Source organism: Streptomyces sp. NPDC087300 (assembly GCF_044744425.1).
Taxonomy (GTDB): domain Bacteria; phylum Actinomycetota; class Actinomycetes; order Streptomycetales; family Streptomycetaceae; genus Streptomyces.
In genome coordinates this window covers 195865-420039 of sequence record NZ_JBIUYI010000006.1, presented here as the reverse complement: position 1 = coordinate 420039, position 224175 = coordinate 195865, and the positions used below count along the sequence as shown (strand labels likewise).

General features: G+C 71.2%; 209 protein-coding genes, 2 tRNA genes and 1 pseudogene (2 of these 212 cut by a window edge). 110 read left to right on the top strand and 102 right to left on the bottom strand.

From position 1 onward, the window contains the following. Positions 1–709: the 3' portion of a rhomboid family intramembrane serine protease gene (locus ACIO9J_RS26900; RefSeq protein ID WP_402004679.1), read on the top strand. It extends 188 nt beyond the left edge of the window; 709 of the gene's 897 nt are visible here — the last part of the coding sequence; its start codon lies beyond the left edge, outside the window; the stop codon is at positions 707–709. 260 nt (positions 710–969) lie between these two features. Here ACIO9J_RS26900 and crgA read toward each other — a convergent pair whose 3' ends face one another. Next, positions 970–1227 carry a cell division protein CrgA gene (gene crgA / locus ACIO9J_RS26895; RefSeq protein WP_016640722.1) on the bottom strand — a complete coding sequence of 86 codons (258 nt, stop codon included), beginning with the start codon at positions 1225–1227 and terminating at the stop codon, positions 970–972. A 142-nt stretch (positions 1228–1369) separates the two neighbouring features. On the opposite strand from crgA, the gene ACIO9J_RS26890 reads away from it, so the two are divergent. From ACIO9J_RS26890 to ACIO9J_RS26865, 6 genes are read left to right on the top strand one after another with little or no spacing between them, the layout of a single operon-like run. Beyond that, positions 1370–2140 (top strand): DUF881 domain-containing protein, encoded by a 771-nt coding sequence (locus ACIO9J_RS26890; protein WP_402004676.1) that lies wholly within the window; start codon positions 1370–1372, stop codon positions 2138–2140. Between the two features lie 33 nt (positions 2141–2173). Continuing rightward, positions 2174–2890 carry a class E sortase gene (locus ACIO9J_RS26885; protein ID WP_402004673.1) on the top strand — a complete coding sequence of 239 codons (717 nt, stop codon included), beginning with the start codon at positions 2174–2176 and terminating at the stop codon, positions 2888–2890. Positions 2891–2944: 54 nt separating this feature from the next. Then, on the top strand, positions 2945–3106 hold the full coding sequence (locus tag ACIO9J_RS26880; protein ID WP_402004670.1) for a hypothetical protein: 162 nt from the start codon (positions 2945–2947) through the stop codon (positions 3104–3106). After that, complete coding sequence (locus ACIO9J_RS26875) at positions 3103–3756, top strand: aminodeoxychorismate/anthranilate synthase component II (RefSeq protein WP_402004667.1); 654 nt, start codon at positions 3103–3105, stop codon at positions 3754–3756. The genes ACIO9J_RS26880 and ACIO9J_RS26875 overlap by 4 nt, the downstream gene beginning before the upstream one ends. Beyond that, the gene (locus tag ACIO9J_RS26870; protein ID WP_402004664.1) at positions 3753–5048 is read left to right on the top strand and encodes a class E sortase; all 1296 of its coding nucleotides are present in this window, start codon (positions 3753–3755) and stop codon (positions 5046–5048) included. Before ACIO9J_RS26875 ends, ACIO9J_RS26870 begins: the two co-directional genes overlap by 4 nt. 24 nt (positions 5049–5072) lie before the next feature. Continuing rightward, complete coding sequence (locus ACIO9J_RS26865; RefSeq protein ID WP_402004661.1) at positions 5073–5807, top strand: class E sortase; 735 nt, start codon at positions 5073–5075, stop codon at positions 5805–5807. Between the two features lie 74 nt (positions 5808–5881). Here ACIO9J_RS26865 and pknB read toward each other — a convergent pair whose 3' ends face one another. The 6 genes from pknB to ACIO9J_RS26835 all read right to left on the bottom strand — a co-directional run bounded on the left by pknB (position 5882) and on the right by ACIO9J_RS26835 (position 14049). Then, positions 5882–7897: a Stk1 family PASTA domain-containing Ser/Thr kinase gene (pknB, locus tag ACIO9J_RS26860; RefSeq protein ID WP_402004658.1), complete on the bottom strand. Its 2016-nt coding sequence runs from the start codon at positions 7895–7897 to the stop codon at positions 5882–5884. A 168-nt stretch (positions 7898–8065) separates the two neighbouring features. Beyond that, entirely contained in the window at positions 8066–9529 is a 1464-nt protein-coding gene (locus ACIO9J_RS26855; protein ID WP_402004655.1) for a peptidoglycan D,D-transpeptidase FtsI family protein, read from the bottom strand. Next, positions 9526–10947, bottom strand: a complete 1422-nt coding sequence (locus tag ACIO9J_RS26850) for an FtsW/RodA/SpoVE family cell cycle protein (protein WP_402004652.1) — start codon at positions 10945–10947, stop codon at positions 9526–9528. Before ACIO9J_RS26850 ends, ACIO9J_RS26855 begins: the two co-directional genes overlap by 4 nt. A 26-nt stretch (positions 10948–10973) precedes the next feature. Beyond that, complete coding sequence (locus ACIO9J_RS26845) at positions 10974–12497, bottom strand: Stp1/IreP family PP2C-type Ser/Thr phosphatase (protein ID WP_402004649.1); 1524 nt, start codon at positions 12495–12497, stop codon at positions 10974–10976. Between the two features lie 120 nt (positions 12498–12617). After that, a complete protein-coding gene (locus tag ACIO9J_RS26840) occupies positions 12618–13133 on the bottom strand; it encodes an FHA domain-containing protein (protein ID WP_098243670.1) in 516 nt (171 codons plus the stop codon). A gap of 10 nt (positions 13134–13143) precedes the next feature. Then, positions 13144–14049 (bottom strand): FhaA domain-containing protein, encoded by a 906-nt coding sequence (locus ACIO9J_RS26835; protein WP_402004645.1) that lies wholly within the window; start codon positions 14047–14049, stop codon positions 13144–13146. A 495-nt stretch (positions 14050–14544) separates the two neighbouring features. On the opposite strand from ACIO9J_RS26835, the gene ACIO9J_RS26830 reads away from it, so the two are divergent. The 4 genes from ACIO9J_RS26830 to ACIO9J_RS26815 all read left to right on the top strand — a co-directional run bounded on the left by ACIO9J_RS26830 (position 14545) and on the right by ACIO9J_RS26815 (position 17835). After that, positions 14545–14631 (top strand) — tRNA-Leu (locus tag ACIO9J_RS26830). Between the two features lie 242 nt (positions 14632–14873). Then, a complete protein-coding gene (locus ACIO9J_RS26825; protein ID WP_402004642.1) occupies positions 14874–16322 on the top strand; it encodes a DUF2252 domain-containing protein in 1449 nt (482 codons plus the stop codon). Positions 16323–16528: 206 nt separating this feature from the next. Continuing rightward, positions 16529–17386, top strand: a complete 858-nt coding sequence (locus tag ACIO9J_RS26820; RefSeq protein ID WP_402004639.1) for a hypothetical protein — start codon at positions 16529–16531, stop codon at positions 17384–17386. A 119-nt stretch (positions 17387–17505) separates the two neighbouring features. Further along, entirely contained in the window at positions 17506–17835 is a 330-nt protein-coding gene (locus ACIO9J_RS26815) for a rhodanese-like domain-containing protein (RefSeq protein ID WP_402005406.1), read from the top strand. A 48-nt stretch (positions 17836–17883) separates the two neighbouring features. On the opposite strand, the gene ACIO9J_RS26810 is transcribed toward ACIO9J_RS26815, so the two are convergent. The 6 genes from ACIO9J_RS26810 to paaA all read right to left on the bottom strand — a co-directional run bounded on the left by ACIO9J_RS26810 (position 17884) and on the right by paaA (position 22841). Further along, positions 17884–19017, bottom strand: coding sequence for an acyl-CoA dehydrogenase family protein (locus tag ACIO9J_RS26810; protein ID WP_402004636.1), 1134 nt, complete (start codon positions 19015–19017; stop codon positions 17884–17886). 120 nt (positions 19018–19137) lie between these two features. After that, positions 19138–20208, bottom strand: a complete 1071-nt coding sequence (locus ACIO9J_RS26805; protein ID WP_402004633.1) for a 2Fe-2S iron-sulfur cluster-binding protein — start codon at positions 20206–20208, stop codon at positions 19138–19140. Beyond that, positions 20208–20771, bottom strand: a complete 564-nt coding sequence (paaD, locus tag ACIO9J_RS26800; RefSeq protein WP_402004631.1) for a 1,2-phenylacetyl-CoA epoxidase subunit PaaD — start codon at positions 20769–20771, stop codon at positions 20208–20210. Before paaD ends, ACIO9J_RS26805 begins: the two co-directional genes overlap by 1 nt. Continuing rightward, a complete protein-coding gene (gene paaC / locus ACIO9J_RS26795; RefSeq protein ID WP_402004629.1) occupies positions 20765–21490 on the bottom strand; it encodes a 1,2-phenylacetyl-CoA epoxidase subunit PaaC in 726 nt (241 codons plus the stop codon). Before paaC ends, paaD begins: the two co-directional genes overlap by 7 nt. Beyond that, positions 21487–21777 carry a 1,2-phenylacetyl-CoA epoxidase subunit PaaB gene (paaB, locus tag ACIO9J_RS26790; protein ID WP_031090474.1) on the bottom strand — a complete coding sequence of 97 codons (291 nt, stop codon included), beginning with the start codon at positions 21775–21777 and terminating at the stop codon, positions 21487–21489. Before paaB ends, paaC begins: the two co-directional genes overlap by 4 nt. After that, a complete protein-coding gene (gene paaA / locus ACIO9J_RS26785; RefSeq protein WP_402004626.1) occupies positions 21774–22841 on the bottom strand; it encodes a 1,2-phenylacetyl-CoA epoxidase subunit PaaA in 1068 nt (355 codons plus the stop codon). The genes paaB and paaA overlap by 4 nt, the downstream gene beginning before the upstream one ends. 417 nt (positions 22842–23258) lie before the next feature. On the opposite strand from paaA, the gene ACIO9J_RS26780 reads away from it, so the two are divergent. From ACIO9J_RS26780 to ACIO9J_RS26770, 3 genes are read left to right on the top strand one after another with little or no spacing between them, the layout of a single operon-like run. Further along, a complete protein-coding gene (locus tag ACIO9J_RS26780) occupies positions 23259–24122 on the top strand; it encodes a DUF5819 family protein (RefSeq protein ID WP_402004623.1) in 864 nt (287 codons plus the stop codon). After that, complete coding sequence (locus tag ACIO9J_RS26775) at positions 24119–25360, top strand: HTTM domain-containing protein (RefSeq protein ID WP_402004620.1); 1242 nt, start codon at positions 24119–24121, stop codon at positions 25358–25360. Before ACIO9J_RS26780 ends, ACIO9J_RS26775 begins: the two co-directional genes overlap by 4 nt. Then, a complete protein-coding gene (locus ACIO9J_RS26770; RefSeq protein WP_402004617.1) occupies positions 25357–26136 on the top strand; it encodes a TrmH family RNA methyltransferase in 780 nt (259 codons plus the stop codon). Before ACIO9J_RS26775 ends, ACIO9J_RS26770 begins: the two co-directional genes overlap by 4 nt. 12 nt (positions 26137–26148) lie before the next feature. Here the strand turns inward: ACIO9J_RS26770 and paaN are convergent, their stop codons facing one another. Continuing rightward, on the bottom strand, positions 26149–27840 hold the full coding sequence (gene paaN / locus ACIO9J_RS26765; protein ID WP_402004615.1) for a phenylacetic acid degradation protein PaaN: 1692 nt from the start codon (positions 27838–27840) through the stop codon (positions 26149–26151). Between the two features lie 197 nt (positions 27841–28037). Between paaN and ACIO9J_RS26760 the strand changes: the two genes are divergently transcribed. Then, on the top strand, positions 28038–29549 hold the full coding sequence (locus tag ACIO9J_RS26760) for a 3-hydroxyacyl-CoA dehydrogenase (protein ID WP_402004612.1): 1512 nt from the start codon (positions 28038–28040) through the stop codon (positions 29547–29549). Further along, positions 29546–30139, top strand: coding sequence for a TetR/AcrR family transcriptional regulator (locus ACIO9J_RS26755; RefSeq protein ID WP_402004609.1), 594 nt, complete (start codon positions 29546–29548; stop codon positions 30137–30139). The genes ACIO9J_RS26760 and ACIO9J_RS26755 overlap by 4 nt, the downstream gene beginning before the upstream one ends. A 19-nt stretch (positions 30140–30158) precedes the next feature. Here the strand turns inward: ACIO9J_RS26755 and ACIO9J_RS26750 are convergent, their stop codons facing one another. Continuing rightward, a complete protein-coding gene (locus ACIO9J_RS26750) occupies positions 30159–30653 on the bottom strand; it encodes an Lrp/AsnC family transcriptional regulator (RefSeq protein WP_402004606.1) in 495 nt (164 codons plus the stop codon). Between the two features lie 191 nt (positions 30654–30844). Here ACIO9J_RS26750 and pdhA (ACIO9J_RS26745) point away from each other — a divergent pair, with 191 nt between their 5' ends. The 9 genes from pdhA (ACIO9J_RS26745) (at position 30845) to ACIO9J_RS26705 (ending at position 40943) form a co-directional block, all read left to right on the top strand. Continuing rightward, entirely contained in the window at positions 30845–31990 is a 1146-nt protein-coding gene (pdhA, locus tag ACIO9J_RS26745) for a pyruvate dehydrogenase (acetyl-transferring) E1 component subunit alpha (protein WP_402004604.1), read from the top strand. Further along, positions 31987–33015 carry an alpha-ketoacid dehydrogenase subunit beta gene (locus ACIO9J_RS26740; protein WP_402004601.1) on the top strand — a complete coding sequence of 343 codons (1029 nt, stop codon included), beginning with the start codon at positions 31987–31989 and terminating at the stop codon, positions 33013–33015. The genes pdhA (ACIO9J_RS26745) and ACIO9J_RS26740 overlap by 4 nt, the downstream gene beginning before the upstream one ends. Then, positions 33015–34622, top strand: coding sequence for a dihydrolipoamide acetyltransferase family protein (locus ACIO9J_RS26735; RefSeq protein WP_402004599.1), 1608 nt, complete (start codon positions 33015–33017; stop codon positions 34620–34622). Before ACIO9J_RS26740 ends, ACIO9J_RS26735 begins: the two co-directional genes overlap by 1 nt. A gap of 74 nt (positions 34623–34696) precedes the next feature. After that, positions 34697–35848: an NTP transferase domain-containing protein gene (locus tag ACIO9J_RS26730; RefSeq protein ID WP_402004596.1), complete on the top strand. Its 1152-nt coding sequence runs from the start codon at positions 34697–34699 to the stop codon at positions 35846–35848. Then, positions 35845–37266, top strand: a complete 1422-nt coding sequence (locus ACIO9J_RS26725; RefSeq protein WP_402004593.1) for a molybdopterin molybdotransferase MoeA — start codon at positions 35845–35847, stop codon at positions 37264–37266. Before ACIO9J_RS26730 ends, ACIO9J_RS26725 begins: the two co-directional genes overlap by 4 nt. After that, a complete protein-coding gene (locus ACIO9J_RS26720; RefSeq protein WP_402004590.1) occupies positions 37254–38360 on the top strand; it encodes a potassium channel family protein in 1107 nt (368 codons plus the stop codon). The genes ACIO9J_RS26725 and ACIO9J_RS26720 overlap by 13 nt, the downstream gene beginning before the upstream one ends. 153 nt (positions 38361–38513) lie before the next feature. Then, on the top strand, positions 38514–39491 hold the full coding sequence (locus ACIO9J_RS26715) for an NAD(P)H-quinone oxidoreductase (RefSeq protein ID WP_402004587.1): 978 nt from the start codon (positions 38514–38516) through the stop codon (positions 39489–39491). 406 nt (positions 39492–39897) lie between these two features. Then, a complete protein-coding gene (locus tag ACIO9J_RS26710) occupies positions 39898–40317 on the top strand; it encodes a hypothetical protein (protein ID WP_402004584.1) in 420 nt (139 codons plus the stop codon). An 80-nt stretch (positions 40318–40397) separates the two neighbouring features. Further along, the gene (locus tag ACIO9J_RS26705; protein ID WP_402004581.1) at positions 40398–40943 is read left to right on the top strand and encodes a bacterial proteasome activator family protein; all 546 of its coding nucleotides are present in this window, start codon (positions 40398–40400) and stop codon (positions 40941–40943) included. Between the two features lie 166 nt (positions 40944–41109). Here ACIO9J_RS26705 and ACIO9J_RS26700 read toward each other — a convergent pair whose 3' ends face one another. After that, positions 41110–42744, bottom strand: coding sequence for a protein kinase (locus ACIO9J_RS26700; RefSeq protein ID WP_402004578.1), 1635 nt, complete (start codon positions 42742–42744; stop codon positions 41110–41112). Positions 42745–43052: 308 nt separating this feature from the next. Here ACIO9J_RS26700 and ACIO9J_RS26695 point away from each other — a divergent pair, with 308 nt between their 5' ends. Beyond that, a complete protein-coding gene (locus ACIO9J_RS26695; RefSeq protein WP_402004575.1) occupies positions 43053–44609 on the top strand; it encodes a protein kinase in 1557 nt (518 codons plus the stop codon). 100 nt (positions 44610–44709) lie between these two features. Here ACIO9J_RS26695 and ACIO9J_RS26690 read toward each other — a convergent pair whose 3' ends face one another. Next, positions 44710–45132, bottom strand: a complete 423-nt coding sequence (locus ACIO9J_RS26690) for a pyridoxamine 5'-phosphate oxidase family protein (protein WP_402004572.1) — start codon at positions 45130–45132, stop codon at positions 44710–44712. A 222-nt stretch (positions 45133–45354) separates the two neighbouring features. Beyond that, positions 45355–46014, bottom strand: a complete 660-nt coding sequence (locus tag ACIO9J_RS26685) for a response regulator transcription factor (RefSeq protein ID WP_098243697.1) — start codon at positions 46012–46014, stop codon at positions 45355–45357. Between the two features lie 383 nt (positions 46015–46397). Here ACIO9J_RS26685 and pdhA (ACIO9J_RS26680) point away from each other — a divergent pair, with 383 nt between their 5' ends. Genes pdhA (ACIO9J_RS26680) through ACIO9J_RS26670 form a run of 3 tightly spaced genes read left to right on the top strand, consistent with a single transcriptional unit; the run spans position 46398 to position 50003 of the window. After that, entirely contained in the window at positions 46398–47585 is a 1188-nt protein-coding gene (gene pdhA, locus ACIO9J_RS26680) for a pyruvate dehydrogenase (acetyl-transferring) E1 component subunit alpha (protein WP_402004569.1), read from the top strand. Positions 47586–47587: 2 nt separating this feature from the next. Further along, positions 47588–48568, top strand: coding sequence for an alpha-ketoacid dehydrogenase subunit beta (locus ACIO9J_RS26675; RefSeq protein ID WP_402004566.1), 981 nt, complete (start codon positions 47588–47590; stop codon positions 48566–48568). Positions 48569–48578: 10 nt separating this feature from the next. After that, a complete protein-coding gene (locus ACIO9J_RS26670) occupies positions 48579–50003 on the top strand; it encodes a dihydrolipoamide acetyltransferase family protein (RefSeq protein WP_402004563.1) in 1425 nt (474 codons plus the stop codon). 79 nt (positions 50004–50082) lie between these two features. On the opposite strand, the gene ACIO9J_RS26665 is transcribed toward ACIO9J_RS26670, so the two are convergent. After that, positions 50083–50928, bottom strand: coding sequence for a D-alanyl-D-alanine carboxypeptidase family protein (locus tag ACIO9J_RS26665; RefSeq protein WP_402004560.1), 846 nt, complete (start codon positions 50926–50928; stop codon positions 50083–50085). Between the two features lie 192 nt (positions 50929–51120). Here ACIO9J_RS26665 and ACIO9J_RS26660 point away from each other — a divergent pair, with 192 nt between their 5' ends. Continuing rightward, positions 51121–51783 (top strand): GntR family transcriptional regulator, encoded by a 663-nt coding sequence (locus ACIO9J_RS26660; protein WP_402004557.1) that lies wholly within the window; start codon positions 51121–51123, stop codon positions 51781–51783. After that, positions 51780–53087: a nitrate/nitrite transporter gene (locus ACIO9J_RS26655; RefSeq protein WP_402004554.1), complete on the top strand. Its 1308-nt coding sequence runs from the start codon at positions 51780–51782 to the stop codon at positions 53085–53087. Before ACIO9J_RS26660 ends, ACIO9J_RS26655 begins: the two co-directional genes overlap by 4 nt. Positions 53088–53153: 66 nt before the next feature. On the opposite strand, the gene ACIO9J_RS26650 is transcribed toward ACIO9J_RS26655, so the two are convergent. Then, positions 53154–53978: a maleylpyruvate isomerase family mycothiol-dependent enzyme gene (locus ACIO9J_RS26650; protein ID WP_402004551.1), complete on the bottom strand. Its 825-nt coding sequence runs from the start codon at positions 53976–53978 to the stop codon at positions 53154–53156. A 168-nt stretch (positions 53979–54146) separates the two neighbouring features. Here ACIO9J_RS26650 and ACIO9J_RS26645 point away from each other — a divergent pair, with 168 nt between their 5' ends. Next, complete coding sequence (locus ACIO9J_RS26645) at positions 54147–54986, top strand: carbon-nitrogen family hydrolase (protein ID WP_402004548.1); 840 nt, start codon at positions 54147–54149, stop codon at positions 54984–54986. Between the two features lie 158 nt (positions 54987–55144). On the opposite strand, the gene ACIO9J_RS26640 is transcribed toward ACIO9J_RS26645, so the two are convergent. From ACIO9J_RS26640 to ACIO9J_RS26615, 6 genes are all read right to left on the bottom strand, one after another. Continuing rightward, positions 55145–55642 (bottom strand): LURP-one-related/scramblase family protein, encoded by a 498-nt coding sequence (locus ACIO9J_RS26640; RefSeq protein WP_402004545.1) that lies wholly within the window; start codon positions 55640–55642, stop codon positions 55145–55147. A 39-nt stretch (positions 55643–55681) separates the two neighbouring features. Beyond that, positions 55682–55906 carry a DUF6458 family protein gene (locus ACIO9J_RS26635; RefSeq protein ID WP_402004542.1) on the bottom strand — a complete coding sequence of 75 codons (225 nt, stop codon included), beginning with the start codon at positions 55904–55906 and terminating at the stop codon, positions 55682–55684. Positions 55907–55990: 84 nt separating this feature from the next. After that, complete coding sequence (locus ACIO9J_RS26630; RefSeq protein ID WP_402004539.1) at positions 55991–57289, bottom strand: M18 family aminopeptidase; 1299 nt, start codon at positions 57287–57289, stop codon at positions 55991–55993. A gap of 62 nt (positions 57290–57351) precedes the next feature. Beyond that, complete coding sequence (locus ACIO9J_RS26625) at positions 57352–57963, bottom strand: Uma2 family endonuclease (protein WP_402004536.1); 612 nt, start codon at positions 57961–57963, stop codon at positions 57352–57354. A gap of 133 nt (positions 57964–58096) precedes the next feature. Continuing rightward, positions 58097–59923, bottom strand: a complete 1827-nt coding sequence (locus tag ACIO9J_RS26620; RefSeq protein ID WP_402004533.1) for an acyl-CoA dehydrogenase — start codon at positions 59921–59923, stop codon at positions 58097–58099. A gap of 221 nt (positions 59924–60144) precedes the next feature. Then, positions 60145–60984 carry an alpha/beta fold hydrolase gene (locus ACIO9J_RS26615; protein WP_402004531.1) on the bottom strand — a complete coding sequence of 280 codons (840 nt, stop codon included), beginning with the start codon at positions 60982–60984 and terminating at the stop codon, positions 60145–60147. A gap of 157 nt (positions 60985–61141) precedes the next feature. Between ACIO9J_RS26615 and ACIO9J_RS26610 the strand changes: the two genes are divergently transcribed. The 3 genes from ACIO9J_RS26610 (at position 61142) to ACIO9J_RS26600 (ending at position 64165) form a co-directional block, all read left to right on the top strand. Then, on the top strand, positions 61142–61633 hold the full coding sequence (locus ACIO9J_RS26610) for an SseB family protein (RefSeq protein ID WP_055563227.1): 492 nt from the start codon (positions 61142–61144) through the stop codon (positions 61631–61633). A 419-nt stretch (positions 61634–62052) separates the two neighbouring features. Continuing rightward, entirely contained in the window at positions 62053–63009 is a 957-nt protein-coding gene (locus tag ACIO9J_RS26605) for a pirin family protein (protein ID WP_402004527.1), read from the top strand. A 70-nt stretch (positions 63010–63079) separates the two neighbouring features. Continuing rightward, complete coding sequence (locus tag ACIO9J_RS26600; protein ID WP_402004524.1) at positions 63080–64165, top strand: AI-2E family transporter; 1086 nt, start codon at positions 63080–63082, stop codon at positions 64163–64165. Here ACIO9J_RS26600 and ACIO9J_RS26595 read toward each other — a convergent pair. Continuing rightward, positions 64099–66327, bottom strand: a complete 2229-nt coding sequence (locus ACIO9J_RS26595) for a SpoIIE family protein phosphatase (RefSeq protein WP_402004521.1) — start codon at positions 66325–66327, stop codon at positions 64099–64101. The genes ACIO9J_RS26600 and ACIO9J_RS26595 overlap by 67 nt on opposite strands. A 164-nt stretch (positions 66328–66491) precedes the next feature. Here ACIO9J_RS26595 and aspS point away from each other — a divergent pair, with 164 nt between their 5' ends. Beyond that, complete coding sequence (gene aspS, locus ACIO9J_RS26590) at positions 66492–68270, top strand: aspartate--tRNA ligase (protein ID WP_402004518.1); 1779 nt, start codon at positions 66492–66494, stop codon at positions 68268–68270. Positions 68271–68440: 170 nt separating this feature from the next. On the opposite strand, the gene ACIO9J_RS26585 is transcribed toward aspS, so the two are convergent. Together ACIO9J_RS26585 and ACIO9J_RS26580 are read right to left on the bottom strand one after the other, a co-directional pair. Then, positions 68441–68620, bottom strand: a complete 180-nt coding sequence (locus tag ACIO9J_RS26585; protein ID WP_402004515.1) for a hypothetical protein — start codon at positions 68618–68620, stop codon at positions 68441–68443. A 93-nt stretch (positions 68621–68713) separates the two neighbouring features. Then, entirely contained in the window at positions 68714–69412 is a 699-nt protein-coding gene (locus ACIO9J_RS26580; RefSeq protein WP_402004513.1) for a TetR/AcrR family transcriptional regulator, read from the bottom strand. 139 nt (positions 69413–69551) lie between these two features. Here ACIO9J_RS26580 and ACIO9J_RS26575 point away from each other — a divergent pair, with 139 nt between their 5' ends. Continuing rightward, positions 69552–70952, top strand: a complete 1401-nt coding sequence (locus ACIO9J_RS26575) for a serine hydrolase domain-containing protein (RefSeq protein WP_402004510.1) — start codon at positions 69552–69554, stop codon at positions 70950–70952. Here ACIO9J_RS26575 and ACIO9J_RS26570 read toward each other — a convergent pair. Continuing rightward, positions 70936–71814 carry an NAD(P)-dependent oxidoreductase gene (locus tag ACIO9J_RS26570; RefSeq protein ID WP_402004507.1) on the bottom strand — a complete coding sequence of 293 codons (879 nt, stop codon included), beginning with the start codon at positions 71812–71814 and terminating at the stop codon, positions 70936–70938. The genes ACIO9J_RS26575 and ACIO9J_RS26570 overlap by 17 nt on opposite strands. A gap of 138 nt (positions 71815–71952) precedes the next feature. Between ACIO9J_RS26570 and ACIO9J_RS26565 the strand changes: the two genes are divergently transcribed. The 3 genes from ACIO9J_RS26565 to ACIO9J_RS26555 all read left to right on the top strand — a co-directional run bounded on the left by ACIO9J_RS26565 (position 71953) and on the right by ACIO9J_RS26555 (position 75253). Then, positions 71953–72537 carry a TetR/AcrR family transcriptional regulator gene (locus ACIO9J_RS26565; RefSeq protein ID WP_402004504.1) on the top strand — a complete coding sequence of 195 codons (585 nt, stop codon included), beginning with the start codon at positions 71953–71955 and terminating at the stop codon, positions 72535–72537. A 154-nt stretch (positions 72538–72691) separates the two neighbouring features. Continuing rightward, entirely contained in the window at positions 72692–74686 is a 1995-nt protein-coding gene (locus ACIO9J_RS26560; RefSeq protein ID WP_402004501.1) for a trypsin-like serine peptidase, read from the top strand. Positions 74687–74695: 9 nt separating this feature from the next. Further along, positions 74696–75253, top strand: coding sequence for a hypothetical protein (locus tag ACIO9J_RS26555; RefSeq protein ID WP_402004498.1), 558 nt, complete (start codon positions 74696–74698; stop codon positions 75251–75253). 79 nt (positions 75254–75332) lie between these two features. On the opposite strand, the gene metG is transcribed toward ACIO9J_RS26555, so the two are convergent. Continuing rightward, positions 75333–76961 (bottom strand): methionine--tRNA ligase, encoded by a 1629-nt coding sequence (metG, locus tag ACIO9J_RS26550; protein ID WP_402004495.1) that lies wholly within the window; start codon positions 76959–76961, stop codon positions 75333–75335. Between the two features lie 94 nt (positions 76962–77055). Further along, positions 77056–78453: a VWA domain-containing protein gene (locus ACIO9J_RS26545; protein ID WP_402004492.1), complete on the bottom strand. Its 1398-nt coding sequence runs from the start codon at positions 78451–78453 to the stop codon at positions 77056–77058. Here ACIO9J_RS26545 and ACIO9J_RS26540 point away from each other — a divergent pair. Together ACIO9J_RS26540 and ACIO9J_RS26535 are read left to right on the top strand one after the other, a co-directional pair. Further along, entirely contained in the window at positions 78443–78889 is a 447-nt protein-coding gene (locus ACIO9J_RS26540; protein WP_402004489.1) for a hypothetical protein, read from the top strand. The two genes, ACIO9J_RS26545 and ACIO9J_RS26540, sit on opposite strands and share 11 nt — an antisense overlap. Before the next feature lie 247 nt (positions 78890–79136). Further along, positions 79137–81227, top strand: a complete 2091-nt coding sequence (locus tag ACIO9J_RS26535; RefSeq protein WP_402004486.1) for a PhoX family protein — start codon at positions 79137–79139, stop codon at positions 81225–81227. Between the two features lie 66 nt (positions 81228–81293). Here the strand turns inward: ACIO9J_RS26535 and ACIO9J_RS26530 are convergent, their stop codons facing one another. Both ACIO9J_RS26530 and ACIO9J_RS26525 read right to left on the bottom strand, forming a co-directional pair. Beyond that, positions 81294–82511 carry a hypothetical protein gene (locus ACIO9J_RS26530; protein WP_402004483.1) on the bottom strand — a complete coding sequence of 406 codons (1218 nt, stop codon included), beginning with the start codon at positions 82509–82511 and terminating at the stop codon, positions 81294–81296. 180 nt (positions 82512–82691) lie between these two features. Beyond that, entirely contained in the window at positions 82692–83687 is a 996-nt protein-coding gene (locus ACIO9J_RS26525) for a LysR family transcriptional regulator (RefSeq protein ID WP_402004480.1), read from the bottom strand. Between the two features lie 222 nt (positions 83688–83909). Between ACIO9J_RS26525 and snpA the strand changes: the two genes are divergently transcribed. Beyond that, positions 83910–84566: a snapalysin gene (gene snpA, locus ACIO9J_RS26520; RefSeq protein WP_402004477.1), complete on the top strand. Its 657-nt coding sequence runs from the start codon at positions 83910–83912 to the stop codon at positions 84564–84566. 134 nt (positions 84567–84700) lie between these two features. Here the strand turns inward: snpA and ACIO9J_RS26515 are convergent, their stop codons facing one another. From ACIO9J_RS26515 to ACIO9J_RS26495, 5 genes are all read right to left on the bottom strand, one after another. Beyond that, entirely contained in the window at positions 84701–86704 is a 2004-nt protein-coding gene (locus tag ACIO9J_RS26515) for an FUSC family protein (RefSeq protein ID WP_402004474.1), read from the bottom strand. Positions 86705–86748: 44 nt separating this feature from the next. Continuing rightward, a complete protein-coding gene (locus ACIO9J_RS26510) occupies positions 86749–87774 on the bottom strand; it encodes an endonuclease/exonuclease/phosphatase family protein (protein ID WP_402004471.1) in 1026 nt (341 codons plus the stop codon). A 129-nt stretch (positions 87775–87903) separates the two neighbouring features. Further along, positions 87904–88767 carry a hypothetical protein gene (locus tag ACIO9J_RS26505; RefSeq protein WP_402004468.1) on the bottom strand — a complete coding sequence of 288 codons (864 nt, stop codon included), beginning with the start codon at positions 88765–88767 and terminating at the stop codon, positions 87904–87906. 157 nt (positions 88768–88924) lie between these two features. Further along, positions 88925–89773, bottom strand: coding sequence for an ABC transporter permease (locus ACIO9J_RS26500; protein ID WP_402004465.1), 849 nt, complete (start codon positions 89771–89773; stop codon positions 88925–88927). Further along, a complete protein-coding gene (locus ACIO9J_RS26495; protein WP_402004462.1) occupies positions 89770–90780 on the bottom strand; it encodes an ATP-binding cassette domain-containing protein in 1011 nt (336 codons plus the stop codon). Before ACIO9J_RS26495 ends, ACIO9J_RS26500 begins: the two co-directional genes overlap by 4 nt. 129 nt (positions 90781–90909) lie before the next feature. On the opposite strand from ACIO9J_RS26495, the gene ACIO9J_RS26490 reads away from it, so the two are divergent. Both ACIO9J_RS26490 and ACIO9J_RS26485 read left to right on the top strand, forming a co-directional pair. Then, positions 90910–91320, top strand: a complete 411-nt coding sequence (locus tag ACIO9J_RS26490) for an SH3 domain-containing protein (RefSeq protein WP_402004459.1) — start codon at positions 90910–90912, stop codon at positions 91318–91320. Between the two features lie 64 nt (positions 91321–91384). Beyond that, a complete protein-coding gene (locus tag ACIO9J_RS26485) occupies positions 91385–91762 on the top strand; it encodes a hypothetical protein (protein ID WP_402004456.1) in 378 nt (125 codons plus the stop codon). Between the two features lie 4 nt (positions 91763–91766). Here ACIO9J_RS26485 and ACIO9J_RS26480 read toward each other — a convergent pair whose 3' ends face one another. The 5 genes from ACIO9J_RS26480 to ACIO9J_RS26460 all read right to left on the bottom strand — a co-directional run bounded on the left by ACIO9J_RS26480 (position 91767) and on the right by ACIO9J_RS26460 (position 97410). Continuing rightward, complete coding sequence (locus ACIO9J_RS26480; RefSeq protein WP_402004453.1) at positions 91767–92924, bottom strand: oxygenase MpaB family protein; 1158 nt, start codon at positions 92922–92924, stop codon at positions 91767–91769. Positions 92925–92980: 56 nt separating this feature from the next. Further along, positions 92981–94036, bottom strand: coding sequence for a polyprenyl synthetase family protein (locus tag ACIO9J_RS26475; RefSeq protein ID WP_402004450.1), 1056 nt, complete (start codon positions 94034–94036; stop codon positions 92981–92983). Beyond that, positions 94026–94286 (bottom strand): polyprenyl synthetase, encoded by a 261-nt coding sequence (locus ACIO9J_RS26470; RefSeq protein WP_402004447.1) that lies wholly within the window; start codon positions 94284–94286, stop codon positions 94026–94028. Before ACIO9J_RS26470 ends, ACIO9J_RS26475 begins: the two co-directional genes overlap by 11 nt. 371 nt (positions 94287–94657) lie before the next feature. Continuing rightward, positions 94658–96124: an MFS transporter gene (locus ACIO9J_RS26465; RefSeq protein WP_402004444.1), complete on the bottom strand. Its 1467-nt coding sequence runs from the start codon at positions 96122–96124 to the stop codon at positions 94658–94660. Then, entirely contained in the window at positions 96124–97410 is a 1287-nt protein-coding gene (locus tag ACIO9J_RS26460) for an SGNH/GDSL hydrolase family protein (RefSeq protein WP_402004441.1), read from the bottom strand. The genes ACIO9J_RS26465 and ACIO9J_RS26460 overlap by 1 nt, the downstream gene beginning before the upstream one ends. A 28-nt stretch (positions 97411–97438) precedes the next feature. Between ACIO9J_RS26460 and ACIO9J_RS26455 the strand changes: the two genes are divergently transcribed. Further along, entirely contained in the window at positions 97439–98473 is a 1035-nt protein-coding gene (locus ACIO9J_RS26455; protein ID WP_402004439.1) for a LysR family transcriptional regulator, read from the top strand. 342 nt (positions 98474–98815) lie between these two features. Here the strand turns inward: ACIO9J_RS26455 and ACIO9J_RS26450 are convergent, their stop codons facing one another. Both ACIO9J_RS26450 and ACIO9J_RS26445 read right to left on the bottom strand, forming a co-directional pair. After that, complete coding sequence (locus tag ACIO9J_RS26450; RefSeq protein ID WP_402004436.1) at positions 98816–99247, bottom strand: hypothetical protein; 432 nt, start codon at positions 99245–99247, stop codon at positions 98816–98818. Between the two features lie 33 nt (positions 99248–99280). Then, complete coding sequence (locus ACIO9J_RS26445; RefSeq protein ID WP_402004433.1) at positions 99281–99736, bottom strand: ATP-binding protein; 456 nt, start codon at positions 99734–99736, stop codon at positions 99281–99283. Positions 99737–99872: 136 nt separating this feature from the next. Between ACIO9J_RS26445 and ACIO9J_RS26440 the strand changes: the two genes are divergently transcribed. The 3 genes from ACIO9J_RS26440 (at position 99873) to ACIO9J_RS26430 (ending at position 101699) form a co-directional block, all read left to right on the top strand. Then, positions 99873–100751, top strand: coding sequence for a Scr1 family TA system antitoxin-like transcriptional regulator (locus ACIO9J_RS26440; protein ID WP_402004430.1), 879 nt, complete (start codon positions 99873–99875; stop codon positions 100749–100751). Next, complete coding sequence (locus tag ACIO9J_RS26435) at positions 100681–100962, top strand: DUF397 domain-containing protein (protein WP_402004427.1); 282 nt, start codon at positions 100681–100683, stop codon at positions 100960–100962. Before ACIO9J_RS26440 ends, ACIO9J_RS26435 begins: the two co-directional genes overlap by 71 nt. A gap of 107 nt (positions 100963–101069) precedes the next feature. Next, the gene (locus ACIO9J_RS26430) at positions 101070–101699 is read left to right on the top strand and encodes an NADPH-dependent F420 reductase (protein ID WP_402004425.1); all 630 of its coding nucleotides are present in this window, start codon (positions 101070–101072) and stop codon (positions 101697–101699) included. Between the two features lie 7 nt (positions 101700–101706). On the opposite strand, the gene ACIO9J_RS26425 is transcribed toward ACIO9J_RS26430, so the two are convergent. The 6 genes from ACIO9J_RS26425 to ACIO9J_RS26400 all read right to left on the bottom strand — a co-directional run bounded on the left by ACIO9J_RS26425 (position 101707) and on the right by ACIO9J_RS26400 (position 109852). After that, positions 101707–102909, bottom strand: a complete 1203-nt coding sequence (locus ACIO9J_RS26425; RefSeq protein ID WP_402004422.1) for a helix-turn-helix domain-containing protein — start codon at positions 102907–102909, stop codon at positions 101707–101709. A gap of 215 nt (positions 102910–103124) precedes the next feature. Next, positions 103125–104129: an SGNH/GDSL hydrolase family protein gene (locus tag ACIO9J_RS26420; RefSeq protein WP_402004419.1), complete on the bottom strand. Its 1005-nt coding sequence runs from the start codon at positions 104127–104129 to the stop codon at positions 103125–103127. A 106-nt stretch (positions 104130–104235) separates the two neighbouring features. Then, on the bottom strand, positions 104236–105420 hold the full coding sequence (locus ACIO9J_RS26415) for an abortive phage infection protein (RefSeq protein ID WP_402004416.1): 1185 nt from the start codon (positions 105418–105420) through the stop codon (positions 104236–104238). Between the two features lie 207 nt (positions 105421–105627). Further along, positions 105628–106101 carry a hypothetical protein gene (locus tag ACIO9J_RS26410; RefSeq protein WP_402004413.1) on the bottom strand — a complete coding sequence of 158 codons (474 nt, stop codon included), beginning with the start codon at positions 106099–106101 and terminating at the stop codon, positions 105628–105630. Between the two features lie 136 nt (positions 106102–106237). Further along, complete coding sequence (locus ACIO9J_RS26405; protein WP_098243742.1) at positions 106238–106603, bottom strand: PH domain-containing protein; 366 nt, start codon at positions 106601–106603, stop codon at positions 106238–106240. A 90-nt stretch (positions 106604–106693) separates the two neighbouring features. Next, a complete protein-coding gene (locus tag ACIO9J_RS26400) occupies positions 106694–109852 on the bottom strand; it encodes a BTAD domain-containing putative transcriptional regulator (RefSeq protein ID WP_402004410.1) in 3159 nt (1052 codons plus the stop codon). A 117-nt stretch (positions 109853–109969) separates the two neighbouring features. Here ACIO9J_RS26400 and ACIO9J_RS26395 point away from each other — a divergent pair, with 117 nt between their 5' ends. From ACIO9J_RS26395 to ACIO9J_RS26380, 4 genes are all read left to right on the top strand, one after another. Further along, positions 109970–110437 carry an SDR family NAD(P)-dependent oxidoreductase gene (locus ACIO9J_RS26395; protein WP_402004407.1) on the top strand — a complete coding sequence of 156 codons (468 nt, stop codon included), beginning with the start codon at positions 109970–109972 and terminating at the stop codon, positions 110435–110437. A gap of 85 nt (positions 110438–110522) precedes the next feature. Further along, a complete protein-coding gene (locus ACIO9J_RS26390; RefSeq protein ID WP_402004404.1) occupies positions 110523–111737 on the top strand; it encodes an MFS transporter in 1215 nt (404 codons plus the stop codon). A gap of 43 nt (positions 111738–111780) precedes the next feature. Further along, positions 111781–111981, top strand: a complete 201-nt coding sequence (locus ACIO9J_RS26385; RefSeq protein ID WP_402004401.1) for a hypothetical protein — start codon at positions 111781–111783, stop codon at positions 111979–111981. 182 nt (positions 111982–112163) lie between these two features. After that, positions 112164–112445 carry a hypothetical protein gene (locus ACIO9J_RS26380; RefSeq protein WP_402004398.1) on the top strand — a complete coding sequence of 94 codons (282 nt, stop codon included), beginning with the start codon at positions 112164–112166 and terminating at the stop codon, positions 112443–112445. Between the two features lie 17 nt (positions 112446–112462). Here ACIO9J_RS26380 and ACIO9J_RS26375 read toward each other — a convergent pair whose 3' ends face one another. Continuing rightward, the gene (locus ACIO9J_RS26375; RefSeq protein WP_402004395.1) at positions 112463–113218 is read right to left on the bottom strand and encodes an NAD(P)H-dependent oxidoreductase; all 756 of its coding nucleotides are present in this window, start codon (positions 113216–113218) and stop codon (positions 112463–112465) included. A gap of 96 nt (positions 113219–113314) precedes the next feature. Between ACIO9J_RS26375 and ACIO9J_RS26370 the strand changes: the two genes are divergently transcribed. Next, positions 113315–114172: a helix-turn-helix domain-containing protein gene (locus ACIO9J_RS26370; RefSeq protein WP_402004392.1), complete on the top strand. Its 858-nt coding sequence runs from the start codon at positions 113315–113317 to the stop codon at positions 114170–114172. Between the two features lie 19 nt (positions 114173–114191). Here ACIO9J_RS26370 and ACIO9J_RS26365 read toward each other — a convergent pair whose 3' ends face one another. The 6 genes from ACIO9J_RS26365 to ACIO9J_RS26340 form a co-directional block, all read right to left on the bottom strand. After that, positions 114192–114935, bottom strand: coding sequence for an ANTAR domain-containing protein (locus ACIO9J_RS26365; protein WP_402004389.1), 744 nt, complete (start codon positions 114933–114935; stop codon positions 114192–114194). A 37-nt stretch (positions 114936–114972) separates the two neighbouring features. After that, complete coding sequence (locus tag ACIO9J_RS26360; protein ID WP_402004386.1) at positions 114973–115860, bottom strand: GAF and ANTAR domain-containing protein; 888 nt, start codon at positions 115858–115860, stop codon at positions 114973–114975. Between the two features lie 22 nt (positions 115861–115882). Next, positions 115883–117748, bottom strand: a complete 1866-nt coding sequence (locus ACIO9J_RS26355; RefSeq protein WP_402004383.1) for a CheR family methyltransferase — start codon at positions 117746–117748, stop codon at positions 115883–115885. 2 nt (positions 117749–117750) lie between these two features. Further along, positions 117751–118350, bottom strand: a complete 600-nt coding sequence (locus ACIO9J_RS26350) for a chemotaxis protein CheB (RefSeq protein WP_402004380.1) — start codon at positions 118348–118350, stop codon at positions 117751–117753. Between the two features lie 36 nt (positions 118351–118386). Further along, positions 118387–119667, bottom strand: a complete 1281-nt coding sequence (locus ACIO9J_RS26345) for a M6 family metalloprotease domain-containing protein (RefSeq protein ID WP_402004377.1) — start codon at positions 119665–119667, stop codon at positions 118387–118389. A 192-nt stretch (positions 119668–119859) separates the two neighbouring features. After that, a complete protein-coding gene (locus ACIO9J_RS26340) occupies positions 119860–121248 on the bottom strand; it encodes an alkaline phosphatase (protein ID WP_402004374.1) in 1389 nt (462 codons plus the stop codon). A 278-nt stretch (positions 121249–121526) separates the two neighbouring features. Here ACIO9J_RS26340 and ACIO9J_RS26335 point away from each other — a divergent pair, with 278 nt between their 5' ends. Then, on the top strand, positions 121527–122096 hold the full coding sequence (locus tag ACIO9J_RS26335) for a GNAT family N-acetyltransferase (protein WP_402004371.1): 570 nt from the start codon (positions 121527–121529) through the stop codon (positions 122094–122096). An 82-nt stretch (positions 122097–122178) separates the two neighbouring features. On the opposite strand, the gene ACIO9J_RS26330 is transcribed toward ACIO9J_RS26335, so the two are convergent. Then, on the bottom strand, positions 122179–122865 hold the full coding sequence (locus ACIO9J_RS26330) for a TetR/AcrR family transcriptional regulator (RefSeq protein ID WP_402004368.1): 687 nt from the start codon (positions 122863–122865) through the stop codon (positions 122179–122181). Positions 122866–123000: 135 nt separating this feature from the next. Here ACIO9J_RS26330 and ACIO9J_RS26325 point away from each other — a divergent pair, with 135 nt between their 5' ends. Both ACIO9J_RS26325 and ACIO9J_RS26320 read left to right on the top strand, forming a co-directional pair. Continuing rightward, on the top strand, positions 123001–123612 hold the full coding sequence (locus tag ACIO9J_RS26325) for an NAD(P)-dependent oxidoreductase (protein ID WP_402004365.1): 612 nt from the start codon (positions 123001–123003) through the stop codon (positions 123610–123612). A gap of 73 nt (positions 123613–123685) precedes the next feature. Beyond that, positions 123686–124453, top strand: coding sequence for an SDR family NAD(P)-dependent oxidoreductase (locus tag ACIO9J_RS26320; protein WP_402004362.1), 768 nt, complete (start codon positions 123686–123688; stop codon positions 124451–124453). A 74-nt stretch (positions 124454–124527) separates the two neighbouring features. Here the strand turns inward: ACIO9J_RS26320 and ACIO9J_RS26315 are convergent, their stop codons facing one another. Beyond that, a complete protein-coding gene (locus tag ACIO9J_RS26315) occupies positions 124528–124998 on the bottom strand; it encodes an NUDIX domain-containing protein (protein WP_402004359.1) in 471 nt (156 codons plus the stop codon). A gap of 2 nt (positions 124999–125000) precedes the next feature. Further along, positions 125001–125417: pseudogene (locus ACIO9J_RS26310) on the bottom strand (XRE family transcriptional regulator); the annotation flags it as partial. A 429-nt stretch (positions 125418–125846) separates the two neighbouring features. Here ACIO9J_RS26310 and ACIO9J_RS26305 point away from each other — a divergent pair. Beyond that, positions 125847–126005: a hypothetical protein gene (locus tag ACIO9J_RS26305; protein ID WP_402004357.1), complete on the top strand. Its 159-nt coding sequence runs from the start codon at positions 125847–125849 to the stop codon at positions 126003–126005. Between the two features lie 156 nt (positions 126006–126161). Here the strand turns inward: ACIO9J_RS26305 and ACIO9J_RS26300 are convergent, their stop codons facing one another. Both ACIO9J_RS26300 and ACIO9J_RS26295 read right to left on the bottom strand, forming a co-directional pair. Next, entirely contained in the window at positions 126162–126542 is a 381-nt protein-coding gene (locus ACIO9J_RS26300; protein ID WP_402004354.1) for a VOC family protein, read from the bottom strand. 753 nt (positions 126543–127295) lie between these two features. After that, a complete protein-coding gene (locus ACIO9J_RS26295; RefSeq protein ID WP_402004351.1) occupies positions 127296–127757 on the bottom strand; it encodes a flavoprotein in 462 nt (153 codons plus the stop codon). 249 nt (positions 127758–128006) lie between these two features. On the opposite strand from ACIO9J_RS26295, the gene ACIO9J_RS26290 reads away from it, so the two are divergent. Continuing rightward, the gene (locus tag ACIO9J_RS26290) at positions 128007–129233 is read left to right on the top strand and encodes a helix-turn-helix domain-containing protein (protein WP_402004348.1); all 1227 of its coding nucleotides are present in this window, start codon (positions 128007–128009) and stop codon (positions 129231–129233) included. A gap of 991 nt (positions 129234–130224) precedes the next feature. Here the strand turns inward: ACIO9J_RS26290 and ACIO9J_RS26285 are convergent. Beyond that, positions 130225–130298 (bottom strand) — tRNA-Gly (locus ACIO9J_RS26285). 604 nt (positions 130299–130902) lie between these two features. On the opposite strand from ACIO9J_RS26285, the gene dcd reads away from it, so the two are divergent. Together dcd and ACIO9J_RS26275 are read left to right on the top strand one after the other, a co-directional pair. Beyond that, complete coding sequence (gene dcd / locus ACIO9J_RS26280; protein ID WP_055565996.1) at positions 130903–131478, top strand: dCTP deaminase; 576 nt, start codon at positions 130903–130905, stop codon at positions 131476–131478. Between the two features lie 8 nt (positions 131479–131486). Beyond that, complete coding sequence (locus ACIO9J_RS26275) at positions 131487–131984, top strand: phosphoribosyltransferase (protein WP_402004345.1); 498 nt, start codon at positions 131487–131489, stop codon at positions 131982–131984. A gap of 67 nt (positions 131985–132051) precedes the next feature. Here the strand turns inward: ACIO9J_RS26275 and ACIO9J_RS26270 are convergent, their stop codons facing one another. The 7 genes from ACIO9J_RS26270 to ACIO9J_RS26240 form a co-directional block, all read right to left on the bottom strand. Beyond that, positions 132052–133053, bottom strand: a complete 1002-nt coding sequence (locus ACIO9J_RS26270) for a Yip1 family protein (RefSeq protein WP_402004342.1) — start codon at positions 133051–133053, stop codon at positions 132052–132054. Between the two features lie 154 nt (positions 133054–133207). Continuing rightward, positions 133208–134677: an FG-GAP repeat protein gene (locus ACIO9J_RS26265; protein ID WP_402004340.1), complete on the bottom strand. Its 1470-nt coding sequence runs from the start codon at positions 134675–134677 to the stop codon at positions 133208–133210. Between the two features lie 217 nt (positions 134678–134894). Beyond that, complete coding sequence (locus ACIO9J_RS26260) at positions 134895–136376, bottom strand: FG-GAP repeat protein (RefSeq protein ID WP_402004337.1); 1482 nt, start codon at positions 136374–136376, stop codon at positions 134895–134897. Between the two features lie 273 nt (positions 136377–136649). Further along, entirely contained in the window at positions 136650–138104 is a 1455-nt protein-coding gene (locus tag ACIO9J_RS26255; RefSeq protein WP_402004335.1) for an FG-GAP repeat protein, read from the bottom strand. Positions 138105–138168: 64 nt separating this feature from the next. Next, complete coding sequence (locus tag ACIO9J_RS26250; RefSeq protein WP_402004332.1) at positions 138169–139557, bottom strand: FG-GAP repeat protein; 1389 nt, start codon at positions 139555–139557, stop codon at positions 138169–138171. Between the two features lie 205 nt (positions 139558–139762). Continuing rightward, positions 139763–141211 carry an FG-GAP repeat domain-containing protein gene (locus tag ACIO9J_RS26245; RefSeq protein WP_402004329.1) on the bottom strand — a complete coding sequence of 483 codons (1449 nt, stop codon included), beginning with the start codon at positions 141209–141211 and terminating at the stop codon, positions 139763–139765. A gap of 224 nt (positions 141212–141435) precedes the next feature. Continuing rightward, the gene (locus tag ACIO9J_RS26240) at positions 141436–143727 is read right to left on the bottom strand and encodes a (Fe-S)-binding protein (protein WP_402004326.1); all 2292 of its coding nucleotides are present in this window, start codon (positions 143725–143727) and stop codon (positions 141436–141438) included. A 299-nt stretch (positions 143728–144026) separates the two neighbouring features. On the opposite strand from ACIO9J_RS26240, the gene dnaK reads away from it, so the two are divergent. From dnaK to ACIO9J_RS26215, 5 genes are all read left to right on the top strand, one after another. After that, positions 144027–145892, top strand: a complete 1866-nt coding sequence (dnaK, locus tag ACIO9J_RS26235) for a molecular chaperone DnaK (protein ID WP_402004324.1) — start codon at positions 144027–144029, stop codon at positions 145890–145892. Continuing rightward, positions 145892–146590 (top strand): nucleotide exchange factor GrpE, encoded by a 699-nt coding sequence (gene grpE, locus ACIO9J_RS26230; RefSeq protein WP_402004321.1) that lies wholly within the window; start codon positions 145892–145894, stop codon positions 146588–146590. The genes dnaK and grpE overlap by 1 nt, the downstream gene beginning before the upstream one ends. Positions 146591–146623: 33 nt before the next feature. Then, entirely contained in the window at positions 146624–147817 is a 1194-nt protein-coding gene (dnaJ, locus tag ACIO9J_RS26225; protein WP_402004318.1) for a molecular chaperone DnaJ, read from the top strand. 1 nt (position 147818) lies between these two features. Continuing rightward, positions 147819–148283 carry a heat shock protein transcriptional repressor HspR gene (locus ACIO9J_RS26220; RefSeq protein ID WP_402004315.1) on the top strand — a complete coding sequence of 155 codons (465 nt, stop codon included), beginning with the start codon at positions 147819–147821 and terminating at the stop codon, positions 148281–148283. A gap of 89 nt (positions 148284–148372) precedes the next feature. Continuing rightward, on the top strand, positions 148373–148876 hold the full coding sequence (locus tag ACIO9J_RS26215; protein ID WP_402004312.1) for a hypothetical protein: 504 nt from the start codon (positions 148373–148375) through the stop codon (positions 148874–148876). 22 nt (positions 148877–148898) lie between these two features. Here the strand turns inward: ACIO9J_RS26215 and ACIO9J_RS26210 are convergent, their stop codons facing one another. The 3 genes from ACIO9J_RS26210 to ACIO9J_RS26200 all read right to left on the bottom strand — a co-directional run bounded on the left by ACIO9J_RS26210 (position 148899) and on the right by ACIO9J_RS26200 (position 151822). Next, the gene (locus tag ACIO9J_RS26210; RefSeq protein WP_402004310.1) at positions 148899–149876 is read right to left on the bottom strand and encodes a LuxR C-terminal-related transcriptional regulator; all 978 of its coding nucleotides are present in this window, start codon (positions 149874–149876) and stop codon (positions 148899–148901) included. A 102-nt stretch (positions 149877–149978) separates the two neighbouring features. Next, positions 149979–150971: a LuxR C-terminal-related transcriptional regulator gene (locus ACIO9J_RS26205; protein ID WP_402004307.1), complete on the bottom strand. Its 993-nt coding sequence runs from the start codon at positions 150969–150971 to the stop codon at positions 149979–149981. Continuing rightward, entirely contained in the window at positions 150968–151822 is an 855-nt protein-coding gene (locus ACIO9J_RS26200) for a helix-turn-helix transcriptional regulator (protein ID WP_402004304.1), read from the bottom strand. Before ACIO9J_RS26200 ends, ACIO9J_RS26205 begins: the two co-directional genes overlap by 4 nt. A 278-nt stretch (positions 151823–152100) precedes the next feature. On the opposite strand from ACIO9J_RS26200, the gene ACIO9J_RS26195 reads away from it, so the two are divergent. Together ACIO9J_RS26195 and ACIO9J_RS26190 are read left to right on the top strand one after the other, a co-directional pair. Continuing rightward, the gene (locus ACIO9J_RS26195; RefSeq protein WP_402004301.1) at positions 152101–152271 is read left to right on the top strand and encodes a hypothetical protein; all 171 of its coding nucleotides are present in this window, start codon (positions 152101–152103) and stop codon (positions 152269–152271) included. Then, positions 152268–152636 carry a hypothetical protein gene (locus tag ACIO9J_RS26190; RefSeq protein ID WP_402004298.1) on the top strand — a complete coding sequence of 123 codons (369 nt, stop codon included), beginning with the start codon at positions 152268–152270 and terminating at the stop codon, positions 152634–152636. Before ACIO9J_RS26195 ends, ACIO9J_RS26190 begins: the two co-directional genes overlap by 4 nt. A 127-nt stretch (positions 152637–152763) precedes the next feature. On the opposite strand, the gene ACIO9J_RS26185 is transcribed toward ACIO9J_RS26190, so the two are convergent. After that, positions 152764–153207, bottom strand: a complete 444-nt coding sequence (locus tag ACIO9J_RS26185) for a pyridoxamine 5'-phosphate oxidase family protein (RefSeq protein ID WP_402004295.1) — start codon at positions 153205–153207, stop codon at positions 152764–152766. Positions 153208–153369: 162 nt separating this feature from the next. On the opposite strand from ACIO9J_RS26185, the gene clpB reads away from it, so the two are divergent. Further along, positions 153370–155985, top strand: a complete 2616-nt coding sequence (clpB, locus tag ACIO9J_RS26180; protein WP_402004292.1) for an ATP-dependent chaperone ClpB — start codon at positions 153370–153372, stop codon at positions 155983–155985. Between the two features lie 171 nt (positions 155986–156156). Continuing rightward, positions 156157–156699 carry a YbjN domain-containing protein gene (locus ACIO9J_RS26175; RefSeq protein ID WP_402004290.1) on the top strand — a complete coding sequence of 181 codons (543 nt, stop codon included), beginning with the start codon at positions 156157–156159 and terminating at the stop codon, positions 156697–156699. Positions 156700–156708: 9 nt separating this feature from the next. Here the strand turns inward: ACIO9J_RS26175 and ACIO9J_RS26170 are convergent, their stop codons facing one another. Together ACIO9J_RS26170 and ACIO9J_RS26165 are read right to left on the bottom strand one after the other, a co-directional pair. After that, positions 156709–157920 carry a hypothetical protein gene (locus tag ACIO9J_RS26170; protein WP_402004287.1) on the bottom strand — a complete coding sequence of 404 codons (1212 nt, stop codon included), beginning with the start codon at positions 157918–157920 and terminating at the stop codon, positions 156709–156711. Positions 157921–158051: 131 nt separating this feature from the next. Then, a complete protein-coding gene (locus tag ACIO9J_RS26165) occupies positions 158052–159251 on the bottom strand; it encodes a pyridoxal phosphate-dependent aminotransferase (RefSeq protein ID WP_402004284.1) in 1200 nt (399 codons plus the stop codon). A 122-nt stretch (positions 159252–159373) separates the two neighbouring features. Here ACIO9J_RS26165 and ACIO9J_RS26160 point away from each other — a divergent pair, with 122 nt between their 5' ends. The 8 genes from ACIO9J_RS26160 (at position 159374) to ACIO9J_RS26125 (ending at position 166253) form a co-directional block, all read left to right on the top strand. Then, positions 159374–159688 (top strand): hypothetical protein, encoded by a 315-nt coding sequence (locus tag ACIO9J_RS26160; protein ID WP_402004281.1) that lies wholly within the window; start codon positions 159374–159376, stop codon positions 159686–159688. Positions 159689–160044: 356 nt separating this feature from the next. Next, positions 160045–160569 carry a DUF2617 family protein gene (locus ACIO9J_RS26155; RefSeq protein WP_402004278.1) on the top strand — a complete coding sequence of 175 codons (525 nt, stop codon included), beginning with the start codon at positions 160045–160047 and terminating at the stop codon, positions 160567–160569. 112 nt (positions 160570–160681) lie between these two features. Continuing rightward, entirely contained in the window at positions 160682–162250 is a 1569-nt protein-coding gene (locus ACIO9J_RS26150) for a polyamine aminopropyltransferase (RefSeq protein WP_402004275.1), read from the top strand. Between the two features lie 46 nt (positions 162251–162296). Next, positions 162297–163193: an SRPBCC domain-containing protein gene (locus tag ACIO9J_RS26145; RefSeq protein ID WP_402004272.1), complete on the top strand. Its 897-nt coding sequence runs from the start codon at positions 162297–162299 to the stop codon at positions 163191–163193. Between the two features lie 25 nt (positions 163194–163218). Beyond that, on the top strand, positions 163219–164007 hold the full coding sequence (locus ACIO9J_RS26140; RefSeq protein ID WP_402004269.1) for an aldose 1-epimerase: 789 nt from the start codon (positions 163219–163221) through the stop codon (positions 164005–164007). Between the two features lie 36 nt (positions 164008–164043). Then, a complete protein-coding gene (pyrE, locus tag ACIO9J_RS26135; protein ID WP_402004266.1) occupies positions 164044–164595 on the top strand; it encodes an orotate phosphoribosyltransferase in 552 nt (183 codons plus the stop codon). Between the two features lie 135 nt (positions 164596–164730). After that, entirely contained in the window at positions 164731–165762 is a 1032-nt protein-coding gene (fbaA, locus tag ACIO9J_RS26130; RefSeq protein ID WP_402004263.1) for a class II fructose-bisphosphate aldolase, read from the top strand. A 77-nt stretch (positions 165763–165839) separates the two neighbouring features. Continuing rightward, positions 165840–166253 carry a DUF3151 domain-containing protein gene (locus tag ACIO9J_RS26125; RefSeq protein ID WP_402004260.1) on the top strand — a complete coding sequence of 138 codons (414 nt, stop codon included), beginning with the start codon at positions 165840–165842 and terminating at the stop codon, positions 166251–166253. Between the two features lie 139 nt (positions 166254–166392). On the opposite strand, the gene ACIO9J_RS26120 is transcribed toward ACIO9J_RS26125, so the two are convergent. Beyond that, positions 166393–167520: an NADH:flavin oxidoreductase gene (locus tag ACIO9J_RS26120; protein ID WP_402004257.1), complete on the bottom strand. Its 1128-nt coding sequence runs from the start codon at positions 167518–167520 to the stop codon at positions 166393–166395. A gap of 96 nt (positions 167521–167616) precedes the next feature. Between ACIO9J_RS26120 and ACIO9J_RS26115 the strand changes: the two genes are divergently transcribed. The 7 genes from ACIO9J_RS26115 (at position 167617) to ACIO9J_RS26085 (ending at position 174869) form a co-directional block, all read left to right on the top strand. Beyond that, positions 167617–168210, top strand: a complete 594-nt coding sequence (locus tag ACIO9J_RS26115; protein ID WP_402004254.1) for a CGNR zinc finger domain-containing protein — start codon at positions 167617–167619, stop codon at positions 168208–168210. A 152-nt stretch (positions 168211–168362) separates the two neighbouring features. Further along, entirely contained in the window at positions 168363–169214 is an 852-nt protein-coding gene (locus ACIO9J_RS26110) for a tryptophan 2,3-dioxygenase family protein (protein ID WP_402004251.1), read from the top strand. After that, positions 169207–170448, top strand: coding sequence for a kynureninase (kynU, locus tag ACIO9J_RS26105; RefSeq protein ID WP_402004248.1), 1242 nt, complete (start codon positions 169207–169209; stop codon positions 170446–170448). Before ACIO9J_RS26110 ends, kynU begins: the two co-directional genes overlap by 8 nt. Before the next feature lie 113 nt (positions 170449–170561). After that, complete coding sequence (locus tag ACIO9J_RS26100; protein ID WP_402004245.1) at positions 170562–171446, top strand: alpha/beta hydrolase; 885 nt, start codon at positions 170562–170564, stop codon at positions 171444–171446. A 177-nt stretch (positions 171447–171623) separates the two neighbouring features. Next, positions 171624–172907, top strand: a complete 1284-nt coding sequence (locus ACIO9J_RS26095) for a sensor histidine kinase (RefSeq protein ID WP_402005404.1) — start codon at positions 171624–171626, stop codon at positions 172905–172907. Continuing rightward, the gene (locus ACIO9J_RS26090; RefSeq protein WP_402004242.1) at positions 172904–173578 is read left to right on the top strand and encodes a response regulator; all 675 of its coding nucleotides are present in this window, start codon (positions 172904–172906) and stop codon (positions 173576–173578) included. Before ACIO9J_RS26095 ends, ACIO9J_RS26090 begins: the two co-directional genes overlap by 4 nt. 82 nt (positions 173579–173660) lie before the next feature. Beyond that, positions 173661–174869: a cytochrome P450 gene (locus ACIO9J_RS26085; protein WP_402004239.1), complete on the top strand. Its 1209-nt coding sequence runs from the start codon at positions 173661–173663 to the stop codon at positions 174867–174869. 72 nt (positions 174870–174941) lie between these two features. Here the strand turns inward: ACIO9J_RS26085 and ACIO9J_RS26080 are convergent, their stop codons facing one another. Together ACIO9J_RS26080 and ACIO9J_RS26075 are read right to left on the bottom strand one after the other, a co-directional pair. After that, positions 174942–176567 (bottom strand): ABC transporter permease, encoded by a 1626-nt coding sequence (locus tag ACIO9J_RS26080; RefSeq protein WP_402004236.1) that lies wholly within the window; start codon positions 176565–176567, stop codon positions 174942–174944. Next, on the bottom strand, positions 176564–177472 hold the full coding sequence (locus tag ACIO9J_RS26075; RefSeq protein ID WP_402004233.1) for an ATP-binding cassette domain-containing protein: 909 nt from the start codon (positions 177470–177472) through the stop codon (positions 176564–176566). Before ACIO9J_RS26075 ends, ACIO9J_RS26080 begins: the two co-directional genes overlap by 4 nt. A 105-nt stretch (positions 177473–177577) precedes the next feature. Here ACIO9J_RS26075 and ACIO9J_RS26070 point away from each other — a divergent pair, with 105 nt between their 5' ends. Both ACIO9J_RS26070 and ACIO9J_RS26065 read left to right on the top strand, forming a co-directional pair. Beyond that, on the top strand, positions 177578–178093 hold the full coding sequence (locus tag ACIO9J_RS26070) for a GbsR/MarR family transcriptional regulator (RefSeq protein ID WP_402004231.1): 516 nt from the start codon (positions 177578–177580) through the stop codon (positions 178091–178093). Positions 178094–178440: 347 nt separating this feature from the next. Continuing rightward, on the top strand, positions 178441–178569 hold the full coding sequence (locus tag ACIO9J_RS26065; RefSeq protein WP_402004228.1) for a hypothetical protein: 129 nt from the start codon (positions 178441–178443) through the stop codon (positions 178567–178569). Between the two features lie 201 nt (positions 178570–178770). Here ACIO9J_RS26065 and ACIO9J_RS26060 read toward each other — a convergent pair whose 3' ends face one another. Further along, positions 178771–179622 (bottom strand): diacylglycerol kinase family protein, encoded by an 852-nt coding sequence (locus ACIO9J_RS26060; RefSeq protein ID WP_402004225.1) that lies wholly within the window; start codon positions 179620–179622, stop codon positions 178771–178773. Positions 179623–179798: 176 nt separating this feature from the next. Between ACIO9J_RS26060 and ACIO9J_RS26055 the strand changes: the two genes are divergently transcribed. Next, the gene (locus ACIO9J_RS26055) at positions 179799–181082 is read left to right on the top strand and encodes an adenylosuccinate synthase (RefSeq protein ID WP_402004222.1); all 1284 of its coding nucleotides are present in this window, start codon (positions 179799–179801) and stop codon (positions 181080–181082) included. Positions 181083–181152: 70 nt separating this feature from the next. On the opposite strand, the gene ACIO9J_RS26050 is transcribed toward ACIO9J_RS26055, so the two are convergent. The 5 genes from ACIO9J_RS26050 to ACIO9J_RS26030 all read right to left on the bottom strand — a co-directional run bounded on the left by ACIO9J_RS26050 (position 181153) and on the right by ACIO9J_RS26030 (position 186448). After that, a complete protein-coding gene (locus ACIO9J_RS26050) occupies positions 181153–182712 on the bottom strand; it encodes a substrate-binding domain-containing protein (protein WP_402004219.1) in 1560 nt (519 codons plus the stop codon). A 76-nt stretch (positions 182713–182788) separates the two neighbouring features. Then, positions 182789–184726, bottom strand: coding sequence for a serine/threonine-protein kinase (locus ACIO9J_RS26045; protein ID WP_402004216.1), 1938 nt, complete (start codon positions 184724–184726; stop codon positions 182789–182791). Between the two features lie 139 nt (positions 184727–184865). Further along, positions 184866–185297, bottom strand: a complete 432-nt coding sequence (locus tag ACIO9J_RS26040) for a hypothetical protein (protein WP_402004213.1) — start codon at positions 185295–185297, stop codon at positions 184866–184868. A 63-nt stretch (positions 185298–185360) separates the two neighbouring features. Next, entirely contained in the window at positions 185361–185837 is a 477-nt protein-coding gene (locus tag ACIO9J_RS26035; RefSeq protein ID WP_402004211.1) for a MarR family winged helix-turn-helix transcriptional regulator, read from the bottom strand. Between the two features lie 14 nt (positions 185838–185851). After that, positions 185852–186448 carry a DJ-1/PfpI family protein gene (locus tag ACIO9J_RS26030; RefSeq protein WP_402004209.1) on the bottom strand — a complete coding sequence of 199 codons (597 nt, stop codon included), beginning with the start codon at positions 186446–186448 and terminating at the stop codon, positions 185852–185854. A gap of 129 nt (positions 186449–186577) precedes the next feature. Between ACIO9J_RS26030 and ACIO9J_RS26025 the strand changes: the two genes are divergently transcribed. Then, on the top strand, positions 186578–187225 hold the full coding sequence (locus tag ACIO9J_RS26025) for a DUF4956 domain-containing protein (protein ID WP_402004207.1): 648 nt from the start codon (positions 186578–186580) through the stop codon (positions 187223–187225). Then, entirely contained in the window at positions 187222–188016 is a 795-nt protein-coding gene (locus ACIO9J_RS26020) for a VTC domain-containing protein (RefSeq protein WP_402004204.1), read from the top strand. The genes ACIO9J_RS26025 and ACIO9J_RS26020 overlap by 4 nt, the downstream gene beginning before the upstream one ends. Before the next feature lie 9 nt (positions 188017–188025). On the opposite strand, the gene ACIO9J_RS26015 is transcribed toward ACIO9J_RS26020, so the two are convergent. Further along, positions 188026–189327 carry a sensor histidine kinase gene (locus ACIO9J_RS26015; RefSeq protein ID WP_402004201.1) on the bottom strand — a complete coding sequence of 434 codons (1302 nt, stop codon included), beginning with the start codon at positions 189325–189327 and terminating at the stop codon, positions 188026–188028. Then, on the bottom strand, positions 189327–190022 hold the full coding sequence (locus ACIO9J_RS26010) for a response regulator transcription factor (protein WP_402004198.1): 696 nt from the start codon (positions 190020–190022) through the stop codon (positions 189327–189329). The genes ACIO9J_RS26015 and ACIO9J_RS26010 overlap by 1 nt, the downstream gene beginning before the upstream one ends. Before the next feature lie 82 nt (positions 190023–190104). On the opposite strand from ACIO9J_RS26010, the gene ACIO9J_RS26005 reads away from it, so the two are divergent. The 5 genes from ACIO9J_RS26005 to ACIO9J_RS25985 all read left to right on the top strand — a co-directional run bounded on the left by ACIO9J_RS26005 (position 190105) and on the right by ACIO9J_RS25985 (position 196102). After that, complete coding sequence (locus tag ACIO9J_RS26005) at positions 190105–190608, top strand: hypothetical protein (RefSeq protein WP_402004195.1); 504 nt, start codon at positions 190105–190107, stop codon at positions 190606–190608. Between the two features lie 185 nt (positions 190609–190793). Beyond that, on the top strand, positions 190794–192149 hold the full coding sequence (locus ACIO9J_RS26000) for an aspartate aminotransferase family protein (protein ID WP_402004192.1): 1356 nt from the start codon (positions 190794–190796) through the stop codon (positions 192147–192149). Positions 192150–192227: 78 nt separating this feature from the next. Further along, the gene (locus tag ACIO9J_RS25995; RefSeq protein WP_402004189.1) at positions 192228–192926 is read left to right on the top strand and encodes a GntR family transcriptional regulator; all 699 of its coding nucleotides are present in this window, start codon (positions 192228–192230) and stop codon (positions 192924–192926) included. Continuing rightward, positions 192923–195328: a dolichyl-phosphate beta-glucosyltransferase gene (locus tag ACIO9J_RS25990; RefSeq protein WP_402004187.1), complete on the top strand. Its 2406-nt coding sequence runs from the start codon at positions 192923–192925 to the stop codon at positions 195326–195328. The genes ACIO9J_RS25995 and ACIO9J_RS25990 overlap by 4 nt, the downstream gene beginning before the upstream one ends. Before the next feature lie 123 nt (positions 195329–195451). Further along, complete coding sequence (locus ACIO9J_RS25985; RefSeq protein WP_402004184.1) at positions 195452–196102, top strand: hypothetical protein; 651 nt, start codon at positions 195452–195454, stop codon at positions 196100–196102. A 175-nt stretch (positions 196103–196277) separates the two neighbouring features. On the opposite strand, the gene ACIO9J_RS25980 is transcribed toward ACIO9J_RS25985, so the two are convergent. Continuing rightward, positions 196278–197078 (bottom strand): SLATT domain-containing protein, encoded by an 801-nt coding sequence (locus ACIO9J_RS25980; protein WP_402004182.1) that lies wholly within the window; start codon positions 197076–197078, stop codon positions 196278–196280. Positions 197079–197309: 231 nt separating this feature from the next. Here ACIO9J_RS25980 and ACIO9J_RS25975 point away from each other — a divergent pair, with 231 nt between their 5' ends. From ACIO9J_RS25975 to ACIO9J_RS25940, 8 genes are all read left to right on the top strand, one after another. Beyond that, positions 197310–197651 carry a YbaB/EbfC family nucleoid-associated protein gene (locus tag ACIO9J_RS25975; protein WP_402005401.1) on the top strand — a complete coding sequence of 114 codons (342 nt, stop codon included), beginning with the start codon at positions 197310–197312 and terminating at the stop codon, positions 197649–197651. A 158-nt stretch (positions 197652–197809) separates the two neighbouring features. After that, positions 197810–198409: a recombination mediator RecR gene (gene recR / locus ACIO9J_RS25970; RefSeq protein ID WP_030781910.1), complete on the top strand. Its 600-nt coding sequence runs from the start codon at positions 197810–197812 to the stop codon at positions 198407–198409. Next, on the top strand, positions 198402–199061 hold the full coding sequence (locus ACIO9J_RS25965; protein ID WP_402004179.1) for a DUF5063 domain-containing protein: 660 nt from the start codon (positions 198402–198404) through the stop codon (positions 199059–199061). Before recR ends, ACIO9J_RS25965 begins: the two co-directional genes overlap by 8 nt. A gap of 17 nt (positions 199062–199078) precedes the next feature. Next, a complete protein-coding gene (locus ACIO9J_RS25960; RefSeq protein WP_402004176.1) occupies positions 199079–199333 on the top strand; it encodes a hypothetical protein in 255 nt (84 codons plus the stop codon). 247 nt (positions 199334–199580) lie between these two features. Beyond that, entirely contained in the window at positions 199581–200852 is a 1272-nt protein-coding gene (locus ACIO9J_RS25955; RefSeq protein WP_402004173.1) for an aspartate kinase, read from the top strand. Beyond that, on the top strand, positions 200849–201904 hold the full coding sequence (locus ACIO9J_RS25950; protein ID WP_402004170.1) for an aspartate-semialdehyde dehydrogenase: 1056 nt from the start codon (positions 200849–200851) through the stop codon (positions 201902–201904). Before ACIO9J_RS25955 ends, ACIO9J_RS25950 begins: the two co-directional genes overlap by 4 nt. A gap of 368 nt (positions 201905–202272) precedes the next feature. Next, the gene (locus ACIO9J_RS25945; protein ID WP_402004167.1) at positions 202273–202935 is read left to right on the top strand and encodes a SigE family RNA polymerase sigma factor; all 663 of its coding nucleotides are present in this window, start codon (positions 202273–202275) and stop codon (positions 202933–202935) included. Further along, positions 202932–204134, top strand: a complete 1203-nt coding sequence (locus tag ACIO9J_RS25940; protein WP_402004164.1) for a hypothetical protein — start codon at positions 202932–202934, stop codon at positions 204132–204134. Before ACIO9J_RS25945 ends, ACIO9J_RS25940 begins: the two co-directional genes overlap by 4 nt. Here the strand turns inward: ACIO9J_RS25940 and ACIO9J_RS25935 are convergent. Continuing rightward, positions 204131–204997, bottom strand: a complete 867-nt coding sequence (locus ACIO9J_RS25935) for an SURF1 family protein (protein ID WP_402004161.1) — start codon at positions 204995–204997, stop codon at positions 204131–204133. The genes ACIO9J_RS25940 and ACIO9J_RS25935 overlap by 4 nt on opposite strands. Before the next feature lie 222 nt (positions 204998–205219). Beyond that, a complete protein-coding gene (locus ACIO9J_RS25930) occupies positions 205220–207019 on the bottom strand; it encodes a prolyl oligopeptidase family serine peptidase (protein WP_402005398.1) in 1800 nt (599 codons plus the stop codon). Positions 207020–207172: 153 nt separating this feature from the next. On the opposite strand from ACIO9J_RS25930, the gene ACIO9J_RS25925 reads away from it, so the two are divergent. Beyond that, positions 207173–207997 carry a class I SAM-dependent methyltransferase gene (locus tag ACIO9J_RS25925; protein ID WP_402004158.1) on the top strand — a complete coding sequence of 275 codons (825 nt, stop codon included), beginning with the start codon at positions 207173–207175 and terminating at the stop codon, positions 207995–207997. A 119-nt stretch (positions 207998–208116) separates the two neighbouring features. Then, positions 208117–208278 (top strand): hypothetical protein, encoded by a 162-nt coding sequence (locus tag ACIO9J_RS25920; protein WP_402004155.1) that lies wholly within the window; start codon positions 208117–208119, stop codon positions 208276–208278. A gap of 93 nt (positions 208279–208371) precedes the next feature. On the opposite strand, the gene ACIO9J_RS25915 is transcribed toward ACIO9J_RS25920, so the two are convergent. Together ACIO9J_RS25915 and ACIO9J_RS25910 are read right to left on the bottom strand one after the other, a co-directional pair. Beyond that, positions 208372–208923, bottom strand: coding sequence for a hypothetical protein (locus ACIO9J_RS25915; RefSeq protein WP_402004153.1), 552 nt, complete (start codon positions 208921–208923; stop codon positions 208372–208374). 142 nt (positions 208924–209065) lie between these two features. Then, entirely contained in the window at positions 209066–210031 is a 966-nt protein-coding gene (locus ACIO9J_RS25910; RefSeq protein ID WP_402004150.1) for an alpha/beta hydrolase family protein, read from the bottom strand. A gap of 286 nt (positions 210032–210317) precedes the next feature. Between ACIO9J_RS25910 and ACIO9J_RS25905 the strand changes: the two genes are divergently transcribed. The 3 genes from ACIO9J_RS25905 to ACIO9J_RS25895 are packed head-to-tail and all read left to right on the top strand — an operon-like array spanning position 210318 to position 212042. Continuing rightward, entirely contained in the window at positions 210318–210926 is a 609-nt protein-coding gene (locus tag ACIO9J_RS25905; protein ID WP_402005395.1) for a TetR/AcrR family transcriptional regulator, read from the top strand. Continuing rightward, complete coding sequence (locus tag ACIO9J_RS25900; protein WP_402004148.1) at positions 210923–211600, top strand: methyltransferase domain-containing protein; 678 nt, start codon at positions 210923–210925, stop codon at positions 211598–211600. The genes ACIO9J_RS25905 and ACIO9J_RS25900 overlap by 4 nt, the downstream gene beginning before the upstream one ends. 49 nt (positions 211601–211649) lie before the next feature. After that, positions 211650–212042, top strand: coding sequence for a VOC family protein (locus ACIO9J_RS25895; RefSeq protein ID WP_402004145.1), 393 nt, complete (start codon positions 211650–211652; stop codon positions 212040–212042). A 148-nt stretch (positions 212043–212190) separates the two neighbouring features. On the opposite strand, the gene ACIO9J_RS25890 is transcribed toward ACIO9J_RS25895, so the two are convergent. The 4 genes from ACIO9J_RS25890 to ACIO9J_RS25875 all read right to left on the bottom strand — a co-directional run bounded on the left by ACIO9J_RS25890 (position 212191) and on the right by ACIO9J_RS25875 (position 214802). Continuing rightward, a complete protein-coding gene (locus ACIO9J_RS25890) occupies positions 212191–212691 on the bottom strand; it encodes a hypothetical protein (protein WP_402004142.1) in 501 nt (166 codons plus the stop codon). 306 nt (positions 212692–212997) lie between these two features. Beyond that, positions 212998–213510 carry a hypothetical protein gene (locus ACIO9J_RS25885; RefSeq protein WP_402004139.1) on the bottom strand — a complete coding sequence of 171 codons (513 nt, stop codon included), beginning with the start codon at positions 213508–213510 and terminating at the stop codon, positions 212998–213000. 25 nt (positions 213511–213535) lie between these two features. After that, positions 213536–214051, bottom strand: a complete 516-nt coding sequence (locus tag ACIO9J_RS25880; RefSeq protein WP_402004136.1) for a hypothetical protein — start codon at positions 214049–214051, stop codon at positions 213536–213538. Between the two features lie 304 nt (positions 214052–214355). After that, positions 214356–214802 (bottom strand): DoxX family membrane protein, encoded by a 447-nt coding sequence (locus ACIO9J_RS25875; protein WP_402004134.1) that lies wholly within the window; start codon positions 214800–214802, stop codon positions 214356–214358. Between the two features lie 177 nt (positions 214803–214979). On the opposite strand from ACIO9J_RS25875, the gene ACIO9J_RS25870 reads away from it, so the two are divergent. Both ACIO9J_RS25870 and ACIO9J_RS25865 read left to right on the top strand, forming a co-directional pair. Continuing rightward, positions 214980–216197, top strand: a complete 1218-nt coding sequence (locus ACIO9J_RS25870; RefSeq protein WP_402004131.1) for an amidohydrolase family protein — start codon at positions 214980–214982, stop codon at positions 216195–216197. A 153-nt stretch (positions 216198–216350) separates the two neighbouring features. Then, positions 216351–217271 (top strand): FkbM family methyltransferase, encoded by a 921-nt coding sequence (locus ACIO9J_RS25865; protein WP_402004128.1) that lies wholly within the window; start codon positions 216351–216353, stop codon positions 217269–217271. A gap of 92 nt (positions 217272–217363) precedes the next feature. Here the strand turns inward: ACIO9J_RS25865 and ACIO9J_RS25860 are convergent, their stop codons facing one another. The 4 genes from ACIO9J_RS25860 to ACIO9J_RS25845 all read right to left on the bottom strand — a co-directional run. Continuing rightward, entirely contained in the window at positions 217364–218125 is a 762-nt protein-coding gene (locus tag ACIO9J_RS25860) for a glycosyltransferase family 2 protein (RefSeq protein WP_402004126.1), read from the bottom strand. A gap of 491 nt (positions 218126–218616) precedes the next feature. After that, positions 218617–222603 carry a hypothetical protein gene (locus tag ACIO9J_RS25855; protein ID WP_402004123.1) on the bottom strand — a complete coding sequence of 1329 codons (3987 nt, stop codon included), beginning with the start codon at positions 222601–222603 and terminating at the stop codon, positions 218617–218619. Between the two features lie 512 nt (positions 222604–223115). Further along, a complete protein-coding gene (locus ACIO9J_RS25850; RefSeq protein ID WP_402004120.1) occupies positions 223116–223481 on the bottom strand; it encodes an STAS domain-containing protein in 366 nt (121 codons plus the stop codon). 197 nt (positions 223482–223678) lie between these two features. Continuing rightward, positions 223679–224175: the 3' portion of an ANTAR domain-containing protein gene (locus ACIO9J_RS25845; RefSeq protein WP_402004118.1), read on the bottom strand. Its footprint extends 223 nt past the window's final position; only the last 497 of its 720 coding nucleotides appear in the window; the start codon falls outside the window, past its right edge — the gene reads right to left on this strand; the stop codon is at positions 223679–223681.

Genomic DNA, 224175 nt, shown 5'->3' with positions numbered 1-224175 from the left:
CGGTCACGCGCCGTCGGCCAATCAGCCGCGTACGGTCGCGGGCGGTGCCGTCACCGCGGACCCGCGCCTGTTCACCAAGGTCCTGGTCGGCATCAACCTCGCCCTCTTCCTGGTGCAGCTCTCGGTGGGGGACGGCTTCACCGACCGCTTCGACCTGATCGGGCGGGCCTACGTCCCGGAGCTCGGCTCGGTCGAGGGCGTCGCCGAGGGCCAGTGGTACCGCCTGGTGACGGCGATGTTCCTGCACAGCAGCTATATGCACATCGCGTTCAACATGCTCAGCCTGTGGTGGATCGGCGGCCCGCTGGAAGCGGCGCTCGGCCGGGCCCGCTACCTCGCGCTCTACGGGGCGTCGGGCATCGCGGGCAGCGCGCTGACGTATCTCATCGCGGCGCCGAACCAGCCCTCGCTGGGCGCGTCCGGCGCGATCTTCGGTCTGTTCGGCGCGACCGCGATCCTGATGCGGCGGCTCAACTACGACATGCGCCCGGTCATCGCGCTGCTCGTGCTCAACCTGATCTTCACGTTCGGCTGGAGCAACATCGCCTGGCAGGCCCACATCGGCGGCCTCGTCGGCGGTGTCGTCGTCGGCTACGCGATGGTGCACGCGCCCCGCGAGCGGCGGAACCTCATCCAGTACGGCAGCGTCGCGCTGATCGTCCTGGTCTCCGTGGTCCTGGTCCTCGTGCGGACCGGCCAGCTCACCTGACGTGCTCGCGTTGTCCACAGCGTGTGCCGGATCTTGTGCAAGCTGTGGGGAACAACCGTGCCCCTTGTCGCTGACCTGGGTTTCCCCAGGAAGGACAAGGGGCGAGCGGCGAACGGAGATCCGGTGGGCCAGTCACACCGGCGTCAACCGCCGGAGAGTTATCCACAGATCTTCAGACCTTTTCCCCATGTGGATAGCGCTGTGGATAACTCAGGGCAAGGCTTGTGCGCGGAGCGCGGATGCGCTCCGGGGTCAGACGGCTACTTCCACTGCGTGGAGACGCCGAATCCCGCGGCGATGAAGCCGAAGCCGACCACGATGTTCCAGTTTCCGAGCGGGTCGATCGGCAGCTTGCCGTCCGTGACGTAGAAGACCACGATCCAGGCGAGTCCGATGAGGAACATCGCCAGCATCACCGGAGCCACCCAGCTGCGGTTGGTCAGCTTGATGCTCGTCGCCTTCTTCGAGGACGGCGGCGTGTAGTCGTCTGCCTTCTTGCGGATACGTGACTTCGGCACGAGGGTCTCTCCTGTCGATGCGCTGCGTGGCCGCGCAGGTAACTGTGGGCTGGCGCCGGGCGGGGCGTTACGGGGAGCCGAGGCCTCCCCCGGGCGTCCGTTAGCGTAGTGCTTCCGCGGCGCTGAAGGAGATAAGGGTACGTTGAGCAATTCTGCCGACTCCCACAAAGGTGCCGGTCGCCGCCCCCGCTGGCGTCCGGTTCGCGTGCTTACGGGCGCTGTATTCGCCCTGGCCGGGCTGATCTTCTTCACCAGCTTCAACACGGCCAAAGGCACCAACATCCGTACCGATGCCTCCCTGTTGAAACTCTCCGACCTCATCCAGGAGCGCAGCCACAAGAACGGCGAGCTCGACGAGTCCAACGGCTCGCTGCGCGACGACGTCGAATCGCTCGCGCAGCGTGACAACGGCGGCACGAAGGCGGACGACGCCCGGCTCAAGGCCCTGGAGAAGAACGCGGGCACCAAGAAGCTCGACGGCGACGCGGTCACCGTCACTCTCGCCGACGCCCCGCCCAACGCCACCGCCAAGCTGCCCGGCTACCCCGAGCCCCAGCCGAACGACCTGGTCATCCACCAGCAGGACCTGCAAGCCGTGGTCAACGCGCTCTGGCAGGGCGGCGCCGAGGGCATCAAGGTCATGGACCAGCGGCTGATCTCCACCAGCGCCGTGCGCTGCGTCGGCAACACCCTGATCCTCCAGGGCCGGGTCTACTCACCGCCGTACAAGGTGACCGCCGTCGGCGACCCCGACAAGCTCAAGAACGCGCTCGCGGCGTCCCCCGAGATCCAGAACTACATGCTGTACGTCAACGCGTACGGGCTCGGCTGGAAAGTGGACGACGACGGGGCGGTGACTCTTCCCGGCTACTCGGGCACAGTGGATCTCCACTACGCGAAGCCCGTGGAGTAGCACCCGGAGTAGCACCCAGGGAGGGGCCGTCCTGTGTCGGTGCGTGTGCTCGTCAGGACGTTCAGCGAACTGTGCATCACCGTCGGCACGTTGATCGTGCTCTTCGTGGTGTACGTCCTGTTCTGGACCGGTGTGAAGGCCGACAGCGCCATGGACAGCCAGATCGACGCGCTGCAGGACCAGTGGGCGCAGGGCGCGCTGTCCACCGGGACGGACGACGCGGGCGGCGGCAAGGGCGACGCCGCCGACGACGCCTCTCCGGAGAAGCCCGCCGCCTACAAGGACGGCAAGCCGTTCGCCGTCATGTACATCCCGCGGTTCGGTTTCACGTGGAACAAGCCCGTGCTCCAGGGCACCGGCACCGACATCCTCAAGAAGGGCCTCGGGCACTATGCCTCCACCGCCCAGCTGGGGCAGAAGGGCAACTTCTCCGTGGCCGGGCACCGCCGCACCTACGGAGACCCCTTCAAGGACTTCCCGAAGCTGCGGCCCAACGACGCCGTCGTCCTGACGGACGGCGCCAGCTGGTTCACGTACCGCATCGACAAGAAGCCCTACCGGACGCTCCCGGGCGACATCGGAGTCATAGATCCGGTCCCTCGCAAATCGGGCTACGACGGTCCCGGGCGTTACCTCACCCTTACGACCTGTGAACCAGAGTGGGGCCACAGCCACCGGCTGATCGTCTGGGCACATCTCGATGCCACCCAGCCCGTGGAGGCCGGGAAACCGGAGGCACTGCGCCGTTAGTCTGGTGCCGTACGGCGAGGGAGGCCTGGTGCCGTACGCGACGGAAGGGACGGCATGTACGGCTGGATCTGGCGGCATCTGCCGGGAAACGCATGGGTGCGGGCAGTGATTTCACTGGTGCTCGTCTTCGCCGTGGTCTACGTGCTCTTCCAGTACGTCTTCCCGTGGGCCGAACCCCTGCTGCCGTTCAACGACGTCACCGTGGACGGCCAGTGAGCACCGCGAGCGGCCGCAGCCGCATCTTGGTCGTCGACAACTACGACAGCTTCGTCTTCAACCTCGTCCAGTACCTCTACCAACTGGGTGCCGAGTGCGAGGTCCTGCGCAACGACGAGGTCGAGCTGCGGCACGCGCAGGACGGCTTCGACGGCGTGCTGCTCTCGCCCGGCCCCGGCACCCCTGAGCACGCGGGCGTCTGCGTCGAGATGGTGCGGCACTGCGCCGCCACCGGCGTGCCCGTCTTCGGCGTCTGCCTCGGCATGCAGTCGATGGCGGTGGCGTACGGCGGCGTGGTGGACCGCGCACCCGAGCTGCTGCACGGCAAGACCTCGCTCGTGCGCCACGAGGGCAAGGGCGTCTTCGCCGGACTGCCCTCGCCCTTCACCGCGACCCGCTACCACTCGCTCGCCGCCGAGCCGGCCACTGTCCCGGCCGAGTTCGAGGTGACCGCGCGTACGGAGGACGGCATCATCATGGGCCTGCGCCACCGTGAACTGTCCGTCGAGGGCGTGCAGTTCCACCCGGAGTCCGTACTGACCGAGCACGGGCACCTGATGCTCGCCAACTGGCTGGTGGAGTGCGGCGACGCCGGGGCCGTGGAGCGATCGAGCGGGCTCGCCCCGGTGGTGGGCAGGGCCACGGCGTGACCGCCCTGCGCCCCGAGCGCGACTCCTCCGGAGCCCCCTACGACGAGAACGCCGCGTACGGGGACTCCGCTGGTGATGCGCACGGGGACGCCGGAGCGTTCGCCGCGGCCGTCGACGACCTGGCCGACCCCCTCACCGATCCGCTGCCGGGGCAGCATCCTTCGCCGTGGTTCCGCAGCGGCGCGGCCGCCGCGCCGGAGCCGCCCGCCCCGGAGGAACCCGGGCCGCGGGAACAGGAGTGGTACGACCCCGAGGGGTACGTCCGCGACTGGTATGGGCCGCAGGCGTCCCCGACACAGCGTCAGGCGGCCTCTCCGCAGCCTCCGGAACCCGAACCGACGTACGACCAGCTGTACGGCGCGTACGCCCCGGAGAGGCCCGCACAGCCGATACCCGATGACGAGACGGTGGGCCTGCGGACGGCGGACACCCGCCGAATAGCCGAACCCGAACCCGGACCCGAACCCGAGCGCGGGACGGAGCCCGAGCGCCCCACGGAGGGCCGGGCCGCCCGCCGCAAGGCCGCCAAGAAGGGCGGCGCCGCAGCACCGCCCCCGCGTCAGACGCCCGGGGCCCCGCTCTCCCGCGTCGAGGCCCGCCGCGCCGAGCGCGCCCGCAGGCCCTCGCCGGGCGCCGTGCTCAGCCGGGGGATCGGTGAACTGTTCATCACCGTCGGCGTCCTGATGCTCCTCTTCGTCACCTATCAGCTGTGGTGGACGAACATCCGGGCCCATCAGCAGGCCAACAGCGCCGCCCACGACCTCCAGGACGACTGGGCCAAGGGCAAGGGCAAGCCGGGCTCCTTCGAACCCGGGCAGGGCTTCGCGCTGCTGCACATCCCGAAGCTGGACGTGGTCGTCCCGGTCGCCGAGGGCATCGACAAGCAGCAGGTCCTCGACCGCGGCATGGTCGGTCACTACAACGAGGGCAGCACCAAGACCCCGATGCCGGACGCCAAGAAGGGCAACTTCGCGGTCGCGGGGCACCGCAACACCCACGGCGAGCCGTTCCGCTACATCAACCGTCTGGAGCCGGGCGACCCCATCGTCGTAGAGACGCAGGACAAGTACTTCGTCTACAAGATGGCGAGCATCCTGCCGCAGACCAGCCCCGGCAACACCCGTGTGATCGGCCCCGTTCCGCCTGGTTCGGGCTTCACCAAACCCGGGCGGTACATCACACTGACCACCTGCACCCCGGAATTCACGAGTAAGTATCGAATGATCGTCTGGGGCAAGATGGTCGAGGAACGGCCGCGCAGCAAGGGAAAGCCGAGCGCGCTCGTCAACTAGAACGGTGAGAACGGGGCAGATCCAGTGGCAGCCACGACCGACCACGAAGAGAAGCGGGACGCGTCGCCGGCGCCCGCTCCGGCACCACGCAGGGGCCGCGGCCCCCTCGCCACCGCCGTCAGCGTCTTCGGTGAACTCCTCATCACCGCGGGCCTGGTGCTCGGCCTCTTCGTCGTCTATTCGCTCTGGTGGACGAACGTCATAGCGGATCGTGAGGCGCACCGGCAGGGCGACCGGGTGCGCGACCGCTGGGCGGGCGGCCCCGGCAACATCGACACCAAGGACGGCATCGGCTTCCTGCACGTACCCGCGATGGGCGGCGGCGAGGTGCTGGTCAAGGCGGGCACCAGCAGCAAGGTGCTCAACGACGGCGTGGCGGGCTACTACAAGGACCCGGTCAAGTCGGCCCTCCCCCAGGACAAGGAAGGCAACTTCACGCTGGCCGCGCACCGTGACGGGCACGGCGCGAAGTTCCACAAGATCGACAAGCTCAAGAAGGGCGACGCGATCGTCTACGAGTCCCGGGACAAGTGGTACGTCTACAAGGTGTACGCCACGCTGCCCGAGACCTCGAAGTTCAACGTGAAGGTCCTCGACCAGGTCCCCAAGGAGTCGGGCGTGAAGAAGCCCGGCCGCTACATCACGCTCACGACCTGCACGCCGGTCTACACCTCGCGCTACCGCTACATCGTCTGGGGCGAGCTGGAGCGGATCGAGAAGGTCGACAACAAGCGGACGCCGCCGGCGGAGCTGAAGTAAGCAGCCCGGATGCACGAAGAGGGCCCCGGTACCGCTCAGCGGTACCGGGGCCCTCTTCATGGACGGGGTGGGTGTCAGTCGTCGTTGTGACGGCCCCAGCCGCCGCTGCCCTGGACCAGGCCGCCGAGCCCGCCGTCGTCTCCGCCGTTCCCACCGTTGCCGTTGCCGCCCGCGGTGGTCAGGTTGATCGCCGTGCCGGGCGCGGCCTTCTCACCGGCGCCGGGCTGGGAGAGGACCACGAGGGCGTCGTCGTCCTGCGGGCCCTGGATGTCGCCGACCGAGAGACCGGCGTCCTCGATGGACTTGCGGGCGTCCTTGAGCTTCTGCCCCGCGAGCGGCGGGACGGTCGCTTCCTCGGCCTTCTTGGCCACCTGGACGGTGACGGTGGAGTTGGGGTCCACCGCGGTGCCGGCGCCGGGCGTGGTCTTGATGACCTTGCCCTCCTCGACGTCCTCGCTGGCCACGTCCTCGCGGGAGGCCGTCAGACCGTTGGCCTCGATCTGCTGCTTGGCCTCTTCCCAGGTCTTGCCGGCCACGTCGGGAACGGTCGCCTGTTCCTTCTTCTTGGCGACCTCAAGGGTGACCTTGCTGCCCTTCTCGACCTCTTCGCCGCCCGTCGGGTCCTGGTCGAGGACCTGACCCGCGGTCTGGGTGGACTCCACGGGCTTGACCGTGACCTTGAACTGGTACTTGTCGCCTTCGAGCTTCGCCTTGGCGTCCGCGACGTCCGAGCCGATGACGTTCGGCACGCCGACCTTGGGAGCCCCCGTCGACACCGTCACCGTGATCGTCGCGCCCTTGTCGACCTGGGTGTCGCCGCCGGGGTCCTGGTCGCAGATCTTGCCCTTGGGGTACTTCTCGCAGGGCTTGCGCTCGCCGACCTTCAGCTTCAGGCCGATGTTCTCCGCCGACTCCTTGGCCGCCGGGACCGTCTCGCCCACGAAGTCCGGTGCCTTGGTGGTGCTGTCACCGCCGTCGCCGCTGAACGCCCACTTCCCGATGAGGATCGCGCCCACCAGGACGAGCACGCCCGCGAGGACGAGCAGCCACGTCGACGTGTTGCTCTTCTTCTGGCGGCGGCCGTGGCCGTCGCCGTCATAGCCGTAGCCCCCGTCGTCGGGGTTGACCGGCGGCATCATGGACGTCTGCCCGCCGCCGTTCTGCTGGCGGAGCATCGCGGTCTGCTGGTCGGACCCGTAGCCGTCGCCGCCGTAGCCGACCGCGCCCATGGCGGCGGTGGCCGCGACGGGCTGGCCGTCCAGGCACGCCTCGATGTCGGCGCGCATGTCGTCGGCCGACTGGTAGCGGTAGTCCGGGTCCTTCGTGAGCGCCTTGAGGACGATCGCGTCCATCTCGGGCGTGATCTCGTTGTCGAAGACGCTCGGGGCCTGCGGCTCTTCCCGCACGTGCTGGTAGGCGACCGCGACCGGGGAGTCCCCGACGAACGGCGGCCGGACCGTGAGCAGCTCGTAGAGCAGACAGCCGGTGGAGTAGAGGTCCGAGCGGGCGTCGACCTGCTCGCCCTTGGCCTGCTCCGGCGAGAGGTACTGCGCCGTGCCGATGACCGCGGCGGTCTGCGTCATCGTCATCCCGGAGTCGCCCATGGCGCGGGCGATGCCGAAGTCCATGACCTTGACCTGGCCGTTGCGCGTCAGCATGACGTTCGCGGGCTTGATGTCGCGGTGCACGATGCCGTTGCGGTGGGAGTACTCCAGGGCCTGGAGGATGCCGATGGTCATCTCCATGGCACGCTCGGGCAGCAGCTTGCGGCCGGAGTGCAGGAGCTCACGCAGCGTGGAGCCGTCGACGTACTCCATCACGATGTACGGGATGGAGACCCCGTCGACGTAGTCCTCGCCGGTGTCGTAGACCGCGACGATCGCCGGGTGGTTGAGCGAGGCGGCGGACTGGGCCTCACGGCGGAACCGGGCCTGGAAGGACGGGTCACGAGCGAGGTCCACCCGCAGCGTCTTCACCGCCACGGTGCGACCGAGCCGGGTGTCGTGCGCGAGGTACACCTCGGCCATGCCACCACGGCCGAGCACCTGGCCCAGCTCGTACCGGCCGCCGAGGCGACGCGGCTCTTCCATAGCTAATCCAGCCCTCTCCGTCGGTCCCGACCGCACCTTTGTGTGGTCCGGCGGTGTGCTGTCCGGGCATACGGTACCCGGCTCGACTTGCGTGACCTGGCCGCGACCGTCACCCGATACCGGACCGGTACCGCAACGTGCACCGATGTGGAGAGGCCGTGATGGGGGTCACTTCTTGCTGTCGATGACTGCCTTCATCACGTCCCTGGCGATCGGAGCCGCCAGACCGCCACCGGAGATGTCCTGACGGCTGGCCTTGGAGTCCTCGACGACGACCGCGACGGCGACCGGCGAACCGGAGTCCGTCTTGGCGTACGAGATGAACCAGGCGTACGGGTTCTTGCTGTTCGCGACGCCGTGCTGCGCCGTACCCGTCTTGCCGCCCACAGTGACGCCGGGGATCTTGGCGTTGGTTCCGGTGCCCTTCTCGATCACCGTCTCCATCATGTCCTGGAGCTTCTGCGCGTTGTCCTTCGAGAGCGGCTCGCTCATCTCCTTGGGCGAGTGCTTCTCGATGGTGTCCAGGTTGCGGGCCTGCAGCTCGCTGACCATGTACGGCTCCATGAGCTTGCCGTCGTTGGCGATCGCGGCGGTGACCATGGCCATCTGGAGCGGCGTCGTGGCGGTCTCGAACTGGCCGATGGAGGACAGCGCGGTCTGCGGCCTGTCCATGTCCTCGGGGAAGTTGGAGGCGTTGGAGCGGACCGGCGTGAACTGCTCGGAGTTGAAGCCGAACTTCTTCGCCGTCTCCAGCATCTTGTCCTTGCCGAGATCGGAGCCGATCTTGCCGAAGACGGTGTTGCAGGACACCCGCAGCGCTTCGCGGAGCGAGGCGTTCTTGCAGGGCAGGTTGCCCTCGTTCGGCAGCGGGGTCGTGGTGTTCGGCATCGTCCAGGGGAGCGGCGAGTCCGTCTTCTCGTCGACGCTGTTGTACAGACCGTGCTCCAGGGCGGCCGCCGCCGTGACCACCTTGAAGGTGGAGCCGGGCGGGTAGGTCTCGCGCAGCGCGCGGTTGACCAGCGGCTTGTCCTTGCTCTTGTCCAGCTTCAGGTACTTCTCGGCTTCCGCGCTGGTGTTGCCCGCGAATTGACCGGGGTCGTACGAAGGCGTGGAGGCCAGCGCCAGGATGGCGCCGGTGGAGGGGTCGAGCGCGGCGACGGCGCCCTTGCCGCGGCCCTTCAGACCTTCGTACGCGGCCTTCTGCGCCGCGGAGTTGAGGGTCGTGACGACATTGCCGCCCTCCCTCTTCTCGCCGGTCAGCATGTCCAGTGTGCGGCGGAAGAAGAGCCGGTCGTCGTTGCCGGTCAGGATGCCGTCGTCGATGCTCTCGAGCTGGGTGGCGCCCATGCGCTGCGAGGAGTACCCGGTGACGGGGGCCCACATGGGCCCGTCCTTCCAGGTGCGCTTGTACTTGAGGTCGTTGCCCGGAGTGGCCTTCGAGCCGGTGATGGGCTTGCCGTCGACGATGATGTCGCCGCGCGGCTGGGAGTAGCGCTCGATGGTGACGCGGCGGTTCTTCTCGTGCTTGGCCAGGGTGTCGGCCTGGACGTACTGGAGCCAGTTGTCCCGGGCGAGCAAGGCGAGCATGAGCAGGCCGCAGAAGATCGCGATCCGGCGCAGAGGCTTGTTCACGGTCGGACCACCTGGGTCATCTCGGCGTCGGGGTTCGGGGCTGGGGAGGGTGCCGGACGGCGCGCGGTATCGCTGATTCTGATCAGGATGCCGATCAGGGCCCAGTTGGCGATGACGGAGGAACCGCCGTACGCCAGGAAGGGCATCGTCATACCGGTCAGCGGGATGAGGCCCATGACGCCGCCCGCGACGACGAAGACCTGAATGGCGAAGGCGCCGGACAGGCCGATCGCGAGGAGCTTGCCGAACGGGTCGCGGGCGGCGAGCGCCGTGCGGACGCCGCGCTCGACGATCAGCCCGTAGATGAGCAGGATCGCCATGATGCCGGCGAGCCCGAGCTCCTCGCCGAAGGTGGCGAGGATGAAGTCGGAGTTGGCGGCGAACTTGATCAGGTCCGAGTTGCCCTGACCGAGTCCGGTGCCGAGGGTGCCGCCCGAGCCGAAGGCCCACAGGGCCTGCATCGCCTGCTCGGAGTGGCCGGCCACGCCCTGCTGGCTCAGCGTGTACTCACGCATGGGGTCGAGCCATGCGGCGACGCGCTGCTTGACGTGCGGCTCGAAGGAGGCGACGCCGACCGCGCCGACCGCGGACATCATCATGCCGAACACGATCCAGCTGGTGCGCTCGGTCGCCACGTACAGCATCACGACGAACATGCCGAAGAACAGCAGAGACGTACCGAGGTCCGTCTCGAAGACGAGGATCAGGATCGACATCGCCCAGACGACGATGATCGGGCCGAGGTCGCGTCCGCGCGGGAGGTAGATCCCCATGAAGCGGCGGCTGGCCAGGGCGAGCGCGTCGCGCTTCACCATCAGGTACCCGGCGAAGAAGATCGCGATGACGATCTTCGCGAACTCGCCGGGCTGGATCGAGAATCCGCCGATGTGGATCCAGATCTTCGCGCCGAACACGTTCATGCCGAGGCCCGGCACGAGCGGCAGGAGCAGCAGTACCAGGGCGCCGACCATGGAGATGTACGTGTAGCGCTGTAGGACGCGGTGGTCCTTGAGCAGCAGCAGTACGCCGACGAACAGGGCGATGCCGATCGCTGAGTACATCAGCTGGTTCGGAGCCGCGACGCTGAAGTTGGGCAGCCGCTGGAGCCGCTCGGACTGGTCGAGGCGCCAGATCACCACCAGACCCAGGCCGTTCAGCAGGGTGGCCAGCGGCAGCAGCAGCGGGTCCGCGTACGGCGCGAACTTGCGTACGACCAGGTGGCCCACTGCCGCGAGCAGCCCGAGGCCCGCTCCGTAGCCGAGCATGCCGGACGGCACCTTGCCGTCAAGGGCGAGGCCCACGTTCATGTAGGCGAAGAGCGGGATGACGACGGCGAACGCGAGCAGCGCGAGCTCGGTGTTGCGCCGGCTCGGCGCCCCGATCGCGCCGATCGTCGACGTGTGTGTAGTACTGCTCATGGCGTGCAAGGGCCCCCAACGGCTGCTTACTGCTTACCGCACAGCGGGACCAGCTTCTGCTCATCGTCGGAGAGGCTGGGGCCGGTTGTGGGAGTCGGTGCGGTCTTGGACTTGTTCTTGTCGGTCTTGTCGTTCGTGTCGGTCGGGTTGCCGGTCGGCGCGTTCTCCTCGACGCCGGTCGCTCCGCCCGCCTCGCCCTCGCCGGGCTTGTCCTTCTTCTTGCGGTCCGCCTCGCGGCGCTCCGAGTCCTTCTTGCACGCGGAGGCCTGCAGGCCCAGCTCCTCGATCTTGCCCTTGGCGTCGTCGAGGTTGCCCTCGGCGATGGTGGCCTCGACCTGCTTGCGCTGGTACGGCGGCAGGTACTTGAGTTCGATCTCGGGGTGGTCCTTCTCCACCTTCGACAGGCTGACCCAGGCCAGGTCCTGGTCGATGCCGCGGTAGAGGGCGATGTGCTTGTCCTTCGTGCCCACGTAGTACTGGGTCTGCGTCCAGCGGTAGCCGCCGTAGAGTCCGCCGCCGATGACGGCGAGCGCGAGCACCACGTAGAGGGATCTCTTGAGCCACTTGCGGCCGGCGCGGGGCTTCACGAAGTCCTCGTCGTCGTACGCGCCGAAGTCGCTCTCGGGGGCGTACCCCGTGGTGTCACCGCTGCCGGGAGGGCCGAAGCCGCCTCCGGAGGGCTGTGGCGGCACCGGGCGGCCGAGCCCGGAAGCGCGGCCCGCGGGCGTCTGCATGGCGCCGTCGTCCTGCGCCTGGAGCTGGTTCTCGGCGACCGCGCCGACCACCACGGGGGTGTCGGACAGCTGGCCCGCGAGGGTGTCGCCGCTGTCGATGTCCAGGACGTCGGCGACGATCACCGTGATGTTGTCGGGGCCGCCGCCGCGCAGGGCGAGCTGGATCAGCTCCTGCACGGTCTCCTGGGGGCCCTGATAGCTCGCGAGGGTGTCCTCCATCGTCTGGTGGGAGACGACTCCGGACAGCCCGTCCGAGCAGATCAGATAGCGGTCACCGGCACGGACCTCGCGGATGGAGAGGTCGGGCTCGACGTGGTCGCCGCTGCCCAGCGCGCGCATGAGGAGCGACCTCTGCGGGTGCGTGGTGGCCTCTTCCTCGGTGATGCGGCCCTCGTCGACCAGGCGCTGCACCCAGGTGTGGTCCTGCGTGATCTGCGTCAGGACGCCGTCCCGCAGCAGGTACGCGCGCGAGTCGCCGACATGCACGAGACCGAGGCGCTGACCCGTCCACAGGAGGGCGGTCAGGGTGGTCCCCATGCCTTCGAGCTGGGGGTCCTCCTCGACCATGATCCGCAACTGGTCGTTGGCCCGCTGCACGGCGGTGCCGAGCGACGTGAGGATGTCCGAGCCGGGGACGTCGTCGTCGAGCGCGACGATCGTCGAGATCACCTCGGAACTCGCCACCTCACCGGCGGCCTGGCCCCCCATGCCGTCGGCGATCGCGAGGAGACGCGGTCCGGCGTAACCGGAGTCCTCGTTCCCCTCCCGGATCATGCCTTTGTGCGATCCGGCGGCGAAGCGCAAAGACAGACTCATGCGCACCTCGCCCGTCGGCTCCGGGTACATCCGCACGGTGCCCACCCTCCGGTCGGGAGCGCGCTGGCGTCCAGTGCCTGGACCGCGTCGGCTCGCTCGCTCCGCTCGCTCATTGTCGTACTACTTCCGCAGCTCGATGACGGTCTTGCCGATGCGGATCGGTGCGCCCAGCGGAACGGGCGTCGGGGTGGTGAGTCGGGTCCGGTCGAGATACGTGCCGTTGGTGGACCCGAGATCCTCGACGATCCACTGGCCGTCCCGGTCCGGGTAGATCCTGGCATGCCTGCTGGAGGCGTAGTCGTCGTCCAGCACGATCGTGGAGTCGTGCGCACGGCCCAGCGTGATGGTCTGCCCCTGGAGGGCGACCGTCGTCCCGGCGAGGATGCCCTCGGAGACGACCAGCTTGCTGGGGGCGCCGCGGCGCTGGCGGCCGCCACCGCCCTGCTGGCGCTGCTGCGGTGGCGCGGCGGCCTGCTGTTGCCGGGCGGCCTGCTGCGGCCGCTCGCGGCGCGAACCGCGCTGTGTGACGCGCGTTCCGAACAGGTCGCTGCGGATGACCTGGACGGCCACGATCACGAACAGCCACAGAACGGCTAGAAAACCTAGCCGCATGACCGTCAGGGTCAGCTCTGACATTGCCCCCGCTTCACCCTTCGGCTTGCCGGTAAACGATGGTGGTTTGGCCCACGACGATCCGCGAACCGTCGCGGAGCGTAGCGCGGGTGGTGTGCTGCCCGTCTACCACGATGCCGTTGGTAGACCCGAGATCCTGGATCGTCGAGGGCGTTCCGGTCCGGATCTCACAGTGCCGGCGCGATACGCCGGGGTCGTCGATCCGCACATCGGCGTCGGTGCTGCGACCCAGCACCAGCGTCGGGCGGGAGATCTGATGGCGATTGCCGTTGATCTCGATCCAGCGCCGCACTTGGGCGCCCGGGAGTGGTGCGGCGCCGGGGCCCTGGGGCCTGCTCGGTGCCGGTGACTGGCCGCCGGGACGGCCACCGCCTGGCGGCGGCGCACTCGGCATGGGAGGTGCGCCCGCGCCACCGGGAGCTCCGGAGGGCGGCTGCGGATAGCCGTAGCCACCGCCTGCGCCCGCTGCGCCGCCGCTCGCGCCACGGCTGGGGGCCGCGGGGCCGCCGGGGCCCGCGGGCGCCTGGTCGGGCCCCTGGGAGCTGCTGGAGGCGAGCGTGCGGCTGCGCACCCGGTACAGGCCGGTGTCGAGGTCCTCGGCCTTCTCCAGGTGGACCTTGATGGGGCCCATGAAGCTGTACCGCTGCTGCTTGGCGTAGTCGCGGACCATGCCGGAGAGCTCGTCCCCGAGCTGGCCCGAATACGGGCTCAGGCGCTCGAAGTCGGGTGCGCTGAGCTCGACGATGAAGTCGTTGGGCACGACGGTCCGCTCGCGGTTCCAGATCGTCGCGTTGTTGTCGCACTCGCGCTGGAGGGCGCCGGCGATCTCGACGGGCTGGACCTCGGACTTGAACACCTTGGCGAAGGTGCCGTTGACCAGACCTTCAAGTCGCTGCTCGAACTTCTTCAGGACTCCCATGGGGCACCTCCTCCGTCGTAGTCATCCTGGTACTGCTTACTGATCGTATCCACGCGCCGGGAAATCGGCTGGTTCCCCCTGTCCGCCCAGTCGACGAGTGTCGCCTCTCACAAGGCATGCCCGCACAGGGCTCCGTGGATCCTCCCAGGACCCCTGACGGGACCCTGATCCTCGGCTCCGGAACCCCTCCGGGCAGCTGCTCGGGACGCCTGCTCGAGCCTCCTCTTAACAGGGATCGTAGAGGGGGCCTCAAGCCAGTGTCCCGCACCTGGCTGTGGACCTCGGCGAGCTCGGCCGGGGTCGGGGGTGGGCGGAGGGTGGGCAAGAGGCGCGTCCTGTGTGCGTACGGGTGGATGTGGAGCCGGTCCCGGGCCGGAGACCCTGGGCCAGGTGCCCGCGCATACGAATGTGAATCCACCCCCTCCAGCGTGCTAATCTTCTGGATGTCGGCAGGCGCTCGCACCACACAGTGAGAGACCCAAAGACAACACCCATGCGCGGGTGGCGGAATAGGCAGACGCGCTGGATTCAGGTTCCAGTGCCCGAAAGGGCGTGGGGGTTCAACTCCCCCCTCGCGCACCATGAGGAAGCGGTCCTCGCCCGGACGAAAGTCCGGGCGAGGACCGCTTCTTTTCGTTGTCCTCTTCGTTGCCCTGCGCGCCGCCTCGCCCGCCATCTCGCCGCGCCTCGTGGCACTTCGGCGGGCGGTGATGTATGTCACCGAAGTTTTCCACAGGCTCTGACGGGGATCGGCGAGCGGCAGTACCGTCGTGCCGAGTGCCAGTGGGTTGATCCACTGGGTCGATCGGTGGGGGGGCGACGGCATGGCGCGGATCAGTGGGACGGTTCCGGAGCAGCGGGGACGGCAGCGGTCGGGGGAGCGGATTCCCGGGGTCGCGGGGTTCGCCGAGTGGCCCTCCCAGGGGTCGCCCAAGGCCGAGGGCAAGGCGCTGCGGGAGCGGGTGTCCCGTTCCTGGCACGCGGAGTTCGCGGTGGACGACGGCCGCCCCGACCCCGTGGCCGCGGTGGTGGACTCCAACCGCAGCAGGATCGCCGCGCTCGCGCCGATCCGGGTCGGCAGGATGGCGGCCTCGCCCTTCGCCTTTCTGCGCGGGTCCGCGGGACTCATGGCGTACGACCTGGCGCGCACCCCGGTGACCGGCGTCGGCGCGCAGATATGCGGAGACGCGCATGCGGCGAACTTCGGTCTGTACGCGGACGCGCGGGGCGGACTCGTCATCGATCTGAACGACTTCGACGAGACGGCGCACGGGCCCTGGGAGTGGGACCTCAAGCGCCTCGCCGCCTCGCTGGTCCTGGCCGGGCGCGAGGCGGGGGCCGACGAGTCGGTCTGCGGGGAAGCGGCCCTCGACGCGGTGGGGGCCTACCGGCGGACCATGCGACTCCTCGCGAAGCTGCCCGCGCTCGACGCGTGGAACGCCATCGCCGACGAGCAGCTCGTCTCGCACACCGACGCGCGTGACCTGCTCGGCACCCTGGAGAAGGTCTCCGAGAAGGCGCGGCACAACACGAGCGCCCGGTTCGCGGCGAAGGCCACGGAGCGGTTCGAGGCGGCCGACGGGTCCGTGGGGCGGCGCTTCGTCGACGCCCCGCCCGTGCTGCGGCGCGTTCCCGACGAGGAGGCGGCCGCGGTGGCCGGGTCGCTCGGCGGGTATCTGGGCACGCTGGCGGAGGACCGGCTGCCGCTGCTCGCGCGGTACGCGATCCAGGACGTGGCGTTCCGCGTCGTGGGCACGGGCAGCGTGGGGCTGCGATCCTATGTGGTGCTGCTTCTCGACCACCGGGGCGAGCCGCTGGTGCTCCAGGTGAAGGAGGCGCGGCCCTCCGCGCTGCTGCCGCATCTGCCGGTCGCGGGCTTCAAGGCGCCCGAGGCCACGCACGAGGGACGCAGGGTCGTGCTCGGGCAGAAGCGGATGCAAGTGGTCAGCGACTTTCTCCTTGGCTGGGCGACGGTCGACGGACTGCCCTTCCAGGTACGGCAGTTCAGGAACCGCAAGGGCAGCGTGGACCCCGCCGCGCTGGCCGCCGACCAGATCGACGACTACGGCCGTATGACCGGCGCCCTGCTGGCCCGCGCGCACGCGCACAGCGCCGATCCGCGGCTGATAGCGGGGTACTGCGGCAAGAACGACGAGCTGGACGAGGCGGTGGCACGGTTCGCCACGGCGTACGCGGACCGGACGGAGGCGGACCACGCGCTGCTGGTGCGGGCGGTCAAGGAGGGGCGGATCGCCGCCGAGGCGGGCGTCTGAGGCCGGGGCGAGGCCCGTGTGAGAACGCGTGTGTGCACGCGTGTGAGAACTCGGGCGAGAACGTGTGTGAGGTCGGGCGTGGCGGTGGGGTGGCCGCGGGGCGGTCCTGGCGTGGTGCGGGGCGGGCGTGCTGCGGAGCGCAGCGTGGTGCCGGGCGGTTCGGCGGCTCTGGCCGGTGGTCCTGGTGGGTGGCCTAGGCTGGACAGGTGACGACCCCGGAAGCCGAGCCGACGCAGCCCGAAACCACCGAGAACCCTTCGGGGCAGGTCCCGGCGGGGGGCGAGGAAACGTCCCGGCCCGAGGCGCGTCTGGAGCGCGCGGTGCGCGCCGCCGAGCAGGCGCTGATCGAGTACGAGATCGCCCTGGAGACCTTCCGTGTGGAGGTGGAGAACTTCTCCCGCCTGCACCACCAGAAGCTCGGCCCCATGTACGCACGGCTCGACGAGCTCGACGCGCAGATCGCCGAGGCCACCGCGGCCCGTACGGGCGACCCCGAGGACCGGCGCAAGGCGGCGGAGGCGCGGGCGCGGGTGATGCCGATGCCGGGCATCGAGGAGTTGTTCCACGGCTGGATGGACGGCGAGGGGCTCTACCCCGAGGCCGCCGCGATGCTGACGGACCAGTCCGTGCGGCCGCCGCAGCGGGTGCGTCCCGGCGAGGAGGCCCGCAAGCTCTACCGCGAGCTGGTCCGCAAGGCCCACCCCGACCTGGCGCAGGAGGAGGGCGAGCGGAACCGGCGCGAGGAGTTCATCACGCGCGTCAACGCCGCGTACGCCCGTGGTGACGAGGCGCTCCTGCGGGAGCTGTCCGAGGAGTGGGCGGCGGGTCCCGTGCCCGAGGAGCAGCTGCTCACCCGCAGCGAGGAGCTGTACGCGCGGCTCGAATGGCTCGCCCAGCGCAAGGAACTCCTCTCCGTGCTCGCCAAGGAGTTGGAGGAGGGCGCGATCGGCGGGATGCTGCGTCTGGCGCCGGACGACCCGGACGCGCTGCTCGACGAGATCGCCGAGCAGCTGCTCGCGCAGGTGGCCGAGCGCGAGGCCGAGCTGGAGCGGCTGACCGCTTAGGCGCGGCGCCGCGCGGCTTTCGGGGAGGCCCTTGGGGGCTGGTTCCCGGGCGCGCCGATGCCGGGTCGGTGGGACCGTGCCCGTCGGGTAGCGTCGGGGGCATGGCTTTCGGATCTCAAGTGCCCACGGTCGTCGTCGACGATCTCGCAAACGGCGATTTTCTGCTGGACGTCCGTGAGGACGACGAGTGGCAGGCGGGCCACGCCGAGGGCGCGCTGCACATCCCCATGAGTGAATTCGTCTCCCGCTACGGCGAGTTGACCGAGGCCGCGCCGCAGGACGGCCGCGTCAACGTCATCTGCCGCTCCGGCGGCCGCTCCGCCCAGGTCACCATGTACCTCGGGCAGCAGGGCATCGAAGCGGTGAACGTCGCCGGTGGCATGGAGGCGTGGGCCGCCTCCGGCCGACCCGTCGTCGACGACAAGGGTCAGCCGGGCACCGTCGTCTAGGGCCTGATCCAAACGAAAGACCCTAGGAGCCAGGCAGCGCGTCCGGCCTCAGCCGAGCGCGTGGGCGGCCAGCAGGTCGCCCAATGCCTCCTCGTGCGCCGCCGCCGGGCCGAGCGAGAGCTCCAGCTGCTTGGCCCAGGCGTGATAGCGGTGCAGCGGGTAGTCGGTGTCCGCGCCGAAGCCGCCGTGCAGGTGCTGGGCGGTCTGGACGACCCTGCGTACGCCGTCGGATGCCCAGATCTTGGCGACGGCCACGTCTCCCGCGGTGGGCAGGGCGCCGTCCGCGCCGGTGCTGACGCGCCAGGCGGCCTGCCAGAGGGTGGCCTCCATCGCGCGCAGGTCGATGTAGCGGTCGGCGGCCTGCACGGCCACGGCCTGGAACGTGGCCACCGGATGGCCGAACTGCTCGCGCTTGCTGGTGTATTCGCTCGTCATGCGCAGCACGCCCTCGCCCAGACCGAGCGCGAGCGCGCAGGTGCCGGTGGCGAGCAGGTCGCGCAGTCCGTCCCAGGCCCCTTCGGCCTCGATGACGTCCGACGCGGCGACGCGCACGGCGTCGAGGCGGAGCTCGCCGAGCCGCTCGCCGCTGGTGGAGATCTGCTCGGCGACGGCGAGGCCGGACTGCTCGCGCGGGACGACGGCCAGGACGGTGTGTCCTTCGGACGTGTGACCCGGCACCACGATCAGGTCGGCGTGCTGCGCCCAGGGCACGGCGGTCTGGAGGCCGTCCAGGACCCAGCTGTCGCCGTCGCGCTGTGCGGTGACGGCGAGTTCGGCCGGATCGTGTCCGGTGCGGCCGCTCGCGGCGACCGTCAGGACCAGCTCACCGCGCGCGGCCGCGGGAAGGACCCTTCGCCTCAACTCGTCGCCGCCATGGGCCCCTACGGCCGATGCGGCGGCGCTGCTCTCCAGGAGCGGGACGCGCGCGAGCACCTTGGCGGACTCGCGCAGGACCAGGCACAGAGCGATGGGGTCGAGGTCCACGCCGCCGTGCTCGGCGTCGACGAGCACGCCGAGCAGGTCGGCGTCGGCGAGCCGGGACCACAGGGCGCGGTCGAAGTCATCGGCGACCGCGCCGGGCGTGAGGGCGGGGCTCGGCACCCCGTCCGGCGCGACGTCGGCGAAGAGCGCCTTCGCCGCCTCGACCACGGCCTGCTGTTCCTCGGTGAAGGTGAAGTCCACTGGCTGTCCTCCCGTGCACCGGCCGACCGACGTATCCGTCGCCTCTGCTGCCTCTTCGCATCTGACGGTCCGTCAAGATAGAACAGGTTCTAGAGGAAGGGAACAGGCAGGGCGGCCGGGTCAGCGGTCGAAGTCCAACTCCACGGTGTCCGTGGCCGGACGGGACTGGCACGCCAGCACGTAACCGGCTTCCGTCTCCTCCGGCTCCAGCGCGAAGTTCCGGTCCATCCGCACCTCGCCGGAGACCCGGAACGCCCGGCAGGTGCCGCACACGCCGCCCTTGCAGGCATAGGGCGCGTCCGCGCGGTTGCGCAGGACCGTCTCCAGGAGGGTCTCGCCGTCCTGGACCGGCCAAGTGCCGGAGCGGCCGTCGAGGGTCACCGTCACCGTGCTGTGCGCGGGCGCTGGGGCGGACGGGGTCGCGGGGGTGCCGCCGTCGTCCACGTGGAAGATCTCCTCGTGGATGCGGCGCCGGGGCACGTCGAGGCCGCGCAGCGTCCGCTCGGCGCCCTGCACCAGGCCGAACGGGCCGCACAGGAACCACGCCTCGATGTCCGCCACCGGCAGCAGCGCGGGCAGCAGCCGGGCCAGCCGCTCCTCGTCGAGCCGCCCGGAGTCGAGTCCCGCCTGCTGCTCCTCGCGGGAGAGCACGGTCACCAGTTGGAACCGGTCGGGCCAGCGGTCCTTGAGGTCGGCGACCTCCTCCAGGAACATCGTGGACGCCGCGGTGCGGTCGCTGCGTATGAGACAGAAGTCCGCCCGCGGCTCGCGCTCCAGGAGCGTCGTGACGATGGAGAGCACCGGGGTGATGCCGCTGCCGCCGACCACGGCCGCATAGCGTCCGGGCGCGGGGTCCAGGGTGAAGCGCCCGGCCGGGGTCATCACCTCCAGCTCGTCGCCGACGGCGACCTCCTTGAAGGCGTACGTCGAGAAGGCGCCGTCCTCGACGAGGCGCACGCCGACGCGCAGGGTCCGGGGTTCGCCGGGTGCGCCGGGGACCGGTGCGGGGGAGCAGATCGAGTACGTACGCCGGATCTCGACGCCGTCGACGAAGCGGCGGACGGCGAGGTGCTGGCCCGGGGTGAAGGCGTACTCCTCGCAGAGCGCGGGCGGTACGTCGAAGGTCAGCGTCACGGAGTCGTCGGTGAGCCGGTCGACCGCCGCTACCCGGAGCGGGTGGAAGCGGGCCATCACAACTCCTTGAAGTGGTCGAAGGGTTCACGGCAGGACGTGCAGCGGCGCAGTGCCTTGCAGGCCGTGGAGGAGAAGCGGCTGAGCAGCTCCGTGTCGGTCGATCCGCAGTGCGGGCAGCGGATGGACAGGCTCAGCGGGATCGGGCCTTCGGCCGCGTGGGAGCGGGGCGGCGCGATGCCGAACTCGCTGAGCTTGTGGCGGCCTTCGGCGCTGATGTCGTCCGTCGACCAGGCGGGGGAGAGCACCGTGCGCACCGAGACCTCGGGCATGCCCCGGTCGTGCAGGACCTGCTCTATGTCGGCGGACATGGCCTCGATGGCGGGGCACCCGGTGTACGTCGGGGTCAGCTCGACGTCGACCGCGCCGGAGGGCATGATCCGCACGCCGCGCACCACCCCGAGCTCGGCCAGGGTGAGCACGGGCAGCTCGGGGTCGGGCACCGAGCCGGCCAGGGCGAGGAGCTCCGCTTCGAGCGCGGTGGGCGTCGTGGCCGCGGAGTCCGTGGCCGCCGTGGTCTGTGCCGCGGGTGCGGGAGGCGCGGTGTGCGCGGTCGTCACCATGACGCCCCCGGGTGGCTGCGGTGTAGGTGCTGCATCTCGGCGATCATCCGCCCGAACGGCTCCGTGTGCAGGCCCTCGCGGCCGGCGCCCGCCGCCCACGCGCCGGACTGCGGGCCCGATGGCACGGTCAGCGTCGCCCGCTCGATCACGCCGGTCACGGCGGACGTCCAACTCGACCGCATGGCCTGCCAGTCCACGTCCAGGCCCGCCACCGGCTGGAACATCTCTCCGGTGAAGCGCCACAGCGCGTCGAGTCCGCGCTGCATCCGCGCGTGGCTCTCGGGGGTGCCGTCGCCCAGGCGCAGGGTCCACTGCTCGGCGTGGTCCTGGTGGTAGGCGACTTCCTTGACGGCCTTCGCGGCCAAGGGGGCCAGCTCGCCCTCGCCGGCCGCCAACTGCCCGTACAGCAGGACTTGGTAGGTGGAGAAGTAGAGCTGGCGGGCGATGGTGTGCGCGAAGTCGCCGTTCGGCTGCTCGACCAGCTGGAGGTTGCGGAAGGCGCGCTCCTCGCGGAGATACGCCAGCTCGTCCTCGTCACCCACCAGGGAGAGCAGGATGCGGGCCTGGCCGAGCAGGTCGAGCGCGATGTTCGCCAGGGCGACTTCCTCTTCGAGGACGGGGGCGTGGCCCGCCCACTCCCCCAGGCGGTGCGAGAGCACCAGGGCGTCGTCTCCCAGGGGCAGGGCGGGGAGGACCGGGGTGTCGGCTGCGGTGGTCACAGGTGCTTCACCCCCTCCGGGATCTCGTAGAACGTCGGGTGGCGGTACGGCTTGTCGCCCGCGGGCTCGAAGAACGAGTCCTTCTCGTCCGGCGACGAGGCGGTGATCTCGGTGGACGGCACGACCCAGAGGGAGACGCCTTCGCTCCTGCGGGTGTACAGATCGCGCGCGTTGCGCAGGGCCATCTCCGCGTCCGGGGCGTGCAGGCTGCCCGCGTGGGTGTGCGAGAGCCCGCGGCGGGAGCGCACGAACACCTCCCACAGCGGCCAGTCGGTCGAGCTGCTCATGCCGTCGCCTCTCCGTGCTTCGCGGGCTTGCCGGGTGCGCTCTGGTGGCCGGACGGGGCCGCCGCGTGCTTCGCGGCATGGGCTGCCGCGGCGTCCCTGACCCAGGCGCCCTCGTCATGGGCGCGCTTGCGCTGGGTGATGCGCTGTTCGTTGCACGGTCCGTTCCCCTTGAGGACGTCCCAGAACTCGGTCCAGTCGATGGTGCCGAAGTCGTGATGCCCGCGGCTCTCGTTCCACACCAGGTCCGGGTCGGGCAGCGTGAGTCCGAGTGACTCGGCCTGGGGGACGCAGATGTCCACGAAGCGCTGCCGCAGCTCGTCGTTCGAGTGGCGCTTGATCTTCCACGTCATCGACTGCTCGGAGTGCGAGGACTCGTCGTCGGGCGGGCCGAACATCATCAGCGAGGGCCACCACCAGCGGTTCACCGCGTCCTGCGCCATCTCGTGCTGGGCCTGGGTGCCGCGGCTGAGGGCGAGCAACGACTCGTACCCCTGGCGCTGGTGGAAGGACTCCTCCTTGCAGACCCGGACCATCGCGCGAGCGTAAGGACCGTAGGAACAGCGGCACAGGGGGACCTGGTTGGTGATCGCGGCGCCGTCCACGAGCCAGCCGATCGCGCCCACGTCCGCCCAGGTCAGCGTGGGGTAGTTGAAGATCGACGAGTACTTCTGGCGGCCCGAGTGGAGCTTGTCCAGGAGCTCGTCCCTGCCGGTGCCGAGCGTCTCCGCCGCGCTGTACAGATACAGGCCGTGACCGGCCTCGTCCTGCACCTTGGCCATGAGGATCGCCTTGCGCCGCAGGGAGGGGGCGCGGGTGATCCAGTTGGCCTCCGGCTGCATGCCGATGATCTCGGAGTGGGCGTGCTGCGCGATCTGCCTGACCAGTGACGCGCGATAGGCGTCCGGCATCCAGTCGCGCGGCTCGATGCGCTCGTCGGCGGCGACCGCCGCGTCGAAGGCGGCCTGGTGCTCCGCGGCGGCTTCCCGCTCCGTCGTGCGCGCGGCCGGGGAACCGGCCTCGTCCGGCTCCGTCCCCGCCGCGTGATGTGCGGCTGCTGTCGCCATCTCGGTCCCCCTAGACCTGAGCGAACCGCCCGACCGATCGTTCGGTTCGTTGAATTCAATGGTGCGGCTCGCCGCCATAAGGTGTCAACCCTGTGGATAACTTCACGGACGCTGTGCGCGGCGGGCGGGTCTGAGTACGGTTCCGGCGGCAGGGTTCGGCGCGGGAACGGGGATCGGGGCGGAATGGACGGGTACGACAAGGGTTCCGGCGGCGGGTCCGCCGGGCCTGACGAGCCCGTCGGGCCTGAGGGGCTTACCGGGCCTGAGGAGTCCGCAGAGCCTGAGCCGCCCGCAGGCCCGGACGGACCTGCTGGGATCTCCGGCCCAGGGGAGCGGGGCGCGGCCGCGGTCGCGGCGGCCGATTCAGTTGGGGCGGTTGGGCCGAATGGGGCATCCGGGCCGGGTGAGGTGCTGGAGATGCCGGAGACGCCGGAGGCACCCGAGACGCCCGAGACACCAGGGACGCCCGAGGAGGCCGACCCGGCCGCTACATCCGCTCCCGCCGACACCCCACCGCAGCAGCCCGACCTGCCTGCCCCACCTGCTCCGCCCGCCCCGCCCGAGCCCCGCCCCGGCATCGCAGGCCTCTCCCTCGGGCATCAGATCGCCGCCGCGATCGCCCTCGCCCTCATCGCCGTGGCCGCCTGCGTCCACATAGGGATGCTCTTTCTGCACGTCGCCCCGTCGAACACCGTGACCAAGCAGCACGGCGACGTGGTCGACGACTGGATCTACCCCGAGTTCGAGCAGAACTGGAAGCTCTTCGCGCCCAATCCGCTCCAGCAGAACGTCGCGGTGCAGGCCCGTGCCGAGCTCCGTACGGCGGACGGGCGCGTACGGACCACTCCTTGGTACGACCTGTCCGCGCGGGACGGCGCCGGCATCGACGGCAGCCTCTTCCCCAGCCACACCCAGCAGAACGAGCTGCGCCGCGCCTGGGACTTCTACGCGGGGTCGCACGACGCGCAGAATCGTCCCGTCGGCCTGCGGGGCCAGCTCTCCGAACGCTATGTCCGCCGTGTCGCGCTCATGCGGCTCGACAGGGAGCACGCGGCGGGGAAGGGCGACAGCATCGCGCGCGTGCAGGTGCGGTCCAGGACCACGAACGTACGGCCGCCGAAGTGGAGCGACGAGAAGGTGTCCGCCAAGCCGACCTACCGGACGCTCCCCTGGTGGGCGGTGACGCCCGAGGACATGCCTCTCGGGGACGGCACCGGAGTCGGCACCGGGCGGGAGACGGACGGGAACCAGGCCCGGGGCGCACAGGGGAGTGACCGATGAGCCGCTTCGAACGTCCGCTGGCGCAAGGCCTCACCAAGGTCACCGGTTTCGCCCTCGGTCCCTACCAGACCGCGGTGATCCGCATCGGGTTCTCCGCCACCTGGCTGCTCTTCCTGCTGCGCGAGTTCCCCCACCGCCACGAGATGTACGGCCCGGACGGCCCCTGGAACTGGGACATGGCCCAGCAGCTCATCGCGAGCAACGGCGCCTTCACGGCGCTGATGTGGTCGGACGGGCGGCTCTGGTTCGAGGCCGTCTATGTGCTGGCCATGCTGAGCAGCGTCCTGCTGCTGCTCGGCTGGCGCACGCGCGCGATGTCCGTGCTCTTCATGATCGGCGTCCTTTCGCTGCAGAACCGCAGCATCTTCATGGGCGACGGCGGCGACAACGTCATCCATCTGATGGCCACCTACCTGGTGTTCACGCGGTGCGGCCAGGTCTGGTCCCTGGACGCGCGGCGTGCGGCACGCGCGCGTGCGGCCGGTCCGGAGCTCGCCGCGCCGGTCGACCGCGTGGGGCCCGCCCTGTGGTGGGTGCTCGGGCTCGCCCTGGCCGGCGTGACGTTCATGGGGGAACTCAGCGGCGGCTGGATGCTGTTCTTCTGGGGGCTGCTCCTCGTGCACGGCCTGTGGTGGGCCGTGGGGCAGCGTGCGCCGCGGGGGCAGTGGCGCAGGCTCTTCGACGTCGTCGCCAACCTCGCCCACAACGCGGCGCTCCTGGTGATCATGGTCGAGGCGTGCCTGATCTACGCGACCGCGGGCTGGTACAAGATCCAGGGCAGCCGCTGGCAGGACGGCACGGCCGTCTACTACCCGCTGAACCTCGACTACTTCTCGCCCTGGCCCGCGCTGTCCGACGCGCTCTCCTCCAGCGGCGTCATGCTGATGCTGGTGACCTACGGGACGGTCGCCGTCCAGGTCGCCTTCCCGTTCACCCTCTTCAACCGGCGCGTCAAGAACGTGCTGCTCGCGGCCATGATCTTGGAGCACGCCGTCATCGCGATCGTGCTCGGACTGCCGTTCTTCTCGCTCGCGATGATCACGGCCGACGCGGTGTTCCTGCCGACGGCGTTCCTGCGCCGCGTGGGCGGCTGGGCGGCACGCGCGCGTGCCGGGCTCGTCTCCCGGGTGCCGCTCGACCGGCTGCCCCGCGCGAGCGCGGTGCCGGAGCAGCGGGCCGTGGACGACGAGCGGGAGGAGCGGCCCACCGAGCACGCGCGCGTAGGCTTCACTCCATGAACGGCACGGATACGGCGGATCCCGAGGGCGCGGAGCGCGCCTGGCGCGGGCTCGCCGGGACATCGGTGCTGCTCGACGGATTTCACGCGATCAAGCACGCGTTGCGCTTCGACGCGGCCGTGCCCCTGGCGCTGACCAGCGACCGGTCCGCCGTCCTCGCCCTCGCCGAGGAGCTGGCACCGGACGTACGGGACGCGCTCGACACGCTCCTCGTGCAGATCCCCGACGGGCGGCTGCGCGCGCTCGTGCCGCGGCTGCACCCGACGGCGGTCGCCGCCCTGGCCGGGCGCCCCTCGCGGACGGCGAACCTCGAAGCCCTGGGCCGGGCGCCGAGGACGGCGCCGGTCGTCGTGCTCGACGATCCCCGCAATCTGGGCAACGCGGGCGCCGTGATCCGGCTGGCCGCGGGCTTCGGGGCGACCGGGGTCGTCACGACCGGCACCCTCGACCCCTGGCACCCCACCGTCGTGCGTGGCGGGGCGGGGCTGCACTTCGCGACGGCCGTGGAGCGGATGGACGTCGCCGAGCTGCCGCACGGTCCGGTGTTCGCGCTCGACGCGGAGGGCGAGGACATCCGGGGGCTCAAGCTCCCCGACGACGCGCTGCTCGCCTTCGGATCCGAGCGCAGCGGTCTCTCGGCGGAACTGCGCGAGCGCGCCGATCACCTGGTGTCGCTGCCGATGCGCCCGCAGGTCTCCAGCTACAACCTGGCGACGAGCGTCGGCATGGCGCTCTTCCACTGGTCGGCGGGCAGGCCCCCGGGGCCGGGGGCCTGAACCCGCCGCGCGTCACGCGTCCTTGCGGATCTCCACCACACGGAAGCGGTTGGCCACGAACGCGCCGTCACAGAGCGCGGCGTTGGCCGCCGGGTTGCCGCCCGAGCCGTGGAAGTCCGAGAACGCCGCCGTCTGGTTCACATAGACGCCACCCGTGAGGTTCAGGGACAGCTGGGCGCACTCCTCCAGGCAGGTCTCCTCGACGGCCGCGGAGACCTCGTCCGATGTCGTATACGCCCCTACGGTCATCGCGCCCTTGTCCCGCACTGTGCGGCGAAGGAGCTCCACCGCGTCCGCCGCGGAGTCGACGGCGACCGCGAAGGAGACGGGGCCGAAGCACTCGCTGAGATAGGCGGCCTCGGTGTCCGGCTTGGCGCCGTCCAGCTTGACGATCACGGGGGTGCGGACCGCCGCGTCCGGGAACTCGGGGTTGGCGATCTCCCGGGAGGCGAGGGCGACTTCACCGAGTCCGGCGGCGGCCTCCAGGCGGGTCTTCACGTCCGGGTTGACCAGGGCGCCGAGGATGCCGTTCGCCCGCGCGTCGTCGCCGAGCAGGCCGCTCACCGAGGCCGCGAGGTCGCTCACCACCTCGTCGTACGACTTGGCGCCCGCGTCCGTGGTGATGCCGTCGCGGGGGATCAGCAGGTTCTGCGGGGTGGTGCACATCTGGCCGCTGTAGAGCGACAGGGAGAAGGCGAGGTTCGCCAGCATGCCCTTGTAGTTGTCCGTCGAGTCGATGACGACCGTGTTGACCCCGGCCTTCTCCGTGTAGACCTGCGCCTGGCGGGCGTTGGTCTCCAGCCAGTCGCCGAAGGACGTCGATCCGGTGTAGTCGATCAGCTTGATCTCGGGGCGCACGGCGAGGGTCTTGGCGATGCCCTCACCGGGCCGCTCGGCGGCCAGGCAGACGAGGTTCGGGTCGAAGCCCGTCTCGGCGAGGACCTCGCGGGCGATCCGCACTGTGAGCGCGAGCGGCAGCACCGCGCGAGGGTGGGGCTTGACCAGCACGGGGTTACCGGTGGCGAGCGAGGCGAACAGGCCCGGGTAGCCGTTCCACGTCGGGAAGGTGTTGCAGCCGATCAGCAGCGAGATGCCGCGCGCGACGGGCGTGAAGCGCTTGTTCAGCGCGAGCGGGTCGCGCTTGCCCTGGGGCTTGGTCCACTCGGCGGCCTCGGGGGTGCGGGCCTGCTCCACGTACGCGTACGCGATGGCTTCGAGGCCGCGGTCCTGGGCGTGCGGGCCGCCGGCCTGGAACGCCATCATGAAGGCCTGGCCGCTGGTGTGCATCACCGCGTGCGCGAGCTCGTGCGTGCGGGCGCTGATCCGGGCCAGGATCTCCAGGCTGACCATCGCGCGCACTTCCGCGCCCGCCTCACGCCAGGCGCGCATCCCGGCGCGCATGGCGGGCAGCAGGGTGTCGATGTCCGGGTGGGGGTACGTGATCCCCAACTCCGGTCCGTACGGCGAGACTTCGCCGCCCACCCAGTCGTCCGTGCCGGGCTGGTCGAGCTCGAAGCGGGCGCCCTGGAGGGCGTCGAAGGCGGCCTTGCCCTCGGGCAGGCTCAGGCTGCCGCCCTCGCCGTACGCCTTGGGGTGTTCGGGATGGGGGGACCAGTACGCGCGCGTGCGGATGGTCTCAAGCGCCTGGTCGAGGGTCGGCCGGTGCTTGGCGATCAGCTGGTGCGCGGTGAGTTCGGCGGCCATGACAGGACCAACTCCTCGTCGGTCAGCTCTCCATCGAGCTGGTGAGCCGGGCAGGAACAGTGGGCAGGGACTGGCTGACAGAGCTAGAGTAACCGAACGATCGGTCGGGACAAGAGGGTCTGCCGAACCTGTGGACAACTTCTCCACGGCGACCCCCGAACCCTGCGGCCGACAGGCCGTGCGGGAGGATCGCGAGCATGACAGGACTCAAGGTCGGCAGCGCCGTTGCCGTGGTCGGAACCGGCACGATGGGACAGGGCATCGCCCAGGTCGCCCTGGTCGCGGGCCACCCCGTGCGGCTCTACGACGCGGCGCCCGACCGGGCCAGGGCGGCGGCCGAGGCCATCGGCGCCCGCCTGGACCGGCTGGTCGAGAAGGGCAGGCTCACGGCGGACGACCGCGCCGCGGCGGCCGCCAGGATCATGCCCGCCGAGAGCCTCGCGGAGCTCGCCGACTGCGGTCTCGTCGTCGAGGCCGTCCTGGAGCAACTGGACGTCAAGCAAAGGCTGTTCCAGGACCTGGAGGACGTGGTCGCCGAGGACTGTCTGCTGGCCACCAACACCTCCTCCCTCTCCGTGACCGCCATCGCGGGCGCGCTCAGGAACCCCGGCCGCTTCGTGGGCCTGCACTTCTTCAACCCGGCGCCGCTGCTCCCCCTGGTCGAGGTCGTCAGCGGCTTCGCGACGGACGAGAGCGCCGCCACGCGCGCGTACGAGACCGCCAAGGGCTGGGGCAAGACGCCGGTGCGCTGCGCGGACACCCCCGGCTTCATCGTCAACCGGGTGGCCAGGCCCTTCTACGCCGAGGCGCTGCGCGGGTACGAGGAGCGGGTCGCCGACCCCGCCACGATCGACGCCGTCCTGCGCGAATGCGGCGGCTTCAAGATGGGCCCCTTCGAGCTGACCGACCTCATCGGCCAGGACGTCAACGAGGCCGTCACGCGCTCCGTGTGGGAGTCCTTCTTCCAGGACCCCAAGTTCACGCCCTCGCTCGCCCAGCGCCGGCTCGTCGAATCGCGCCGCCTGGGGCGCAAGTCGGGGCGGGGCTGGTACGCGTACGGCGACGACGCCGCGCGCCCCGAGCCGCACACGGCGGAACCCGCCGCGGCCCCGGAGTCCGTCACCGTGCACGGCGACCTCTTCCCCGCGGACGCCCTGAGCGAGCTCATCGTGAAGGCGGGCATCCGGATCTACCGCGGGCAGGGCGTCCCGGAGTACCCCGGCTCCATCGAGCTGCCCAGTGGTGTGCGGCTCGCCCTGGTGGACGGCTCCGCGCCCGACGCGGCGGCCGAGCCGACGATCCACTTCGACCTCGCCCTCGACTACCGGGAGGCCACCCGCGTGGCGCTCTCGCCGTCGGGCAGGGTCGGCGAGCAGGGCCTCAAGGAGGCCGTCGGTCTCTTCCAGGCGCTCGGCAAGAAGGTCAGCGTCATCGGGCACGCCCCCGGCATGATCGTGGCGCGCACGGTGTGGCTGCTCGTCGACTTCGCCCTGGACGCCGTGGGCCGCGGGGTCGCGGACGCCGACGACGTCGACACCGCCATGCGGCTCGGCGTCAACTACCCGCTCGGGCCCGTCGCATGGGGCCGCGCGCTGACCGCCTACCGGGTGGCAGAGGCGCTCGACCGGCTCCACGAGGAGTACCCCACGGGGCGCTACGCCCCGTCCCAGGCCCTGCGGCGCCAGGCCGTGCGAGAGGAATACTCATGACCACCGCCCGGCGGGACACCTACACCCCGGAGACGCTGTTGAGCGTGGCCGTCCGGGTCTTCAACGAGCGCGGCTACGACGGCACCTCCATGGAGCACCTCTCCAAGGCGGCCGGCATCTCCAAGTCCTCGATCTACCACCATGTGGCGGGCAAGGAGGAGCTGCTGCGCCGCGCGGTGAGCCGGGCCCTGGAGGGGCTCTTCGGGATCCTCGCCGAGGAGCACGCGCGCGTGGGCACCGCGGTCGAGCGCCTGGAGCACGTCACGCGCCGCACCGTGGAGGTGCTGGTCGCCGAGCTGCCCTATGTGACGCTGCTGCTGCGGGTGCGGGGCAACACGGACACCGAGCGGTGGGCCATGGAGCGCCGCAGGGAGTTCGACCAGCAGGTCGCCGAGCTGCTCAAGGAGGCCGTCGCGGACGGCGATCTGCGCTCGGACACCGATCTGCGCCTGGCCACCAGGCTGCTCTTCGGAATGATCAACTCCATCGTGGAGTGGTACCGCCCGGAGAGCCGGGGCGCCGCCAACGGCGAGCAGATCGCCGACGCGGTCGTGCAGTTGGCCTTCGCCGGGCTGCGCGCCGAGAACTGAGGTCACCGACCGCGCCGCGTCACGGCTCCGGATCCATGTCGTCCTCCTCGAAGACCAGCAACGTACGCGTGCTGAGTACTTCGGGGATGGACTGCAGCCGGGTGAGCACCAGTTCGCGCAGGGCGCGGTTGTCCGGCGTGTGCACCAGGAGCAGTACGTCGAAGTCGCCGCTGACCAGGGCGATGTGGGACGCGCCGGGGAGCGTGCGCAGATGCTCGCGGACCGTGCGCCAGGTGTTCTGAACGATCTTGAGCGTGATGTAGGCGGAGGCGCCCTGCCCGGCGCGTTCGTGGTTGATCCGCGCCCCGAAGCCCCGGATGACGCCGTCGTCGATGAGGCGGTTGATGCGCGCGTAGGCGTTGGCGCGTGACACATGGACGCGGTCGGCCACGGAACGTATCGACGCGCGACCGTCCGTGTGCAGGATCTGGAGGATGTCGCGGTCGATCGCGTCCAGGGGCCGGGGCTCCGGACGGCCGTCGTCCTGCCGGTCGGCCATTCGTTCAGGTGCCATGTCCCCCCGCCTCCCTACCATGGACGTACTGCATCCATCCCAGGCTGTGCAGAACCGTTTGTCCACAGCCTGGAGGTGCCTGTAGCCAAAATGTGCCGACGACCGAACAATCGGTAGGTGAGGCGCACCACATCGCCGCGCCTCTTTTGCCGCTCCTCACAAGGAGACCGCTTCCCCCAGGAGGTGCCGTCATGACGGTCATGGAGCAGCGGGGCGCCTACCGGCCGACCCCGCCCCCCGCTTGGCAGCCCAGGACCGATCCCGCGCCGCTGCTGCCGGACGCGGAGCCCTACCGCGTCCTTGGCACCGAGGCCGCGGAGAAGGCCGATCCGGGGCTGCTGCGCCGCCTGTACGCGGAGCTGGTGCGCGGTCGCCGCTACAACACGCAGGCGACGGCCCTGACCAAACAGGGCAGGCTCGCGGTCTATCCGTCGAGCACCGGCCAGGAGGCCTGCGAGGTCGCCGCCGCGTTCGTCCTGGAGGAGCGGGACTGGCTCTTCCCCAGCTACCGGGACACGCTCGCCGCGGTCGCCCGCGGCCTGGACCCGGTCAGCGCGCTGACGCTGCTGCGCGGCGACTGGCACACCGGATACGACCCGCGCGAGCACCGCACGGCGCCCCTGAGCACCCCCCTCGCGACCCAGCTCCCGCACGCCGTGGGCCTCGCGCACGCCGCCCGCCTCAAGGGCGACGACGTGGTCGCGCTCGCCATGGTCGGCGACGGCGGCACCAGCGAGGGCGACTTCCACGAGGCGCTGAACTTCGCGGCCGTGTGGCGGGCACCGGTGGTCTTCCTCGTACAGAACAACGGCTTCGCGATCTCCGTGCCGCTCGCCAAGCAGACCGCCGCCCCCTCCCTCGCCCACAAGGCCGTGGGATACGGCATGCCGGGACGCCTGGTGGACGGCAACGACGCGGCCGCGATGCACGAGGTGCTCGGCGAAGCGGTGGCCCACGCCCGCGCGGGCGGCGGTCCGACCCTCGTCGAGGCCGTCACGTACCGCATGGAGGCGCACACCAACGCCGACGACGCCACGCGCTACCGCCACGACGCGGAGGTCGAGGCCTGGCGCGACCACGACCCGATCCTGCTCCTGGAGCGGGAGCTGACGGAGCGGGGCCTCTTGGACGACGACCTGAAGCGGCGGGCGGGCGACGACGCGGAGGCCATGGCGGCCGATCTGCGCGAGCGCATGAACCAGGACCCCCAGCTGGACCCCATGGACCTCTTCACGCACGTGTACGCCGAGCAGACCTCCCAACTGCGGGAGCAGGCGGCACAGTTGCGGGCCGAGCTCGAAGTGGCCTCGGAAGAGGCCGAGGAGGAGGCGCGATGACCACGGTCGCGGCGAAGCCGGCGGGCAAACGGGCCACCAAACCGGCCACCATGGCGCAGGCGCTCGGGCGCGCGCTGCGCGACTCCATGGCGGAGGACCCCTCCGTGCACGTGCTCGGGGAGGACGTCGGCGCGCTCGGCGGGGTCTTCCGGGTCACCGACGGGCTCGCCCAGGAGTTCGGCGAGGACCGCTGTACGGACACCCCGCTCGCCGAGGCGGGCATCCTCGGGACGGCGGTCGGCATGGCGATGTACGGGCTGCGGCCCGTCGTCGAGATGCAGTTCGACGCCTTCGCCTACCCCGCCTTCGAGCAGCTGATCTCGCACGTGGCGCGGATGCGCAACCGCACCCGGGGCGCGATGCCGCTGCCCATCACCGTGCGCGTGCCCTACGGAGGCGGCATCGGCGGCGTCGAGCACCACAGCGACTCCTCCGAGGCGTACTACATGGCGACCCCGGGCCTGCACGTCGTCACGCCCGCCACGGTCGCCGACGCCTACGGCCTGCTGCGCGCCTCCATCGCCTCCGACGACCCGGTCGTCTTCCTGGAGCCGAAGCGCCTGTACTGGTCCAAGGCCGACTGGAACCCGGACGCTCCCGCGACCGTTGAACCGATAGGCCGCGCCGTGGTCCGGCGCACCGGGCGCAGCGCCACGCTCATCACGTACGGGCCTTCCGTGCCCGTCTGCATGGAGGCCGCCGAGGCCGCGCGTGCCGAGGGCTGGGACCTCGAAGTGGTCGATCTGCGCTCGCTGGTGCCCTTCGACGACGAGACGGTCGCCGCCTCCGTACGGCGGACCGGGCGCGCCGTCGTCGTGCACGAGTCGGGTGGCTTCGGCGGACCGGGCGGGGAGATCGCCGCGCGGGTCACCGAGCGCTGCTTCCACCACCTGGAGGCGCCGGTGCTGCGGGTCGCGGGCTTCGACATCCCCTATCCCCCGCCGATGCTGGAGAAGCACCATCTGCCGGGCGTGGACCGGATCCTGGACGCGGTCGCGCGGTTGCAGTGGGAGGCGGAGAGCTGATGGCCCCGGCCTTTGATGTGAACAGTCTCGAATTCAAGCTGCCCGACCTCGGGGAGGGGCTCACCGAGGCCGAGATCGTCCGCTGGCTCGTGGAGGTCGGTGACGTCGTCGCCGTGGACCAGCCGGTGGTCGAGGTGGAGACGGCCAAGGCGATGGTCGAGGTGCCGTGTCCCTACGGGGGCGTGGTCACGGCCCGCTTCGGCGACGAGGGCACGGAACTCCCGGTGGGATCACCGCTGTTGACGGTCGCGGTGGGCGCCCCCGTGGAGGAACCGGCGGAGGAGGCCGTGGGCCGGGCCCCCGAGGAGCCCGCCGAGCGGGCCCTGCGGACGGCCGCCGAGGAGTCCTCGGGGAACGTCCTCGTCGGGTACGGCACGGCGGCGGCCCCTGCCCGCCGCCGACGGGTGCGGCCCGCACGGCCCGCATCGGGGCCCGCGGCACCAGGTCCCGCAGCGCCGCGGCCCACCGAGCCGTCGCGCCCGGCAGGGCCGTCGGAGACCGCCGCCTCGCCGCGGGACGTCACATCGATGCCGGACGCCGCGCCGTCCGGGGGACAGGACGCCGCTCGCGGTGACCGGCCGGTCCCGGTGATCTCACCCCTCGTACGGAAGCTGGCGCGGGAGAACGGCGTGGACCTGCGCGTCCTCGCGGGCTCGGGCCACGACGGCCTGATCACGCGGGCCGACGTCGAAGGAGCCATCGCCGCGGGCGGACAGGCCCGGCACGGGGCGGGTCTGTCCGCGGGCGCCGGCCGCGAGGAGTCCGACGAGGCCGGCTCCCGCGAGGCCGAGGCACGCAGGCGCGCGGTCGCGGCGGCGGTCCGTGAGGACGACGAGTCGCTGCGCGAGAGCCTCGCCGACGCGCGCCGTCAGGTCGAGGCGGGCCAGGAGCCCACGCGCGCGGGCATCGAGTCCCGCCACCCCCTGACCGGCATCAGGGGCCTCGTCGCGGACAAGATGTCCCGCAGCAGGCGCGAGATCCCGGAGGCCACCTGCTGGGTCGACGCCGACGCGACCGAACTGCTCGCGGCCCGCGCCGCGATGAACGGCGCCATGGGGCCGCGCGACGGCCAGAAGGTGTCGCTGCTCGCGCTGTTCGCCCGCATCACGGTCGCCGCCCTCGCCCGGTATCCGATGCTCAACTCCACGGTGGACATGGAAGCGCGCGAGGTGCGCCGGCTCGCCGACATCCACCTCGGCTTCGCCGCGCAGACCGACCGTGGCCTGGTCGTCCCCGTCGTACGGCACTCCCAGACGCGGACCACCGCGTCGATCAACGGCGAGCTGATACGCCTCACGGAGGAGGCGAGGGAGGGCAGGCTCACCCCCGCGGACCTCACCGGGGGGACCTTCACGCTCAACAACTACGGGGTGTTCGGGGTCGACGGATCCACGCCGATCATCAACCACCCCGAGGCCGCCATGCTCGGCGTGGGCCGCATCGTGCCCAAGCCGTGGGTTCACCAAGGGGAGTTGGCCGTGCGGCACGTGGTCCAGCTGTCGCTCACGTTCGACCACCGGGTGTGCGACGGCGGTACGGCGGGCGGCTTCCTGCGGTACGTGGCGGACTGCGTCGAACAGCCGGCGGTGCTGCTGCGGTCGGTGTGAAGTGACATAGGTCCCTTGCCCGAAGGGCCCTTCGCGGGGGTGGCAATGATCCTCCGTATGCCCATACTCGGGGGATGACCGCGAACGAGGGCGGCTCGTACGACGCCGCCGCGCCCCTGTCCGGCACCGACACCGGCTCCGGTGACCCGCCTCCGTACGACGCCGTCGTGCTCGCCGGGGGCGGGGCCGCGCGGCTCGGCGGCGCGGACAAGCCGGGCGTACGGGTGGGCGGCCGGGCGTTGATCGACCGGGTGCTCGCGGCCTGCGCGGGCGCGCGGACCACCGTCGTCGTGGCCGGGCGGCGGGCCACCGCGCGCCCCGTGGTGTGGGCGCGCGAGGAGCCGCGCGGCGGCGGTCCGCTCGCCGCGCTCGACGCCGGGCTGCGGCGCACCACGGCGGAGCGGGTGGTGGTGCTCTCGGCCGATCTGCCGTTCCTGGCCGAGGAGACCGTGCAGCGGCTGCTCGACGCGCTGCGCGCGAGCGGCGCGGACGGGGCGGTCCTCACCGATCCGGACGGCCGTGACCAGCCGCTCGTCGCGGCCTATCGCAGCGCGTCGCTGCGGCGCGAGAGCGCGGTGCTCGCGGAGCGGAACGGCGGCGCGCTCACCGGGCTGCCGCTGCGGCGGCTCACCGAGCGGCTCACGCTGACCAGGGTCGCCGACCCCGTCGCGGCGTTCGACTGCGACACCTGGGACGACATCGCCGCCGCGCGGGCGCGCATCAGGGAGCATGGGCACGTGTTGGATGAATGGATTTCCGTAGTCAAGGACGAGCTGGGCATCGAACTCGACGTCGATACCGGCACGCTGCTCGACCTCGCCCGTGACGCCGCGCACGGCGTGGCCAGGCCGGCGGCGCCGCTGACCACCTTCCTCGTCGGGTACGCGGCGGCGCAGGCCGCCGCCCGTGGCGAGGCGGCGAGCGGCGCCGAAGCGGTGACCGAGGCGGCCCGCAAGGCGGCCGCGCTCGCGCTCCGGTGGGCGGAGGAGGACCAGCAGGACGTGAAGTCTGGCGGGGCGCCCGACGCGGCGTCCGGCGCGACGCCCGACGCATCCGGCGGGTCTGCTGGGTCTGCCGGGTCTGCCGGGGCTGCCGGGTCTGCCGCCTCAGGCTCGGCCCCCGGCGCCGCTGCTGCAACCCCCGCCCCCGCCCCCGCCACCGAGCCCAAGCCCGGTCCCGGCTCCGGCGCCCAGGCCGGCAGCGGCGCCGCACCGGACGCCGGATGACCGGGCGGCCGGTGTCCGAAGCCGAGCTCGACGAGGCCCTCGCCCTGGTGAACGACCACCGGGAGGGCCCGGCCGGCGCTCCCGCCGCGCAGCCCACCCCCACGCCCCGCAGCGAGGCGCCCGGCGACACCGGTACCGAACCCGGCCCAGGCCCCGGCCCCCGGCCCGGCAAGCACCACCACCACACCACCCCCTGGCCCACCGCCCGCGCCCGTGCCGCCCGCGCCGCACGACGCGCCGCCCGTGCGGCGCGTCCGGGGACCGGGACCGAGGGCGATCCCGTCGCCCCCGTCCCCCTCGACCAGGCCCTCGGGCTGACGCTTGCCGCGCCGCTCAGCGCCCTGACCGATCTGCCGTCGTTCGACACCTCGGCGATGGACGGCTGGGTCGTCGCGGGCCCGGGGCCCTGGGACGTACGGGCCGAGGGGATCCTCGCCGGGCACGGGCGGCCCGAGCCGCTCACCGACGGCGAGGCGGTCCGGATCGCGACCGGTGCCCGGATCCCGCAGGACGCCACCGCCGTACTGCGCAGCGAGCACGGCCGTACCGACGACAAGGGCAGGCTGCACGCGGGGCGTGAGGTCGTGCCGGGGCAGGACATCCGGCCGCGCGGCCAGGAGTGCCGTTCCGGCGATCAACTCCTGCCGTCCGGCGCCCTCGTGACGCCCGCCGTGCTCGGCCTCGCCGCGGCCGCCGGGTACGACACGCTGGCGACGCTGCGCCGTCCGCGCGTCGAAGTGCTGGTCCTGGGCGACGAGTTGCTGACCGCGGGGCTCCCCCGCGACGGCCTCATCCGGGACGCGCTCGGCCCGATGCTGCCGCCGTGGCTGCGCGCGCTGGGCGCCGACGTCACCGCGGTCAGGCGGCTCGGCGACGACGCCGAGGCGCTCCACAAGGCGATCACGACGTCCGACGCCGACCTGATCGTCACGACCGGCGGCACCGCGTCGGGCCCGGTGGACCACGTCCATCCGATCCTGAGCCGCATCGGGGCCGAGCTGCTCGTGGACGGCGTCGCCGTGCGCCCCGGCCACCCCATGCTCCTGGCCCGCATCCGCCCCGACCAGCACCTCGTCGGCCTGCCCGGCAATCCGCTGGCCGCCGTGTCGGGCCTGCTGACCCTGGCCGAACCCCTGTTGCGTACGCTCTCCGGGCGCGGAAATGAGTCGGCGTACACGGCTCCCGTCCGCGACGATGTGCAGGGACATCCGCACGACACCCGTCTCGTCCCCGTCACCCTGCGCTCCGAGCACGCGGTGCCGCTGCACTTCAACGGGCCCGCGATGCTGCGCGGTATCGCGGCTGCCGACGGACTCGCGGTCGTACCGCCCGGCGGGGCGCGCCAGGAACAGGAGTTGGAGATTCTCGATCTGCCCTGGGCCCTGATGGCCTCCGACGGCGGGGTGTGTTTCACGTGAAACTTCCCGGACACGACGCGATCGCCCGGCACCCCGACGAACACCACACGACCCACCGGATCAAGCTGCCCCAGCGGGAGGTCGTGAAGCCGCTGCGGCAGGTCACCCGGCGCCTCGCGATGGCGCTTCTGGTGCTCGCCGTGACGACGTGCATCGTCTGGCTCGACCGCAGCGGTTACCACGACAACTCCGACGAGCACGTCGACTTCCTCGACGCCGCGTACTACGCGACGGTGACGCTCTCCACCACCGGGTACGGGGACATCGTCCCGTACAGCGACTCCGCGCGGCTCACGAACATCCTCCTTGTCACGCCGTTGCGCGTGCTCTTCCTGATCATCCTGGTCGGTACCACCCTCGAAGTACTCACGGAACGGACGCGCGAGGAGTGGCGTCTGTCCCGCTGGAGGTCCAACTTGCGTGAACACACTGTCGTCGTCGGCTTCGGCACCAAGGGCCGCTCGGCGATCCAGACCGTCTGCGCGACCGGCCTGAAGCCGGACCAGATCGTGGTGGTCGACCCCAGCGCGAAGGTCGTCGACGCGGCCACGGCGGAGGGTTTCGCGGGCGTCATCGGCGACGCGACGCGCAGCGACGTGCTGCTCCGCGCCGAGGTGCAGCGGGCCCGCCAGATCATCATCGCGACCCAGCGGGACGACACCGCCGTCCTGGTCGCCCTCACGGCACGGCAGTTGAACCGGGGCGCGAAGATCGTCGCCGCGGTCCGCGAGGAGGAGAACGCGCCGCTGCTGCGCCAGTCCGGCGCCGACGCCGTGATCACCAGCGCCAGCGCGGCGGGCAGGCTGCTCGGCCTCTCCGTGCTCAGCCCCAGCGCGGGCATGGTCATGGAGGACCTGATCCAGCAGGGCAGCGGGCTCGATCTCGTCGAACGCCCGGTGATAAAGGCCGAGGTGGGACGCGGTGTGCGGGAGACCGACGACCTGGTCGTCAGCGTCGTCAGGGGGCATCGGGTCCTCGGGTACGACGATCCGGCCGTCGGGAAGATCCAGTTGACGGACCGGTTGATCACGATCGTGCGGGCCTCGCCGGCGAGTGTGGTGGCACCGGACATCAAGCCGTTGCCGACGGACTGAGTGCGACGCCGACGGACACGGACTGAGTACGACGCCGACGGACTGAGTACGACGGGGCGCCCATCGGCCCCGGAGGGTGCAGATGCCGGGGGCGCCCGAAGCTGATCGTGCGGTTTCCGGCGCCCCGTGCGGGGCGCGAGTAGCCTCGGCCGCATGTATGCGATCACGATCCCCGAACCCGGCGGCCCCGAAGCGCTCGTATGGGCCGAGGTCCCCGATCCCGTACCCGGCGAGGGCGAGGTCCTCGTCGAGGTGGTGGCCAGCGCGGTGAACCGCGCCGATCTGTTGCAGCGCCAGGGCGCCTACAGCCCGCCGCCCGGCTCCTCCCCCTACCCCGGCCTGGAGTGCGCGGGCCGCATCACGGCGCTCGGCACCGGCGTCTCCGGCTGGTCGGTCGGCGACGAGGTGTGCGCGCTGCTCGCGGGCGGCGGCTACGCGGAGCAGGTCGTCGTGCCGGTGGGCCAGCTGCTGCCCGTGCCCGACGGCGTCGACCTGGTCACGGCGGCCGCGCTGCCCGAGGTCACCTCCACGGTCTGGTCCAACGTCTTCATGATTTCCCACCTGCGACCGGGCGAGACGCTCCTCGTGCACGGCGGCTCCAGCGGCATCGGCACCATGGCGATCCAGCTCGCGAAGGCGGTCGGCGCGAAGGTGGCGGTCACGGCCGGTACGAAGGAGAAGCTCGACTTCTGCGGTGAGCTCGGCGCGGACGTGCTGATCAACTACCGCGAGCAGGACTTCGTCGAGGAGCTGGCGCGGGCCACGGACGGGGCCGGTGCGGACGTCATCCTCGACAACATGGGCGCGAAGTACCTGGGGCGGAACGTTCAGGCGCTCGCCACGAACGGGCGCCTCGCGATCATCGGCATGCAGGGCGGGGTCAAGGGCGAGCTGAACATCGGGGCGCTGCTGGTCAAGCGGGCCGCGATCACCGCGACGTCGCTGCGGGGGCGGCCGCTCGCCGAGAAGGCGTCGATCGTGGCGGCGGTGCGGGAGCATGTCTGGCCGTTGATCGGGGCGGGGCATGTGCGGCCCGTCGTGGACCGGCAGGTGCGGATGAGTGAGGCGGCGGAGGGGCATCGGGTGTTGGAGGGGAGTGGGCACGTCGGCAAGGTGCTTTTGGTTCGGTAGGCGGTGAAGGTCTTGGTGTCGGCCGTTGGGTCTTGTCGTCCGGGGGTCCCCTGCGGGGGGCTTCGGGGGGTGGGCGGGGGCTCTTTTGGTGCGGGTTGGGGTGGGCTGGGCGCGCCGTTCCTCGCGCCCCTTGGTGGGCCGCCCTTGCGTGGTCGTTAGGTGGGTCTGGGGCGTGCGCAGTTCCCCGCGCCCCTGGGTGGGGCGGTCCTGCGCCCCCGTTGGGTGTATCTGGACCGTGCGCAGTTCCCCGCGCCCCTAGGTAGGCCGCTCTTGCGCCCCCGTCGCATCACGCCCCTTGTGCCCGAGATGCCGGGATTGTTGTTGCATGTGACCCTTGTCACCAGTGTGCGTGGTCGTTCCGGTGGTGGCTGTCGAGGGGTGGCGTGGCGTGGTGGGTGGATCGCGGGTGGTGCTGGTCTTGGGGCTGCTGGTGCTTGCTCTCGGCGGTCCCGTGCTCACCTCGTACGCCACCGAGGCCGGCCCGGCCGGCGTCGTGGTGGACCGTGTCGTCCGTTCCGTCGACGAGACGGCGCGGGCCGGGAGCCGGGCCGGGGAAGGGCGGGTGCGGCCGGGGCGGCCGGAGTCCGCGTTGCCCGAGCCCGCGGTGCCCGTCCCCGCCTTCCCGCCCCGCGAGGCCTCCCCGACGCCGCCCTCCCCGAAGCCGGAACGGGACTCCCCCGGGCGCAGGGACACCGCGTCCGACACCACCGCGCCCACCCGCGCGGACCCAGTCCTGCCCGGTCTGCGCGTGCTGCCGCTCGGCGGCGGACTCGTCCTCATCGGTCTGGGCATCGGCTTCCTCGGGTTGCGCCTGCGCCGCGGGTGAAGGGGGCGGATCCGAGGGTGGATCAGCTCTGTATGGGGGCACTACCGATGTGTGATGTTCGGGTGCGAGAGAATGGCGGCATGGAGATGCCGAGGAACGAACGGTCGCCGGAGAGCCCCCAGGTCCTGGTCGTGGGCCAGGACGGAATGGCACTCGGTGGCGGCGGAGACGACGACTCCCGCGAGGTCCCGGTGACGGAGATGGTCGAACAGCCGGCCAAGGTCATGCGGATCGGCAGCATGATCAAGCAGCTTCTCGAGGAGGTGCGGGCGGCTCCTCTCGACGAGGCGAGCCGGGTCCGCCTCAAGGACATCCACGCCAGCTCGGTCAAGGAGCTCGAGGACGGTCTCGCCCCCGAGCTCGTCGAGGAGCTGGAGCGCCTTTCCCTGCCCTTCACGGACGACACGACGCCGAGCGATGCCGAACTGCGCATCGCGCAGGCACAGTTGGTCGGCTGGCTCGAAGGTCTCTTCCACGGGATCCAGACGACGCTCTTCGCGCAGCAGATGGCCGCGCGGGCGCAGCTGGAGCAGATGCGGCGTGCGCTGCCGCCCGGTGTGGGCGGCGACGAGGACGAGGAGCCGGGTGGCGGCATCGCGGGCCGCACGGGAGGCCCCTACCTCTAGCCGGGAGAGACGGAGAGGGAGAGCTCGTAGGAGCAGGAGCAGGAGCAGGAGCAGGAGCAGGAGCTCATGAGTGAGGGGCTCGGTACGCGGATCGTGTGCCGAGCCCCTCATCTGTGTCATCTATGTACTGGTGCGCCTCGGATATGTACTGGTGCGCCTCGGACCGCTAGGCCGGGTCGCCCGAGGAGATGTCGAACTGGATCTCGACGTGCTTCGGGTCGATCTCCGAGCCCTCCTTCGGGGTCTGCCGCATGACGGTGTCCTCGCCGTACGCGTTCTCGTCGACCGACCGCTTGTCGTAGCTCCAGCCCGCCGCCTGGAGGCAGGACAGGACCGACTTCCAGTCCTTGAACGTGAAGTCAGGAGCCTTGATCTTGTTCTCGTCGTTGTAGGCGGTCTCGGGATCCGTGCACTTGGTCGTTTCCATCGTCTTGGTGCGGTCGGGACCCTTGTGCCCGGCGACCGGCTGCTTGGACTTGTCGTCCTTCGCCTCGGTGCCGCCGTCGTCCTTGTTCAGCGAGATCGCGGTGATCACGCCGCCGACGGCGAGCAGCGCGACGACGATCGCGCCGACGACCACCGGCATGTTCCGCTTGCCGGAGCCGTTCTGGCCCGAGCCGCTGGACATCGTCGCGGGCTGCGCCGAGAGGTTGTACGGCGGCGGGGTCTGCGCGCCCTGCTGGGCGTAGGCGTTGGCGGGGGGCGGGGTCTGGTAGCCGGCCTGCTGCGGGTAGCCGTAGCCCGGGGTGGGGGCGGGCGCGGGGACCGGCGTCGGCGGTCCGTAGGAGCCGGGCTGGTACGGCGTCTGGACCTGGCCGCTCTGCTGGAGCGAGCCGTCGACCGGCGGGAAGACCGCGGAGCCGACGCCCGCGCCGCTCGCGGTCTGCGCGCCGGGGACGATGCTGGGGGCCGCCGCCTGGAAGGACTGGGCCACGCGCAGGCACTCGTCGCGCATGGACTCGGCCGTCGGGAAGCGCTCGTTCGGGTTCTTCTTGAGCGCGCGGGCGACGATCGCGTCGACCGCGGGCGGCAGCGAACGGTTGATCGAGGAGGGAGTGACCGGCTCCTCCTGGACATGGGCGTACGCGATGGCCAGCGGCGAGTCCGCCTCGAAGGGCAGCCGACCGGTGGTCAGTTGGAAGAGCATGATGCCGACGGAGTACAGGTCCGAGCGCGCGTCGACGCCGCGGCCGAGCGCCTGCTCAGGGGAGAGGTACTGGGGGGTGCCGACGACCATGCCGGTCTGCGTCATCGAGGTGACGCCGGACTGCATCGCGCGGGCGATGCCGAAGTCCATGACCTTCACGACGTTGCGCTTGGTCATCATCACGTTGCCGGGCTTGATGTCGCGGTGGACCAGGCCCATCTCGTGGCTGATCTCCAGGGCGGCGAGCACATCGGCGGTGATCTTGAGCGCCTGGTCGGTCGGCATCGCGCCGTACTGCGCGACGGCGGTGTCGAGCACCGAGCCGAGCGGCTTGCCCTCGACGTACTCCATGACGATGTACGGCATCATCGCGCCGTCGAGGTTGTCCTCGCCGGTGTCGAAGACCGAGACGATGTTGGTGTGCGTGAGCTTCGCCACCGACTGGGCCTCGCGGCGGAAGCGCTCGCGGAAGGACTGTTCGCGGCCGAGCTCGGTGTGCAGGGTCTTGATGGCGACCTGGCGGTCGAGCACGGTGTCGTACGCGAGGTGCACGGAGGCCATGCCGCCCTCGCCCAGCAGATCACGCAGTTGGTAGCGGCCGCCGGCCAGCGAACGCCCCGCATACCGCCCCTGTGCGCCGTCCTGGCTGCTCATCTTGTGCGTCCCCCATCGGCGCGGTGGCCGGACGGCTCCGCGGCTGGTGATCGATAACCGCTATTCCAGGCCAAGTCTGCCCCAGGACGATGACGCGTCAAGCTCGGTGCCCGTTCCGTGACCGTACGCGCAAGAAGCGTCTCGGAAGCGTTACAAGTTTGCGCACGGGCACCGGCAAAGGCTTTGATGTCCGGTCCATCTCGAATTTGGAGGTGGCGTGAAGGCTGTAGCGTGGCCCGACGGAGTACCCCGTTATCGCGACGTACTTCGGTACCAAGTACCACGACCAGAAACGACGGCGAGGACTGATGGCACAGACGCAGCGCGCTCAGGGCCCGTCCGACCCCGAGGCGACTGGCGGCGGTATGTCAGACGCGCCTGAGTTGTGGGGGAATGGCGGGCTTGTCGGAGACGGCCGGTATCGGCTGACCCACAGACTCGGCCGGGGCGGTATGGCCGAGGTGTTCGCGGCCGAGGACGTACGGCTCGGCCGTACGGTCGCGGTCAAGCTGCTCCGCTCCGACCTCGCCGAGGACCCGGTCTCCAAGGCGCGTTTCACGCGCGAGGCACAGTCTGTCGCGGGCCTCAACCACCACGCCGTGGTCGCCGTGTACGACTCCGGTGAAGACGTCGTCGGGCCGAACGTCGTCCCCTACATCGTGATGGAGATCGTCGAGGGCCGGACGATCCGCGATCTGCTGATCAACGCGGAGGCGCCGGGCCCCGAGCAGGCGCTGATCATCGTCTCCGGCGTGCTCGAAGCGCTCGCGTACTCCCACCAGCACGGCATCGTGCACCGCGACATCAAGCCCGCGAACGTGATCATCACCCACGCCGGTGCGGTGAAGGTGATGGACTTCGGCATCGCGCGCGCCCTGCACGGCGCGCAGTCGACGATGACGCAGACCGGCATGGTCATGGGCACGCCCCAGTACCTGTCGCCCGAGCAGGCGCTCGGCAAGGCCGTCGACCACCGCTCCGACCTGTACGCGACGGGCTGTCTCCTCTACGAACTGCTCGCGCTGCGGCCGCCGTTCACCGGCGAGACGCCGCTCTCCGTGGTCTACCAGCACGTCCAGGACCAGGCCGTGCCGCCCTCCGAGGTCTCGGACGCGGCGCCGCCCGAGCTGGACGGGCTCGTCATGCGTTCCCTCGCCAAGGACCCGGACGACCGGTTCCAGACGGCCGAGGAGATGCGCGGACTCGTCCAGTACGGGCTGCAGATGCTGCACGAGCAGGGCAGCCACACCGGGACCTGGAACACCGGCCCCGTGGAGATGCACGAGGGTGGCAACACCCCCGCGATGGGTGTCGCCGGGACGGCCGCGATGGCCCACCCCGACTCCGGGACCGCGCAGATCCCCAGCCCGATGCTGCCCTCGCGCAACGGCGACGACGGCGGCTTCGAAGGCGGCCACCGCGGCGGCAAGGGCGGCCGCGGCAGGATGTGGATCTTCGTGGTGCTCGCGGTCATCGCCATCGCGGTGGGCGTGACGTTCGCGCTGACGGCCGCGGACAAGAAGGACCAGAAGGACCCGCCGAAGGCTCCCGAGACCAAGAAGTCGCAGGAGAAGGAGCCGAGCGAGAGCGCGGACGAGGAGACCTCGGACGAGGAGACCGATCCCGGCACGGGAACCGGCGGCGAGACGGACTACCAGCAGCCGACCAACCAGCCGACCGGTCCCACCCGGCCCACCCAGGGCCCGACCGAGCCCACCCAGAACCCGACGACGCCGACCGGCGAGCCGACGACGGCGGACCCGACCGACGATCCGACGACGGATCCGACGGACGACCCGCCGGACCCGACGGAGCCGACGGACGACGGCGAGGACCCGGGCGCCGGCGGTGGCGACGGGGCCTGACCCCGGCAGCGGGACACGGACACGACGAAGGGCCGGCCGATCTCGGCCGGCCCTTTTCGCTGCGCGCGCGGGTCGGGGTCCGTGGGTCGGAGCCCGTGGTTCAGAGGATGTACTGGAGCGAACGGTCGTGGCCCGCCTTGAGCGTGTGGACCGTGGCGAACTGCGGCTCTATCCGCAGGTAGACCGGGTCGAAGAGCTCGCCGTCCGCGAAGTGCGGGGTGGGGCCGAAGAGTTCGAGCTCGGCGTTGGTCGGCTCGACGGCCTCGCAGACGCCCACCAGCTGGACGGTCCACTGGCCGTCGCGCGCGGTCGCCGAGTTGAGGTTGTCCGCGCCGTACGCGACGACGCTGCCGATGCACGCCTGGTGGTAGCCGTACCCCTTGTGCATGCGGAGCAGGATCTTGCCGTCGACGACGATGTGACGGGCCGCGGCGAGGAAGGGCAGCGCGCGCATGCTGGTCGCCACCCGGCCGTAGTCGCTGCGGCTGAGCAGTTCGAAGGCGAGCTGTTCGTCGGTGGGCATGACCACCACTTTGGTTCATGGACAGGGTGTCGGAAAAGGGGATCCCGCCCTCAGAAGGCGGGGACGTAAGTCCCTCTTATGTTCCGCGGTCCTTGCACGTGTGTCCCGTATTCCTTGCACGTACCGACGGAATCCGTTTGCCCCGAAGGGCTCTCCCGACCTGCTGAACCATTGCCCTTTCCGGCAGGCCCGCCCTCGCGGCGCGGCTTCCCCAGGGCCCTTCTAGTGCTTCTCCGCCTGCATGCGGGCCACGTACGCGGCCGCCTGCGAACGGCGTTCCATGCCCAGCTTGGAGAGCAGGCTGGAGACGTAGTTCTTGATCGTCTTCTCGGCCAGGTGGAGGCGCTCGCCGATCACGCGGTTGGTCAGGCCCTCGCCGATCAGGTCCAGGATCTTCCGCTCCTGGTCGGTGAGGTTGGCGAGGCGGTCGTCGCCCTTGGGGTTGTTGCCGTCGCGCAGCCGCTCCAGGACCCGGGCGGTCGCCACCGGGTCGAGCAGGGACTTGCCCGCGGCCACGTCCCGCACGGCCGTCAGGAGCTCATTGCCCCGGATCGCCTTGAGGACATAGCCGGACGCACCGGCCATGATCGCGTCGAAGAGCGCCTCGTCGTCGGCGAACGAGGTGAGCATCAGGCACTTGATGTCCTCGTTCTGCGACCGGATCTCGCGGCACACCTCGACACCGCTGCCGTCCGGCAGACGCACGTCGAGCACCGCCACGTCGGGCCGCGTCGCGGGGATCCTGACCAGGGCGTCTGCCGCGGTGCCGGCCTCGCCGACCACCTCGATGTCAGACTCCACGGAGAGCAGCTCATGGACTCCACGCCGGACCACTTCATGGTCGTCGAGGAGAAATACCGTAATTTTTCCGTCTTCGCGCACGGGGCCAGTCTCACACACGATCTCTTTCCGTGCCCGGGCGGAACCCTTCCCGTGCGCGGGGTGGCCGGGATAACGTGCCGGTGTTCCGGCCCCCTGCCAGGCTGTGATCAGTGCTGTGACCAGGAAGTGTTCCCCCCATTCTCGATTTACTCGGAAATCCAAGCAGTCAGATACTCGGAAATCCAAGCAAATTCGCAGGTCAGATGGGGTTTCACAGAATTGGGAAGCACTGGGTAACGTGCATTGAGCAGGGCGCTCGCCGGGGCACCTGTCACGCCTGTTCCCGGCCGAGCCGCACCCACCCCGTGCGCGGGCACGGAAATCAGGCGAGCCGCACTGGCTGACCCGGTAATCCCGGGGGCCGGACCGACGGAGGAGCACACGTGACCGTGGAGAGCACCGCCGCGCGCAAACCGCGCCGCAGCAGTACCAGCGGCGGTAAGCGCGCCGGCACCAAGAAGGCCGCCCCGCAGCAGAACGCGGAGCCCGAGCTCGTACAGCTGCTGACCCCCGAGGGCAAGCGGGTCAAGCACGCGGAGTACGCCGAGTACGAGAAGTACGTCGACTCGATCACCGCGGAGGAGCTGCGCGGCCTCTACCGCGACATGGTCCTCACCCGTCGCTTCGACGCCGAGGCCACCGCCCTTCAGCGCCAGGGCGAACTGGGCCTGTGGGCCTCGCTGCTGGGCCAGGAGGCCGCCCAGATCGGTTCGGGGCGGGCCACCCGCGACGACGACTACGTGTTCCCCACGTACCGCGAGCACGGCGTCGCCTGGTGCCGCGGCGTCGACCCGACCAACCTGCTCGGCATGTTCCGCGGCGTGAACAACGGCGGCTGGGACCCGAACAGCAACAACTTCCACCTGTACACGATCGTCATCGGCTCGCAGACGCTGCACGCCACCGGCTACGCGATGGGCGTGGCCAAGGACGGTGCCGACTCGGCCGTGATCGCGTACTTCGGGGACGGCGCCTCCAGCCAGGGCGACGTCGCCGAATCGTTCACCTTCTCCGCGGTCTACAACGCGCCCGTGGTGTTCTTCTGCCAGAACAACCAGTGGGCGATCTCCGAGCCGACCGAGCGCCAGACCCGGGTGCCGCTCTACCAGCGCGCACAGGGCTACGGCTTCCCCGGTGTGCGGGTCGACGGCAACGACGTGCTCGCCGTGCTCGCCGTGACCCGGTGGGCCCTGGAGCGGGCGCGTACGGGCGAGGGCCCGGCGCTGATCGAGGCGTTCACGTACCGCATGGGCGCGCACACCACCTCCGACGACCCGACCAAGTACCGCAGGGACGAGGAGCGGGAGGCGTGGGAGGCCAAGGACCCGATCCTGCGGCTGCGCGCGTACATGGAGGCCGAGGGCCACGCGGACGACGCGTTCTTCGCGGAACTCGACGACGAGAGCGAAACGTTGGGCAAGAGGGTGCGAGAGGTGGTGCGGGCGATGCCGGATCCTGATCTGATGGCGATCTTCGAGAACGTGTACGCGGACGGGCATGCGCTCGTGGACGAGGAGCGCGCCCAGTTCGCCGCTTATCAGGCGTCGTTCGCGGACGGGGAGGGCAAGTAGCCATGACGGTGAAGAAGTTGCCTCTCGCGAAGGCGATCAACGAGTCGCTGCGTACGGCTCTTGAGGCTGATCCCAAGGTCCTGATCATGGGTGAGGATGTCGGTAAGCTCGGTGGTGTCTTCCGTGTGACGGACGGGCTGCAGAAGGACTTCGGTGAGGAGCGGGTCATCGACACCCCGCTCGCCGAGTCGGGCATCGTGGGTACCGCGATCGGTCTGGCGCTGCGCGGTTACCGGCCTGTGGTGGAGATCCAGTTCGACGGTTTCGTCTTTCCGGCGTACGACCAGATCGTCACGCAGCTGGCGAAGATGCACGCCCGCGCGCTCGGCAAGATCAAGATGCCGGTCGTCATCCGGATTCCCTACGGCGGTGGCATCGGTGCGGTCGAGCACCACTCGGAGTCGCCCGAGACGTTGTTCGCGCATGTGGCGGGCCTGAAGGTGGTTTCGCCCTCGAACTCCTTCGACGCGTACTGGATGATGCAGCAGGCCATCCAGAGCGACGATCCGGTGATCTTCTTCGAGCCGAAGCGGCGGTACTGGGACAAGGGCGAGGTCGACACCGAGGCCATTGCGGGACCTCTGCACCGGGCGCAGGTGGTGCGGGCGGGTTCGGACGTGACGCTGGCGGCGTACGGGCCGATGGTGAAGGTCTGTCTGGAGGCGGCCGCGGCGGCCGAGGAGGAGGGCAAGTCGCTGGAGGTCGTCGACCTGCGGTCGATGTCCCCGATCGACTTCGATGCGGTGCAGGCGTCGGTGGAGAGGACTCGCCGGCTGGTCGTGGTGCACGAGGCGCCGGTGTTCCTGGGCACGGGTGCGGAGATCGCCGCGCGGATCACGGAGCGGTGTTTCTACCATCTGGAGGCGCCGGTGCTGCGGGTGGGCGGGTATCACGCGCCGTATCCGCCGGCGCGTCTGGAGGAGGAGTACCTGCCGGGTCTGGACCGGGTGCTCGACGCCGTCGACCGCTCGCTTGCGTACTGAGGAGAGGGTCGTGACGATGATGACTGACACGGCTGCGGCCGAGTTCAAGATGCCGGACGTGGGCGAGGGGCTCACCGAGGCGGAGATCCTCAAGTGGTACGTCGCGGTGGGTGACACGGTCACCGACGGGCAGGTCGTGTGCGAGGTGGAGACGGCCAAGGCGGCCGTCGAGCTGCCCATTCCGTTCAACGGTGTGGTGGCCGAGCTGCGTTTCCCCGAGGGGACGACCGTCGACGTCGGCCAGGTGATCATCACGGTCGACGTGGGCGGGAGTGCGGTGGCGCCTGCGGCGCAGGCCGAGCCCGCGTCCGCGCCGGCGGCCGCGCCCGCTCCCGCGCCGGTCGCGGAGGAGGCGGCCGAGCCGCAGGGGCGGCAGCCCGTACTGGTCGGATACGGCGTCGCCGAGTCCTCGACGAAGCGGCGGGCGCGGAAGGCCGAGCCCGCCGAGGCGCCGGCGTCCGTGCCTGAGGTCGTGCCGGAGGCCGCGCCGCAGCGGGACAGCCGCCCGCAGCAGGCGAGCGTGAACGGCCACGGCGCCGGACGCCCGCTCGCCAAGCCGCCGGTGCGTAAGCTCGCCAAGGACCTCGGCGTGGACCTGGCCACGGTCACGCCGTCCGGGCCCGACGGGATCATCACCCGCGAGGACGTGCACGCGGCGGTCGCGCCCGCGCCGGCTCCGGAGCCCGTCGCCGTGGCCGAGGCACCGGCGCCCGCCCCCGTGGTGAGTACGGACGCCCGCGAGACCCGCATCCCCGTCAAGGGTGTGCGCAAGGCGACCGCTCAGGCGATGGTCGCCTCGGCGTTCACCGCGCCGCACGTCACGGAGTTCGTGACGGTCGACGTGACGCGGACGATGAAGCTGGTCGAGGAGCTCAAGCAGGATCGTGCCTTCGAGGGGCTGCGGGTCAATCCGCTGCTGCTCGTCGCCAAGGCCCTGCTGGTCGCGATCCGGCGCAACCCGGAGGTCAACGCGGCCTGGGACGAGGTGAACCAGGAGATCGTCCAGAAGCACTACGTGAACCTGGGGATCGCCGCGGCCACCCCGCGCGGTCTGATCGTGCCGAAGATCAAGGACGCGCACACCAAGACCCTGCCCGAACTGGCCGGGGCGCTGGGTGAGTTGGTGACCACCGCGCGCGCGGGCAAGACCTCGCCCGCGGCCATGCAGGGCGGCACGGTGACGATCACGAACGTCGGCGTCTTCGGCGTCGACACGGGCACCCCGATCCTGAACCCGGGCGAGTCCGCGATCCTCGCGGTCGGCGCGATCAAGCCCCAGCCGTGGGTCCACAAGGGCAAGGTGAAGCCCCGTCAGGTGACCACGCTCGCGCTCTCCTTCGACCACCGCCTGGTCGACGGGGAACTGGGCTCCAAGGTGCTCGCCGACGTGGCGGCCGTCCTGGAGCGCCCCAAGCGGCTCCTCACCTGGTCGTAGCGGCACCGGACACGACGGAGGGGGCCTGCCGCGGTGTGCGGCAGGCCCCCTCTGCGTGCGTGCGGTGACGGCCGGGGTCTCAGACCTTGAAGCCGTAGTCCATCAGCTTCTTCGCGTCCTTGGTGCGGTTGGCCGCGGAGGAGGACGTGAGGACGGTGCCGATGACGGTCTTGCCGCTGCGCGTCGCCGCGAAGACGAGGCAGTACTTCGCCTCGGGGCCGGAGCCCGTCTTCACGCCGATGGCGCCGCGGTAGGAGCCGAGCAGGCCGTTCGTGTTCGACCACGACATGTAGCGGTAGCCGCCGCTCTTCGTCGTGACCTTCTGCTTCGTCGACTTCGTCTTCACGACCGAGCGGAACGTGGAGTACTTCATCGAGTTGCTCGCGAGCTTCGTCAGGTCGCGCGGCGTCGAGTAGTTCCTGCCGTTCCCGATGCCGTCGAACGAGTCGAAGTGGGTGTTCTTCAGGTTCAGGTTCTTGGCCGTCGAGTTCATCTGGCCGATGAAGTTCTTCACGCGCTTGGCGCGGGTGGAACCCTTGCCGAACTTGTCGGCGAGCGCGTAGGCGGCGTCGCAGCCGGACGGGAGCATCAGGCCGTAGAGGAGCTGGCGGACGGTCACCTTGTCGCCGACGATCAGGCGGGCCGAGGACGCCGAGTTCCTGACGATGTAGTCGCTGTAGGCCTTCTGGACCGTGACCTTGGAGTTCAGGTTCAGGTTCCGCTGGCCGAGCACCACGCGCGCCGTCATTATCTTCGTCGTGGAGCCGGTGGAACGGCGGGTGTCGGCGGCCTTGGTGAACAGCGTCCTGCCGTTGCCGTTGTTCATCACGAACCCGCCCTTGGCGGTGATCGACGGCTTCGGCGGTGCGGCCGCGTGGGCCGGGGTCGTGAGGGCGCCGCCGGCCAGTATCGCGCTCGCAGTCATCGCTACGACCGATACGCGGCGTACATCCTTAATGCCGGTTTTCAAGTTAGATGCTCCAAATACCCCTGGATGACGGCCACATGAAGGTGCCGCTCACACATAAGACGAGTGAGAGGGGTGAATGGATGTGCTGGATTGCCCGCCATGTGGACGAGAGTTTCGGCGTATACGTGTTGTATCTATGCTGTGCGCATGCCAGCCACCTCCCTCGCCCCCGCCAAGCGGCCGCCCGCCGCCGAGCGCGTCTACGCACACGTCAAGCAAGCCGTCCTGGACCGCCGCTACGAGGGCGGCACGCTGCTCACCGAGGGCGAGCTCGCCGAGGCGGTGGGGGTCTCGCGCACCCCGGTGCGCGAGGCGCTGCTCAAGCTGGAGGTCGAGGGGTTGCTCCGGCTCTACCCCAAGAAGGGCGCCCTGGTCCTGCCGGTCTCCGCGCAGGAGATCGCGGACGTCGTCGAGACCCGGCTGCTCGTCGAGACGCACTCCGTGCGCAAGGCCGTGCCCGCGCCCGCCGCGCTGCTCGACCGGCTCGGTGAACTCCTGGACGAGCAGCGGGTGCAGGCGGCGGCGGGCGACTTCGCGGCGGCCGCCGTCACCGACCGGTGCTTCCACGCCGAGATCGTGCGCAGCGGCGGCAACGAGATCCTCTCGCGCCTCTACGACCAGTTGCGCGACCGGCAGCTGCGGATGGGCGTCGCCGTGATGCACTCGCACCCCGACCGGATCGCCAAGACGCTCACCGAGCACGAGGAGATCCTCGCCGCGCTCACCGCGGGCGACACCGAGGCCGCGGTGGCCGTGGTCACCCGGCACGTCGGCTGGTTCCAGAACCTCGCGCGGGGCGAGGTCCGATGAGCTCCGCCACCTCGCCCGTCGCGCTGCCCGGTGATCCCCCGGGCGGCAGGAAGGCTGTGCTGGTCTGGGGCATCGGCGTCGCCGTCTACTTCGTCGCCGTCATCTTCCGTACGTCCCTCGGGGTCGCGGGCCTGGACGCCGCCGACCGCTTCCACGTCAACGCCTCCGCCCTGTCGACCTTCTCGATCCTCCAGCTGCTCGTGTACGCGGGCATGCAGATACCCGTCGGCCTGATGGTCGACCGGCTCGGCACCAAGAAGGTGCTGACCATGGGCGTCGTCCTGTTCACGGTCGGGCAGCTCGGCTTCGCGTTCTCCCCCACGTACGCCATGGCGCTCGCCTCCCGCGCCCTGCTCGGCTGCGGCGACGCGCTGACGTTCATCAGCGTCCTCAGGCTCGGCACCCGCTGGTTCCCGGCCCGGCGTGGGCCGCTGGTCGCGCAGCTCGCGGGCCTGGTGGGGATGGCGGGCAACCTCGTCTCCACGCTCGTCCTCGCCCGGCTGCTGCACTCGGTCGGCTGGACCGCCGCGTTCGCGGGCAGCTCGCTGTGCGGCGTAGTCGTCCTTGTCCTGATGACGCTCTTCCTCAAGGACCACCCCGAGGGGTACGAGCCGGCGCCCGTGCGGCACACCGGATCGGGTTTCGTGCGGCGCCAGATCGCCCTGTCCTGGCGGGAGCCCGGCACCCGGCTCGGCCTGTGGGTGCACTTCACCACGCAGTTCCCCGCGATGGTCTTCCTGCTCCTGTGGGGGCTGCCCTTCCTCGTCGAGGCGCAGGGGCTCTCCCGGGCCACGGCCGGGGAACTGCTCACCCTGGTCGTGCTCTCCAACATGGCCGTCGGACTCCTGTACGGCCAGATCGTCGCCCGGCACCACGCCGCGCGGTTGCCTCTCGCGCTCGGCACCATCGGGGCGACGGCGACTGCCTGGGCGGCCACGCTCGCCTACCCGGGCGAGCACGCGCCGATGTGGCTGCTTGTCGTCCTGTGTACCGTGCTCGGCGCGTGCGGCCCCGCGTCCATGATCGGCTTCGACTTCGCGCGGCCCGCCAATCCGCCGGAGCGCCAGGGCACGGCGTCCGGCATCACCAACATGGGCGGCTTCGTCGCCTCCATGACGACGCTGCTGGCCATCGGCATCCTGCTCGACGCGACCGACGACAACTACCGCGTGGCGTTCTCGGCGGTGTTCGTCCTGGAGGCCGTCGGGCTCTGCCAGATCCTGCGGCTCAAGTCACGTGCCGTACGCAGGGAGCGGGAGCGGCTGGTCGCCAGCCGGGTTGAGGCGGTGCACGTGCCTGTCTGAACCGGCGGGATCGGGGGCTCTGCCCCCAGGCCCCCGGTCCTCAATCGCCGGACGGGCTATAGCCCCTTACGGCGTCACCGCGAAGTTCCGCAGGATCGCATCGGCCAGCTCGTGGTCGCCCTCGACCTTCACCCGGTCCGCCACCGACGCGTACGTCACGCGGCCGCAGGCGAGCCTGAAGTAGGTCTCCCAGTCGAGGCCGAGGGTGGCCAGCGGGCCGAGCGAGGGCGCGCTGTCCACGGTGGCCTTGCCCTCGGCGTCCACCCGGACCGTGCGCAGGAACTCGACGGGGCCGCTCACGTCGAAGACGACCGCCGAATTCGCGGGCGCGCCCGCCTTCTTGGCGACGACCTTCGGCAGCCCCTGGAGCAGCAGGTCCCGGGCGACGAGGGCGCCGGGGGAGTCGAGGTTGCCGGGCTTGCGCAGCGTGGTGCGCAGGTCCTGCTCGTGCACCCAGACGTCGAACGCCCGCATGCGCGTGGCCAGTTCGAGGGTCTGCTCGGTGCCGAGCGGGCCGCGGATCTTGTGGGAGGGATCGCGCGACTCGTTCCGCAGCTGCCGGGAGCGGCGGATGATCGTGTACTCCAGCTCGGAGGTCATCTCGGGCGCCGTGTGGTGGCGGCGGACGTCGACCTGCATCTCCATGTACCGCTGGCCCTCGGTCTGTACGTGGTACAGGTCGCGGGGCAGGGTGTGGATCGGACGGGGGTCGCCCAGCATCTCGCAGTCGAGGCCTATGACATGGGAGACGATGTCCCGCACCGACCAGCCGGGGCAGGGAGTGGCCCAACTCCATTCGCCCTCGGCGAGCGGGGTCACCAGCTCGGATATCGCTTCCACTGAGTGGGTCCAGGCGTCGGCGTAGGTTTGCAGGCTGGGATGGAGACTCACGGGACCCCTCGGCGGTCGTGCGCGGGCGGTGGGTGGCTGGGACGCGTCGTGGGGGTCCGGGGGGGTCCCCCGGAAAATCACAGTACGCTGCCCAGTGGCACCCCGGCAGTGCTTTCGTGTGACGATCGTAGGCCGTGTTGACGGCTCGAATGCCAGGACGGTGGTAGTGTGCGCGCCTCTCTGATCCAGATCGCCGTAGACGAGGGCGAATCGGTCAATTCCCGTAGGACGCGGGTCTCTTCGCTGGTCCGCGAGGTAGCGGAACGGGAAGGATCCGGCCTGATCGTGCTGCCCGAGCTGTGGACCACGGGCGCCTTCGCGTACGACGCGTTCGCGACCGAGGCGGAGCCGCTCGAAGGGCCCACGTACGAGGCCATGGCGAAGGCCGCGAGCGACGCGGGCGTCTGGCTGCACGCGGGTTCGATCCCCGAGCGCACCGCAGCCGACAGCGGCTCGGCCGCGGGGGAAGGAACGCTCCACAACACCTCGCTCGTCTTCTCCCCCGACGGTCAACTCGCGGCCGCCTACCGGAAGATCCACCGGTTCGGCTTCGACAAGGGCGAGGCGGTCATGATGGCGCCGGGGTCCGAACTGGTCACCGTGCGCACGCCGGACGCCACGCTGGGCCTGGCCACCTGCTACGACCTGCGCTTCCCCGAGCTCTTCCGGGGGCTCGTCGACGCGGGCGCCGAGATGTTCGTGGTGCCCGCGGGCTGGCCCGCGCGGCGACGTGAGCACTGGCGGCTGTTCGCCAGGGCGCGGGCGGTCGAGGACCAGGTGTACGTCCTGGCCTGCGGCACCGGCGGCACCCACGCGGGCGTTCCGCAGGCCGGGCACAGCGTCGTCGTCGACCCGTGGGGCGAGGTCCTCGCGGAGGCGGGTGACGGCGAGGAGGTGCTCACCGTCGACATCGACCCGGCGAAGGTCTCGGCGACCCGCGAGCAGTTCCCTGTGCTGAAGGACCGCCTTCTCGGGCAGGCACCGCCGCCGCGAGCCTCTCGCCCCTGACGCCCGGCTGCGTCGGACGCCTGGGGCGCCTTTGTGCGCCCGGCGGCGGCCCTCTCCCTGCCGGGCTCGCGACCGCGGGTTCGTCGTGGCTGGTCGTGCAGCCGCCCGCGCCCCTTGAACGCGGCCGCGCCGCGCCCCTTGAGCGTGCCCGCGCCGCGTCAGTCGTCGTCGCCGCGCTCCTTCTCCGCGAGGCGGATCACGCAGACCGCGACGGCGAGCAGCAGCGCGGGATCGGCGTCCTCGCGCACGATGTGCAGGCCGTACGTCTCCCGGACGCGGAACCAGCGCCGGGAGATGTCGGCGAGCAGTTCGCCGTCGTACTCGATGGCGAACTCGCGGTCGAGGATCTTGCCGCTGACGTCGAGTTCGGTGCCGTCCACCAGCTCCACGCGGTAGTGGTTGCGCAGCAGGGAGAGCCGCTTGCGCTTCACTCTGGCCAGCGGCTCGCCCTCGCGCTCGATCAGCATCGTGTCGCGCAGGGCGAGCATCTTCGCCTTGATGTCGATCAGGACCCGCCCCTGCATGTCCTTCAGCTCGAAGGTGTCACGCAGGCGCATCGCCTTGCCGTCGACGAAGAAGACCTTGCGGCCCTGGTCGTCCTCGATCCAGTAGTCGTCGCCGATGCCGAGCATCCGGTCGCGTACGAGAAGTCTCATGACGCCATGACTACCCCGAAGCGGCCCGCGTCGGACATGTCAGTACCCGCGCCGCTCGTGGTCCGGTTCGACGACGGTGGTCTGCACCGGCGGGACCGCCCGCCTGCGTCGACCGATGCTGGTGAAGACGGCGACGCCGATCACGCCCACGGCCATCATGATGAGACCGGCGACGGTGAGGTTGAGCCCGTCCATCTCCCAGTCCGTGGCGAACGCGAGGATGGCGCCCACGGCGATGAGAAGGATGCAGCCGCCCAGGCCCATGTGTACCGCCTCCTGCTGTAGTGGTTGCGGTGTCCCGGGTACCCGGGTCTTCCGCAACCACACAGACATTCGGAAAACGGCCGGTCAGCCCTCCAGGAACGCGACCAGCGCGTTGGCCAGCATGTGCGGGTCGTCGGCGCCGCACAGCTCGCGCACGCTGTGCATCGACAGGATCGCGACGCCGATGTCGACCGTCTTGATGCCGTGCCGCGCCGCGGTGATCGGGCCGATGGTGGTGCCGCACGGCATCGCGTTGTTGGAGACGAACGACTGGAAGGGCACGCCGGCCCGCTCGCACGCGGCGGCGAACACCGCGCGGCCCGCGCCGTCCGTGGCGTAGCGGTTGTTGACGTTGACCTTGAGGATCGGGCCGCCGTTGGCGCGCGGGTGGTGCGTCGGGTCGTGCCGCTCCGCGTAGTTGGGGTGCACGGCGTGGCCGGTGTCGGAGGAGAGGCAGACGGTCCCCGCGAAGGCCCGCGCGCGGTCCTCGTAGGAGCCGCCGCGCGCGAACACGGACCGTTCGAGGACGGTGCCGAGCAGCGGGCCGTCGGCGCCGGTGTCGGACTGCGAGCCGTTCTCCTCGTGGTCGAAGGCGGCGAGCACGGGGATGTACGGGAGGTTCTCCTGGGCGCTGACGGCCGCGAGGGCGGCGGTGGCCGCGTGCACGGACAGCAGGTTGTCCATGCGGGGGCCCGCGACCAGCTCGCGGTCGCGGCCGAGGAAGGCGGGCGGCTCGACGGAGTACGTCATGAGGTCCCAGCCGGTGACGTCGCCCTCGCCGAGGCCGGTCTCCTCCTCCAGGAAGCGGATCAGGTCGCCCTCGTGGACGTCCGAGCCGAGGCCCCAGATGGGCTGCATGTGCTTCTGCTTGTCGAGCTTGAGCCCGTCGGTGTGCACGGAACGGTCCATGTGGATGGCCAGTTGGGGCACCCGCAGCAGCGGCCGGTCGATGTTCACGAGCCGCGAGGTGCCGTCCCGCAGCGAGAGGCGCCCGGCGAGGCCGAGGTCGCGGTCGAGCCAGGAGTTGAGCAGCGGGCCGCCGTAGATCTCGACCGCGATCTGACGCCAGCCGTGGGCGCCCGCGTCGGGCTGCGGCTTCACGCGCAGGTTCGGGGAGTCGGTGTGCGCGCCGACGATCCGGAAGGGGGTGTTCGGTGCGGCGCCCTCGGGGACGAACCAGGCGACGACGGCGCCGCCCCGCAGCACGTACTTGCCGCCGCTCGTGCCGTCCCAGGCTTCGGTCTCCTCGACCTGCCGGAAACCGGCCTTCTCCAGACGCTCGGCGGCGCTCGCCACCGCGTGGTACGGCGAGGGGCTCGCGGCGAGGAAGGACATGAGGTCTTCGGTGTGGCCGCGGTCGAAGGGCCCGGAGGGTGTGCGCATGGCTGCCAGCCTAATGGGGCCGGTGTTCGAGCGGCTTGGGGCTCATTCGCGTGGCGCGGCTGTCAGAGGCGGTGGTACTCGGTGAGGTCGATGTCGATGGGGAAGGGGACCGAGAGCTTCAGCTTGTCGTGGTGGATTCCGGTGCACGCGTACGCCTCGGTGTGCGGGTCGAGTTCGTAGGTGTGGACGGCGGGCCGCTTGTTCTCGTCCATCCTGACCAGCCAGTAGTGCCGGATGCCTGCGGCCGCGTACTTGCGGGGCTTGGTGTCCTGGTCGCGGTCCTCGGAGTCGGGGGAGACGACTTCGACGGCGAGGAGGACGTCGGCGGCCTGGTACCGGGTCTGGCAGTCGTCGGCGTCGGCCTCCACGGTCACGACCACGAGGTCAGGCTCGGGTGCCTGCTTGCGGCCGAGGACGACAGCCATCTCGCGGCGGACGCGCAGGTGCTCGGGAACGGTGGCCCGTACGCCGTTCACCAGGAGGTCCATCGCCAGCGTATGGAACTTGCGCTGTGGACTCACGAAAACCAGGCTCCCGTCGATCAGTTCTGTGTGCGGCGGGAGGTCGAGCGCGAAGAAGTCGTCCGTCGTGTAGCCGTCCTGGGGCGGCATCGGCCACGCCGAGCCGTCGGGCTGGAGCGCCTTCAGCTCGTCGGTGTCAGGCTCGGCGGTCATGGTTCCTCCCATGGACGGGATTCTCGGCCGTTCACTCAGCGTACCCAGCCCATACGACAATGCCGCCACCCGAAAGAATCAGGTGGCGGCATCGCGCTGACGTGCGAAAGCAACCAAGTCGAGCCGGATCGAACTAGAACGCGGCCTCGTCCAGCTCCATCAGGTCCAGCTCCACGCCCTCGGCGAGCTTGCGCTCGGCGGCGACGCCCGGCAGGACGTTCGTCGCGAAGAACTTCGCGGCGGCGATCTTGCCCTGGTAGAAGGCGACGTCCTTCGCGGAGGCCGTCTCCAGCTTCTCGGCGGCCACCGCGGCACCGCGCAGGAGCAGGTAACCGACGACGACGTCGCCCGAGGCCATCAGGAGGCGCGTGGTGTTCAGGCCCACCTTGTAGATGGACTTCACGTCCTGCTCCGTGGCCGCGAGGTCCGTCAGCATGACGCCGACGATGGCCTCCAGCTCGACCGCGGCCTTGGCCAGCTCCTCGCGGGCACCGGCCAGGCCCTCGCCGCCCGTGCCGACCGCGAGGAACTTCTTGATCTCCTCGGCGAGGCCGTTGAGCGCGGCGCCCTGGTTGCGGACGATCTTCCGGAAGAAGTAGTCCTGGCCCTGGATCGCCGTCGTGCCCTCGTAGAGGGTGTCGATCTTGGCGTCCCGGATGTACTGCTCGATCGGGTACTCCTGGAGGTACCCCGAGCCGCCGAACGTCTGGAGCGACTGCGCCAGCTGCTCGTACGACTTCTCCGAGCCGTAGCCCTTGACGATCGGGAGCAGGAGGTCGTTCAGGGCGATGAGCGCCGACGCGTCCTCGCCCGCCGCCTCCTTGATCTGGATGTCGTCCTGGACCGCGGCGGTGTGCAGCACGAGGGCGCGCATGCCCTCCGCGTACGCCTTCTGCGTCATCAGCGAGCGGCGCACGTCCGGGTGGTGGGTGATCGTCACCTTCGGCGCGGTCTTGTCCATGAACTGGGCCAGGTCGGGGCCCTGCACGCGCTCCTTGGCGTACTCCAGGGCGTTCAGGTAACCCGTCGAGAGCGTCGCGATGGCCTTCGTGCCGACCATCATGCGGGCGAACTCGATGATCATGAACATCTGGCGGATGCCGTCGTGCTTGTCGCCGATCAGCCAGCCCTTGGCGGGGTGCTGGTCGCCGAACGTCATCTCGCACGTGTTGGACGCCTTGAGGCCCATCTTGTGCTCGACGTTGGTCGCGTAGACCCCGTTGCGCTCGCCCAGCTCGCCGGTCTCCCAGTCGAACTCGTACTTCGGCACGAGGAAGAGCGAGAGGCCCTTGGTGCCGGGGCCGTGGCCCTCGGGGCGGGCGAGGACGTAGTGGAGGATGTTCTCCGACATGTCGTGCTCACCGGACGTGATGAAGCGCTTCACGCCCTCGATGTGCCAGGAGCCGTCCTCCTGCTGCACGGCCTTGGTGCGGCCCGCGCCCACGTCCGAACCGGCGTCCGGCTCGGTGAGGACCATCGTGGAGCCCCACTGCTTCTCGACGGCGATCGAGGCGACCTTCTTCTGCGCCTCGTTGCCCTCCTCGAAGAGGATGCCCGCGAACGCGGGGCCGGAGGAGTACATCCAGATCGCCGGGTTGGCGCCGAGCAGCAGCTCCGCGTACGCCCAGATCAGGGAGCGCGGCGAGGTGGTGCCGCCGATCTCCTCGGGCAGGCCGAGGCGCCAGTACTCGGAGTCCATGAAGGCCTGGTAGCTCTTCTTGAACGTCGCGGGGACGGGGGCGGTGTTGGTCGCCGGGTCGAAGACCGGCGGGTTGCGGTCGGCGTCCTCGAAGGACTCCGCCAGCTCGTTCTCGGCGAGGCGGCGCAGTTCGTCGAGGATGCTCTTGGCGGTGTCGACGTCCATCTCCGCGAACGGGCCGGTGCCGTACAGCTTGTCGCGGCCGAGCACCTCGAAGAGGTTGAACTCGATGTCGCGGAGATTCGACTTGTAGTGGCCCATGGCGAAGGCTCCGTAAGCAGGAAAGGGTGGATACCAGCAAGTAGCTACGATGATGCTACCCGTCGGTAATAAGAATCAACCCCTGATGCCCGAAGTGTGAGCGCTGTCGCTCTTGGTCGCCTCCCGGGGGCCTGACCGGAGGGACGGCTTCCTCGCTGCTGTGCCCTGCTGCTCGTGCCTCGCTCCTGCGCCTCGCTCCCGCGCCTCGCACCTGTGCCTCCTCACGCGTCGTGTTCCGCCAGGAAGTCCGTGATCAGACGCGCCCACTCGGCCGGGGTCTCGGCGAACGGCAGATGTCCGCCGGGGAGCTCCGCCAGGCGGGCGCCCGGTATGCCCGCGGCCACCTCGCGGTGCAGGTACGGCGGCACGAGCTGGTCCTGTGTCGTCGAGACCACCAGCGTCGGCACCGCGATGCCGGCCAGCTCGGCGCGCACGTCCACCTCGTCGATCAGAGCGAGGTGCTCGGCCGTCCCCGCGGGGGCACTCTCGCCGGTGCCCTTGAGGGTCGCGGCCAGGTCGGCGTCGCTCAGGCCGTTGAGCACGGCGGGGCTCAGCGCCTTGGGGGCCATGAAGAGGGCGAGCCGGTCGCGGTCGCCCAGCAGGAACAGCTCCCGCCAGAGCCGCCCGGCCAGGCGCAGGGTGTGGTCCGCCCGCGCGAACGTGGCCGTCAGGACCAGGGCCGTCACGCGCTCCGGGTGGCGCGTGGCCACCCGGAGCGCGACCGGGCCGCCCAACGAGTACCCGGACACGGCGAACCGGTCGAGGCCCGCGGCGTCGGCGGCCGCCACCAGCTGGTCGGCCAGCTCGTCCAGGTCCAGCGGCGCGGTGGATCTCGGCGTCCCGCCCGTGCCCGGGTAGTCGACGCCGACGACGGTGTGGCCCGCGGTCAACTCTTCGAGAACCGGGCCGTAGTTGGCCTCGACGGAACCGCCCGCGCCGTGCGCGAGGAGCAGGCCGGGGCCGGATCCGGTGATGGTGCGGGCGTATGCGGGGGCGGATGTGGGGGCGGGCGCCGGTGCTGGTGTGGGTGCGTACGCGGGTGCGGGCGTGGTGGTGGTCATGGGTCCCTCTGGGTGGTGTGGCGCGGGTCGGGTCGGTCGCATTTCTGTATCGGTTGCTATGGAAATAACCGTAGCGATCTGGGCGACCCTTTGTCTAGTGGTCGCTACAGATTCATTTCCGTCCGGCCCCACGGCCCGTCTCGGTACGCTTGCGCCCATGTACGGCTACGACCAGAATCCCGGCGCCCAGCAGCAGTACGCCCCGCCGGGCGCGCAGCCGCCGCCGCAGCAGATGCAGGGCATGCCCGGCGGTGGCTACGGCCAGCAGCCTCCGCTCTATCCCGAGCCCTCGCCGCCGTCCCTCGCGGACGCGGTGCGCGCGTTCACCACGGGGTCGATGTCCGCCGAGGACTTCCAGCAGGCCTTCGCCACCTCGAAGGTCTACTGCCCGCGCGGCGACAACCCCGGGTTCCTCGCGCTGCACAACACCCAGCAGCCCGTGATCCCCATGTTCACCTCGCTCAAGGAGCTGCGCCGGTACGCGGGCAAGGACTCCAAGTACTTCGTGATCACTGGGGCGGAGGTCATCGATCTGCTGCCTACGGGGTACGGGTTCGTGCTTGATATGGAGGGGGAGCATCGGATGGTCTTCGATGCGAAGGCTGTGGAGCAGATGGTGGATTTCGCCATGCGGCGGATGTATGGCTAGGGCCTGACCGGGTTTCTGGTGCTCGGCCTTCGGCCTTGCCCCCCTGTGTTCTCTCGCGTGCGGGTTCGTCGTGGCTGGGCGCGCCGTTCCCCGCGCCCCTTGCGGAGTTCCCCGCGCTCCTTTGCGCAGTTCCCCGCGCCCCTTGCCCCCCCCCGTGTTCTCTCGCGTGCGGGTCCGTCGTGGCTGGCCGCGCCGTTCCCCGCGCCCCTAAAGACTGCGCCGTTCCCCGCGCCCCTAAAACCCCCGCGCCCCCAAAGGTCGCGCCGTTCCCCGCGCCCCTGACGGGGCGCCCCCCTCGCGTCGTAGATCGATTCCGGCCACCCCCGCAGCCCGGAGGGAATTCCCTCCGGGCTTCCTTCGTTCCAAGTGGCAGAAAGTTCTACGTTCAACTAAAGTGAGATCACGAGGAGGTACCGACCATGCCTGCAGTGACCGTCGAGAACCCGCTGACCCTGCCCCGGGTGGTGGCCCCGGGCGATGCCGCGGCGCGCCCCGTGCTCGCCGTGACGACCGCGCCGAGCGGATTCGAGGGCGAGGGGTTCCCGGTGCGCCGGGCCTTCGCGGGAATCAATTACAAGCACCTCGACCCGTTCATCATGATGGACCAGATGGGCGAGGTGGAGTACGAGGCCGGGGAGCCGAAGGGGACCCCTTGGCACCCGCACCGCGGCTTCGAGACCGTGACGTACCTGATCGACGGCACCTTCATCCACCAGGACTCCAACGGTGGTGGCGGCACCATCCAGAACGGCGACACCCAGTGGATGACGGCGGGTTCCGGCCTGCTGCACATCGAGGCGCCGCCGGAGTCGCTCGTCCAGTCCGGCGGGCTCTTCCACGGCCTCCAGCTGTGGGTGAACCTGCCCGCCAAGGACAAGATGATGGACCCCCGCTACCAGGACATCCGCGGCGGTCAGGTCCAGTTGCTCACCACTCCCGACGGCGGCGCGCTGCTGCGTGTCATCGCCGGTGAGCTGGACGGGCACGAGGGGCCCGGCATCACGCACACGCCGATCACGATGGTCCACGCGACCGTGCGGCCGGGGGCCGAGGTGACGCTTCCGTGGCGTGCGGACTTCAACGGGCTCGCGTACGTCCTGGCCGGGCGCGGCACCGTCGGTGCCGAGCGGCGTCCGGTGCACGTGGGGCAGACCGCGGTGTTCGGCGCGGGTTCCTCGCTGACCGTCCGTGCGGACGAGCGGCAGGACGCGAACGCCCCCGACCTGGAGGTCGTGCTCCTGGGCGGGCAGCCGATCCGGGAGCCGATGGCGCACTACGGGCCGTTCGTGATGAACACCCGGGCCGAACTGGAGCAGGCCTTCGAGGACTTCCAGAAGGGTCTGCTCGGTACGGTGCCGGCGGTCCACGGCATGTAGCCGTGCAGGTGGCCGTACAGGTAGCCGTACATAAAGTGCGGTCTCCGTAGGGCCGTGCTCGGGTAGGAGGGTGAGCACCCTGCTGCCCGAGCCCGCCCGCCGCACCGCCGCCTGGTGCGTGGTCGCCCTGCTCGTCACCGGCGTGGCCGCCGTGGGGATCTGGCTCTGCGTCACCCTGAAGACGGCGGTCACGCCGGTCCTGCTCGCGCTGCTCGGCACCGCGCTCCTCGGCCCGCTCTACCGGCGCCTGGTGCGCATGAAGGTGCAGCGCTCGCTCGCCGCGGGACTGACCTGCGCGGCCGTCGTCGCCGTCGTCGGCGGGGCCACCTACGTCGTGGTCAAGGCCCTGATCGACAGCGGCGACCAGATCATCGCCTCGCTGAAGCAGGCCGCCACCGACCTGTCCAAGTACTTCGGCGCGGCGGGCACCTCGCTCGACGACATGGCCTCCAACGCCAAGGAACTCTTCGGCAAGTTCGGCGGCACCGCCGCCTCCGGCGTGATCAGCGGGCTCAGCACGGTCGGCGAGATGATGGCGATGGCCGTCCTCGCGCTGCTCCTCGTCTTCTTCTTCCTGCGCGACTCGCAGCGCGCCATGGGCGCCCTGCGCACACTCGCCCCCGGCGGCAGCGCCGACACCATCGAGGCCATGGCGCGACGCGCCTTCGAGGCCATCGAGGGCTTCATGCGGGGGACCACGATCATCGCGCTCATCGACGCCGTCTGCATCACCGTGGGGCTGCTCGTGCTGCGGGTGCCCGGCGCCTGGGGGCTCGGCGCGCTCGTCTTCGTCGGCGCCTACATCCCCTACCTAGGGGCGTTCCTGTCCGGCGCGGTCGCCATCCTGGTCGCCCTCGCCGACCGGGGCTTCGTCATCGCGCTCTGGGCGCTCGGCGTGGTCCTGGCGGTGCAGGTGCTCGAAGGCCACGTCCTCCAGCCGATGATCCAGAGCCGCACCGTGCAGATGCATCCGGCGGTGGTGATGCTGGCGATCACGGCGGGGGCCTCGGTGGCGGGCATCCTCGGCATGCTCCTCGCGGTGCCGCTGACGGCGGCGGCGTTCGGCATCCTCTCCGAACTGCGCGACCGCTACGCCGGTACGTCGTCCCCTTCGGGGCCGGACGAGCCCGGTCCGGAAGCGCCGGCGTCCTCGTAGAGCTCGAACCAGATGCTCTTGCCGTCGCCGCGCGGGTCCACGCCCCATGCCCCGGCGAGCAGCTCCATCAGGACCAGGCCCCGTCCCGACGAGGCGAGTTCGCCGGGCTGGCGCTTGTGCGGCAGGTCGTCGCTGCCGTCCGCGACCTCGGCCCGCAGGCGGCGGGCGCCCGGTTCGCCGGTGACCTCGGCGACGAGCAGCGCGTCGCCGTCGGTGTGCACGAGGACGTTGGTGAGCATCTCCGAGACCATCAGGACGGCCGAGTCGACCTGGTCGTCGTCGGCCCAGTCGTGCAGCAGGTCCCGCAGGTGCCTGCGCGCGCCCGCGATGCGCTCCGGCTCGGCCTGGGCGACGGTCAGGACCGTGCGGCGGGCGTCCGTGTGCTGCTCGGCGCGGCCCGTCCTGCTCAGCAGCAGCACGGCTATGTCGTCCTCGCGCCGGTCGGCGAGCGGGCCCGTGGTGTGGTGCGAGGAGGGGCCGTGCACGGCCTGCACGAGGGAGTCGGCGAGCCGCTCCAGGCCCTCGCCGTCGCCGGCCGCGCCCTCGGCTTCGTACGCGTACCCCTCCAGGATCGTCCTGATCCTGGCCCAGCCGCTGTCCAGGTCGTGGCCGCCGGTCTCGATGAGGCCGTCGGTGCAGATCAGCATGGTCTCGCCGGACTCCAGGACGAGCCGGGTCGTGGGGTAGTCGGCGTCCGGGTCGATGCCGAGGGGCAGGCCGCCCGCGGTGGGGCGGAGCAGGACCGTTCCGTCGCTCATGCGTATCGCCGGTTCCGGGTGGCCCGCGCGGGCCATCTCCAGGACGCCGGTCGCGGGGTCCGCCTCGACGTACAGGCAGGTCGCGAAGCGCGGGTCGTACTCGGTGGCCGCGTCCGTGCCGCTGCCGCTGGACCCGTAGGTGATCGACTCGGTGATCCCGGAGAGGAAGCGCGTGGCGCGCGAGAGCACCGCGTCGGGGCGGTGCCCCTCGGAGGCGTACGCGCGCAGGGCGATCCGCAGCTGGCCCATCAGGCCCGCGGCGCGCACGTCGTGGCCCTGCACGTCGCCGATGACGAAGGCGATGCGGCCGTTGGGCAGCGGGATCATGTCGTACCAGTCGCCGCCCACCTGTAGGCCGCCGCCGGTGGGCACGTAGCGGGCGGCCACGCTCATGCCGGGGATCTTCGGGCCGAGCGTCGGCAGCATCGAGCGCTGGAGGCCCTCCGTCAGCTCCCGCTCGGAGTCCGCGACACCGGCCCGCGACAGGGCCTGCGCCAGCATCCGCGCGACCGTCGTCAGGACCGAGCGCTCGTCGGGCGTGAACGAGACCGGGTACGTGAAGGCCGCCATCCACGCGCCCATCGTGCGGCCCGCGACGGTCAGCGGCAGGAACGCCCAGGACTGCCGCTCGAAGCGGCTGGCCAGCGGCCAGGCCGCCGGATAGCGGCGGCGGTAGTCCTCGGGGGAGGAGAGGTAGACGGCCCGGCCGGTGCGCACCACCTCGGCCGCCGGATAGTCGGTGTCCACGGGCATCGCGGAGAAGGGCCCGTCGTCGCCGGGCTGGTGGCCGTGGTGCCCGATGATCGTCAGGCGGTCGCCCGCGACGCCGAAGACCGCGAGGCCGTCCGGCGAGAAGCCCGGCATGGAGAGCCCGGCGGCGACCCGCAGGACCTCCTCCGTGGACCGCGCCTCGGCGAGCGCGCGGCCCGCGTCGAGCAGGAACGCCTCGCGGGAGCGCCGCCAGTCGCCGGTGACCGGGGTGCGCGCGGCGGTGCCAGGGGCGGGCTCGGTGACCTCCTGGAGGGTGCCGATCAGCTCGTACGCCTCCGTCGCGTCGTGCAGGACGGGCTTGGAGCGGCTGCGGACGGTGCGCAGCACCCGGCGCCCCGTCTCGTCCATGATCCGCAGCCGGGCCTCGGCGAGGGTGCCCTCGGCGACGGCGAGCTGGACGGTTCCGTAGATCTCGTTCCAGTCGACCGGGTGGAAGCGGGAGCGCACGCCCGCCTCGGTGAGGGTCTGGGCGCGCGCGGGCAGCCCGAGCAGCCGGGCGGCCTCGGCGTCGAGCGTGACGGTCCCGGATGCGTTGTCCCAGCGCCACAGTCCGGTCGCGATCGCGGCCAGGACGTCCCGTACGGGAGGCAGGGAGTCGTCCCCCACCTGTAGGAGGGGATCGTCGGTGCGCATTGACCCACTTTAGGAAGATGTACACGGAAGGCGCCACCGAGCCCCGACGGCGCGGGGGCCCTGGAGGGTGGCCGTGCCGGATATCCGGAAACCGATCTTCGACCGGACGGTAGCCTTGTGGGGGTCTGCTCTCTCCCCTATTCGCGAAGACTGGATGAACGACGATGCATCGGTACAGGTCCCACACCTGCGGCGAGCTCCGCGCCTCTGACGTCGGCACCGACGTCCGGCTGAGCGGCTGGCTGCACAATCGCCGAGACCTGGGCGGCATTCTGTTCATCGATCTCCGCGATCACTACGGCATCACGCAGCTGGTGGCCCGGCCGGGCACCAAGGCCGCCGAGGTCCTGGACAAGCTGTCCAAGGAGACGGTGGTCCGGGTCGACGGCAAGGTCGTCTCGCGCGGCACGGACAACGTGAACCCGGAGCTGCCGACCGGCGAGGTCGAGATCGAGGCGAGCGAGGTCGAGGTGCTCGGCGCCGCGGGCCCCCTCCCCTTCACGATCAACGCCGAGGACGGCGTGAACGAGGAGCGGCGCCTGGAGTACCGCTTCCTGGACCTGCGCCGCGAGCGCATGCACCGGAACATCATGCTGCGGTCCTCGGTCATCGCCTCGATCCGCTCGAAGATGGTCGCGCTCGGCTTCAACGAGATGGCGACGCCGATCCTCACCGCGACCTCGCCCGAGGGCGCGCGTGACTTCGTGGTCCCCTCCCGCCTGAACCCCGGCAAGTTCTACGCGCTGCCGCAGGCCCCGCAGCAGTTCAAGCAGCTGCTGATGATCTCGGGCTTCGACCGCTACTTCCAGATCGCGCCGTGCTTCCGCGACGAGGACGCGCGCGCGGACCGCTCGCCGGGCGAGTTCTACCAGCTCGACGTCGAGATGAGCTTCGTGGAGCAGGAAGACGTCTTCCAGCCCATCGAGAAGCTCATGACCGAGCTCTTCACGGAGTACGGCGGCGGCCGCGAGGTCACCTCGCCGTTCCCGCGCATCCCGTTCCGCGAGTCGATGCTGAAGTACGGCAACGACAAGCCGGACCTGCGCGCCAAGCTCGAACTGACCGACATCACGGACATCTTCGAGGGCTCCGAGTTCAAGGCGTTCGCGGGCAAGCACGTGCGCGCCCTGCCGGTGCCCGACACGGCGTCGCAGTCCCGCAAGTTCTTCGACGGCCTCGGTGACTACGCGGTCGAGCAGGGCGCGAAGGGCCTGGCCTGGGTGCGCGTCGCCGAGGACGGTTCGCTGACGGGCCCGATCGCCAAGTTCCTGACCGAGGCGAACGTGGAGGAGCTGACCAAGCGCCTCTCGCTGGCCCCCGGTCACGCCGTCTTCTTCGGCGCGGGCGAGTTCGACGAGGTCTCGAAGATCATGAGCGCCGTCCGTGTCGAGGCCGCCAAGCGCGCCGGGCACTTCGAGGAGGGCGTCTTCCGCTTCTGCTGGATCGTCGACTTCCCGATGTACGAGAAGGACGAGGACACCGGCAGGATCGACTTCTCCCACAACCCCTTCTCGATGCCCCAGGGCGGCATGAAGGACCTGGAGGAGAAGGACCCGCTGGACATCCTCGCCTGGCAGTACGACATCGTGTGCAACGGCATCGAGCTGTCCTCCGGCGCGATCCGCAACCACGAGCCCGACGTCATGCTCAAGGCCTTCGAGATCGCGGGCTACGACGCGGAGACCGTCGAGCACGAGTTCGCGGGCATGCTGAAGGCGTTCCGCCTCGGCGCCCCGCCGCACGGCGGCATCGCCCCGGGCGTCGACCGCATCGTGATGCTCCTCGCGGACGAGCCGAACATCCGCGAGACCATCTCCTTCCCGCTCAACGGCAACGCGCAGGACCTGATGATGGGCGCGCCGACCGAGCTGGACGAGTCGCGGCTGCGCGAGCTGAACATCTCTCTGCGTAAGCCTGTGGTGCAGAAGCCCGCGGCGCAGTAGCGGATGTGGGTGAGGCCCCCCGGAACTTGGTGTTCCGGGGGGCCTCTTGCGTGTTCGGGCTGCTTCTTTGCTGCTGGTGCGTCGTGGCTGGTCGCGCGGTTCCCCGCGCCCCTTACGGGCCCTGGCGGGCCCTTGCGCGGTTCCCCGCGCCCCCTAAACGGTCGTGCTGCTCAAGCCGCGTGTGTGGGGGAGGACTTGGCCTCTGCCTCTGCCCACTCCGTCACGAGCCGTTCGTACACGAGTCGTTCGTCGGGGCGCAGGCGGCCGCCCGCACGCAGCCACAGCGCACGGATCTCCTCGTTGACCTCGTCGGCGGTGCGTCGCCGGTCGGGAGAGGGAGTCGTGGCCATGTGGTGAAGCTTACGTAGGAGAGTGTGAAGGCGCCGTCAATTTGAGTCGCCTCTCCGCATGACTTAGCTCACCGTGATCCACTTTTTAGGGTTTCAGATCGCCGTGAGCCGTACGGCGAGTCCGTCGAGGACCCGCTGGAGGCCGTAGTCGAAGGTCTCGTCCCGTTCCTTGCCGGGATCCCGCTCCCCCGCGCCGCCCGCCGCGCCGTCGCCCTCGCCCGCCAGGCTCCGGGCGAACTCCTGCTCGGTCTTGCCGCTGCGCGCGATCAGTGACAGGTACGCCGCCTCGCTGGTGGCCATCCCGATGACGTACGACATCAGGGTGTTCAGGGCGAGTTCGCTCTCCTGCGCGGGGAAGCCGGCGGCCTGGCACACGGCCGCCATCCGCCCGGACATCTTCGTCACGTTCGGGCCCAGGTGGATCAGGCCGACCTGGCCGAGCACCGAGGCGACCCAGGGGTGGCGCAGGATCATCGCGCGCAGGCTCTCGGAGCTGGCCGCGGCCGCCGCGCGCCAGTCGTCGGCGCCGGTGGCCGCGGGCACCGCGAGCTCGCCGTAGACCTCGTCGACGACCAGCTCGATGAGCTCGTCCTTGTTGGCGACGTGGCGGTAGAGGGAGGTGGCGCCCGCGTCCAGGCGGGTGCCGAGCTTGCGCATGCTCAGCGCCTCCAGGCCGTCCGCGTCGAGCAGCCGCACGGCCTCGGCGACGATCTGCTCGCGGCTCAGCTGCTCGCGCTGACGGCGCGGGCGGGTCCACACCGAGGCGATCTCGGGCTTCTGATCGGCGGACATGGCGGCCTCCTGGGGTGGTGACGGGCTCGTGCCCCCACGGTAGCGCACAGCGTTCGCACCTTGCGTACGCCGATCCGTGTGCGTACGGTGTTCGCAAGGCGAGCACGACGTACGCATCCGATTCACCGTGGAGGACCCCATGTCGCAGAAGACGTTCGACGCCGCGCACTGGCAGGCCAGGTTCGAGGAGCTGCGCGCCCGCCACCACGTGCCGGGTGCCCAGCTCGCCGTCCTGGCCGACGGGGAGGTCCACGAGCTGGCGAGCGGCGTGCTGCACACCGGGACCGGGGTGGAGGTGACCACGGACTCGGTGTTCCAGTCCGGCTCGATCGCCAAGGTCTACACGTCGACGCTGGTCATGCGCCTGGCCGACGAGGGCCTGCTCGACCTGGACGCGCCGGTCAAGGAGGTGCTCCCCGAGTTCGAGACGGCCGACGAGGAGGCCACGCGGACCATCACCACCCGCCAACTCCTCTCCCACACCAGCGGGTTGACCTGCGACTTCACCTATGACGCCGGGCGCGGTGACGACTGCCTCCAGCGCTACGTCGAGGCGGCCAAGGGTGTGGCCATGGACTGCCGCCCCGACACCGCCGTCTCCTACAGCAGCCTCGGCTACAACGTGCTCGGCCGGATCATCGAGGTCCTCACCGGCCAGACCTGGGACGCGGCCCTCAAGGACCGCCTCTTCGCCCCGCTCGGCCTCGAACGCTCCATGACGCTGCCCGAGGAGGCACTCTCCCACCGCGTCGCGATGAGCCACCTCGGCGAGCCCGGCCAGTACCCGGACCCGGCCCCCGCCTGGGACCTGATGCCGCGCTCCGCGGGACCCTACGGCCGGGTCGTCGTCTCCGCCGGTGACGTGGCGCGCCTCGCCGCGATGCACCTCGAAGGCGGCACGGCCGCCGACGGCACCCGGGTCCTGTCCGCGGCCGCCGTCGACGAGATGCAGCGCCGCGTGGTCGACGTCCCCGACAAGTGGACGGTCAGCTCCGACGGTTGGGGTCTCGGCTGGACCCTCTACGACTGGGACGGCGTCACCGGCTACGGCCACGACGGCGCGGCGATCGGCCAGTACGGCTATCTCCGCGTGGTCCCCCACGCGCGGGTGGCCGTCGTGCTGCTCACCAACGGCGGCGGGGCGCGCGAGCTGTACGGGGCGCTCTTCCGCGAACTGCTCGGCGCCTTCGCCGGCGTGCGGATGCCGGACGCCTTCGAGCCGCCCGCGCGGCCGCCCGTGGTGGACTTCTCGCGGCACGTCGGCAGGTACGAGCGCGCGGGCGTCGTCATCACCGTCTCCGAGCGGGACGGCGCGCCCCACCTGGTCTACGAGTTCGTGGACGGCATGAAGGACTTCTCGCCGGCGCTCGAAGTGGACCTGCACCCGGTGACCGAGTCCGTCTACGCGGGCACGGGCGCGGGTCCTTCCTTCAGCGAGGGCTACATGCCGGTGGTCTTCGCGACCCTCAGCGACGGCACGGAGTGCTGCTACATCGGCATGCGGGTCGCGCCGAAGGTGGCCGTCAGCCCTTCTTCCTGAGCAGCTCCACCGCCCAGGAGAAGCTGTCCGCGCCGTGGCCCGCGTCGACCACGCGGCGGAAGACGTCCCGCACCGCCTCGGGGAAGGCCGCGTCCACGCCCGCGTCGGACGCCGTGTGGACGACGTGTTCCATGCTGGCCAGGCCCATCGCGGTGCGGTCCACGTCGCCCGCGTGGTTGCCCGCGTCGATGCGCGACGCGTAGAAGTCGACGAAGTGGCCCATGCCGGCGAAGTTCTCCACGACGTACGGGGCGATCTCCGAGGCGGAGATGCCGTGCGCGTCCGCCACGGCGACGGCCTGCCAGTAGGCGATCATCGACGGCCAGAAGATCGCCATGTTCAGCTGGTACATCAGGGCGGCCAGGCCCTGGTCCTCGCCCCGGTGGTCGGACTTGCCGGTGATGACCTCAAGGGCGTCGCGGTGCTTGTCGTACGCCTCGCGCGGGCCGCTGTAGAACGTCGAGGTGTCCGGGGTGCCGATCAGCGGCGGCGGGCACAGGACGCCGCCGGTGAGGTGGACGCCGCCGAGTTCGGTCACCCAACGGGCGCCCGCCCGCGCCTTCTCGGGGGTGTCCGAGCTGAGGTTGACCAGGGTGCGGCCCGCGATCGCGTCCTTGGCGGGCTCCAGGATCGTGTACATCGCGTCGAAGTCGGTGAGGCTGAGAATCACCAACTCATTGGCGCCCAGGGCCTGTTCGACGGTGGGGGCCAGGGTGGCGCCGCGGGCCACGAGGGCGTCGGCGCGGGACGGGGTGCGGTTCCAGAGAGTGACGTCGTAGCCGCGGTCGAGATAGGCGGCGGCCATCGCCTGGCCCATGGGGCCGAGGCCGACGACGGTGACGGACTGCGGTGCGGAAGGCATGCGGAACTCCAGACGTGGAAGCGGTGGCTGCGGAGCGTCACCGGAAGGACTAGAACGATCGCTCTATCCAGTGCAGGGGGAGAACGTAGCACAGCTCTAGAACGAACGCTCTAACTAATTTCCGGTACGCTGGCCCGCATGGCCGAGAAGAGCGCTCCCAGCACCCGCGACCGGATCGTCGCCGTCTCCGCACGCCTCATCCAGCGCCAGGGGTACGTGGGCACGGGCATCAAGCAGATCGCCAAGGAGGCGGAGGCCACGCTCGGCTCCGTCTACCACTTCTTCCCCGGCGGGAAGGAGTCCGTCGCGGTCGCCGCGATCGGCCACAGCGCCGAGGAGTTCTCGCTGATGCTGCGGGAGGGCCTCGCCGGGGGCGGGGACCCCGGCGCCGCCGTCGAGCGCTGCGCGGTCGAACTCGCCGTAGCCCTGCGGGAGTCGGGCTGGACCGACGGCTGCCCCGTCACGGCGGCCGCGCTGGAGACCCTCGGCACGGACTCGGAGATCCAGCGGGTCTGCGCGGACGCGCTGCGCGCCTGGGAGGGCATCGTCGAGTCCCGCTTCCTCGAAGCCGGCTTCACGGCCGAGGATGCGCGGGAGCTGGCGACGACGGTGATCAGCACGCTGGAGGGCGCGGAGGTGACCGCCCAGGTCACCCGGAGCGAGGAGCCCTTGCGGGCGGCGGGGCGGCAGTTGGCGCGGCTCGTGGGGTCGTACGGGGGCTGAGCCGTGGTGTGACCGGTTCACGCGATGTGCATTGGTATGTACCAATGGCATAGGGTCCTCGGCGCCGTGCGGTGCATAGCCACCGCATGGCGCTTTTTTATGAACCAATGCACCAAAGCGAAAGAACCACGTGAATCAACGTATACGTGCCGCCGTGCGCACCGCAGCGCTCGGTGTCGCGGCAACTGCCGTACTGCTCAGCACTTCTGGCCCTGCGGCAGCGGCGCCGGTGACCCCGGCCGCCCCCGCCCCCACCGTGTCGTCCTCCCCGGAGGCGACTCCGGACGCGACCCCGGAGGCCACCCCGACCCCCGAGCGCACCGAGCCTGCCAGGACCCCGGCAGCCACCGAGGCCCCCACGGACCAGAAGCTCAAGGCCACCCCCGAGGAGATCGCCGAGGCCAGGGCCGCCGAGGCCTACTGGACCCCCGAGCGCATCGCGGACGCCGTGCCCGCCAACCCCGACAAGGGAGTTGAGGACGGACCGCCCACCACGGCGGGCGACATGCTGCGGGCCCCCTCCAGCGTCAACGGCAACGGCGTCGCCACCGCCGGTGTCTTCCTCATCAACCAGGACGACGACCCGCAGTCGGACCCGGGCAAGCGCGACCAGTTCTGCTCCGCGTCCTCCGTGGCCTCGCCCACCAAGTCGCTGGTGATCACGGCCGCGCACTGTCTCAACGACAACGACCGGTTCCGCAACCTCGCCTTCGCGCCCGGCTGGAAGGCCGATCCGAAGCACAAGGGCCGCGGCATCGCCCCGTACGGCGTCTTCCCGATCAAGAAGGGGAAGATCTGGATCGACGGCCGCTACCTGTCCCTCGGCACGCAGAAGGCCGACGACCTCGACTTCGCCTTCCTGCGGACCGGCCCCAACTCCAAGGGCCAGTTCCTGGAGAACGCGACGGGGATGGGCAACGAGCTGACCACGCTCCCCGCCTCCGGCAATCTGAACCAGAAGAACGTCACGCTGATCGGCTTCCCCGGCAGCTCCAAGTCGCCACGCGTGTGTCCCAAGACGTCCACCAAGGCCTACGCGGGGCGCTTCCTGGAGATCGCGTGCGACGGGTTCGCGCCCGGCGTCTCCGGCGGCCCGTTCCTCCGCAACTTCGACGGCAAGCGCGGCGACGTCATCGGCGTCATCGGCGGATACAAGACGGGCGGCAAGTTCGACAACGTCTCGTACTCCTCGCAGTTCGACGCCGATGTCGTACGCCTCTACAACCAGGCCGTGAACGACTACACGCCGGACAAGCCTTCGCAGAACGAGGGCATGGGCGACGCGGGCCTGTGGCGGCACGCCACCGCCGCGGCCACCGGTGAGTTCCACACCTCGTCGCAGAAGACGAAGGACGGCGACCTCGTCGTGAAGTGGTCCGACGGGGAGATGACGCTCTACCCCGGCGACCAGTCGCAGGGCTTCTACACCGGCTGCGCCAAGGGCCAGCCCTGCGAGACGCGCCTCGCGAAGCCGAACAAGATGTGGGCCGACTACGCCGAGGTCATCACCGCGGGCGACTACACCGGCTCCAACGCGTACGACCTGATGGTCAAGTGGATCGACGGCGAGGTCACGATCTACAAGGACATAGACGAGAACACGCAGCTGCCCACCTCCACCTCCGAGCACCCGGCGAACGAGATCACCGTCGCCAAGGCCGGTTCGACGTGGAAGTACGCGAAGGGCATCGCGACCGGCAAGTACGGCGGCAACAAGTGGGCCGACGACCTCGTGGTCCGCTGGGTGGACGGGGAGGTCACCAAGTACACGAACGTCGACGGCGGCGGCTTCCACGCGGAGCAGCAGCTGCTGGCCCCCAACGCCCTGTGGAAGGAGCACGCCTCGGTCATCGCGGGCGGCGACTTCGACGGCACGGCCAACTCCGACTTCGACCTGTTCGTGCGCTGGTCGGACGGCGAACTCACCATCTACGAGGACATCGGCGCGCACGGCCTCGGCAAGGAGAACCGCCTCAAGGGCCCGAACGGCACGTGGAAGCACGCGCGCGTGATCGCTCCTGGCGAGTTCGGCGGCAACCTCTGGGAGGACGACGTCTTCGTGCGCTGGTCCGACGGTGAGGTGTCCGTGTACGGCAATACGCAGGCGGACGCGCTGGGGCGCGAGTACCAGCTCGTTCCGCCCGGATAGGGTCGTTTCATGCGTATACGTCAAGCGGGGCTGTTGTCCGCCGCCGCACTGATGCTGGTGTCCGGGTGCGGGGCCGGTGGGGACGGCGCCGGGTCCGGTGAGGCTTCTGCCTCGGCGAAGCCCGAGGCGTCCGGGGCGTCGGGCAAGACCCGCCCCTGGGAGCCGGACGACGCCCAGCGCCGGGCCGACCGGGCGCTGGACGCCGCCGCCGAGGACGACGGCACGGAGGCGGAGTTCGTGGACGCGGGCACGGCGTACGTCGGGTCGGGGCTGGACAAGTCCTTCCCGGCGGGCGGCAAGAACCCCTACCGCTTCGAGATCACCTGTGACACGGACGAGGCCGAGGAGCTGACCCTGACCCTGTCCCGGGCCGGGGAGGAGCAGGCCTACGGCGTGGGGTGCGGGGACCGCGAGGCGGACCAGTTCAACGTCCCCGCGGGCAAGCCCTTCAAGGCGCGCGTCGCCCCCGAGAAGGACGGCACGGGGCTGATCTCGTGGCGGCTGAACCAGGTGGACCCTGCGGACGTGGCCGGATGCGACGACGACATCAACGGATGCGAGGACTGAGAGCGCACACGCGAGAAGTCCCGGTGCCCGCCCCGAGTCAGGGGGCGGGCACCGGGACTTCTCGTTGCTGCCTGTGCCGCTAGGCGGTCGGCTTCTCCTCCAGGCGAGGGAAGAGCACCGCGCCCTTCGTCACCGTGGCACCGACGGGCAGTTGGCCCCATGTGCCGGCGTCCTGCACGCGCTGGGCGGGGAGCGCGCCGAGGGCGGCCTCCGCGCCGAGGGAGTCCCAGAGCTTCTGGGACGTCTCCGGCATGACCGGGTTGAGGAGCACCGCCACCGCGCGGAGCGACTCCGCCGCCGTGTAGAGGATCGTCGCCAGGCGGGCCTTGCCCTCCGGGCTCTCGTCCTTGGCCACCTTCCACGGCTCCTGCTCCGTGATGTAGCCGTTGACCTGCTTGACGAAGGCGAAGATCGACAGGATGCCGGACTGGAAGTCGAGCTCCTCGCCGATCGCGCGGTCGGCGTCGGCGACCGCCTTGGCCAGGCCGTCCTGGACCGCCTTCTCCGCCTCGCCGGAGGCCGTCGCCTCGGGCAGCGCGCCGCCGAAGTACTTGCCGACCATGGCGGCCACGCGCGAGGCGAGGTTGCCGTAGTCGTTGGCGAGCTCGGAGGTGTAGCGGGCGGTGAAGTCCTCCCAGGAGAACGAGCCGTCGCTGCCGAACGCGATCGCGCGCAGGAAGTACCAGCGGTACGCGTCCACGCCGAAGTGCGAGGTCAGGTCCTGCGGCTTGATGCCCGTCAGGTTCGACTTCGACATCTTCTCGCCGCCGACCATCAGCCAGCCGTTGGCCGCGACCTTGCCGGGGACCGGGAGGCCCTGCGCCAGCAGCATCGCGGGCCAGATCACCGCGTGGAAGCGGAGGATGTCCTTGCCGACCAGGTGCACGTTCGCCGGGAACGTCGCGTCGAACTTCTCCTGGTTGGCGCCGTAGCCCACGGCCGTGGCGTAGTTCAGGAGCGCGTCGACCCAGACGTAGATGACGTGCTTGTCGTCCCACGGGACCTTCACGCCCCAGTCGAACGTCGAGCGCGAGATCGACAGGTCCTGGAGGCCCTGCTTGACGAAGTTCACGACCTCGTTGCGCGCGGACTCGGGCTGGATGAAGCCCGGGTTCGCCTCGTAGAGGGCGAGGAGCTTGTCGCCGTACTCACTGAGCTTGAAGAAGTAGTTCTCCTCCTTGAGGAGCTCCACCGGCTTCTTGTGGATGGGGCAGAGCTTCTGCCCGTCGAACTCGCCCTCGCCGTCGACGAGGTCGCCGGGGAGCTTGTACTCCTCGCAGCCCACGCAGTACGGGCCCTCGTAGCCGCCCTTGTAGATCTCGCCCTTGTCGTAGAGATCCTGGACGAACTCCTGCACGCGGTCGGTGTGACGCTTCTCCGTCGTACGGATGAAATCGTCGTTCGCGATGTTCAGGTGCTCCCAGAGGGGCTGCCAGGCCTCGGTGACGAGCTTGTCGCACCACTCCTGGGGGGAGACGCCGTTCGCCTCGGCCGTGCGCATGATCTTCTGACCGTGCTCGTCCGTGCCGGTGAGGTACCACACCTTCTCGCCGCGCTGACGGTGCCAGCGCGTGAGCACGTCCCCTGCAACGGTCGTGTAGGCGTGGCCCAGGTGAGGAGCGTCGTTTACGTAGTAGATGGGGGTCGAGACGTAGAACGCCTTCGCGTTCTCGCCCGCTCCCTGCTTCTCGGATCCAGTGGCCGCCATGGTCGAAATCCTAACGGCCCGATCGAGATCGACTCACATCGATATCAGGGGGCGGACCCGGGGCTTCCGGCTCCCGGGTCCGCCGTCCCCGGCGCTACGGGCGCCAGGCCGCCAGCACGCCCTCGTACAGCTCCTGGTCCGTGAGCTCGCGCGGGGCCGGGCCCGCGTGGAAGAAGGCCGCGTTGTCCGCCTTCAGCTTGCGCAGGTAGTCAAAGCCCTTCGCGTCGTGCTCGCCGAACGCGACGAACTGGAAGAAGAGGGGGTGGGCGGCCGCGTCCTTCAGGGCCTGGGTCGCCACGCCCTTCGCGTCCGGCGGGCCGTCCGTCTGGAAGACCACCAGGGCGGGGGTGCCGTTCTCCTTGTGCTCCGACTTCTCGTAGTGGGCCACGACCTCTTCGATCGCCCGGTGGTAGCTGGTACGCCCCATGCGGCCCGCGGCGGCGTGCAGCTCGTCCACACGGCCCTCGTGCTCGGCGAGCGTGAGGGTGCCGGTGCCGTCGATCTCCGTGGAGAAGAGGACGACGTGGACGGTGGCGTCGGGGTCGGTGTGGGCGGCCAGCGCGAGCACCTGCTCGGCGAGGCTCTGCGCGGAGCCGTCCTTGTAGTACGACCGCATGGATCCGGAGCGGTCGAGTACGAGGTAGACGGGGGCGCGGGTGCCGGTGAGCCCGTTCTTCTCCAGGGCGGCGCCGGCGGCCTTGTGGGCGGTGGCCAGCCCCAGGGGCGGAGGGCTGGCGGGGGCGCCTTGGGCGGTTGATACGTCGGCGTCCGCGTCCGCCTCCGGCGTGGGGGCGGTGGGTGTTGCCTCTGCCTCCGGCACGGTGACGTCGGGCTCGGGCTGCGCCTTCGCCGGTGCGGTGACTTCTGCCTCCGGCTCGGGGGCGGTGGCCTCTGCCTCCGGCTCGGGCACGGTGATCTCAACCGTGGGCTCCGCCTGCGGCGCGGGCGTGGGCTCTGCTTCCTCCGCCGGCGCGGCGACGGGCTCAGCCTCCGGCTGGGGGGCCGCTTCCTGGTCGGACGACTGGACGCCCTCGTTCTCGGAGCTCGGCGACGTGGGCTGTGCCCACCCTTCCCCAAGCTCTCGGCTTCGCTCGAGCAGGGGAGACCCCACTCGCCCAGCGGGACGTTTGCCCACAGCAGCAGCAGCAGCAGCAGCAGCAGCGTCCGCGTCCGCGGCGGTGGTGTCCGCGTCGGCAGCGACGGCGTCCGCGTCGGCAGCAGCAGCGGCGTCCGTGTCCGCGGCGGTGGCGTCCGTGTTCGCAGCGCTGGCGTCCGTGTCCGCAGCGCTGGCGTCCGCGTCCGCGGCGATGGCGGTGGCGGCGGCATCCGCGTCCGCAGCGGTGGCGTCTTGCTCCGGGGTGGGAGCCGCAGCCGCAGGCTCAGGCTCAGTGGCGTCCGTCGTGGCCTTCGGTGCCGAGGGGGTCTCGTCGGGCTCGGGCTCCGCCTCGGCGGTGGGCGTCGGCTCGGGGGCAGGGGCGGGCGTGACCTCCACGACAGGCGTCGGCTCCGGGGCGGAGCCGGACGTCGGCTTCGGGGCAGACCCGGACGTTGCCTCTGACGTAGTCGACGGCCTCGGCTCCGAGGACGGGGGCGGGACCGTGACGTTGTCGAAGGCCGCTGCCACCAAGTCGTCCACCGTCGAGGGTGACGGTTCCGAGCTCGGGGCGGGGACCTTGGCCTTGGGCGTGGGGGAGGGCTCCGAGGAGGGGGCCGGGACCGTCGGCCTGGCCGGGTCCGGGGAGGAGGAGGCGGACGAGGGGGGCGACGAGGGGGTGGATGAGGAGGACGTCGACGCCGGGGCGTCGGTTTCCCGCGCAGTCGCACGCCCAGGCTCCCGTGCCTCCGGAACGCTCTCCTTGCGTGACCGTCCGAACGCGTTCCGCAGGCGGTTCAGAATGCCCATGTGCGCAACCCTTCGCGTGAGTTGATTCCCGAAAATCCCTGGCCAGGGCGGACACGTAAGGTTAGCCGCCACCCGGGGCGATCTTGGGCAGGGTCGCCCACCGTCACCCGCCCGAACCACCCCGCGCGGCAAGCCTCGCGCCAACTCCCTCCCGTGTGCCACGGATTCACCCTCCGTTCACCCTCCGGCCGTCGTCCTGCCGGACGCCGCTCATAGCGTCACGGCGAAAACCGGCCACGCCACACGCCGATACGCCACACGACGGAGGACCCGTGCGCACACTGCTGCCGATCATCACCTCGCATCAGGGGAGCGGCGGCCGTTCCGCCCTGACCTGTCGGTTCCGCTGTGGCGACGCCTGTTTCCAGGAAGCGCCCAACACCAGCGAGAACGACTACGTCGGCGACGTCATCGCCGGTGCGCTGAGCCGCCGTTCGATGATGCGCGCGGCCGCCGTGGTGACGGTCGCCGCCGCCGCGGGCACCGCGGTCATAGGCGGCCCGGCCGCGCCGCAGGCGGCCGCCGCCGTCCCCGCGGGACGGTCGCACGGCAGGGACAAGGCCGCCCGCGGCCTGCGCTTCGCGCCCGTCGCGCCCAACACCGCCGACACCGTCACGATCCCCGCGGGGTACGAGCAGAACGTCGTGATCCGCTGGGGCGAGCCCATCCTGCGCGGCGCCCCCGCGTTCGACGCGGACCGGCAGAGCGCCAAGGCGCAGGCCGGACAGTTCGGGTACAACAACGACTTCCTGAGTCTGCTTCCGCTGCGCCGTGAGCACGGGCGGCAGGTCCTCGTCGCCAATCACGAGTACACCGACGAGATCCTGATGTTCAAGGGCTACGACCCCGCGAACCCGACCCGCGAGCAGGTCGAGATCGCCTGGGCGGCGCACGGTCTCTCCGTCGTCGTGGTCGAGGGGGAGCGGCGCAGCGGGAAGCTGCGGGCCGTGAGCCGCCACCAGCTCAACCGGCGGCTCACCGCGACCAGCCCCTTCCGGCTCTCGGGACCGGTGCGCGGCAGCGAGCTGGTGCGCACGAAGGCGGACCCGCGCGGCACCACCGTCCTCGGCACCCTGAACAACTGCTCGGGCGGTACGACCCCTTGGGGCACGACGCTGCACGGCGAGGAGAACTTCAACCAGTACTTCGCCAACGCCGAGAAGGTCACGGACCCGGAGCGGGCCGCGCGCCTGAAGCGGTACGGCGTCGTCGGCGGCGCTTCCGAGCGCAAGTGGGAGCGGTTCGACGACCGCTTCGACCTCGCCAAGGAGCCCAACGAGGCCAACCGCTTCGGCTGGGTCGTCGAACTCGATCCGTACGACCCGGACTCCACCCCGCGCAAGCGCACCGCGCTCGGCCGCTTCAAGCACGAGGCCGCGCAGCCGCGCCTGACGCACGACGGCCGCCCCGTGGTCTACATGGGCGACGACGAGAAGTTCGACTACTTCTACAAGTTCGTCAGCAGCAAGCGCGTCGCCAAGGGGACGTCGCGGGCCGCGCACGAGCACAATCTGACGCTGCTCGACGAGGGCACGCTCTACGTCGCCAAGCTGACCGGCGACTCCCCCGCCGACGAGATCGACGGCAAGGGGACGCTGCCCGCCGACGGCGAGTTCGACGGCAGCGGCACGTGGATCCCGCTGGCCACCGCGGGGCCCGGCGGCAAGGCCGTCAGCCACGTCGACGGGATGACCGCCGAGGAGGTGTACGTCTTCACGCGCTTCGCCGGTGACAAGGTCGGCGCCACGAAGATGGACCGGCCCGAGGACATCGAGCCGTCGCCGCACACCGGCAAGGTGTACGTGGCGCTCACCAACAACTCCGACCGCGGCAAGGCGGGCAAGGCGGGCGCGGACGAGGCCAACCCGCGCAACCTCAACAAGCACGGGCAGATCCTGGAGCTGACCGAGCGCCGCGACCGCGCGGAGGCCACCACGTTCGCCTGGTCGCTCTTCCTCGTGGCCGGTGACCCGGAGGACCCCTCGACGTACTTCGCGGGCTTCCCCAAGGACCGGGTCTCCCCGATCTCCTGCCCCGACAACGTCGCCTTCGACCCGCACGGCAACCTGTGGATTTCCACGGACGGCAACCAACTCGGCTCGCACGACGGCCTGTTCGGTGTCGCCACGCGCGGCGAGCGGCGCGGTGAGCTCAAGCAGTTCCTGACCATGCCGACCGGCGCGGAGACCTGCGGTCCGCTCGTCCAGGACCGGCGGGTGCTCGTCGCCGTGCAGCACCCGGGCGAGGTCGACGGCGCTTCCGTGGAGAAGCCCGCGAGCGCCTGGCCCGACGGGCCCGGCAGGATCGTGCGGCCCTCGGTCGTCTCCGTGTGGCGCGAGGACGGCTGCGACATCGGCGTCTGACCGTACGGACGCGTACGACGAAGGGGCACCCCGCCGCTGCGGGGTGCCCCTGTCACGTCCTGCCGGTCAGCCGTTCTGCTTGCGGCGGTACAGCGCGAAGCCGAGGCCGGCCGCGCCGAGGGCCGCCATGCCGCCGCCCGCGGCGATCAGCGGGGCGTCGTCCGAGGTGCTGGTGACGCCCTCGGAGCCCGCCTTGACGCCGCCGCGCGGGACGACCGTGTCGCCGTCCTTCTTGTGCTGCGGCTTGGTGCCGTTGCCGTGGGTCTTGCCCTCGACCCAGCCCTTCATCGTGCCGTCGGGGTTGAGCACGAAGTGGGCGCCGTTGTGCTGGCCGTACGCGGCCTTGGTGCCGGACTGCTTCAGGGTGTCCCAGACGATCTTCTTCGCGGAGTCGGTGGACTTGGCGATCAGGTCGGCCTGGTAGCCGTTCTTGACCTTGTAGACCTTGGCGTCGAAGCCGGTGCCGCCGAGGTTCTTGTACTCGCGCACGAAGGTCCGCTTCTCCGGCTGGGGCTTGGGCGGGGTCGGCTTGGCCTTCATGGTGACGGTGCCGTCGGGGGACAGCGTGAAGGTGTTGCCCTCGATGGTGGTCGTGGCGGACTTCGCGTAGGCGGTGAGCGAGCCCTTGGCGGCGCCGTCGTGGGAGATGGCCGCCTTGGCGGTGCGCGCGGAGGCGTTGACCTCGACCTTCGCGGTCCAGCCCTTGCCGAGGTCGGTGGTGCCCTTGGACTCCCAGCCGCCGACGACCGGGTCCTTGTCCTTCTTGACCAGCTTGGCGGTGACGGTGCCGTCGGGCGAGAGCGTGAAGGTGTTGCCGCCGATCGTGGTGCTCGCGGGCTTCTCGTACGCGGTGAGCGAGCCCTTGGCGGCGCCGTTCTGGGAGATCGTCGCCCTGGCGCTGCGCGCGGAGGCGTTGACCTCGACCTTCGCGGTCCAGCCCTTGCCGAGGTCGGTGGTCCCCTTGGACTCCCAGCTGCCCGGCTTGGGCGTCTCGTTGTCCTTGTCCTTGGACTTGTCCTGCCCGGTCTCGTCCTTGCCCGTCTGGTCCTTGCCGGTCTGGTCCTTGTCCTTGCCCGACTCGTCCTTCTTGTTCTCGTCCGGGTTGGTCTTGCCCTCGTCCTTGCCGGACTGGTCCTGGGAGCCGGTCTGCTCGTCCTGCGCGACCTGGCCGTGCGGCGTGGCCGGGGCGTCCGACGCGAACGCGGCCGTGGTCGGGACGGCCAGTGCGGCGATGGCTCCGGTGGCGATGGCGGCGGTGCGGAAGGTACGGCGGGTGGCGCGCATGGTGGTGACTTCCCTCGTTGATGTTCTGTCCGAGTTTGTGCCCCTTTGCGGTGGCGACAGATATGAAGCTACGGGCGTCATGTGTGCGTCATCCGTAGGGAATGTAACAAGTGGCCGCAGGCCGTGACCCAGTACCGTAAAACGGCGAAAATAGCAGGTCAGAGGGTGTTTTGCCGAAGGTCACCGGCTGGCAGGGACCAATGTCCCGCCGGACGTTCCGCGGGGCTCGGCGGGCGTTCCCCGGGTCTCGCCGGCCTGGAGGAGCCACTCCGTATAGGCGGGCGACTGCCCCGCCGCCTCCCAGTAGGCGGCGTCCAGCTCGCCGTACACCGCGTTCAGCTCGTCGTCGGTGCGCGCCGCCAGCAGCAGGCGGACGCCGAGGGGGTCGCCGTGCAGGGGGCGTACGGCCATGTCCGCCCGCGCCCGCGAGGTCGGCTGGCAGAGCGCGACCACCTCGCCGGTGGCCACGAGGGAGGCCGCCGTGTGGTAATCGCCGTGCAGGACAGGGGGGTTGAGCCCGGCCGCGGTGAGCACCCGGCGCAGCCCGTCCCACTCGCCGTCCACCGTCGGGTCGACCATCCAGCGGTCGGCGGCGAGTTCCGAGAGCCGTACGACGGGGCTGTCCGCCGCCGGATGATCGGCGGCGAGCGAGATGAACTGCGGCTCGCGGTCCAGGAGCACGCGTCTTCGCAGGCTCTCCGGCAGCCGCAGCGGGCAGCCCTCCACCTCGTGCACGAAGGCGACGTCGAGCTGTCCCGCCGCCACCATGCGCAGCAGGGCGTTGGCGGACACGTCCATCTGGAGCGAGATCTCGGTGCCGGGCAGCCGGCCGCGCAGCTTGCGCAGCCAGCCCGGTATGGCCCGGCTCGCCGTGGAGCCGATGCGCAGCTGCGGCCCCTCGACGGCGCGGGCCGCGGCCGCCTTCGTCTCGCTCACCAGGGCGCGCATCTCGGTGACCAGGGGCCGCGCGCGGCTGAGGACGACGCGGCCGAGCGGGGTCGGCCGGCAGCCGGTGCGTTCGCGGGCGAAGAGCTGGCCGCCGAGCGCCTGCTCGATGCGCCGCAGTTGGGTGGTGAGGGACGGCTGGCTCATGCCGAGCTGGCGCGCCGCCTTGTGCAGGCTGCCGCTGTCGGCGATGGCGCACAGTACGCGGAGGTGCCTGACCTCGAGCTCCATGGTCGATGAGAGTAGAGGCGGTACGCCCGTCGCACCAGACGCCCAAACCCCATGAGAACCAGCCGTTCTGGGCAGGCCGGGACCGGGTGATAGGCCCGTGCTATCGCCAGTTGCCATCATCCCCAGGGGCCTCATGCTCCCCGACACTCACAGGCACCGAACCGTTCACCTTTCATCGATCGCCCCACGCGATCGTCGGAACGAGTAGGGAGCCCCCCACACATGAGCAAGCGATACCTGTCCGTCGCGGCCGTCCTCGGCCTCACCGTCGCCGGCCTCGGCGCGACGTCGGCCACCGCCGCGACGACGACCTCCACGGCCACCGCGCGGGCCTCGTACGCCAATTACGCGGGTTCGCCCGCGGAGGCCAAGGCGAACAAGGCGTTCTTCGAGGCCGTGGTGAAGGCCGTCGCGGAGAAGCGCGCGGCCAACCCGGGCGCGAAGTCCGTGACCGTCACCTACGACGCGTCCGGAGCCCCCACCTTCGCGCAGCAGATAGCCAACTCGACGTCCATCTGGAACGCGGCCGTCTCCAACGTCAAGCTCCAGGAAGGCAGTTCGGGAGCGAGCTTCGAGTACCGCGAGGGCGATGACCCGCGTGGCTCGTACGCGAGCACGGACGGGCACGGGAGCGGGTACATCTTCCTGGACTACGCGCAGAACCAGCAGTACGACTCGACGCGGGTGACCACGCACGAGACCGGGCACGTGCTGGGTCTTCCCGACACGTACGACGGGCCGTGCAGTCAGCTGATGTCCGGGGGTGGGCCCGGTCCCTCCTGCACCAATCCGCAGCCTGATGCGAATGAGCGGGCGCAGGTGAATCAGTTGTGGGCCAACGGGCTCGCGAAGGCGCTGCACAAGGTCAATAAGGGCTGAGTCGGTCGAGGGGGGGCGGGGAGCTGCGGGCCGGTTGTGGCTGGCCGCGCAGTTCCCCGCGCCCCTGAGTACGACGGCCTCGTCCCACCGTCCGGCGCGGCCCCACCGGGGGTTCGCGCAGTTCCCCGCGCCCCTTAAGGGGCCGAGGCGATCGCTCTCGCTGCGGCCACCTCCTGGCGGAGGGGTTCCAGGACGCTGTCCTTGGGGCCCACGGTGAACGCCGCGTGGACTTCCTCCAGGGTGTCGGAGGAGCGTAGGCCCTGGGCCAACCCCGTGAGCTCGCGGGCGACTTCGGCCACCTCGTCGGGCCCCGGGGCCCGCGCCCCGTGCCGGATGCGGACCCTCGCCGCGGTCGTGGAGTCCAGGATCCGCTCGACCGCGACGACCAGCGGCCACCACGCGGCGGCCCGCGTCCCGGTGGGCGGCGGTTCGGTCAGGGCGCGCTGGAACTCGGAGCGGATGACGGACAGGTCGCGGTAGAGGCGCCGCCGCATGCGGGCGCGGGCGGCCGGGTCCTCCGGGGTGCCGAACGCGCAGTCCACGTACGCCGCGGTGTCGGCCACCGCGTCGGCGAGCCGGTCGCCGATCCGGGTGCCCCAGCTCTCCGGCCACAGCAGGTACCCCGCGACGAGCGCGATCGCGCACCCCATCAGGCTGTCGACGAGGCGGGGCAGGACGAGGCCGAGGCCCTGGTGGTTGAGGATGTCCGACAGGAGCAGGATCACCGGGGTGATGGCCGCCGTCTGGTAGCCGTAGCCGCGCGTGGTCAGCGCCGGGATGAGCGGCGCGAGCAGCATCATCACGGGCACGTCCCACCAGCCGTGCGGCACCTCCGCGAGGACGGCCGCGGCGACGACGAGACCGGCCGCGGTGCCGAGCGCGCGCAGCACGGCGCGCGAGAAGACCGAGCCGAAGTCGGGCTTGAGGACGAACGTGATGGTGAGCGCCACCCAGTACGACCTCGGTACGTCGATGAGCGACACCAGGGACTGGGCGATGCCGATGCAGAGCGCGAGCCGCAGGCCGTAGCGCCAGGACGCCCCGGACATCAGGACGTTGCGGGCGGCGCGGCGGGCCCGGACGCGGAGCGCGGCGGGGCGGCCGAGGCGGTCGTCGGTCCCGATGGCGCCGAGCGGGTCGGGGTCGTCGAGGGTCTCGGCGGCGTGCCGTACGGCGTGGTCGAGGGCGCGGGCCACGTGGTCCTGCGGCTCGGGGAGCCGGTCGGCGGTCCGCTCCGCGGCCGGGCGCGCGCCGGAGGGGTGCGCGGTCGCGCCCCGTTCCACGGTGTCGGCCAGGGCGCGGACCGAGGCGGGCACCTCGGCGGGCAGCCGCACACAGGCGTGCCGGGCGGCCTGGTCGGCGGCGGGGGCGGCCTCCACGATCGGGGTGAGGGCGTTCAACTGGGCGACCAGGCGCACCAGATCGGGGCTGCGGCCGTGGTCGCGGGCGCGGCGGGCGAGGACCAGGTCGTAGCTCTGGTTGAGGGAGGCGGTCACCGCGGTGCGCGCGTCGTCGTAGGTGTCCGTGCCCGCCGCGTCCAGGAGCGCGGCCACGCTGCGGTACGAGGCGGCGACCGCGGCCCGCTCGGGGACGCCGGACCGCAGCGGCCAGGCGAGCAGGGCGAGCGTGAGGACGAGGAGGCCGCCGCTGGTCATCAGGAGCGGGGCGAGCCACCACTGGCCCGGCATCGGGAGCCCGGCGCCGACCACGCAGTTGAGCAGCAGGAGCAGCCCGGAGACGGAGGCGACGGCGCCGATCGTCGACATCATCCCGGAGACCAGCGCGACGAGGGTGACCGCGCCGACCGCGAGCCAGCCGTGCCCGAAGACGAGCGAGCCGAGGGTGACGCCGAGGGCGCCGAAGAGCTGCGGCACCGCGATGTTGAAGATCCGCATGCGGTAGGCGTCGGCGGTGTCGCCGATGACGCCGGAGAGCGCGCCCATCGAGGCGAGCGCGCCGTACGCGGGCTGCCCGGCGAGGATGCCGATCGCGAGCGGCAGCGCCATCGCGACGGAGGCGCGGGCGACGGCGGCCCAGGGGATGGGGGCGGACTGCGGCTTGAGGGACCTGACCAGCCAGTCCGGTGGGGTGAGGGGTCTCAGGGAGACCGGACGGGCGGGGTGGGGCGCACGGGGCATGCGCCCATTATCGGCACTTTACGTAACTTGCTCTGGCCGCAGGATCAACGCTCTGTTTCGTTCTTGCCTTCCTTGTGGAGGGTGAGCGTGACGACGAGGGCGCGGTGGTCCGTGTCGCCGATGTCCAGGAAGCGGGCGTCGCGGGCGGCGAAGTCCGGCGTGGCGAGGACGTGGTCGATCTGCGCGCCGAGCGGGGCGGGCGCGGCGGCGGGCCAGCTGGGCGCGCGCGAGGACCCGGCGATGCGGGCGGCGTCGCGCAGGCCCGTGTCCAGGACGGCGCGGAAGGCGGCGTGGTCCTGGGTGGCGTTGAAGTCCCCCGCGACGATGGTGGACCTGCCCTTGCCCGCCGCCGCGTAGTCCCTGATCTCGCCCATCTCCGACTGCCACAGGTTCACCTGGCGGGGCATCGGGGGCATGGGGTGGGCGAGCTGGAGCCGCACCGGGTGCCCCTTCACGTCGGCGACGGCGCCGGGCATGCCGAGGGTGGCTTCGATGCCGGCGGCGCTCTTGAGCGGGACGTTGGCGAGGATGACGGATCCCTCGGCGCCGGTCGCGTCGACGGCCGCGCGGTAGGGGTAGTCGGCGTGCGGCAGTTCCTTGCGGAGCAGTGCGGCGCAGCCGTGGTCGCACTCCTCGACGAAGAGCAGATCGGGCCGTTCCTCGCGCACGGCACGGATGAGACCGGGGGTGCCCTGGCCGAATTCCACGTTCGACGTCATGACGCGCAGCTCGGCAACGGGGGCACCCTTCGCTTCGTTGGCCTGCCCGTACGGCTCCATGTACCAGGCGACGAGCCCGAGCGCGGCGACGCCCCACAGCATGCCGACGCGCCACCTGGCGAGCACGGTCAGCAGGAGTCCGGCGCCCGCGGGGACCAGCAGCCAGGGCAGGAAGGCGAGGAGCTGGGGGACGGGGGTGAAGCCGTCCGAGTCGGCGACGCGGAAGCCGATGACGGTGCTGACCCCTGCGAGGAGCAGGCCGCCGGCCCAGGCGGCCGTCTTGCCCACACGGCGCGGGGCGTGCCCGTCCGCCTCGTCCTCGGTGTCGCGGGCGGCCGTCGTGGTGTCCAAGGCGTCGGCCTCTCGTCGTCGGGCGGTGCTACCCGGATCCTCTCTCAGAGACGGGGTTCGACAGAGGGCGGTTGCTCGTTCGCCCGGCCGCGGGCGGGTGGGGGCTGGTCGTGCGGTTCCCCGCGCCCCTTAGCGCGGTTCCCCGCGCCCCTTAAGGGGCCCGCCCCTCAGTCGTCCGGCCAGCCAGACCCCCAGGGCCACCAGCGCCCCCGCCCCCATGACGATCCACGAGGTCGTACGGAGGGTCTGCGTCAGCGCGTCGTACACCGCGCCCGCCGCGCCGCGCGAGAGGTCCGGGGGCACGTCGTCGAGGGTGAGGGCGCGGCTGACGGCGACGGCGATCAGGAGGGCGGCCGCGGCGAGGGCGGCGCCGAGCGCGACGGCGACGAGGGCGCGGCGGCGGCGCTCGGCGAGCAGCACACCGGCCACGGCGCACACGACGGCCGCGACCGGCAGCCAGATGCCCGCCACCTGAAGGGTGTGGAAGACGGTCCGCAGTCGCCCGAGGTCCTGGGCCTGCATGATCGTGACGTCCGTGTGCCGTACGGGGATCCGGCCCGCGAACGGCACGCCGTCGTCCTGCAGTTGCTTCTTGACCTGCTCGGTGACGGGCGCGAGGTCGATGGTGACCGCACTGGCGCTGTCGTCGTTCAGGGCGCGCATCACGGCGTCGTGGGCCGCGCGGTTGGCGGCGTTCCAGGCGGTCTTGAAGGCGGCGGTCCCGGTGAACGAGCCCACGGCCTCGCGCACGAACGACTCGACGGTGCCCTGGAGCGGCCCGGCGTCGATCCCCTTCGTCACCGACTCGGTGACGGCGTCCGTGACGGCCCCCCGCACGTCGGAGTCGGAGGCGAGCGGCGCCATCGTGGCGACGTAGTTGCCGGTGTCCGCGATCTCGTACTTCGCCCAGGCGGAGAGCGTGCCGAGCGGGACGAGGAGGCAGGCGACGACGAGCAGGACGACGGAGGCGGCGCTGCGGACACGTTTCGGCACCCTCCCAAGGCAAGGCCCCGGTCACCGGGGGCGCGACCGGGGGGACTGCATATGGGGCAAGGAGTACTCCGCGCGGTGCCGGCTTCCGGGCCCGCCCGCGCGTGCCTGCCTCCGGTGCCCGCCCGCCCGCGCGTGCCTGCTTCCGGTGCCCGCGCGCCTACTTCCGGTTGTAGAGCCGCATCGTCACCGGCCCGAACACCGCCACGAGCACCAGCGCCCAGCCCAGCGTCCACAGCAGTTCCGTGGTCGCCGACGTGCCTTCCATCAGGGCCCGGACCGTCGAGGCGACGTGGGTGATGGGGTTGTTGTTGACGAAGGCCTGGAGCCAGCCCGGCATGGTCTCGGGCTTGACGAAGATGTCGCTCAGGAAGGTCAGCGGGAAGATCACCATCATGCTGACGCCCATCACCGACTTCTCCGTGCGCAGCAGCAGGCCGAACATCGTCCAGATCCAGGAGAAGGCGAAGGAGAAGACGAGCAGTACGGCGATCCCGGCGACGACGCCGAGGAAGCCGCCGTGCGGGCGGAAGCCCATGATCAGGCCCACGGTCAGGATGACCACGGAGGCGATGGCGTAGCGCAGGGCGTCACCGAGCAGGTAGCCGACCATCGTGGAGGGCCGCCAGATCGGCAGGGTGCGGAAGCGGTCGAAGACGCCCTTCTCGATGTCGGTGTTGACCGAGACGCCCGTGTACATCGTGATCATGACGACGGACATGACCAGGATGCCGGGCAGCAGGTACTGGATGTACTCGCGCGGGGATCCGGCGAGCGCCCCTCCGAAGAGGTACGTGTACATCAGCACCATCATGATCGGGAACGCCGTGACGTCGAAGAGCTGTTCAGGGACGTGCTTGATCTTGAGGATGGCGCGCCAGCCGAAGGTGAGGCAGGCGGAGAGCGCGCTGGGCCTGGCCGGGCGCTCGGTGGCGATGAGGAGTTCGGCGAGGGACTCGGTCCTGACCGGCGCGAGGTCCTGGGTCTCGGTGGTGGTCGTCGTACTCATGCCGTGGCCTCCGTCGCCCGGCGCTCCGCCGGTTCGTGGTGGGTGGCGTCCTCGCCCGTCAGCGCGAGGAACACCTCGTCGAGGCTGGGCTGCCCCAGCGCGAAGTTGTCGACCGTGATGCCCGAGCGGGCGAGTTCGGCGAGCGCGCGCGACGCCTGTTCCGCGGCGTCCCCGCCGCCCTGCTCGCCGTGCGTGCCGACCCGGGCCGTCAGCGCGACCGGGTCCGGCTCCAGCTGCACCTCCGCGTCGAGCACCGCGCCGAGCAGGCCCGCCGCCTCGTCGCGCCGCGCGGCGTCCCGCAGCCGTACGTGCACGGAGCCCGCGCCGACCGACGCCTTCAGCTCGCCCTTGGTGCCCTCGGCGATCACTCGGCCCCGGTCGATGACGGCGATCCGTGCCGCCAACTGGTCGGCCTCGTCCAGGTATTGGGTGGTCAGGAGCACCGTCGTGCCGTGCCCGACGACCGCACGCACGATGTCCCACACCTGGTTGCGGCTGCGCGGGTCGAGGCCCGTCGTCGGCTCGTCGAGGAAGAGCAGGTCGGGGGTGTTGAGGATGGACGCGGCGATGTCGATGCGGCGCCGCATGCCGCCCGAGTAGTGCTTCACCTGCCGGGCGGCCGCCTCGGTGAGCCCGAACGCTTCCAGGAGCTGTCCGGCCCGCTCGCGCGCCGCCTTCTTGGCGTGGCCGGTCAGCCGCCCGAGGAGCACCAGGTTCTCGGTCCCCGTCAGGTCCTCGTCGACCGACGCGTACTGCCCGGTCAGGCTGACCCTGGCGCGTACGGCGTCGGCCTCGCGCACCACGTCGTGGCCGAAGACGTGCGCCTCGCCCCCGTCGGGCCGCAGCAGGGTGGCGAGCATCTTGACCGCCGTGGTCTTGCCCGCGCCGTTCGGCCCGAGCACTCCGTAGACGGTGCCCGCGGGGACGGTGAGGTCGATGCCGTCGACCGCGCGGTTGTCGCCGAAGGTCTTGACCAGACCCGCGGTCTCGATGGCCAGGCCGCTCATGTCCGTCCGCCCTCTCGCATGGAGTTCCGTCAGGAGTACAGACCGTGCGCCGCACGGAAACTCATCGGCTTCCGGTGGAGCGTTCGCCCGAACGGGTGTTTCCTGGATGAGGGGGCGAGGAGGCAGATCATGCGCATCGCTCCGATCCTGTCGGCGACGGCCGCCGCGGCCCTGCTGACCTTGGGAAACGTCGCCACGGCCAGTGCCGCGAGCCCTGCTCACGACGACGACGGCGGCGTCATCTGGGGCACCGTCGTCTCCGGCCCCGATCTGAACGTCAGGGACCAGCCGAGCACCTCGGCGTCGATCGTCGCGACCCTTCCGTACGGCAGCCAGGACCGCGTCCAGTGCGCCACCTGGGGCACGAACGTGAACGGCGACCCGTCCTGGTACTGGCTGGTCGGCGTCCGGGGCTGGGTGAGCGCGGCCTACGTGGACACGAGCGGCCGCCACGTGCCGAGCTGCTCGTCCCACGACGACCCGTGCCCGCGGTGGCGTGACCACGACTGCCACGACTCCTGCGCCGACCACCACAACTGACCGCGGCCGACGCACTGACCGCACCTGACGTACCCGACCGCACCTGACGACGAGAGGAACCGTCATGGCACACGCCTCACCCGCCACGACCGGCGCACGGGCGCTGTCCGCCCACTGGGCGGGCCCCGCGCTCCTGGGCATCGTCTACGGCATCTGGGCCGCGGGCATCCGCCGCGACGCGGGCCCGATCACCACCGGCAACGTCCTGTTCGGCGTGGTCGCCGGAGTGGTCGTCGCCGCCGTGTACTTCGCCCTGCGCCGCACCGCGCACCGGCTGCCCCGCGAACTGCGCGCCCTGTCCTGGACGGCCTTCGCGGGCATCGCGTTCGGCTTCCTCTACAGCCTGACCGACGCGACGGTCCTGCGGTCGGTGATCATGTCCCTGGTGGTCGCGGCGGGCGTCTTCGCGGCGACGTTCTACCGCTACTACACGACCGAGTGACGGCTCACACCGTGGCGGCGGGCGGGGTCCACCGGTGCGTGCGGGGCACCCCGGTGGAGACGTCGTACTCCTTCTTGAGCTGCTCGGGAATGGCGTAGTGCATGACGCGTCCACGGGTGAGCGAGGACAGTTCGAGGACGCTGGTGAGGTGGCCGACGCGGTCCAGCGCCCAGGCGCCGAGCGGGGAGCGGTCCTCGATGCTCTCCAGGACGCCGAGGAGGTGGGGCACGGCCTTGACGAGCGTGTCCCACGGGGTGCGGGGCACCGCGAGCCAGTCGGCGCAGGTGTCCCCGACGAGATAGCGGATGAGGGCGGAGACGATCGGGTCGAGGAGCGTGCCGGGCACCACTTCCTCGTAGAGGTCGATGAGCTGCCGGGTCAGGTGCGCGCCCTCCTCGGACGGGCCCATGTGCCGGAGCATGTACAGGTCGAGGAAGTGCCGTGCCTCGTCGAGGGTCTTGGGGACGGCGTCCTGGTCGACGCCGAGCATCGCGCCGACCACGCGCCAGGCGTAGTAGTACGCCTCCGCGCCCTCCGTCGACATGTGGATGCCCAGGCGGTGCAGGCTGTCCAGGACGAGCATCGAGAAGAACATCTGCCCGCCGATCATGTCCTCCTGACAGATCGGCGTGCCGAGCGCCGCGGTGTCCCACCGGTTCTCGCGTACGAGGTGGTGGCGGATGGAGGCGTGCAGCAGGCGGACCTTCTGCGCGGCGGGGATGAAGCGGCTGCCGCTCTCGAAGGCGTCGGGCCGCATCAGATAGACGGTGAACTGGCCGGTCTCCGCCATGCGTTTGGAGGGGTACTTCAGTCCGTGGGTGGCCGAGAGCAGCTTCGCCACGGTCGGTACGACGTAGCAGGCGGGCATGGCGGCGAAGGACAGCGCGGTGGAGATGTGCACGTTGTTGTCGATGAAGAACAGGCGGGCCTTCTCCATCTCCCCCCAGTCCACCCAGGCGGGCGGGACACGGGTGGCTTCGAGGTATTCGCGCGCGACGTCGGGGAGCCCGTCCGGCAGGGGCGCGCCCGCCGTGGAGACGTAACGCATCAGGCTGTTGAAGGTGCCCACCTCTCCCCGTTCGAAGAGGGTGGCGACGGTGGCGTCGGCGAGCTCGTCACCGGCCTGGCGCAGGGAGTTCATCGATGCCTCGGTGCAGTTCATGGCAGGTTCCTCGGCTTCCACGGAGAGGCAGGACAAGGGGAGTCGGCACGGGCCGTTCAGGAGAGCCGCAGCGCGGCCGAACCGGCCAGCTCGGTCAGGGCGGCGGTGGCGTGCGACGGCACTTCCAGCTCGTGCAGGGCGTCGAGCGCTTCCGTCACGCGCGCGCCGATCATGTCCTCGACGCGGGCGGGCGCCCCGAGCCCGAGCATCAGCTCGCGCACCGCAAGCAGCCCCGCCCCGTCCTGGTCGCGCCGGCCGAGCAGCGAGCCGAGCCGCGCCCGCTCGTCGTCGTCGGCGAGCCGCCAGGTCTCCGCGAGCAGGGCGGTGGGCCGTCGGCCGCGTACGTCGTCGGCGTTGGCCTTGCCCGTCACGTCCGGGTCCCCGAACAGGCCGAGCAGATCGTCCCTGAGCTGGAACGCCTCGCCCAGCGGCAGCCCGTACGCCCGGTAGCCCTCGCGCAGCCGGGTGCCCGCCCCGGCCAGGGCCCCGCCGATGAGCAGGGGCTGTTCGACGGTGTACTTGGCGGTCTTGTAGCGGATGACCTTCAGCGAGGCCGTGGTGTCCGGGTCGGTCCCGGTCCGCAGGATCTCCAGGCACTCGCCCGCGATCAGCTCACGGGCCATCACCGCCCACAGCGGGCGGGCCCGGGACAGATACGCGGCGGGCAGCCCGCTGGTGGCGAACAGCTCCCCGGCCAGCGCCATCAGCAGGTCTCCGACCAGCATCGCCAGTGACCTGGCCGCGGCGTCGGCGCGCGGGCGCCCCCGCACGGTGGTGCGCAGGGCCCGGTGCGCGGTGGGCCTGCCGTGCCGCAGGGGGCTGTCGTCGATGAGGTCGTCGTGCACGACGGCGGCGGCGTGCACGAGTTCCATGGAGGCCGCGGCGCGGACGAGCGCGTCGCTGTCCGGCTGGCCCGCCGCGCGCCAGCCCCAGTAGCAGAAGGCCGACCGCAGCCGCTTGCCGTCCGCGACGGCGGCCTCCAGCTGCCCGGCCACCGGGCCGAGCAGCGGATCGATCTCCGCGAACCGGTCCGCCTCCTCGGCGACGAACCGGCGCAGTGCCTCGTCGACCCGGCTCTTCAGCGTGCTCTCGCCCGAGGGGTCACTCACCATCGGCGGCCCTTCGGGCGAGGGCGTGGCGGGCCAGGATCTCCAGGTGGGCGGGGGGCGGGGCGGTGTACCGGTCCAGTACGAGACGTCCCCTTGCCAGGAGTTCGTGTTCGGCCTCTGTGGCCAGGGCGGGGGTGTCGGAGCGGTGCAGTGCTCCTCGTACGGTCTTCAGTGCGGATCTCGCCGTGTCCACTGCCAGGTCGGCCAGCCCCGCCACCAGCAATAACGGTCGTGGTTCTTCTCCCGATGCCATGCTCCGAGCATCGCGCCCCGCGAAGCGCGACCGCGCCAAAACTCCCGACCGAGCGATCCCCTAGCTAGACCGTACGGATCCCCGCCACCCCCGGCCCACACCCGATAAACCTCAGCCCTCCGCGCGCTGTGCCCTGCGGGCGCGTCGTGCCTGGCCGCGCAGTTCCCCGCGCCCCTAAGAGATCCCCCCTGCCCGCGCGTTGTGCCCTGCGGGTGCGTCGTGGTTGGCCGCGCAGTTCCCCGCGCCCCTAAAAGATCACCCCCCCGCCGCTGGTGCTGAACGGTGGCGTAGGGGCGTGTGCTTTAGGGGCGCGGGGAACTGCGCGAAACCCCGGGGGGCTAGTGCTGAACGGTGGCGTAGGGGCGGGTGGCTCAGGGGCGCGGGGAACTGCGCGGCCAGCCACGACGCAGCCGCAGCCGCCCAGGCGAGCGCAGCGCCCCCGTCGCGAGGGCGGAACCCACAAGCACCAGCAAGGAGTTGACGAGGACCGCGGCGGTGACTCCGGAGAGGATCGGCGACGGCCCCGTCTCCGCACCCGTCCGCCCCGCAGCGACCGCGCTCATCACAGGAATCCCCAACGTGATCCCCACCTGTTGGGTCATCGTGGCGAGCCCCGTCGCAAGCCCCTGCAAGGAATCCGGCAGACCCGACGTCGCCGTGACCATGAAGCCCACGATGAGCAGCATGTTCCCGACGCCCCCGACGAACGTGGCCGCGAGCAGCAGGTACAGCCAGCCCCCGGACGTACCGAGCGCCACGAGGGAGAGCGTGGCCACCGCCTGGATCACGCCCCCGGCCAGGATCGTGGACACGTTCCCGTAGCGTCCGACCACCCGCCCGCCCAGCGCCCCGCCCACGACCGTCCCGAGGCCGAGGACGCCGAAGGCGAGACCCGTGGCGAGGGCGGAGTAACCGAGGACCTCTTGGAGGTAGAGCGTCAGGAGGAAGACGAGTGAGGTCTCCGTGGCGAAGGCGATGAGGCCCGCCGCGTTGCCCCAGACGACCGTGCGGCGCCGCATGATGCGGACGGGCACGAGCGGCGCGGCCGAGCGCCGTTCCACGTGCCAGAAGGCGATGAGCAGGACGGCGCCCGCGAGGAGCGTGCCGAGCGCGCCGGGGTCGGTCCAGCCGCTCTCGCCCGCCCTGGTCAGGCCGTAGACGAGGGCGAGCAGGCCACCCGTGACCGTGATCGCGCCGGGTACGTCGAGGCGGTGCTTGCAGACGATCCGCGAGTCGGTGAGGAGCGCGGGGGCGAGGGCGACGACCGCCGCCGCGACGGGCACGTTGATGAAGAACGCCCACCGCCAGGAGAGCAGGTCGGTGAGGAGCCCGCCCAGGATGGCGCCGGTGGTGAAACCGGCGGACATGAGCGCCCCGTTGAGCCCGAGCGCCCGCTCCCGCAGCGGCCCTTCGCGGAACGCCGTGGTGAGCAGGGCGAGCCCGGCCGGGGTGACGGCCGCGGTGGCCAGACCCTGCAACACCCTTGCGGTGAGCAGGACTTCGGGGGTCGTGGCGAGGCCGCCGAGCGCGGAGGAGAGGCCGAGCAGGACCATGCCGCCGATGAAGATCCGCTTGCGGCCGAAGAGATCGGCGATCCGCCCGAACAGGAGCGTGAACCCGGCCGCGGCGAGTGCGAAGGCGGTGGCGATCCACGGGAGGTGGGCGAGGGAGAAGCCGAGGCCCTCGCCGACGACGGGGAGTGCGACGTTCAGGATGGAGAAGTCCACGGCGATCATGAACTGGGAGCCGAGGAGGAGAGTGAGGGTCAGCCTCTGACGGGACGTCATCCGTACGTCCCCGGGTGTGCGTTGCCCGATGTCGGCGGTGGTGGTGGCCATCAGAGCGTCTCCAGGTCCACCGCGCGGGCCATCGCCCGGTAACCGGCGTCGTTCGGGTGCAGGTGGTCGCCGCTGTCGTACGCGGGGGCGATCCGCTCCGGGTCCGCCGGGTCGGCGAGGGCCTTGTCGAAGTCGACGTACGCGTCGTACGCGCCGGAGGTCCGCACCCACTGGTTGAACTCGTCGCTCACGGCCGCCGCGTGCGGTCCGTAGTGGTCGGAGTCGCCGAGCGGCAGGAGCGTGGCGCCGACGACCTTGACTCCCTTGGCGCGGGCCTCGCGGATCAACTTCTTGTGTCCGTTGATGAGTTCGCGGGCGGAGACGACGGGCGCGGGCTTGTAGGTGGGCTTGTCGGTCTCGCTGTAGCCGATGTCGTTGAGTCCTTCGAGGACGACGACGGTGCCCGTGCCGGGCAGGTCGAGGGCGTCGCGGGAGAACCGGTTGGCGCTCTTCTCGCCGTACCAGGCCGAGTCGTTGAGGACCATGTTGCCGCCGATGCCCGAGTTCAGGACGGGCCGCTGCTTGCCCGCCTTGGCGAGGCGTTCGGCGAGGGCGTCGGACCAGCGGCGGTTGAGGTCGGTGGAGGAGGCGAAGCCGTCGGTGATGGAGTCGCCGAAGAGGACGACGCCGTCGCGCCGCGAGGTCCGGTCGTGGCCGTCGCTGACGTCCACGCCGGAGAGGTAGTACCAGGACTCGGTGGACTCGTCGAAGGCACCGGACCCGGTGTCGGCGGTGTGGTCGCCGTCGGCGCGGTAGGTGGTGGCGAAGGACTGGGCGTGGAAGGTGGCGGGACCCGTGGTGCCCGCGAGGTGCAGGGTGACGGTCACGGACTCGAAGGCTTCGAGGTCCAAGTCAGCCTGATCACTGCTGAGTTGGCCTCCGGCGGGAATGGAGACCGCCCGCTTCCCGTCAAAAGTGAGGCGTCTGACCGAGCCCTTCTCCACCGATGCCCCCTTCGTCGTACGGGCGACGGTGGCGGACGCGATGCGCAGCGGCGAGGTGCCGTACGCGTTGGAGAGGCGGATGCGGGCTCTCTCGCCGCCCTCGGTGACGCGGACGACCTGGCGCAGGGTCTGCTTGTCGAATCCGGCCTCCGACCAGTTGGCCTTGAAACCGGTGCTGGGGCGCTGCGGCGAGGCGGCCCAGGCGGCGGTCCAGGCGGCCGCGTCGACGTTCTCGCGGCGGTCGGGGGAGGCCTGGGCGCCGGTCACGGCGAGACCTCCGGTGAGGGCGAGCGCGGTGGCGGCGGCGGTGGCGACGAGGGTCTTGCGGGCACGCGAAATCATCGGGATCTCCTGGTGGTTGAGGGAGCGGGTGTCCGGTCCGGCGGTCGCCGTCCTGACTCCTCAAAGATCCGCCGATCGCGCTCCCCCATCAACGGCGATTCATGGAACGATTGCCACGATCACGCTTATCGATGCAGGTCACAGGGGGTATGTGGTGGAACGGCAGGAGCTGGAGACCTTTCTGGCGCTCGCGGAAGAGCTGCATTTCGGGCGGACCGCCGAGCGGCTCGTGCTCTCCCAGGCGCGGGTCAGCCAGACCGTGAAGAAGCTGGAGCGCAAGATCGGCGCGCCGCTCTTCGAACGCACCAGCCGGGTGGTGCGGATGTCGCCGATCGGACGCCGGCTGTACGAGGAGATCGCGCCGCTCCACGTACGGATGGAGGAAGCGGTGGCCCGTGCGAAGTCCGCTGCGCGGGGCGTGGACGGGGAGCTGGACGTGGGCTTCCTCGGGTCCGGGGCGGGGACCCTGACCGGGCCGATCCTGTCGGCCTTCCGGGAGCGGTGTCCCGGGGTGGAGGTGCGGATGCGGGAGACGCAGTTCCAGGATCCGCTGGGCGCGTTGCGCTCCGGCGAGGTGGATCTGCTCTTCACGTGCCTGCCGGTGGAGGAACCCGACCTGGAGGTCGGACCGGTCGTGATCGACGAACCGCGCGTGCTCGCCGTGCCGTTGGGGCATCCGCTGGCCGGGCGGGTGTCGGTGTCCCTGGAGGAGCTGGCGGGGGAGACGTTCTTCGGGGTGGTGAACGGGGCGCCCGCGTACTGGTGGGACTTTCATGTGCCGCGGGTGACGGCGTCCGGGCGGGAGATTCTTCGGGGGCGGGCGGTGGCGTCCTTCCAGGAGCTGATGATGCTGGTGGGGACGGGGCAGGGGATATCGCCGGTGGTGGCGTCGGTGGAGAAGTTCTATGCGCGGCCGGATGTGGTGTTCGTGCCGCTCCGTGACGTGCCGAATGCGGAGGTTGCGCTGATCCACCGGGCGGGTGGGTTGGCGCCGCGGGCGGCGGATTTCGTGACTGCGATCCGCGAAGCGGTGTCCCTGAACGGCGGCCCGGCCCCGTACTGACCCCATCCCCGGGCGCGGGCCCCCCGTGGTCTCGCGCAGTTCCCCGCGCCCCTGGACAACTGCCCCCTGCGCGCATTCACCTGCGGCTGCTTCGTGGTTGCTCGCGCAGTTCCCCGCGCCCCTAAAAGATCACCCCCGCCCGCGCGTTGTGATCTGCGGGTGCGTCGTGGTTGGCCGCGCAGTTCCCCGCGCCCCTAAAAGATCACCCCCCCGCCGCTGGTGCTGAACGGCGGCGCAAGGGCGGGCAATTTAGGGGCGCGGGGAACTGCGCGAAACCCCGGGGGGCTAGTGCTGGATCGTGGCGTAGGGGATCTGGTCCGCCCGCGCCGCGAAACCGTTGGGTCAAGCCACCGGCCGGTCCGAGCGATCCGTGCACAGCGCCCAGACCACGAAGATGCCCATCGCGATCGAGATCAACGCCCACACCGGCGTATACGGCAGCCACAGGAACTGCGCCACGATCGCCAGCGACGCCAGCGCCACCCCCGTCGCCTTCGCCCAGCTCGCACCCCGCAGGATCCCCGCCCCCGTGACGGCCACGAGGATGCCGAGGATCAGGTGGATCCACCCCCACGTCGTGAGGTTGAACTTGTAGACGTAGTCGCCGATCCGCTCGTAGACGTCGTCCTTCGCGATGCCCGCGATGCCCTCGAAGACGCCGAGAATGCCGTTGACCAGCATCAGGACACCGGCGAACATCGTGCCGCCCGTCGCCCACATCGACGTCCCTTCCGTGTCGCGGTCCGGCTTCCCGGGCGCACTCGCGCTGCTCATGGCCACCCCTACTTCTTCCTCGACGTCAGGGATTCACAGCGTCCGTCCGGCCCCGTGCCGCTGCGAGCGGGCCGCGTCCGAACGGGTGACCGCCCCCGCCGGCTCCGGCCCCTTCGTGTCGCACTCGAACCACACCGTCTTCCCCGCCGTGGCCCCTCCGCGCGGCACGGGCCGTACGCCCCACCGGTCCGTCACCGCCGCGACGATCAGCAACCCCCGCCCACCCTCGGCCAGTTCCGCTCCCTCCTGCTCCGCCCGGCCCGGCAGCCGCGCGCACCCGTCCGCCACCTCCACCCGGATTCCCGCCTTCCTGCGCAGGATCAGCAGGTCACAGCGCCGGTCCCGCACATGCCGTACGACATTGGTGACCAGCTCGGTGAGGGCCAGCTCCGCGGTGTCCCTCAGCTCCTCCATCCCCCAACTCGTCAGGTAGGTACGGAGGATGAAGCGCAGATGCCGTGCCGAGTGCTCACCCAGAGTGAGGCTCATCCGGTACGTCCCCCGAACGGGCAGTGGGGGGTGGGGAGTTACGTGATTCATGTCACCAGCGTGGGGTCACCTGATTACGCTGGGCTACGACATGAACCTCACGCTCTCCGGCGTTGGTTAATGGGGGTGCCCGCACATGGTCAACATCCGCGACCTCGACCCCAGCGCGTCTCCGCTGGACTACTACGGCTCGGAGCTGAGGCGCCTCAGAGAGGCGGCCACGCTCAAACAGGGGCAGCTCGGTTCCATCATCTTCGTCACCGCGTCCCTCATCGGCCAGGTCGAGACGGCGAAGAAGGTCCCGACGAGGGACTTCTCCGAACGGGTGGACGCCGCGCTCGGTACGGATGGGGTGTTCTCTCGGCTGGTGGGCCTGGTGCTGCGTAGCCAGTTGCCGTCCTGGTTCCAAGCGTACGCGGAGATGGAGGCGCGGGCGACGTTCATCTCCACGTATCAGGCTCAGTTGGTCTACGGACTTCTCCAGACCGAGGAGTACGCCCGTGCTGTTCTGGCCACCGGCATGCCGAAGAAGCTCGACGACTTGGTTGCCGCGCGAATGGAGCGTCAACGCATTCTGGAGCGTGAGCGTCCACCGTTGACTTTGGTGATTCTCGACGAAGCGGCACTGCACCGGCCCATCGGTGGCCGGAGAGTAATGCGAGACCAGCTTGGTCATCTGCTGGAGCTCGCCGACCGACGCTGGGTCAGCATCCAGGTACTGCCCTACGCGGCAGGTGAACACGCGAGCCTGGTCGGCTCGTTCAACCTGCTGCGGTTCGACGACGACCCTGAGCTCGTCTATACGGAAGACCTGATCTCGGGCCACATGACCGCCCACCCGGAAACAGTCCGCGAAGCCCACCGCCGTTACGCTAACTTGCAGGCCGCCGCCCTCTCGAAGAGGGAATCGGCGGAACTGATCAGGCGCGTAATGGAGGAACGCTATGGCGACCAGTCAGGACCTGCCCAACGCGCGGTGGCGGAAGTCGTCGTACAGCGGGAACACCGGCGGTGACTGCGTCGAGGCCGCGCCTCTCAACGGCGCCACATGGCGTAAGTCGTCGTATAGCGGAAGCAATGGCGGCGACTGCATAGAGATCGCCCCAGCCCCCCGCAGGGCAATCGCCATGCGGGACAGCAAGAACCCCCACGGCCCCACCCTCACCGTCACGGCCCACGCCTTCGCCCACTTCGTGGAGGCCGCCGGCAGCGGAACCCTCCGGTAACCACCGGGACGTAGGGGAGCCGGGTCCCCCGGACTACGCCCTCCGTTCCGACTGGGCCCGTCCCGGGACCGATCCGCCCGCGACCCGCCAGAACCTACGGTCACCGCATGCGAATTGGACTTCTCGGAACCGGAAACGTAGCGAAGGCACTGGCTCAGGGGTGGCGGGAGGCGGGGCACGACGTTCTGCTCGGGTCGCGTCGGCCCGAGGAACGGAAGGACGTCGGGCTGCCCGTGGCGGGGCTGCGCGAGACCGCCGCGCACGCCGAGGTGCTGGTGAACGCCACACCCGGCAACGTCTCCGTGGAGCTGCTGCGGTCGATCGGGGCGGATGCCGTCGACGGCACCGTCCTGATCGACGTCGGGGTGGGGCTCACGGACGACTTCACGGAGCTTTCGCACCCCAACAGCAGCCTGGCGGAGCTGATCCAGGAGGCCTTTCCCCGTACGCCCGTCGTCAAGACGCTCTGCACGATGGACTCCACGGCGATGACCGCGCCGGACGCGCTGGAGGGGCCGAGCACCGTGTTCCTGTCCGGCGAGGACGCCGCGGCCAAGCGCGTCGCCGGGGCGCTGCTCACGGACCTCGGCTGGCCGGAGTCGGCGCAGCTGGACATCGGGGGGATCGTGACCGCGCGCGGTCAGGAGCACTTCGCCCTGCTGTTCATGGGCATCGCGAACGGTCTGGGCACGCACACGTTCAACATCAAGGTCGTCGCGCAGGGGCAGGGCCGCTGAGGGGGGCCTACGCGGCCAGGGACTCGGCGACGAGCCGCCAGATCTCCGCGGCCAGGCTCATGTCGCCGCCGCGCTGGGCCTGTTCGGCGAGGTCCCGCAGGCCGGTGAGGGCCGTGTCGCGCTCGCCGTCGTGGAGCAGTACGCGGTGGCGCAGTACGTCGAGGCCGATGCGGTCCTGGGGCGTCAACAGGTCGTCGTGGCCGACCAGTCGGTCCAGGACCGTGCGTGCCTCGTCGATGCGGCCGGTGGCGACGGCGAGGCGGGCGCGTACGGCGAGCAGGCCCTGTCCGATCGCGGGTGAGCCCGCGAACGGCAGGACCGCCGTGATCTCGTCGGCGCGCTCGCGTGCGGTCTCCGTCCGGGGCGGGTCGGTCAGGAGGCCGGCCCGCGCCGCGTCGAGGCGCAGCCGCATCCACAGCGTCAGATCGTCCCTGCCGTCGAACTCGCCGACGGCCCGGTCCAGCAGCTCCGCCGCGCCGCCGGGGTCGTCCCGGCGCAGCCGGGTGGTGGCCACGGCCCACAGCGCCTGCGCCCGTGGCGCTCCCGTGGCGTCCTCGGCCGTGGTCAGGAGTTCGCCGGCGTACCCGGCGGCGTCGGCGTCCCGCCCGGCCGCAAGCAGCGACCACACCAGGGCGAGCAGCGCCTGGACGCGGACGTGCGCGGGCAGCCGCTCGCTCCTGGCGAGCCGGTGGGCCCGTGCGGCGGTGTCGACGGCGGGCGCGGTCTCGCCGGTGTCCCGCAGGCAGCGGGAGAGTTCCGCAAGGGCCCTGGCCCGCAGCTCGGGCAGGGCGATCGTCGTGCTGAGGGCGACGAGCTCGTCCAGGCGGGCGCGCTGCTCGGCGTGCTCCGCGCGCCGCCCGTGCCACGCGGCGACCTGCCGGAGCGCCTGCCAGCGCAGCAGCGGATCCTCGCCCCCGGAAGCCTTCAGCGCCTCGCTGAGCGCCGCGCCCGCCTCGTCCCTGCCGAGGCCGGTGGCGAGCGTCAGGGCCCGCGCGAGGGTCGTCACGGTGGACTGGGTGAGTTCGGCGGCGCTGATGCCGAGTTGCGCGGCCAGATGCGCGACCGCACGCTCGGTGGGACGGCGTGCGCCGGACTCCAGGCGGGAGAGGTAGCCCGCGGACATGCCCTCACCGGCCAGCGCGGCGAGCGTGAGGCCGCGTTCGGTCCGCAGCTCCCTGAGCCGACGGCCGAAGACCGGCTGATCGGGCATGGCGGAACTCCTGGGTGAGGGTGGCGACCCCTGGGCGACGGTGGCGCCGGACGTCGTCCCGCGGGCGTCCCGGCCGGGCTGTGACCGGCTTGCCCGCAGGCAGGCAACATCTTGCCATCCGACCCCTCGTGCGCTTGCCTCCCTGGCAACTCGGCGTGTCACTTTCGTGCCGGGTGCGCGGTGGCGGCTCGCCGGTCCGGGCGGCCGGGCAGGCCCTAGGACGCCTTCGTCACCGCGCTGGTGATCTCCGCCGCCATCCTCCTGATGCCGGGCGAACGCACCGGACAGGGACGGGACTTGGGCGTCGTCGGCGCCAGACAGAAGTGCAGGTAGTCGTCGCCCCGGTGCAGGGCGGTGCGGCCCTGGCCGGGTTCGGTGCAGTACGCCGGGTTCCGCGTCTCGTACGCCGTGCACGGCAGCTTCTCGGTCCACTTGTAGCGGCCGGAGGCGGGGGCGACCGCGCGGCCCGCGTCGGCGAGCAGCCCGCCGGGGGACTTCGCCTGCGCCGCGTAGATCTCGTTCACGCGCCGCACCCGGTCCGGCGTGATCGGATCGGGCCCCTGGAGCACCCACACCACGCGCGTCCCGCCGCCGCCCGCGGCGCGGATCTGCGCGGCGAGGCGCCGCGCGTCGGCCGCGTACCGGTCGAAGTACTTCGCGGGCTCCTTGTCGTACGTGATGCCGTCCATGCACGGCGTATAGCCCCACGCGTTGCCCCAGAACTGGAGCACCACGTAGTCGGGCCGCCGGGCCCGCACCAGCGCGGCGGCCTTGTCCTTGTCGGGGACGAGGGAGTCCTCGCCGGTGCCGTCGAGGTAGTCGCAGAGGGTGGTGCCGGAGTAGGGCGCGCTGCGGTAGCGGGCGCCGAGGCCCTCTCTGAGCTGCGCGCCCAGCACGTCCTGGTTCTCCATGGCCAGCGAGTCGCCGAGATAGAGCACGTCGGGGGCGTGCGCGGGCTTCTCGCGGGTGTCCCGCGCGGCGCGCCTGCGGGTGGTGGAGGACGCGGACGGCGACGGCTCGGGGCGGGCGTGGCTGCCCGGGGCCTCCGGCACGTCGGCCGGGTTCGTGTCCCCGGACCCGGACCCCGGATCGCCGCACGCACCGAGCAGCAGCGCACCGGCGAGCGCGCCCGCGCCCCACGCGGCCGCCGCCCGGGTGCCCGCCTTCCGCGAGCCCGTGCCTACGCCCGTGCCCGCGCCCGTGCTCCACAGCTTCCGCATGCGGCAACTCCCGCCCCAGACAGCCGAAATGGCCCTCAGGCAAGCACATGCGGGACGGCGAGGGAAGGCATCCGCGTGCCAAGTGCGGGCGCCCCGGCGGGCGGCGTCAGCGGCGGGCCGCGCGTTCGAAGCGCCGGGAAAGCGCGTGGAAGGACTCCTTCGGCTCCCAGTGCCAGGGCGACTCCGGGTCGTCGGGGCGCTCCCTGACCGTCTTGACCAGGCTGTAGCTGGAGGCGTCGAGGTCGTAGCGGGGCTCGTCGGCGCGGTGCGGGGACTCGGGGCTGACGAAGTCGTAGACCAGGGCCGCGTACAGGTTCATCGAATCGAACGCGTCGAAGACGTCCAGGAGGTACGCGGCCTGCGTGCGCTCGCTGCGCTTGATGCCGGGGGCGAGCTCGGGCGGGTCCTTCGTGTAGTCGACGGACTCGTGCCAGCCCATCCCGCCGTCCTGCGGCGCCCCCGCGTACGTGCAGCAGCCGCACTCGGTGATCGCCACCGGCTTGCCCCAACGCAGGTGCGGGGCAAGGTCCTTGACGTACCCCGCCCTGTTCCGGTGGTACCCGTAGTAGTTGACGCTGACGATGTCGAAGAGCTTCCAGTCGACGTCCTCGTCGTGCGCGGCGCCGTAGGTGAGCGGCCCGTGGAAGACGGAACGGCCGGTCTTCGCCGCCTCGGCGACGAACGCGCGGAGCTTCCTGGCCATCTTCTCCGGGTCGAAGTTGCCCTTGAGGAGGTTCTCCACCCGCTCCATGGCGTCCGCGCCGGGCACGATGCCGGGCACGTACAGCACGAACTCGCAGCCCACGCTGAGGTGGACGTCCGCGCCCTGCCGACGCAGCCGCTCCGCCCGCCGCCCCGTCTCCGCCAGGTGGTCGAGGATGTCCCGCTCCGGCACGTCGCCCAGGCGCGGCTGGAGCCAGACGCGCAGACCGCGCTCGGCCGCCTCGTCGGCGGTGGCCGCGAGGCGCTCCACGCCGTCGCCGAAGACGGACACGGCGTTGGCGTGCAGGTCCTCGCGGACGGCCCGCAGGTCCCCGCGCATGCGCGCGGCCGTCCAGCGCGTGGCGTGCGACTCGCCGTCGCCGACCTCGTAGCAGACGCCGCGCTGGGCCAGCCCCCGCCGCTCCCCTGTGCCGGCGGGGGCCGGCCTGCGGCCGGGGGCATCGGCGGGGCCGGTGGCGCCGGCCCGTCCGGTGCCCAGCAGGCCGCCGGTCACCGCGACGGCACCGACGGCGCCCGCTCCCGCCAGGAAACGACTCCTGCTGATTCCTTCACGTCGAACAGAGCGCACAGCGCCTCCCGTGACCGGCCGCGGCCCACTGCCGCCGCACGGGTCCCAGCGTGGCCGGGGCAGGGGGAGCGGAGCGTCTGACTTTGGTCTACGGGGCCGCGCCGTTGGTCGTAACGCAGGTGCGGGGATGGCTGCTTAGGTGCGGCTGCCCAGGTGTGGCCGTGTGGGCCCTGTCCGCCGGGATGTCCGCCGGGATGTCCGCCGGGGTCAGTAGCGCAGCGCGGTCGTCACGTTCGCCTTCACGTCGCCCTTGTCGGCGCCGTCGAGCTTGTGCGTGCTGCGGGCGGTGGCGTCCTTGGACCCGCCGTCGGGAACGTCGCGGACCGTGACCACGACCGTGTCCAGGAGCTTGCCGTCCGGATTCTTGAAGGAGACCTGGACGGCGAAGCTCTTCGACGCACCTGCGGTGTTCTCCGCGGTCACCTGCACCGTGCTGCGCCCGTCGCCGTCGGTCGACGGGGAGCCGAGCCGTACGTCGTCCCTGGCGTCGATGCCGCCCTTGATCTCGTCGATCTTCTCGCCCGCGCGGGCGGTGGCCGACGCGACGGCGGACGCGGCCCTGCCTGCCGTGTCCGAGGGGCTGTCCCCGTCGGAGCAGGCGGCCGCGCCCGCGGCGAGGACGCCGACGAGCGCGGTGGCCGCGAGGCCGCGCGTCCTGTGCCTGTACCCGTTCCCGGCCATGCCGCCTCCGTCGCTCGCTTCACGTGGTCCGTGGTCCGTGGTCCTTGGTCCGTGGTTCCCAGTGAAGACCGGCGGGCCGGAGGCCGCACGCCGGGAGCCACCCGGTGAGGCGCCCTGGGGCCTGTCGGATCAGGTCCTAGCGGGCGACGAACTGCGTCAGGATCGCCTGGACCTCGTAGATGTCGACGCCCTTGGTGAACGTCTTCTGCATCGGCGTCGGGTTGCTGGAGATCCAGATCTTCAGCTCGGCGTCGAGGTCGAAGTGCCCGGCCGTCTCCACCGCGAAGTGCGTGATGCTGCGGTAGGGGATCGAGTGGTACTCGACCTTCTTGCCGGTGATGCCCTGCTTGTCGATCATGATCAGGCGACGGTCGGTGAACAGCATCGTGTCGCGTATCAGCGTGTACGCCGCGTGCACCTGCTCGCCGTGGCCCAGCAGCCGCGCGTACTCGCTCTGCGCCTTCATCGGATCGACGGTGTGCGCGTTCCCGAAAAGTGCCATGTCAGGTCCCCCACTAGATGAAATCCCCATGCCCCGTGTCCCGGCTGAGTCACGGGATCTCCCCAGCGTAACCGGGGGCATGCGAGAACCTCATCCGTACGCTTCACTCTCCGTGTCGTGCGCGCCGCGCTCGAACGCCGCCGCGAACTCCGCATCTCCAAGCACGGCCCTCGCCGCCGCCTCGATCCGGTCGACGTCGCCGCGTTCGGCGGGCGGCAGCGGCGCGCCCACCCCCCTGCGGGCCGCGTCGGCCGCGCCGAGCAGCCGCGCCGCGCGCCCCGCACCCGCCGCGTCCCCGGCGAGCGCCGCCGCGCCCGCGAGGCCCTCCAGGGAGAGCGCGAGGGCGCGCGGTTCGGCGAGCGCGCGGGCGATGCCGAGGCCGGTCCCGTGCAGCGTCTCGGCCGTGGCGCGGTCCGCCCGCAGTTCGGCGACGAAGCCCAGTTCGGCGTGGAGCAGATGGTCACCGGCGGGTGAGGAAACGTCGGCGTGCCGGTCGCGGATGCGCAGCAGATACGACTCGGCGGCCGCGAGGTCCCCGGAGCGGCGGGCCCCGAGGGCGAGCCCCATCTCCGCGTGGATCTCCCCGTACCGGTAGCCCTGCTCGACGGCCAACACCCGGGCCCGCTCGTGCAGTTCACGCGCCCTGTCCCACTCCCCGGTGAGCAGGGCGAGCCGCCCGAGTCCGGAGAGCCGCGCCGACACCTCGGCGGCGAGCCCCAGCTCACGGGCGATGCGCAGCCCCTCGTCCTGACGCCGCACGGCCTCGGCGTACTCGCCCTTGATCTCGGCGAGCGCGGCGAGCGGCGCGACGGTCTGCAACTCGCCCCACCGGTCGCCCAGGTCACGGAAGATCCCGGCGCCGCGCAGTCCGTCGCGCCCCAGGGTGTCCAGATCGCCCCTGATCAGGGCGTGCATGGCGCGCAGGGAGAGCGCGGCGGCGGTGCTCCAGCGGTCGCGGGCGGCCTCGGCGAGGTCGAGCGCGCGGGCGTTGACGCGCTCGCTGGCCCGGGACTCCCCGGCGCTGAAGAGCCCGTACGCGAAGAGCCAGAGGGTGCGGGCGCGCGCGGACTCGGCGGGCTCGTCCACGCCGGTCCCGTACTTCGCCCGCTCTCCGGTGATCAACGCGAACGCGCCCTGTACGAGGCTCAGTTGATCCCGCTCCGGGTTCGCCTCGACCACCGCGGACAGCTCTCGGAGGCCCTCCGAGAGGCGCCCCCGCAGGAGCCACCACCACACCAGCGCGACCCCGAGCCGTACCCCTGCCCCGTCCTGCCGTCCCGCGGCCAGCGCCGCGCGGAGGTTCGCGCTCTCCGCGTCGAGCCGCCGCAGCCAGACCGACTGCTCCCCGCCGCGCAGCAGGGGTTCGGCGCGCTCGGCGAGGTCCAGGTAGTACCGGAGGTGCCGCTCCCGGGCGCCGCCGAGGTCCTCCATCTCCCGCAGCCGGTCACGGGCGTACGCGGCGACGGATTCGAGCAGCCGGTAGCGCGGCGCGGTGCCCGCGGGGCCGGGGGCGGCCACGACCAGCGAACGGTCCACGAGGCGGGTCACCAGGTCGAGGACGTCCGCTCGATCGACCCCGTCCCCGGCGCAGACGGCCTCCGCGGCGTCGAGCGTGCAGCCGTCGTGGTGCACGGCCAGGCGCCGCAGGACGATCCGCTCCGGTGCGCTGAGCAGCTCCCAGCTCCAGTCGATCATCGCGCGCAGCGTCTGCTGACGGGCCGGTGCGCCGCGCTGCCCGGAGCTGAGCAGCCGGAAGCGGTCGCCGAGGCGCTCGGCCAACTCCCGTACACCGAGGGCGCGTACGCGGGTGGCGGCGAGTTCCAGGGCGAGCGGGATGCCGTCCAGGCGGCGGCAGATCTCCGCGACGGCGGCGGCGTCGGCCGGGTCGGTGAGCGTGAAGCCGGGGGCGGAGGCGGCGGCGCGGGCGGCGAAGAGGCTGACGGCGTCGGCGGGCGGCAGGGGCTCGACGAGGAACACGGACTCGCCCGTGAGGCCCAGGGGTTCCTGGCTGGTGGCGAGGATGCGGAGGCCGGGGGCGGCGCGGAGCAGTGCGCCGGCGAGTGCGGCGGCCTCCTCGACGATCTGCTCGCAGTTGTCGAGGACGAGCAGCGCGTGGCGCTCGCGCAGGGCGTCGGCGAGGCGTGGCACGGTCCCGACGGCGCCCCCGGGTACGTCGTCCCGCAGCCCGAGCACCCCCGCGACGACCTGCGCCACGGCATCGACCCCACTCCCCCCAGCCACCCCGGCCAACTCCACGAGCCACACCCCGCCCCGGCCCACGCGCCCGGCCGCCTCCAACGCCAGCCGGGTCTTCCCGACGCCGCCGGGCCCGGTCAAGGTCACGAGGCGGGCGGTGTCGAGGAGTTGGGCGACTTCGGTGGTGGGGCGGTCGCGGCCTATGAGGGGGGTCAGGGGGGTGGGGAGGTTGGTGTGGGGGGCTGCGGGGGGCGCGGTCGGCTCCCCGGTGGGGTCAGCCACGCCGGCGGCTGCGGACGGTGTGGGCCGTGCCGCCGAAGCATCCAGTTCCGGATCCTGGCGCAGGATCGACTCGTGGAGGGACGTCAGTTCCGGGCCCGGGTCCAGGCCCAACTCGTCGGAGAGTTGCTTTCGCAGGGCGGCGTAGGACGCCAGCGCCTCGGTTTGACGGCCTGCCAGGTACAGGGCTCGGAGCTGGACCGCGCGCAGGCGTTCGCGTAGGGGGTGGCGGGCCACCAGGTCCGTGAGTTCGCCGGTCAGCAGCGTGTGGTCGCCCGCGTCCAGGCGGGCCTCCGCCTGTTCCTCCAGGACGGCCAGGCGCTGTTCCGCCAGGCGGTCCGCCGCCGCCCGCACGAACTCCTCGTCGGCCAGGTCCGCGTACGCGGGCCCCCGCCACAAGTCCAGCGCCTCCGTGAGCAGTTCCGAGCGGCGCCGCGGGTCCCTCTCGTCGCGCGCCCGCGCCACCAGCGCGCGGAAGCCGAACGCGTCCACCGCCCCGGGGTCGACCCGCAGCCGGTAGCCGGGCGCCTGCCGCACCACCCGGTCCCTGCCGATCGCCCTGCGCAGCTGGGACACCTTGGACTGGAGCGCGTTGGCCGGGTTGCCGGGCGGCTCGTCGCCCCAGAGGTCGTCGATGAGCCGGTCGGCGGAGACCGGCCGCCCCTCGTGCACCAGAAGATCGGCGAGCAGCGCCCTGACCTTCGCCTCGGGCACCCTCACCGGCTCCCCCTCGCCGTCCCACACCGCCAGTGGACCCAGCACCCCGAACCGCATGCCGATCACCGTACACAGCGACCGTCAGCGGACCGTCAGCACTCCCGAAGCGCCCGCGCGCAGAGTCGTCCCCGTCAGCAGGAACCGGGCCACACCCCAGCGACCAAGGACCCGAACATGCCCAAGTACGCAGGCAGGAAGGCCGTCGTCGTCGGCGGCGCGGACGGACTCGGCCTCGCCATCGCCAAGCGGCTCGTCGAGGGCGGCGCCGAGGTCCTGGTGACCGGCGGGCCCGCGGCCGACCTCGCGCAGGCCGCCGCCGAGGTCGGCCCCGCCGCCCACGTCATCGGCTGCGAGACCGCCGACCCCGCCGCGGTCGACGCGCTCGGCCCCGCCGTCGCCGACCGGCTCGGCGGCGGCATCGACCACCTCTTCGTACACGCGGAGAACGGTCTGCCCCCGGCCGCGCCGCCCGGCCTGCTCCGCCTCCTGCGCGCGGGCGGCTCGGTGGTCCTCACCACCTCGTCCGCCACCGACCGGGCGGTCAACTCCCTCGCCCCGCTGGTCCGTTGTCGCGGCTCGGCGGACGACACGGCCCGTACCGCGCTCCGCCTGGCCGCGGAGACCTCCTACCTCCACACCTGAGCCCCCTCCGGCGCCCCGGCGCCCGTACCCGTATCCGGCGCCCCGGCGCCCGTACCCGTACTCGTACGGAAAGGATCTGAGCCCCATGCGTACCGAGACCCGCCCCACGACCACCAGCACCCCCGCTGCCCCGCCCCAGAAGCTCCCCCTGCTCGCCCTCCTCGCCCTGTCCACCGCCGTCTTCATCACCAGCCTGACCGAGACCCTCCCCGCGGGCCTGCTCCCCGCGATGAGCGCCGACCTCGGCGTCAGCGAGTCCGCGACCGGCCAGACCGTCACCGTCTACGCCATCGGCACCGCGCTCACCGCCATACCGCTGACCGCCGCCACCTCGGCCTGGCGGCGCAAGCGGCTGCTCCTGACCGCGATGGCGGGCTTCGCGGCGGCCAACACCGTCACCGCCGTCTCGGGGGACTACACCCTCACCATGGCCGCCCGCTTCGTCGCCGGTGTCGCCGCCGGTCTCGCCTGGGCGCTGCTCGCCGGCTACGCCCGCCGCATGTCCCCCGCCCACCTCCAGGGCAAGGCGATCGCCATCGCCATGGCGGGCATCCCCGTCGCGCTCTCGCTCGGCGTCCCGGCGGGCACGTTCCTCGGCAAGGTGCTCAGCTGGCAGGTCGCGTTCCTCGTCATGACGGGCCTCACCGTCGGCCTCCTCGCCTGGATCGCCGCACTCGTCCCCGACCACCCGGGCCAGCCGCGCGGCGAGAAGACCCCGATGCTGAGCACCCTGCGCGTACCCGGCGTGAGCCCCGTCCTCTTCGTCACCCTCGTCTTCGTCCTCGCCCACACCGTGCTCTACACGTACATCGCGACGTTCCTCGACGGCCTCGGCATGGCCGACTCCACCGACCTCGTCCTGCTCGTCTTCGGCGCGGCATCGCTGGCCAGCATCTGGATCGTCGGCGCCCTGATCCACCGCGAACTGCGCGCCCTCACCGTCGGCGCCGTGCTCCTGGTCGGCGTCGCTGCGGCCCTGCTCGCCGTGTTCTCGTCGAGCCCCGTCCTCGTCTACGCCGCCGTGATCCTGTGGGGCCTCGGCTGGGGCGGCGCCCCCACCCTGCTCCAGACCGCGGCGGGCGACGCCGGGGACAAGGGCGGCGCGGCGGACGCGGCCCAGGCCATGCTGGTCACCCTGTGGAACGTGGCCATGGCGGGTGGCGGCGTCTTCGGCGGCGTACTCCTCGGCCTGGTCGGCTCCTCGTCCTTCCCCTGGACGATCCTGCTCCTCCTGATCCCGGTCCTGCTCGTGGTCCTCGCGGCCCGCGCCCACGGTTTCCCGGCTCGGAACCGGTCCTGAGAAAATCGCCTCTCTCACAGGGATACGGAGAAGGGGGAGGCCGATGATGATCGTGCTGCTCGGCGTGGTGGTGCTGGTCGCGGCGGCCGGCGTGGGATCGGTGGTCTGGTCCGCGCGGGGCGGACCGCGCTGGGTCGGGGGAGCCGCGAGGGTGACGCTCGCGATCGCGGATCTGATCGCGGCGGCTCACAAGAGGAAGCGCCGGAGCAGTGGGTGGGGCGCCGGGCCGTCCGGGGAGGGCTGATCGGGGCGGGCCGCGGGGCCGCGGGGGCCGCGGTGGCGACTGATGGGGACGGGCCCCGGGGCCGCGGTGGCGGCTGATCGGCCCCGCGACCGCCGGCTGGCGCGACCCCCGACCGGCACCACCCGGACCCACCACCACCGCCCCGCGCCACCCCACCCCCGCCCCGCCCGAACCGTGCCATCGTGGGCGAATGGCATCTCTGTCGGACGACGAGGCCAACTGGCTGGCGACGCAGCGTCCTTACCGGCTGCGACACCGGGGACACCGCTCTTCTCGACGCGTTCCTCGACGCGGGCGCGAGCGCCTGCGTCGCCCCGCGCGGCGGCCCCTTCGGCTACGCGAGCCTCTTCGCCCCGCTCTTCCTCTTCTACGAACTCACCGAGCGCCGCACCCTGCCCCAGGCCGTGGCCCGGCTGCGCGCGCACGACCCGGAACTCGCCATGTGGCATCTGCACCACCGCTGACGGCCGGGCCCGCCGGGTCAGGACCGCACGTGCAGCCCGAGGCCGCTCGTGCCCTGCTCCTCCACGCCCGGCAGGAGCCGCATGTCGTGGTCGTAGTCGCCGCCGACGAGCGTGCGGAACGGCACGGGCTCGTCCGTGAACAGGGCGTCGAGCCGGGCCGCGTACGCCTGTCGCGCCTCCTCGAAGCGCTCGTCGGGCAGCTCGTTCGCCCCGTACACCGCGAAGGGTTCGAGCGGCGCCATCCCGGTGAACCAGAAAAGCCCGTGCTGCAACGGATAGAGCACGTCCGCAAGCTCCCCGTGGATGCCCCGGTCGGAGAACGACGTCGCCCGCGCCCCCGCCGTCACCGACACCAGCGCGCGCCGCCCGGCGAACTGCTGCGCGCTGTAGGGCGGGGGCAGCGTCGGGCCGTAGCCGAACCCGGCCGTGAACACCCGGTCGATCCAGCCCTTCAGGATCGCGGGCGGCCCGAACCACCACATCGGGAACTGCAGGATCACCGCGTCCGACCAGAGCACCTTCTCCTGCTCGGCGGCGACGTCGGCGGTGAGCCCGTCGGCGAGGGTGGCCCGCTCGGACGCGCTCATCACGTGCAGCCTGCCCTCGTCGGCCGGGAAGTCACCGGCGTCGACCGTCGCCTTCCACTTCATCGCGTAGAGGTCGGACTCGCGCACCTCGTGGCCCGCCGCGCGCAGATGACCGACGGCGAAGCGGGTGAGGGAGGCGTTGAGCGAGCGGGACTCGGGGTGGGCGCTGACGACGAGGATCTTCATGGCGCCACGTTCTCCCGGGCGCGGACGGGCAGCCAGTCCCCTGCCCGACGGAGGAACCCCGTTCCTGGTAACGGCGGTCCCACCCATACTGGCCACATGGACGGGGCGGAACACACACGGCGTACCAACGACATCGGCGACTTCCTGCGCGCCAGGCGCGGCCGCGTCGCACCGGAGAGCGTGGGGCTGCCCGGCGGCCCCCGCCGCAGGGTGCGCGGCCTGCGCCGCGAGGAACTCGCCCAGCTCGCCGGGATCAGTGTCGACTACTACGTACGCCTGGAACAGGGCCGCGCCACCCAGCCGTCCCCCGAGGTGCTCGACGCCCTGGCCCGCGCCCTCGGCCTCGACACGGCCGAACGCCACCACCTGGCCACCCTGACCGCCACCGAACGCGGACCCGTTCCGACGGCCCGCGTCAGCCCCCTGCTGCGGCGGATCCTGGACGGCGTCGCCGACGGCCTCCCCGCCTTCGCCACCGACCACCGCCTCGACGTGGTCGCCTGGAACGCCCTCGGCTCGGAACTCCTCGGCGGCCTCGCGGACCCGGCCCGCCGCGACCGGAACAACGCCCGCTTCCTCTTCCTCGACCCCGCGGCCAGGAACGTCCACCCCGACTGGCGGGACCGCGCGGCCGAAGCGGTCGGCCAGCTCCGCGTCGCCGCGGGCCGCTACCCCACCGACACCCCGCTCCTGGACCTCATCGCCGAACTCACCGCGCTCAGCGCCGAGTTCCGCGCGATCTGGGACAGCGGCGAGGTGGTCATGTGCGCCGCGGGCCGCAAACGCCTGTGGCACGCGGCATCGGGCCCCCTCACCCTCGACTTCGAAACCCTCCACGTCCCGGCGGCCCCCGGCGAAACGGGCCTGGTGGTCCACGTCTTCGGCGCGGAGGCGGGGACGGAGGGGGCGGCGGGTCTCGCGCGGATCGGGGCGGTGGTGGAGGCGGGCACCTGAGACGCGGGGCGCGGTCCGGCTACCCGTCGAGCAGCTCCGTCAGCTCCGGATCGGGCCGCCCCGCGATCACCTCCCGCGCCACCTCGTTCAGTGAACGCCGATGTGAACGCGCGTAGGCGCGCATGATGTGGAAGGCGTCGTCCATGGAGAGCTCACTGCCCGACGACAGCACCCCCTTGGCCTGCTCGATGAGGATTCGGCTGGTCAGTGCGCGTTCCAGCTGGGCGGCGAGCGTGCGGCTCTGGTCGGCCTCCAGCGCGCGTTCCAGGGTGAGGGCGGTGAAGTCCGCCATGGACTGGCCCAGCGTGAGCATGCCGGGGGAGAAGGCGTCCGCCGGGCCCGACGAGAGCAGGACGAGCGCGCCGATCGGCTTGGTGAGTCCCCGTAAGGGGAGTGCGGCGACCTGGGTGAAGCCCAGTGCCACGGCCCGGGGGGTGTAGAACGGCCAGCGGACGGCGGCTTCGGCTGTGGTGAGGGAGGGCGTCGAGGCCGGTGGGTTCACCTCGTGGCGGCAGTCGTGGGCGGGCCCCTCGCACCGCTCGACCGCCTCGTGTTCCAGAAGGCACACCTCGGGCCGCGAGCCGGCCATGTTCGCCTTCTCGCGGTCGTCGGGGGCGCACGTCACGGCCGCGGCGTCGACCCCCAGGAGGGACGGGCTGCGGCTCGCCAGGACGGACAGCGTCCCCGTCACCTCCGTCGGATCCCGCGTCGCACCGCGGGCCAGCGCCAAGAAGACGTCGGCCAGTTGCTGTTCCGGCATCATGCCGATGCTCCCTCTTCGGTTCTGGTGGGCTGCTGTTTCAGCCGAAGTCAAGGTCTCCGCGCAGGACCAGCCGCGCGACCGCTTCGGTGGGGACCTCCGTGGTGAACGCGCGCGCTTTGATGAGGGCGAGCGCGTCCGCGACGGAACACCCCGTACGGGCGGAGACCATGCCCACGGCCTGCTGCACGGTGTCCCGGTGGTCCGTGTCGCCGTAGAGCTCGGGGTCGGCGTCGGGGCCGAGCGCCACGATGCGGGTGAGCGCGTCGGCGATGTCGGTCAGGGCGGCGGTATCCGTGTGCCGGGGGCGCGGGTCGAAGACGGCGAGCGAGCCGACGCAACTGTCCTGCGCGTGCAGGGGAACGGCGGACACCGTCACGATTCCCAAGGAGCGCAGCGCGGGTCCGTAGCCGGGCCAGCGCGTCTGGATCGCGGTGCCCGACGCGTGCACGGGGCGCAGGGCCGCCGCCGCGTCCCTGCAAGGCCCCTCGCCGAGCACGAACTCCAAGTCCTGTGCGGCACGTGCCGGTTCGTCGGACACGGCCACCGCCAGCTGGTTCTGGCCCGCGTCGACCAGGGCGAGCGCCGCGCTCTCCATGCCGCACGCCTCGGCGACCCCGGTCATGAACCGGGGCTGGAGCCCGTGCCCCGCGGCCCAGCGCTCCGCGCGGCGCGCGTACACCTCCTGGAGCTCGGCCGACGAGCGGTGGCACGTGGCCGTTCTGCGGTATCTCTCAGCGATCTTCGCGTGCAGGCCGCTCCCGGCGCCGGGCTCGTCCCCCACGACACCGGGATCCGATGCCAGGGCGAGGAGTTCGTGCCGCTCGGCGACCTCCTCGGCCCGGCGCGCACGCTCCATGGCCAGCGCCGCGCGGCGCTGTGCCGTCACCGCGAGACCGAGGCCTTCTTCGTACCCCTGCGGGTTCATACGAGAAGCGTACGTCCGGAAGTCAATCCCGGTCCTGGCTTCGGCTCTGTTCCATCATCAGCACCACGCCTCCGTGGTGGCCGTCGAACGGGGAGCAGAACACGTCGCAGGTGATCGGCCGGCCGAGCCGGCTCATGGACTCGATGCCGACCGGTCCGGAGCGCCGCCGGGTCTCCATGCACTCCACCACCATGGGCCGCAACAGATCGGTGGGCAGGCCGAAGTCGAGGCTGAAGAACTGCAGGCCGACGACCTCGTCCGAGCGCAGCCCCCACAGGTCGACGGCGCCCCGGTTCCAGCTCTTGACCTTCAGGTCGCTGTCCAGGACCACCACGCCCGCCGCGATGCTGGTCAGCACCGCCTCCAGGAAGGCCTTGGCCTCGTCGAGCTCCTCGGTGCGGATGCGCAACTCGTCGTTCATGGTCTCCAGTTCCTCGTTCCCGGACTGGAGTTCCTCGTTGGTCGTCTCCAACTCCTCGTTCGTGGACTGGAGTTCCTCGTTCGTCGTCTCCAGTTCCTCGATGCTCGACTGGAGTTCCTCGTTGGTGGTCTCCAGCTCCTCATTGGTGGACTGGAGTTCCTCGTAGGCCGCCTCCAGGTCCTCGCGGACCCGCTTGACCTCGGCCTTCAGCTGCGTGGACGCGGTGACGTCGGTGAACGAGATCGAGGTCGCCACGTGCACTCCGTTGGGCCCGTAGAGCGGCTGGATCACAATGTCGACGTAGCGCAGGTCCTCACCCACCCGTCGCTCGACCCGGTTGATCCGCAGGGTCCGGCGTTCGTGCGTGGACTGGTCGATCAGGGAGCGGAGTTCTACGGGCCGGTAGGAGATCTCCAGGTCCTGGAAGGGCCGTCCGATGTCGTTGGTGGAGATGCCGTACTGGATCCGTGCCTGGCTGTTGACCACCATGAGGATGCCTTCGCCGTCGATGGCGATCGACGGGGTCGGGCCCGCGTCCAGGGCCAGGTCCTGGAGCTGGCGGCTGCGGGCCCGCGAGCGCAGCTCGGCACCCGAACCGGCCCTGATCTTCAGCGGTGCCGGCTGGTAGGGCAGCCAGGTCTCACCGGTGCTGCGCCGGAAGATCCGCTGCCGCATGTCGGCGACCTCGAACCGGTCGGTGTCGTTCAGCAGCATCTCGGCCTTGCCGAGGAAGAGGAACCCGCCCCGGCGCAGCGCGAAGTGGAAGCGGTCGACGATCTGCGTCTGCGCCTCGACGTTGAAGTACATCAACGTGTTGCGGCAGGTCAGCAGGTCGAGCCGGGAGATCGGGGCGTCGCGGGTGATGTCGTGCCGGCCGAAGATCACCCGGCGGCGCAGATCGGCGCGGAAGCTGAACTGCCCGCCGTTCGGCTCGAAGTACTTGTTCCGCAGCTCTTCCGGGAGCGCCTCCAGGGACTTCGCCGGGTACAGGCCCGACCTGGCATCGCGCAGCGCCTCCTCGTCGACGTCCGTCGCGTAGATCTTGACGCGGTTGAGGCACTCCTCAAGGCCCAGCGCCTCGGCGAACATGATGGCCAGCGAGTACGGCTCCTCGCCGCTGGAGCAGCCCGCGCTCCACACCCTGATCTCCTGGTCCGGCGCGAGCTCCGCGACCACCTGGGCCACGACGTCGCGCTGGAGCAGGGCCCATGCGTCGGGGTCGCGGAAGAAGGACGTGACGTTGATCAGGATCGTGTTGAACAGGGCGCCGAATTCGTCCGCGCTGGTCTCCAGGAGGTCCTGGTAGTCCGCGTACGAGACGATGCCGACGTCGGACATCCGCTTTTTGATGCGCCGTCCCAGCGTGGAACGCTTGTAGCCCGTGAAGTCGAAACCGCGAGCCTCCCTGATGAAGACGAGGAGGTCCTCCAGCGCCTCGTCCTTCTCGGAGTGCTGAGGTACGCCCATGTTCAATGCCTCTTGGCCTCGACGAGTCCGCGGATCACAGCGGCGATCTCCTCAAGAGGTAGCACGAAATCCACGGGCCCCGCGCCCAGGGCGGCCGTCGGCATGCCCGAGTGCTCCGCGGTGTCCGGATCCTGGACGATCACGGTTCCGCCGCGCGACTTCACCGCCTCCGTGCCCAGCGACCCGTCCTTGCCGGTCCCGGTGAGGACGCAGGCGATGGTCCGGTGCCCGTACGCTCCGGCCGCCGATTCGAAGAGCAGGTCGGCGGAGGGCCGTACGAAGTGGACGAGTTCGGTGTCGCTCAGCGACAGGACTCCGTCGGAGCCGATGAGCAGGTGACGGTCGGGAGGGGCGATGTGCACGGTGCCCGGCCGTGCGCGCTCCCCGGCCTCGGCGAGCTTGACCGCGAGTGCCGTACGGCGGCCGAGGACGTCGGCGATCACCGTTCTGTGCCGCGGATCCAGGTGCTGCACCACGAGAACGGGAACCGGGAGGTCCGGGCCCAGCGCTCCCAGCAGGGTGGTCAGTCCTTGGATGCCGCCCGCGGACGAGGCGACAGCGACGATGGCGTAGGGGCCCGGTTCGGGCTGGTCGGCCGTCACGTGACGAGCCTAGCGGACCCGCCGTCACGAGGACCGTTATGTCCCGGACAAGTGCCGCCGGGTAATCCGGACCGTGTACGTGCCGTCGTCGGACCGCTCGACGACCCTGACGGTGACGCCGTGGCGCCGGTCGGTGAAGGCCGTGCCCGGGACGTACGTGGCGTCGCTGAGTTCGGCGTACACGTTGGACCTGTGGACGCAGCCGCCGCTGTCGGGGGTGGCGTCGCTGACGCGGACGGGGTTGTGGCCGCTGCGCGTATCCGTGGAGACCCTGCTGATCAGGACGCCGGGGCGGCAGACGGCCGGGTCGAGGCCGCTCCTGGTGCGGGCCTCGACGGTGATCACGTCGGTGTCGGACACCGGCACCGCGATCAACTTCACACCCCCCTTCGCCGAGAGCGGCGAGAGCGTGAACTCCCTCGTCCCCACCCGGTCTTGGCACCCCACCTGATCCTCGTCGAGCCACCCCAGCTTCCACTTGTGCCAGGCCATGAAGTCGTTGGTCGGCCCCCAGTCCTCGTCCATCACGTCCCAGTGGCCGACGGGGTGGCGCCGGTACTCCTGGCCGGTGCCGTAGAGGTCGGGGAGCCCGAAGGCGTGCCCGTTCTCGTGGTTGAGGACGCGCCAGGCGCTGTCACCGGTCTGCCTGCTCCAGATGAACGAACCCGCCCACGGCACCCGCCCCTTGCCGAAGTCGAGCACCCCGCCGCTGAACGTCACCGAGAGCACCTTGTCGACGGCGTCGGGACCGGCGTTCGGGGTGGCGAGGACGTTCAGTACGTCGTACGAGCCGAGGTCCGCGTCGTCGCCGACGGCCTCGGTGATCTCCCGGGTGATCGCCGAGTAGCCCGGCTCGAAGGGGACACCGCGATCGATGCCGTACTCCCTGAAGGGCTTGGACATCCGGATCCACTTGAGGTGCGGTGTGGACTCGTAGGTGAGCTTCCCGTACGAACTCGCGGCGAAGTGGTCGGCGACCGCGGGGAAGAACTCGGCGTACCGGTCCTGCGGAGGGCCTTCGGCCGGTGCGTCGGAGAAGTCGATGAAGACGGTGTACGCCCGCACGGTCCCGGTGGACTTGCGGTAGTTGCCGGGCGTCGGCAGCCCCTCGTACTTCTCCCAGCCCGCGTGGGCGGGCGGCGCGAGGGCGCAGGGGCCGGACGGGGGCGCCGCGCGGTGGGGCGCGGCCGCGGCGAGTGGGCTCGTCACGGCGAGGACGACGGCCGCGGTGGTGGCGGCGAGCGCGCCCCTGGCTATCCGACGTACGGGCCGGAAGGCGAACGCCCTCCTGACCCTCATCGTCATCGGCATCGTCATCCGACCGGGCTCCCGACTCGTGGCGGCGACGCACGGTGACCGACTGCGTCGTGGAGCCATCACACCGTCGAGGCGGTCGCAGGCGCACTTCGTGGGACCCGTATGGGCGTCCCGTATACGCACAGTGATGGTGCCGACGAGCGGTCGGCACCATCACTCAGGGGCGGGGCGTCTCAGCGGAGGCGCAGGGCCTCAGCGGAGGCGCAGCGCCTCACGCACGGTGGTGAAGAGGTCGGTCTGGTTGGTGACGCCGAGCACGCGGTACGCCTGCGGACCCTGCGCCGCGATCCGCACCTGGGTGCCGGTGTGCTCCTGGGACTGACCGGGCGTGTTGGTCGAGTAGTTGACCTTCAGCTGCTGGCCCTCGTCGGTGACGAGCGTGGAGGAGAGGCCGGGCGGCTGCGCCTCCAGGGGCACGATCTGGCTGGTGTGCGCGTGGTCGGCGGTGGTCACGACCAGGGTGTCCGGGTGCTTGGCGGCGTAGTCGCGTGCGACCTTCACGGCGCGGTCGAACGCGGCGGTCTCACCGATCTGGCCACAGGGGTCGGCGGCGTGGTCCTGCTTGTCGATGGAGGCCCCCTCGACCTGAAGGAAGAACCCCTGCCCCTTATTGCCCTTCCCGTGCTTCTGCTTGGCCTCGAGGAGCTTGATGGCCTTGCTCGCCTGGTCGTCGAGGGCGGGAGTGCCCGCGGGACGGCCGGGGTTGGAGGTGGTGCAGCGCTGCGGGTCGGTACCGCCCTTGGCCGCGGCCTTGCCGGTCCACTCCACGGGCACGTTGCCGGGCGCGAAGAGCCCGAGCACGGGCTTGCCCTTGACGGACTTGACGGCCTTCAACTCACCGTCGTTGGTGACGATCTGATACCCGAGCTTCTTCGCCTGCTCGCTCACCGTGAGGCCCTTGTACTTGCCGTCGGTGACCTTCTGGTCGAAGCGCTGCTTGCCGCCGCCGAGGAGGACGTCGACCTTGTGGTTGACGCTCTGCTCCGCGATCGACCCCGGACCGCCCTTGGCGATGGTGTCCGCCGGGCACTTGGCCATGTCGGCCGGACCCTGGCAGCTGCGGTCGGTGGCGTGCGAGGCGAGCACGGCGGGGGTGGCGTCGGTCAGCTCGGCGGTGGTGACGGACCCGGTCGCGTACCCCTTCTTCTGGGCGAGCTCCAGAATCGTGGGAACGGCCTTGTCGGTGCCGGGCGTCTTCGAGATCCGCCCGTTCACGGTCTTCACACCGGTCGCCCAGCCGGAACCGCTGGCGGCGGAGTCGGTGACGTAGTCGGGCGTCCCGTCCGCGTGCACCGCGTACGTCGTGTAGGCGCCGGTCAGCGGGAACTTGTCCATGTTGAGCCGCCCGTTGGCGCCCACGGTGTAGTCCCGGGCCAGGGTGATCTCGGAGTCACCCATGCCGTCGCCGATGAGCAGGATGACGTTCTTCGCCTTGCCGCCCTGGATCGCCCTGCGGGCCTGATCCTTGGAGTCGGAAGCCCCCGCCGTAGCGGTGACGGTCACGGCCACGGCGGTGGCGGCGGCCACGGACGAGGCGATGATCAGTCGCCGACGGGACCCTGACAGACGCGGTCTGGCCATGCGGAACTCCTCCAAAAGGACGCGGTGACGTCTCGGTACGATGCGGCCACCTCACCAGCGGGACATGAACCACGTGGGACGTGGCGGTGCCTTCTCGATGTCTTGGGGGCGACGTGACGCGGGGGGTGGTGCGGGTGCGGTGCGCGCGGGCGTCGCGGGTGAGTGCGTCATGCGCCGTCGCTGTTGTCTACCACCGCGTGGCGGGCGACAGGAGAGGGGTGGTCGCGGGCCAGCCACAACGCAACCACCGGCGTCGACCCCCTGCGTAGGATCCCTGGATGCCGACGACCAGTGATCTCTTGCAGGGGCCGAGGGTGGCCGTACGCCGCGTCCGCCGCGCGGACCACGAGGAGCTCGCCGCGCTGGCGGAGGAGAGCGCGGAGATGCGCCGCCGCTGGCTGGGCGCCCGCGAACACACGCTGGAGGCGTTCGAGGCCTTCCTCGCGAGACTGGAACAGCCGACCCACGAGGGCTTCGTGCTCTGCCTGCGCGAGACCGGCGCGATCGTGGGCGGCGTCAACATCAACAACATGGTCAGGGGAACCCTCCAGAGCGGCACCCTGGGCTACACCGCGTACGCCTCCACCACCGGTCACGGCTACCTGACCGAGGGACTCGGACTGGTCATCCAGTACGCCTTCGACGAACTGGCCCTGCACCGCCTGGAGGCGAATATCCAGCCGGAAAACACCCCTTCCCTGAGCCTCGTCAAACGCCTGGGCTTCCAACGCGAGGGCTACTCGGCCGCGTTCCAGCTCATCAACGGGGAATGGCGGGACCACGAGCGTTGGGCGATCACGGCGGGGGCGGGGCGGGGCGGCGTGCGCCGGGGCGGGAGTCCGGGTTGATCCGGCTGGGTCGGTCAGCCCGGACCGCTGTCCGCAGGCGCTGATGTCACCCTCACCGCGCGGCCCGGAACCAGCTAGATGCCTAGTTCGCGGCGAGAAGGGCCGCGATGTCTGCCGCAGGGCGACCCGTGTGCAGGCCGATCAGGTCGGTGAGCAGGTCGTCCAGGGGAGGCCAGGACATGGTCCCGTGCGCGTTGTAGAGGCTGACCAGCCCGTGCAGCGCGGTCCAGAGCAGGATTCCGGCCTGCCATTGCCCCTCGGGCGTGGACCGCGTCCCGTCCGGATCGGTGACGGCGGCCAGTGAGGCGACGAGAGCCCCGAAGAGTTCTTCACCGGCTCCGTGGGCTGATCCGGTGAGGAGATCGGTGGGCATGCGTCCGCCGAAGAGGGTCCGGTAGTGGCCGGGCTGGTCGACCCCCCAACGTGCGTACGCGGCACAGCGCGCGACGACGTCACCCAGCGGATCCGGGTTGGCCTGCGCGGCCTGTTCCATCAGCCGGGCCAGTTCTTCGTAGCGCAGCCGCAGCACGTGCTGGACCAGCGCGCTCAGGTCCGGAAAGTGGCCGTAGATGCTGGCCGGTGCGACGCCGACCTCCCGCGCGACCTGGCGGAGCGTCAGCGTCTCGGGCTGGTCGAGGGTGGCGAGCAGCTTGGCCGCGGCGTCGATGAGCTGGCCCCTGAGCACCTGCCCCTGCCCCCGTGGATTCCGACGACGGGGAGCGCCCTGTTCCTGTCGCCCCTGCCCCTGGTCCTGCTCCTGAGGCGCCACCGCCATCCCCCTTCCGACCAGTGTGAACGGTCCGGCAACCGTACACGCGCCCACCGCTGAGCACCCTTGACAGCCCGTCACCAACACTTGTTTACTCACATAGCCAACACTTGTTCAGTCAGGGGGGGGGTCGGCATGCGCATCGCCATACTCGGGGCGTCGGGAAGGACCGGCCGCACGCTCGTGGACCAGGCGGTCGAGCGGGGATACGAGGTGGTGGCGCTGGTCCGCACCCCGACCAGGGCGGCCGTGTCCCCGTCCCCGCAGGTCGAGATCCGACAGGCGGACGTCACCCGCCCGGACACCTTCCCCGACCTGAACGACGTCGACGTGGCCGTCTCCGCCATCGGCATCGGCAAGGGCGACGGTCCGGGCGCCCTGGTCGCCGGGGCCGGTCTGCTCGCCGAGTCGAAGGTCCGCACGGTGTGGCTCGGCGCCCTGGGCTCAGGCGTGTCGAGCCGGTCGGGCGGCCTGATCTACTCGCTGGTGATGAGGGTGTTCGTCGGCGCGGAACTGGCGGAGAAGGCCGAGGCCGACCAGATCGCGCTGGACGCGGGCGCGACGGTGTTCCACGCCCCGGACATCACGGACGGCCCCCTCAGCCCCACCCGCCACGTCGTACGACTCGCGGACCTGCGCCGCCCGCTGCTGCCGCCGAGGATCTCCCGCGCGACGGTGGCGGCGTTGCTGCTGGACGAGGCGGCGACGGGTGGGAGCGGCGCGGGAATCGTCGTACCCCAAGGCTGAACTCCACCTGCGCCGAACTCCTCCTTGGCCGGGCCGAGTTGCCCGGCGTACACGACTTCTCAGAAAGGCCATGATGAGCAACCTCACGGGAAAAATCGGCCTGGTGACGGGCGCAGGCAGCGGAATCGGCCGCGCGACGGCGATCGAATTGGCCCGGCAGGGCGCCACGGTCACGGTCACCGACATCGACGAACGCACGGCGATCGAGACGACCGAGATGATCAGGACGGAAGGCGGAGAGGCGCTGACCGCCACGGTCGACATAGCCGACGAACACTCCGTGCGGACGGCGGTAGAGCGCACGGTCGAGACATACGGCGGCCTCGACTTCGCGGTGAACAACGCGGGCATGGCCTCGCACCACCGACAACTCGACCGTATGACCCTGGACGAGTTCGAACGGGTGGTCCAGGTCAACCTGAGCGGGACCTTCCTGTGCATGAAGCACGAACTGCCCGCGATGCGGAGCCGCGGCGGCGGCGCGATCGTCAACATCGCCTCCGCCGGCGGGTTGTGCGCGATCCCGACGGCCCCCGCCTACGTGGCCGCCAAACACGGCGTCGTAGGCCTTACGAAGGTCGCCGCCGTCGACTACGCGCCCGCCGGCATCCGCGTCAACGCGGTCTGCCCCGGCCCGACACGCACGCCCGGCTTCGAAGCCGTCGCGGCGACCGCGAGCACGGGCACGGACCTGACCGCCATGCAGGAGGCAGCCACTCCCCTGGGCCGCCTGGCCACACCGGAGGAGGCCGCGGCAGCAGCGGTCTGGCTCTGCTCGGACGCGGCGTCGTACGTCACGGGGATCGCGATGTCGGTGGATGGGGGGGGGAGGCGGGCGTGAGGGCAACGTGTAAGCGGTAGAGGTCATTTGGATGGTCGCCCGGAGCACCGGGTCCTGCTCGCCCCCCCGACGCCTCAGCCGAGATACGGCTGCTCACGGCGCTCCAGGAAGTGCCGGAGCCTGAGCCGCTGTGTGTGGTGCATCGGCAGTTCCTCAAGCTCCTCCGGACGGACGAACCGCAGCTCCGTCGACTCGTTGGAGATCGCGAGCAGGCCGCCGACGGTCCGAGCCGTGAAGCAGACGTTGAACTGGCGCCGCACCTCGCCGTCCGAGTACTCGATGATGTGCTTCGGGTCGGTGTACGTGCCGACCAGGCCCGTGATCTCGACGTCGAGGCCGGTCTCCTCCTTGACCTCGCGAACCGCCGCGCCGGGCAGCGAATCGGTGAGGTCCATGCCGCCGCCCGGCAACGCCCACAAGTCGTTGTCCCGGCGGCGTTGAAGCAGGATGCGCCCCTGCTCGTCGGTGACGACCGCTGAGGCCGCGACGACCACGCTGTTCGGCTTCGGGGCGTTCGGGTCGTCGTAGTACTCGGTGCGCGCCATGGTCACTCCTCCTTCTGCACCGGCTTCGCCGTCGCCCAGACCGCGTCGAAGCTCTGCCCGTAGGTGTCGAACATGCCGCCTTCCCGGCTACGGCGGAGATGCCACACCGGCGCACCGTACGCGTTCGCTCCCCAGACGTGGGCGTTGACCAGTAGCTGGTCATCGGCGCGGTACAAGGAGTTGTAGAGCGTCGTCTCGCGGGTCCTCATCTCGATGCCGGATACCCCGACGAGAGGCCGGTAGCGCATCAGGGCCAGTCGGCACCGGGACTCGATGCCGTGACCGAACCGCTCCTCCCGGCCGCGCGCTTGGACGTTCGCGCTTTCGGCATCACCTACTGCGATGCGTACGGAGCATCCCTCGGCGGCTCGTTCACGCAGCAGATCGTTGAGCCGCGGGTAGGCCTCGTGCAGGAGGACGGGGAGCGGTCCGGCCGCCGAAGGGCAGTTGACGCTGCCTCAAGTGCGTTCGCGCGGTGGGTCTGACGGTCGAGGCGGCTGAGGCAGCGGCAACGAGCTGAGACGGGGGAGGGGGGCTCCTCCAGCCGCACCAGCCGCCTCATCTCCGCCCGAAAGTCCCGTGCTTGCCGCGAAGAGCAACGGCCGTCCGGGGTGTCCCTCTTGGTGCTAGCGTGTACGCGTTCCACACGGTGTACGGCAGATTTACGTCCGGCGCCACCGCTTTGTGCCCGACTTGCACTTGTGGCGGTACCAGTTCGACGGAACGCGACGCACCACACACGCACTACCTGAGTACCTGAGTCGGCATGGACCTCAGTCCCAACCCACATGTGGGCGGACTGGCCATGCCGCGAGCTGGATCATCCGCCCAGGAAGGCGGAAGTCCAGGTGGATGCAACGATCATCCTCATCGTGCTCGGAGCCGGTTCGGTCCTGGCCGTCCTGCTGTGGCAAGTCCGGCAGGTTCTTGACCAGGTCCCCGAGGTCGTCGCTTCCTGGCGGCGTGCCCGTCAGGCGGTGCAGCGTCCGGTGGATGAGGACTGCTGAGGTTGAGCGCTGAGGGTTGAGCGCTGAGCTTTGAGGACCAGGCCGAGTCCTCCGTACTGTGCCGAAGTGCTTCTCGGCGCGGCACGGAGGACTCGGCTCCCGCAGTGCGGCTGTCGCGGCTGCACGAGCCCTCTCATCGCGGCCTGGGGCCTGCCGTCAGAGCGGATTGAGACGAGCCTTGAGCAGGCAGAACTCGTTGCCCTCGGGGTCGGCGAGGACGTGCCAGTGTTCGTCGCCGGTCTGGCCGATGTCCGCGGGGCGGGCGCCGAGGGCGAGGAGGCGTTCGAGTTCGGCGTCCTGGTCGCGATCGGTGGCGTTGACGTCGATATGCAGGCGCGGCTTGCCCTGCTCCGGCTTGTCCCGCTTGCTGAGGATGATCGTCGGCTGCGCGCCGCCGAAGCCTTCTCGGGGGCCGATCTCCAGGGTGCCGTCGTCCTCCTGGTCGAGCACCACGAAGTCCAGCACCTCGCACCAGAACCGCGCGAGCACCTCGGGCTCGCGGCAACCGAGCACGAGTTCACTGATACGACATGCCATGGAGGGGACCTGCTCTCGGCGTGGGGTGGGCGAGGTGAGTGGGGCGCGTGAGTCGTGTAGGAACTCGCTCGGGACCGTACCTGGTCGGACGGGCCGGTGCGAGGAGGTTTTCCGGCGGCGCTCGGACAGCGCGTACAACACAAAGGCCCAGGTCGGCGACCTGGGCCTCAACTACTGCAAGCTGCGGAGCGGGTGACGAGAATCGAACTCGCAGGCTCAGCTTGGGAAGCTCGGGTGATCTAGTGGGAGTTGGGCGTCTGACCTGCGGGGGAGTGGGCTGCTGACCTCTCGGCGTCCACGTTTGCTCGTCCGCGATTCCCCGTGGTTCCCCGTCCAATCTGGCACGGGTCTGGCACGACTGCAGTCCCGTTGTCAGTGCCTGCGTCTAGGGTCTGCGGCGCGCGGTCGGCTTCCGGGGGTTCCAGCTCTGAAAGGAATGGTTGCATCCCCGGCCTGTCTGGGGGCGGCCCGGAGGTTCGTCCGGGACCTAACCGACGGTCGGGCTCTGTCGATGGCCAGCAGGTGACCTGCCAGCGCCGACCGCGCATCACTCCCCTGCCAGGTGCACGCTTTCCAACTGTGTTGGCGAGGTCGTGGGTTGCGTGCAGGGGCGTTCACCTGGGTTCATGGATGACCGGCCCATGAGTCGAGTGCCGTGTGTGGTCTAGTCCGAACGTCCGTGTACGGCGCTGAATGAGACCAACGGCGTCTTTGTTGCGGTACTGGTGTGGGTGACGTTTAGGGCACCCTTGATCATGACTCTGAATGTGGGCCAACCGGCAGTGCGCGTTGCCGCAGGTCAGCAGACCACCCAACACGCCGGGCGTACGCGGCGTTCACGCACGGGACCGCCACAGTGGGGATGTTCTTGCCGATCGCCTCGGCGGCCACGCCCACCACGAAGGACGAAGTGATGCCGAGCGCCCATGAGGTGAGGGAGTTGAACGTTGCCGGGGCGAAGAGGACCGCGTCCGCCGGAGGCCACGCGTCGGGCTCGCCGGGGAGTTTGTACTCGCTGCGGACCGGGTGCTCTGTCAGGGTCTCAAGGTGTTCCAGCTCCGTCTCCAGCCAGCGCGCGGCTGTCGGCGTCAGACCCAGGCATACGTCCCAACCATCGCGTCGAGCGTTTTCGACGACTCCCGCGACGTCGAGTACTGGCGGTGCCGCCGACGCGAACAGGTACAGGGTCCGTGCACTGGAGAGCATGCCGCTCATCCCACCTCGGGGACATGCACCACGCAACTGTCCCTGAACCAGATGGATCAGAGAGGAATGAGCCTGCCGCAGCCCTTGGCGTGGGTGCCGTTCCAGGTGGCGCTTCAGGAGCGGAGTCGGGCGGAACAGCTCAGGCGTCGAGCACGTCTCCAGAGGCTCATCCCGTCCGCCGTCGGCCCACTAGGCAGCTCTCGTGCCCTGACAACCAGTAGTGCCTCAACCACCATTGGGGCGGCGTACCTTGATTGCGTGGCGAACGATGACTTGGGGCGGACGTTGCGGCGCCTTCGCCGTCTGGCCTTATTGACGCAGGAGGACTTGGCCGAGCGATCCGGCGTATGTGTGGACGTGATCCGGCAGCTTGAGCAGCGGAGGAAGCATTCGGCTCGGCTGCCTACGCTGCACGCGTTGGCGAACGGTCTCGGCGTAGAACTGACGACGCTCCTCGGTGACCCGCCCGCAGTCTCCGCGACGGGCGAGAACGACGGGCCCCGTTTCGTGGCGGTGCGGCGTGCCATCATGCCGGCGCTCGGAGGGCCGGAGCCGGAGCCGCCGGGCGCCGACTTCTCGCTTGCCGTCCTGCGCGAGCAGATCGCGGAGGGCTGGACGCAGTACCACGCGGCCGAGTTCGACGCGGTGATGAAAGCGCTGCCCGACATGATCGAGGACGCGCGTGCGGCCACCGCCGTGGGCGATGGCGATGGCAGCGGCCATGACCGGGGCGCCGGGTTCGCGGCGCTGAGCAAAGCTCTGCAACTCGCCGGACACGTTGCCGTACGGATGGGCAAGATTGATCTCGCGCTCATTAGCCTCGAGCGGGCGATCGATGCGGCGGACCGCTCCGCCGACCCCCTGCTGCGGCCCATAGTCGTCAACTCCGTCGCGTGGACCTACCAGCGGCAAGGCCGGCTTGACGACGCCCTGAGCATCGCCATGCACGCCGCAGATGCCGTCGAGGGCGGCGGTCATACGGCTGCCGTCGACGGCCTGAAGGTCTGGGGCGCACTGACCATGTCCGCAGCCACGTCGGCCGCGCGCAGCAACGACTACGAGCGGGCAGCCGCGTTGATGGCGCGCGCCGAGAACGAAGCCGGTCGCGTGGCCAAACTGCCGCCGGGCAGCGACAGCCGCATGGTCAGCGTGTTCAGTCCGTCGTCGGTACGCATCGAGCGCGTCCGGCTGGCCGTGCAGTACGGCCGCCCGCAGGAGGCCCTGACTCTGGTCAAGGGCATGCGTTTGGGCAAGGACGTTCCGGCGTCCTGGCGGACCTGGCTGCTGCTGGACGTGGCCCGGGCCCACACCGACCTCGGCGACGCGGCCGGTGCGGTGAAGGCCTTGGAGTCGCTGCGCCGGGTAGCGCCCACGTGGGTGCAGCACCACACACTGGCCGTGGCCATCGTGCGCGACTTGTGGGCCCTGCCTCATCACCCGCCGGGACTAAAGACGTTGGCGGAATTCCTGGGAGTCGCCGAATAGCGTCGCGAAAGTAGGACGCCACATCCCTGTTACGGCGCGTAGCTGGCCGGTTCCATAAGTGGGAGAGAGCTCTGGGCGGCCGCGCGAACGGCCCCGGAGCATGGCCGACTAGCAGGGAGTCGACATGGCCGAGGGCCCGAGCCGACCGCTGATCACAGGAAGTGCGTCCCCGGTTTCGGCGACGGCTCTGAGCGAATGGCTCGCGTGCAGCCAGTTCACTCCCGAGCGAGCCAGACAGGAGTGGGAGGAGACGGGCGTCGCGCTGTTGCCGCTCGGCAGCCGGCTCGACGCGGTCCGGCTCCCCGAGGCGCTTGTGTGGGCCGCCGTCGGTGTCACCGCTCCACGGGAAGTCGCCTCTCGCCTCTTCTGGCTGGTCGAAGGGCCTGTCATTTACGACGGCCGCACGCTGGGCGGCAGTTACTACGCCTTGACGAAGCCGTGCCGCGCCCGCGCGTGGAAGCACCAGGACACCACGCCGCGCCTGAGCCACGGCACCTATCTCGGAGTGCCCAGGCTCGACCGCACGGAGCCGCCCGGCACGTACTGGATCGCGAGGCCGCGCTTCGAGGGCGACCTGTGCGAGCCCGCGGCCGTGGCAGCGGTCGTGGCAGCGGTCGTCCGCCTCGGGCAGGACGCGGGCGAGGGGGAGTCGGCGGTGAGTGTGTCGACGTCGACCCCGACGGCCCGCTGCCGTGAGGAACTCATCTACCAGAGCTACCTGGCGCATCTGGACTCCTGCCCCCCCCTGCCAAACAGAGACGGGCCCTTGCGTCGACGGAGAACGAATGCGGCGTGCACTGCGGGCCGTACGCGCGACCTACGGTGGCGGCACGGCTCACCGGGCGTAGGTAGTGGCCTCGCTGCGCTGGCAAGACCTGATGCGGGGGTGACCTCGCCGCGGAGTGGCACGTGTGTGGCACGACCCCGGAGGCGACTGCCCGTCGGCGCGGGCAACAAAGAACCCCCGGGTCAACGACCTGGGGGTTTCATATGGAGCGGGTGACGAGAATCGAACTCGCACTCTCAGCTTGGGAAGCTGATGTTCTACCACTAAACTACACCCGCGAAAGACCCCGCCAGAAGCGGTGTCGTAACGTCGCACACTGTACCTCATACCGGGCCCCGGGCGCTCTCGCCGTGGGGCCCGAGCGCTGTCCCGGCGTGCTGGCGGCAGGGGGGCGGGGACGCCGTTCGGGTGTCGCGTGGGCACTGTCCGTGAGGTGGACGCGCCGCGTGGGGTGAGGGAGTTGGGGCGTACCGTGGATTGTGGTCGTGCCGCCTGGAGAGGCGTCCCTTTCATACCGTAATGTGGCCTTTCGTTCGTCGGCTCGGAGACGGGTCCGGGGGTATGCCCGGACGGTCGGCACGGGCTCAACCACGGCTTTGGGGAAGGGACTCGAGGACTTGATGGAGCGCACCGTCGTCCGTTGTGCCGAAGGGCACGTGTTCAGCACCGCTTCGTTCCCGATGCAGCAGGCCGACCGGCTCGGTCCCGGCCGGCTCATCCGCTGTCCTCGGTGTGCCAGGCTCCGGCACGCCGTGCCGGTGACCATGCAGAGGCGGTAGCCCGCGCGGGCGTCGCACAGACACAGCGCGGAGCGCTCGTAACCGAGGCGCGCGGGTCCCGTCCGATTGGGGAGGGCCCGCGCGCTCTGCGTATCCTCGGTGCGTGCTTCTCTCAGACAAGGACATCCGGGCCGAGATCGACTCCGGACGGGTGCGGATCGACCCGTACGACGAATCCATGGTGCAGCCCTCGAGCATCGACGTGCGGCTGGACCGCTACTTCCGGGTGTTCGAGAACCACCGCTACCCCCACATCGACCCCTCCGTCGAGCAGGCCGACCTGACGCGGCTCGTGGAGCCCGAGGGCGACGAGCCGTTCATCCTGCACCCCGGGGAGTTCGTGCTCGCCTCGACGTACGAGGTCATCAGCCTGCCGGACGACCTGGCCAGCCGGCTCGAAGGCAAGTCGAGCCTCGGCCGGCTCGGGCTCGTCACGCACTCCACCGCCGGGTTCATCGACCCGGGGTTCAGCGGGCACGTGACGCTCGAACTGTCGAACCTCGCGACCCTGCCGATCAAGCTCTGGCCGGGGATGAAGATCGGGCAGCTCTGCATGTTCCGGCTGACCTCGCCCGCCGAGGCCCCCTACGGGTCGGAGCGGTACGGGTCCCGTTATCAGGGCCAGCGCGGGCCGACCGCCTCCCGGTCCTTCCTCAATTTCCATCGGACACAGGTGTGACATCCAGCATGAGTGACGTGCGCGAGAACCTTACGTACGAGAAGTTCGGCCACGCGGTGCGCGAGCTCGCGCAGGCCGTCGCCGACGACGGGTATCAGCCCGACGTGATCATCTCCATCGCCCGCGGTGGCGTCTTCGTCGCGGGCGGGCTCGCGTACGCACTCGACTGCAAGAACATCCACCTGGTGAACGTGGAGTTCTACACGGGCGTGGGCACCACGCTCGAAATGCCCGTCATGCTCGCGCCCGTCCCGAACGTCATCGACTTCACGGACAAGAAGGTCCTGATCGCCGATGACGTCGCCGACACCGGCAAGACGCTGAAGCTCGTCCACGACTTCTGCCTCGACCACGTCGCCGAGGTGCGTAGCGCGGTCATCTACGAGAAGTCGCACAGCCTCGTGAAGTGCGAGTACGTGTGGAAGCGCACGGACGAGTGGATCAACTTCCCGTGGAGCGTCGAGCCGCCCGTCGTGCGGCGGGACGGACAGGTCCTCGACGCCTGAGGCCGCAAAGGAAAGGGCCCGGCGGACGTAGTCCGCCGGGCCCTTTCCCGTACTCCTGGAAGTATCTCTAGAACGTGCCCAGCTTGATGATCGCCAGGATCGCCAGGAGCTGGATCGACGCCGCGCCGAGCGCCCTCGGCCACGGCAGGTCGTGCGACTTGCTCACCATCGTGGTGAGCAGCGCGCCCGCCGCCAGCCAGGTCGCCCAGCCGAGCAGCTGGACGAAGGTCTCGCCGCCGCCGAAGAACATCGCGACGATCACGCGGGGCGCGTCCGTGAGCGACATGATCAGCATGGAGAGGCCGACCGTCGGCTGCCAGGCGCCGTCGCCGCCGAGCTGGCGGGCCAGGGAGTGGGTGACCACGCCGAGGATGAACGTGCTGATGGTGATCGCGACGCCCGTGGTGAGGACGTAAGGGACCGCCGTCGAGATCGTGGCGTTGATCGCGTCCTTGCGGGCCGCGTCGAAGCCGAAGATCGCGAGCATGCCGTAGAGGAACGTGACGACGATCGCCGGGGCCCACATCGCGTAGTCGCGCATCCGCAGGAACGTCGGACCGGGGTTGACGACGATGCCGCGCAGCAGGTCCTTCCAGTGCAGCCGCGGGCCCACGGGCGGGGCCGCGGCCTGGCCCGCGCGGTAGGTGTCGCCCTGGTTGTAGGGGTCCTCGCCGATGGAGAAGGCCTGGGTGCTGCCGGGGTTGTTCGCCGCGTAGGGGTCGAAGCCGCCCTGGCCCTGGCCGTGGCCGTCGGGGCCGCCGAAGTACTCCGGCTCGCCGTGGGCGCCACCGCCGTGTCCGCCCTGGCCGCCGTGTCCGCCCGCGGGCTGCGGCCACTGCTGGCCGCCACCGCCACCGCCGTACTGCGGGCCGTTCCCGTACTGCGGCCTGCCGCCGTACTGGGGTCCGCCCCCGCCGTGCTGCTGCGGGTTCGGGGGCACGGGTGGATAGCCGTACGGCTGCTGCTGCCCCTGGGGGGCCTGCTGTCCGTACGACTGCTGCCGCGGTTGTTGCGGTCGCGCTTGCGGGGTGCGGTTGTCCCGGCCGCGTCCGATCCTGAATCCAGCCACGAATCGAACGTACCTGGTCTTCGGGGGTCGGGTCGTCCCTCCTCGGGAGGAGAGCGGGTTTGCGGCCGACCTGTGACAACCCCTAAGGGAACCCTGAGGGGTTTGCCACAGGACGGCCGCGGCGCGGGGGCGCTCGCCGCGGGCGCGGCGCGGCTCAGCGGCCGAGCACCGCTCCGAACCTCGTCGGGTCCGAAGAGGCGGGCTGACCAAGGGTGTTGGGGTTGATCACCGTGCCGCCGGGGGCGCCGTTCGGCAGGTCCCAGACGCCGCCCGTCGACGCGTCCTCGCCGGGCGCGCCCACCGAGATGTCGGGGCGTCCGTCCCCGTCGTGGTCGCCGATGGTGAGCGCGGTGCCGAAGGCGTCATCCTTCTGAGCTACGCCCAGAACGCCGGGGGAGTTCTGGTGGTACGTGGTGGCCCGCGCGGCGCCCGCCGCGTCCAGGATGCCCTTGGGGCCGCCCTTCAGGACGGTGACGCTGCCCGCGCCCGTCGTACTGCCGACGGCCTCGCCGGGGGCGCCGGCGACCAGGTCGTCCGTGCCGTCGCCGTCGAAGTCGGCCGCTACGAGCGAGTTGCCGAAGTCGTCGCCCTGCTCGGCGGCGCCGGGCACGCCGGGGGTGTCCTGGTTGAGGGTCTGGCCCTTCCAGACGAGGCCGTCGCCGTCGCCGTAGTGGATGTGGATGCCGCCGCCCTTGGCGAGCTCCTCGGGGCCGCACGGGTCGTCGATGTTCTCGTCGGCGACCTCGCGGCAGTTGCCGAGGGCCAGGTCGTCGTGGCCGTCACCGTTGAAGTCGCCGGTGGCCAGCGCCCTGGCGGCGGCGTTGGAGGTGGCCCAGGTGAGGCCGAAGTCGCCGTCGAAGTCGTCGTCCTTGTCGTAGCGGTAGAGGAGCACGTGGGAGCGGATGTACGACTCCTCCTTGATCTCCACGGCGACGGCGAGCTCGGGGATGCCGTTGCCGTCGAAGTCGCCGGTCGACATGACGGGGGCGCGGCCGCCCATGCGGTCGGTCATCACGGTGCCGGTCTTCGCGGCGCCCGGCGCGGCGTTGTAGACGACCTGGTCCTTGCCGCCGATGGCGAGGTCGGTCTTCTTGTCGCCGGTGAGGTCCGCGGCGATCAGGGCGTTTCCGTACGCGTCGCCGGTCTTCGCGCCCCGGGCCGCGGTGTTGGCGGTGGCGAAGCCGTCGCCGGTGCCGTAGAGCACGGTGACGGAACCGGCGTCCTTCTTGGCGTCGATGTCCTCGCCGGGTGCGCCGATGACGAGGTCGGCGTACCGGTCGCCGTTCACGTACGCGCTGGTGACCGCGCCACCGAAGCGGTCGTCGGCCTCCGGGGTGCCCGGAATCTCGACGGTGGCCTGCGTGATCCGCCGCACGCCGTGCGGTCCCGGTCCGTACTCGCCGCCGAAGACGACGTTGACGTAGCCGGCCCGCGCCTTCCCGTCGACGGTGCCGCTGGGCACGCCGACGGCGAGGTCGGCATAGCCGTCACCGTTGAAGTCGCTGGTCAGCGGCGGGGGTTCGGTGGGCTCGGAGGCGGTGGCCGTGGTGGCCGCAAGGGGCAGGGCGAGACCGCCGGCGGCCAGCGCGGTGGCCGCGGCGATGGCGAGGGTGCGTGGACGCATGGGGACTCCAACTCGGCGATGGGCTAGGGGACTTGGGGGGGTGTACGGCGGGATGCGCGCGGGCCCGCATCGGGGGTTGCGGGCCCGCGCCGGGAGGGCGGGGCCTCATGGGGGTGAGTGGCCGCGCCTTGGCGGGGTGGTCGGTGACGGTCACGGTGACGGTGGGGGTCGTCGGTCGGCGACGACAGCGAGGGCCGGTCGGCGACGACCGGAAGCGTCAGTCGGCGAAGTTCGCGCCGAAGCGCGGCGTGCCCGTGCCGGAGATGCCGACCGTCGACGTGTAGATGCCCGCCGAGCCGGAGAGCGTGCCGTTGGCGAGGGAGTCCAGGACGTACACCGCGCCGTTGCCCGCGTTCTCGCCGGACGCGCCGACGGCGATGTCCCCGCGGCCGTCGTCGTTCAGGTCGTCGATGTGGACGTCCGAGCCGAAGACGTCGCTCTTCTCGTCGGAGTTGGGGACGCCGGGGCTGTTCTGGCTGAGCATCACGGAGTTGGCCGCGTCCAGGCCCGAGCCGTCGGCCGCGCCGTAGACGACGGTGACCGCGCCCGCGTCGGTGACGCCGTTCAGGTCCTCGCCGGGCGTGCCGACGACCAGGTCGAGGTGGCCGTCGCCGTCGATGTCGCCGAGGTCGAGCTCCGCGCCGAACGCGTCGCCGTTCTCGCCGCCGCCGGGCACGCCCTCGGTGTCCTGGGTGATGACCTGGGTGCTGCCGTACGGGCCGTTGGCGTTGCCCTTGACGACGTAGACCGTGCCGCCCTTGTGCGCGCCCGAGATGCCTTCGTCCCAGGTGAGGCCGATGATCACGTCGTCGTGGCCGTCGCTGTCGGTGTCGCCGACGTCGGTGATGTGACCGCCGGGCAGCCGCTGCACGCCCCGGGTGGTGACGCCGTTCGCGCTGCCGGGCAGCCAGAGGTTGGCGTTGTAACCGTCGCCCGTGGAGAAGCCGTTGACGATCAGGTCGTCCTTGCCGTCGCCGTTGACGTCGCCGGAGTGCAGGTTGAACGGGCCCTCGCCGGGCGCGCTCGTGATGGGCGGCAGGACGGTGTAGTGGCCGCCGGTGGCGCCGGCGCGGGTGACGCCGCCCTTGAACATGTCGATGGTGGCCGCGCCCGAGCTCGACCCGACGGCCAGGTCGTCCTTGCCGTCGCCGTCGAAGTCGCCCGCCTGGAGGGGGCCGCCGAAGAGGTCGTGCTTGGTGGGGCGCGGGTCCTTGAGCGTGCTGCCGCCGGTCAGGCCGTTCTTGGAGCCCCACAGGACCTGCACGGTGCCGCCGTCGACGTCGCTGCCGACGTCCTCACCGGTGGCCGCGACCACGAGGTCGTCGTACCCGTCGCGGTCGAAGTCGCCGTACGCCGTGTCGCCGCCGAACCGGTCGCCCTTCTCGGCGGTGCCGGGCACGCCGGGGCTGTTCTGGCTGTACGTGACGTGGTGCCGCGTGGTGCCGCCGTACGTGACGGTGACCTGGCCCGCCTGGCTCTGGCCGCTCACGGAGGCCAGCGGGGCCGAGGTGGCGAGGTCGGCCGCGCCGTCGCCGTTGAAGTCCGCGTCGTCCGCCCGCGTGGCGGCCGGCGGCTCGGCGGCGCCCGCGGTGGTCGCGGTGAGCCCGAGAAGTCCGCCGGTCAGCGCGGCGGCGGTGGCCGTCGCCGCGGCGAGGCGGGTCCGTCTGGAGCTGGTGGCGGTGCGCTTGTGCTTGGCCATGCGGTTCTCCTGCGGCATGCGGGGATGCCTGGCGGGCATCCACAGTCAATGGGGCGCCGGGACGGGTGAGTTCACCGGGCGTTGGCCCTGGCGTCACGCCGTGGTCGGCGAAGAGGAGACCCCCGGCGGGGAGCAAGGGTTGTACGGGGCGGTGCGGGTAATCCGGCCCGCCTGGCGTTTGCGGACGAACCCGGCGAAGCCGCTGATGTGCGCCGGCACCGGTACGGATGGACGTTCCGTCGAACCTTCCGTACCGGTGCCGGTGTGAGCGTCCTACTGACCCAGGACGGAGCCGTACTCCTGCGCCCCGGAGAGGCCGAGCTTGCCCGGGGTCACCGAGGTGACCGGCGGGTTCGGGCCCTCCTCGGGCGTCGCGCCGTACCAGACGCCGCCCTTCCTCGCGTCCTCGCCGGGCGCGCCGACCGCGATGTCCGGGCGGCCGTCGCCGTTGTAGTCGCCGGTGGCGGCCGCCGCGCCGAGGCGGTCGTCGGCCTCCGCCGTGCCCGCCACGCCCGCGGAGTTCTGGCTGAACGCCGGTCCGGTGAACGGCTTCGCCGTGCCCGTCGAGGTGAGCACCCAGTAGGTGCCCGCGTTCTTGGCGGTGCCGACGGCCTCGTGGTCCGCGCCGACGAGCAGCTCGTCGGCGCCGTTCTCGTCGAGGTCGCCCACGGCGAGGTGCGCGCCGAAGTTGTCCTCGGCCTCCGCGGTGCCGCCGACCTGGTCGGAGTTCTGCGTGGTGCAGGAGCTGCCGCCGCCGAGGGTGGTGCCCTTCTTGCCGTAGACGGTGAGGAGCGCGCCGCCGAGGCGGTCCGCGCAGGCGGTCTCCTCGACCTCGGGGTTGGGCTGCACGTTGCCGACGGCCAGGTCGGCGGTGCCGTCGCCGTCGAAGTCGCCGGTGACCAGCTCGTCGTCGGTGCTGTCCGCCGTCGACCACGTCTCCTTCCAGGTGCCCGACGCGCGGTTCATGACCTGCGTGCCGCTGATCTCCATGCCGTCGTACGAGAAGGCGAGGTCGTCGCCGCCGTCGCCGTCGAAGTCGCCCGCGGTGAGCGCGACGGGACCGGCGAAGTGCCAGCCCTCGACCCGCTCGACCTTGGCGGACGAGCCCGCGGTGAACGGTCCCTTGCGGACCACCACCGAACTGGACTCGTCGAAGTGGGAGTTGAAGGCGATGTCGTTGTCGCCGTCCTTGTCGAAGTCGCCGGTGGCGACGAGGGCGCCGTACGAGGCGTCGTCGATCTCGCCGTTGGCCGCGGTGAAGCCGCCCTTGAAGCCGCTCGCCGCGCCCCAGACGACGGCGACGGTGCCCGCGCCGAGTCCGGCGTCGTTGGCCTCGTGGGGCGTGCCGACGACGAGGTCGGCGTAGCCGTCGCCGTTCATGTCGTCCGAGGCGACGGCGGTGCCGAACCGGTCGCCCGCCTCGACGGTGCCGGGCACCCCGGTGGTGCCCTGGCTGACGGTGGTCGAGCCGTGCTTGCCGATGCCGTCCGCGCCGCCCCAGACGACGTTGACGTAGCCGGCCTTCGCCTTGCCGTCCACGGTGCCGTTGGGCACGCCGACGGCGAGGTCCGCGTAGCCGTCGCCGTTGTAGTCGGCGCGGACCTTCACGGGCGCGGCGGCGGACGCGCCGCCCGCCGCCAGGCCGGTGAAGCCGAGCGCGGTCGCGGCGCAGAGCGCGCCCGCGGCGATGAGCTTGTTCCGCGTGGGATTGCGCAGGTGTGCAGCCATGGAAAGGTCTCCAACTCGCTTATCAGTAAGGGGTGTCGGTGGAATCGGGCGGGGCCGGGCGGGGTCAGCGGACGGTGTGGCCGAAGCCCGCGCCCGCGCCGTCGATGCCGAAGTCCGTGCCGTTGAAGGACGCCGCGTACGACGCCGTCAGTCCGGTCGGCGCCCCCCGGAGCACCCACACGGCGCCCACGCCCGGGGTGGCGCCGATGGCCTCGCCGGTGGCTCCGGTGGACAGGTCGGCCCTGCCGTTCTTGTTGATGTCCTTCAGGCGCACGGACGCCCCGAAGCGGTCGCCCTCCTCGGCGACGCCGGGCACGCCCGCGGTCTCCTGGTGCCAGGCCTGACCCGAAGTGAAGGCGCCCGCACTGGACTTGAGGAAGGTGACGCTGCCGGTGCCCGCGACCGTGCCCACGGCCTCGCCGGGCGCGCCGACCGCGAGGTCCGCGAGACCGTCGCCGGTCACGTCGCCCGCGGCGACCGCGGCGCCGAACGCGTCGCCGTTCTCGTCGGCGCCGGGGACGCCCGCGCTGCTCTGGTCGTACGTCACCGGGGCGCCGAACGCGTCGGCGCCGCCGCGCCGGACGGTGATCGAACCGCCCTTCCCCGCACGGGAGTTGCCGGTGATCAGATCGGCGTATCCGTCGCCGTCGACGTCACCGGCGGTCGCCGCGTCGCGGGTGGCCGTCGGGTCGTCGCCCTCGGCTATGACCTCGGCCCCGTAGCCGTAGTCGCCCGCGCCGCCGTTCATGTGCGCGGTGTAGGCGCCGCCGTCCGCGCGCTCGCCGAACAGGACGAAGCCGACGCCGTGCGTGTACAGGAAGTTGTCGGCGATCATGCCGTCGAGGCGGACGCCCTCGGGCAGGAAGTCGAACTCCAGGCCGATGGGGTGCTGGTCGTTCTCCCCGGTGCCGCTGTAGAACCACCAGTTGTCGCCGCTGATCACGGCGAGCTGGGGCGAACCGTCGTAGTCGAGGTCGGTCCACGCGGTGGCCTCGCCGAAGCGGCCCGCGGTGTCGGCCGGCGCGTGGACGACGTAACTGCCGCCCGTGAAGCCGTTCCTGCCGCCCTCGACCACGGTGACGGAGCCGGAGGGCTTGCCCTCGACCCGCTCGCCGGGGGCGCCGACGATCAGATCGGCGTACCCGTCCTCGTTCACGTCACCGGTGGTGACGTTCTCGCCGAACTCGTCCTCGGGCTCGGTGACACCGGGCACGCCCGGGGTCTCCTGGGTGATCGTGACCGCGCGGGACGCGGAGACCCCGGCGGCCGAACCGTACGTCACCGTCACGGAGTTGGCGCCGGGCGTACCGACCGCGAGGTCGCGGTAGCCGTCGCCGTTGAAATCGTCCTTCAGGGTGGAGGCGGCGCTCGCGGAACCGGCCAGGGGCAGCGTCAGGCCGGCCGCGGCGAGGGCCGCGACGGTGGCGGTGACGGCCAGGTCTCTTACGCGCACGTGGAGCTCCCGAAAGTGGGGGGCAGGGCATCCGTGGGCTCTGTGTGAGCCTTTGGGTATGGCTTGTGCTTTCGGGGGGTGTGACTCGTGAGGCGTACGAAGGGTTGTGTGCCGGGGTCGGTGAGGTGTCCGTGAGGTGAACCGGGCGGGGCATCAAGTCGCCTTGTGCGCAGGCGACTTGATCCTATTTCGGCGCTGTTGTCCGTCAGTCGTCGCCCAGTGCGAGGAACTCCGCCGTGGAGAACGTCACCCGCGGCTTGCGCGCGACCACGTCGCCCGCCACACCCGGGTAGACGCCCACCGTGTCGGCGCCGTCCCCGCGATACGTCCGCAGCACCAGATCGGCCCGCTTGTCGCCGTCGAAGTCCGCGACCTCCAGGACCTGCGTGGTGCCCTTGGCCGAGGGAATCACCGTCGCCGTGGCGTTGGCCGCCAGACCCTGCGTACGTCCCCTGAAGACCCGCACCTCGCCCGCGCCGCCGCCGCTCCCGCTGCCCCCGCCGCTGAGGACGAGCTCGCTCAGGCCGTCCCCGTCGAGGTCGCCCGCGTCCACGGCCACGTCCTTGGCCTCCAGCGTGCCGCGCAGGGTGCCGGGCACGTCGTAGCGCAGGGCGACGCCGGACGGCGAGGCGATCGCCGCGTCCATGCCCTTGCCCTTGCCGAAGCGGCCGAACGCGATGTCCTTGCCCGCGGGGAACAGCACTCCGGTCTCGTCGGGGCCCTTCGGTCCGCCGAGGACGAGGGCGCCCGCGGCGGCGCCGGTCGCGCCCGCCGCCTTGCGGACGAGCACGTCGTCGTAGCCGTCGCCGTCGACGTCGGTGGCCGCGCCGGTCACCAGGTTGTTGCCGGGGGCGGTGACGGGGGCACCCGCCGCGCGCGGGGCGCCCTTCCTGGTGAACGGGCCGCGCAGGAAGCTGAGCCGGGCCGCGCTCGCGTGCAGCACCAGATCGGCGGCGCCGTCCCCGTCGAAGTCGCCGCACACCGGCTGGTCGGGCCAGTCGTTGCCGAAACGTGCCTGCGCGGGCACCTTCAGCTGGACGGCCTTGCCGGTCAGGCCCCGGGGCGAGCCGAACAGGATCTGCAGCGGGACGGGGGGCCTGCCCTGGCCGTTGTACGGCGGATCGGTGGAGATCAGCAGATCGGTGAAGCCGTCCTTGTCCAGGTCGCAGGAGGCCTCGGACTCGAAGGCGGCGGGCAGCTCGCCCTTCACCCGGGCTCCGTTGGCGTGCGCGCTCAGCAACTGCCGGGCGCCGGGCGCGAGTCCGGACCTGCCGCCGTAGACGATGCCGATCCCCGCGTCGTCGCCCTGGCCGCGGTGGACGAGGTCGTCGAGCACGAGATCACGGGCGCCGTCCCCGTTGAAGTCGTCGGCGACCTTGCTGCCCTTGCCGCGCGGTACGGGCTGCTGCGCGGCGCCCTTGCCCGCCATGCTGACCGGACGGTGCCCCTGGGCCCCGGACGCGTCCTTGTCGCTGCCGCCGCAGCCCGCGAGGAGCAGCGCGCAGCTGACGGCGAGCGCGGTACCCGCGATGCCGCCGCGCCTCGCTCCGTACCCCGCGTTGTGCGTCGCGCCGTTCGTCGCGTCGTGCGTCGTCCCGTGCGTCGTCCCGTGTCCCGCGCCGCGTCCGGCACTCCGTATCCCGGCACTCCGCATGCCCATCACCCACCCCGGCCACCCCAGCAGACAACAACCAGCCCATGATGCTCCCCTCCCGCCACCGCGATAAGGACACCCGGGTCCCGTTTGCATCACGGAAGGCGGCAGAAGAGGACAGGGAACGGCAGACGACGGCAGACGACGACAGGCCCGGATACGGGAACAGGCCGGTCCCGTCCCCGTAGGGACGGGACCGGCCTGGAGGCGGTCGCGTACGACGGTTACTTCACCGGCTCCGGCTCCGGCGCGTCCGCCGACTCCTCGTCGCCCGCCGGGTCGGCCGGCGTCTTGACGGAGTCGAGGAGCAGCTGGGCGACGTCGACGACCTGGAGGGACTCCTTGGCCTTGCCGTCGTTCTTCTTGCCGTTGACCGAGTCGGTCAGCATGACGAGGCAGAACGGGCAGGCGGTCGACACGATGTCCGGGTCGAGGCTGAGCGCCTCGTCCACCCGCTCCGTGTTGATGCGCTTGCCGATCCGCTCCTCCATCCACATCCGCGCACCGCCGGCGCCGCAGCAGAAGCCGCGCTCCTTGTGGCGGTGCATCTCCTGCTGGCGCAGGCCCGGGACGGCCGACATGATCTCGCGCGGGGGCGTGTAGACCTTGTTGTGGCGGCCCAGGTAGCAGGGGTCGTGGTAGGTGATGAGGCCCTCGACGGGCGTCACCGGGACCAGCTTGCCCTCGTCGATGAGGTGCTGGAGCAGCTGGGTGTGGTGGATGACCTCGAAGTCGCCGCCCAGCTGCGGGTACTCGTTGGCGATCGTGTTGAAGCAGTGCGGGCAGGTCGCGACGATCTTCTTCTTGGACTTGGGCTTCTTGGTGCTCTCGTCCTCGTCGTCCTCGCCGAACGCCATGTTCAGCATCGCGACGTTCTCCTGGCCGAGCTGCTGGAACAGCGGCTCGTTGCCCAGACGGCGGGCGGAGTCACCCGTGCACTTCTCGTCGCCGCCCATGATCGCGAACTTGACGCCCGCCATGTGGAGCAGCTCCGCGAAGGCCTTGGTGGTCTTCTTCGCCCGGTCCTCCAGGGCGCCCGCGCAGCCGACCCAGTACAGGTAGTCGACCTCGGTGAGGTCGTCGACCGTCTTGCCGACGATCGGGACCTCGAAGTCGACCTCCTTGGTCCACTCCACGCGCTGCTTCTTGGCGAGCCCCCAGGGGTTGCCCTTCTTCTCCAGGTTCTTGAGCATCGTGCCCGCCTCGGACGGGAACGCGGACTCGATCATCACCTGGTAGCGGCGCATGTCGACGATGTGGTCGATGTGCTCGATGTCGACCGGGCACTGCTCGACACAGGCGCCGCAGGTGGTGCAGGACCACAGGACGTCCGGGTCGATGACGCCGCCCGCGGCGAAGCCGCCATCAGATACGGCTTCGGCCGTGCCGATGAGGGGGCGCTCGGCCTCGGCGAGGGCGGCGGCAGGGACGTCCGCGAGCTGCTCGGGCGTCGCCTTCTCGTTGCCCTCCATGTCCTTGCCGCCACCGGCGAGCAAGTAGGGGGCCTTCGCGTGGGCGTGGTCCCGGAGGGACATGATCAGCAGCTTCGGGGAGAGCGGCTTGCCGGTGTTCCAGGCCGGGCACTGCGACTGGCAGCGGCCGCACTCCGTACACGTGGAGAAGTCCAGCAGGCCCTTCCAGGAGAACTGCTCGACCTGGGAGACGCCGAAGGTGTCGTCCTCGCCCGGGTCCTCCCAGTCGATCGGCTTGCCGCCGGACGTCATGGGCTGGAGCTCGCCGAGGGTGGTGGAGCCGTCGGCGTCGCGCTTGAACCAGATGTTGGGGAAGGCCAGGAAGCGGTGCCAGGCCACGCCCATGTCGGTCTTCAGGGCGACCGTGATCATCCAGATGAACGAGGTCGCGATCTTCAGGCCCGCGAAGAAGTACGTGAGGTTCTGGAGCGTGGCGACGTCCAGGCCGTCCAGGGCCGAGACCACCGGGTACGAGATGAAGAACGACGCCTCGTAGGAGTCCACGTGGTGCTGGGCGCCCTCAAGGGCGTGCAGCATGAAGATGCAGACGCCGACGATGAGGATGACGGCCTCGACGAAGTACGCCTGGCCGAAGTTGGAGCCCGCGAAGCGGGACTTGCGGCCCGGCTTGTCGGGGCGGCTCAGCTGGCGGATCACGATCAGCGCCAGGATGCCGAGCACCGTCATGGTGCCGATGAACTCGACGAAGACGTTGTACGGCGCCCACTCGCCGATGATCGGCAGCAGCCAGTCGGCCTGGAAGAGCTGGCCGATGGCGTTGACGATCGTCAGGAGCAGCGAGAAGAAGCCCACCGCGACGAACCAGTGCGCGACACCGACGATGCCCCACCTGTTCATGCGCGTGTGGCCGAGGAATTCCTTGGCCACGGTGAGCGTGCGCTGGGCGGGCTGGTCGGTGCGCGTGCCTGCGGGCACGTTCTGGCCGAGCCGCATGAACCGGTAGATCTGCACGATGGCACGGCCGAACAGCGCGACGCCGACCGCGATTAGGACCAGCGACACGATGATCGCGGCGAGTTGCATTACGGGGCTCCTCGGGCCTGCGAGGCGGACTATTACTAAGCGGTAACTTATGCAGTCCGTCTGAGACTACCCACTTACCCAGCCGCACTGTAGCCAGGCAGGCGGTGATCTGCGTCGCTCAGGCAACCCTTCCCGGTTCGCGCCTCGCGGAGGGGTTCCCTGCCGCGGGCGTGGGGCCTAGTTGCGCGTAAGTACAAGATAAGAGTTGAGTCGACCTCACTCAGCTCTGTTGACTCCGGCGAAGCCTTCATGCACTCTTGAGCCAGATCCACTCAAGATGCACCTCTGGAGGAATCGAAATGGCACGTGCGGTCGGCATCGACCTGGGCACGACTAACTCCGTCGTCAGCGTTCTCGAAGGCGGCGAGCCCACCGTCATCACCAACGCCGAGGGTGCCAGGACCACGCCGTCCGTCGTCGCCTTCGCGAAGAACGGCGAGGTGCTCGTCGGCGAGGTCGCCAAGCGTCAGGCGGTCACCAACGTCGACAGGACGATCCGTTCGGTCAAGCGCCACATGGGCACTGACTGGAAGATCGAGCTCGACGACAAGCACTTCAACCCGCAGCAGATGAGCGCCTTCATCCTGCAGAAGCTGAAGCGCGACGCCGAGGCGTACCTGGGCGAGAAGGTGGCCGACGCGGTCATCACCGTCCCCGCGTACTTCAACGACTCGGAGCGCCAGGCCACCAAGGAGGCCGGTGAGATCGCGGGCCTCAACGTCCTGCGCATCGTCAACGAGCCCACCGCCGCCGCCCTGGCCTACGGCCTCGACAAGGACGACCAGACCATTCTGGTCTTCGACCTCGGTGGCGGCACCTTCGACGTCTCGCTCCTGGAGATCGGCGACGGCGTCGTCGAGGTGAAGGCCACGAACGGCGACAACCACCTCGGTGGTGACGACTGGGACCAGCGCGTCGTCGACTACCTGGTCAAGCAGTTCAACAACGGCCACGGCGTGGACCTGGGCAAGGACAAGATGGCGCTCCAGCGCCTGCGCGAGGCGGCCGAGAAGGCCAAGATCGAGCTGTCCTCCTCCACGGAGACCACGATCAACCTGCCCTACATCACGGCCTCCGCCGAGGGCCCGCTGCACCTGGACGAGAAGCTCACGCGCGCCCAGTTCCAGCAGCTCACGTCCGACCTTCTCGAGCGGTGCAAGAACCCGTTCAACAACGTCATCAAGGACGCGGGCATCCAGCTCTCCGAGATCGACCACGTCGTTCTCGTCGGTGGCTCCACCCGCATGCCCGCCGTCGCCGAGCTCGTCAAGGAGCTCACCGGCGGCAAGGACGCCAACAAGGGTGTGAACCCGGACGAGGTCGTCGCCATCGGCGCCTCGCTCCAGGCCGGTGTCCTCAAGGGTGAGGTCAAGGACGTCCTGCTCCTCGACGTGACCCCGCTGTCCCTCGGCATCGAGACCAAGGGCGGCATCATGACCAAGCTCATCGAGCGGAACACCACGATTCCGACGAAGCGCTCCGAGATCTTCACGACGGCCGAGGACAACCAGCCGTCCGTGCAGATCCAGGTCTACCAGGGCGAGCGCGAGATCGCGGCGTACAACAAGAAGCTCGGAATGTTCGAGCTCACGGGCCTGCCGCCGGCCCCGCGCGGCGTCCCGCAGATCGAGGTCTCCTTCGACATCGACGCCAACGGCATCATGCACGTGACCGCGAAGGACCTCGGCACGGGCAAGGAGCAGAAGATGACCGTCACCGGTGGCTCCTCGCTGCCGAAGGACGAGGTCGACCGCATGCGCCAGGAGGCCGAGAAGTACGCGGACGAGGACCACGCCCGCCGCGAGGCCGCCGAGTCCCGCAACCAGGGCGAGCAGCTCGTCTACCAGACCGAGAAGTTCCTCAAGGACAACGAGGACAAGGTCCCCGGTGACGTGAAGACCGAGGTCGAGGAAGCCGTCACCGAGCTGAAGGAGAAGCTCAAGGGCGAGGACTCGGCCGAGATCCGCACCGCCACCGAGAAGGTCGCCGCCGTCTCGCAGAAGCTGGGCCAGGCCATGTACGCCGACGCCCAGGGCGCGCAGGCCGCGGGCGGTCCCGAGGGCGCCGCCCCGGGTGCCGAGCAGCCCAAGGCCGACGACGACGTCGTGGACGCCGAGATCGTCGACGACGAGAAGCCCGGTGACGCGAAGGGCGGCGCCGCCTGATGACAGAGGAGACCCCGGGCTTCGGCGAGAACGCCGAGAAGCCTGACGTCCCCTCCGGCGCCACCCCTGATGACGCCGCGCCGAAGTCCGCCGAGCCCTCCACCGAGGAGGGCCCGGCGGCCCCGGCCGGGGACGCAGCAAGCAAGACGTCCGCGCAGGATGTGGGCCTGACCGCCCAGCTGGACCAGGTGCGCACCGCGCTCAACGAGCGCACCGCGGACCTCCAGCGGCTCCAGGCCGAGTACCAGAACTACCGCCGCCGGGTGGAGCGCGACAAGGTGACGGTGAAGGAGATCGCCTCGGCGAACCTCCTCTCCGAGCTCCTGCCGACGCTCGACGACATCGGCCGTGCCCGCGAGCACGGCGAGCTGGTCGGCGGGTTCAAGTCGGTGGCGGAGTCCCTGGAGACCGTCGTCGCCAAGCTGGGCCTCCAGCAGTTCGGCAAGGAGGGCGAGCCCTTCGACCCGACGATCCACGAAGCCCTGATGCACAGCTACGCACCGGACGTCACCGAGACGACCTGCGTCGCGATCCTGCAGCCGGGGTATCGGATCGGCGAGCGCACCATCCGCCCCGCGCGGGTGGCCGTGGCGGAGCCGCAGCCGGGTGCGCAGACGGTCAAGGACGAGACGGTCGACGCCGACGCCGAACCGGCGGAGGCAGCGGACAAGGACAGCGGTGGCCCGGACGAGGGCTGACGTTGCACTGATCAGAGAGGAGGGACGTCGGGGATGAGCACCAAGGACTTCATCGAGAAGGACTACTACAAGGTCCTCGGCGTCCCCAAGGACGCCACCGAAGCCGAGATCAAGAAGGCGTACCGGAAGCTCGCCCGCGAGAATCACCCGGACGCCAACAAGGGCAACGCCAAGGCGGAGGAGCGCTTCAAGGAGATCTCCGAGGCGAACGACGTCCTCGGTGACCCCAAGAAGCGCAAGGAGTACGACGAAGCGCGTGCTCTCTTCGGCAACGGCGGATTCCGGCAGGGTCCCGGAGCCGGCGGCGGTTCGTTCAACTTCGACCTGGGCGACCTCTTCGGAGGCAACGCGCAGGGCGGCGGAGGAGCGGCGGCCGGCGGCTTCGGGGGCGGTCTCGGTGACGTCTTCGGGGGCCTGTTCAACCGCGGCGGCGGAGGTGCCGGAGCCGGCACCCGTACGCAGCCCAGGCGCGGCCAGGACATCGAGTCCGAGGTCACGCTGAACTTCACGGAGGCGGTGGACGGCGCGACGGTGCCGCTCCGCATGTCCTCCCAGGCGCCCTGCAAGGCGTGCTCGGGCACCGGCGACAAGAACGGCACGCCGCGCGTGTGCCCGACGTGCGTCGGCACCGGCCAGGTCTCGCGGGGCGGCGGCGGAGGGTTCTCCCTCACCGACCCGTGCGTGGACTGCAAGGGCCGCGGGCTCATCGCCCAGGACCCGTGCGACGTCTGCGGCGGCTCGGGCCGCGCCAAGTCGTCCCGCACGATGCAGGTGCGGATCCCGGCGGGCGTCTCCGACGGCCAGCGGATCCGGCTGCGCGGCAAGGGCGCACCCGGCGAACGGGGCGGCCCCGCGGGCGATCTCTACGTCGTCGTGCACGTGGAGTCCCACCCGGTCTTCGGCCGCAAGGGCGACAACCTCACGGTGACGGTTCCGGTGACGTACGCCGAGGCCGCGCTGGGCGGCGAGGTCAAGGTGCCCACCCTGGGCGGCCCGCCGGTCACGCTGAAGCTGCCCGCGGGCACGCCCAACGGCCGTACGATGCGGGCCCGCGGAAAGGGCGCGGTCCGCAAGGACGGCACCCGCGGGGACCTTCTCGTGACGGTGGAGGTCGTGGTGCCGACATCGCTGTCGGACGCGGCGAAGGACGCCCTGGTTTCCTACCGCGAGGCGACTGCGGGCGACGATCCGCGGGAAGAACTGTTCAAGGCCGCGAAGGGAGCATGAGATGGACGGCCGTCGTCGACAGTCCGGTTTCAGTAGGGCGTACCAACTCACCGACGAGACGCCGGTGTACGTCATCTCGGTGGCCGCTCAGCTCTCCGGTCTGCACCCGCAGACCCTGCGTCAGTACGACCGCCTCGGCCTCGTCTCCCCGGACCGCACCGCGGGCCGGGGCCGGCGCTACTCCGCCCGCGACATCGAACTGCTCCGTACGGTGCAGCAGTTGTCGCAGGAGGAGGGCATCAACCTCGCCGGCATCAAGCGCATCATCGAGCTGGAGAACCAGGTCACCGCGCTTCAGTCGCGCGTCGCGGAACTGACCGCGGCCGTGGAGGGAGCCGCCGCCACGATGCAGCAACGTGAGGCGGCGGTGCATGCCTCGTACCGCCGCGACCTGGTGCCCTACCAGGACGTCCAGCAGGCGAGCGCGCTGGTGGTGTGGCGGCCCAAGCGGTCGTCCGAGCAGTAGGTTTCGTAGTCTGAAGCGGGGCCGGGAGGTGACCACCTCCCGGCCCCGTTCTTGCTGTCCGACCGATACGCGGGGGAGTTGAGCCGACCATGGCCATGGTGGGTCTGTTCTGGATCGCCGAGGGCGATGTGTACGTGGGGGCCAAGCCGGCCGGGCTCGCGGCCGGGGTGCGGCTGACGCCGGAGGGCGTCATGGCCCTCGGCGACAAGCAGTCCGCGTTCTGGTTCTGGGACGACATCCGCGAACTCACCGTCGAGAACGTCCCCGTACGCTCCCTCAAGCGCCACCTCGGCACCATGGTCGACATGGCCCTGACGGTCGGCCTCGGCGCCGGCGACGACGCCCCGACGATGACCGTACGCCTGGAGACCCCCGACGGAGAGGTCGACCTGCTGGCCTACACGGCCGCGGTGTCGGGCTACTCCCCGACCGAGTACGAACTCTCGCGCGCGCTGCTCGGGCGGATGACGGAGGGCGCGGCGACGCTCCACACGACGCTGGCCGCGATGTCGGAGTGGGGGCGGGCGCATGAGGGCGGGTCGCCGCGGCGGGAGGCGCGGGAGGGGTTGTTGCGGGAGTGGGGCGAGGTCTGACGGGCCCGCTCCGGGGGACGGGTCAGCGCGGGGTGTCCAGGATCCCCGACTGCCCGATCAGATAGCCGAGCTGGGCGCGGCTGCCGCTGCCGAGGGTGGCCGCGAGTTTGGCGATGTGGACGCGGGCGGTGCGCACGTTCATGCCGAGCCGGGTGGCGATCTCGGCGTCGGTGAGGCCTTCGACCAGGAGGCCCGCGATGGCGCGCTGGCGCGGGGTGACGCCGTTCTCGGAGAGCTGCGGGGCGGCCTGCGGCCACATCGGCGTGGCCAGGCGCCACAGCCGCCAGAAGGTGGTGGCGAAGTACTCGACGAGTGCCGGGTGGCGCAGTTCGAGGGCGAGTCTGCGGTCCTTGCAGGCGGGGATGAAGGCCACGGTCCTGTCGAAGACGAAGAGCCGGTCGGTGACCTCGTCGAGGGTGCGGGCCTCGGCGTCGCCGTCGAGTTGTTCGAAGTAGCCGAGCACGGGCAGGGAGTGCCGGGTCGTGTGCTGGTAGAGGGTGCGCATGCGGCAGCCGCGGGACAGCAGATCCTGGTCGCGGGGGAGCGCTTCGGCCAAAGCCTCGGGCGGCCGGGTGCCGCCCGGCTGCACGGCGAGGAACTCTTCGCGGGCTTCGCCCATCGCCCGGTCAATGGCTGAATTGATGCGCTCGAAGCCGTCGAGGACGGTGATCGCGGGCGTGCCGTCAGGGGCGGTGGAGAGCTGTGCGTCGAGCGCCATGAGCGGTTCGAGGGCGGCCGTCAGCTTCTCCTCGCGGTCGCGCTGCTCCGCGATGCGGTCCTCGATGGTGCGCAGGAGCCGGGGGAGAGCGGCCCGCGGGGCGACGGGGCGCAGCCACCGCAGGTCGTGCACGTCGGGGTGGAGCAGCCCGAAGTCGACCAGGCAGGGCGCCTCTTCGGCCTCTTCGGTGCGGACGCGGCCCGCGTCAAGGGCGCGTGCGTAGACGGCCGATCCTGTCTCGCACAGTTCCTCGGCGCTGTGGGTCCCGTGCTTCCGGGGCATGTGAGCTCCCTCCCGCTCGGTTGAAGCGCCGAGAGTCTATGCAGGGGGTATGCGGACCGGGTCACTGGCCATAATTGAAGTGTCCACTTCTGATGGTCGGAATCAAGTGGTTCCGGACTCGTCCTCGGGTCCGCGCTGGTCGAGCACTCCTGAACGGCCGATCAGGAAGCCGAGTTGGGCCCGGCTGTGGCTGCCGAGGGTGGCGCCGAGCTTGGCCACGTGCAGCCGGGCGGTGCGCACGTTCATGCCGAGGCGGGCGGCGATCTCGGTGTCGGTGAGCCCCTCGACGAGCAGACCGGCCACGGCGCGCTGCCGGGTGGTGATGCCGTTCTCCGAAGGGAGCCGGGTCGTGCGCGGGTACATCGGGACGGCGAGCCGCCAGAGGCGGTCGAAGGCGGTGGCGAAGTACTCGACGAGGGCGGGGTGGCGGATCTCCAGCGCGGTGGTGCGGTCGCTGTTGGCGGGGATGAAGGCGACGGTGCGGTCGAAGACGAAGAGGCGTTCGGGCACCTCGTCCAGGGTGCGCACTTCCGTGTCGCCCTCCAGTTGCTCGTGGTAGGCGAGCACGGGCAGCGAATGGCGCGATGTGTGCTGGTAGAGGGTCCGCATACGGCCACCCCGGGCGATGGCGGCACGGGCGTCCGGCAGGGACTGGCTCAGGGCCGCGGGCGAACGGACGCCGCCCGGCTGGATGGAGAGCATCTCCCTGCGGGTGTCCGCGAGCGCGCGGCTCACCGCGTCCTGGATCCGGGCGACCCCGGCCAACGGGACGATGACGGCGGAGTCCTGGGGCTGCGGCGCCCGGTCGGCGAGGGCCATCAGCGGTTCGAAGGCGGCGACGAGCCGGGTGCTCCTGCGGCGCTCCTCCGCGATGCGTTCGTGGACGGCGGCACGCAGCCGGGTGACGGCGACGGCGACGGCGATGGGCCGGAGCAGGCGCGCGCCGTCCGCCTCTGCGTGCAGCAGGCCGAGGTCCAGGAGGCACGGGGCGCGCGCCGCGTCCTCGGACGGGACGTGCCCCTCGCGCAGCGCGCGGGCGTACAGATCCGATCCCGCCGCGCACAACTCGTCCGGTCCGTGCGGGTGGGAGGTCATCCCGTCGGGTCCTTGTCGAGGATCCCCGACTGCGCGATGAGATAGCCGAGCTGCGCGCGGCTGCCGCTGCCCAGGGCGGCGGCGATCTTGGCGATGTGGGCGCGGCAGGTGCGGACGTTCATGCCGAGGCGGCGGGCGATGGCCTCGTCGACGTGGCCTTCGACGAGGAGCCTGGCGATCGTGCGCTGTACGCCGGTGATGCCGTCGGTCGAGGGCGGGTAGGGCACTTCCTCGACGAGCGGAGTCGCTCTGTTCCACTGTTGTTCGAAGACCTTGGCGAGATACTCGACCAGGCCCGGGTGGCGGAGCTCCAGAGCGGCTTGGCGGTCGGCGCGTGCCGGTATGAGTGCGACCGTACGATCGAAGATCATCAGCCGGTCGACCAGCTCTTCCAGGGTGCGTATCTGTACGTTCCCTTGGGCCATACGGGCCGCGTACGCGAGGGTTCCCTGGCTATGTCTGACGGTGTGTTGGTAGAGGGTGCGCATCATGATGCCGCGGTCGAGGACCGTCTGTCCGCGCTTCATGGCCTCCGTGAGGGAGTCCTCGCTGCGGCCGCCGCCCGGCTGGACGGTGAGTATCTCGGAGCGGCACTCCGCGGTGGCCCGTTCGATGACCGCGCCGATGCGGTCGCCCCCTTCGAGGACCGTGAGCCCTTGCGTCGTGGGTTCCGCATGGGCGGTGATCGCCATGAATGGCTCAAACACGTCTGCCAGCTCGATGGCGAGCCGCCTTTGCTCCCTGATCTCGCGCTCGATGGGCTGAAGCCGCTGAGTGAGCGCGGCGGACGGGAGGACCGGGATCAGCCAGTCCGCATCGTCCGGATCCGGGTGCAGAAGGGCGGTGTCCATGAGGCAGGGCACGTTCTCGGCCTCGGTGCGCGCCAGGCGGCCGTTGCCCAGCGCGGTGGCGTAAAGAACCGAACCGTCAGGGCATAGGGGGATTGCGGGGTGAGGATGTGTCGGTTTCGCACCAGTTGTAATCAAATCTCCACCCCCCAGGGTCCTGAACGTGCAGGAACATGATGCATCCACCCTGTGGCTTTGACGTGCTCGATTGAGACATCGTCTTGTTGTGCCGGGGGAGAGGAACCTATCAAGTGAGGACGAAGCCGACCATGTTTAAGCGCATGCTTCGCTCGGTGCTTGTCACCACCTTCTCCGCAGGGCTGGTCATGGGAGCGGTCAGCGCTCTCGATCTCTCCTGGAGCGTCCAGCAGGAGTCGGCAGCCACCAGCTCTGTCGCCGCTCCGCCGCCGGACCTCTCCTGGAGCTCGCTGCCGAAGGGTGCGGCGTCATGAGCACACCCCCCGACGACCGCACCTTCCGCCGCGAAATGGCCACCGCCTACCGCTCCGGATGGCACTTCATCGATCTGGTGACCGCGATCCCCCACCGCGGTGACTCGTTGATGGTGACCCTCCTCGGTGAGCCGATCGTCGTCACGCGTGACGACGAGGAGGAGATCCGGGCCTACCGGTGCCTCCGCAGGCCGAGGGGTGCGCCGCAGCCCGTGCGGTGTGCCATTCGGTACGGGATGGTCTTCGTGAACCTCGACCGGCGCGACCACCAGCTGGTCGGCGACGGTGACCAGCAGGACCAGGGCCGGGGCGCTGCGAACGCCCCGGGCGCAGGAACCATTACAGCCACCCCCCGCAGCGCCTGACGCGATTCCCCCGTCGTTGTAAATCGCGCAGGTGCTTCCCCCAGCAGCGGCGTCACCGTGGACCTGAACACGGTGGCGCCGCTGTGGCGTGCACGGGGCGGGGACGGCCTGCTCCAAACGAAAGGCCCTAGCGCGGCTTGCCCAGCGCCCGCGTCACCGTGATCTCGATCAGGACCCGGTCCGGGTTGGGCGAGGGACGGCGTTCGTAGCGCTCCTCGTAGCGGCGCTCCGCCGCGTCGATCTCCGCGGGGTCCGTCCTGATCTCCGCGCGGCCCTCCAGGGTGGCCCAGCGCCGGCCCGCGAACTGGCAGACCGCCACCCGCGCCCCCGGGCCTTCGACCCCGGCGGCCGCCAGGATGTGCACGACCTTCCTGCTCGTCTTGCGGGCCAGGACACGGGCGACGCCCGCCTCCGGGTCGTAGGTGACGCCGACGGGGACGACGTGCGGCGTGCCGTCGGGGCGCAGGGTCGTCAGGGTGCACAGGTGCCGCTCCCGCCAGAAGCTGAGGTAGGGCTCCGGCGGATCGCGCGGGTCTATGCGCTCCTTGCGGGAACTCGTGCTGCTCGTCATGCATCGGAACATAAGCCACGGCAGAACATGGGCCACGGCAGGGGGTGCCCGGCCTTCCGCCCTCTTGTTGAGTGGAATAGACTCAACTTTGTGTACGTTGACTGAGTCAGTATTTGTGGTCGACCAGGCCGGACCCGGCCCGCAAGGAGGAGGAAGACGCACGTGGACGCCGAGCTGACCAACAGGAGCCGGGACGCGATCACCGCGGCCACCAACCGGGCCGTGCAGGACGGGCACCCGGATCTGACCCCCGCGCATCTGCTGCTCGCGCTGCTCGAGGGCGAGGACAACGAGAACATCACCGACCTGCTCGTCGCGGTCGACGCCGACCAGGCGGCCGTGCGCGCGGACACCGAGCGTGCCCTCGCCGCGCTGCCGAGCGTGACCGGGTCGACCGTCGCGCCGCCGCAGCCCAACCGCGAACTGCTCGCCGTGATCTCCGACGCCGCCCGGCGCGCCAAGGAGCTCGGCGACGACTACCTTTCCACCGAGCACCTGCTCATCGGCGTCGCCGCGGAGGGCGGCGCCGCGGGCCAGGCGCTCGGGCGGCACGGGGCGACGGCCAAGAAGCTGCTTGACGCATTCGAGAAGGCAAGGGGAGGGCGCCGGGTGACCACACCCGACCCGGAGGGTCAGTACAAGGCGCTGGAGAAGTTCGGTACCGATTTCACCGCTGCCGCGCGTGAGGGCAAGCTCGACCCGGTCATCGGGCGCGATCAGGAGATCCGGCGCGTGGTGCAGGTCCTGTCGCGGCGTACGAAGAACAATCCGGTGCTCATCGGTGAGCCCGGGGTGGGCAAGACCGCCGTGGTGGAGGGTCTCGCGCAGCGCATCGTCAAGGGGGACGTGCCCGAGTCGCTGAAGAACAAGCGGCTGGTCTCGCTCGACCTGGGTGCGATGGTCGCGGGGGCGAAGTACCGCGGTGAGTTCGAGGAGCGGCTCAAGACGGTCCTGTCCGAGATCAAGGAGAGTGACGGGCAGGTCATCACGTTCATCGACGAGCTGCACACCGTGGTGGGCGCGGGGGCCGGCGGTGACTCGGCGATGGACGCGGGCAACATGCTCAAGCCGATGCTGGCCCGTGGTGAGCTGCGCATGGTGGGTGCCACGACGCTGGACGAGTACCGCGAGCGGATCGAGAAGGATCCGGCTCTGGAGCGGCGTTTCCAGCAGGTGCTGGTGGCCGAGCCGTCGGTGGAGGATTCCATCGCGATCCTGCGCGGGCTCAAGGGGCGTTACGAGGCGCATCACAAGGTGCAGATCGCGGACAGTGCGCTGGTGGCGGCCGCGACGCTCTCCGACCGTTACATCACTTCGCGGTTCCTGCCGGACAAGGCCATCGACCTGGTGGACGAGGCCGCGTCCCGGCTGCGGATGGAGATCGATTCCTCGCCGGTGGAGATCGATGAACTCCAGCGTGCGGTGGACCGGTTGAAGATGGAGGAGCTGGCGCTCAGCAAGGAGACCGATCCGGCGAGCAAGCAGCGGCTGGAGAAGCTGCGGCGCGATCTGGCCGACAAGGAGGAGGAGCTGCGCGGTCTGACCGCCCGTTGGGAGAAGGAGAAGCAGTCCCTCAACCGGGTCGGTGCGCTCAAGGAGAAGCTGGACGAGCTGCGCGGGCAGGCCGAACGCGCGCAGCGTGACGGTGACTTCGACACCGCATCCAAGCTGCTATACGGGGAGATCCCGGGGCTTGAGCGGGAGTTGGAGGAGGCCAGCGAGGCCGAGGCGCAGCAGGAGGCGGCCAAGGACACGATGGTCAAGGAGGAGGTCGGCCCGGACGACATCGCCGATGTGGTGGGGTCCTGGACCGGTATCCCGGCGGGGCGGCTGCTGGAGGGCGAGACGCAGAAGCTGCTGCGCATGGAGGACGAGCTGGGCAGGCGGCTGATCGGGCAGGGTGAGGCGGTCCGCGCGGTCTCCGACGCGGTGCGGCGCACCCGTGCGGGCATCGCCGATCCCGACCGTCCCACCGGGTCCTTCCTCTTCCTGGGCCCGACCGGTGTGGGCAAGACGGAGCTGGCCAAGGCGCTCGCGGACTTCCTCTTCGACGACGAGCGGGCCATGGTCCGCATCGACATGAGCGAGTACGGCGAGAAGCACAGCGTGGCGCGGCTGGTGGGTGCCCCGCCCGGCTACGTCGGCTACGAGGAGGGCGGCCAGCTGACCGAGGCGGTACGGCGGCGTCCGTACTCCGTGGTCCTGCTGGACGAGGTCGAGAAGGCGCACCCCGAGGTCTTCGACATCCTGCTCCAGGTACTGGACGACGGGCGCCTGACCGACGGGCAGGGACGCACGGTCGACTTCCGCAACACCATCCTGATCCTCACCTCCAACCTCGGCAGCCAGTTCTTGGTGGAGCCGCTCACGAGTGAGGAGGAGAAGAAGCAGCAGGTTCTTGAGGTGGTGCGGGCCTCCTTCAAGCCGGAGTTCCTCAACCGGCTCGACGACATCGTGGTCTTCTCCGCCCTGACCAAGGACGAGCTCGCGCACATCGCCGAGCTCCAGATCGCCCGCCTCGCCAAGCGCCTGGCCGACCGGCGCCTCACCCTCGACGTCACGCCCGAGGCACTGGCCTGGCTGGCCGACGAGGGCAACGATCCCGCGTACGGGGCGCGCCCGCTGCGCCGCCTCATCCAGACCTCCATCGGCGACCGCCTCGCCAAGGAGATCCTCGCCGGGGAGATCAAGGACGGCGACACGGTCCGCGTCGACCGTTTCGCGGAGGGACTGATCGTGGGCCCCGCCACGGGTTCCCCTGCGGGCAAGTCGCTGTAAACGGCATCCCGTCTGCCACGGCCTGCTCGTACGCCGTCTGCGGCCGCGCGCCCGGCCACGGCCTGTCCGCAGTGGGCGAACGGCGGAAACCCGGCAGGCGAGAAGCCGGGGTTGCCTCCGGGGCCCCACCCTGAGAGAGGATGGGCCCATCCATACGAAGGGACAAAGTACGTGAGCATCGACCCGTCCTCCATTCCGAATTTCGGGGGCCAGCCCGAACCGCAGCAGGGCGCAGGACCGGCGGGCCCCGTCGTCCCCGACCAGGACCTGGTCAAGCAGCTTCTGGACCAGATGGAGCTCAAGCACGTCGTCGACGACGAGGGTGACCTCGCGGCGCCGTGGGAGGAGTTCCGTACGTACTTCATGTTCCGCGGCGAGGACGACCAGCAGGTCTTCTCGGTCCGGACGTTCTACGACCGCCCCCACGCGATCGAGACCAAGCAGCAGCTCCTGGAGTCGATCGACGACTGGAACCGCCGCACCCTGTGGCCGAAGGTCTACAGCCACACGCACGACGACGGCACGGTCCGCCTCATCGGCGAGGCCCAGATGCTGATCGGCACCGGAGTCTCCCTGGAGCACTTCGTCTCGTCGACCGTCAGCTGGGTGCGCGCCGCGATCGAGTTCGACAAGTGGCTCGTCGAGCAGCTCGGCCTGGAGGCCGACGTCGACTCGGCCGAGGGCGAGGACAAGCCCGGCGACGACGAGGCCTGAGCCCTCGTCCTACAGCGGCATGTGGGCGGTCGTCACCAGATACGTCCCATAGGCGAGCGAGAGCCCGGCCAGGGCGCACACCACCAGGTGGGCGCTCCTGGGCCGGGCTCTCGTCATGGCAAGGGCCAGTGGGATCAGGAGCGGGAACGCGGGGAGCAGGAAGCGCGGCTTGGACTCGAAGAAGCCGGAGCCGCCGACGGTGATGAGGACGAGCACGCCGGTGTAGACGACCAGCGGCAGCGGCGCGCGCCCCGCGACGAGCAGCGCGAAGAGCAGCAGCGCCACCGCGACGATGACGAGGGTCATCGGGAAGACGAGCTTGTCGCCGTCGCGCAGCAGGTGCTTGACGAAGACCAGTGAGCCCGCGCCGAAGTCGAAGGTGGAGCCCCAGCCGCGCTGGACCGCGAAGTATCCGTGCAGCGGATCGCCCTTGCGGATGCCCACATAGAGGACATATGCCGCCCAGCCGAGCGGGGCGAGCGCCGCGCCCGCGCAGACTTTCCACAGGCTGTGGGGAACTTCCCGGCCGCGCCCGCGCAGGCGTACGACGATCTCGCACGCCGCCGTGACGCAGACCGCGGCGGCCACCGCGAAGCCGTTGGGCCTGGCGAGCCCCGCGAGCGCGGCCAGCGCGCCCGCCCAGAGCCAGCGCCCGCTCAGGACCGCGTACAGCGACCAGGCGGCGAGCGCCGTGAGCACCGGCTCGGTGTAGGCGAGGGACAGCACCACCGAGTGCGGCAGGAGGGCCCAGAGCAGTACGAGGAGCGTGCCGGTGCGCCGCCCGTGCAGCCGCTCCCCGATCGCGTACACGCCCCATGCCGCGGCCCCCGCCGCGAGCCAGGACAGGAGCAGCGCGGCCGCGCCGTACCCGACGGGCAGGACGGTGGCGACGGCGCGCACGAGCCCCGGGTAGAGCGGGAAGAACGCGAGGTCGCTCTGGACCACGCCGGGCTCGAAGTAGAGGGTGCGCCCGTATCCGCCGGCGGCGATCCCCGTGTACCACCGCGAGTCCCAGGACCGGCCGAGCAGCCGGAAGGTGTCCTGGTGGGTGACGTGCGAGACGAGGGCGACGCACACCAGGCCGGAGATCCGGGCGGCGGCGAAGAGCCCGAGGGCGGTGAGTGCGGCGGGCAGGCGCACCGCGGAACGGGACGGGTGGGCGCGGTCCCCGTCGCCGCGTTCGGTCGCGGGGGCGGGGATGAGGGCACTGGACGAGCTCACACAGGAACCCTGCGGGCCCTCCGGCGCGGGCGCGACCGGAGGGACCCGTGCGGGGGAGGCCCGTCAGCCCGTCAGGACGCGCAGTCCCTCAGAACGCGCAGTCCCTCAGATCGCTCGGTCCGTCAGATCGCTCAGCCCGCCAGCGACTTCAGGCGGGACACCGCCTCCTCCAGGACGGACGTCTTCTTGCAGAAGGCGAAGCGTACGAAGGGGGCGCCCGCGTCCCGGTGGTCGTAGAAGACCGCGTTCGGGATGGCGACCACCCCGGCGCGCTCGGGGAGCGCGCGGCAGAACTCGAAGCCGTCGCGCTCGCCGAGCGGCGTGATGTCGGTGGTCACGAAGTACGTGCCGGCCGGGCGGTACACGTCGAAGCCCGCCGCCGTGAGGCCCTCGCTCAGCAGGTCCCGCTTGGCCAGCATGTCGGCGCGGAAGTCGTCGAAGTAGGCGGCGGGCAGCGCGAGCGCCTCGGCGATCGCGTACTGGAAGGGGCCCGACGAGACGTACGTGAGGAACTGCTTGGCCGAGCGGACCGCGCCGACCAGCTCCGGCGTGGCCGTCACCCAGCCGACCTTCCAGCCGGTGAACGAGAACGTCTTGCCCGCCGAGCCGATGGTGACCGTGCGCTCGCGCATGCCGGGGAAGGCGGCGAGCGGGAGGTGCTCGGCGCCGTCGAAGACGAGGTGCTCGTAGACCTCGTCGGTGACGACGAGGAGGTCGCGCTCGACGGCGAGCCGCGCGATCTCGGTGAGCTCGGCGCGGGTGAGCACCGTGCCGGTGGGGTTGTGCGGGGTGTTGAGCAGGATCAGCCGGGTGCGGTCCGTGACCGCGTCGCGCAGCTCGTCCAGGTCGAGGACGAAGCGTCCCTCGCGGGGGCGCAGGGTGACCGGGACGCGGGTGCCGCCCGCCAGCGCGATCGAGGCGGCGTACGAGTCGTAATAGGGCTCCAGTGCGATGACTTCGTCGCCCGGCTCGACCAGGGCGAGCAGCGAGGCGGCGATCGCCTCGGTGGCGCCCGCCGTCACCAGGACCTCGCGGTCGGGGTCGTAGTTGAGGGAGTACCGGGCGAGCTGGTGCTCGGCGATCGCCGTGCGCAGCTCGGGGACGCCGGGGCCCGGCGGGTACTGGTTGCCGCGGCCGTCGCGCAGCGCCCGCACGGCCGCCTCGCGCACGGACTCGGGGCCGTCCGTGTCCGGGAAGCCCTGCCCCAGGTTGATCGCACCCGTTTTCACCGCGAGCGCGGACATCTCGGCGAAAATCGTCGTACCGAACTCGGCGAGGCGGCGGTTGAGCAGCGGGCGCCCGCTCCCGGAAGTGGAGGTCATGGCCGCCATCCTGCGCCGAACCTCTGGAGTTCCTCAACTCTGCTTTGGCCCTGGGCGGCCGGGGGCATTTCCCTGTCACGCGAGAAGCGAGGCCCACGGGGGACCTGCTTCGGGGGAACGGAAGGAGCGTGATGGCCGTGATCCTGGCCTTCATCTTCGGCGCGGTGCTCGTGTTCGTCCTGGCGACGGTGGTCGGTGTGCGCAAGGGCAGCCGGCGCCGCAAGGGCTGGGGCGCGGGCGGCACCGCGTCCAGCGCGGCGGGCGGCAGCTGGTGGGCGGGCTCCTCCGGCGGTGTCTACGACGGCGGCGGCGGTCACCACGGCGGCGGTCACCACGGCGGCGGGCACAGCTGCGGCGGAGGCCACTCCTCCTGTGGCGGCGGGTCGTCCTGCGGCGGCGGGTCCTCGTGCGGGGGCGGCGGGGGCGGATGCGGCGGAGGCAGCTGACACGGGGCAGCTGGTCCACCGGTTCCAGCGGGGCGCTCGGTGCGGGAGACAACTCCCACCGGGCGCTCCGGCGTTGTGTGACGTAGTGCGAGGGGGGTGCGCTCCGGCGCCGACGTGTGATTGAGGGCTTGAACAGTTGAACTGTGCAGCCCCCAGGGGGATGGAAACCCTACGAAGTTGGGTAAAAACGCTGTGGCAGTGTCGCCGACCATGATTCCCTCTTAAACGTCAGCACCGCCCTCGGCCGTCCCTGATCCCCGGACGTTCTCGTGGGCACGAGCCGGCATTCCGACCTCCCGGTGTTCCGATCCGGGTGCGCCGGCCCCACCTCCATTGCGTGTTAGCGGAGCCGACCCATGCTCACGACCCTGAAGACTGTCTATACCGACACGTGCGCCGCGGACCTCGCCTGGGCCCTGGGGCGCGAGCCGTTGCCCGCGCTCGCCACGCTCGAACTCGAACTGACCGGCGCGAAAATGCAGTTGAGACTGCTCGGGGCCTCGCACCAAGTACTTCTGGAGGAGGACCAGGGCACCTGTTCCGAAACCGTGGCCTGCATCCCGGGCAGCAGCACCCCGCTGCCGCTCGGCGTCTCCAAGCGCATGGGGGACTGGGAGTACGAGTTCGCGGCGCGCGTCGAGACGCTCTCGCGCGGCCAGTTCGCGGGCCGCGCGCAGGAACTGCTCGCCCTCGTCGCCGAGCACCCGCACGGCCTCGCGGGCGTCTTCCCCGGCAGCCCGCACGCGTTCACGGCGATGCTCGCGCAGCGCCACGAGGGTTCGGTGCAGTGGCGGACCTGGCACGCCTACCCCCAGGACGGCCAGCTCGTGGCGACGCGTACGCGGGTGGGCGCGCGGGTGCCGATGCCCGCGGCGCTGTGAGGCGCGCGGGGCGCCGCGGCTGATCCACGGATCACGCGGCTACACCTCCCGCGGCCAGTTGCACCCTTGTGGGTGACTGGACGTAAGGGTGTGGTGACGTAGCGTTCCAGGCGTGATCGAGTCGTCGGTGCGTCTGCCCGTCTCGCCCGGGACGGGCAGGTTCCTGGTTCTGGCGGGTGTGTTCATCTGCGCTGCCTGCGGACTCGTCTACGAACTGGAACTCGTCGCCCTCGCCTCGTACTTGATCGGGGACTCCGTCACCCAGGCGTCCGTGGTGCTCTCCGTGATGGTCTTCGCCATGGGCGTCGGCTCGCTGCTCGCCAAGCGGCTGCGCTGCCGGGCGGCCGCCTGGTTCGGCCTGGTCGAGACGGCGCTCGCGCTGGTCGGCGGGTGCAGCGCGATGGCGCTGTACGCGGCGTTCGCGTGGACCGGCGACCGGGGCGAGGTGTGGGCCCACGGATCGCGCTACCTGTTCGTCGCGTTCTCCCTCGCCATCGGCGTGCTCATCGGCGCCGAGGTGCCGCTCCTGATGGTGCTGATCCAGCGCATCAGACGGCAGGACGCGAGCGGCGCCGTCGCCGACCTGTTCGCCGCCGACTACGTGGGCGCGCTGGTGGGCGGCCTCGCCTTCCCGTTCCTGCTGCTCCCGATGCTCGGCCAGCTCACCGGCGCCCTGTTCACCGGCGCGGTCAACGCGGTCGCGGGCGGCGCCCTCGTCTTCGGCCTGTTCAGCCGTGACCTGAGCACGCGCGGCCGCTGGGTGCTGCTCGCCGCGAACGTCGTCGTCCTTTCCGTCCTCGCCTCGGCCGCCGTGCTCGTCGACGACTTCGAGCGCGCGGCGCGGCGCGCGGTGTACGGCGGGGACGTACGGGTCGCGGTGCAGACCGACATCCAGGAGGTCGTCCTGACCGGCGGCGGGCGCGACTCCCTGGACCTCTTCCTGGACGGGCGCCTGCGCATCAGCGGCCGCGACGAGTACCGCTACCACCAGGGCCTCGTGCACCCCGCGATGCGCGGCCCGCACGCGCGCGTGCTGGTCCTCGGCGGCGGCGACGGCCTCGCGACCCGCGAGGTCCTGCGCCATCCCGGGGTGCGCCGCGTCGACATCGTCGAACTGGACGCGGGCGTCGTCGACCTGGCCAGGCACGACCCCGAGCTGAGCGAGCTCAACGCCCACGTCTACCGCGACCCCCGGGTGCACGTGGTGACCGCCGACGCCTTCAGCTGGCTGCGCTCGGCGCACCGGACGTACGACGTGGTGATCTCCGACCTGCCCGACCCGGGCATCACGGCCAGCACGAAGCTGTACTCGCAGGAGTTCTACGGCCTGGCCACCCGCGTCCTCGCGGCCGACGGCCGCGTCGCCGTGCACGCGGGGCCCGTCTCGACCAGGGCGCACGTCTTCTGGACGGTGGAGGCGACGCTGCGCGCGGCGGGCCTGAAGACCGTGCCGTACCGGGTGGGCGGCCGGCGGTCGGGGTTCGCCGCCGGGCCCGACCGGACGTCGGAGGGCGCGCGGGCGCCGCGCGACTGGGGGTTCGTGCTCGCCTCGCGCAGCGCGCCCGTGCTGCTGCGGGCGGCCGAGTCGGAGGTGGTGCGGGCCGGGCTGCGGGCGGCCGGACGGACCCGGCTGCCGGGCGCCGCGCCCTCCACGTTGGTGCACCCGCGGTACGCGAACTGACGAACTGACGTACATGGTGGCGAGAGCGTGGGTAGGCTCGGCTGCCATGGAGCATGAGGTGTTCGTTCCGGTTTCGGCAGAGCGTCTCCGGCAGGTCCTGGCCGACCCCGAACGGGTGGCCGGGGCGGTCCCCGGGCTTCAGCGCGACGCGGAGGAGACGGCCGAGCCGATCTCCGGGCGGCTGAAGGCGCGGGTCGGCGGGCACTCGATCACGTACCGCGGGGTCGCCCGGATCGACGCGCGCGCCGACGGGACGTACGAGATCGCGGGCGAGGGCACCGAGGTGCGCGGCGGCGGGTCTGTGAAGGTCTCGCTGAGCGTGCGGCTCGTGCCCGCCGCCGAGGGGACCACCCTGGTGATCGGCGGGACGGCCGCGGCCGACGGGCGGGTCACGGAAAGTTCTCCACAGGCTGTGGAATCAGCTGTGCGAAAACTCCTCGAACGGTTCGCCGAGGGGCTCGGAGCGGCCGCGCCGCCGGACTCCGTGCCCGATCCCGACCCCGTGCCCGACACCGTGCCCGACCCTCCGGCGCCGACGGTCACCGTCTTCGAGACGGAGGTGCCGCCGCCGTCCCTGGACCCGCTCGCCGACGACGTCGACGCGGATGACGCCGATGACCTCGACGGCATCGAGGACGCCGGGGACGTCAGGGCGGGCATGGCCGAGGACGCCGACGAGCTCGCCGGCATCGACGGGATCGAGAGCGCCACCGACGCGGTGGACATCGGGTTGCAGCCCGCCGAGGCCGCGCACGCGCGGCGCACCATGATCGGCCGCAGCGCCGAGGAGGTCGACCACGCGCCGCCGCGCGGCAGGTACGCGCCCGCGCCCGCCCCCGAGACGTACTCCACCAGCGCCACGCTCCGCTGGGCCGCGCCCGCCGCCGCCCTGGCCCTGGCCTCGGCCATCGTCGTGGGCAGGGCCCTGCGCCGCCGCCGCTGAGGGGCCACGCCGTAGGGTCGGGCCCGTGAGCATCAAAGACGTGACCCTCACCGCGGGCGACGCGGAAGTGACCGTGCAGCCGGGCAACGGCTGCCGCATCGGAAGTCTGCGCATCGGCGGCACCGAGCTGCTGCGGCAGGGGGAGCGCTACGGCTGCTTCCCGATGGTGCCGTGGTGCGGCCGCATCAGGGACGGGCGGTTCCGGGACGGCGCGGCGGTCCACCAGATGCCGCTGAACTCACCGCCGCACGCCATCCACGGCTTCGCCCGCGACGCCGAGTGGCGCACCGCGCGCGCCTCGCGTACCGAGGCGGTCTTCACGTACGAGCTCACCGACCCCTGGCCCTACCCGGGGCGGGTCACCCAGATCGTGGAACTCGGCGAGGACGCGTTGACGCTGCGGCTCGGCATCGAGACGTACGGCGACTCGTTCCCCGCGCAGGCCGGCTGGCACCCGTGGTTCCAGCGCAACCTCGGCGACCAGGACGTCACGGTCGACTTCAGCCCCGCCTGGCAGGAGGAGCGCGGCGACGACCACCTGCCCACCGGGCGCCGCGTCGACGTGCGGCCGGGCCCCTGGGACGACTGCTTCGGCATGCCCGACGGCGTCGACGTGACGCTGACCTGGCCCGGACAGCTCGAAGTGAACGTCAAGAGCCGCGAACAGTGGGTCGTCGTCTACGACGAGCAGGAGGCCGCGGTCTGCGTCGAGCCCCAGACGGGACCGCCCGACGGCCTCAACACCGCACCGCGCCTGGTCACCCCCATCGAGCCCCTGGAGACGGCGACCACGTGGAGCTGGCGGCGGCTCTAGATCCTGGCCCTCCGGACAGGATCTAAGCTCATGGGCATGACTGACGTACGCGGCGAGCTGCTGCAGCAGATCAAGGACAAGGCCGTCGTGCACGGCAAGGTGACGCTCTCCTCCGGCCTGGAGGCCGACTACTACATCGACCTCCGCCGGGTCACCCTCGACGGTGCGGCCGCGCCGCTGGTCGGGCAGGTGCTCCTCGACCTCACCAAGGACCTGGACTTCGACGCCGTGGGCGGCCTGACCATGGGCGCCGACCCCGTCGCGGGCGCGATGCTGCACGCGGCCGCCGCGCGCGGCGAGCGCCTGGACGCCTTCGTCGTCCGCAAGGCCGCCAAGGCGCACGGCATGCAGCGCCGCGTCGAGGGCCCGGACATCAAGGGCCGCCGCGTCCTGGTCGTCGAGGACACCTCCACCACCGGCGGCTCGCCGCTGACCGCCGTCGAGGCCGTCCGCGAGGCGGGCGCCGAGGTCGTCGGCGTCGCCACGATCGTGGACCGCGCGACCGGTGCGGGCGAGAAGATCACCGAGGGCGCGGGGGTTCCCTACCTCTTCGCGTACTCGAAGGACGACCTCGGGCTCGCCGACTGAGGACCTAGGTCCCGTCGATCCGGCCGCACTCCGGCTGGAGCTGTCCGGCAAGTCTGGAAAGATGGGGGCGACGATGACGTCGCCCCCCTTAGGTCAGGGCCAAGCACACACCCGCACATCACAAGGAGCGGACACATGCCCATCGCAACCCCCGAGGTCTACGCCGAGATGCTCGACCGGGCGAAGGCAGGCAAGTTCGCCTACCCGGCCATCAACGTGACCTCGTCGCAGACCCTGCACGCGGCCCTGCGCGGCTTCGCGGAGGCGGAGAGCGACGGCATCATCCAGATCTCCACCGGTGGTGCGGAGTTCCTGGGTGGCCAGCACAACAAGGACATGGTCACCGGCGCGGTCGCGCTCGCCGAGTTCGCGCACATCGTCGCCGCGAAGTACGACATCACGGTCGCGCTGCACACCGACCACTGCCCCAAGGACAAGCTGGACACCTACGTCCGTCCGCTGATCGACGTCTCCGCCGAGCGCGTCAAGGCCGGCCGTAACCCGCTGTTCCAGTCGCACATGTGGGACGGCTCCGCCGAGACCCTCGCCGACAACCTGGCCATCGGCCAGGAACTGCTCGCGAAGGCCGCCGCCGCGAAGATCATCCTTGAGGTCGAGATCACCCCGACCGGTGGCGAGGAGGACGGCGTCACGCACGAGATCAACGACGAGCTGTACACGACCGTCGACGACGCGCTGCGCACCGCCGAGGCCCTGGGCCTGGGCGAGAAGGGCCGCTACCTGCTCGCCGCGTCCTTCGGCAACGTGCACGGCGTCTACAAGCCGGGCAACGTCGTCCTGCGTCCGGAGCTCCTCAAGGACCTCCAGGAGGGCGTCGCCGGCAAGTACGGCAAGCCCGCCGGGTCGCAGCCGTTCGACTTCGTCTTCCACGGCGGCTCCGGCTCGACCGCCGAGGAGATCGCGACCGCCCTGGAGAACGGCGTCGTGAAGATGAACCTCGACACGGACACGCAGTACGCCTTCACGCGTCCCGTCGCGGACCACATGTTCAAGAACTACGACGGCGTCCTGAAGGTCGACGGCGAGGTCGGCTCCAAGAAGACCTACGACCCGCGCACCTGGGGCAAGTCCGCCGAGGCTGGCATGGCCAAGCGCGTCACCGAGGCCTGCGCCAACCTGCGCTCCACGGGCACGAAGCTGAAGTAGCCCCCACGGCGTCCGTACGGGCCCGGCACCCTTCCCTGGGTGCCGGGCCCGTACGCGTATGCAGCAGACTGGCACCCATGGCCATTCACAAGGATCTCCTCGGGGGACCGCCCCCGACCCACCTGCCCGACGACCCGGAGCCGCGCGAGCTGCTCGCGGGCGGGGCGGACCCCGCCGACGTCGCCGCGAAGTACCCCACGTCCTCGCTCGCCTGGGCCCGGCTCGCCGACGAGGCGTACGAGGGCGGCCGCGTCGTCGAGTCGTACGCGTACGCCCGCACCGGCTACCACCGCGGCCTGGACTCCCTGCGCCGCGCGGGCTGGAAGGGCCACGGCCCGGTGCCGTGGGAGCACGAGCCCAACCGGGGCTTCCTGCGCGCCCTGCACGGCCTCGCGCGGGCGGCGCAGGCGATCGGTGAGCAGGAGGAGTACGAGCGCTGCGCGGGCTTCCTCCGTGACTCCTCGCAGACCGCTGCCGAGACGCTCGGCTGACGTGGGCGGGGGCCCCGGGGTGCTGTCACCCCGGGGCCCCCTGTCGCGGGGCTGCGCCCCGGACCCCCTCATCACCCTTCGGGCTCGTCCTCAATCGCCGGACGGGCTTGAAATGCCCCGCCGGCGGGGTGCGATGAGGTCAGCGGAGTTCCCGGAGCAGACCCGCGTCGTACGGGGACGCCTCCGCAAGGCGGTCGGTCAGCGCCTTGTTCGCCCACTCCGGGTCCGCGATCAGGCTGCGACCCACCGCGATGACGTCGAACTCGTCGCGCTCCATGCGGTCCAGGAGCAGTTCGATGCCGGTGGACTCGGTCTGCTTGGCCCAGCCCTGGGGGCCCACGAACTCCTTGTCGAGGCCGACCGAGCCGACGGAGAGCGTGGCCTTGCCGGTGAGCTTCTTGACCCAGCCCGCGAGGTTGAGGTCGTCGCCGTCGAACTCGGGGAGCCAGTAGCGGCGCGTGGACGCGTGGAAGGCGTCGACGCCCGCGGCCGCCAACGGGGAGAGCAGAGCTTCGAGTTCGGCCGGGTCCGCCGCCAGCTTCGCGTCGAACGCGTTCGCCTTCCACTGGGAGAGCCGGAAGATCACGGGGAACGTCGGCGCGACCGCGCCGCGCACCGCTTCGACGATCTCGCGCGCGAAGCGGCTGCGCGAGGCGAGGCCGCCGCCGTAGCCGTCGGTGCGGCGGTTGGTGCGGTCCCAGAAGAACTGGTCGATCAAGTAGCCGTGCGCGCCGTGCAGTTCGACGCCGTCGAAGCCCGCGCGCTCGGCGGCGGCCGCCGCGGTGGCGAACGCGGCGACGACCTCGTCGACGTCGGCGGACGTCATGGCGTGGCCCTTGGCCTCGCCGTCAAGGCCGAGCCCGGAGGGGCCGGCGGGCGGCGCGTCGGTGAAGGGCCCGTCGCCCTCGTTGCGGGTGGCGCCCACGTGCCACAGCTGCGGGACGATGCGGCCGCCCTCGGCGTGCACCGCGTCGGCGACCCGGCGCCAGCCCGCGAGCGCGGCCTCGCCGTGGAAGTGCGGGACGCGGTGGCTGCTGCCCGCCGACGCGTGGTCGACGTAGGTGCCCTCGGTGACGATCAGGCCGACACCGCCCGCGGCGCGCCGCGCGTAGTACTCCGCGACGTCCGTGCCGGGCACGCCCTCCGGCGAGAACTCCCGGGTCATCGGGGCCATCGCGATGCGGTTGCGCAGGGTGAGGCCGTTGATGTCGAAGGGGCGCCCGAGGATCTGGGCGGCGCGTGACGTTGCCGCTTCGGTGGATTGCATGGGCCCTCCCGGGCTGTCATATGTGGTTCCAGTGGCTTCCTGACAGCACTGTAAGACGTTTGGTCGTGTCAATGTCGAGCGGGTACCTTGAGAGGCATGAACCGGCCCGCGACCGAGCGTCACTGTCTGACCCCCGCGCCCGGCGGCCTCGCCCTCGTCCAGGAGCTCCTGAACACCGCGCCCGCCGCCCGTCCGGCCGCCGAAGGGCTGCCCGACCTGCTCGCCGACGGGGTGCTCGACGGCGCGCAGGAGTGGGCCGACCTGGCCGTGCGCGGCTGGGCCGCGGAGACCGGACGCGCCGACGTCCAGCTCGTGCTCACCGAGGAGGACCTGCCCAAGCTGCGCTGCCTGCGGGACCAGGTGCGGCGCGCGCTCGCCGCGGGTGACCAGGGCGGCGGCGCGGTGCGCTTCACCTCGGCGCCGGTCGTCGTCGGGCTCGCCGGTGACGGCACGCTGACCGTCGAGCCGGAGGGCGCGGGCGCCCGCTGGCTGGCCTCCGCGGTCCTCGCGGAGGCGCTGCTCGCCCAGACGGCGGGCAGCTGGCGCCGCCTGAAGATCTGCCGGAACGAGCCCTGCGCCGCCGCGTTCTACGACCGCTCCCGCAACAACAGCGGCGTCTGGCACTCGGTGCGCGGCTGCGGCAACGCCGCCCACCTGCGCGCCTGCCGGGAACGCCGCCGTACTCAGTAGGACATGGGTGTCGTTATTTAGCTGCTGTTCGCTTACCGGCGTGCCTTGCCGTTTGGGCGAAAGTTGCGGAGGATTCCGGTGGGGACCGGGGCCCCCGTGCCGGTAACGGCAGGGGCGGACCGCTACCCGGAGGACGTATCGAGGAGACAGCGATGTCCCCACAGACGCGGGACGCGTCCACCGAGGCGGCCGAGACCGAGAGTCCGAACCTCGACTTCGCAGGCACCACCCCGTACGAGGACTACGTCCAGGCGGACGTCCTCACCCACCTCCAGCACCTGCGCTCGGACGACCCCGGCGAGATGGTCTTCCTGGTCACCACCCAGGTCATGGAGCTGTGGTTCACCGTGATCGTGCACGAGTGGGAGACCGCGGCGCACGCCCTGCGCCGCGACGACGTCCCCGTCGCGGTCGCGGCCCTCAAGCGGAGCATCCGCGAGCTGGACGCCCTGAACGCGTCCTGGCGCCCGCTCGCCCAGCTGACCCCCGCGCAGTTCAACTCCTACCGCGGTGCGCTCGGCGAGGGCTCCGGATTCCAGTCCGCGATGTACCGCCGCATGGAGTTCCTGCTCGGCGAGAAGTCCGCGTCCATGCTGGTTCCGCACCGGGGCGCGCCCCGCGTCCACGCGGAGCTGGAGAAGGCGCTGCACGAGCCCGGCCTCTACGACGAGGTGCTCGGTCTCCTCGCGCGGCGCGGCCACGCGATCCCCGCGGCCGTCCTGGAGCGCGACCTCACCAAGAAGTACGAGCCGTCCGCCGAGGTCGAGGCCGTCTGGACCGAGCTGTACTCGGGCGACGAGAACGGCGACCTCGCGCGGCTCGGCGAGACGCTGACGGACGTCGGCGAACTGGTCTGGCGCTGGCGCAACGACCACCTGGTCGCCACCCGCCGCGCGATGGGCTCCAAGACCGGCACGGGCGGCTCGGCGGGCGTGGCCTGGCTGGAGAAGCGCGCGGTCAAGAACGTCTTCCCCGAGCTGTGGACTGCGAGGAGCCATGTCTGAGACCCCCGGTTCCGCGGCGCTGCGGGAAGAGGCGGCGCTGCGGGAAGAGGCGGCGAAGCTGGACGCGGCGGACGGACTCGCCGCCAAGCGCGCCGAGTTCGTCCTCGACGACACGGTCTACCTGGACGGCAACTCGCTGGGCGCCCTGCCGGCCGGGGTGGCCGAGCGCGTCGCCGACGTCATCGGCCGCCAGTGGGGCGGCCTGCGCATCCGCTCCTGGGACGAGAGCGGCTGGTGGACCGCCCCCGAGCGGATCGGCGACCGCATCGCCCCGCTGGTCGGCGCGGCCCAGGGGCAGATCGTGGTCGGCGACTCGACCAGCGTGAACGTCTTCAAGGCGCTGGTCGCGGCGGTCCGGATCGCCAGGGGTTCGGGGGACCACCCGGAAGGGGGGCGTGACGAGATCGTCGTTGACGCGACGACCTTCCCCACGGACGGGTACATCGCGGAGTCCGCCGCGCGCCTCACCGGCTGCCGGCTGATCCCGGTGGCCCCCGCCGACGTACCCGGCGTACTCGGCGAGCGCACCGCCGCCGTGCTGCTCAACCACGCCGACTACCGCACCGGACGCCTGCACGACCTGGCCGGTCTGACGGCCGCCGTGCACGCGGCGGGCGCGCTCGTCGTCTGGGACCTGTGCCACACGGCGGGCGCCCTGCCCGTCGGCCTCGACGAGCACGGCGTGGACCTCGCGGTCGGCTGCACCTACAAGTACCTGAACGGCGGCCCGGGATCGCCCGCCTACCTCTACGTACGGCGCGAGCTGCAGGACCGTTTCGACTCGCCGCTGCCCGGCTGGAACTCGCACGCCGAACCCTTCGGCATGCGGCCCGAGTTCGAGGCCGTGGACGGGGCGCGGCGCGGTCGCGTGGGCACGCCCGACATCCTGTCGATGCTCGCCCTTGAGGCGGCGCTCGACGTGTGGGACGGCGTCCGCGTCGAGGCGGTGCGGGCCAAGTCCCTGGCCCTGACGGACTTCTTCCTGCGCTGCGTCGAGGCGTACGTGCCCGCGGGCCGGGTCGAGCCCGTCACCCCGCGGGCGCACGCCGAGCGGGGCAGCCAGGTCGCGCTGCGCTGCCCCGACGCCGGTGACGTCATGAAGCGGCTGATCGGGCAGGGCGTGGTCGGCGACTACCGCGCGCCGGACGTGCTGCGGTTCGGATTCACGCCGTTGTACGTGTCCTTCGCCGACGCCGAGCGGGCGGCCCGGGTACTGGCGCGCACGCTGGACTGATAGCGTCCGGCGGATCTTGTTCCCGTTTCTCCCGGTCCGGCCGTTCACCCGGCGGGACCGGGCGGAGCGGGCGCGTTCCGCCTGTTAGCCGCACGCAGTTGAGAGGTTGCCGCATGCCGGACGACGCCGCCGTGGCCCGCGATGCCGCCGAGGCCGAAGCCGCCTTCTCGCATCCCGCCGTGAAGCCGGACGCCACCGCCGCGTACGGCGAACACCCCGACCAGGTGGTCGACTTCCACGCGCCGCGCGGCGGCCCGGGGACCGACGGGTCGGCGCCCCTCGTGGTCGTCCTGCACGGCGGCGCCTGGCGGGCCCCGTACGATCGGCAGCACATCACGCCGTTCGCCGACTTCCTCGCCCGCCGCGGCTTCGCGGTGGCCAATGTCGAGTACCGCAGAGGAAGTTCGATTCCCGCGCAGGGCGGCGCGGGCCCGGTCGCCGGGCGCTGGCCGGAGACCTTCGACGACGTGGCCGCCGCGTTCGACGCGCTGCCCGCGCTGGTGCGCGAGGTCATGCCGTCGGCGGACGTCCGCCGCACCGTCGTGACGGGGCACTCCGCGGGCGGCCAGCTCGCGCTCTGGGCGGCCGCCCGGCATCTGCTTCCCGCCGACGCGCCCTGGCGCACCGGCCGGCCCCCGGCGCTGCGCGGCGTCGTCGCGCTCGCGCCGATCGCCGACTTCCGGGTCGCCGAGGAGCTCGCGGTGTGCGGCGGCGCGGCGGGCCAACTCCTGGGCGGCGAAGCCAGGTTCGACGAGCGCATCGGCTACGCCGACCCGGCTCAGCTGCTCCCCACGGGCATCGCCACGACCGTGGTGCAGGGCCGCACCGACATCGTGGTCCCGCAGGCGGTGGCCGAGGCGTACGCCGACGCGGCCGCGCGGGCGGGCGAGGTGGTGGGCCTCACCCTCCTGGAGGACGTCGGACACTTCCCGCTGATCGACCCGGCTGCGGACGCGTGCGCGGTGGTCGCGGAGGAGATCGCGCAGTTGGCGTTCTGAGGCCCTAGGGCCGGGGAGCCGCGTCCCGCCCTCGGCGGTCGCGTAGTACCTGCGACGGATGCCGGGGAACCCCTCCTGGTGCGGACGACCTGCCGGTCACGCCCCCGTACCTTCGTAGACGTGACAGATACGACTGAGCGGCTCAAGACCGGCGGCCAGCAGAGCCCCGAGTTCCACATGGTGCGCGAGGCCTTCGGCGGCCTGCGCGAGGCGCTCTTCCGCGGCGCGTTCGACTACCGGCTGCTGCCCCCCAGGGAGTCCGCGGACGGGCTCCTCGCCAAGCTGCTCCCGCGGCGGATACGCGGGTACGCGGTCTGGGCACCGCACATCCAGGTGGCGTTCGCGGCCCTGATCACCGTGTTCATCGGCTACCAGGTGGAGCTCGGGTTCCACGGGGCCCCGCAGCTCCTCATCGGCCTCCTTCCCGCGGCCGCCGTCCTGATGACGCTGGTCAGGCCGGTGGGCGCCTGGTGGGTCTCGCTGGTCTCCACCCCCTTCACGGGAGTGCTCGCGAACAGCTGGGACGGCCAGCCGTGGACACCGAGTGCCTTCGTCGGGCACATCGTGGTGATGGTCGTGGTGGCGGCGAGGACAGGACCGCGCACCGCCCTGTGGATGTGGCTCGGCACCGCCGCGTACGGGGCGGGATCCGAGGTGCTCCTCGGGAGCTACGGCTCCGACACCCCGCAGATGCTGTTCCTCTCGGCGGTCGCGCTGCTCGTCACCACGATGGTGCACGTGCGCCGCGAGGCGCAGCGCGAGGTGACCGTGCAGCGCACCGTCACCGCCATCGAGCGCGACAAGCGCACCCTCCTGGAGGAGCGCACCACCATCGCCAGGGAGCTGCACGACGTCGTGGCGCACCACATGTCGGTGGTCGCGATCCAGGCCGAGGCCGCGCCCTACCGGGTGGAGAACCCGCCGCCCGAGCTGGAGCAGGCCTTCGTGACGATCCGGGAGAACGCGGTGTCCGCGCTCACCGAACTGCGCCGCGTCCTCGGTGTCGTACGGGCCGAGGACTACGAGGCGCCCGACGCCCCGCAGCCCACGCTCGGCGACCTCGACCGGCTGCTCGACAACGTCCGTGACGCGGGCCTGGCCGTCGACAAGGTCATCACCGGCGCGGTCCGGGAACTCCCGCAGGGCGTCGAGCTCTCGGCGTACCGCATCGTGCAGGAGGCGCTGAGCAACAGCCTGCGGCACGCGCCGGGCGCCGGGGCCCGGGTCGAGGTGGGGTACGTCCTGGGCGGTCTCGGTCTGCGCATCGTGAACGGGCCCGCGAAGGGCCTGGTCAAGCCGTCGCCCGGGGCGGGCCACGGGATCACCGGAATGCGGGAGCGGGTCGGCATGCTGGACGGCGAGATGACCGCGGAGCCCACCGCCGAAGGCGGCTACGAGGTCACGGTCTTCCTGCCGGTCGCCGCCGAGCGGCGCATCGATCCCGCGGGGGAGGACGCATGACCATCCGGATCCTGATCGCGGACGACCAGATGATGGTCCGCGAGGGCTTCTCGGTGCTGCTGAACGCCATGCCCGACATGGAGGTCGTCGGCGAGGCGGTGAACGGCCGCGAGGCGGTCCAGCGGGTGCGCGAACTCGCCCCCGACGTCGTCCTGATGGACATCCGCATGCCGGAGCTGAACGGCATCGAGGCGACCAGGGAGATCGTCGCGGGCGCGGCGGACGGCACGCCGAAGGTGCTGGTCCTGACCACGTTCGACCTCGACGAGTACGTGTACCAGGCGCTGCGCGCGGGGGCCTCCGGGTTCCTGCTCAAGGACGCCTCCGCACGCCAGCTCGCCGACGGCGTGCGGGTGGTGGCGGCGGGCGAGGCGCTGCTCGCGCCCACCGTGACGCGCCGCCTGATCACCGAGTTCTCCAAGCTGGCGGAGGCGCCGCGGCTGTCCGCCGCGGTCCAGGCGCAGCAGTACGGGGAGCTGACCGAGCGGGAGACGGAGGTCCTCGTGCTCATCGCGCAGGGCCTGTCGAACGCGGAGATCGCCTCGCATCTGGTGGTCGCCGAGTCCACGATCAAGACGCACGTCAGCCGCATCCTGGTGAAGCTGGGCCTGCGGGACCGCACGCAGGCGGCGGTGTTCGCGTACGAGGCGCGTCTGGTGACGCCGGGCTGAGGGGCGCGGGGAACCGCGCGCCCAGCCCCCACGGACCCGCAGACGCCTTCCGCAACCCACGCGAAGCGCCTAGCTTCGCTCCATGGACACCGCTTTCACGCCCTCGGCCCCGGAGTTCCTGGCCGACCCCTACCCCGCGTACGCGGCCCTGCGCGAGGCGGGGAGGGCCCACTACTACGCGCCGAGCGACCAGTGGCTGATCCCGCACCACGCGGACGTCTCCGCGCTGCTTCGCGACCGCAGGCTCGGCCGCACGTATCTGCACCGCTTCACCCACGAGGAGTTCGGGCGGCAGGCCCCGCCGCCCGAACACGAGCCGTTCCACGTACTGAACGACAACGGCATGCTCGACCTGGAGGCGCCCACCCACACCCGCATCCGCCGCCTGGTCGCCAAGGCGTTCACGCCGCGTACGGTCGAGCGGCTCAGGCCGTACGTCGAGGAGTTGGCGGACCGGCTGGTGCGCGACCTGGTGGCGGACGGCGGCGGGAATCTCGCCGCGCGGATCGCGGAGCCGCTGCCCGTGGCGGTGATCGCCCAGATGCTGGGCATCCCCGCGTCCGACCGGCCGCGGCTGCGGCCCTGGTCCGCCGACATCTGCGGCATGTACGAGCTGAACCCGGGCGAGGAGACGGCGGCCCGTGCGGTCCGGGCCTCGCTCGAATTCAGCGCGTATCTGCGGGAGTTGATCCAGTTCCGGCGCAAGGATCCCGGGGACGACCTGATCTCCGGGCTCATCGCCGCCCACGAGGACGGCGAGTCGCTCAGCGAGCAGGAGATGATCTCCACGTGCGTGCTGCTCCTGAACGCCGGGCACGAGGCGACGGTGAACGCCACGGTCAACGGCTGGTACGCGCTCTTCCGCGATCCCGGCCAACTCGCCGCCCTGCGCGCGGATCCCGAAAGGCTCGTGCCCACCGCCGTGGAGGAGCTGCTGCGCTACGACACCCCCCTCCAGCTCTTCGAACGGTGGGTCCTCGAAGACATCGAGGTCGGCGGCGTGCGGATTCCGCGCGGCGCGGAGGTCGCCCTGCTCTTCGGCTCCGCCAACCACGACCCGGCCGTCTTCGACGCCCCCGCGAAGCTGGACATCGCGCGCGCGGACAACCCGCACATCTCCTTCAGTGCGGGCATCCACTACTGCATCGGCGCGCCGCTCGCCCGCATCGAACTGGCCGCCTCGCTCGGTGCGTTGCTGCGCAGGGCGCCGGGGCTGGGGCTGGCTGCGGAGCCTGGGCGGCGGCCGAATTTCGTGATGCGGGGGCTTACGGAGTTGCTGGTCGAGGTGTGAGGTGGTCTGCGGGTCGTGGTCGGCTGGTCGCGCAGTTCCGCGCGCCCCTTAAAGGGACCGCTCGGCGCGGTCTCAGGTGAGCATGTCCCGGTGGCGTAGGGCCGTCAGGCCCGTGGTCACCAGTGCCGTCGCGAGCAGCGTCAGGAGTACGTACGGGGGCCAGCTCGGGTCGGCGCCCGGCAGCTTCGGCAGGTGGCCGAAGGGGGAGAGGTTCATGACCGCCTGTGGCAGGTCGAGTGCCGGGCCGATCCAGCCGATGGCGAGGCAGCCCCCGACCACCGCCCAGGAGGCCGCCGCGGCCTTCGGGAACGCCCCCACGAGGAGCACCGTGAGCCCGCCGAGGACCCAGACCGCGGGGAGCTGCGCCAGGCACGCGCCGAGGATCGCGCCGGTGTCCCCGCCGTGCCCGACGGCCAGGCCGAGCCCGGCCACCAGCAACAGCGGGACCACCCCGCCGAACGCGATGACCAGATGTCCCGCCGCCCAGCGCAGCCGCCCCACCGCGCCCGCGAGGACCGGCTCGGCCCGCTGTGAGGTCTCCTCGCCGTGCAGCCGCAGCACGGAGGTGGCGACGTAGAGCGCGGCGACCATGCCGAACATGCCGACCATGGTGGCGAGGAAGGCGTCGGTCAGACCGGACTGGCCGCCCATCCGCTCGATGATGTCGCGGGTGTTCTCGTTGTCGCCGACGATGTCGGCCGCGCCGTCCGCCATCCCGCCGAACACGGTCCCCGCGGCCAGGAACCCGGCGAACCAGCCGAGCACGGCGCCCCGCTGGAGCCGCAGGGCGAGGGCGCCCGCCGTGCCCAGCCTCCCGCGCGCGGGGCCCGGCCGGGTGGGCAGGAAGCTCATGCCGACGTCCCTGCGCCCCGCCAGTTCGTACGCCACGACGCCCTGCGCCACGATCGCGGCGCCGACGAGCGCGAGGACCCACCAGCGCTCGCCCGCGTACGCCCGCAGGTGCTCCTGCCAGCCGAGCGGCGAGAGCCAGGTCAGCGCGGACGAGCCGTCCGCGGTCCCCGCGTCGCCCGCCGCGCGCAGCACGAAGGCCGCGCCGAGCAGCGCCGACGTCAGGCCCTTGGCGAGCCGCGCGCTCTCGGTGAGCTGCGCGGCGATCGCCGCCATGGTGGCGAAGAGCATGCCGGTGCCCGCGACGCCGAGGCCGAGCGCGAGCGCCCCCGCCGCGCCCCGGCTCGCCATGCCCGCGGTGATGAGGAGCCCGGCGGCGGCGTCGGCGGTGAAGGCGGCGAGCAGTGCGGCGGTGAGCGGGGCGCGGCGGCCCACCATGGAGGCGGAGAGCATCTCCTGGCGGCCGGTCTCCTCCTCGTCGCGGGTGTGCCTGACGACGATGACCAGGCTCATCACGGCGGCGAGTACGCCCGCGTAGCAGCCGATGCGCCAGGTGGAGAGGGCGCCGAGCGAGTCGCCGAACACCGGTCCGTACATGGCGCGCATCGAGGAGTTGGAGTTCATCGACGCCATGGCGTCGGCGCGCTCGGCCGCGGTGGCGTAGACGCTCTCCAGGGAGCCGGGCATGGCGAGGACCAGGCCGGTGACGATCAGGATCCAGACCGGCATCATGACCCGGTCGCGGCGCAGCGCGAGGCGGAACAGGGTGCCGGTGCCGGCCAGTTGGCGCGAGCCTCCGGTGCGCGGCGCGAAGGCGGCGTTGGGCGCGGTGCCCGATGCGGCGGTCATCGTGCCATCGCCTCTTCGCGTACGTCGTCCTGGTAGTGCCGCAGGAACAGCTCCTCCAGGGTGGGCGGGGTGCTGGTCAGCGAGCGGATCCCGGAGTCCGTCAGGGACTTGAGGACGGCGTCGAGCTTGTCGGTGTCGACCTGGAGCCTGACGCGCCTGCCCTGGACGTCGAGGTCGTGCACGCCGGGCAGGCCGGCGAGGCCGTTCGGGTCGCGGGCGAGTTCGGCGGAGACGCTGGTCCGGGTCAGGTGGCGCAGCTCGGCCAGCGAACCGGACTCGACGGTCCGGCCCTTCCTGATGATGCTGACGCGGTCGCAGAGCGTCTCGATCTCGCTGAGGATGTGCGAGGAGAGGAGCACGGTCCTGCCCCGGTCGCGCTCCTCCTCCACGCAGCTCTGGAAGACCTCCTCCATGAGCGGGTCGAGTCCCGAGGTGGGTTCGTCGAGGATCAGCAGGTCGACGTCGGAGGCGAACGCGGCGACGAGGGCGACCTTCTGGCGGTTGCCCTTGGAGTAGGTGCGGCCCTTCTTGGTGGGGTCGAGCTCGAACCGCTCGACGAGGCGGTCGCGCCGGGCCCGGTCGAGTCCGCCGCGCAGCTTGCCGTACAGGTCGATGACCTCGCCCCCGGAGAGGTTGCGCCACAGGGTGACGTCGCCGGGGACGTACGCGACGCGGCGGTGCAGGGTGACGGCGTCCCGCCACGGGTCGCCGCCGAGCAGCTGCGCGGCGCCGGAGTCGGCGCGCAGCAGGCCGAGCAGGACGCGGATGGTGGTCGACTTGCCCGAGCCGTTGGGGCCGAGGAAGCCGTGCACCTCACCGGCGTCGACGTCCAGGTCGAGCCCGTCGAGCGCGTGCGTCGCGCCGAACGACTTGTGCAGTCCGGACACGGTGATTGCCTTCGTCATGTTTTTGAACGTACGCTCATTTCACAAGGTTGTGAAGTTAAGGAACCGTATAAACTCACTCGGAAGAGGGCAGCCGCGGGGGAGACCAGGGGAGATGATCGACAGATGACCGAGGAAGAGACGCGCGGCACCGGCCCGCAGGGGCGGCCCGACGCGGAGGCCACCTCCCGCTTCGTGGAGAAGTTCGCCGCCCAGCTGGTCGAGGCGGGCATGCAGCGGATGCCGGCCCGGGTCTTCGCGGCCCTGCTCTCCTCGGACTCCGGCGCGCTCACCGCGGCGGAACTCGGCGAACAGCTGCGGGTCAGCCCCGCCGCGGTGTCCGGCGCGGTGCGCTATCTGACCCAGCAGCACATGGTCAACCGCGAACGGGACCCCGGGACGCGGCGCGACATCTTCCGGGTGCACAGCAACCAGTGGTACGAGGCGCTGACCAACCGGGACGGCGTGCTCAAGCGCTGGGAGGACGCCATGCGGGAGGGCGTCACCAGCCTCGGCGAGAACACCCCCGCGGGCCGCCGCCTCGCGGAGACCCTGGCGTTCTTCGAGTTCGTGCAGGAGGAGTTGGCGGGGATGATGGAGCGGTGGCGGGTGCGGCGTGAGGAACTCTTCGGCCCGATCTGACGGTCGCCACTGGAACGGGCTCCGTTTCGCCGCTGCGCGGCGCGGCGAGGTGGGGCCCCTGTAGGACAGGGGCCTTGGCCACGGTCTTGATCCGCCCGCGTGGCCCACGGGGCGGGCCTGCCCCACGTTCCCGCCTGGCCACCCGGTGCTCTGCGAGGTCGTGCACCTGTAGGACCGGGGCTCGGCCCGCACCGGCTTCCAGAACGCCGCTTCGCGGCGATGCCTCCCCACCCGCCCACCCGATTCTCCGGACCGTACAGCCCACGCCCTTCAAGTACGCCGCGTCGCCGGGTAAACGGGTGGGCGGGTGGGAGTGACTCGCCGCGCAGCGGCGGTCTGAAGAGCCGGTGCGGGCCGGTGTTCTGGCCGGGCAGGTGCGCGGCTTCGCGAGCGGGAGGGCGGTGGTCGGAGAGATGGTGCGGGCCAGCGTCCTGGCCGTGCAGGCGCGCGACCTCGCGGGCGAGGCGGCGGTCTGAAGAGCCGGTGCGGGCCGAGTCCGGACGGATCTGCAGGCGCGCGACCTCGCGGGCGGGGGACGGCGGCGGTCGGACGGCCGGTGCAGGTCGGCGTCCCGGCTGCCGGGTGTCCGGCGTGGTCAGCCGTGGCTGGAGAAGTGCCCCGGGGCGCCCGCCCCGCCTGCCGCGCGGGCCCGGTCGAATGGCGCTCAAGGGCCGCCCCTACCTCGGCAGGGTCAACCCCCAAGCCCGTGGCCGTACCGTCCACGTTCGCGTGCGGACCGGGCCCGCGACCACCGCGTCCGCGCGGTAGCGGAAGTCCGCTCCGGAGATCGTCACCGTGCGTGCCCGCACCCGCAGCGGTGCCGCCTCCGCGCCGACCGAGGAGGGGCGGACCTCCACCTGGGCCAGGCCGCCGCCGTCGCCCGCGGTGACCACGACGCCCTCGACCGGCTGGTCCAGGTCGACCAGCGTGACGCCGTCCGCCTCGACCCGCAGCCGCGCGGGCACGGGTCCCGGTGGCGTCGCCACCCGCGCGGGGCGCGCGGCCAGGGTGCGTACGAAGGACTGGCAGGTCCGCAGCCAGGCGTGGCCCTCGACCGTGCTGGTCGCCGCGGCCAAGGACCCGTCGCCCGCCTCCGCCGCGCCGACCGGCGGGATCCGCAGGTCCCCGAGGACCACCCCGTCGCTGTCGTCCACCAGCAGATCGAGCCTGCGTTCGGCCCCTTCGAGGACCGCGCGGGCCGCGGCGACCGCTCCGGAGGGCACCCCGAGCGAGCGCGCGAGCGTCTGCGCGGCGCCGACGGGAACGACCGAGAGCGCGCTTCCCGCGAGGTCCCGCTCCCGGTGGAGCGTGCCCACCGCACGCAGCAGCGCCCGGTCGTCGCCGACCACCACGAGGCGCCGCGCACCCCGTCTGGCCAGCGCTTTCGCGAAGTCCTCGGGGCCGTCGGGGAGGCAGACACGGACCGCCGCGCCCGCGCCGAGCACGTCTCTCGCGATCCGTACCGACTCACCGTCCGTGCGCCGGGCGACCGGGTCGATGACGACTAGGAGCTGGTCGCGAGCCGACAACGTGCGCCCTTTCTTTTAGCCGTTCTTTGAGACCTCGGGTAGCATCTTTGTGCAAGAGCCCCTTGCGCTATTGCGCCAGGGGCTTCGTCTATTCCGGGGCAGCATCCAAGGCACACCCATACGGCGGCTACGGCCCCTGACCTTGGACATGCCCCGCCCGGAAGGGGTGTACGCCTGTGCCCGCACTTGTGCTGCTCGGTGCTCAGTGGGGTGACGAAGGCAAGGGAAAGGCCACTGACCTGCTCGGTGGCTCGGTGGACTATGTAGTGCGCTACCAGGGCGGCAACAACGCCGGCCACACGGTCGTCGTAGGCGACCAGAAGTACGCGCTGCATCTCCTCCCTTCCGGGATTCTCTCCCCGGACTGTGTGCCTGTCATCGGCAACGGAGTCGTCGTCGACCCGTCGGTCCTGCTCTCCGAGCTGAGCGGTCTGAACGAGCGCGGCGTCGACACGTCGAAGCTGCTGATCAGCGGCAACGCGCACATCATCACGCCGTACAACGTGACGGTCGACAAGGTGGGCGAGCGCTTCCTCGGCAAGCGGAAGATCGGCACCACGGGCCGGGGCATCGGCCCGACCTACGCCGACAAGATCAACCGCACCGGCATCCGCGTCCAGGACCTCTACGACGAGTCGATCCTGACGCAGAAGGTCGAAGCGGCTCTTGAGCAGAAGAACCAGCTGCTCACCAAGGTCTTCAACCGCCGCGCGATCGAGGCGGAGCAGATCGTCGAGCAGCTCCTGGAGCACGGCGAGAACATCAAGCAGTACGTCGCCGACACCACGCTGATCCTGAACAACGCGCTCGACGACGACAAGGTCGTCCTGTTCGAGGGCGGCCAGGGCACGCTCCTGGACGTGGACCACGGCACGTACCCCTTCGTCACCTCCTCGAACCCGACCGCGGGCGGCGCCTGCACGGGTACGGGCGTGGGCCCGACGAAGATCAGCCGCGTCATCGGCATCCTGAAGGCGTACACGACCCGCGTCGGCGCGGGCCCGTTCCCCACGGAGCTGTTCGACGCGGACGGCGAGGCGCTGCGCACCATCGGCGGCGAGCGCGGTGTCACCACGGGACGGGACCGTCGCTGTGGCTGGTTCGACGCCCCGATCGCCCGCTACGCGACCCGCGTGAACGGCCTGACGGACTTCTTCCTCACCAAGCTCGACGTCCTCACCGGCTGGGAGCAGATCCCGGTCTGCGTGGCGTACGAGATCGACGGCAAGCGCGTCGAGGAGCTCCCGTACAACCAGACCGACTTCCACCACGCGAAGCCGATCTACGAGACGCTCCCCGGCTGGTCCGAGGACATCACCAAGGCCCAGACCTTCGCCGACCTGCCGAAGAACGCGCAGGGTTACGTGAAGGCCCTGGAGGAGATGTCCGGCGCCCCGATCTCCGCGATCGGCGTGGGTCCCGGCCGCACGGAGACGATCGAGATCAACTCGTTCATCTAGCGCGTTCCGTACGACGTGCCGAAGGGGCGTTCCGGCCGGGCCGGAGCGCCCCTTCGGCGTGCCGGGACCGTCAGCCCCCGCTGCCCTCGCCGCACACCCGCAGGCCCTCCGGGGTCGCACAGGGCAGATGGCCGTGGGTGCGGATGACGTCGAGGCCGTTGCCGCGGGCGTAGGCGAGGAAGCTGGAGGCCAGGGAGTCGGCGGGCGGCAGGCCGTACGTGTAGGCGTACTCGATCTCGCGGTAGGGGTAGCCGGACCTGGTGAGCTGTTCGACGGAGGGCTCGTGGCCGTCCAGGTTCAGTCGGTGCAGGCCCTTGAGGTCGGCGGCGGCGCGCAGTTCGCTGTAGCCGAGGGCGCCGGGGATGCGTTCGACGGCGTCCAGGACCTGGTCGGTGGAGTCGAGTTCGCAGCGGGTCACGGGGACCGAGGGGTCGTCCTTGCTCAGGCAGTCGTTCGACGACGCCTTGATCTCGAAGGCGCCGCCCAGGACGCGCCGCTGGAGCGTGTCGCGGGTGCCCGAGCTGGAGCCCCGGCTGACCAGGACCACCGGCAGATCGGGCCCGCCGAGCTCCTTCCAGTTGCGTACGTCGCCCCGGTAGATCCGCCGCACCTGCGGCAGCGTCAGATTGCGCAGCGGTACGCGGTCGTTGAGGACGAGCGCGAAGAGGGAGACCGCCACGCGCGTCTCGGCCAGGCGCGGGAAGCCGTCCGACTTGGGCCCGTCGGAGAAGCTGAGCAGGGGCGGTGCGCCCTTCTTCCCCGCCTGCCCGCCGGGACCCGCGAACTTCCTTCCCTCGTCGTCCAGTTCACGCACGCCCGAGGTGCTGCCGTGCGCGCTGACCTCGATGGCGGAGCCGGGGCAGTCGTCCTCGTACTTCTCCGCGAGTTCCTGGGCGACCGGTGCGAACGCCGTCGAGCCGAGCACCGTCAGCTCACCCGTCGCGCACTCGATGGGCGGCGGATCGTCGTTCCGCAGCACGATGATCGAGGCCAGCGTGACGACGGACAGGGTGAGCAGGACGGTGAGGAGCCGGGCCGGGCGGGACAGGAGCGGCGGCTTGTCGTCCGGGGTCGTCGAGCGGTTCGGCTGGACCTCGCCCGCCTGGATGCCGCCCGACATGGTGACGTCGCCGCCGACCGGGCCGCCGGTGAGCAGCACGAGGAGCTTGAAGTGCTGGCCCCGGTTGAGCGGGACGCGCGGGATGTGCAGCGTGCTGCCCTCGTAGCGCAGGCCCGTGCCGGGCGTGAAGTGCTCCATCAGATGGTCGGCACCGGCCTGCGCGGTGACCGCGACGGCGCGGATGGTGCGGCCCGTGAAGACGGCGGTCAGGCCGTGCAGCGCGCGCCCGGTGTAGTCGGCGTCGGTGATCTCCTGCGAGCCGTCGTTCTCCACCCGGAGCAGGACGAGCGTGGCGTCCGACATCTCGGGGGTCTCGTCGAACAGGCCGAGGCGCGCGTTGGCGCCGCCGGTGCGGACGTTGTCCCCTATCGCCGTGTCCATCTGCACGCGGTAGCCGATCCGCTTGCGGCGCGGCACCCGGCGTTCGTACCAGAGGGCGCCGACGGTGGCGAGCAGGCCGAGGACCGCCGTGAGCACGGCGATGACGTTTTCGGTGCTCAACCACTCCATGGGCGGTGACAGTAGGGCGCGCGGCGGGGACCGGGTACGCCTTCGCCGGTTCGTTCGACGGCTGTTCGCCGACGGTTCAGTTCCCCTTGTCGTACGTCAATTCGCCGCTGCCGTCCGTGTTCGCGCGCCGCAGCTTGCCGTTGCCGAGGATCGTGACGACGCTCGGCTCGCCCGGTGTGCAGGACGTCATGGGCTCGCCGACGGTGACCTCGGTGGGGCCGATGTGCAGCCGGTCGCCGGACGCGGACTCCAGCTTGCCCTGGAAGACGCAGTGGTAGGTGCCGCCGCCCTTGGCCGGTCCGTCGGCGGTGACGGAGAGCACCGTGTCGCCCACCTCGCCCTGCTGGAGGGTGAGTTGGCGGGTGCTGTGGCCCGACCCGCTGTCGAGGCCGCCGTTCCACGTGCCCAGGTACTTCTCCGGCACGGTGCCCTCCGTCGCGGAGGGCGACGCCGACGCCGAAGCGGCGTCGGAGGCGTCCGGGCTCGGCGTGCTCGGCCCGGGGGTCCGCGGGGCGCCGCTCGCGGAGTTCTTGGCGTCCGTGTCCGCCTTGTCGGTGCCGTCGTCGTTCATCACCGCGTAGACGGTGCCGCCCGCTCCGATGGCCACTATCAACGCCACGACGATCAGCGCGGCGGTCGAACGGGCGCTGCGGCGCGGGGGTTCGGGCGCGGGCAGGTAGCCGCCGCCGGGTCCGTAGGGCGGGGTGGGGCCGAAGCCGCCGGGCTGTTGCGGATAGCCGTACGCGGCGGGGGCCGCGGGGACGGGGTGCTGCTGGGGGTAGCCGTACGCCGGGGCCACCGGCGGTGCCGACGCGGCCGCCGACGGCGGGGGCGTGGGGGTCGGCGGCTGGCCCGAGACCATGGTGGGGAGGTGGTCGAGGGGCGCGCTGCCCGGTCTGCCCGGGGGCGGCGGTGTGGCCTCGCCCCCTTCGGCGGAGGCGGAGGCGGAGGCGGGCGCGGGCGTGACGGCGGGCGCGGAGGCGGGCGTCGCAGCGGGCGTGGGAGCGGGTGCCGCGGCCGGGCGCGGGGGCACGGGCGGGGTGTCGGCCGGCGCCGGACCGGAACCGGCCGTGTCCGCGCTCGGCTCCTCGTCCGGGTCCTCCGCGTCCAGCAACTGCACGGCGTGCCGCCCCAGTTGGGCCACGAGCGAGCCAGGCAGCCACGGTTCGAGGGTGCTGCCTCCCGCGCTGAGGGTGTCCTGCGCGCCGGTGCGTTCCAGGATGTCGTCCAGGGCGGGCCGGGCCGCCGGGTCCTTGTGCAGGCACGCGCCGATCAGCTCGGCGAGGCTCTCGGGGATGCCCTCCAGATCGGGCTCCTCCTGCGCGATGCGGAACATCAGCGCGTGCACCCCGCTGTTGGCGGTGCCGAACGGCAGCATGCCGGACGCCGCGTACGCGAGGACCGAGCCCAGGCAGAACACGTCGCACGCCGGGGTGATCCGGTCCCCGCGCACCTGCTCGGGCGCCATGAACCCGGGCGAGCCGACCAGCGCGCCGGTGCGGGTCAGGCCGCCGTCGGTGACCGTCTCCAGGGCGCGCGCGATGCCGAAGTCGATGACGCGCGGGCCGTCGATGGTGACCAGCACGTTCGACGGCTTCAGGTCGCGGTGGACGAGGCCCGCGGCGTGGATGTCCTTGAGGGCGTTGGCGAGCCCGGCCGCGAGGATGTTCACGGAGCGTTCGGGCAGCGGCCCGTGCTCGTGCGAGACGACGCTCTGGAGCGAGGGTCCCGCGACGTATCCGGTGGCCACCCAGGGGATCGCCGCCTCGGTGTCCGCGTCGAGGACCGGCGCGGTCCAGACGCCGCCGACCTGCCGCGCGGCCGCGACCTCCTGCCGGAAGCGGCTTCTGAACTCCTCCTGCTCGGCGAGTTCTTGGCGGACCAGCTTCACCGCGACCGTACGGCCGCGGCCGGACCGCGCGAGATACACCTGCCCCATGCCGCCCGCGCCGAGCCGTGCCAACAGCCGGTACGCGCCGATCCGTTGTGGATCTCCTGGTCCGAGCCTCTCCATCGCCGCACCGGCCTCCCCCATTGGTGTGCAACAGAGTGAGGAGTGTACTGGCCGGTCATGGGGTCCAGACAGGTACTTCGGCACTCCTGGTACGCCCGGCGGCCCTTCGCGGACCGCCGGGTGCCATCGGCCGCGGTTCCTAGATGAAACCGATGCCGAGGGAGACCTCGTTCAGCCCGGTGATGCCCTTCACGCCGTGCTCACCGGCCGAGGGGTCGTAGTCGAAGGTCTTCTCGGGGGACGACTGGAAGTGGCCGCAGACGAGGATCGAATCGTTGATCGAGCCGCGGGTGGTCTGCCAGTCGATCCACCAGGTCGCGCACCCTCCGTCGGGCTCGCCGAAGCCGGAACCGGGCAGGGTGTCGGTCAGGTTCCCCGAGACGCGGGCCACGCCGTTCTGGACGCAGATCGTGATCTCGCCGCTCGCCCCCTCGATCGTGTCGCTCTTGGTGACGCAGCCGGGCGCCGCGTTCGCGTCCGGCCCCGAGGAAGCGAGCGCCGTGGGGGCCATGACTGCCGTGGTGCTGCCGACGAGTGCGGTGAGCAGGGCCGCGTTCAGGAGGCGTCTCATGGAAAGCCTTTCGGTATCGGCGGTACGGACACCGGAACGCTAACCACGGGCGCTATTGCCCTCTTATCCGCCTGTTTCCGGCCACCGGACGTCGTCGAGGGCCTTCGAAAGGCGCTCCAACACCCTTGCCGTCTCGTCGAATTCCGCCTCGCCGAGCAGCCCGGCAAGCCGCTCCGCCAGCTCCGCGTGGCCCGGGTCGATCCGGGCGACGGCGGCCCGGCCCTCGTCGGTCGGCCGCAGCAGTTTGGCGCGGCGGTGCGCGGGGTTCGGCACGTACGCGGCGAGGCCGTCGCGTACGAGGAGGTCCGCGACCCGCTGCACGCTCTGCCGGGTGATGCCCATCGCGCGGGCGATCCCGGCGACCGGCAGCGGCTCGCGCAGGACCGCGCCGAGCACCTGCCACCAGGCGGCGGTGAGTCCGGCGGGGCGGGCCAGTTCCTCGGACTTGCCGAGGAACTGGCCGTTCAGCCGGAAGACGGTCAGCGCCGTGCGGCTGAGCAGGTCCTGCTGCCCGGCGCGACGTTCCTCTTCGGTGGTCATCTGATGCCTGTCCGCTAGGAGTTGAGCGTCTCGTACGCCGCCGGGTCCGAGTCGTGGAAGAGCCGGTACCAGGCGTCCAGCTTCTCGGCGTCGAGGACGTCGCCGAGCCGCCCGAAGATCTCCCGCGCGAACGCGACCGGCTCGGTCGGGCCCGCCGTGATCAGGTCGCCGTCGGTGACCGCGTCCGCCTCGACGTACCGCTCGCCGCCCTTGTAGCCGGTGGCCGCCAGGTACATCGGCGCCGCGCTGGTGTGCGCCCGGTCGTCGAGCAGGCCCTCGCGGGCGACGCCCGCCGTGGCCCCGCAGATCGCGCCGACCGGCACCCCCGCGTCGAGGAACGCGCGGGCCGTGCGGGCGAAGGGGGCGAGGCCGTCGCCCGTGTCCCACAGGTCGGCGCCCGGCAGGACCAGCAGCGCACTGTCCTCGGGGCGCAGCTCCGCGAGCGTCAGGCCGGGCTGGACGCGGAGGCCGCCGATGCTGGTGACGGGGGCGGCGGAGAGGGCCACCGTGCGGATCTCGTAGCCGAAGCGGGCGAGCCACGCGGTGGCGTGGCCCGTCTCCCAGTCGGCGAGCGTGTCGTAGACGGCCAGGTGCACGGGCTTGCGGGACATGGGTTCCTCCGTCGCGGGGCTTCGAAGTACGTGTGTAAGTATGCTGTCGAATTGGCAGCATGCTGTCAAGAGGGATCGTTAACGTCCGCAGGGGGCGGCCTTAACCCGCCCGTCCCTAGCGTTCTCGGCATGGACAGCACACTGACCCTCAGCGCCCACCTGGGCCTCGACCTGGCCGCCGTCACGCTGCTGACCTTCGGTGTCTTCTATCCACGGCACCGCAGGCGCGAGCTCGTTCCGGCGTATCTGGCCCTGAACGTCGCCCTGTTCGCGGTCGTCGCGGGGCTCGGCACGGTCGGCGGGGACGGTGGGCTCGCCCTCGGCTTCGGGCTCTTCGGCGTGCTCTCGATCGTGCGGCTGCGCTCCGACGCGCTCCAGCACCAGGAAGTCGCCTACTACTTCATCACCCTGGTCCTCGGCCTGCTCTGCGGACTGCCCGCCCTGAGCCTGCCGGTGGCGGCGCTGCTCGCCGCCGTGCTGCTCGCGGTGATGTACGGCGCCGACCACCCGAAGCTGTTCGCCCGCGACCGCCGCGCGATCGTCACGCTGGACTCCGTCCACCGCGAGGAGGGGCCGCTCCGCGCCGAGCTGGAGCGCCGCCTCGGCCCGCCGCTGGGCTGGACCGTCCAGGAAGTCGACTACGTCCGCGATCTCATGGTGCTGGAAGTTCGCTTCCGTCAACCGGAACCTTCCGTACTGTCTCGGGAGTTGACGGTACGACGACGCACGACCCGGTCCAACACGATCGCCCCCCGTCACCCGAAGGAGACCGTGTGAACCCCGCCGTACGCGCCATCGGCCGCGCCGCGCTCGCCGCGCACCCCATCGCGCTTGACGAGGTCAACGCCAGGGCGGAACTGCTCGCCCGGTACGACAACAGCTATCTGGTGCCCGTCGAGATCTTCGAGGATCTCGCCGCCCTCCTCACCGATCCACGCCGCGCCGGAGGACCCTTCCGGTCCCTCAGCATCGGCGGCAAGCGCTGGTTCCGGTACCACTCCACGTACTACGACACCCCCGAGCTGGTGACCTTCCACGACCACCGGCAGGGGCGCCGGCTGCGCTACCGCATCCGCGAGCGCGTCTACCAGGACAGCGGAGAGCGGCAGTTCGAGATCAAGCTGAAGAGCGGGCGCGGCGAGACCGTCAAGCACCGCCAGCGCCTGGAGGGCGACGACCACGTCCTGGACGAGGCCCGCCAGGGCTTCCTCTCCGGCGTGCTGCGCGGGTCGTACGGGGTGGACGCGCCCGACGGGCTCACCACCTCGCTGGTCACCGAGTACCAGCGCGCCACGTTCGTCGCCGACGGACAGCGCATCACCTGTGACGCCGGGCTCGTCGTGCGCGACACCGTCTCGGGGCGGTCCGCCGCCGCCGACACGGGCCTCGTCCTCGTGGAGACCAAGACCAAGGGCCATCTCACCGAGGCCGACCGGGTCCTGCACCGGTACGGCGTACGGGCCGCGGACTTCACCAAGTACTGCGGCGGGTACGCGGCCGTGCGGCCGGAACTCGGCATCAACAAGTGGGCGCGGGCCGTGCGGACGGCGTTCCCGCGCGCCGCGTGAGCGAGGGCCTCAGGGCCGGACGAGCGGGAACGTCAGCGTGACGCGGGCACCCCGCGGGGTGCTCGCCGTCTCGAAGCCGCCGTCCGCCTCCTCTGCCGTGCGGCGCGCGATGTCCAGGCCGAGGCCCGTGGAGCCCGCGCCGCTCGTGCCCCGGTCGGGGGCCGTCCCGTCGGGGAAACCCGGGCCCTCGTCCGCGACGGTCAGCTCCGCCCTGTGGTCCGCCGTCGTGCGGACCGTGACGGTGAACGGCGTGCCCTGCGGGGTGTGATCCAGGACGTTGCCGATCAACGTGTCCAGGGCCGCCGTCAGCTCGTCCTCCGGTACGGGCACGGGCACCTCGACGCCGTCCCGCGGTGTCGAGGTGCGCGCCTCGCGGTTCTGGTCCTCCGCCAACGGGAGCCAGAACGCGGCCCGTTCGCGGGCCACCGCCGCCAGGTCCGCGCGCGGCGTCTCGCGCAGCGGGCGCCGCGCCTTGCGGATCACGTCGTCCACGCTCCGCTCCAGGGCCGTGACGTCCGCGGCGATGCGGTGCGCCTCGTCCGGGTCGCGGAGCGTCTCCGCGTCCAGGCGCAGGGCGGCCACCGGGGTGCGCAGGCGGTGGGCGAGGTCGGCGGCGTTCTCGCGTTCCGCGGTGAGGAGTTCGTCGATGCGGGCGGCAAGCCGGTTCAGTTCGCCCGCCACCAGACGGAGTTCGGGCGGGCCCTCGGGGGTGGCGCGGGCCGTCAGGTCACCCGCCGCGAGCCGGTCGGCGGTGCGGGCGAGGCGCCGGGTCGCGCCCACCAGACGGGCGCCGAGCCGGTCGGCGAGGAGCAGCCCGATGAGGACCAGACCGACCCCGATCCCGGCCATGACCAGCCAGGGGGCGAGCGTCCCCGCGTACAACTGCCGCTCGGTGAGCGTCACTTGGACCACCGCCGTGCCGTCCTTGGCGCCCTGCACGGGGACGAGGATCTGGCGGCCGCCGGACTTCGGCTCGTAGGTGAAGGCCCGGCCGGTGCGGGCCAGGCGGACGGCGTCGGTGACGGGGACCCGGTGGGCGGCGCCGATGGCCGTGCCGTCGGCGAGCAGCAGGGAAGTGGCGGGCAGGTCCCTGCCGTTGACGCTCTCCACCGTCTGCTCGGCCGTCTCCCGCTCGGTGTCGGTGGCGAGGGCGGGACCGATGGCGTGCGCCACCCACTGGGCGCGGGCGGTGGCCTCGGCGGTCGCGCGGTCGGCGGAGTGGGTGCGGGTGAGGAGGGTCAGGGGGACCAGGAGCGCGGTCAGGACCAGGGCGGTGGTCGCCGCCGTCAGGAGGAGCAGGCTGCGGCGCATCAGGGGGCGCCCGGGGCGTCGGGGGCCGCGAGCTTGACGCCCACCGTGCGGACCGTGTGGAGGTACCGGGGGGACTGGGCCGTCTCACCCAGTTTGCGGCGGAGCCACGACAGATGGACGTCGACCGTCTTGTCGGCGCCGCCCAGGGGCTGTTGCCAGACCTCGGCCAGGAGTTCGCGGCGGGAGACCACCTGTCCCGGGCGCTGGGCCAGATAGGCCAGGAGGTCGAACTCGCGGGGCGTGAGGTCGATCGCCGCGTCCGACAGGGTCACTTCGCGCGATGCCACGTCGATGCGGAGTTCGCCGACGAGGAGCGGCTCCTCCGTCCCGGTCGCGCCGAGGCGGCGCAGCACCGCCTTGACGCGGGCGTCCAGTTGGGCGGCGCCGAAGGGCTTGATGATGTAGTCGTCCGCGCCGGCCTCCAGGACGGTGACCATCTGCGGTTCGTCGTCGCGGGCCGTCGCCACGATGACGGGGACGTCGCTGACCGAGCGCAGCATGCGCAGGACCTGGGCGCCGTCGACGTCCGGCAGGCCGAGGTCGAGTACGACCAGGTCGGGCCTGCTCGTCACGGCCGCGTCGAGCCCCGCCATGCCGCTCGGCGCGGTCGCCACCGCGTGTCCCTTGTCGCGCAGGGCCCTCACCAGGGCGCCGCGGAGCTGGGGATCGTCCTCGACAACGAGAAGATGTGCCATACAACCACCGTAGTCAGGGGCGGAACCGGGCTTTTCCCGGGGCTTAACCGGGCGTTAGGAAACGATGCGGCACAGTGGCGGGATGAGGAAGTGGCGGAGTGCCGTCGTCACGGCTGCCTGGGTGGCCGTGGGCACGGCGGCGGGGGCGCTCGGCGCCTGGCAGCTGGCCGGTTCGGACGCGGGTGACGGCGATGCAGCGCACAGCCGTCCGCTGGACGAGGCGGCGGTGCGCAGGGCGCTGGCCCGCGCGTCGAACGCCCCGGCGGACACGGGCGCTCCTCCGCCGAGTACGGCGACAGGATCCGCCAAGCCCACCTCCCCGCCCGCCGCCGAGCGGTCCACGGTCCGCTTCACCGGCGGCTCCGCGACGGTGGAGTGCCGCGCCGACGGCACCGTACGCCTGATCTCCTGGAGCCCCGCCGACGGCTTCCACATCGACGACGACGTGGAACGCGGCCCCGCGGCGGTGGTCCGCCTGGAAGCGGAACCGGCGGACGACGACGAGCAGGAAGACCTCCACTACGAGATCCACTGCACCCCAGAGGGCCCCCGGGCAAAGGTGGTCCAGGACAAGGACGACGACTGAGGCCCGACCTAAGGGGCGCGGGGAACTGCGCGACCGACCCCGGCCGACACTCACGCAACGACGACTCAGGACCGGCGCGGGCCCACCGCCAAAGCCTGTCGCACGACAATGTGTCGGGTTCCACCCCCCACGCCAGACAGGACGCCCATACCGTGTCCACCCACCGGACACCTACCCTCGGCCCCATGACCCCTCAGCCGAATCCGCAGGTCGGCGCCGCCGTGAAGGCCGCGGACCGCGCACACGTGTTCCACTCCTGGTCAGCGCAGGAGCTCATCGACCCGCTCGCCGTCGCCGGTGCCGAAGGCTCGTACTTCTGGGACTACGAAGGCAACCGCTACCTCGACTTCACCAGCGGCCTCGTCTACACCAACATCGGGTACCAGCACCCGAAGGTCGTCGCCGCGATCCAGGAGCAGGCGGCGACGATGACGACGTTCGCGCCCGCCTTCGCCGTAGAGGCCCGCTCCGAGGCCGCACGCCTCATCGCCGAGCGGACCCCGGGCGACCTGGACAAGATCTTCTTCACCAACGGCGGCGCCGACGCCGTGGAGCACGCCACCCGCATGGCCCGTCTGCACACGGGCCGGCCCAAGGTGCTCTCCGCCTACCGCTCGTACCACGGCGGCACCCACCAGGCGATCAACCTCACCGGCGACCCGCGCCGCTGGGCCTCCGACACCGGCACCTCCGGCGTCGTCCGCTTCTGGGCGCCCTTCCTCTACCGCTCCCGCTTCTACGCGCAGACCGAGGAGCAGGAGTGCGAGCGCGCGCTCCAGCACCTGGAGGACACCCTCGTCTTCGAGGGTCCCGCGACCGTCGCGGCGATCATCCTGGAGACCGTGCCCGGCACCGCGGGCATCATGGTCCCGCCGCCCGGCTACCTCGCGGGCGTCCGCGCGCTCTGCGACAAGTACGGCATCGTCTTCGTCCTGGACGAGGTCATGGCCGGCTTCGGCCGCACCGGCGAGTGGTTCGCCGCCGACCTCTTCGACGTCGTGCCGGACCTGATGACCTTCGCCAAGGGCGTGAACTCCGGCTACGTACCGCTCGGCGGCGTCGCGATCTCCGGGAAGATCGCGGAGACCTTCGCCAAGCGGCCCTACCCGGGCGGGCTCACCTACTCCGGCCACCCGCTCGCCTGCGCCGCCGCCGTCGCCACGCTCCAGGTGATGGCGGAAGAGGGCGTCGTCGAGCACGCGGCGACCCTCGGCGCCCAGCTCGTCGAGCCGGGCCTGCGGGCCATCGCCGAACGCCACCCCTCGGTCGGCGAGGTGCGCGGCACCGGCATGTTCTGGGCCCTGGAACTGGTGAAGAACCGGGAGACCCGCGAGCCCCTGGTCCCGTACAACGCGACCGGCGAGGCGAACGCCCCCATGGCCGCGTTCGGCGCCGAGGCCAAGAAGCACGGCCTGTGGCCCTTCATCAACATGAACCGCACCCATGTCGTCCCGCCGTGCAACATCACGGAGACCGAGGCGAAGGAGGGCCTCGCCGCCCTGGACGCGGCGCTTTCGGTGGCGGACGAACACGTGGTCTAGCAGTCAGTGGAACCCGACCACGTAGTCTGACGTGCTCATAAGCAACAGGACCACGTCAGACTCCGTGGGGGAACCCAGATGCCCGGCACCGACGGCACCGCCGTCATCCGCAGCACTCTGCGCCAGCAGATCGCCGACGCGCTACGCGACGAGATCCTCGCGGGCAGACTCGAGCCGGGCCAGGAGTTCACGGTCAAGGAGATCGCCGAGCAGTACGGCGTCTCCGCGACCCCGGTCCGCGAGGCCCTGGTCAACCTCACCGCGCAGGGCCTCCTCGACGCCGACCAGCACCGCGGATTCCGCGTCCACGAGCACACCCTGGACGACTACCGCGGCATGCTGGAGGCCCGCAGCCTCGTCGCGGACGGCATCTTCCGCGAGCTCGTGGCCAACGGCGAGGCACGCCCCGACGCGGGCGAGGCCCTCATCTCCGTACGCCGCAGGGGCGAGGAGGCCGCGCGCGCCGCCTGCGCGGGCGACCTCAACGTACTGATCGGCTACGACCTGCGGTTCTGGCGCGAGCTCAGCGCCCTCTTCGGCAACCCCTACCTCTCGGACTTCCTGCACGGGCTCCGCGTGAAGTCCTGGGTCTGCGCGGTCACCCACCTGCGCCGCGAGAGCGACCGCAGCGGCGGTGACCTGCGCGGCAGGCTCTGGTCCCGGCACACCGAGCTGGTCGACGCGCTGGTGCGCCGCGATCCGCGGACCGCCCACGAGATCGTCAGGGAGTACAACGCGCACTCCCTCGGACTCATCGAGCGGCTGGCCGCTGGATGAGCGTCGATCTGACGGTCGTCGTCCCCGCCTACAACGAGGAACGGCGCCTGGGCCCCACGCTGGCCGCGATAAGGGAGCACCTGGACTCCTCGGACCACGGCGAGTGGGAGCTGATCGTCGTCGACGACGGCTCCACCGACCGCACCGCGGAGATAGCCGCGGCCGCGGCGGCCGACGACCCCCGCATCCTGCTCGTCGACGGCGGCCCCAACCGCGGCAAGGGCCACGCCCTGCGCCTGGGCGTCCTCGCCTCCTACGGCCGCCGCGTCCTGATCACCGACGCCGACCTCGCCGCCCCCATCGGGGAGCTCGACGACCTCGGCAAGGCGCTCGGCGAAGGGCACGCCGCCGCGATCGGCTCCCGCGCACGGCCCGGCGCCACCATCGGCACCCACCAGCACCGGCTGCGCGAGCTCCTGGGCCGCACCGGCAACTTCCTCATACGCTCGGTCGCCGTCCCCGGAGTGCGCGACACCCAGTGCGGGTTCAAGCTCTTCGACGGCGACCTGGCCCGTGAGGCGTTCGCCGCGTCCCGGCTGCGGGGCTGGGGCATCGACGTCGAGATACTGCAGTACTTCCGGCGCGCGGGCTGGCCGGTCGCCGAGGTCCCGGTGCGCTGGTCCCACCAGGAGGGCTCGAAGGTCCGCCCCCTCGACTACGTCCGCGTCCTCGCCGAACTGACCCTCCTCAAGGCCCGCGCCGTACGCCGTGCGGACGTCCTCGTCGCCGCCCTCTTCCTGGCCCTGGCCCTCGTCCTCTACTCGGGCCGCTGGGTGGACCCCGGCGGGCGCTACATCCCCGACTCCATGCAGGACCAGAACCAGTGGGAGTGGTTCTTCGCGGTGACGGCCGACAACGTCCGCCACCTGAACGACCCGCTCTTCACCACCCTCCAGAACTTCCCCGACGGCGTGAACCTCATGGCCAACACGGTCATGCTCGGCCTCTCCGTCCCGCTCGCCCCCGTGACCTGGCTGTTCGGCCCCGCGGTCGCCCTGAACGTGGCGATGACCGGCGGGCTCGCGGCCACCGCCTTCGCCTGGTACCGGCTGATCCTGGCGTGGCTCGTGGGGCACCGGGGCGCGGCCGCCGTCGGCGCGGCCCTCGCCGCCTTCGCGCCCCCGATGGTCAGCCACGCGAACGCGCACCCCAACTTCATCGTCCTGTTCATGATCCCGCTGATCATCGACAGGGCCCTGCTGCTCTGCGGGGGCACCCGCGTCGTACGCGACGGCGTGCTCCTCGGCCTCTTCACGGCCTACCAGATCTTCCTCGGCGAGGAGCCGCTGCTGCTCGCCGCCCTCGGCATGCTGCTCTTCGCCGTCGGCTACGCGCTGGCCCGCCCCGACGTGGCGCGCGAGGCGTGGCGGCCGCTCGCCAAGGGCGTCGGGATCGCCCTCGCGGTGACCGTGCCGCTGGTCGCGTACCCGCTGTGGTGGCAGTTCTTCGGCGCGCAGAGCTACAAGAGCGTGCTGCACGGCGACAACGTGGGCAACAGCCCGCTCGCCCTGATCTCCTTCGCCGAGCGCTCCCTGGCGGGCAGCAAGGAGACCGTCGAGGGCCTCGCCATGAACCCCACCGAGGAGAACGCGTTCTTCGGCTGGCCCCTGGTGGCGCTCTGCTTCGCGATCGTCGTACGCCTCTGGGAGCACGCGGTCGTCAAGGCCCTCGCGTTCACGGCGTGCGCCGCCGCGCTGCTGTCCCTGGGCCCGAAGTTCCGCATTCCGCTGACGGACGTCGTGCTGCCGGGCCCCTGGAAGGCGCTCGCGGGACGGCCGCTCTTCGAGTCGGTCATCGAATCGCGGGTCGCCATGGTGTGTGCCCCGGCGCTCGGCATGCTCCTCGCGCTGGCGCTCGCGCGGCTGTGCGCGTCCCGGTGGCGGGGGCGCCGCCTGGGGATCGCGGCCGTCGCCCTCGCGCTCCTGCCGATCGTGCCCGCGCCGCTGAAGGCCGTGGACCGCATCGACGTGCCGCCGTTCATCGCCGACGGCACCTGGCGGCGGTACCTCGGCCCGGACGAGACGCTCGTCCCGGTGCCGGTGCCCGACCCCGTGAGCGCCGAGGCCCTGCACTGGCAGACCACCGCCGGCCTGGGCTTCCGCCTCCCCGGCGGCTACTTCAACGGCCCCTGGGGCCCGGACCGCGTCGGCATCTACGGGCCGGTGCCGCGCAACACCTCCAACCTGCTGCACGACGTCCGCACCAGCGGCCGCGTCCCGAAGGTCACGCCCGCCTGGCGGGCCGCGGCCCGCCAGGACCTGGCGTACTGGAAGGCCGGCGTCCTGGTCCTCGCGCCGCAGCAGCACGAGGACGAACTGCGCACGACCGTGGACGCGCTCCTTGGCCGCCCCGGAAAGTGGGTAGGCGGAGTATGGGTCTGGGATCTGCACGACGGTCCCTGACCGGCCCGCCGCCCGACTACGCTGCCTGCACGCGAGGCGACGCACGACGTCCGACGTCCTGACCCGACCGGCGGTCCCGGCCGCCGAACGGGTCCCGAACCGAGTCGACCCGAGGAGTCCTTCTTGGCCTGCGACCTGTGGCTGGTCCCGCTCGTCGATGTGTTGTGCCACAGTCCCGACAACCCCTTCGCGGAAGAGATCGCCGCCTACGACAAGGCGCTGCACGAGGCCGGACTCCCACCGGTCCCCGTCTTCTCCTACATGCCGGGCCTGTCCGGCGACGTCGCCCCGGTGGCGGGCTTCGACTACGACGCGCTGCACTTCCTGCGCCGCGCGTACCTGCTGCGGCTCTGCGGTCTGGAGGTCACACCGGTCGACGAACTGGGCGGCGACTACGAACAGCTCCTGGAGATGTTCGACGCCACGGCCCAGCAGTCGCACCTGGTCTGGCACTACGACCACGCGGGGGCGTACGTCCCCGTGGACTTCCCCGCGCCGCTGTCCAACGACGAGCTCCTCGCGGGCGGCGGCCCGCTGGGCTCCGCCCAGGCACTCCTGCGCGAGCTGGAGTTCGTGGCCCCTTCGATCGGCATAGACCCCGCCAACCCACCCCTGGCACCGACCCCGCCCGCGGGCCCCACGACCCTGGAGGAACCGGCGGCCCCGGCCCCGCCGGACGAGAGCCCCTTCGCCAGGGAACGCCACGTCTGGCTGGGCCTGCACGCGGCGACGACGAGGAGCCTGGCGCAGGGCTCGATGATCATCTACAGCTGAGCGGCGCAGTCAGGAGTTCCGCCCCGTCGCGCTCGGGGCGGAACCTCCGGCCGGCGGGGAAGGTATTCCAGCCCGTCCGGCGTTTGAGGACGAACTCGGCGAAGCCGGTGACGACACCCGCACCGGCGCCGACCGCACGGTCCCCGCCCCGGAGCCGACCGCACCGCACGGCCCCTCAGCGAGGCTCCGGCGGCCGCTGCCGGGGCATGTTGGGCCGGGCCCCCGGCGGCATGGCGAACCGCCCGGGAGAAGAGGGCGCCTCCCCCCGGGAGGCTCCAGGCACCACCGCCTGCATGACCAGCGGCACGGGCCCCGCCCGGAACTCCACCATCCAGTCCGTCGTCTCCGAGCGCACCAGCTCCGTCACGTCCTCGGAGAACTTCCGCAGCACCCCGAGGCACCGCTCGGCCGCCTCGCCCGCCGTGCCCTCCGTGGGACCGAGCACCTCTCGTACGCTCTCGGACGCCCAGTCGAACTGGAGCACCTGGAGCCGCCGCTGCACGGCCTGCGCGGTGGCCACGTCCCGCATCCAGCCCGACGTCAGGCCGAAGAACCGGTCGCAGCCCACGCACGCCGCCCCGGCGAGCAGCGAGACGAACCCCCAGGTCGCGACGGAGCCCATCGCCCCCGCGAGGTCGAGCAGCGGGAGCACGCCCGCCCCCACGGCGCCGAGCGCGGCCCCGGCCCGCAGCAGCCGGGCCCCGCGCCGCTTCCAGCCGCGGTCGGCGAGGTACCACTCGGCGGTGTTCAGGGCGCCGCGCTCCACCCAGCGGTAGAGCTCGTCGAGGCGCTCGGCGGGTTCGCCCCAGTCGCCGAGCGGGAAGGCCCGTCCCGTGAGGTCGCCGAGGCGCGCGTCCCCGGCGTCCCGCGCGTCCTTCGCGCCCCCGGCGCCCGCCGCGTCCCGGGCGCCCCGCTGCGCGCCCGCACCCTGCCCTTCGTGGGGCACCCCCTCGGGCTGCATATCCGGCTGGCTCACCCGGCACTCCCTCTTACGTCTTCGACTGGTGCGCAGCACACATTCCTACCGCCCAATGGGTGGCCATGAGCCCGCTTTCGCGGCTTTTCCGCCTGGAAGAGCTGCTTGATCAGGTATAGGAGAACGCTCGATCTCACTCGAAAGAGTGCTGGGGCGGCGAGACCCCCGACCACGTAGGCTCATTCCAGGCGGAAACCCCGCCCTGTGGACCCGTACGAAAGGGAGCTGATCGTGATCCCCGGTGGTGGCAAGGCCGACATGCAGCAGCTGCTCCAGCAGGCCCAGAAGATGCAGCAGGACCTCGCGACCGCGCAGGAGGAGCTGGCGCGCACCGAGGTCGAAGGACAGGCGGGCGGCGGGCTCGTCAAGGCGACGGTCACCGGCTCCGGCGAGCTGCGCGGCCTCGTGATCGACCCCAAGGCGGTCGACCCGGAGGACACCGAGACGCTGGCCGACCTGGTGGTGGCCGCGGTCCAGGCGGCGAACGAGAACGCGCAGACGCTCCAGCAGCAGAAGCTCGGCCCGCTCGCGCAGGGTCTGGGCGGCGGCGGCATCCCGGGTCTGCCGTTCTGACCTTCCCGGTCCGCCCGGTCCGCCCGGTCTTCTCGGTCATCCCGGCCGTGTCGGTCTGGCCTTCGAGGACTGACCTTCGCGGTCCGACCTTCTAAGAACCCACCGGGCCAACTACCGTACGTACCAAGCAAGAGCCCGTACCCCAGAGAGGCGTTCCGTTGTACGAAGGCGTGGTCCAGGACCTCATCGACGAGCTGGGCAGACTGCCCGGCGTCGGTCCCAAGAGCGCGCAGCGGATCGCCTTCCACATCCTCCAGGCGGAGCCCACGGACGTACGCCGTCTCGCGCACGCCCTGCTTGAGGTGAAGGACAAGGTCCGCTTCTGCGCGACCTGCGGGAACGTCGCGCAGGAGGAGCTCTGCAACATCTGCCGCGACCCGCGCCGCGACCTCTCGGTGATCTGCGTCGTCGAGGAGCCGAAGGACGTCGTGGCGATCGAGCGGACCCGTGAGTTCCGGGGCAAGTACCACGTCCTGGGCGGCGCGATCAGCCCCATCGAGGGGGTGGGCCCGGACGATCTGCGCATACGGGAACTCCTGGCGCGCCTCGCGGACGGCACGGTCACGGAGCTGATCCTGGCCACCGACCCGAACCTGGAGGGCGAGGCCACGGCGACGTACCTCGCCCGGATGATCAAGCCCATGGGCCTGAAGGTCACCCGCCTGGCCAGCGGGCTCCCTGTCGGGGGAGATCTGGAATACGCGGACGAGGTCACCCTGGGCCGCGCCTTCGAGGGGAGACGACTCCTAGATGTCTGACGCCACGCTGCACGCGACCGCCCAGAACCCGGACGACTTCGCGGTACAGATCTCCGACCAGATCGAGAGCTTCATCGTCTCGGTCAAGGAGGTGGCGAAGGGCGACGAGCCGGACTCGGCCGTCCCCTTCCTGCTCCTTGAGGTCTCCCAGCTCCTGCTCGCGGGCGGCCGCCTCGGCGCCCACGAGGACATCGTCCCCGAGGAGCGCTACGAGCCGGACCTCGGTCCGGAGCTGGACGTGGACGACCTCCGCGAGCGGCTCGCGCTGCTCCTGGACCCGGTGGACGTCTACTCCGAGGTCTTCGACCCGTACGAGCCCCGCAAGGCCCCCGTCGCCCACCGCATCTCGGACGACTTCGCCGACGTGGTCGCCGACCTCTCGCACGGCCTGGCCCACTACCGCGCGGGCCGCACGGTGGAGGCCCTGTGGTGGTGGCAGTTCTCGTACTTCTCCAACTGGGGCAGCACGGCGTCGGCCGCCCTGCGCGCCCTCCAGTCCCTGGTGGCGCACGTGCGCCTCAACCAGCCCCTGGAGGACCTCGACGGCCTGGACACGGACGAGGACCTCACGGAGGACGCGCTCGCCGAGGAGGCCGGCAAGGTGATGGCCCAGGAGATCGCGGGCCCGCTGGGGCTGCGGACGGTCAAGTAGCGCCCGCGCGGGGCCGGGTGGCGCCCGCGCGCGCCGTCTTCCCGCAGCGCAGGCCGCACCACGTCGACCACCTGACCTGGTTCACGGCGGAGTCCTTCGGCGGCCCCGACCGGTTCACCCGCGAGCTCGGCTTCCGGCACCTCGTCGACGTGCACCGGAACCTGCGGATCACCGACGAGCAGCGGGAGCGGTTCGCCGCGCTCTATCTGGAGTCGCTGCTGGCAGTGGCCCAAGAGCGGGGAGTAGCGCCCCCTGCGGCCCAGGGCTTGTGACCCAGGGCCTGTGATCCAGGGCCTGTGATCCAGGTCCTGTGACCCACCCCACTTTCCGGAGTGCCCCGCTCCGTAGCGGGCATGTGACCCGTCGGAGCGGCCGGAACGTACGTCCCGAGAAGCGTGGCGTATGCCCGTGGGTGATCAACTCGTGAGCGGGACATCTCACGATCTGATATTGGCGAGGCGAATTTCGGCCGCTCGTTAGACTGAGCCGACCGCACAACGGATTGAGCGAGGAGCGCACGTGAGCCTTGTCGTGCAGAAGTACGGAGGCTCCTCCGTAGCCGATGCCGAGGGCATCAAGCGGGTCGCCAAGAGGATTGTCGACGCCAAGAAGAACGGCCATCAGGTCGTTGTCGTGGTGTCCGCCATGGGTGACACGACGGATGAGTTGATCGATCTTGCCGGGCAGGTTTCACCGATTCCTGCCGGGCGTGAATTCGACATGCTGCTGACCGCTGGTGAGCGCATCTCCATGGCCCTGCTGGCCATGGCGATCAAAAACCTGGGCCACGAGGCCCAGTCGTTCACGGGCAGCCAGGCCGGCGTCATCACCGACTCCGTCCACAACAAAGCGCGGATCATCGATGTGACCCCCGGGCGCATCCGGACGTCGGTCGACGAGGGCAACATCGCCATCGTCGCCGGGTTCCAGGGCGTCAGCCAGGAGGGCAAGAACATCACCACGCTCGGGCGTGGTGGGTCCGACACGACCGCCGTCGCCCTCGCCGCCGCCCTCGACGCCGAGGTCTGCGAGATCTACACGGACGTGGACGGCGTCTTCACGGCCGACCCGCGGGTCGTCAAGAAGGCCCGGAAGATCGACTGGATCTCGTTCGAGGACATGCTGGAGCTCGCGAGCTCCGGCTCGAAGGTGCTGCTCCACCGCTGCGTGGAGTACGCCCGCCGCTACAACATCCCGATTCACGTACGGTCCTCCTTCTCGGGACTGCAGGGCACGTGGGTCAGCAACGAACCGCAAGGGGACCGCAAGGTGGAGCAGGCCATCATCTCCGGTGTCGCGCACGACACCTCGGAGGCCAAGATCACGGTCGTCGGCGTGCCGGACAAGCCGGGCGAGGCCGCCTCGATCTTCCGCGCCATCGCGGACGCCGAGGTCAACATCGACATGGTCGTGCAGAACGTGTCGGCCGCGTCCACCGGGCTCACCGACATCTCGTTCACGCTGCCCAAGGCCGAGGGCCGCAAGGCCATCGACGCCCTGGAGAAGACCCGGGCCTCCGTCGGCTTCGACTCCCTGCGCTACGACGACCAGATCGCCAAGATCTCCCTCGTCGGCGCGGGCATGAAGACCAACCCGGGCGTCACCGCGACCTTCTTCGAGGCGCTCAGCGACGCAGGCGTGAACATCGAGCTCATCTCGACCTCCGAGATCCGCATCTCGGTCGTCACGCGCGCCGATGACGTCACCGAGGCCGTGCGCGCCGTGCACACCGCCTTCGGGCTCGACTCCGACACGGACGAGGCCGTGGTCTATGGAGGCACCGGGCGATGAGCCGCAAGCCGACGCTCGCGGTCGTCGGAGCGACCGGGGCCGTCGGCGCGGTCATGCTCCAGATCCTGTCGCAGCACGCCGACATCTGGGGCGAGATCCGTCTCGTCGCCTCACCGCGCTCGGCCGGCCGCAAGCTGGCCGTGCGCGGTGAGGAGGTCGAGGTCCTCGCACTGAGCGAGGAGGCCTTCGACGGGGTCGACATCGCGATGTTCGACGTACCCGACGAGGTCTCCGCGCAGTGGGCGCCCGTCGCCGCCGCCAAGGGCGTCGTCGTGGTCGACAACTCCGCCGCCTTCCGGATGGACCCGGACGTGCCGCTCGTGGTGCCCGAGGTCAATCCGCACGCCGCGCGCGTGCGGCCGCGCGGCATCGTCGCGAACCCCAACTGCACGACCCTCTCGATGATCGTCGCCGTCGGCGCGCTGCACGCCGAGTTCGGCCTGCGCGAGCTGATCGTCTCCTCGTACCAAGCGGTGAGCGGTGCGGGACGCGACGGCGTCGATACGTTGCGTCGGCAGATGAAGCTCGTCGCGGGCAGCGAACTGGGCACGAGCCCCGGTGACGTACGCCGAGCCGTGGGGGACGACACCGGGCCCTTCCCCGAGCCCGTGGCGCTCAACGTCGTGCCCTGGGCCGGGTCCCTGAAGGACGACGGGTGGTCCTCCGAGGAGATGAAGGTGCGCGACGAGTCGCGCAAGATCCTCGGCCTGCCCGCCCTGCGGGTCGCCGCGACCTGTGTCCGCGTGCCCGTCATCACCACGCACTCCCTCACCGTGCACGCGCGGTTCGAGGACGAGGTCACCGTCGACCGCGCGCGCGAGATCCTCGCGACCGCGCCCGGCGTCGTGCTCTTCGACAACCCGGCCGCGGGGGAGTTCCCCACGCCCGCCGACGTGGTGGGCACCGACCCCACCTGGGTCGGGCGGGTGCGGCGGTCCCTCGACGATCCGACCGCCCTGGAGCTCTTCGTGTGCGGGGACAACCTGCGCAAGGGCGCCGCGCTGAACACCGCGCAGATCGCCGAGCTGGTGGCCGGGGAGTTCACGGCCTGAGCCGGGTGGTGCCGCGTCACTTCCGGACCGGCCCGGCCGGGTCCGGGAGTTGAGGGCCCCGGGCGCGGAGGCACATGGGGGATCTGTGTAAGTTCTGTGTCCAACTTGATGGTCTGGACCGCTTGAACTGGATCATCTCCGCGTCCGAAGATTTCGTGTCCGATCACTGCAACCGGCACCGGGGCGGGGGACGTCTTTAGCGGTCGCCTTCAGGGGTGGCTCAAGCGCCACAACTAACGGGGCATAGGGGAAGAGCTGGTACGCATGGGGGCATTTGATGCATCGTCGGGAACGGTGCCCACGCACCCTGCCGCAAACGCGATGCCGGACGCGTACAACCCTGACGGGGGGAAGCGTGTCCAACAGGCGTGGCAGAGGTACTCGACTTCACAGCGGTACAGGCGAGAGGCGCAGCGGCGCTGCGTCCGCCTCGTCGTCCCCGCGCGCCCGGTGGCATGCCGGTGATCGCGCCCATGCCCGCAGCGCGGCCCGCCCGCATCCCGACGCAGCGCGAGGGCGCTGACGAGACGATGACAGCGGGCACCACAGTCGACCATCTCACCGAGACCTATCGCGCCCATTACAGGTCGCTGCTCGGCCTCGCCGCGCTGCTCCTGGACGACACGGCGTCCTGCGAGGACGTCGTGCAGGAGGCGTTCATCCGGGTCCACTCGGCGCGCAAGCGCGTGCGGGACCCCGAGAAGACGCTGGCCTATCTGCGCCAGACGGTCGTGAACCTCTCGCGGTCCGCGCTGCGCCGGCGCATCCTCGGCCTCAAGCTGCTCTCCAAGCCGATGCCCGACATGGCGAGCGCGGAGGAGGGGGCGTACGACCTGCTGGAGCGCGACGAGCTGATCAAGGCGATGCGCGGCCTCCAGCGGCGCCAGCGCGAGGTCCTCGTGCTGCGCTACTTCGCCGACATGACCGAGGCGCAGGTCGCCGAGACCCTGGGCATATCGCTGGGCTCGGTCAAGGCCTACGGCTCGCGGGGCATCGCCGCCCTCAGGGTCGCCATGGAGGCGCCGGCATGAGCGAGCGCGAGCGTGATGAGCAGAGCGGGCACGAACAGCACGGCAGGAACGGGAACGTGAATCACGGCGCCGAAGGCGGGCCCGAGCGGCCCAGCTCCGAGACGGACGGGTCCGGTCCCGACGCGGCCTCGGGGGCGGGCGGTTCCGGTCCCGGCGAGGGCCTCGGCGAGCGCCCCGGTGAGGCCGGCTCCGACACCGGCTCCGACATCGGCTCCGACATCGGCTCCGACGAGCTCGCGCTGCGGCGGATGATGCGGCGGGCCGTCGAGGACATCGAGCCGACCGACCGCGCCCTCGAACACCTGCGGCAGGCGGTACCGGCCCGCAGGGCCCGCAAGCGCCAGGCCGTCGTCGGTCTCGCCGCCGCGGCGCTCTTCATCGGCACCGCCGTCCCCGCCTTGGTGCACGTCACGAACTCGAGCGGCGACTCCGACGACCGCCCCTCGATCGCGGGCAACAGCCAGGAGTCCCAGGGCGGTTCGGGCCAGGGCAAGGACCCCGGCGGCACCGAGAAGGGTTCCGGCAAGGAGCGCGACCCGTCGAAGTCCAAGGACAAGAAGGACAAGAAAGACAAGAAGGAAGGCAAGGAGAAGGGCGGCACGGGCGGCGGCGGCAGCGGCGCGCCCGACCCGAGCAGCTCCGAGGCCGTCAGCTCGCCGGTCTGCGCCGCCACCCAGCTCGGCGCCGTCGGCTCCACGGGCGCCGCCGAGGCCAACGGCTCGGTGTACGGCAGCTTCCGGGTCTCCAACACCTCAGAGACCAGCTGCACGATCGACGCCGCGGGCGCCGTCGCGGTGACGGCGCAGGGTGCGGCCGACGCCACGAAGGTCGGCGTGCTCGACCACACGGCGGGTGACGCGGCGGCCGGTCTGCCCGATCCCACGCAGGAGACGGCCCAACTGGTCCTCCAGCCCGGTGCTGCGTACGAGGTGCGCTTCGCCTGGGTGCCGTCCGACAGCTGCCCCGCGGAGGGCGGCGACCCCTCGCCGAACCCGACGCCCACGGAGGGCAGCGGCGGCGCGGACGGAGGCTCGCCCACCGGCGCGGAGCCGCAGCTGGTCCGCGAGGACGGCGGCGTACAGGACGGCAGCGTGGTGGTGACCCTCACGGCGGCCGCGGGATCCCCCTCGGCGGGCACGACGGTCCCGAACGCGTGCGCGGGGACGGTGTACAGGACCGGGGTGCTGCCCGCTTCCTAGTGGGGTGCGGGGCCCGTCTCCTGGGCGGGTTCCCGGGTGGGCTCCTGGGTGGCCTCCTCGGCGGGCTCCTGCTCGGGAATCAGCCCGAGCCGCGCGTCGCGCGCGAACTCCGCCTCGCGGCGGAACAGGCGGAACCACATGAAGAGCACGAAGCCCGCGAAGACGAACCACTCGCCGGTGTAGCCGAGGTTCTGGAAGGCCTTGAGGTCCAGGCCCGTGTCGTTCGGCGCGGCCGCGGGCACGGCCTTCATGCCGGAGTCGCCCTTGTCGAGGGTGACCCACGCGTCGTACACGTCGTCCGGCACCAGGTTCACCAGGGACGCGGAGCTGATCGCGCCCAGCTGCCCCTTGGGCAGACCGCCCGCGGCGCTCACACCGCTCGATCCCGGACTCTCGGAGGCCTGAAGCGCGCCCGTCACGGTGACCTCGCCCTTCGGGGCGGCCGGGGCGTCGGCGGTGTTCGCGTCACCCGGCAGCCAGCCGCGCACCACGGGCAGCGACTTCCCGCTGTCCGTACGCAGCAGGGTCAGTACGTAGAAGCCGCTCTTGTCGTCCAACTTCCGGTCGGGCACGAGCAGTTGCTCGCCGTAGCGACCGGTGGCCCGGGTCAGCTCGCCCGAGGTCTTCTTGTCGACGGGAAGGAGTGAGTCCAGCGGCCTGGCCTTGGCGGCCGAGCCGTCCTTCGCCGCGGCCGACCGCTCCTTGCTCTGCTGGTCGGCCTGCTCCTTCGCGGACTCATGGGCCTGTACGCGGTCCTCGAAGCGGCTGAGCTGCCAGGACCCCATGAAGATGCAGACGGGGATGGCCAGCACGACGAAGACGTTGATCCCCCACCATCGGGGCGTCAGCAGAAACCGGTACACGCCCTCCACGGTACGGGGCTGCCACCGGAACGCGTCCCTCGGGGTGGCTCCCGCAAGGGGGCCCTTCAAGGGGCGCGGGGAACTGCGCGCCCAGCCACGACGAGCCCGCAGCCGCACGCGACCCGGCCCCCACGGCGAGTGGGCGACACGGCCCCGTGGGGGGTGGGGGGCGGCCCCGTGGTGGGGTGCGGGCCGGACCGTCCCGGCCCGCACCCCCTCCGCTCAGCCCACCGCAGGCAAGTGCCGAGCCGCGAAGTCCAGCTCAAGAGCGACCTGCTTGATCCGCTCGTCCACGACCAGTGACCCGTGCCCGGCGTCGTACCGGTACACCTCGTGCGGCGCGCCGCGGGCCGTCAGACGGTCCACGTAGTTCTCGACCTGGCGGATCGGGCAGCGCGGGTCGTTCACGCCCGCCGAGATGTATACCGGGGCCTTCACGTCGTCCACGTACGTCAGCGGGGACGAGGCCGCGAAGCGCTCGGGGACCTCCTCCGGGGTGCCGCCGAGGAGCGTGCGGTCCATGGCCTTCAGGGCCTCCATCTCGTCGTGGTACGCCGTCACGTAGTCCGCGACGGGCACCGCGGCCAGACCGACCGCCCAGGCGCCGGGCTGGGTGCCGAGGCCGAGCAGGGTGAGATAGCCGCCCCAGGAGCCGCCGGCCAGGACGAGGCGGTCCGGGTCGGCGAGGCCCGAGGTGACCGCCCACTCGCGCACCGCCGCGATGTCCTCCAGCTCGATGAGGCCGACGCGGTGCTTGAGGGCGTCCGTCCACTCACGTCCGTACCCCGTGGAGCCGCGGTAGTTGACCCGCACCACCGCATACCCGTGGTCGACCCAGGCCGCCGGGCCCGCCGCGAAGGAGTCGCTGTCGTGCCAGGTCGGGCCGCCGTGCACCTCAAAGACGGTGGGCAGGGGGCCCGAGGAGCCCGCGGGGCGCTGCACCAGGGCGTGGATGCGGCCGCCGGGCCCTTCCACCCACACGTCCTCCACGGGGACGGAGCGCGGGGCCTTCATGCCGGGCGGGTCGAGGACCACGCCGCCCGCCGTCGAGCGGACCACCGGCGGCTCGGCGGCCGACGACCACATGTACTCCACGGTGCCGTCCGGGCGGGCCGTCGCGCCCGACACCGAACCGGTGGGCGTCTCGATGCGGATCAGCTCGCCCGCCGCCAGGTCGTAGCGGAACACCTCGCCGCGCGCCTCGAATTCGTGCGCGATCAGCAGCGCGGAGCCGTCCGGATACCACTCGGCGCTCACGTCGCCCGGCAGCCCGAGCACGAGCTCGCTCTCCTCGCCGGACGCGACGTCCCAGACCATCGGCTCCCAGCGGCCGCGCCGCTGGTGCCCGACCAGGAGCCGGGTGTCGCCCTCCACCGGGGCGAAGCCGAGCACCTCAAGACCCAGCTCGACCGTGCCGCCCTTGGTGTCGTCGAGCTCGGCGACCGTCGAGCCGTCCGGCCGGATCACGCGGAGCGCGGAGTGCATCGCGTCGCCGTGCTCCGTGTGCTCGACGGCGATCAGCGTGCTGTCGTGCGACAGGTCGCCGACGCCCGCCGACTCGCGGTGCCGGTACACCTCGACGGGGGCCGCGCCGTCCGGGCCGCCCGCGCCGTCATGACGTACGACATGGATCGTGGAACCCTCGTCGTCCGTGGAGCGCCCCACGACGACCGTCCTGCCGTCCCTGCCGAGCGCGAGGCCCGCGGGGTACGAGGCGTCCAGGCCCGGCACCGCGGGCTCGTCGGGGCCGCCGCCGAAGGGCTGGCGCAGCCAGACGCCGAACTCGTCGCCGTCCTTGTCGCTGAACCACCAGATCCACTCGCCGTCCGGCGACAGGACGCCGTCCGTCGTGCCGTTCGGCCGGTCGGTCGCCTGGCGCTGGGCTCCGGTCGTCCGGTCCCAGGCGTACAGCTCGTACGTCCCCGTCGCGTTCGACACGAACAAGGAACGCTGCGGGGCGTCCTCCGCCCAGTCCGGCAGGGACACCCGCGGCGCCCTGAACCGCTTCTCCCAGTCCGGCATGTCCGGCACAGCCGGCGCCGGCACGTCCGGCGCGTCCGGCACGGACTTCGACCCTGTCGCCTTCTCGGCACCCGTCTCGCTCATGACCCCATAGTGCCCGGCCCCGCCGACAATCCGCTGGCGAGGGCTCCAGCCTGTGGATAACTTTCGACCATGTACTCCCCGACGCCCGCGGACTGGCGCGAGACCAACCGGAAACGCTGGGACGAGCGCGTCCCGCTCCACCTCGTCAGCGACTACTACGACCTCGACGCGTTCCGCGCGGGCAAGGACCCCCTGCGCGACTTCGAACTCGCGGAGGTCGGCGACGTGCGCGGCAAGTCCCTGCTGCACCTCCAGTGCCACATCGGCGCCGACACCCTGTCCTGGGCCCGGCACGGCGCCGCCCGCGTCGTCGGCCTCGACTTCTCCGAGCCGGCCGTCGAGGCGGCCCGCGAACTCGCCGCTGACCTCGGCCTCGGCGCCGACCGGGCCGCGTTCGTCGCCGCCGACGTGTACGACGCGGCCGAGGCCGCGCCCGACTCGTCGTACGACATCGTCTACACCGGCGTGGGCGCGCTCTGCTGGCTCCCCGACATCCGGCGCTGGGCCGAGACCGTCGCCGCGCTCGTGGCACCCGGCGGCTTCCTCTACCTCGCCGAGTTCCATCCGCTCGCCGACATCCTGGACGACGCCACGGGCGCCCGGATCGAGCACGACTACTTCGCGCGCGACGCCTGGGTCGAGGAGACGCCGGGCGGCTACGCGGACAACACCAGCCCCACCGTCCACAACCGCACCGTCGAGTGGCAGCACCCCGTCGGCGAGGTCGTCTCGGCGCTCGCCGCGGCGGGCCTTCGCATCGACTTCCTGCGCGAGCACGACATGACCCTCTTCGAACGCTTCGGCGCGCTCGAACTCCGCGACGGCGCCTACCGGTTCCCCGCGGACCGGCCGCGCATCCCGCTCATGTACTCCTTGAAGGCGAGCAAGGCCTGAGGGCCCTCCGGATGCCGGTCGGGCGCCCGCGGGGGAGAGTGGTGAGGGCATGCCGCCCCCTGCGGGCGGTGTCCCGCTCCCACGCGAGCGCCACTCCCACGCGAGGAGGAGAGCCGATCATGGCCAAGCAGTCCCACGACCCGCGCGAGCAGTCCCAGCAGGCCAGGAACGCCGCGGCGGAGACCCGCGCCAAGCAGGCCAAGCGGCCGGTGGACTCGATCTCCGCGAAGACCAGAGGGATGCAGCAGAAGGCGCAGGCCCGCCGCCAGGGAAACCGCTGACGGCTCTCCCGGAGGGCCCTGGTTCCGGAGGGCCCTCTCGGGCAGTGGCTCCTAGTACGGCGTGAAGGCGGTCCCCCCCTCTAGGCAATGGCTCTAGGGCAACGGTGAAGGCGGCCGTAACCACCCCTCCCTGGAGGGGTCGAACTCGCCGAGCTTCGTCCAGTCCCACGCCTGGAGCACTTCCCGCCCCTGTGTGTCCCCCTGCTTGATGACGGCGACGACCACGTCGGCGGTGTGCCGGGTGAGCAGCAGGGTCCGCAGCCGCGTGGCGATGCCCGCGCCGCGCTGGGCGGGCGCCACCATGAGTTCGCCGAGCAGGAACACCTGCCCGGACGCGGTCCGTTCCCCGATCCCGGCGGGCAGGATGCCGCGGAACCCCTCCCACCAGTCGCCGGTGCGCGCGGCACGGTACCCGTAGAGGCAGCCGACGAGGTCGGCCCGGTGTCCCTGCCGTGCGTCGTCGGCGACGACCATGTCGAAGTCGGGCTGCTGCACGTCGTGTTCGAAGCGCCGCAGGAACCCCTGCCGGTCGCCGTACTCGGCTTCCGTCCTGCCCTGGTAGGCCTCTACGTAGAGGCTGGCCACGGACTCCCGCTGCTGTTCCGCCTGCCACCGGCTAAGCCGCCGCAAGAACACCTCTGCCATGTGCGCCTCCCGCCCGGCCCCCCTGGGGACCCCCCGTACACCCTGGACTCCGCATGGTGACAGCACGGAAGTCGGAGCGGAACGGTGCGTCGCCGCCCAGTGGGAGAACCGGTGGGAGGAGGCGACGGGACGCGACACCGCCCTACTTGGACTCGACCCGGCCCAGCGGATCCGGCGCCGTGGCCAGTGCGTCGCGTGCGCTCTGCCAGGAGGGGTCTCCGGAGTAGAGCGCACCGCGCAGATAGGCCGAGGTGAGGCGCCCGACCGCGGCGACCCGCCCGGGGTTCTCGTCCGTGGTCTCGGCGACGTCGTAACCGGAGATCCCGCCGAGCCCGTGCCCGGCGCCGAAGAGCGTGAGCAGGGTCTTCGGACCGGGCGCGAGGACGTACGGATCGGTGTGCCAGTCGGGCCCGTTGACCGTCAGGTGGGCGGAGTCGTCCTGGTCGCCCGCGACCACGAGTGCGGGCGTCGTCATCTTGGAGAAGTCCGTGGTCAGGAAGAACGAGTAGTTCTCGACGGTGAACTCGGTGAGCGCGTCACCGCCCCGCCCCGGCGCCGCGAGCAGCACGCCCGCCTTGATCCGGGGCTCGGAGAGGTCGACCTCCGTGCCGTCGCGCGGATCGGTGAGCCGGGCCCCGAGCAGCAGGCTCGCGGTGTGCCCGCCCATCGAGTGCCCGGCGACGGCGACGCGGGCCCGGTCGATGCGTCCGGCGAGCTGCGGTACGGCCTCCTCCAGCGCGTCGAGCCCGTCGAGCACGCGCGTCATGTCCTCGGCCCGGGTACGCCAGTGCGGCGCGGCCCCCGGGTCGTCCGGGTCGAACTCCAGGCCCAGCGACCTGGAGTCCAGGTGGGTGGGCTGGATCACGACGAAGCCGTGTGCGGCCCAGTAGCCGGCGAGCGGGGCGTAGCCGTTCAGCGAGGAGAGGTTGTTCGAGGGGCCGAGACCGTGGGAGAGCAGGATGACCGGCAGATCGCCCCCGGTCACCGGGGCGGAGACGCGCACCTCCAGGCCTACGGCGCGGCCGGGCGAGGGCAGCGTCACGGGGCTGACGGAGAGGACGGGGGCGGGGGCGGGGGTGCTTGTGGCTTCGCTCGTGGCTTCGCTCATGGGTGCACGCATGGTGGGAACGCCCTTCGATGGATGCGGTCGATGGGAAGCTGCGACTATCCTGAAAGCGGATCGCCGTTCCATTTACGATACGGATCGCCGATCCGTTTAGTCAACGGCTAACGGTCGACGGTCATCGGTCATCGGTCATCGGCCAACGGCCAAGGAGGAGAAGCGCGTCGTGCCCACGCCAGACGGCCAGTCCAGCCAGCCCGGTCAGCCCGGTCAGCCCGGTCAGTCCCATCAGCCCAAGGGGCCGCCCACCCGCGGCAAGCGCGCGGACGCGGTGCGCAACCAGCAGGTCCTGCTCGACGCCGCGGCAGAGGTGTTCGTGACCTCGGGGATCGACGCCCCGATCCGGGAGATCGCCGCCAAGGCGGGCGTCGGCCTCGGGACCCTCTACCGCCACTTCCCGACCCGCGCGGACCTGGTCACCGCCGTCTACCGCCACCAGATCGAGGCGTGCGCGCAGGCGGGCCCGGAGCTGCTGGCCGAGTCCGACCGGCCGTTCGACGCGCTACGCCGATGGATCGACCTCTTCGTCGACTTCCTGGTCACCAAGCACGGCCTGGCCGACGCCCTGCAATCCGAGAGCGACCGCTTCGCCGCGCTGCACACCCACTTCCTGGAGCGCCTGTTGCCCGTCTGCGCCCAGCTGCTCGACGCGGCGGTCGAGGCGGGCGAGATCCAATCCGGCGTACGCCCCTATGAGTTGATGCGCGGCATCGGCAACCTCTGCATCGGACGGGACAGTGACCCGCGCTACGACCCGCGCAGACTGATCACGCCACTGCTACAAGGCTTGCGGCAGCCGCAGCCGCCCGCCCCCAAGGCCTCGCGCCAGCCCGAACTCAGACCCCAACTACCCCCGCCTAGCCCTACCGTTGAGGGATGACCACACACCACATCGACCGCCCGGCGGACCTCGACACGGTCCGTGATTCCTACGACAGGGTGGCCGACAACTACGCCCACATGGTGGTGACGACGGGGGTCGGCGACATCCGCTGCCACCCGTGGCTCAAGGCGTCCGTCGACGCGTTCGCGGACACGGTGTGCGGGGTGGGGCCCGTACTCGACGTCGGCTGCGGCCCCGGCACGGTGACGGCCTACCTCGCCGAACGCGGACTGGACGTATCAGGGGTGGATCTCTCGCCGGGAATGATCGAGAACGCGCGCAGGCTCCACCCGCAGTGCCGCTTCGACGTGGCCTCCGCCACGGAACTCGACCTGGCGGAAGGGTCCTTGGGCGGCATCCTCGGCTGGTGGTCCCTCTTCAACCTCCCCCGAGAAGTCCTCCCGCAGGTCCTCACCCATTTCGCCCGAGCGCTGAAGCCGGGCGGGCACTTCATCACCGCGACCCACATGGGCGACGAGGACGCCGTCCGCACCGAGGCGTACGGAGGCGTGCCCGTCCACTGGACGACCCACAAATGGCAGCCGGCCCAACTCGTACCGCTGATCGAGCGGGCGGGCCTGCGCCCGGTCGCGGAACTCCGCATTCCGGCGGACGGGCAGAGCGGGCCAGGACTGGTGGTCATGGCGGAGAAAAAGGAATCCCCCTCCTGACCGACCGGCGGCATACTCTGAGCCCCCGTCCGGGCGATCTGGGAGAGACATGACAAGCAGGTTCACCGAGTTGACCGTCGACTGCCTCGACCCGGAAAGGCTCGCGGCCTTCTGGTCCCAGGTCCTGGACTTCAAGGTGATCGACCGGACCGACGACAAGGTCGAGATCGCCTCCTGGGAACCGACGGTGGAGGACATCCGGGCCCGCCAGATGCCGCCCACCGTGCAGTTCATACGGGTCCCCGAGTCCAGGACCACGAAGAACCGCCTCCACCTGGACGTCAGCCCGATCGACGCCGGCACGGAGGAAGAGGTGGCCAGACTGCTCACGCTCGGCGCCACGACGGTGGACGTGGGCCAGGGCCCGGACCGGAACTGGGTGGTCATGGCGGACCCTGAGGGCAACGAGTTCTGCGTGCTGCGGACGCTGGCGCCGCGGTAGCCGCGCGGGCAGAAGTCGCGGAACTCCTGACTGCGGTCGGGATCAGCGTCCCATCGCACGCCACCACAGCCACACCGAGGCCCCGATCCGATTCCGGATCGGAGCCTTGGACCGCTCACCTGGCCGTCGGGGCCGCCGGCCAGGAACCTCAGAGATGCATCATGGCCATCACCTCAGGGCTCCGTACGCCGGTCGCGACGCTCGGGACGTCCTCGCCGGGGCGGGTCCAGCCCGCGTTCTCGGCCGCCTTGACGGCGGCCTTCTCCGCGGCGTCCGCTTCGGCGTTCAATCCCTCGTCGGCGCCGAGGTGCTTGGCCCCCGCCGCCACTCCGGCGGTCTGGGAGGCCTTCAGCGCGGCCTTGCACGCGAGGGTGGCGGCTTCGGCGTCGGTGTCGACGACTTGCCCCATCTGCGCGGCCTGCGCGGCGGACGCGGCCGCGTTCCTGGCGCAGCGGGAGTCCGCGGCCGCGTCGGGCGCGCTCTCGGAGAGCACGGCGAGGGCCTGCGCCGCCACGCGGGCGGCATGGGCGGCCTTCCATACGGCGTCCGAGTGGTCCGCCCCGTGCCGTTCGACGTAGCGGCTGAGGGCCGCCGCACGCGCCGCCGCGCTCTCGGCACGGGCGGCGTGGCTCGCCCTGAGGGCTGCCACTGGCTGCTCCTGATCTCCGTGGTTGTGCTCGTTCACCGGCACCTCCATGTCCGCACAGAGCAACGGGGCGCCGTGCCCCGTCCCCGCCGCCCCCACGTCGCGCACGGCGGCGGGCGGCGGATGTGTCGGGCAGGGTGGCACGTCGCCTTGCAACAGGCCAGAGGCAGGCGGGGAGTACCTGCCGCACCGCCGGACGGCGCGCACGGGCTCACGCGTGACGCATCGCGTCGAGCGGGCGACAACAGGAGGCCGCGCTCCGGATGTTCCTCGCCGGTGACGCTGTCGCTGACCCCGAGGTCCTGACGCTCAGTCCCGCTCGGAATCCTGGGGATCGTCCGCCTCGCCGATCCGCGGAACAGGCTTGAACGGCCCGAGTTGGGGACGCTGACGCCCGCGCAGATACCGGTGCCACCGCTTGACGCACCACCAGGCGATCACGACGGGTACGAAGGACAGCACCGTGGGGACCAGGGGCGGCAGCCACGGCCACACGGACATCGGCCGCACCACCGCGACGACGATCGGAGCCACGACGCTCAGCCCCATCAGAAGCACGCCCCACACGTCATCCACCCGCGACCACCACGAGCGGCTCTGCAGATGCGGTTCGACCACCATCATCAGTGCCAGCGCGAGCGCCACGACGGGTGCCATCAGCCAGGGCGACGTGGGTACGCCCCGGTTGCCGGATAGTTCACCGATGAAGGTGGCGGGGATGTACGCGACGAGCAGGAAGGTGACGGTGTAGACGGCGCCGCTGGAGGCGGCATCGAGTTCGTCGTCCGAGTCCTGCGCCTGTGGGTCCGGGTTCCGCTTCATGCGAGGTCCCCTTCCCTCCTTGCTCCTACAGGCACGCGTGAGCCAGGTCGGGGAGCCCTGTCGAATTGATGATGAGGTTCGCGATGTCATCGTCGATGCTGCCAGGGTACTTACCGTGTTTGACGTATGCCCAGACGGCCTTTGCGACCTTCTTGCCGTTCTTCACGAGCTTCCAGGCTTTGGCGACACCTATCCCGTTCTCGGCGGCGAACTTCGCGACGCCGGCGGCGCATCCGAACCACCCGAACGCCTTTACCGCGGCCATGGCTTGGGGGTTCTGGTTCAGGAATTCGCCCACCTCACGCAGCGCGTCCTGGTCGCCGGCCTCGACCCGCTTGATCAGCGGCTCAGGAATGGAACCGATGAGGTCGAACGCACGCTGGACTGCGGCGATGCCTTCCTCGTCGCTCACGTTGGCCAGCCCGGAGTCGCCTGCCGAAACCGGCACCGCGACTGCGGATATCGCAGCTCGTGCGGTGTTCTCGTGCGTGCCGTCGGCGGCGGCGGCCGATCCGGACAGTCCCGTGCCGACGATCGCCACGGCAACGAGAGCGGCGACCCCAGCGCCACGTCAAGGGCAACTTGATCATTCGCCAAGTCGCCGAGCTGTGACGGAAGCCATATTTCCGCCTCAGATCTCCCTCAACACGCAGGAGTTGGCGCATATCTGTCTATACGGGAAGGCATCCGAAGTCGGACGGCCCCGGATGTCGTAGGGCGATCGGCGAGGTGAGCCAGATGCCCGAGGGCATCTTGGTCGAATCCCGCCCATTTGTTCCCAAGTTCGCAGGCGACCGCTGTGCTAACCGTCTGACGCGCTGAAGCCTGTAGGGCGGATCCGCCCCCTAGAAGATCCCCAACGCCGCATCCACCGACCACGCCTGCCAGCTGGCCGCGAACAGCGCGACGGCCGAGATCAGCGCCATCATGAGGTTCTGCCCCTGCTCGGCCACGTCGTGGATCATCAGTACGAGGTAGATCAGGTTCAGCAGGAGCCCGGCGACGAGGGCGATCGGCGTGAGGAAGCCGAAGATCAGTCCGAGGCCGAGCGCCAGTTCCGCGTAGGCGACGACGTAGGCCATGACCTGCGGGCGGGGCTTCACCACGACGTCGAAGCCGCTGCGTACCGCGGCCCACCGGTGCTTCTCGGCGATGCCCGCCGCCCAGCCGATGCCGCCACCGCCGAACCACTGCTTCTTGTCCTTGTGGCGGTAGCTCTCCAGCCACCACAAGCCGAGCCCGATCCGGAGCACGGCCAACAGTTCGGCTCCGCTGAGCCACATCGTCTGCATCGGGTGCCCTCCCTCAAGCCAACCTGACGATGCGTCAGTTCAGCGGATCGGCGCGGATCGCGCAAGGGGTCGAGTTCCGGGCGGGCGCTTGCTGTTGCCAGAGTGAGCCCATAACCTCGATCTGATGGATCGTCAGATTTGCGTCCTGGAAACCGGCAGGCAGTAGGGGGCACAACAGTGGTCAGCAGCGAGGTCGGCACCAAGGAAATCCCCCGGGTCATCAGCGTGGACGACCACGTGATCGAGCCCGCGCACCTCTTCGAGAAGTGGCTCCCGAGCAAGTACCGCGACCGTGGGCCGAAGCCGTTCACCGCGGGCATCGGCGACCTCGCGTACGTCGGCGGGAAGTACAAGTTCACGACGGACCCGGACGGACAGATCACCGACTGGTGGGAGTACGAGGGCGACATCTTCCCGTACAAGCGCATCATCGCGGCCGTCGGCTTCTCCCGGGACGAGATGACCCTCGACGGCATCACCCGGGAGCAGATGCGGCGCGGCTGCTGGGACCCGGCCGAACGGCTCAAGGACATGGACCTCAACCACGTCGAGGCCAGCCTCTGCTTCCCGACCTTCCCGCGCTTCTGCGGGCAGACCTTCGCCGAGGCCAAGGACAAGGAGGTGGGGCTCGCCTGCGTCCGGGCCTACAACGACTGGATGGTCGAGGAGTGGTGCGGCGACAGCGGCGGCCGGCTGATCCCGCTCTGCCTGATCCCGCTGTGGGACATCGACCTCGCGGTGGCCGAGATCAAGCGCAACGCCGCGCGCGGGGTGCGGGCGGTGACCTTCTCCGAGATTCCTACGTATCTGGGGCTGCCGTCGATCCACTCCGGCTACTGGGACCCGTTCTTCGCGGCCTGCGAGGAGACCGGCACCGTCGTCAACATGCACATCGGGTCCTCGTCCCAGATGCCGGCCGCGTCCCCCGACGCGCCGCCCGCCGTCCAGGCCTCGCTCAGCTTCAACAACGCCATGGCGTCGATGATGGACTTCCTCTTCAGCGGGGTTCTGGTGAAGTTCCCGCGCCTCAAACTGGCGTACAGCGAAGGCCAGATGGGCTGGATCCCGTACGCCCTGGAGCGCGCCGACGACGTCTGGGAGGAGCACCGTGCCTGGGGCGGCGTGAAGGATCTGATCCCCGAGCCGCCCTCGACGTACTACTACCGGCAGATCTTCTGCTGCTTCTTCCGCGACAAGCACGGCGTAGCCTCGATCGAGACCGTGGGCGTGAACAACGCGACCTTCGAGACGGACTATCCGCACGTCGACTCGACCTGGCCGCACACGAAGCAGGTGGCGCAGGAACACGTGGGCGGGCTGCCGGAAGACGTCGCGTACAAGTTGCTCCGCGGGAACGCCATCCGGATGCTGGACCTGCCGTTCGACCGTGACTGAGTGGCCCGTTCGACCGTGACTGTGCGGCCTGTTCGGCCGTGAGTGTGCGGCCCGGTCGGCCACCTGAACCGGCCATCGGCCGCAGCTGGGCGCTGGGGGCACCGCCGCCCCCGGCGTTATGGTTCGCCTGTCCCCTGACGGAGAGGTGATCGGATGAGCAACCCCACGACGGAGGCCCTGGTCACGCTCGGGCGTGCCTATGTACGACGGGCCCCCGGAGAGCTGTTCAAGAGCGCGCTCGCCGCCCGCTTCCTGAATCCCCATCTCCGGGACCATCCCCGCCAGAGGGTCGTCGACGTGGAGTTCGGCGCCAGGTTCGCGGTCGACACCCAGGACCTGATCCAGCGCTACCTGTACCTCTTCGGAGGCTGGGAGCCGGGCATGACGCGCTGGCTGAAGAGCCGTCTGCGCCCCGGTGACGTGCTGGTGGACGTCGGCTCGAACGTGGGGGTCTTCGCCGTCCTGGGCTCTCGGCTCGTCGGCAGCACGGGGCGGGTCGTGGCCGTCGAGGCCTCGCCGGCCTTCCACCGCCGCCTGACCCGGCACGCCGAGCTCAACGGCTGCGACAACATCCGCGCGGTCAACGCCGCCGTGTCGGACAGCCGGAAGACGCTGACGTTCATCCTCGCCAGCTCCCACAACATGGGCGCGAACTCGATAGTCCCCTATGACGGTCCCGCCGAGTCCACCTTCGAGACGGAGGCGGTTCCGCTCGCGGAGCTCCTGGAGGCCGACGAGGTCGCCAGGGCGCGGGTGATCAAGATCGACGTCGAGGGGGCGGAAGGAGGGGTGGTCCGGGGGATGAAGGCTCTCCTGGAGCAGCTCCGCCCCGATGTGGAGATCGCCGTGGAGGTCACGCCCGATCGCATGGCCCAGCTCGGGGACTCGGTCGACGAGCTGCTGGACATCATGCGCGAGCACGGCTTCCACACGTACCGGCTCGCCAACGACTACGGAGCCGAGGGCTACCCGAGCGCGATGCGGAACCCCTCGGCTCCTGTGCGGTGGAGAGGGCCGGTCGTGGGCGAGACCGACCTGGTCTTCTCGCGGGTCGACGCCGAGGCGCTCGTCTGACCGTCTGACACGGAAGGGCCCGGACCCCGGCTTCGTACGAGAGCGCCCACGAGCCCACGAGCCCACGAGCCCACGAGGCAACGGGGCTCCGGTCAATCAGCGCTCACGGGATAGCGCCACCCGAAGCGCTCCAGCGCTCGCGCCCTGGCCTCGACGACGGCCATGCGGGCGGCGCGCTCCGCCGTGTCGACGTGCGCGGTCTGGCCGGTCACCTGGCCTTCCCACTTGCGGTAGAGCAGGCCGACCTCGGACGAGAACCAGCCGCGGGACGTCGAGTTCAGGGCGAGCAGGAGCCCCGTGTCCTCGGATGCCGGAAGGGCCATCCAGCAGCCCAGGGCCATGAGCAGTTCGCGGCGGACGAAGAGCGTCGCCGGGTGGACCTGCGCGCGATAGTCGTGAGAGGCCCAGTAGTCGAGCACTTCGCGACGCTCGACCGGCCCGTTCGCAGGGTCGTCGGGGAAGCCGACGGTGGATCCGTCGGGCATCAGATCGAGCACGCGTGAGGTCGCCCAGCCGATGGTCCGATCAGCTTCGAGGGCCGCGAGGTCACGGGCCAACGCGCCGGGCGCGAGCTGGTCGTCGGCGTCCAGGACCTTGACGTACTCGCCGTCCGCGTGAGCCATGGCGATGGTCCTGGCGACCCCGGGGCCGCCAGGACGGCCCTGCTCGAACGTGATCCGGGCGTCGTCGGGGACGTGGGGCGCGACCTGGTCGGTCGTCCCGTCCTCCTGGATCAGCCAGTGCCACTCCCAGCCGGCGGGCAACTCCTGCTCGCAGAGCGACTTGTACGCGTCGGACAGGAAGTGCGCGGAGGGTGCGTGCACGGCCGTGACGATGACGATGCGCCGACGCACGGCTCACCACCTTTCCCAGTGCGTTCCGTCGTTCGACGCGGCTCAGGATACGACTCCTCAAGTCCTGCAATCCGGCACGGTCCGTTATTACGCGGGCCGGGCCCGATCTGCGATACGTGGGACGCGGTGAAATGAAGCGTGGCCCCACCATCGATGTGGGCCGGAGCATCGGCCGGCCTGCGGGTGCGAGGGGAGTGATCTATCGCCCCAATTCGGGCCGCCTGCCCCGCATGACGAAAGTCAGTCTTCCAATTGATCGCGTTGCGGAGGGCGCAACCGGCGTGTCTGTCCGCACGGTGAGATCGAGAAAGGCCCGACCGCTGGCGACGGGGGATGCACCAGCGATCGGGCTCTGTCCTAACAGTAAGCGCCTGGTGGGAGTGGAATCAACTGTCCGGCTGGAATGAGGAGTTGTGACCGGGGTCACGCGGTGTGATTTCCTCGTGTGTTCCGGGAGCGCGGAGCACGTCATTGGCAGGGGCCGGACTCCGCTACTTGCCGCAGGGCGGCTCGTACGAGAGGCGGGGGAGATACTCCCGCCATTTTTCCGGTGTCAGAACGCCCCGAGTCGTCGAGCAAACGCGCTGAATTGCCTGGTCGGTGTCCAGGTCCCAGAGCCGGACCGTATCGGTACCGCTGGACACTCCGAGCATGCCGCTTTGGGGACTGAACGACAGGAAACTGCCGGTCTTGGCGTTGGGACTCATGGACTGCCCGATAGGGGTCGCACTGGAGGGCCGAGTGACGTCCCAGAGCCGAACGGTGTTGTCGTTGCCGCCCGTTGCCAGGGTTTCGCCGTCCTGGCTGAACGTCAGCGACACGACCGCGTCCGTGTGGCCGGTCAGGGACGACTCCAGCCGCGCCTTTCGGGGGTCGGTGACGTTCCAGAGCCGGACCGTGCCGTCGTCGCTGCCGCTGGCCAGCGTGCTGCCGTCCCTGCTGTAGGCGAGTGCGTTGACAGGGCCCAGATGCCCCTTGAGCGGGGCGGCGAGCCGGGTCGCGCGGCTCGGCGTGGTCACGTTCCACAGCCGTACGGTGCCGTCCGCGCTGCCGCTGGCGAGCGAGTGTCCGTCCGTGCTGAAGACAAGGGAGTTGACGTAGCCCTGGTGCCCGGTGAGCGGCTTCCCGATCGTCCGGGGCCGGGACGGGGTGCTCACGTCCCACAACTGGATGGTGCGGTCGGTCCGTGGCGTCGCCAGGGTGTGCCCGTCCGGGCTGAAGGCCAGCGCGGCCGCGAACCGCGTCCGCAGCGCGACCGGAGGACCGTAGGGGACGGGGTGCTTCGGGTCGGCGACGTTCCACAGCCGTACGGCGCGGTTTCCCGTGAGCACCGCGAGCGTGCGGCCGTCCGGAGAGAACGCCAGCTTGCGTACGTCCCCCTCGCCGGGCTTGAACGAAGTGCCAAGCGACAGCGGCCGGTCGGGGCTCTTCACGTTCCACAGCCGGACCCGCTCGTCGCGCGCGGCCGTGGCGAGCACCTTGCCGTCGGGACGGAACTCCCCGCTTCGGCCGATCATGTCCGACGTCGGCAGGGACCAGAGACGGACCTTGTTGTCACCGGTACCGGTGGCGAGCGTGCGCCCGTCGGGGCTGAACCCGAGTGAGTACATTTCCCCGCTGCTGCCCGCGAGCGGCTCGCCGACCTGGGACGGGTGCGCCGGATCGCTGACGTTCCACAGACTCGCCGTGCTGTCCGCGCTGGCGGCCGCGAGCATGTTCCCCTCGCGGTTGAAGGCCACGGACCACACGGGACCGGTATGGCCGGTGAGCGGTGCGCCGAGCGGTTTCGGGTGGCGCGGATCGGTCACCTTCCACAGCCGTACGGTGTTGTCCGAGCTGCCGCTGGCGAGCGTGCGGCCGTCAGGGCTGAACGCCACGGAGTGCACCGTGCCCGTGTGGGCGGTCAGTACGTCGTCGATCGGCTTCGGACGCCGGGGATCGGCCATGTCCCACAGCCTGACGGTGCCGTCGTCCCCACCGGCCGCCAGCGTGCGGCCGTCGGGAGCGAAGGCCACGGAGCGCACGGCGGCGCCGTGGCCGGTCAGCGTGGCCAGTGACTTCGGCCGACGCGGATCGTCCACGTTCCACAGGCCAACGGTGTGGTCGTCGTTGGCGGAGGCCAGCGTCCGCCCGTCCGGGCTGAAGGCGACGAGGTAGATCGCGCCGCCATGCCCGGTCACGGGCGAGCCCAACAGGTGCGGACGGCGGGGGTCGGTGACGTTCCAGAGCCGGACCGTGCCGTCGTCCGAAGCCGTGGCGAGGGTGTCGCCGTCCGGGCTGAACACCGCGCTGCTCACCCAACTCTTGTGACCCGTGAGCGGCTTGCCCAGGCGCTTGGGGCGAGCGGGGTCCCGTACGTCCCACAGGCGGACGGTCCGGTCGTAGCTGGCAGTGGCCAGGACCCGTCCGTCCGGGCTGAACGAGGTGAGGTAGACGGCACCGGTGTGGCCGAGGAGCGGGGTGGCCAGGGGCGCGTTGACGATCGAGATCAGCCGGTTCTTCGTGGCCTCGTCGTCCGGGCGCAGGTTGTGCGCGACCAGGTCGAGCTGAGCCGACAGCGAGGGATCGGTGTACTGGGCGCGGTCGGCCTCGGCGACGACCTGCTGGAACACCGCGTCGTCCCGCTGCTGCCACGCGATCACCGCGGAGACGACGGCCACCATCGCCAGTACGACCAGCGCCGCCACCGCACCCCGGCTGAGCCAGACCGTGCGCTTGCGCAGCCTGACCGAAGCAGCCAGGAACTCCACCGCGCGCCGGGTCAGAAAGGTGTCGCCGGCGGACTTCGCCCAGGTGCGGGCCTGTTCGAGACGGGAGCCCCGGTAGAGCAGCGACGCGTCGCGTTCGGAGTCCTCCCAGGCGCTGCCGTCCTCCTCCAGCTGCTGGCGCAGCAGGTGGTCGCTCCTGTCCTCGTCGATCCAGTCGCGCAGCCGCGGCCAAGCGTGGAGCAGCGCCTCGTGCGTGATCTCCACGGTCTCCGCGTCGAGCGTCACCAATCGGGCGCGGACCAGCGCTTCGAGCGACTCCTCCGTCTTGTCGGGGTCCGTCGACTCCGCGGCCAGCTGGCGGCGGGTGCCGCGCCTGCGCGTGGCCTGGGTGTCCTCGCCGAGGCGGACCAGCCTGAGGAGGAGCAGTCTCGCGGCGGTGCGGGCCGCCGGGTCGAGGCCGGACCAGGCGCGCTCGGCCGTCGCCGCCACCGCTCCCTGGATGCCGCCTGCCGCGCGGTAGCCGGCCAGCGTCAGCCGTCCCGTCTTGCGGCGCTGCCAGGTGGCGAGAAGAGCGTGGGAGAGGAGAGGCAGCACGCCCGCGTCGTGTGCCCCGCGGGGGCCGTCGTTGCTCACTTCCCGGATGATCAGCTCCGCGAGGCCCGGTTCGAGCTCCAGGCCCACGGCCTTGGCCGGGCCGGTCACCGCCTCACGCAGCTCCGCGGTGGTCAGCGGCCCGAGCACCATGTGCCGGTGCTGCAGCGCGTCCGCCAGTTCCGGGTAGCCGAGGCACTCCTCGTAGAAGTCGGCGCGTATGCCGAGGACCACGAGCGCGGGAGCGGGGTCTCCGGCGTCGGTGGGGGAGCAGGCGGCGTCGAGGAGTTGGACGAAGGTCTGCCGGTCCGCCTCGTCGGAGCAGAGCGTGAACGTCTCCTCGAACTGGTCCACGAGGACGACGGGACGGGCGGCGGTGGAGGTCTCACGCCGTGCCCACGCCGCGAGGGACTCCCGCACGGCGTCCGCGAAGTGCCCGGTGCCCGGCTCCGCTGCTGACAGGGCCTGCGCGAGCTCAGGTATGTGGCCGGTCAGCGTCGCGAGGGGATCGCTTCCCGGTACGAGCTGAAGCACCGGGCGGACCTGCCCGCTCTCGTCGCCGAGCGCGCCGTTCTGCAGCGCGGGTACCAGGCCCGCGCTCAGCAGGGAGGACTTTCCCGCCCCTGAGGCACCCACGAGCATGGTCAGACCGCCGGTCCTCCCCGCCGCGCGGAGCTGGGTGACGAGGGCGTCCGTGCTCCGCTCGCGGCCGAAGAACCACCGGGCGTCCTGCTCGCGGTAGGAGGCCAGCCCTCGGTACGGGCATACGGCGGGGGCGGCAGGCGGCTCGGCCGGAGCTTGTCCGTCGTCTTCCGCGGAGGCCGAGACGCGGCCGCTGACCGGGTCGGCCACCGCGCGCTCCCACAGGAGCTGCCACTGGACCATGTCGTACAGACCCGTGGACACCGGACTGGACCGCTCGCGCCGCGCTTCGGGGATCAGGACGTGCAGCACCGCCACGAGCGCGCCGAACTGGGCCGGCACGTTCTTGGCCCGTCGCCAGTCGCTGATGCGCTGCGCGGACACCCGCACGGGCCGCCCTCTGTCGTCGACCCGCTGAAGGCGGACGACTGCCTCGGACACGCGCTGGAGGGGCGGATTCCCGGCTTCCTTGTACAGCAGGGCGAGACGTTCCGCGAAGGCCGCACGTGCTCCGGAGTCGGAACCCAAGGCCTCCACCCCTCACCTCCGCGTGCCTGAACATCCGGACCGGAAAACTCACCTTATACGGCTGACCTGCGGAATCGCGGTCCGGATAACGTCCTACCCTCCTCGGCGGCAGTCGCAACTGGCAGGATCGCGACGCAGTAGCGAACCAACCGCGCAGCGTCAGGGCAGGTCATCCGCCCGGCGCCTGGAGGGGTGACTGATGGCGCTGCACGATCTCGGCCTGTTTCCGCCGGAGTTACGAAGTGGCGGCGGCGTCCGCGCCGTGTGCGCCCAGTAGCCCGACGGAACCGATCCACGCACGGACCGTTTCCGCGTCGATCGCGGACCCGGTTTCGCTGTGATCCGCCGCTGTGTCCACACAGCGCGGACCGACGACGCCCGCGTCGTTCGGCACCGGTCCCCACAGGGGAGGGACCGGTGCCGACACGACGCGGGGCAGGATGTCCGGCCCCGGGTCCCGGTACCGATTCCCCGGTACCGGGCCACCGCTGCCCCGCCGCATCGCACGACACCGCGGCCAGTCAGGCCGCTGCCTGTGGCGGTACGGGTGCGGGCAGTCGGTTCAGGATGTCGAAGTCCAGGCGTAGTCGTGGATGGCTGAGCAGGTGGAGGGTCACGGGGCAGGTGCAGATCAGGCGCAAGCGCCCGTGACGGCCGCTGGTCCGGGCTCGGGCGCGATTGAGAACCCGTACCCCGGCGCCGTCCATGAAGTCGACGGGGCGCAGGTCGATCAGCAAGTCGGAGTCACCGGTGTGGGTGAGAGCGTCGAGGCAGTCGGTGATGGCGGGGGCGGTGTGGATGTCGATTTCGCCGCACAGGGCCACCAGGGTGCAGTCGCCGTGAAGGCGGACTTCCTGGACACAGCTCGCTGCAGGGGGTGAGGTCATGGCGACCCTCTCGAAGGCGGATGTCCATGGGGACCGGTCACCAACGGGTCCGGGTCGGCACCCCAGAGTGACGCGTCGTACTCGACTCCTGACGGGTTTCGCCGAAGAGCTGCGGGCACACCCGCCGGGCTGCTACACGGCGATGAGGTCGGGCGCCCTGAAGGGGGCGCCCCGGCAGGGCATCGCCAACAGACATGTCAGGGCGAGACGTCCCCGTTGTCGTCCAGGCGCAGTCGGCGGGCCAGCACATCACGGGAGACGTCCAAGAGGGGCCGGTCGTGGCTGAAGGCGTAACCGCGCAGCCTGATCAGGGCGAGGTCGCAGGTGGTGTCCAGTTGATCCGCGAGCATGCCGGTGGCCTGGTGGACCTCGGCGAAGTGGAGACCGGGCTCGTCGAGCAGCGGAGTGTGGGGCAGCTCCGCGTGGGCGGCGGTGGTGATGGCGATCTGGGCGATGGTGTCGGCCAGGCCGAAGGCATCGGTGAGCTGGTCGGTGGACATCAGGCCGGGCCGGGTGCGGTGGCCGGTGAGCACGCCGAGCGCGATGACGCCGATACGCAGCGGGAAGGAGAACACCGCGCGTACGTCCAGCGCCTCGATGGCGCTGGGCAGTCCGGGCCAGCGATCGGTGGCGAACGCGTAGGCATCGGCCACGTCGGGCACCAGCACCAGGGCCCCGTGGCGGGCGGCGTCCA

Excerpts from the sequence above, each read along its gene's own strand:
- ACIO9J_RS26880 (WP_402004670.1), top strand. The coding sequence starts at position 2,945 with ATGTACGGCTGGATCTGGCGGCATCTGCCGGGAAACGCATGGGTGCGG.
- pknB (WP_402004658.1), bottom strand. The coding sequence starts at position 7,897 with ATGGAAGAGCCGCGTCGCCTCGGCGGCCGGTACGAGCTGGGCCAGGTG.
- ACIO9J_RS26850 (WP_402004652.1), bottom strand. The coding sequence starts at position 10,947 with ATGAGCAGTACTACACACACGTCGACGATCGGCGCGATCGGGGCGCCG.
- ACIO9J_RS26845 (WP_402004649.1), bottom strand. The coding sequence starts at position 12,497 with ATGAGTCTGTCTTTGCGCTTCGCCGCCGGATCGCACAAAGGCATGATC.
- ACIO9J_RS26840 (WP_098243670.1), bottom strand. The coding sequence starts at position 13,133 with ATGTCAGAGCTGACCCTGACGGTCATGCGGCTAGGTTTTCTAGCCGTT.
- ACIO9J_RS26835 (WP_402004645.1), bottom strand. The coding sequence starts at position 14,049 with ATGGGAGTCCTGAAGAAGTTCGAGCAGCGACTTGAAGGTCTGGTCAAC.
- ACIO9J_RS26825 (WP_402004642.1), top strand. The coding sequence starts at position 14,874 with ATGGCGCGGATCAGTGGGACGGTTCCGGAGCAGCGGGGACGGCAGCGG.
- ACIO9J_RS26805 (WP_402004633.1), bottom strand. The coding sequence starts at position 20,208 with ATGGCCCGCTTCCACCCGCTCCGGGTAGCGGCGGTCGACCGGCTCACC.
- paaD (WP_402004631.1), bottom strand. The coding sequence starts at position 20,771 with ATGGTGACGACCGCGCACACCGCGCCTCCCGCACCCGCGGCACAGACC.
- paaB (WP_031090474.1), bottom strand. The coding sequence starts at position 21,777 with ATGAGCAGCTCGACCGACTGGCCGCTGTGGGAGGTGTTCGTGCGCTCC.
- paaA (WP_402004626.1), bottom strand. The coding sequence starts at position 22,841 with ATGGCGACAGCAGCCGCACATCACGCGGCGGGGACGGAGCCGGACGAG.
- ACIO9J_RS26780 (WP_402004623.1), top strand. The coding sequence starts at position 23,259 with ATGCCGGAGACGCCGGAGGCACCCGAGACGCCCGAGACACCAGGGACG.
- ACIO9J_RS26775 (WP_402004620.1), top strand. The coding sequence starts at position 24,119 with ATGAGCCGCTTCGAACGTCCGCTGGCGCAAGGCCTCACCAAGGTCACC.
- ACIO9J_RS26770 (WP_402004617.1), top strand. The coding sequence starts at position 25,357 with ATGAACGGCACGGATACGGCGGATCCCGAGGGCGCGGAGCGCGCCTGG.
- paaN (WP_402004615.1), bottom strand. The coding sequence starts at position 27,840 with ATGGCCGCCGAACTCACCGCGCACCAGCTGATCGCCAAGCACCGGCCG.
- ACIO9J_RS26760 (WP_402004612.1), top strand. The coding sequence starts at position 28,038 with ATGACAGGACTCAAGGTCGGCAGCGCCGTTGCCGTGGTCGGAACCGGC.
- ACIO9J_RS26755 (WP_402004609.1), top strand. The coding sequence starts at position 29,546 with ATGACCACCGCCCGGCGGGACACCTACACCCCGGAGACGCTGTTGAGC.
- ACIO9J_RS26750 (WP_402004606.1), bottom strand. The coding sequence starts at position 30,653 with ATGGCACCTGAACGAATGGCCGACCGGCAGGACGACGGCCGTCCGGAG.
- pdhA (WP_402004604.1), top strand. The coding sequence starts at position 30,845 with ATGACGGTCATGGAGCAGCGGGGCGCCTACCGGCCGACCCCGCCCCCC.
- ACIO9J_RS26740 (WP_402004601.1), top strand. The coding sequence starts at position 31,987 with ATGACCACGGTCGCGGCGAAGCCGGCGGGCAAACGGGCCACCAAACCG.
- ACIO9J_RS26735 (WP_402004599.1), top strand. The coding sequence starts at position 33,015 with ATGGCCCCGGCCTTTGATGTGAACAGTCTCGAATTCAAGCTGCCCGAC.
- ACIO9J_RS26730 (WP_402004596.1), top strand. The coding sequence starts at position 34,697 with ATGACCGCGAACGAGGGCGGCTCGTACGACGCCGCCGCGCCCCTGTCC.
- ACIO9J_RS26725 (WP_402004593.1), top strand. The coding sequence starts at position 35,845 with ATGACCGGGCGGCCGGTGTCCGAAGCCGAGCTCGACGAGGCCCTCGCC.
- ACIO9J_RS26715 (WP_402004587.1), top strand. The coding sequence starts at position 38,514 with ATGTATGCGATCACGATCCCCGAACCCGGCGGCCCCGAAGCGCTCGTA.
- ACIO9J_RS26705 (WP_402004581.1), top strand. The coding sequence starts at position 40,398 with ATGGAGATGCCGAGGAACGAACGGTCGCCGGAGAGCCCCCAGGTCCTG.
- ACIO9J_RS26700 (WP_402004578.1), bottom strand. The coding sequence starts at position 42,744 with ATGAGCAGCCAGGACGGCGCACAGGGGCGGTATGCGGGGCGTTCGCTG.
- ACIO9J_RS26695 (WP_402004575.1), top strand. The coding sequence starts at position 43,053 with ATGGCACAGACGCAGCGCGCTCAGGGCCCGTCCGACCCCGAGGCGACT.
- ACIO9J_RS26690 (WP_402004572.1), bottom strand. The coding sequence starts at position 45,132 with ATGCCCACCGACGAACAGCTCGCCTTCGAACTGCTCAGCCGCAGCGAC.
- ACIO9J_RS26675 (WP_402004566.1), top strand. The coding sequence starts at position 47,588 with ATGACGGTGAAGAAGTTGCCTCTCGCGAAGGCGATCAACGAGTCGCTG.
- ACIO9J_RS26665 (WP_402004560.1), bottom strand. The coding sequence starts at position 50,928 with ATGACTGCGAGCGCGATACTGGCCGGCGGCGCCCTCACGACCCCGGCC.
- ACIO9J_RS26660 (WP_402004557.1), top strand. The coding sequence starts at position 51,121 with ATGCCAGCCACCTCCCTCGCCCCCGCCAAGCGGCCGCCCGCCGCCGAG.
- ACIO9J_RS26655 (WP_402004554.1), top strand. The coding sequence starts at position 51,780 with ATGAGCTCCGCCACCTCGCCCGTCGCGCTGCCCGGTGATCCCCCGGGC.
- ACIO9J_RS26640 (WP_402004545.1), bottom strand. The coding sequence starts at position 55,642 with ATGAGACTTCTCGTACGCGACCGGATGCTCGGCATCGGCGACGACTAC.
- ACIO9J_RS26635 (WP_402004542.1), bottom strand. The coding sequence starts at position 55,906 with ATGGGCCTGGGCGGCTGCATCCTTCTCATCGCCGTGGGCGCCATCCTC.
- ACIO9J_RS26630 (WP_402004539.1), bottom strand. The coding sequence starts at position 57,289 with ATGCGCACACCCTCCGGGCCCTTCGACCGCGGCCACACCGAAGACCTC.
- ACIO9J_RS26625 (WP_402004536.1), bottom strand. The coding sequence starts at position 57,963 with ATGACCGCCGAGCCTGACACCGACGAGCTGAAGGCGCTCCAGCCCGAC.
- ACIO9J_RS26620 (WP_402004533.1), bottom strand. The coding sequence starts at position 59,923 with ATGGGCCACTACAAGTCGAATCTCCGCGACATCGAGTTCAACCTCTTC.
- ACIO9J_RS26615 (WP_402004531.1), bottom strand. The coding sequence starts at position 60,984 with ATGACCACCACCACGCCCGCACCCGCGTACGCACCCACACCAGCACCG.
- ACIO9J_RS26610 (WP_055563227.1), top strand. The coding sequence starts at position 61,142 with ATGTACGGCTACGACCAGAATCCCGGCGCCCAGCAGCAGTACGCCCCG.
- ACIO9J_RS26605 (WP_402004527.1), top strand. The coding sequence starts at position 62,053 with ATGCCTGCAGTGACCGTCGAGAACCCGCTGACCCTGCCCCGGGTGGTG.
- ACIO9J_RS26595 (WP_402004521.1), bottom strand. The coding sequence starts at position 66,327 with ATGCGCACCGACGATCCCCTCCTACAGGTGGGGGACGACTCCCTGCCT.
- aspS (WP_402004518.1), top strand. The coding sequence starts at position 66,492 with ATGCATCGGTACAGGTCCCACACCTGCGGCGAGCTCCGCGCCTCTGAC.
- ACIO9J_RS26585 (WP_402004515.1), bottom strand. The coding sequence starts at position 68,620 with ATGGCCACGACTCCCTCTCCCGACCGGCGACGCACCGCCGACGAGGTC.
- ACIO9J_RS26580 (WP_402004513.1), bottom strand. The coding sequence starts at position 69,412 with ATGTCCGCCGATCAGAAGCCCGAGATCGCCTCGGTGTGGACCCGCCCG.
- ACIO9J_RS26575 (WP_402004510.1), top strand. The coding sequence starts at position 69,552 with ATGTCGCAGAAGACGTTCGACGCCGCGCACTGGCAGGCCAGGTTCGAG.
- ACIO9J_RS26570 (WP_402004507.1), bottom strand. The coding sequence starts at position 71,814 with ATGCCTTCCGCACCGCAGTCCGTCACCGTCGTCGGCCTCGGCCCCATG.
- ACIO9J_RS26565 (WP_402004504.1), top strand. The coding sequence starts at position 71,953 with ATGGCCGAGAAGAGCGCTCCCAGCACCCGCGACCGGATCGTCGCCGTC.
- ACIO9J_RS26555 (WP_402004498.1), top strand. The coding sequence starts at position 74,696 with ATGCGTATACGTCAAGCGGGGCTGTTGTCCGCCGCCGCACTGATGCTG.
- metG (WP_402004495.1), bottom strand. The coding sequence starts at position 76,961 with ATGGCGGCCACTGGATCCGAGAAGCAGGGAGCGGGCGAGAACGCGAAG.
- ACIO9J_RS26530 (WP_402004483.1), bottom strand. The coding sequence starts at position 82,511 with ATGCGCGCCACCCGCCGTACCTTCCGCACCGCCGCCATCGCCACCGGA.
- ACIO9J_RS26525 (WP_402004480.1), bottom strand. The coding sequence starts at position 83,687 with ATGGAGCTCGAGGTCAGGCACCTCCGCGTACTGTGCGCCATCGCCGAC.
- snpA (WP_402004477.1), top strand. The coding sequence starts at position 83,910 with ATGAGCAAGCGATACCTGTCCGTCGCGGCCGTCCTCGGCCTCACCGTC.
- ACIO9J_RS26515 (WP_402004474.1), bottom strand. The coding sequence starts at position 86,704 with ATGCCCCGTGCGCCCCACCCCGCCCGTCCGGTCTCCCTGAGACCCCTC.
- ACIO9J_RS26500 (WP_402004465.1), bottom strand. The coding sequence starts at position 89,773 with ATGAGTACGACGACCACCACCGAGACCCAGGACCTCGCGCCGGTCAGG.
- ACIO9J_RS26495 (WP_402004462.1), bottom strand. The coding sequence starts at position 90,780 with ATGAGCGGCCTGGCCATCGAGACCGCGGGTCTGGTCAAGACCTTCGGC.
- ACIO9J_RS26490 (WP_402004459.1), top strand. The coding sequence starts at position 90,910 with ATGCGCATCGCTCCGATCCTGTCGGCGACGGCCGCCGCGGCCCTGCTG.
- ACIO9J_RS26485 (WP_402004456.1), top strand. The coding sequence starts at position 91,385 with ATGGCACACGCCTCACCCGCCACGACCGGCGCACGGGCGCTGTCCGCC.
- ACIO9J_RS26480 (WP_402004453.1), bottom strand. The coding sequence starts at position 92,924 with ATGAACTGCACCGAGGCATCGATGAACTCCCTGCGCCAGGCCGGTGAC.
- ACIO9J_RS26475 (WP_402004450.1), bottom strand. The coding sequence starts at position 94,036 with ATGGTGAGTGACCCCTCGGGCGAGAGCACGCTGAAGAGCCGGGTCGAC.
- ACIO9J_RS26470 (WP_402004447.1), bottom strand. The coding sequence starts at position 94,286 with ATGGCATCGGGAGAAGAACCACGACCGTTATTGCTGGTGGCGGGGCTG.
- ACIO9J_RS26465 (WP_402004444.1), bottom strand. The coding sequence starts at position 96,124 with ATGGCCACCACCACCGCCGACATCGGGCAACGCACACCCGGGGACGTA.
- ACIO9J_RS26460 (WP_402004441.1), bottom strand. The coding sequence starts at position 97,410 with ATGATTTCGCGTGCCCGCAAGACCCTCGTCGCCACCGCCGCCGCCACC.
- ACIO9J_RS26450 (WP_402004436.1), bottom strand. The coding sequence starts at position 99,247 with ATGAGCAGCGCGAGTGCGCCCGGGAAGCCGGACCGCGACACGGAAGGG.
- ACIO9J_RS26445 (WP_402004433.1), bottom strand. The coding sequence starts at position 99,736 with ATGAGCCTCACTCTGGGTGAGCACTCGGCACGGCATCTGCGCTTCATC.
- ACIO9J_RS26440 (WP_402004430.1), top strand. The coding sequence starts at position 99,873 with ATGGTCAACATCCGCGACCTCGACCCCAGCGCGTCTCCGCTGGACTAC.
- ACIO9J_RS26435 (WP_402004427.1), top strand. The coding sequence starts at position 100,681 with ATGGCGACCAGTCAGGACCTGCCCAACGCGCGGTGGCGGAAGTCGTCG.
- ACIO9J_RS26430 (WP_402004425.1), top strand. The coding sequence starts at position 101,070 with ATGCGAATTGGACTTCTCGGAACCGGAAACGTAGCGAAGGCACTGGCT.
- ACIO9J_RS26425 (WP_402004422.1), bottom strand. The coding sequence starts at position 102,909 with ATGCCCGATCAGCCGGTCTTCGGCCGTCGGCTCAGGGAGCTGCGGACC.
- ACIO9J_RS26420 (WP_402004419.1), bottom strand. The coding sequence starts at position 104,129 with ATGCGGAAGCTGTGGAGCACGGGCGCGGGCACGGGCGTAGGCACGGGC.
- ACIO9J_RS26410 (WP_402004413.1), bottom strand. The coding sequence starts at position 106,101 with ATGGCCGGGAACGGGTACAGGCACAGGACGCGCGGCCTCGCGGCCACC.
- ACIO9J_RS26405 (WP_098243742.1), bottom strand. The coding sequence starts at position 106,603 with ATGGCACTTTTCGGGAACGCGCACACCGTCGATCCGATGAAGGCGCAG.
- ACIO9J_RS26400 (WP_402004410.1), bottom strand. The coding sequence starts at position 109,852 with ATGCGGTTCGGGGTGCTGGGTCCACTGGCGGTGTGGGACGGCGAGGGG.
- ACIO9J_RS26395 (WP_402004407.1), top strand. The coding sequence starts at position 109,970 with ATGCCCAAGTACGCAGGCAGGAAGGCCGTCGTCGTCGGCGGCGCGGAC.
- ACIO9J_RS26390 (WP_402004404.1), top strand. The coding sequence starts at position 110,523 with ATGCGTACCGAGACCCGCCCCACGACCACCAGCACCCCCGCTGCCCCG.
- ACIO9J_RS26385 (WP_402004401.1), top strand. The coding sequence starts at position 111,781 with ATGATGATCGTGCTGCTCGGCGTGGTGGTGCTGGTCGCGGCGGCCGGC.
- ACIO9J_RS26375 (WP_402004395.1), bottom strand. The coding sequence starts at position 113,218 with ATGAAGATCCTCGTCGTCAGCGCCCACCCCGAGTCCCGCTCGCTCAAC.
- ACIO9J_RS26370 (WP_402004392.1), top strand. The coding sequence starts at position 113,315 with ATGGACGGGGCGGAACACACACGGCGTACCAACGACATCGGCGACTTC.
- ACIO9J_RS26365 (WP_402004389.1), bottom strand. The coding sequence starts at position 114,935 with ATGATGCCGGAACAGCAACTGGCCGACGTCTTCTTGGCGCTGGCCCGC.
- ACIO9J_RS26360 (WP_402004386.1), bottom strand. The coding sequence starts at position 115,860 with ATGAACCCGCAGGGGTACGAAGAAGGCCTCGGTCTCGCGGTGACGGCA.
- ACIO9J_RS26355 (WP_402004383.1), bottom strand. The coding sequence starts at position 117,748 with ATGGGCGTACCTCAGCACTCCGAGAAGGACGAGGCGCTGGAGGACCTC.
- ACIO9J_RS26345 (WP_402004377.1), bottom strand. The coding sequence starts at position 119,667 with ATGACGATGCCGATGACGATGAGGGTCAGGAGGGCGTTCGCCTTCCGG.
- ACIO9J_RS26340 (WP_402004374.1), bottom strand. The coding sequence starts at position 121,248 with ATGGCCAGACCGCGTCTGTCAGGGTCCCGTCGGCGACTGATCATCGCC.
- ACIO9J_RS26335 (WP_402004371.1), top strand. The coding sequence starts at position 121,527 with ATGCCGACGACCAGTGATCTCTTGCAGGGGCCGAGGGTGGCCGTACGC.
- ACIO9J_RS26325 (WP_402004365.1), top strand. The coding sequence starts at position 123,001 with ATGCGCATCGCCATACTCGGGGCGTCGGGAAGGACCGGCCGCACGCTC.
- ACIO9J_RS26320 (WP_402004362.1), top strand. The coding sequence starts at position 123,686 with ATGAGCAACCTCACGGGAAAAATCGGCCTGGTGACGGGCGCAGGCAGC.
- ACIO9J_RS26315 (WP_402004359.1), bottom strand. The coding sequence starts at position 124,998 with ATGGCGCGCACCGAGTACTACGACGACCCGAACGCCCCGAAGCCGAAC.
- ACIO9J_RS26300 (WP_402004354.1), bottom strand. The coding sequence starts at position 126,542 with ATGGCATGTCGTATCAGTGAACTCGTGCTCGGTTGCCGCGAGCCCGAG.
- ACIO9J_RS26295 (WP_402004351.1), bottom strand. The coding sequence starts at position 127,757 with ATGAGCGGCATGCTCTCCAGTGCACGGACCCTGTACCTGTTCGCGTCG.
- ACIO9J_RS26275 (WP_402004345.1), top strand. The coding sequence starts at position 131,487 with ATGAGTGACGTGCGCGAGAACCTTACGTACGAGAAGTTCGGCCACGCG.
- ACIO9J_RS26265 (WP_402004340.1), bottom strand. The coding sequence starts at position 134,677 with ATGCGTCCACGCACCCTCGCCATCGCCGCGGCCACCGCGCTGGCCGCC.
- ACIO9J_RS26260 (WP_402004337.1), bottom strand. The coding sequence starts at position 136,376 with ATGGCCAAGCACAAGCGCACCGCCACCAGCTCCAGACGGACCCGCCTC.
- ACIO9J_RS26255 (WP_402004335.1), bottom strand. The coding sequence starts at position 138,104 with ATGGCTGCACACCTGCGCAATCCCACGCGGAACAAGCTCATCGCCGCG.
- ACIO9J_RS26245 (WP_402004329.1), bottom strand. The coding sequence starts at position 141,211 with ATGCGGAGTGCCGGGATACGGAGTGCCGGACGCGGCGCGGGACACGGG.
- ACIO9J_RS26240 (WP_402004326.1), bottom strand. The coding sequence starts at position 143,727 with ATGCAACTCGCCGCGATCATCGTGTCGCTGGTCCTAATCGCGGTCGGC.
- dnaK (WP_402004324.1), top strand. The coding sequence starts at position 144,027 with ATGGCACGTGCGGTCGGCATCGACCTGGGCACGACTAACTCCGTCGTC.
- grpE (WP_402004321.1), top strand. The coding sequence starts at position 145,892 with ATGACAGAGGAGACCCCGGGCTTCGGCGAGAACGCCGAGAAGCCTGAC.
- dnaJ (WP_402004318.1), top strand. The coding sequence starts at position 146,624 with ATGAGCACCAAGGACTTCATCGAGAAGGACTACTACAAGGTCCTCGGC.
- ACIO9J_RS26220 (WP_402004315.1), top strand. The coding sequence starts at position 147,819 with ATGGACGGCCGTCGTCGACAGTCCGGTTTCAGTAGGGCGTACCAACTC.
- ACIO9J_RS26215 (WP_402004312.1), top strand. The coding sequence starts at position 148,373 with ATGGCCATGGTGGGTCTGTTCTGGATCGCCGAGGGCGATGTGTACGTG.
- ACIO9J_RS26210 (WP_402004310.1), bottom strand. The coding sequence starts at position 149,876 with ATGCCCCGGAAGCACGGGACCCACAGCGCCGAGGAACTGTGCGAGACA.
- ACIO9J_RS26205 (WP_402004307.1), bottom strand. The coding sequence starts at position 150,971 with ATGACCTCCCACCCGCACGGACCGGACGAGTTGTGCGCGGCGGGATCG.
- ACIO9J_RS26200 (WP_402004304.1), bottom strand. The coding sequence starts at position 151,822 with ATGGACACCGCCCTTCTGCACCCGGATCCGGACGATGCGGACTGGCTG.
- ACIO9J_RS26195 (WP_402004301.1), top strand. The coding sequence starts at position 152,101 with ATGCTTCGCTCGGTGCTTGTCACCACCTTCTCCGCAGGGCTGGTCATG.
- ACIO9J_RS26190 (WP_402004298.1), top strand. The coding sequence starts at position 152,268 with ATGAGCACACCCCCCGACGACCGCACCTTCCGCCGCGAAATGGCCACC.
- ACIO9J_RS26185 (WP_402004295.1), bottom strand. The coding sequence starts at position 153,207 with ATGACGAGCAGCACGAGTTCCCGCAAGGAGCGCATAGACCCGCGCGAT.
- ACIO9J_RS26165 (WP_402004284.1), bottom strand. The coding sequence starts at position 159,251 with ATGGCGGCCATGACCTCCACTTCCGGGAGCGGGCGCCCGCTGCTCAAC.
- ACIO9J_RS26160 (WP_402004281.1), top strand. The coding sequence starts at position 159,374 with ATGGCCGTGATCCTGGCCTTCATCTTCGGCGCGGTGCTCGTGTTCGTC.
- ACIO9J_RS26155 (WP_402004278.1), top strand. The coding sequence starts at position 160,045 with ATGCTCACGACCCTGAAGACTGTCTATACCGACACGTGCGCCGCGGAC.
- ACIO9J_RS26145 (WP_402004272.1), top strand. The coding sequence starts at position 162,297 with ATGGAGCATGAGGTGTTCGTTCCGGTTTCGGCAGAGCGTCTCCGGCAG.
- pyrE (WP_402004266.1), top strand. The coding sequence starts at position 164,044 with ATGACTGACGTACGCGGCGAGCTGCTGCAGCAGATCAAGGACAAGGCC.
- fbaA (WP_402004263.1), top strand. The coding sequence starts at position 164,731 with ATGCCCATCGCAACCCCCGAGGTCTACGCCGAGATGCTCGACCGGGCG.
- ACIO9J_RS26125 (WP_402004260.1), top strand. The coding sequence starts at position 165,840 with ATGGCCATTCACAAGGATCTCCTCGGGGGACCGCCCCCGACCCACCTG.
- ACIO9J_RS26120 (WP_402004257.1), bottom strand. The coding sequence starts at position 167,520 with ATGCAATCCACCGAAGCGGCAACGTCACGCGCCGCCCAGATCCTCGGG.
- ACIO9J_RS26115 (WP_402004254.1), top strand. The coding sequence starts at position 167,617 with ATGAACCGGCCCGCGACCGAGCGTCACTGTCTGACCCCCGCGCCCGGC.
- ACIO9J_RS26110 (WP_402004251.1), top strand. The coding sequence starts at position 168,363 with ATGTCCCCACAGACGCGGGACGCGTCCACCGAGGCGGCCGAGACCGAG.
- kynU (WP_402004248.1), top strand. The coding sequence starts at position 169,207 with ATGTCTGAGACCCCCGGTTCCGCGGCGCTGCGGGAAGAGGCGGCGCTG.
- ACIO9J_RS26100 (WP_402004245.1), top strand. The coding sequence starts at position 170,562 with ATGCCGGACGACGCCGCCGTGGCCCGCGATGCCGCCGAGGCCGAAGCC.
- ACIO9J_RS26095 (WP_402005404.1), top strand. The coding sequence starts at position 171,624 with ATGGTGCGCGAGGCCTTCGGCGGCCTGCGCGAGGCGCTCTTCCGCGGC.
- ACIO9J_RS26090 (WP_402004242.1), top strand. The coding sequence starts at position 172,904 with ATGACCATCCGGATCCTGATCGCGGACGACCAGATGATGGTCCGCGAG.
- ACIO9J_RS26085 (WP_402004239.1), top strand. The coding sequence starts at position 173,661 with ATGGACACCGCTTTCACGCCCTCGGCCCCGGAGTTCCTGGCCGACCCC.
- ACIO9J_RS26080 (WP_402004236.1), bottom strand. The coding sequence starts at position 176,567 with ATGACCGCCGCATCGGGCACCGCGCCCAACGCCGCCTTCGCGCCGCGC.
- ACIO9J_RS26075 (WP_402004233.1), bottom strand. The coding sequence starts at position 177,472 with ATGACGAAGGCAATCACCGTGTCCGGACTGCACAAGTCGTTCGGCGCG.
- ACIO9J_RS26070 (WP_402004231.1), top strand. The coding sequence starts at position 177,578 with ATGACCGAGGAAGAGACGCGCGGCACCGGCCCGCAGGGGCGGCCCGAC.
- ACIO9J_RS26050 (WP_402004219.1), bottom strand. The coding sequence starts at position 182,712 with ATGGAGTGGTTGAGCACCGAAAACGTCATCGCCGTGCTCACGGCGGTC.
- ACIO9J_RS26045 (WP_402004216.1), bottom strand. The coding sequence starts at position 184,726 with ATGGAGAGGCTCGGACCAGGAGATCCACAACGGATCGGCGCGTACCGG.
- ACIO9J_RS26040 (WP_402004213.1), bottom strand. The coding sequence starts at position 185,297 with ATGAGACGCCTCCTGAACGCGGCCCTGCTCACCGCACTCGTCGGCAGC.
- ACIO9J_RS26035 (WP_402004211.1), bottom strand. The coding sequence starts at position 185,837 with ATGACCACCGAAGAGGAACGTCGCGCCGGGCAGCAGGACCTGCTCAGC.
- ACIO9J_RS26030 (WP_402004209.1), bottom strand. The coding sequence starts at position 186,448 with ATGTCCCGCAAGCCCGTGCACCTGGCCGTCTACGACACGCTCGCCGAC.
- ACIO9J_RS26025 (WP_402004207.1), top strand. The coding sequence starts at position 186,578 with ATGGACAGCACACTGACCCTCAGCGCCCACCTGGGCCTCGACCTGGCC.
- ACIO9J_RS26015 (WP_402004201.1), bottom strand. The coding sequence starts at position 189,327 with ATGCGCCGCAGCCTGCTCCTCCTGACGGCGGCGACCACCGCCCTGGTC.
- ACIO9J_RS26010 (WP_402004198.1), bottom strand. The coding sequence starts at position 190,022 with ATGGCACATCTTCTCGTTGTCGAGGACGATCCCCAGCTCCGCGGCGCC.
- ACIO9J_RS26005 (WP_402004195.1), top strand. The coding sequence starts at position 190,105 with ATGAGGAAGTGGCGGAGTGCCGTCGTCACGGCTGCCTGGGTGGCCGTG.
- ACIO9J_RS26000 (WP_402004192.1), top strand. The coding sequence starts at position 190,794 with ATGACCCCTCAGCCGAATCCGCAGGTCGGCGCCGCCGTGAAGGCCGCG.
- ACIO9J_RS25995 (WP_402004189.1), top strand. The coding sequence starts at position 192,228 with ATGCCCGGCACCGACGGCACCGCCGTCATCCGCAGCACTCTGCGCCAG.
- ACIO9J_RS25990 (WP_402004187.1), top strand. The coding sequence starts at position 192,923 with ATGAGCGTCGATCTGACGGTCGTCGTCCCCGCCTACAACGAGGAACGG.
- ACIO9J_RS25965 (WP_402004179.1), top strand. The coding sequence starts at position 198,402 with ATGTCTGACGCCACGCTGCACGCGACCGCCCAGAACCCGGACGACTTC.
- ACIO9J_RS25950 (WP_402004170.1), top strand. The coding sequence starts at position 200,849 with ATGAGCCGCAAGCCGACGCTCGCGGTCGTCGGAGCGACCGGGGCCGTC.
- ACIO9J_RS25940 (WP_402004164.1), top strand. The coding sequence starts at position 202,932 with ATGAGCGAGCGCGAGCGTGATGAGCAGAGCGGGCACGAACAGCACGGC.
- ACIO9J_RS25930 (WP_402005398.1), bottom strand. The coding sequence starts at position 207,019 with ATGCCGGACTGGGAGAAGCGGTTCAGGGCGCCGCGGGTGTCCCTGCCG.
- ACIO9J_RS25925 (WP_402004158.1), top strand. The coding sequence starts at position 207,173 with ATGTACTCCCCGACGCCCGCGGACTGGCGCGAGACCAACCGGAAACGC.
- ACIO9J_RS25920 (WP_402004155.1), top strand. The coding sequence starts at position 208,117 with ATGGCCAAGCAGTCCCACGACCCGCGCGAGCAGTCCCAGCAGGCCAGG.
- ACIO9J_RS25915 (WP_402004153.1), bottom strand. The coding sequence starts at position 208,923 with ATGGCAGAGGTGTTCTTGCGGCGGCTTAGCCGGTGGCAGGCGGAACAG.
- ACIO9J_RS25910 (WP_402004150.1), bottom strand. The coding sequence starts at position 210,031 with ATGAGCGAAGCCACGAGCGAAGCCACAAGCACCCCCGCCCCCGCCCCC.
- ACIO9J_RS25900 (WP_402004148.1), top strand. The coding sequence starts at position 210,923 with ATGACCACACACCACATCGACCGCCCGGCGGACCTCGACACGGTCCGT.
- ACIO9J_RS25895 (WP_402004145.1), top strand. The coding sequence starts at position 211,650 with ATGACAAGCAGGTTCACCGAGTTGACCGTCGACTGCCTCGACCCGGAA.
- ACIO9J_RS25885 (WP_402004139.1), bottom strand. The coding sequence starts at position 213,510 with ATGAAGCGGAACCCGGACCCACAGGCGCAGGACTCGGACGACGAACTC.
- ACIO9J_RS25875 (WP_402004134.1), bottom strand. The coding sequence starts at position 214,802 with ATGCAGACGATGTGGCTCAGCGGAGCCGAACTGTTGGCCGTGCTCCGG.
- ACIO9J_RS25865 (WP_402004128.1), top strand. The coding sequence starts at position 216,351 with ATGAGCAACCCCACGACGGAGGCCCTGGTCACGCTCGGGCGTGCCTAT.
- ACIO9J_RS25850 (WP_402004120.1), bottom strand. The coding sequence starts at position 223,481 with ATGACCTCACCCCCTGCAGCGAGCTGTGTCCAGGAAGTCCGCCTTCAC.